We start from the raw sequence: 230,686 nt of genomic DNA, 5'->3' as shown, positions 1-230,686 counted from the left end.
GGGCGTTCTCTTGCGTTCAGGGGCCTGCGATCGGGCGGTCTAGCCCTCGGCGAGCGCCCGCATGACCTTGGCGGTCTCGATCCCGGCAAGCGCTGCGTCCCAGCCCTTGTTCCCGTGCTTGGTGCCCGCGCGCTCCACCGCCTGCTCGATCGTATCCGCGGTGATCACGCCGAAGGTCACCGGGACGCCGGTGTCGAGCGAGACCTTCGCGATGCCCTTCGATACCTCGGAAGCCACGTACTCGAAATGCGGCGTACCGCCGCGGATGACCACGCCGAGTGCGAGCACGACATCGTACTTGCCCGACGACGCCATCTTCCCCGCCACGAGCGGGATCTCGAAGGCACCGGGGACCCATGCGACGTCCACATCGTCCTCGGCCACGCCGTGACGGACGAGCGCGTCTTTTGCCCCGCCCAGCAGACGGGACGAGAGCAACTCGTTGAAGCGGCTCACGCAGATGCCCACCGTAAGCCCGCTACCCAGCAGATCGCCTTCGTACGTTGCCATATCCGTTCCTCCTAATCGTCCGCCGGCAAGTCGAGCCGGTGCTCCATTTTGTCCTTCTTCGTTTTGAGATAGCGCAGGTTCTCGGGCTTGCACGCCACCTGCAGCGGCACGACCGCGCTCACATGCAGTCCGTAGCCCTCGAGCCCGACGAGCTTCTTCGGGTTGTTCGTCAACAGCCTCACCGAGGAGAGCCCGATATCGGCGAGGATCTGCGCGCCGATACCGTAATCGCGCAGGTCCGCAGGGAATCCGAGTGCCTCGTTGGCCTCAACCGTGTCGGCTCCCTCTTCCTGGAGCTTGTACGCCATGAGCTTGTTCGCGAGTCCGATGCCGCGGCCCTCGTGACCGACGAGATAGAGCACCACGCCGCGCCCCTCGGCCTGGACCCGTCGGAGCGCCTCGGCGAGCTGGTCGCCGCAGTCGCAGCGCAGCGAGTGAAAGACGTCTCCGGTCAGGCACTCGGAGTGCACCCGCACGAGCACATCCTCCGCGCCGGCGACCTCGCCGACCACGAGCGCGAGGTGCGTCGAACCGTCCAGCAGCGACCGGTAGCCGTGCGCGATGAACTCGCCGAATTCCGTCGGCAGGTTCACGGTCGTGACGCGCTCGACCAGGCGTTCGGTCCTGCGCCGGTAGCGGATGAGCTCCTCCACGGTCACCATCTTGAGACCGTGCTCGCGGGCGACCTCCTCCAGCTGCGGCCGGCGGGCCATGGTCCCGTCGGGGTTCATGATCTCGCAGATGACGCCTGCGGGGTACAGCCCTGCGAGGCGCGCGAGATCGACGGCCGCCTCGGTGTGGCCCGCACGCTCGAGCACGCCGCCCGGACGAGCACGCAACGGGAAGACGTGACCCGGGCGCGAGATGTCCTCGGGCTGCGTTTCGGGATCGATGGCGGCATGTACGGTGGCCGCGCGGTCAGCGGCGCTGATCCCGGTTGTGATACGGCCCTTCGCGCCGATCGATACGTGGAAGGCGGTCCCCTGCTCTGAGGTGTTCCGGTCGGTCATGGGAGGAATCTGCAACGCATCGAGACGCTCGCTGGTAAGCGGCAGGCAGATGAGTCCGCGACCGTGGGTAGCCATGAAGTTGACCGCCTCGGGCGTGGCCTTCTCGGCCGCCATCACGAAGTCGCCCTCGTTCTCGCGCCCCTCATCGTCCACGACGATGAGCAGCCGGCCTGCGGCGATCTCGTCGATGCCTTCTTCGATGGTTGCGAACGGGCCGCTCACGGCGCTCACCTGCCGCCCTCGGTGAACTCGCGCAGCATGTCGCCGAGCCCCTTCCGCTCGCGGGGCGCATCTTCGGCGCCAGTGTATCCGGCCACGAATCGCTCGACGTATTTGGCGAGCATGTCTGCCTCCAGGTTCACCGGAGCGCCTACGGGCTTGTCCTTGAGCGTGGTCACCGACTCCGTCTGCGGGATGATGGCGGTCGTGAACCCCTGCGGCCCGACCTTGGCGACCGTGAGCGAGATGCCGTCGACCGCGATCGAGCCCTTCTCCACCACGTACCGCATCACCGCAGGCGGCGCCTGGAACTGGTAGACGGTGAACTTGCCCGCCGGCTGCTTGAGCTCAAGGCGTCCGACGCCGTCGATGTGACCCGAGACGAGGTGGCCGCCCAGGCGGTCGGAGAGCCTGAGTGCGCGCTCGAGGTTCACCTTCGAGCCCTGCTGCAGCGTGCCCAGAGTCGTCCGGTCGAGCGTCTCGGCGCTCACGTCGGTCAGGAACGCGCCCCTGATGAACTTCACCACGGTCAGGCATACGCCGTCGACCGCGATGGAGTCGCCGATCGCCATGTCGCGTCCGAACTCAGGCGAGTAGACCTCGAGGCGCATACCGCCGGACACTCGCTCGGCACGGGTGATGACGCCCTCACACTCGATCAGTCCCGTGAACATCCGCGTGCACTTCCTCTCCCAATGACCAGCACCGAACCCAAAGCAGCCACGTTCACCCGCGTGGCCGCCAGACCGTCACCGCATCACCATCGGCCAAACCCGCTTCTACCGCGAAGAACACCGGCGCGAGGTCCGCCCCAACGCTGTCTGCCTGCCCGAGGAAGAGCGGAGGCGCAGCGTTGCCGCTCATGCCTCCGGCAGTCACGAACACGAGTTCGTCGATCAGCCGTTCGCGCCACAGTGCCGAGAACAGCGAGGGACCCGACTCGATGAGCATGTCGTTCACGCCGTCGTTCGCGATGGCTCGCAGCGCGCCCGCAAGACCGTCAGCGTACGCGTACCGCAAGACTCGCGCTCCCGCGCTCTCCCATGCGGCGACCTCGTCTGCAGCAGCCGCTTCTGACGTCACCAGCGTGCAGCCTCCACCGTCGACCATGACCTGCGAGCGGACGTTGGGCACGCAGGTGCGCGAGAGCACGATGCGGCGCGGCGAGCGTTTCGTGGGCCGCTCCTCGGCATCGCGCGCCGTAAGCGCTGGATCGTCGATCGCCACGGTCGATGCGCCCACCATGACCGCGGACGCCTGTGCGCGTAGGCGCATCGTTACGCGACTCCCACCTGCACCCGTGATCCGTGAACGACGCCGAGCCGCCAGCGCAGGACGCCCGTCAAGAGTGAGCGCGACTTTCACGCGCACGAAGGGCCGTCCCAGTCGCACCCGGGTCAGCCACCCCTCGTTCTGCGCCTCGAAGGGGCGCGGGTCATCCGCCCACCGGATGGTGACGCCCTTTGCGGCCAGCGCTTCGGCTCCCCCACCCGACACCTCGGGATTGGGATCGCGCATGCCGATCGTCACAGCCGAGACACCCTCGGCAAGCAGGCGGTCGACACACGGCGGGGTCTTGCCGAAGTGGTTGCACGGCTCAAGCGTCACGTAGACATGCGCGCCTCGGGCGCGTTCGCCCGCCTGACCGAGGGCCACGATCTCTGCATGCGGCCCGCCTGCGCGTTCGTGGAAGCCCTCTCCCACGATCGTGCCGTCCTGCACGACGACGCAACCCACAAGGGGATTCGGGGAGGTTGTCGCCCGACCGCGCTCGGCCAGTTCGAAGGCACGGCGCAGGTACGGGTCTGCGATCCCGACAACGGGGTCGGAGAACAGCGTCATGAAACGAGCTCCTTCTTCTTCCATCCGGACTATGACCGTCGGCTCCGGAATCTCACCGGATCGGCCCCTCACGGGGCTCGCGGGCTTTCACCGCCGGTGGGGACTTGCACCCCGCCCTGAAGAAAGTTCGGACGTCAGTCTACACCATCTGCGCGGAAGCGTGAGCGCGGATCTCCTTGAGCGCGGCCGCAGGATCGGGGGCGCAGAAGATCGCGTTGCCCGCCACGAGGGTGTCGGCTCCGGCCGCAACGACGCGCGGCGCGGTGGTGACGTCGATCCCGCCGTCCACCTCGATGCGTGGCGACACGCCGATCTCGCGGCACATCGCCCTGATCTCGGCCACCTTGTCCACCGATGACTCGATGAACGACTGACCGCCGAAGCCGGGGTTCACGCTCATCACGAGCACGAGGCCCACGTACGGCAGGATCTCCTCGATCGCCGAGGCGGACGTGCCCGGATTGAGCGTGACGCCAGGAATAGCGCCACCTGCGCGAATGGCACCCACCGTGCGATGCAGGTGCGTGGACGCCTCCACGTGCACGGTCACGATGTCCGCGCCGGCCTCGACGTACCACATCGCCGTGCGGTCGGGGTCCGAGACCATCAGATGGCAGTCGAGCGGGCGGTGCGCCACGCGCTTGAGCGCTTTGACGACCGGTGGGCCGATGGTGAGGTTCGGCACGAAGTGCCCGTCCATCACGTCCACGTGGATCAGATCGGCTCCCGCATCCTCCACGAGCGCGACCGCATCGGCCAGGTGCATGAAGTCCGCCGAGAGAATGGAAGGTGCGATGAAGAGCTCGTTGCTCACGCGCATCTCACCCCTCGTCCTCGACGAGACCCATCCCGTGCAACTCATCCCGAGCCGAGCGTCCCATGAGCACCGCCCCGGCCTCCGACGCCTGGTGTCCCTCGTACAGGATAGCCCGCACCTGGTGCGTGATGGGCATCTCCATGCCGAGCTTGTGCGCCAGGTCATCGAGGGAAACCGCGCTCTTGGCTCCCTCGGCGACCATCTTCGTCTCCGCGGAGTAGCTCTCCACGGTGCCGCCCTTGGCGACCCACTCGCCGAGCGCCCGGTTGCGGCTGTGGCGGGACGTGCACGTGACGATCAGGTCGCCCATCCCGGCGAGCCCCATGTAGGTGAGCGGGTTCGCGCCCAGGTGCGCCCCCAGCCGGGACATCTCGGCAAGCCCCCGCGTCATGAGCGTCGCCTTCGTGTTGTCGCCGTAGCCGAGACCGTCGCTCATGCCGGCGGCCACCGCGACCACGTTCTTCGATGCGCCGCAGAGTTCCACGCCCACCACATCCGGGTTGGTGTACACGCGGAAGAAGGGCGTCATGAACATGTCCTGCAACTTCCGGCCGACATCCTCGCTGTACGCCGCCACCACGGTGGCCGAGGGGACGCCTTTGGAGACTTCCTCGGCATGGTTGGGGCCTGAGAGCGCGGCCAGACGTTCGCGATGGCCCAGCACGTCATCAAGGACCTCCGTCATGCGCATGAGCGTGCCCTGTTCCACGCCCTTGGCGAGGTTCACCACCGGAACATCCTTGCGCAGCACGCCGGCCATCTGCTCGGCAACGCCCCGAACGCCGTGGCTCGGCGTGACCACAACGACCGCATCGGCTCCGTGGAGTGCACGCTCGATGTCCGAGGTGGCCTTCACCCACGGGTCGAAGATGACGTCCTTCAAAAAGAGCGGGTTCCGTCGTTCCTGATTGATGCCCTCGGCGATCTCGGGCTCACGCGCCCACAGGGTGACGTACGTTCCCTTGCCGCCGAGCAGCCATGCAATGGCCGTGCCCCACGAGCCCGCTCCGATCACCGCGGTGTTCATCTCTCGGTGCTCCCGTCGTCGCGGCGGTGCTTCAGTTCATCCCAGGTCCGGCGGCGGAACGAGATCTTCGACTCCTCGCCCCTCCTGATGCGCCCGATGTTGCTGCGGTGACGCCAAATCACCAGTGCGGCAGTGATCACCGAGAACAGCACGAGCGCGATCCGATCCGGATACAGCAACCAGGATACACCCGGGAAGAGGGCCGCTATGATGATCGACCCGAGGGATACCTGCTTCCAGATCGCCACGATGATGACGAAGATCACGAGCATGATCGGTACTACTCTGGGGGCGAGCATCATGATCGCTCCGGCCGCGGTCGCGACCCCCTTGCCGCCGCGGAACCCGATGAACGGCGAGAACGAGTGGCCCGCGATGGCTGCAGTGGCCCCCAGGACGCCGAACCAGTCGTACCCCGCCGCGGCCCACTGCACGGGAACGAACAGCGTCGCGAACCAAACGCCGAGCGCGCCCTTCGTGGCATCCAGGAACAGAACGGCGAGCCCCGGAGCAGTCCCGAAGACGCGGAGCACGTTCGTGGCGCCCGTGTTGCCCGAGCCGAGGTCGCGGATGTCCTGCTTCCAGAAGATCTTCACGACGATGACCGCCCACGGGATCGAGCCCACGAGGTACGCCGAAAGCGCGGCGCCGATGATCCGGAGGGCGGGCTCCATCTCAGCCCTTCTGCCTGAACTTCAGCCTGATCGGCGTACCGGTGAGGTCGAACGCCTCGCGCAGGCGGTTCTCGAGGTACCGCTCGTAGTTGGTGTCGACCATGCGCGGATGGTTCGCAAAGAAGGTGAAGACGGGGGGCTTCGATCCTGTCTGGGTCACGTACTGCAGGCGCAGCATCTTTCCACCCTTGGAGATGGTGTGGCCGGAGGCGCGAAGCTCGGTGAGCAGCGCGTTGAGCTTGCTCGTGGGTATCGACTGCGCGTACGAATCGTAGACGGTTTTCACCAGCGGCAGGAGCTTGTGCACGCCCGTGCCCTTGAGGGCGCTCACGCGCACGACCGGCGCGAAGCCGATGAACCCGAGCTTGTCGGGCAGCCGTGCCACCAGCTCGGTCTTCTCCTCCGGCGTCTCGAGCAGGTCCCATTTGTTGAGCGCTATCACGATGCCGCAACCGCGCTCCGCAGCGAAACGCGCGACGCGCTGGTCCTGATCGGTCACGCCCGTGGCGGAGTCGATCACGAGCACCGCGACCTCGGCCCGGTCGATGGCGCGCATGGCCCGCACGAAGCCGTAGTACTCCACCGACTCTTCGATCTGCGACTTGCGCCGCAGACCGGCGGTGTCCACCAGACGGAACGTGGACTCCCCGTCCGTCAGCATCGTGTCGATTGCGTCGCGCGTGGTTCCTGCGACCTCCGACACGATCGCCCGCTCGCGACCGAGAAGCTTGTTGTAGAGCGACGACTTGCCCGCGTTCGGCTTGCCGATGATCGCAACGCCGATGGACGAGTCATCGGACGACTCGTCTTCCACGGGCGGCAGCGCCTCGACGAGCGCGTCGAGCAGGTCGCCCGACCCGTGCCCGTGCAGCGCCGACACCGGCCACGGCTGGTCGAGACCGAGACTCCAGAACTCGTGGATCGCGTCCTCGCGGCCCGGCGTGTCGAGCTTGTTCACCACAAGGAAGACCGGCGTCTTCTGCCGGCGCAGCAGGCCCGCGACCTCTTCGTCGCCCGCGGCGATCCCGACCGAGCCGTCCACGAGAAAGACCACCACGTCTGCCTCGTTGGCAGCAACGACGGCCTGGGCTCTGATCGAATCGCCGAACGCGTCGTCGGTAGAGAACTCGATGCCGCCGGTGTCCACGAGCATGAACTCGCGGCCGTTCCAGTCGGCACGGTGGTAGCTGCGATCGCGCGTGACGCCGCTTTGCGCGTGCACGATAGCGTCCTGCGCTTGGATCATGCGGTTCACGAACGTCGACTTGCCGACGTTCGGTCTTCCGACGACCGCGACGATGGGGAGCGTCATGGGGCTTCAGGCCTTCCTACAGGGCGGCGAGCGCCGCGGTGAGACTCGCGGCATCGGTGCCGATGATGCGGACGTCGGCTCCGGACTCTGATGCGAGGCGGGCCGACGGCATGTCGTCGAGTAACAGACCGTCGGAGTTTACTACAACGTCAGGCACGAGGTACGTACCCGCCCGGCCGTCCTCGGCAATGGCACGCACGATGTCGGCGCCGCAGAGCAGCCCGGTCACACTGACGTTGCCGCCGAACAAACCGTTTTCGACCGCGAGCACGCGCACGTCCGCGCAGCCGGCGCGATCGAGCGCCCCTCGCAAGACGGGAGCGAACAGCTCGCCGGTGACCAGGGTCGCGGCCCGGCACTCGACGCCCGGAGACCGGAACTCGTCCAGGAAGGCGCTCGCCATGCCGATGCCGTTCTCGAACTGGGGAAAGCCGTCGTACTCCTCGGCGGGTGGAAACGGGACTCCCGACAGGAGATACACCTCATCGGCCGCGTACACCCACCCGCAGCCTCGCTCGTCGCGCATCCGTCGCTGCCAGCCCGTCACGACCCCGAGCACGGCGGCTGCCGTGTGGTGGCCGTACGAGGCCGCCCAGCGCGTCTGGTGCCCCGTGTAGCCCATCGGCACCGTCCCCACCGACAGCACGCCGCTCCGCGCGGCAAGATAGCCGAGTGTCTGTTCGAGCACCGCGCCGTCGTTGACGCCGGGGACGAGAACGACCTGCACGTGCGCCTTGATTCCGGCGTCGAGCACGGTATCGAGCACCTCCAGGGCGTGGTCCTCGACAGTCGGACAGATGAGGCGGGCGCGCACCTCGGGGTCCACGGCATGGACCGACACGTGGAGCGGCGACAGGTGCTGCGTGATGATGCGGGCAACGTCTTTGGCCGTCGCGTTCGTGAGCGTGACGAAGTTGCCCGAGAGAAAGGACAGACGGAAGTCGTCGTCACGCACGTAGAGCGACGGCCGCAGGCCTCCGGGGAGCTGCGAGACGAAGCAGAACGCGCAGGCGTTATCGCACTCGCGAATCGGCGTGAAGAGGGTCTCGGTGAACGTCACGCCAAGCGCCTCGCCTGGCCGACGGATGATCTCGACCTCGCGTTGAGCGCCGTCACGCTCGATCGTGAGGCTGAACGACGGCTCATCGGTGAGCCACCACCAGTCGATCACATCGGCAAGCGGCGCACCGTCGACCGCGAGGACGCGGTCTCGGGGCAGCAGGCCCGCGTCGCGGGCAGCGCCGGCATCGACCGTCGCGACGGTGCCGCCGGTGGACGCCGGATCAGGCATCGCCGGCGAGTGCCTCGATCGCGTCGATCACGCCGCGGATCTGCTCGTCAGGCGTTGAGGCGCCTGCGGTCACGCCGACGACTTCCGCACCGCCGAACCACGCCGGGTCGAGCTCTTCGGAGGTTTCCACATGGTGCGTGCGCGGATTCCGCGCGAGGCAGATCTCGGCCAGCCGCGTCGTGTTGCCTGAGTTGTGTCCGCCGACGACGACGATCACGTCGACCTCCTCGGCCAGACTGGCCGCGGACGCCTGCCGCTTGGCGGTGGCGCTGCAGATCGTGTTGCAGACCCTGAGCTCGGAGACGCGCGGCAGCAGAGCCGCGACGACCTCCTGCAGCAGGGCCGGCGGCTGCGTGGTCTGCACGACGATGCCGATGCGCCGTCCGGGCAGCTTTGCGGGAATGTCGCTCGCATGCTGCACGATCAGCGCCTCCCCGCCGGCGTGCGCGAGGATACCCTCGACTTCGGGGTGGTCCGATTCGCCCACGATGACGACCGCGTAACCCGAAGTCGCGAGGTCCGCTGCACAGGTGTGCGCGGCGGTGACGAACGGGCAGGTGGCATCGATGACGTTGAACCCCCGGCTTTCGGCTTCCGTGATGACAGCCGGATCCACGCCGTGCGACCGGATCACGAGCGTCCCGGTCGGCGCGTCATCGAGGGTGGACGCCACGCCCACGCCCTTCGCCTGCAGCGCCGCGACGGCCTGCGGATTGTGGATGAGCGGCCCGAGGGTCGCAACCGGACCACCGGCAGCGGCAGCCTCGCCGGCGAGCTTGAGTGCCCGTTCGACGCCGTAGCAGACGCCCGCGTGCCGTGCGACGATCACCTTCACGCCATCACCTTCCTGGCCATCTCGAGTTCGGATGAGATGCGCTCCATCACGACTGCGGTCACCGCCGTCACACGGTCCTTGCGCCCGCCTTCTGGAAGGATGCTCCCCACGTCGATCGGGCTGCCTACCCGGATGTTCGTCCGCACCAGCCGGGGCCGCTTCGCACCCTTCGGCCAGGCCCTGTCCGTACCCGTGAAGGCCACGGGCACGATCGGCACGCCGGCACGCAAGGCGATGAACGCCGCACCGCCCTGTGCTTCCCGCAGGGCCTCGGTGCCATCTTCGGCGCGACCGCCTTCCGGGAAGACACCCAGAAGCTCGCCGGCTTTGGCAAGCTCGGTCGCCGTGGTGATCGCGGTGCGGTCAGGCTCCCCCCGGTTCACCGGGAACGCCCAGAAGCGTGGAAGCAAACAGGCCATGATGCGACTGTCCCACAGCTCGCGCTTGGCCATGAAGTGCACCGGACGCGGCGAGGCGCACCACAACAGGATCGGGTCCAGGTACGAGACGTGATTCCCGGCCAGAATGGCTCCCGTGGGAGGAATGTTCTCGGCGCCGTCGAGCCGCGTGCGGAACAGCACCCGAAGCATGCGGCCAACAGTGGCCTTCGCGAACCGCGGAAACAGCGCGTACTTCATCGCGCGCCCTCGACGCGCTCCACGATCGCGTCCACCACCTGCTCGATAGAAAGCCCGGTCGTGTCGAGCAGCTCGGCATCCACGGCAGCCTCGAGCGGGCTCACCTCACGCGATGAGTCATACGCGTCCCGCCGCTCCAGCCGTGCCTGCACCTCGTCCTGATCGACCTCGTGCCCCTGATTGGCAAGGTCTATACGGCGTCGGCGCGCTCGCTCCTCGGCACTGGCGGTGAGGTAGATCTTCACCTCGGCATGCGGGAAGACCACCGTGCCGATGTCACGTCCCTCGGCCACCGTGTCGCCCGCCGAGGCAAGCAGCCGCTGCTGCTCAACGAGCGCCGTACGAACACCGGGGACGGCCGAAACGGCGCTTACATTCGCATCAACAACGGGGAAACGAACCTCCGCCGTGACATCACGACCGGCGATGTGCACCGAGTTCGCGATGGGCGCGCCTTCGGCGTAGTCGAAGGTGACCGGGTTCTCCTCGGCAAGCGCCGTGAGAAGGGGGCCGTCTTCGACCGGGACTCTCCGGTCGAGCGCAAGCCAGGTCACGGCGCGGTACATGGCGCCCGTGTCGAGGTGGCGGACGTCGAGACGTCGGGCAACGGCCTTGGCAACGGTCGACTTGCCGCTCGCGGCCGGGCCATCGATGGCGATGATCACGCGCAGTCTCCCACGTCAGAGGTGGTGGCAACGGCATTCTAGCACGCGCTACACGACCCGAACGCTCGCGCCGAGGCGCTTAAGGTCGTCGGCGAACCCGGGATACGACACCTCGACCGCCCCGAAGTCCTCCACGACCGTCTCGCCCTCGGCGAGCAGCCCCGCCACCGCCCACGTCATCGCGAGCCGGTGGTCGCCGAGGGAAGACACATGCGCGGCGCGCAGTGCCGACGGGCCGGTGACCTCGAGCCAGTCCTCCCCCGCGCTCGCGTTGGCGCCGAACGCGTCGAGTCCCTCGTGGACCGCCCGGAGCCGGTCGGCTTCCTTTACCCGAAGCTCGCGTACGCCATTGAAGCGCGTGATCCCAGCACAGCCGGCCGCCACGAGCGCGAGTATCGGCACCTCGTCCACGAGGCGCGGGATCTCCTGCCACGGCACATCCACGCCCCGGAGCTGCGGCGTGTACCGAACGGTGAACTCCTCCACCGGCTCGGGGCCGGGCGGGATGCGAGGAACGCGGTCGATGTCCGCCCCCATCCGCTGCAAGACGAGCGCAAAGCCCACCCGCGTCGGGTTCATGCCGACCCCCGTGAGCTCGATCTCGCTCCCGGGGACCAACAAGCCCGCTGCCGCCAGAAAGGCCGCCGAGGAAGGATCGCCGGGAACCTCGATGTCGCACGCGAGGAGCGAGGCCGGACCCTTCACCGACGCCGTCATGCGGCGGACGTCCGAGGCGACGGGCACGCCGAAGGCCGGGAGCATGCGCTCGGTATGGTCGCGGCTGACTGCAGGCTCGGTCACGCTCGTGACGCCCTCGGCACGCAGACCCGCGAGCATCACGGCGGTCTTCACCTGAGCGCTCGCGACAGGGGTCGCGTACGCGATGCCGGTGAGCGCTCCGCCACGTACCGTGAGCGGGAGCGTTCCGTCCTCGGTCGCTTCGAACGTTGCGCCCATCGAGCGGAGCGGGTCCGTCACCCGCCTCATCGGCCGACGCGACAGGGACTCGTCTCCGGTGAGCGTGACCTCGATCGGCCACCCCGCAAGCACGCCCATGAGCAGTCGCGCCGTGGTGCCCGAGTTACCACAGTCGATCGGCCCCTCCGGCTGCTGCGGGCCTTCCGCGCCCCAGCCACGGACGGTGAGCGTCAGGCCACCCGGGCCGATTCCCTCCACGCGGACCTCGGCTCCCAGTGCCTCGACCGCCCTCATCGTCGAACGCACGTCGGCGCTGTCCAGCACACCGCTGAGATGCGATTCGCCCTCGGCCATCGCCGCAAAGAGGACCGAGCGGTGCGACATGGACTTGTCGCTCGGGACGCGCACAGAACCCGTCAGCGGCCGCTCCGAGCGTGTGACATGCAACCTGCTCACGAAGCGTCCTCCTCGAGCGCTTTCATCTGCGGTGCGAACCCACGGGACACCAGGTCCGCCATGAGCGCTTCGGCGTCGCCCTCGTCGGTCAATACGAGGCGCAGCACCGCGCTATCCTCGGACTGGTGGTCGATCTCGATGTCCTCGATGTTGCAGCCCGCGCGGCTCAGCGCGGTCGTGACGATGCCCACCACGCCGGGTTGGTCGGTGACGGGAACCGTCAGCTCGCGCAGGCGCGCGGTGGCGGGCACCCACTGGGCCGGAAGCGCGCGACGGACGTCGGCGGCGCCTGCGAGCCACGAGCGCACCGCATCGGCATCGCCCGCCTCCACCGACCGGCGAAAGTCGGCCAGCACGCCTTCGAGGCCGCTGATCCCGGCGATCACCGCGGGTGCATTGTCGAGGCAGATGCCCGTCCACAGATCGGGGCTGCCCGCAGCGATGCGCGTCATGTCCTTGAAGCCGCCCGCGGCCAGACGGAGCAGGTCCGCACCCGCCTGCTCGGCACGGCTGCTCGCGAGCTCCACGAGAGCCGCGGCAGCGACGTGCGGGACGTGGCTCACGATCGCGACCGCCTCGTCGTGTGCGGAGGCGTCGACAGACACCACCCGCGCGCCAAGCGAGGTCACGAACGCATGCACCATCCGGTAGGCGTCCATGTCCGTGTCGTGCGTGGGCGTGAGGATGTAGTAGACGCCCTGGAAGAGCGTTGCCGAGGCGGCAGTCACGCCACTGCGCTCAGACCCGGCCATCGGATGACCGCCCACGAACCGGTAGCCGCCCCCGGCATTCAGAGCCGCCTCGACGACGGCCCGCTTGGTGGACGCGACATCGCTCACGATCCCGGTGTAGCCGAGCTCCGCGAGCCGCGCGAGCCACAGCACGGTCTCCGCGACCGGGGTGCCGAGAACGATCAGATCGGCACCATCGCCGGAGAGCCACCCCGCATCGGCGGCCTGTTCGGGCGTGAGGGCCTCGTCGACGAGGTTCTCGGCCACCGCGAACCCGAGCGTCTCCGGGTCCGGGTCCACCGCGCGCACCCTCCGCACCCCGGCCCGCCTGGCAGCCGCAGCCACCGAGCCGCCGATGAGCCCCAGACCCACGACCGTCAGGCGCTGGACGGTCACCGAGTCTCCCCCGCCCGCTTGCCCTCGAGTGCGATTCGCGGACCGAGGTCGTCCATCAGCACACCGAAGTCGGCCGGCGTGAGCGACTGGGGTCCGTCGCAGCGCGCGTGCTCGGGGTCGGGGTGGACCTCGACCATGAGGCCGTCTGCCCCCGCTGCGATGCCGGCGCGGCACATCGGGGTGATGAGGTCGCGGCGGCCGGTAGCGTGCGAGGGATCCACCACGACCGGCAGGTGTGTGAGCGACTTGAGCGCGGCCACAGCAGCAAGATCGAGCGTGTTGCGGGTGTACGTCTCGAACGTGCGGATACCGCGCTCGCACAAGATCACGTCGCGGTTCCCTCCCTTGAGGATGTACTCGGCGGCCGATAGCAGCTCCTCGATCGTCGCCGAGAGACCGCGCTTGAGCAGGATCGGCCTGGCCATCGTGCCGAGCTCGTCGAGCATCATGAAGTTCTGCATGTTCCGTGCTCCGACCTGCAGGATGTCCGCGTACTCGGCCACTACCGCGGCGTCGCGGACGTCGAGCACCTCGGTCACGACCGGCAGACCGACCGCATCGCCCGCAGCGCGCAGCAGCTTCAGGCCCTCCACGCCCATGCCCTGGAAGGCGTACGGGCTCGAGCGGGGCTTGAACGCGCCACCGCGGAGCATCGTGGCGCCAGCGGCTGCCACGCCACGCGCGGTCGCGAACATCTGCTCTTCGCTCTCGATGGAGCACGGACCCGCGATGATGCCGAACGCTCCCCCGCCGATGGCGGTCGCCCCCACCCGCACCACCGTGTCCTCCGGCTGGAAGTCGCGGCTGACGAGCTTGAACGGCTTGAGCACCCGAACGACCTGCTCGACACCCGGCAGGCCTTCGAACTCGAGCGAGTAGATGACCTCACGGTCCCCGATGACGCCGATGATGGTCTTGACCTCACCGCGGGACAGATGCGCCTCGGCACCGGCCTCGGTGAGCAGATCGACGACGTGCTGAACGTCTTCGGCAGACGCATGGTCTCGCATGATGACGAGCATGGCCTCTTCACCCCTCTCGCACGCCCGGTGCGTGCGCGTGTGACGGTCCCGGATAACCGGCCGCCACGGGCCCTGCAGCCTCTAGATGCTGCCGAACCGGGCGACGGCCGCTTCCAACGCCTCGATCGTCCTGCGTGAGTCCTCTTCTGTGCCGATACCCACCCTGAGCGCGGGTACGGCGCCGAACCCTCGGACGATCACGCCCTGCTCGAGCAGGGCCTCGAACACTTCGACCGGCCGCTCCGTCTTGATCCAGACGAAGTTCGTCTCCGACGGCACCCAGGAGATGCCGAGCCGGTCGAAGCCCGAATACAGGTACGTCTTCTGTTCTTGGTTCTCCGCCTTGCGGCGCGAGACCTCGGCCTCGTCGTCGAGCGAGGCGACAGCGGCGGCCTGCGCCACCGAGTTCACGTTGAACGGCTCACGGATGCAGTCCACCGCGTGTACGAGCGGCTGTGGAGCGAAGCCGTAGCCCACACGCAGGCCGGCGAGCGAATAGATCTTCGAGAAGGTGCGGAGCACCACGATCCGGCCGTCAGGGGTGAAGTAGTCCATGCCATCGGGGTAGTCCTCGGCCGACACGAACTCGAAGTACGCCTCGTCAAGCACGAGCAGCACATGCTCGGGCACGCGCGCGAGGAAGCGATCGAACTCGTCGCGGCTGTAGTAGGTGCCTGTAGGGTTGTTGGGATTGCACAGGAACACGATGCGCGTGCGATCGGTGACCGCCGCCAGCATCGCGTCGAGATCGTGCGCGGCCGACGCATCGAGCGGCACCTTCACATGCGCGCCGCCGAACATGGTGGTGACCATCGGATACACGATGAACGACGGCCAGGCGTACACGCCCTCGTCGCCCGGTCTCAGGACCGCCTGCGCGATGAGACGCAGCAGCTCGTTGCTGCCGTTGCCGACGAGGATCTGCTCGGCGGGAATGCCGTGCCGGGCGCTCAGCTTCTCCTTGAGCGCTGCACACGAGCCCTCGGGGTAGCGGTTCAGTTCGGCGAGCTCCCGCTCCATTGCGGTGACTGCCGAAGGAAACGGCGGGTAGGGGCTCTCGTTGCTGGAAAGCTTGCAGATGTCATCACGGCCCGAGCGCTCGCGCACCTGCTCCTCGCGCAGACCGGGGGCGTACGGCACGAGCGTGCCGAGCTCCTCACGGATCATCCGGTCCCAGTCCATGCGCGCTGCCTCCCCGAACAACGATGTCCGAGGATTGTCCCGCACGACGCGAACACACGCAAGCATGCGCCGACGGCGCGCTACGCGCGGTCTTCGCTCAGCTCGGGCGGCGGAGTGAGGCTCTCGAGCACGCCCACGCCTTCGGCGATGCGGATCACGGCGACCGTGGCGTTCGGCACGGCGAAGTGCCAGCCGCACTCGACAGGCAGGTCGAGGGTGTGCATGAGCAAGCGCCGCATGACGCCACCGTGCGTGACCACCACCGCGCGCTCCGGCCCCGCTTCGATGTGCACCCCCGCCCGCCGAACGCGCGCGTCGAAGGCGGCCCCGGTCTCGCCGTCGGGCGCGATCGGGCCGCTGCCGGTGTACTGGAGGCGGATCCCGCGCTGAACGATCTCGTCGTAGGTGAGGCACTCCGCCTGTCCGAAGTCGATCTCCTGCAGGTCCTCCAGAACCGACACCGCGCACCCTTCCGGCGCGATCGCACGTGCCGTCTCGAGTGCGCGGCCGAGTGGCGACGTGTAGACCGCGTCCGCGCCCCACGGCGCTACCAGGTTCGCAAGCCAGGCGCGCTGACGCAGGCCGCGCTCGCTCAGCGGCGAGTCCGTGCGGCCTATGTAGCGCGACTCCACGTTGGCAACCGTCTCCGGGTGCCGGATGAGCATCAGGTGACGGTGCGCCGCGCTCACAGCAGCCCGCCTGCCAGCGCGCCGCCCACAAGGACCGCGGTCTCGCCCAGAAGCACCGTGGCGCCCAGCACGTCGCCCGTGATGCCGCCAAAGCGCTTGGCGAACGGCCCCGGCACGACGAACGCAACCAGCAGGGCGCCTGCAAGCGCGAGCACGCGCGCGCCGCGCGCATCAGGCGCCGAGGCGAGCAGCGGCAGCACGGGAAGCGTGAGCATGGCAACGCCGACACCGGCTTCGCGCTCGGCGTAGCGAGCGGCAAGCCCATCGGCGCGCGCCGGATCGCGCAGCGAGAGCGCCATCCCGGCACCCCAGCGCCCGACGATCGGCGCGGCACCGAGCGCCCACCACGCGCGACTCTCGATGATCACGGCGATAGCCGCGATCTGCAGCGCCGCCACGAGCACGACCGCGAGAACGCCGAACGCGCCTGTGGTGCTCCCCCGCATGGCCTCAAGGCGCCGGGCGGCGTCGCCACGCACGCCGAGACCGTCTGCCGAATCCGCAAGGCCGTCCCAGTGAAGGAATCCGGAGAGCAGCGCCCATGAAGCGACGACAACAGCGGCTGCGAGCAGCGCGGAGAGCCCATCGGCACGGCCGAGCCACACCGCTCCCGACGCGATACCAACGGCGATCGTCGCGAACAGCCACCCGACGAGCGCGAAGTACCGCGCGGGATGGACGCCGTCGACACCCCCGAGGGGAACGATCGTGAGCAGCCGCACCGCCGTGGCGATGTCGCGCAACACGCTACCGGTCCTCTTTGGCGCTCACGCCCGCCTCGGCGAACGTGGCCATGCCGTTCATCATCTGACACGCCGCACCCATGATGCCGATGCCGAGCGCCGCGCCGGTCCCCTCACCAAGGGACATCCCGAGGTCGATGTAGGGCTCGAGTCCGAGCGCTACGAGCGCCACACGATGACCGGGTTCTGCCGACAGATGCGATGCGAAGGCGTACTGCATGCACGCAGGACAGATCATCGCGGCGGCGAGCGCCGCCGAGCTCGCGATGAACCCGTCCGTGACAACGCACGCCGCTGCCGAGGCGCCGCCGATGAGCACGCCGGCCATCGCGGCGATCTCGTACCCGCCAAAGGCGGCGAGCGTGCCGAGTGGGTCGTCCCGGTCCGGCTTGTGCAACGCGAGCGCCCGGTTCACGAGCGCCGTCTTGCGCGAGAGGACCGCATCATCAACGCCCGTCCCCCGCCCGACCACACGGTTGACGGGGACGTTCGTGTACGCGGCCACCAGAGCCGATGCCGCCGTGGAGTTGCCGATACCCATCTCACCGATGCCGATGACCCGCACGTCGTCGAACGCGAGATGGCGCGCCAGATGCGCACCCACGAGGAACGCCTCGGCGGCTTCCTCGCGCGTCATCGCCGGCTCCTTCATGAAGTTGCGGGTGCCGGGCCGCACCTTCTGCTGCAGCACGCCCGCAAGCCCGCTCGTGTCGCCCGCCACGCCCACGTCCACCAAGATCAGGCGGGAGTTGAACTGCCCCGCAAGCTGGTTGATCGCCGCTCCGCCGCTCACAAAGTTCGCGACCATCTGCTGCGTGACCTCGGCCGGCCAGGCGGACACTCCCTCCTCCACAACGCCGTGATCGCCTGCGCAGAGCACGATCGCCGAGGGGTCGGTCCTCGGTCTGTCGGTGCCCTGAGCCCGCGCCATACGCGCGGCGAGCTCCTCGAGACGCCCGAGGCTGCGCGGCGGCTTGGTGAGGCTGTCCAGGCGCTCCCAGGCCCGCTCGTACCAGATCGGGTGGGGCTCGGACACTGCTGCCACGAATTCGAACAGCTCGGCTTCCATCGGACCCGGCGTGCCTACGGTTCGCGTGGCCACGAGACCTCCTGGGTGAGTTCGTGCAATGGGATGGACCTGCCTTCTATCACGAGCCACGCCGCATCAGCAGCATCCACCAGCGTTCGGTTCGCCCGGCCGAGGACATCTCGGAAGAGCCTGCCGAGCGGTGTGGCGGGAACCACGCCCCACCCGACCTCGTTGGTGACCACCACCGTAGGCGCCTCCCGCGCGATCAGCCACGACACGACCGCATCGGCAAGCGCATCGGCCCGCTCCTCGGTCAGCGCATCTGTCACCTCGACGTCATCGGTCACGAGTGCTGCGAGCTGCACGCCAAGCACGGTGCCCATGCAGTCCACCAGAAGACACGCCTCGTCGGGTACCCGATCGTACCAGCACGGGTCTCCGGCCGTCTCGATCACCGTGACATCGGCGCTGCGTCCGGCCTGATGACGCTCGATCCGACGACGCATCTCCTCGTCGTCGGGCTGCCCTCCCGCTGCGAGGACCACCGCGCGACCGGACGCTATCGCGAGTGCCAGCCCCTGCCGGGACTTCCCGCTGCGCACCGGACCTGTGAGCACGACGAGCATCAGCGCACACCCGTCGCACAGCCGCGCAACGACGCGACCTCGGCATCGGTGAGCGCACGCACCGACCCCTCGGCAAGGCGGCTGAGCGTGAGCGTACCGTAGGCGACACGCGTGAGGACGCGCACCGGGTGGCCGACCGCCGAGAGCATGCGGCGCACCTGACGCTTGCGCCCCTCGCGCAGCGTGAGCTCCACGACCGCCGAGTCGCCCCGACGCTCGACGATCCGCGCATCCGCCGGGGCGGTGCGACCGTCGTCGAGGTCGATGCCCTCACGGAGGGAGCGCATGTCGCAGACGTCGGGCACGCCGTCCACTTCGGCGCGATAGACCTTCGGCACGTGATGGCGAGGGTGCATCAGCAGGTGTGCGAACTCACCGTCGTTGGTGAGTAGCAGCAACCCGGTGGTGGCGTAGTCCAGGCGGCCGATCGGGAAGAGGCGTGGCGCACCATCGGGGATGAAGCGGGCCACGGTCGTGCGGCCCTGGGGATCGTCGAGCGTCGTCACCACCCCGGCTGGCTTGTTCAGCATGAGATACCACAGGAGCGAGGGCGGTTCGATCACGCTCCCGTCCACCCGTACCTCATCGGTGCCGGCCACGATCTTCTCGCCGAGGGAGGCTACCGGACGCCCGTTCACGCTCACGCGACCGGCTAGGATCAGCTCCTCGGCGGCACGGCGCGATGCCACCCCGGCTCGCGAGAGATACTTCTGTACCCGCTCCGGCCCGACGGGTCCGGCGGCGGACGGCTCGGCGTCAGTCGATTTCGACGTCCTCGTCACCCTCGTCCTCGTCTTCGGCATCGTCTTCATCGATGTCGAGCACGCTGCCCTCCAGCGCATTCAACCGTTCGCGGATCGCGCGTTCGCTGTCCGGGTCGGGCGCAAAGTCCTCGAGCGGCGGCAGTTCCGAGAGGTCCTTCAGGCCGAAGCGCTCAAGGAAGGTGCGGGTCGTACCGTAGAGGATCGCGTTGCCCGTGTTCTTGTCGCGGCCCGCCTCGCGCACGAGGCCCTTCTCGATGAGCGAGGAGATGACCGCCTCGCTGTTCACTCCGCGCACGGCGTTCACACCCTGGCGTGTCACCGGTTGGTGGTAGGCGATGACCGCAAGCGCTTCGAGCGCCGCCTGCGAGAGCCGCCGCGTGTCCCACGAGAGGACGTACTCCTCCACATAGCCGTGGTACGCCGGGTGCGTGTACAGCCGCCACCCGCCTGCCACCTCACGAAGCTGGAACCCGCGATTCTCCTCGGCGTACTCGGCCGCGAGGAGCGTAAGCGTGCTCTCGACCTCGCCCTGACCCACGTCGAGCACCTTCGCGAGCCTGCCCGCGGGCACCGGCTCATCGGACACGAACAGTAGCGCCTCTATCGCGCCGACGATCTCAGCGTTGTCGCGGCCCATGCGCTAGTCTCCCATTCCCACGATCTCGATATCTCCGAACTCCTCGGCCTGTTCCAGGCGGACCAGTCCGCGCTTGTACAGCTCGAGGATCGCGAGGAACGTCACCACGAGCTCCTCCAGCGACGCGTTCTCGCTCACCATCTCGCGGAAGCTCGTTCGCCTGCCCTTGCGCATCATGCGCGCGACGCCCTCAACATGGAGCTCGAGCGAGATAGGCGCCGAGGCGACGTGGTCCGCCTCCAGCAGGAAGATCTCGCGCTTGTGCACGAGATCCGCGCACACCACCGCCAGGCCGTGCAGGGTGATGCCCTCCAGGTAGTCCGGCATCAGCTTCAGGAACGGCTCCTCAAGGCCCGCAGCCCGTGCGTGCATCAGCGATTCGGACTCGTAGCGCGCCGCCAGCTCGGCGGCGGCGTTCTTGAACTGCTTGTAGGCGAGCAGCCGTGCGATCAGCAGCTCGCGCGCCTCCTCGGGCGACATGTCGTCGAACTCGGCCATCTCGAGGGGCTCGTCGCGCGGCAGCAGCGCCGCGGCCTTGATCTCGAGCAGCGTGGCGGCAACGAGCAGGAAGTCGCTCGCGACATCCAGGTCGAGGTCCGGCATCCGGTCCAGGTACTCGAGGTACTGGTCCGCGATGTCGGTGATCGAGAGGTCGGCGATATCGACCTTCTGCTTCGCCACCAGCTGAAGCAGCAGGTCGAAGGGGCCCTCGAACGCCTCTGTGCGGACGCGGTAGGTCATGCGTTATCGCTCGGCGTCTACGTGCATCGCCCGGCGGACGTCGCCCATGAGGTCCTCGACCTCGGGACGGACCTTGGCGGCACCCGCAGCAAGGACTTCCCAGGCATACCCCGGCGACGCCGCAAGCTCCGCGCGGCGCGTCCGGAACTCCCGTAGGTATCCGTTCAGGTCCTCCACGAGCTTGCGCTTGTGTGCCACACACCCGCACTCGGCCACCCTGCAGCACCGGTCCCACTCGGCGATCTCACCCGCGTCGGATGCCACCAGTTTGTGAATCTGCTGCAGCGGGCAGATGTCGGGATTGCCCGGATCGGTCTTCAGCTTGCGCGCGGGATCCGTGATCATGCTCATCACCTTGGCAGCAGTCTCCTCTTCGCTCTCCGAGAGGTAGATCGCGTTGCCGTAGCTCTTGGACATCTTGCGGCCGTCGGTGCCGGGCACGCGCGCACCCTCCTTGGCGATGAGTGCGTCGGGCTCGGGCAGCAGGTCGCCGTACTGGTTGTTGAAGCGCCGCACCACCTCGCGGGTGAGCTCGAGATGCGGCAGCTGGTCTTCGCCCACCGGCACCATGTCGCCCCGCACGATGCTGATGTCCGCCGCCTGCATGAGCGGGTACAGGAAGAAGCCGACGTTGCCGAGGTCCTTCTCGGCGATCTGCTCACGCTGCTCCTTGTACGACGGCACGCGCTCGAGCCACGTCATCGGCGCGACCATCGAGAGGTACATCGTGAGTTCGGCGACCTCGGGTACGTCGCTCTGACGGTAGATCGTGGACTTGTCGGGATCGATGCCGGCCGCGATCCAGTCGAGCACCATCTCCTCGGTGTACTGACGGATGGCGTGCGTGTCCTGCCAGTCGCTCGTGAGCGCATGCCAGTCGGCCACGAAGTAGAACGCCTCATACCTGTCCTGCAGCTCGCGCATCGCGAGCAGGTTGCCGAACCAGTGGCCGAGCGTGAGACGCCCCGTGGGGCGGTAACCGGTGAGCACGCGCTTCTTGGGCATCGGGGTGTGAGGCTCCTCGCTCGGCGACGGATGGGGGTATTCTACCGCACCGCAGCACCTACGGACGCGCGGCTCAGACGCCGGTGAACAGGTGCATCAGCGGCGCCACCGTGCGATCGAAGTACCAGCCGATGGGGTCGATGCCGAGGTAGTTCGGCAGGAGCAGCACCACGACGAAGAACACGAGGATCCCGTACCGCTCGAACTGGTGGTACTTCGCCAGCGCGCTGTCCGAAAGGAACAGCGGGAGCACGCGCGATCCGTCGAGCGGCGGAATCGGGATGAGATTGAAGAACATCAGCACCAGATTGAGCTGCGCGAAGAAGTACAGTGCGTACCACACCCAGCCGAGGAGGGTGACCTGCGGGTCAGCCTGCGTGCCGACTGCGAGCGTACCGAGCGATAGCGCGCGCGTGATGAGACCCGCGACCAGGGCCAGCACGAGGTTGGTCGTGGGACCTGCCAGGCCGGTGAGCATCATGCCTTTCCGGTAGTCCTTGTAGTAGTTCGGGTTGATCGGCACCGGCTTCGCGTAGCCGAAGATAGGCCCCCCACCCGCCCACAGCAGGAGCGGCAGCAGAATCGTGCCGAAGGGGTCTACGTGCTTGATCGGGTTGAGGCTCAGCCTCCCCCGCATCTTCGCCGTGGGGTCACCGAGCCGGTACGAGACGTAGCCGTGCGACACCTCGTGCAACACGATCGCGGGCACGAACATGGCGAGTTCGAGCACACGAATCCAGAAATCGGACACAGGGGCCTCCGAAAGGCTACCGCGACTCGCGCCGGGCGAGTCGCTTGAGGTTGGCGAGTTCGGCGTCGCGTCCCACCGCTTTGGCGTCCAGGCGGTCGGCGCGAGCCTGAGCAAGGATAGCAGCAAACGAGGGGCCGGGCGTGAGGCCGAGCGCAATGAGGTCGGCGCCAGTCACCGCCGGGCGCATGGGGGCGAGCACACGCACGTACTCCTCCACGCGCTCGCGCACCTCCGGTGTGCCGACCGCCCACAAATAGACAAGCGTCTCGGCGGGCAGCGCCTCCAGGAGGTAGTACAGGCGGCTTGCACGCATCCTCCGCCGGTCCTGAAGTCGCGTTCCCAGACCGCGCGCCCGCTCGGCGGTGGCCACGGCCGGCTCGGTGTACTCGCGGCCGAAGCGCAGCCACCGGCACCACCGCTCCGCCTCGGCACGACCTGCAGTTCCGGCGAGCGCCGCCACGAGCGTCGTGCGCCTGCGCGGCGGACGCACAAACGCCGGACCGAATTCGCCGACGGCACGCGTGACCGCATCGAGGCCGGCGATCGCATCGGCAGCGTGCACGCCGTCGGGCAGCAGCCCGGTGAGCGCACCGAAGTCGTCGAGGCGCCCGAGGATCCCGGCAGGTTCATCCTCGTCGATGACATCGAGCAGCTCCTCGCGGATCCGCGCGCCGCTCACCTCATCGAGCATGCTCATCTCCGCCGCCTGGCGCGCCAGCGCCTCGCTCGACGGATCGAGGGCGAACCCGAACTTCTTCTCGAATCGCGCAGCCCGCAGGATGCGCGTCGGATCCTCAACGAACGAGAGCGAGTGCAGCGCACGCACGGCACCGCGCTCGAGATCGAACAGTCCGCCGAAGGGGTCGGCGATCTGCCCGAAGCACTCGGGGTTCACGCACACCGCCATCGCGTTCACGGAGAAGTCGCGGCGGAACAGGTCCTGCCGAAGCGACGAACGCTCCACCGTGGGGAGCGCACCCGGCCGCTGGTAGTACTCGGTGCGCGCACTCGTGATGTCGATGTGGAGCGTACGCGACCACACGAGCACCGCCGTGCCGAACCTGCGGTGCACCTTCACGCGTTTGCCGAGCCGTTCGGCGGTCTCGAGCGCAAACGTGAGCCCGTCGCCTTCGATCACGATGTCGAGATCGAGGTTCTCGCGCCCGAGCAGCATGTCGCGCACGAACCCGCCCACGGCATGCGCGCGCAGCCCCGCCTCGTCGGCAAGGCGCCCGATCGTGCGGACCGCTTCCTGCGCGTCTTCGGGAAGCAGCGCGAGCGAGCCGAGGAAGCGACGCGACGCTTCGTCGTGCTGACGCGTGAGCTTGCGGTCCAGGTACGACTCGCCGTGTTCGGCGCGCAGGAGGTCCTTGCGCGTGACGATGCCGGTGAGCACGCCGCCATCGACCACCGGCACGCGGCCGATGCCCGTGCGTACGAGCAACCGCTCGAGGTCGGCGAGGTCGGCGTCCGGCCCCACGGCTATCGGGTCGCGCGCCATGAAGCCGGTCGCCGGCGCGTGTCCGAGTCCGTGCCGCGCGGCCTTGTCCACGTCCTTGCGCGTCACGAGGCCCACAAGCCGCCCGTCCTCAATAACCGGCAGTCCTCCGTGGCCCCAGGTCGCCATGATGCGCCCCGCCTCGGCCATAGGGGTCTGCGGGTCGATAGAGCGCACCGGGGCCGAGGCGATGTCGGCCGCGCGCATCGGCGGCGTGACTTCCTCGAGGAGGGCAGCGCGCAGGCGCGGGAGGATATCGGCGACCGTGGCATCGCGCAGCGCCGCGGCCGCCGCCTGGGGGTGCCCGCCGCCACCGATGTGCTTGAGGACCGCTCCGATGTTCACGTCGGCGAGCCGGCTCCGACCCACCACCTGCAGCCGCTCGGGCATCGCCACCAGCGCGATCGCCACGCGATAGCCGAGGTCCTCGCAGATGTAGTGCGTGAGAACCGACGCCGAGTCGATGTACTCCTCGGCACTCGCCCACCCCACGGCGACCTCCTGGCCGTGGATGTCCCACACCTCGAGCGTGTCCAGGAGCAAGTCGAGGACGACGCGCTGCGCGGGCGTGAGCGCACGCGATAGGAACTGGTTGAGGACCTCCATCTCGGCGCCGGAGGCCATGAGGAACGCCGCGGCTTCGGCGTCGTACGCGGTCGTCCCGGGGTACGTCAGCGATCCGGTGTCCTCGTGGATGCCGAGGAGCATCACGGTCGCCTCGAGCGGGGTGATCGGAATACCGCGGTCGCGAATCTCGTGCACGAGTATCGAGGTCGTGGCGCCCACGCTCATCGAGTAGTCCTCTGCGGGCGTGAGATCGCCCGGCTGGCGCGGATGATGGTCGTAGACGATCACCTCCACGTCGGGCCGCTCCACGACCGAGCGCAACTCCCCCACACGCCCCGGCTCGCGCGTATCAACCATGATCACGCGCTCGATGGCGTCGAGATCGAGCGTCTTGAGATCCGTGAACGCCACGAAGTCCTCATGCAGGTTGTGGAACTCCCGCACGTTGGCATTCTGGCTGCCGAGGTAGACCGCCCGCGTGTCCTCGTAGAGCTTCGTGGCCGCCACCATGGCTGCGTACGCGTCGAAGTCGGGATTCGCATGCCCCACCACGATCCCCGTGATGCGCGTGCTGTGCCGGGACTGGCGGCGCGTCATGTCATGCCTCGAGGAACAGTGGAGGCGACGGCGCTTCCTCCTTGCCGATGTGCACCGCAGCGAGCAGCCGCTCCTCGGCCTCATCGAGACGCGACACGTCGTTCGTGTAGAGCGTGCCGAGTACGTCTCCCGCCTCCACGCGGTCGCCCGTCTTCACGTCCAGCTCGAGGCCAGCGCCGGGGTCGATCGCGTCTTCCTTGCGCGCGCGGCCCGCGCCGAGCTCCATCGCCGCGCGTCCCACACCTTCGGCATCGAAGCCGCCGACCCACCCGGCCTCGCGCGCGGGCACATCCCGCGTGTGCGCGCCGATCGGCAGCAGCCCCAGGTCGTCAGCCACGCCCGGGTCGCCGCCCTGCGCCCTCACCCACGCCCGGAACGTCTCGAGTGCCCTTCCGCTCGCGATCGAATCGAGCAGCAGATCGCGTCCCTCGCGTTCGTCTTCGGCCACTTCGCCTAAGACGAGCATCTTCGCGCCGAGAACGAGACACAGCTCTGTGAGATCGCCCGGACCCTCGCCCTTGAGCGTGAGCACCGCTTCGCGGACCTCGAGCGCGTTACCCACCGCCCGTCCGAGGGGCTGATCCATGTCGGTGAGCACGCACACGACCTTTCGGCCCAGCAGCTCGCCCACACGTGCAAGCTCGGCTGCGAGCGCCCTCGCGTCCTCCTCGGTCTTCATGAACGCACCCGAGCCGACCTTCACGTCGAGCACGATCGCGTCGGCGCCGCCTGCGACCTTCTTCGAGATGATCGAGCCCACGATGAGCGGCATCGACGGCACGGTGGCCGTCACGTCGCGGAGTGCGTACATCTTCTTGTCGGCGGGGTCCACGTCGGGACTCTGCCCGATCACGGCCACACCTACGTCGCGCACCTGCGCGAGAAACGCATCCGGCTCGAGCGTGACGCTGAACCCGGGGATCGACTCCAGCTTGTCGAGGGTGCCGCCCGTGAAGCCGAGACCGCGCCCGCTCATCTTGGCCACCGGCACGCCGCAGCTGGCTACGAGCGGCGCGAGCACGAGCGTGGTGGTGTCGCCAACGCCGCCGGTGGAGTGCTTGTCCACCTTGACGCCGGGGATGCTCGAGAGATCCACCATCTCACCCGATCGCGCCATCGCTTCGGTGAGCGCGGCCGTCTCGGCGCTGTCCAGGCCGCGAATGAACGCGGCCATCAGCCACGCTGCCATCTGGTAGTCGGGCATCTCGCCGGAGACGAACGCCTCCACGAGGCGCTGCAGCTCCTCAGGCGTGTGCGTCCCGCCGTCGCGTTTGACCTCGATGAGCTCCTCGAGCGATCTCATGCTTCCCGCACCTCCCGAAGGAACGAGTCCCCACGCCCGCAGCGGTCCCGCAGTCCGTAGAAGTCGAGCACCGTCTCACCGATGTCGCCGAAGGTCGCGCGCGCGCCAAGGGCCACGCCCGAATCCACGCCTTTGACCTTGGCGATGAGAGGCGTGTACTCCCGGCTGTGATCCGTGGAATCCGTCGTCGGGTCGCACCCGTGGTCGGCTGTGATGATGAGCAGATCACCGTCGACCATCGCATCGAGCAGTTCCGGCATTCGGCGATCGACCGCCTCGAGACCCGCTGCGTACGCCTCGGCGTCGTTACGGTGCCCCCACAGCATGTCGAAGTCCACGAGGTTGCAGAACACGAAGCCCTGCTCTGGCCTGCGAACTTCGCACAGCAGGTGGTCGAAACCGTCCATGTTGTCGGTCACGTGCGGCGAAGACGTGACCGCCTGCCACGCGAAGATGTCGCCGATCTTGCCCACGCCGAAGACGGGCACGCCGGCATCTTGCAGCAGATCGAGCACGGTGGGTTCGAGCGGCTTCACCGCGTAGTCGCGCCGGCGATGCGTACGCTGGTAGACGCCGTGCTCGTCCGGCCCCACGAACGGTCGCGCGATCACGCGACCTACGAGGTGTTCTCCGACAAGCATCTTCCGCGCGATCTCGCAGGCGTCGTAGAGGTTGTCGAGCCCGAAGCGCTCCTCGTGTGCGGCGATCTGGAACACCGAGTCCGCCGAGGTGTAGACGATCGGCAGACCGGTGGCCATGTGCTCGTCGCCGAGCTCGTTGATGATGACCGTCCCGCTCGCCACCGAGTTGCCGAGCACGCCCGAATACCCGGTCAGCTGGCAGAACTCGTCGATCACCTCTGGCGGGAACCCGTCCGGGTACGTCGGGAACGCCTGCTCGAGCACGAGACCCATCATCTCCCAGTGCCCCGTGGTCGTGTCCTTGCCCGCCGAACGCTCAGCGTTGCGGCCCCACGAGGCGACGGGTGCATCCGTGGGCGGTACGCCAACGATGTCGGTGATGTTACCCAGCCCCATCGCGCCGAGCACCGGCATGGTAAGGCCGCCGACCGCCCGCGAGGTATTCCCGAGGGTGTTCGAACCCTCGTCGCCGTACTCCCCGGCGTCGGGAAGCGCTCCGGCGCCCACGCTGTCGAGCACGAGTACGATCGCGCGCGGGGCGCGCTCACTCTCACTCACGTGTGTCCTCCTGTGACGACGAGGCTACAGCACCACGCGGGCGATCTCGTCCAGGCTGGTGATGCCGGAAGCCACCTTTTCGAGCGCATCTGTCCGCAGGGTCTTCATTCCCGCGACGAGTGCTGCGCTACGCAACGCCTCCGAAGGCGCCTCGGCAAGGAACAATCGCTCAAGCTCGCTATCCATCGGCATGATCTCGAACACGCCGATGCGGCCGTGGAACCCGGTGCCGTGGCACTCATCGCAGCCGCCTTCGTGCTTCTGATGGACGGTGCGTACTCTGAGCTCGTCGAACGCGAACCCGCGATCCGTGAGCATCGCCTTGCTGAGCCGCACCGACTCCTTACACGACGGGCAGAGTCGGCGCACGAGCCGCTGCGCCACAACGCCGATGAGCGCGCTCGAGGCCACGAACGGTGCGACCTCCATGTCGGTGAGCCGCGTGAGCGCCGAAGGCGCATCGTTGGTGTGGATCGAGGACAGCACGAGATGTCCGGTGAGCGCGGCGCGCGTGGCGATCTGCGCGGTCTCCGCGTCACGGATCTCGCCGACCATCACCACATCCGGGTCGGAGCGCAGCACCGTGCGGAGCAGGTGCGCGAACGAGAGTCCGATGCCTGCGTTCACCGCCATCTGCGTGATGCCGGTGATCTGGTATTCGATGGGGTCCTCGATCGTGATGATCTTCCGACCCGGATCGTTGATGCGCATGAGGGCCGCGTACAGCGTGGTGGACTTGCCCGAGCCCGTCGGCCCGGAGATCAGGATCTCCCCGTAGCTGCGGGACAAGAACCGCTCCATCAGCGCGAGATGCTCGTCGCACATACCCAGATCCGCGAGCGTCTGCTGATTCGCCTCATGGTTCAGAAGCCGGATCACGATGTGCTCGCCGAACGGCGTGGGCAGCGACGCCACGCGCATGTCAACCGCGCGGTCGTTCACCACGAGGCCGATCCGGCCGTCCTGCGGACGTCTGCGCTCGGCGATGTCCATCTCGGCCATGACCTTCACGCGGCTGAGAATGCCCGCGCGGGCCGAGGATGGCGCCGTCATTACTTCGTGGAGCACGCCGTCAACCCGGAAGCGGACACGCACGCCGTGCGCACCGGGCTCGATGTGGATGTCGCTTGCCTGATCGAGGACCGCTTCGCGAACCAGCTGGTTGACGAGCCGCACGATCGGGACGTCTTCGTCCCCGACGGCGATGATCTCCTCGGCTTCCTCGGTATCGGCGGTGATCGCAAGGCTCTCGAATGCGTCCGCCGAAGTGATGTACTTCTCGATGGCATACGTGATCTGCGCCTCGGTGGTGACGACCGGGATGACGTTGCGCCTGGTACGCAGATGCACGTCATCGATGGCCTCGACATCAAGCGGGTCCGCCATCGCGAGCACGAGCGCGTCGTCGCGGAAACCGATGGGGATGATGATGGAGCGCTGCGCCACCCTGGCAGGGATAAGCGAGGCGGCATCGCGATCGATCGGGAACATCGGGAGGCTGACGTACTCGAGCCCCTTCTGCTCGGCGAGGGTGCGCGCGATATCTTCGTCGCTTGTGGCGCCCATCGCGACGAGCGTGCGGCCGAGCTTCCCTCCCGAGTCGTGCTGCACCGTGAGTGCGGCATCCAACTGCTCGTCGGTGACGACTCCCTCTCGAAGCAGCAGCTGGCCCAGCCTGTCCCTTGTGTACTCCACCCCAGACCCCTCTCGAGCGGCTGCGCGCACGCGCGAACGCGAGGTCGGCGCGGCGACCACCAGCCCAATCGTAGCAGAAGCGCGGACCCCCCTCTCGGGGAAGCCCGCGCCCGAACCCCGCATCGACGCCTGTTAGCGGATCGAGTCCGACACCACTCGTCCGATAAGCTTGCTTGCCAGTTCCTCGGAGGACGGCAACGCCTGGTCAACGAGCACCCTGGCGTGCGCGATCCGATCCTCACGCACATCCGGGATCTCGCGGAGCGCCTCGACGACCCTGTCGACGAGTGCGAGCGCAGCGGGATCCGCGTCTGCGCGGACCGGAACCGGGTATTCATCTGAGTTCCGCAGGTAGTCGACGGCTCGCCGTACCTGCTCGTCTGAAATCATCATCTCGTGGGTGAGTATCGGCATCGTGGACGGCTGGCTTTACCAAACGCGGGGGGCAGGATGACGGACGGCGCTCTCCGTGACTTCCCGCACAAAAAGGAAGGAGAGCCTCAAGGCCGGCACCTTGAGGCTCAGGGGTAAGGGGTTGCCGAAGCAACTCACTCAAATGACTATACAAGCCAAGAATACTTCATGCAAGGGTGAACTCGTTCACAATCAAGCACCGGCACTACGCACTTTGGGCGATCGGCTCTTTAGAGACCCAGTGCCGCGAACAAGGGGTCCAGACCGCGCGCAAGCGGAAGCATGCCAAGAACGATGAGCACGACCGCAAGGAGGCCTGCCACCCACGCGGGCAGTCCGCCGGATCGTCTCTCCGCCGGCGTCTCCGGTGCTTCGTCGAAGTACAGGGACCGGACGACAGATCCGTACCCGCCGAAGGACACGACCGCGGCGACGCCCGCCAGAAGAGCGAGCCACACCATGTCCGCCTCCACGGCAGCGGTAAGCACCGCGAACTTGCCCCAGAAGCCGGCCAGCAGCGGCACGCCCGTGAGCGAGAGCATCACCACGCCGAGCGACGCGGCAAGCAGTGGTGCCTCACGCGAGAGCCCCCTCAAGCCCTCGAGCGAGCCGTCCCACTCGGGACGAACCCTCAGGACCGCCTCGAGCCCCACGAACGCGGCGGACGCGGCAAGCGCGTACATGACGATGTGTACGACCGCAGCATCAATCCCTCCGGCTCCTGCCGCGAGAGCTGTCAGCGCGTAGCCCACCTGAGCGATCGCCGAGTATCCCAACATCCGTCCCACTGCACGTTGACGTACCATCCCGAACGCGCCGAACAGCAGCGAGCCCACCGCAAGCACCGTCAGTACGGCCGTGGTTGCCGCGGGGTCCACCGCTTCGAAGAGCGTCACCCGCGTGACCACCGTGAGCGCGACCACACCGGCGATCTTCGGTACTGCGCCGAGGTATGCCGCTACGGGGGGATCTGCGGTCTCGTACGCATCGGGCACCCATGAGTGGAACGGGAAAGCGCCCACCTTGAACGCGAGCACTGCCGTCACGAGCCCCAGGGCCATGAGCACCGCGCGCCCCTCTCCCACCCCCACACCTGAGAGCACCGCATCGTATCCCGTCAGGCCCGAACCCGCTCCAAGCAGGTAGGCGACGCCTATGACGGTCAGAGCGCTTGCGACCATGCCCTGGATGAAGTAGCGCACCGCGGACTCCTCGGCACGACGCGTACCGGCGCCTGCTACGAGCGCGTAGGCGACTACCGCCATCCCGGAGAGCGACACGACGAACACGAGCAGGTCGACCGTGGCGGCGAGCGCGGCCGCGAACAGCGCACCGAGCGCCATGAGCGCCGCCATCGGCACTCCCCGGGCACGCCCGGCAAAGCGCCGATGCCCTGCGGCGATCGCGACCGCAGTCAGCAGGTAGCCGAGCCCGCCGATGACCACAGCTCCGCCCGAGGCCGTGAAGACCGGTGACGCGACCATAGACGCGTCGAGATTCATCACGACGGCAGTGAGGGCGGCTCCAAGCAACGACGCCACGAGCAGCCACAGCGCGATCGAGCGCTGCTCGAACGCGTCGGCAAGCAGCGCCGCCACCAGCCCTGCGAGCACGATCGCCGCGGGCACGAGGAGTGTGAGGGGTACCTGCACTGCCATCACCTCGCCCCTGCAAGCGTCGCGAGAAGGTCGGCTATGGATGATCCCGCGAGATCCGTCACGATGCGGGGCCAGACCCCGAGCAAGACGATGAGGATCGCCAGCGGCGCGATGGCGAGCAGCTCCCTCGGCACGAGATCCGACAGGTGCTTCGCGCCACCCATCTCCGATGACGGCGATCCACCTGCGCCCGGCTCGGCGCGTTCGCCATGCACGACGGTGCGGATCGCACGCAGGTTGTATGCGCCGGCAAGCACCACGCCCAGGCCCACGAGCGCCACGGGCCAGCCGAAGCGCACGAACGAGCCGGTCACCGCCGCAAACTCGCCCGGGAACCCGGAGAGCCCCGGAAGACCAAGGCTCGCCAGACAGGCGAAGACGAAGACCGTCGCCCACTTCGGCATTGATGTGCCGAGTCCGCCGAACGCGCTCATCTCGCGCGTGTGCGAACGGTCGTACAAGCTTCCGACCAGCAGGAACAGCAGTGCTGCGACCACGCCGTGACTCACCATGGCCAGCATCGCTCCCTGCATACCAAGTTCGGTGCCGCTCGCCAGGCCGAGGACCACGAAGCCCATGTGAGCCACAGACGAGTAGGCGACCAAGCGCTTAAGGTCGCTCTGACCCAACGCAACTGCCGCGCCGTACACGATGCCGATCCCGCCGAGGACCGCGAGCAGCGGAGCAGCCTCGGAGAAGGCGTTCGGGGCGTACGGGATGCAGAGTCTCAGGATCCCGTAGCCACCCATCTTCAGCAGCACGCCGGCCAGCATGAGCGAGCCGGAGGTCGGGGCTTCAACATGCGCATCGGGCAGCCACGTGTGCAGCGGCCACACGGGGATCTTCACCAGGAAGCCGAGGGCGAGAAGCCAGAAGACGAGTTGCTCCTGCGGACCGAGCGCTACGGTGCCCGCCGGGACCATCTCGTGACCGCCCTGAGCAAGCACGAGGATCACCAGCGCGATCAGCATCAGGGCGCTACCCGCGAAGGTGTAGACGAAGAACTTCATCGCGGCCAGCCGGCGACCCTCGTGTCCCCATCCCCCGATCAAGAAGAACATCGGGATGAGCACGGCCTCCCATGCCACGTAGAACAGCACCAGGTCCGCGGCAAGAAATACAGCCAGCACGGCCGCCTCCAGCGCGAGCAGCAGGGCGAGGTGCGCGTTCAGTCGCTCGGCATTCCAGGACACCAGGATCGCGACCACGCTCAGTACCGCGGTCAACGCCACGAGTGGCAGCGCGATGCCGTCTGCCGAAAGGCGCACGAACGAACCCACGGTTCCGCTCAACGCGAACGTGAGGGGGGCACCTGACGCGAGGTACTCGCGCACCGCGAGCGCGGCAAGCGCCGCCGTACCGAGTGTCGACGCCAGGGCCACAGCGCGGTTCATCGGCGGAGAGCGGAATGCGAGCACCGCGAGGCATCCGGCGAGGGGGATCACGATGAGCAGTGCGATCGTCACCCCGTCACCGCCCCGCCCAGAGTGCAATGGCCACGAGCAGCGCCGCACCGACCGCGGTGAGCGACGCATACAGCGGCCCTTCTCCGGTCTGCATACCGTTGACCACCCCGCCGAGTGCGCGGACCGCCTTCGCCACGCCCATCACCGCGCCGTCGACCACGACCCGGTCGAAACCGGCGGCCGCGACAGACGCGCTTCGCTCGGTCCAGGACGCGAATCGCATCACCAGACCGTCCACGCCGTAGCCGGACCGCACGTACAGCCACCACGGTGCGGCACCCGCCGCCGGACCGTCTGCCTGCTGGGGAACGCCCACCTTCCAGCCCACGAGCGCGAAGACGATCGCGATCGCCGTTGAGCTGAGCGCCACGGGGAGCGCGAGCTCCCCGTGACCACCGAAGATGTGGGCGAACCACCCCTGCGCGGCGCCGAGGCCGGCTGCGAGCACCGCCAGAACGGCGAGAGGCACGGTCATCGTCATCGGCGACTCGTGAGGGTGGCCCGCACCGCGGAAGGTCCCGGCGAATGCCAGGCGCGTCGCGCGGAACGCATAGAGTGCGGTGCACGCGCTTGCGAGCAGGAGCGCCACGCCCGCCGCGGGTGCGGCGGACAGCACGGAGTCAACGATCGCGTCTTTCGAGAAGAAGCCGGCAAGCGGCGGAAGCCCCGTGAGCGCCACGATGCCGATCACCCAGGTTGCTGCAGTGACAGGCATCGCCTTGCGCAGGCCGCCCATCTCACGCAGGTCCTGCGTCCCCGCCCCGTGGATCACGCTCCCCGACCCGAGGAACAGGAGCGACTTGAACGCCGCGTGCGTGACGAGATGGAAGAACGCCGCCTGCCAGGCGCCGGCGCCGAGAGCCGCGAACATGAAGCCGAGTTGGCTGATGGTCGAATACGCGAGAACGCGCTTGATATCCGTCTGGGGAATGGCAGCTGCCGCTGCGCCGAGCGCGGTCACGCACCCGATCACGAGCACCACGAGCCGCGCGGTGGGAGACGCTTCGAATACGGGCCACGTCCGGACCACCAGGAACACGCCGGCTGCGACCATCGTGGCTGCATGGATCAGCGCGGAGACCGGGGTGGGTCCCTCCATCGCGTCCGGCAGCCAGATGTGCAGCGGGAACTGCGCCGACTTGCCGGCCGCTCCCACGAAGAGCAAGAGCGCGATGGTAGTGATGGTGCCGGCCTCGAGGGTCGGAAGCGCTTGCATGACCTCGGCCAGACCGAGCGTGCCGGTCTCCCGCCATAGCAGCGCAAGGGCAAACAGCAGACCCACATCGCCGACGCGGGTGACCATGAACGCCTTCATCGCCGCGCGGGCAGCGGACGGCTTGTGGAACCAGAAACCGATGAGCAGGTAGCTGCAGGCGCCTACAAGCTCCCAGGCGATGAACAGATCGAGAAGCGACCGGGCCACCACCAGTCCGCTCATCGCAGCGGTGAATGCCGAGAGCAGCGCGAAGTACCGCGCCTGAGAACGATCCTCGGCCATGTAGCCGACCGAGAAGATGACGACCATCGCCGCGACGACGCCGACGACCAGCAGCATCACTGCCGAGACCGCGTCGAGGGCAGGACCGACCTCCATGGTGCCCGGCGCCAGCCATGCGATCGCCCCGGACTGCCCGAGACCGATGAACGGCTCCGGCGAGGCTGCGTCCGCCGACTGCGCGAGATGCTGGATCCCCGTCCAAACCGCAAGTACCGGCCCGGCAAGCACCAGCCAGCGTGTCACGCGAACCGCACGCGCACCCGCAAGCGCCGTTCCGAGAGCGACGACCAGGGAGACGACGAGTAGGATCTCGACCCGCATCACTAGCCGGACACCTCCCCGAACTCCTCGACCTGCGAGCGTCCTGTGCCGCGGAAGGCGGTCACCACAAGCGCCAGGCCGATCGATGCCTCGGCGGCAGCAATCACCAGAACGAGCAGCGAGGCGCCCCCGATGACCGGAGCGTTGTCCAGTGTCCCGCTCGCGAGGAGCAACACATTCGCCGCGCCGATCATGAGTTCGCCGCCCGCGAGCATGCCGATCACGTCACGTCGCACGAGCACGGCGTAGAAGCCGAGTGAGAATACCGCAGCACAACCCACGGCGACGATCATCGGTCCTCACCTGCCTTGACGATCACGAGAATCGCAAGGAGCGAAGCCAGCAGAAGCACGCCCGCCAGTTCGAAGACGACGAGTCCCGGCCCCAGCAGATACGCCCCTACGTCGGCCGGTTCGACCATCAGACGATCTGACGTCCCGAGAACGGGAGCCACACCAAGCGCCAGCAGCAGGAACACACCGAAGCTGATCAGCGCCGCGCCCGGGTCTTTTCGAGACCGCACGGCAAGCCGCTCGTCTGTGCCCCGGCGTACGACCATCAGCGCGAAGAGGAGCAGGACCAGCACGCCCCCCACGTAGAGGAATACCTGTGCGACCGCGACCAGCGGATGGCCGAGCACAAGGAACGCCGCGGCGACGGCCAGCAGGAAACCCCCGAGCGAGACGAACAGGCGCACCGCCTCGCGCGCGAACACGACCCCGGCTGCGCATGCGATCATCGCGACCATCGTCGATGCGAGCGCGATGTCCGAACCGCTCATCGCTCGACCTCCTTGCGCGTGGGACACGCAGGCGAAACGATGCCGTCACGGCCCGTTGCACGCTCTCCCCCGGCATCTCGCAGCATCTCGCCCTTGTCGAACGTCATCAGTTCCCGGTGGAAGAACGAGAGCTCGTACTGGCCGGTGTGCGTCAGGGCGCCGGTGGGACACTGCTCGGCGCACAGACCGCAGAAGCAGCACATCGTGAGGTCAAGCTCGTAGCGCGTGAGGCAGCGCTCTCCCGGCGTGTCGTCCCGTTCGACCTGGATGGCGAAGTCCGGGCACGTCCGCGCACAGAAGGTGCAGCCTACGCACACCTCGGACTCGCAACGCAGGCACCGGGTCGCCTCGGCCATGGCCTCGTCGTAAGCGAGACCCAGTTCCACGGGCCGGAAGTCCCGCGCCCGTTCCTCGGCATCCGAGAACGGCATGCCTGCGCGTAGACGGTCGTCCTCCACGAGGCTCAGGTCTACCGGAGCGTACTTGGCGTACTTGGGAACGGGCCGCCGAACGCGAGACTCCTCGTCGACAGGCTGCTCCTGCAAGTAACGGTGGATCGTCTCGGCGGCCTCGTGTCCCGTAGCGATCGACCCGATGGCGCTGCCGGGACCCGTGACCACCTCGCCACAGGCGAAAACGCCCGGGGTGGTCGTGCTGAAGGTCGTGCCGTCCACGGCGAGCCGGTTCTGCCCGCTCATCATCACTTCCGTGCCGCCGAGCAGCGCGTCGAGCTTCGCGGCCTGGCCGATGGCGAAGACGACGACGTCGCACGCGAAATCGCTCAGGCCTTCGCCGAACTTGGGCGAGAACTTGCCGACTTCGTCGAAGACCGACAGGCACTCGCGCATCTGCATTCCGACCACGCGATGGCGCTCCACGAGCACGCGCTCGGGGCCGACGGAACACGTTGCGATGACGCCCTCGTCCAGCGCCTCGGCGATCTCCCACGGATGCGCCGGCATCTCTTCGTCCGACTCGAGCGACGCGAGACGCACCTCGCTCGCGCCGACACGAAGGGCGACCCGCGCCACGTCCACGGCTACGTTGCCGCCGCCGATGACGAACACGCGCTTCCCGCGCACACCGGCCTCGCCGGTGTGATTACCCGCCCAGAGGAACTCAAGCGCGCCCACCACACCTTCGGCGTCGGCGCCCGGGATCGGCAGGATGCGACTCTGCTGCAGCCCGACGGCAAGCAAGAGGGCGTCGGCCTCCCGCCTGATGGCGGCGAGGGGCTTGTCCTTGCCTACCTCGACACCACAGTGGAGCTCCAACCCCATCTCGACTATGTCGTCGATCTCGCGCGACAGCACGTCACGCGGAAGACGGTACGCCGGGACGCCGCTACGCAGTGCGCCGCCTGGCTCCTCCTCCGATTCGTACATCACAACACCGTAGCCGAGGCGCATGAGGTCGTACGCCGCCGCCAGTCCCGAAGGACCGGACCCGATGATCGCCACGCGCTTGCCCTGCGTGTTCGGCAGAACCGGCAGCGCGTCCGGTCGGATCTTCTGGAACTCCTCGAATGCGAACCGGTGAAGCGGTCGGATGGCGATGGGTTCATCGTAGAAGTTCCGCCGGCATGCGGTCTCGCAGGGATGATGACAGATTCGGCCGAGTACGCCGGGCATGATGTTCCGCTCGCGAACCAGTGCGTAGGCGTCGGCAACGCGGCCGTCTGCGATGAGGAACGACTGCCCCCGGGCGTCCACGTTCGCGGGGCAGTTGCCGACGCATCCGGGCAGGCGGGAGGAGCGGTGCAGGCCGTCGATGACGGAGTTGTGCTCTCCCGGCATGGAGCTCAGCAGCGGCACCTCATCGCGACCGAGCACGCCACGCAACCGGAGCGCGCCCCGCCACCGGTCGCTCACCGTGAGCTTCTCGGCGGGATAGCGCACGGTGACCGGGCGCGTGCGCACCTTGCTCACGGTGACAGCAAAGCCCGTGAGGATGGAGCGTGCACCCGCGAGCATGCCCTTGATGCCGGCAGGATACTCGTCGCTGACCGTCGCGGGCGTGCGGACGGGCTCAGGCTTCACAGCCATAGCGAGACCACCCCCGCCACCACGAGTTGGAGCAGCGCGAGCGGCGTCAGCACCGTCCAGCAGAACGTCATCAGATGGTCCTGCCGGAAGCGCGGGAACGTCCACTTGATCCACATCACTGCGGTAATCAGGAGCGAAGCGAGCAGGATGAAGACCGCGAGTCCGCCAACGCCCGGCAGCCAGCGGAAGCCGCCCAGGAAGACCGCCGCTCCAAACAGTGACGCGACGATCATCGCTCCGTACTCGCCCATCATGAAGATCGCCCAGCGAAAGCCCGAGTAGTCGGCGAAGTAGCCGGCAACGATCTCAGACTCCGCTTCCGGCAAGTCGAACGGACCGCGGTTCATCTCGGCGATCGACGCGATGAAGTAGATGAGGAACCCCACGAAGGTGAGCGGCACCCACCACCAGCGCCACGCGTCCATGACCTCGATCGGCCGCATCGAACCCGCCAGGATCACCACGGAGAGCACCGAGAGCGAGCGTGGCACCTCGTAGGAGATCATCTGCGCGGCGGCGCGCAGACCACCGATGGTCGACAGCGTGTTGTGCGACCCCCAGGCCGAAAGCAGTATGCCGATGACGCCGATGGCAGGGACAGCGAGGAAGAACAGCATGCCCACCGACGAATCGAACGGCGCCCACCCAGCCCAGAACGGTATGACCGCGGCGCCCATCGCAATCGGCGCAAAAACGGCAAGCGGCGCATAGCGGAAGACCGGCTTGTCCGCCCCATCGGGGACGATGTCCTCCTTGAAGAGCAGCTTGGGCACGTCGGCGATCATTTGCAGTGAGCCCGCGGGGCCGATCTGCTGCGGGCCGTAGCGCAGCTGGATACGTCCGGCGACCTTGCGCTCCCACCACACGCCGATGACCGCGCCACCGGCGATCAGCATCACCGCGCCAAGGCCCCAGAGGAGTCCCCACACAAAGGTCACCGGTCCACCTCCCCGAACACAGGGTCGAGGGATCCAAGGATGACCACGAGGTCCGAGAGCGTGTGGCCCTCGGCAACGAGGGGAAGCAGGGCGAGATTGCAGAAAGCGGGCGAACGCACCTTCATGCGGTACGGCCGAACGCTGCCGTCGCTCACGAGGTACACGCCGAGGGACCCTCGGGCGCTTTCGATGTGGTCGTAGGCGTCGCCCGGCGGCGGCGCCAGAAGGCGCGGCATCGCCTCGGCCTTGATGTCACCAGGCTTGAACTCGGCGAGCCCGTCCAGGGCCTGACCGATGATCCGGCAGGACTCCACCGCCTCGTAAACGCGCACACGAGCCCTGTCGTAGGAATCGCCGCGCGAACCCACCGGGACGTCGAAGTCGAAGCGCGGGTAGACGGAGTACGGGTCATCGCGGCGAAGATCCCACGAGACCCCCGAGCCGCGGGCGACCGGACCGGTCGCGCCCCAGGCCACGGCATCGGCGGCAGCAAGCACGCCGATGCCCTTGGTACGAGCGCGGAAGATGACGTTGCCGAACAGGAACCGGTCGATCTCGAGCATCGCCGCTGGGTGCTGCGCGATGAACGCGCGACACCGCTCGACCCAGCCTTCGGGCAGATCGGAGGCGACGCCACCGGGGCGCACATAGTTGTAGGTAAGCCGTGCGCCGCACAGCGCCTCGAACAGGTCGACCACCATCTCGCGCTGCCAGAACGTGTACATGAAGGCGCTGGTGGCGCCCGTGTCTGCGCCGGCCGGGCCGATCGCCATCATGTGGCTGGCGATGCGCTGCAGCTCGCAGACGATCACGCGGATGTACTCGGCACGCTCAGGCACGCGGATGCCGGCCAGGCGCTCTACCGCCCGGCAGTACGCCCAGTTCGCGTACATCGAGCCGACGTAGTCCAGCCGGTCCGTGAGCGGCACGACCTGCAGGTACGTGCGGTTCTCGGCCATCTTCTCGATGCCGCGGTGCAGGTGCCCGATGATGGGCTCCGCCTTCACCACGATCTCGCCGTCGAGCTCCACGAGCACGCGGCAGACCCCGTGAGTGGAAGGGTGCGAGGGACCGATGTTCACGACGAGGTGTCCGCTCTCGTCTGTGACGGCAACCGGCGTCTCGAGCTCCATGTCGATGTCTCGGGGCTCGGTCACAGGTAGTCAGGCCTCCTGATGATCCCCGGATCCTCGTAGTCCTTGCGGAGCGGGTGGCCGACCCAGTCATCGGGCAGCAGTATGCGCCGAAGGTCCGGATGGCCCTCGAAGGTGATACCGAACAGGTCGTAGACTTCGCGCTCGTGCCAGTTCGCAGCGGGCCACAGGTCCGTGACGCTGGCAACCGCGGGATTATCGCGCGGCGCGCGGGTACGCACGATCATGCCCACGCGCATTTCCCGCGACCGGAGACGATAGATGAGCTCGAACTCCTCGCCGAAATCGACTGCAGTGACCATGCCGAGCATGTCGAATCCGAGCGCCTTAAGGTCAGCTGCAGCCTCATGGAGACCGGACGACGCAACCTGCATCACGCCGTCGCCGAACTCCACCGAGAACAGCGGGCACAGGTCCGGGTAGGACTCGCAGAGATGCTCCCGAAGCTCGTTGATGTTCACTCGTCGTCACCGGCCGAGCCGCGCGGGGCATCTGAGGGCAGTGGGAGGATCGACTCGATCTCGCGAGCACGTCCGGGCGAGACGGACTCCGCACGGACCTTCTCGCGTAGGCGCAGGATCGCGTCCTGCAAGGCCTCCGGCCGCGGCGGACATCCGGCGATGTAGACGTCCACCGGCAGGAACTCGTCCACGCCGCGCACGACAGAGTAGGTATCGTAGTAGAAGATGCCGCCGGAGATCGCGCAGTTCCCCATCGCGATACACCACTTCGGCTCTGGCATCTGCGCCCACAGGAGCTTAACCGACGGCGCCATCTTGTGGGTGATCGTGCCGGCCACAACCATCACGTCGGTGTGCCGGGGGTCCGGACGCGGGATGGAGCCATGGCGGTCGAAGTCGAACTTCGAGAACGACGCTGCGATGAGCTCCATCGCGCAGCACGCGGTTCCCATCGGCATCATCCACAGCGAGTACCCGCGAGCCCAATCGGCGATAGCGTCGATGCTCGTGAGGATGATCCCGCCGCCGGGGACACGCTCGAGTGCCTTGGCCACGTCGTCTATGCCGGCCACTTCAGCGCCCCCTTCTTCCAGGCGTAGAAGAGGCCGAGTGCGAGGAATGCCGCAAATGCTCCGACCTCGACCGCACCCGTGAGAGAGCCGCGCACTCTGGACGCCACGGCGAACAGAAGCACCGTCTCGGCGTCGAAGATCACGAACAGGAGCGCGATGGTGGAGAAGCGGATGTTGACCCCCCGCCACGGGGATCCGGCCTGCGGGATGCCGCATTCGTACGCACTGCCCTTGAGCTCGCTTGGGCGCTTGGGCGCTAGCAGCGAGTTTGCCCCCAGCATGACCAGCAGGAACAGCACCGGGCCGGCGGCGAGCCCGACTACGAACAAAAGGGTCTCACTCGAAGTCACCGCTCACCCCCAGTACCATTCCGTAGTGTACGAACAGCGCGACGCGACTCCCAACCAGTCCACACGGCGCAGAAGCACCGCCTCACGCTTCTGCCTCCGTAGCCTTATATCAGACCGGCCCATAGTTTGTAAACATTGTTACAATCATTCCGGACCTCCGGCTTGTAGAGCCTCGATGCGTTCGGAGAGATCGAGCCACTCCGCCTCGAGCGCCGCGAGGCGACCCTTGACTGAAGCATACTCCTCCATCGCCGCCGTGAAGCGTTCCTTGTCCTCGTAAAGCGCGGTGTCGGCCAGAACTGCAAGCAACTCCTCGTGACGGACGTTCACCGTGGAGAGCTCCCGGTCGACCGAGGCCAACCGACGCTTCGCATCCTTCGTCCCACGGTAGAGGCGGTTGCGCGTCTCGGCCTCGGCTCGTTTGGCATCCTTGCTCCTCCGCTCGCGCGGCTCGTCTGAATCCGCCGCACGACTCGCCGTGGCCTCGGTCGCCTTGCCGAGGCTGCCCCGTCCGCCACCGCCAGTCGGCACACGAGTTCCCTCGAGCTCGGCGCGCTTGTACGCGTAGTACTCGTAATCGCCCTCGTAGATCGTGACCCCGCCGCCGCGCACGTCTGCGATGCGATTGCAGACCCCGCGGATGAGGTGCCGATCGTGGGTGATCAGCGCCAGCGTGCCCGTGTACTGCCTGAGCGCAGTCTCAAGAACGTCACGGCCCTGGATGTCGAGATGGTTCGTCGGCTCGTCGAGACAGAGCAGCGAAGCCGGGCGCACCAACATCTTTGCGAGCGCCAGCCGCGCGCGCTCACCGCCCGAAAGCACGCGCACCAGCTTCTTCACGTCGTCACCGTGGAACAGGAACGTGCCGAGGAGCGTGCGCGCCTGTTGTTGCGTCCAATCGGGTGCGGCGGTGAGCAGCTCGTCAAGCACCGTGTTACGCAGTCCGAGCGCCTCGAGCTGGTGCTGCGCGAAGTACGCGACCGTGACCTTCTGGCCGAGGGCGCGCGACCCCGTGTCGGCAGCGAGCTCGCCTGCAAGCATCCGCAGGAGTGTGGACTTCCCCGCCCCGTTCGGCCCCACGAGGGCCACCTTATCGCCCCGGTAGAGCGCCAGCGAGAGGTCGCGGTAGACCACGTTCTCGCCGTAGGCTTTGGCGACGTGGTCGAGCCGGATCACCTCATCGCCGGTCCGCTCGGGCTGCGGGAACGCGAACCTGACCTTCTGACGCGCCTCGGGAAGCTCTATGCGTTCCACGCGGTCGAGGGCCTTGATGCGGCTCTGTACGGCCTTCGCCTTGGTGTTCTTGTAGCGGAAGCGCTCGATGAAGCGCTCCTGTTGCTCGATGTGGCGGTCCTGCTGCTTCTTGGCCGTCTCCAGCCGCTCCTGGTCGCCGACCTTCTGCGCCTCATACTCCGAGTAGGTGCCGTGATAGACGGAGAGTCGCCGCCGCTCCAGCTCGGCCACCCGGTCGACAAGCGCGTCCATGAAGGAGCGATCGTGACTCACGAGGAGGACCGCTCCCTCGTAGCTTTTCAAGAACCCTTCGAGCCAGGTCACGCTCTCAAGATCGAGATGGTTGGTCGGCTCGTCGAGGAGCAGCACGTCAGGCTCCACGAGCAGCAGCTTCGCGAGCGCCACGCGCATGAGCCACCCGCCCGAGAGCTCGGCCACGTCACGCCCCAGATCGCGCTCCTTGAAGCCGAGGCCGGTCAGCACCGAGCGCGCCTCAGCATCCACTGTGTACCCGCCGAGGTGCTCGAAGCGCTCCTGCAGCCGACCGTATTCGGCGAGCAACACCTCGGCCTGCTCAGCCTCGGCCGTCTCGAGCTCCTCGGCGAGCATCGCGATGCGGTGCTCGAGCCCGCGGACGCCGGCCGCCTCGGAGAGCACCTCATCGAGAACGCTGCGTCCGGCCATCTCGATGGCCTCCTGACGCAGATAGCCCACCGTTGCGCCCTTGGCGCGAATGACCGAGCCCTCGTCAGGCTCCTGGTTGCCCGCGATCACCTCGAGCAGCGTCGTCTTGCCGGTGCCGTTGGCGCCAACCAGCGCAACGCGGTCGCGCGCACCCACGCGAAGGAACGCGTCCGCAAACAGGACGCGCTCCCCGATGGATCTGGTTACATGGTCGACAGTAATGATCACGCGAAACAGTCTAGCAGGGTCCGAGACTACAGCCGCAGCCGGTGAAGCGGGATTCGCGGTGTGTGATCAGTTCCTCCGCCGCATGGCGTCTGACTCGGACGACTGCAGCAGCTCCAGTTTGCCAACGTCTTGCATGAGTTCGCAGTGGCAATGGAAGATGGAGTCGGGCTCAGCACCCCAGTCGAGCGCGCGCTCCGAGAGCAGGTTCACGACCTTGGCCAGCACAGGCAGTGTCGGCGCGTCGTACGATCCGCCGACCGACTGGAACGCAAGCGCGACCATACCCTGGGCGGTTGAACGCACCGCCGCCGCGCTACTGTCGAGCCCGAGAGCCGCGCGGGAACGCGCAAAGTAGTCGCCGTGGGTCGACAGCAGACAGTCGATCACCTTGTCGCGAAGGTGCATCACTGTTAGCTCCGCATCGACTTCCCAGCCAGGTCCGTCGCCTTGAGCACCTTTGCCGTCCATTCCTCGCCTCCGGCGTGCTGTCGTTCCCCCAGTCCCTGTATCGGCATCCATCGATGGACACTTAGTGACAGATTGCACAAGACACACGATAGATACCCACTAGGGCATGTACCCATAGACCGCCTGGCGGCCCTGATGCAGCGCCCGCCGTCCTGGCGCAGACGCCGCGACCGCCGTAGAGTGATGCGAGGGGGTGATTGGGTGCGCACGGACCAGCGTCTGACCGAGGCCCGCAAGAATGCACGGGTCGCACAGATCGATGACAGCTCGCGCTACGTCATCATCAGCGACTGCCACCGCGGCGATGGCAGCCACTCGGACGAGTTCATCAAGAACCAGAACGCCTACCTGCACGCCCTCGACTACTACTACGAGGATGGCTTCGTGTACGTCGAGGCCGGTGATGGCGACGAACTCTGGGAGCACCCGAATTTCAGACACATCAGGAACGCCCATCCTGAAGCCTTCGATGCGGTGCAGCGCTTCCACGACGACGAGCGTCTCATCCTGCTGTACGGCAACCACGACATCCAGCTCAGAGACCCGGCATTCGTTGAGCGCAACTTCTTCACCTACTACGACGACTACACCGAGCTGACGTACCCGATGCTACGGGGGATAGAGCCCCGTGAGGCCCTCGTTCTCGAGCACACCGGAACCGGCCAGAGAATCCTCGTGGTACACGGACACCAGGGCGACTTCTACAACGACCAGTTCTGGTTCATCACGATGCTCTCCATGAAGTACACGTGGCGGTTCATGCACGCCTTCGGATTCCAGAATCCGACCAGCCCCTCCAAGAACGTCACGAAGCGGCACAAGATCGAGAGAAACTACAACAAGTGGATCGAGAAGCACCGCATGATGCTCATCTGTGGCCACACGCACCGGTTCAAGTTCCCGCGCCGCACCGAGCTCCCCTACTTCAACACAGGGTGCTGCATCTACCCCACGAGCATGACGGCTATCGAGATCGCCGAGGGTGCGATCCAGCTCGTTCGCTGGCACGTCGTGCCGAATGACGACGGGCTGCTCGCGATCGAACGCCAAACGATCCACGGACCGGAGCCACTCCGGAAGTTCGATATCAGGTAGGAAGAACCACACCCGCGAAGACCGGGGGGAACTCAGATGCGACGTTTCGCGGAGGCCGTCACGACATCCGGCACGTCGATCAGCCGACCTGCTTTCAGAGCGCTCGTCTCGTCCTTGGCCGTGCTCGCCGTGCTCGCGGCGTCGTGTGCACCCCAAGCGGCCAGTCCGACCGCATCCCCGCCTGCCGCCGCCACCCCGTTGCGTGGCCCCTATCTCGGTCAGGAACCGCCCGGAATGGCAGCCGAGGTCTTCGCCCCGGGAATCGTCTCCGGGCCCGATTCCACCGAGTTCTCGGGGACCTTCTCCCCGGATGGCACGGAGTACTACTTCTACCGGGTCGCGGCTGATTCATCGGCAACGATCCTGTTCAGCACACTCGTGGACGGAGAATGGACCGCCCCCGAGCAGCTACCGGAAACGGCAGGATACGACGCGTACACTCCCCACCTCACCTTCGACAACCAGAGGCTGTACTTCGGCTGGCGCCACCCCGCCCCCGAAGGACAGCCCGGTCCTCCCTCCGAAATCGGCATCTACGTGCTCAAGAGGACCCAAGCGGGCTGGTCGGAACCGGAGTTCGCAGGTGGGGGCATGTTTCCAAGCTCAAGCCGGGATGGCCAGATGTACGTCACCGACTTGTCGTCGCGAGACATCAACGGGCAGACTTCTCTGGCGAGGATCACACTGCAGGGAGATCGCTTCGCAGAGTACGAGACACTGCCCATCACCAGCGGCCGGGGAAGCCAGGCGCACCCGTGCATCGCTCCCGACGGGAGCTACCTCCTGTTTGATGTCCAGGGCGGGGCGTACCTCTTCGTCAGCTTCCGAAATGCAGACGGATCGTGGGGCGATGCGATCGATTTGACGCAGCACGGTTTCGACCGTATGGCCGGCGGCGCCTCCATCTCCCCTGATGGAAAGTACCTGTTCTTCGCTCTGCGCGATGACATCTGGTGGGTGGATGCCAGTGTCATTGAAGCGCTGAGGCCGCCGGAATAGGCTCCTCGCTGCACGGCACCTCTCGGAAGGTTCCTCACCACCAAGAGACCGGGTAGCGCCGGTCGGCGAAGAGGTTGTTGTACAGCACAGCGATGACGACCAGGAGCATCGCCCCCAGACCCACCGGCGCGAGCACCCAGGTGAACGCAGTGATCTCCTGCAGCACGGGCAGGAGGGCCGTGACCGCGGCTGGCGGGTGATACGTGCGCGTCATAGCCATGGCCACCATGGCCAGTCCAACGGCCAGCGCCATTGTCCACCATGTGGTCTGACCGCTCACCGAGAACACGACGAGCCCAACAAGGGCGGAAAGTACGTGCCCGCCGATGATGTTGCGCGGCTGCGATACGGGAGCGGTCGGGAGCCCGAAGACCAAGGCGCAGGTTGCCCCGAGCGGAGCCATGAAACAGGTGACGAGCTTGAGATCAACGGTGAGCGCGTAGAGGATGGCTATGGCAAGCGCTCCGCCCAGACCAGCGACGACAGACTCGCGCCATGTGGGATGGGGCGCCTCGGATCGGATTCTCACACCCTTGAGCTTCTGCAGATAGGACAACTGGGGTTTGTCTTCCACCATGCCAATGAGCTCCCCTTGTCATGCAGGCCTCCCAGGCCTGCTGGGCGGTTGTGCTGGCCCGGGAGGCACTCCCGATCGTCAGGCAGTGCCTCCCGGAAGCTGGGGAACCGGGCTTACTTGATGTACAGGACGGACTCCTCGCTCAGGTCAGCGATGATCGACCGGCCCAGAGTGGCTGCCTTCTGCCGGAGCAGGTCTATCTCGCCGAAGCTGATGGCATCGGTGAGGCACGTCTCGACACATACAGGCACCTCACCCTGGTGGATGCGGGGCCAGCATAGGTCGCACTTGTGGGCCTTGCCTTCCTGCGGGTTGAACTGGATAACCCCGTAGGGGCAGGCCTGCAGGCAGCTGCTACCGCACTTGAGGCACCTATCACCCTCCTGGACCACCATCTCTTCCGCCAGGCCCTGCTCGACTTCGGCGAAGTCCTGGGAGCGCTCCGCGGGCTCCACGCGAGGCATGGGCGCTCGATCGGCCGGGTTGTACTTCTCTTTCTGCACCTCGTCCACGGCCACCCATTCCTTGGCCCGGCCCTGGCGTAGATCCAGCCCCTTCAAATAGCGGTCGATCGATACGGCCGCTCGCTTGCCGTCGGCGATAGCTTCAATGACGGTGCTCGGGCCGCGAATCGCATCACCCGCAGCGAAGATGTCGGGGTCGCCGCTTTGCAGGGTCAGCAGGTCGACCTCCATCGCCCCTGCAGGGGTCAACTGGCAGGCGCACTCGGGCGTCAGGCACGCCCAGTCTGCTTCCTCCCCCAGAGCCACGATCACGGCATCCGCGTCAACCGTGAACTCGGAGCCGGGAACGGGCTCGGGATGCGGCCGGCCCGAGGCATCTGGCTCGCCCAGGCGCATCTTGATGCAGTCGATGGTCGTCACCTTACCGTCGTTGCCGCGGAAGGCCACGGGCTGGGTAAGCGTGTGGATGGGGATGCCTTCATCCTGCGCATCGGCGATCTCTTCGGGATGAGAAGGCATCTCTTCCAGGCCACGCCGGTAGAGGACGAAAACCTCTTCGGCTCCCAGCCGACGGGCCGTGCGGGCTGCGTCGAGGGCTACGTTGCCGCCACCGATCACGGCCACCTTCTTGCCCAGGGGAGGCGACGCGTTCAGGTTGGTCTGGCGCAGATACTCCAACCCCTCGTAGACACCCTCCAGGTCCTCACCCTCGGCGCCCAGCTGCTTGCATTCCTGCGTTCCGATGGCCATCAGGAAGGCACCGAACCCCTCGCTGCGCAACTGAGCGATGGTGGTGTCCTTGCCCAGCTCTACGCCGGTCTTCATGGTCACACCCATGTCGCGGATGACCTCGATCTCGGCGTTGACCACATCGCGCGGCATGCGGTAGGCGGGTATGCCCAGGGTGAGCATGCCGCCGAGCACCGGCGCTTTCTCCAAGATGGTCACCTGATAGCCGTCACGGGCCAGGTAGTATGCACAGCTCAGGCCCGCGGGACCGGAGCCGATGATGGCCACCTTCTCCTCGAGGCGGTCCTCCAGTTTTGGCACGTAGCGCGACTCCGCCTTGAGGTCCTGGTCGGCCACAAAGCGCTTGATCGCGTTGATGGCCACGGCCTGATCGACATCAGCGCGCTTGCAGACCGCCTCACAGGGGTGGTGGCACACACGCCCGCAGATGGCTGGCAGAGGGTTATCGTCCTTGATGACCTTCAGGGCTTCGGCGTACTTCCCCTTCGCCGCGAGCCCCACATAGCTCTCTACGTTGATGTGAGCGGGACACTCGACCATACACGGCGCGTGCTTACGCTTATCGGCTCCCAGGGTGCCTGGTACTGCGTTGCACCCGTTGCACTTCTCCCAGTCGATCTGCACGATACCGGTCTGTTCATCTCGGCTGATGGCGTCTTCCGGGCAGGAGGTCACGCACCACGGATCCGCGCAGTGCTGGCACGGGACGACCCAGGAATCGACGGCCACATTGGGGAAGACGCCGGTCCAGCGATCTTCCACGCGCAGGTAGTAGGGAATCTCATTAGGCATCGCTTCGACATGGTCGACAAGCTCATGGAAGTTCCTGCAGGCCACGACGCACGTCTTGCAGCCGATGCAGCGGTTGAGATCTATCATCAGTCCCAACTGTTTCATGACGTCCTCCTCTCATTCCCGATCCGGACACGCGTCGAGACGTGCGATTCGGCGCCGATGACGTCTTGCCACTCCAACGTCGTGCCGGAATCCGGCACCAAGAGGTTGTCGCTGACACCCCCGCCGGTAGTGGCTACCCGGCCAGTCGTCTGGCCGAAACCGTGAGCCATAGCGACGCAATCGGGCCGGAGGCCCTCCGTCAATCGGGCCGGCAGGCTGACCTCTCCTCCGTTGGGAGCCGCTACCTGCACCATCTGCCCGTCGGTGATGCCCATATCCTTCGCGACGGCGCGGTTGATCAGCAGGAAGTTCTCGTACATCCCCGATACCGAGTCCCGCAGTTGAGGGTTGTTGTGCGTCCACTGCCCCGTGCCGGCCTGGTAGATGGTCCGGTAGGAGAGCAGGATGAACGGGTAGTCTGCCACGTTGACGTCGTATTCCGCCGGCAGACCCGGCCTCGGCAGGGCCTGATTGCCGGGAGCATCCTCCAGGTCTTCCCAGTACAGGTGAGCCTTCTTGCTCGGCGTGCCGAAACCGCCTGCCTGCTCGTACTTGCGAAAGCCGAGCGTGCCCGGTGACCACATGCCGCCCATCTGCTGCAGCTTCTCGATCGAGAGGCCCAGACCCGCCAGCTGGATGTCGTAGTACTCCACATCGTCTTTGAACTGGAAGTACTCGGGCACCAGCCTCTTGCCAAGCTCGATGAACACCGAGTTGGAGTGCCGGCACTCGCCGGGCGCTTCGACCACCGGCTGGCGCAGTACGATGCCCTGCCCGAAGTTGTACCACCATGGCATGTACAGGAGATCCCATCGCTCGAAGTACGTGCGGTCGGGTAGGACGAGGTCGGCGAATTTCGAGGTCTCCGAGAGGTTGATCTCGATGGAGACAAGGAGCTCCAGCTTGTAGTCGCCGTTCTCGTCGGTCTCGCGGACGGCATCCTGCCAGGCCTGCTGACCCATTTCCGTCAATGCCGGGTTTGCTTCGGCCACTATCAGGGCTTTGAGCCCGCCATCCGTTATCGCCTTGGCCTCGTACCAGGTCGGCTCCATGATGAAGGAGTAGTGGTCGAAAGCTTCGCGATCGGGTCCCGTCTTGTGCCAGCCCAGTTCGCCGAGATTTGGCCCATCGGGGGCGGGCAGCACCGGCGACAGAGGCGTGAGATCCGGCATCGGCTGCCCACCGGGGGCATCGATATTGCCGGTGATGGCCGAGAAGATCGTCCAGGCGTGGCCGAAGTCCAGGGCCTGCCCCAGCATGATGCCCTTGAAGCTATCCACGCCCACCGCCGGTGCCTTGGCGCACTCCTCGGCCAGCTGCTTGATCGTCTCGGGTGGCACATCGCAGATCTCGCTCATTGCCTCGGGCGTCTTATCAGCGATGTACGCCTTGAGCTTGTCGAAGTCGCCCTCGCGGACCCAGTTGTCCACGAACTCGTGGTCGTAGAGGTCCTCGGCGATGATGTGCTGGATCATCCCCAGGAACAAGGCGGTGTCGCCGCCGGGCTTGATCGGGATCCACCAGTCGGCCTTAGCGGCATCGGGCGTGAACAGGGGGTCGATCACGACCAGCTTTGCGCCCCGCTCCTTGGCATCGAGGATATCGCGCGGGACGGCGGCGTTATCCAGGGCACCAAAGGCGTGCCGCCCCACCAGGAGTACGATCCCGCCCTTGGGCATCGTGAACCAGGCCGGTGGGATGTGGTGGTTGGGTACCCCTCCCGCAGTCTTGAGCCAGGCCACGATCTTTGCCGAATCGCAGTGCGGTAGGGCGGTGTTGATGAAGCCTCCGTAGGCGTTGAGGAAGCGCCACTTCGGGTCGGTGATGCTGTGGGGGAAGAAGCTGGCCGTGAGCTTGTGAGCTTCGCCCCGGTCTTTCAGATCACGGAGCTTGTCGGTGATGATATCGAGCGCCTCGTCCCAGGAGATGCGCTCGAACGTGCCCTCGCCCCGCTTTCCCACCCGCTTCATGGGGTACAGCAGCCGGTCCGGTGAGTACTCCAGGGAAGTGCCCGACATGCCCTTGACGCACGCTTTGCCGTGCGCCCGCGGGTTCCCCCGGATCTCCTTCACCTCACCATCTTCAACCCGCGCCACGATTGCGCATCCGGCCTTGCATTGGTAGCAAGCAGTCGGAATCCACGCTGATGCGCCCACAGCCCCTCCTCCCATTTCGGGCTCGAGGGAGTCCGGCCCTGCCCGACCCCCCGGAGCAGCCCCGTGAACGGCGCTTCGCAGCTGCGCGGCCGGCGCAACTGCAAACGATCACCAATGAGGGTTTCCCCATCGGTTGTCGCTGCTAATCCAGAAGGGGTGGACCGGTAGACTCCTACTGGCTGCGCTCGAGGAGTTCCAGCCGTGAAGTGCTTGCTTCGATCTGCCAGTCGATGATCCAGAAGACCGGCAGGAGTACCCCGAGAGTCACCGGAACCGCCCAGAGCGATCGAGTCAACAGCAGGCTCGCAACCATAATGGGAATCTCGCCCAAGAACAGCCCGATGATCCAGGCCCAGTATGTCCATCGGTGCCGAAGCACGACCCGCGCCCCGCACGACGGACAGCTGAAACGACCAAAGGGCGCCTTCACGTACATGCGCGCGGTCAGATCGAATTCGGTCTCACATGCGGGACATCTCACGGTTCATCCTGTCTGACAAGGGCTCTGTCGTCTGCATTTCGGGATATGACAAGAGACCCCAGCGTGCGCGCCGAGGTCTCTTCAGTAGTTGGTGGGCGATACAGGATTTGAACCTGTGACTTCTTCCGTGTGAAGGAAGCGCTCTCCCACTGAGCTAATCGCCCGAATGCCGCCTGAGCGGCGACGACCATTGTAGCAGTCTCGCACGTACGCGCTACCCCTTCGCGGAACCGTCGTCGAACCCGTCGGGGTGCAACTGGTGCCAGCGCCAGGCATCCTCGACCATCATTCTCAGGTCGCGCTCCGGGCGCCAGCCCAGCACCTCACGCGCGCGCGCGTTGGAGGCAATCAGAGTCGGGACATCGCCAGGGCGTCGAGGACCCTCAACGACCCGGATCTCGCGGTCGGTTACCTCGCTGCAGAGTTCCACGATCTCGCGGTTCGAGTAGCCTTGTCCGCTGCCGAGGTTGCACACCACGCCGTCGCCGCCGTCTTCGAGATAGGTCACCGCTCGAACGTGGGCGTCTGCCAGGTCGACCACATGGACGTAGTCCCTAACGCATGTGCCGTCAGAGGTCGAGTAGTCCGTGCCATTGAGGCGGAATGCGCTCTCTTCACTGCGTGCGGCTGCGGCCAGCACCCGGGGGATGATGTGGTTCTCCGGCTCGTGGGCCTCTCCCAGACTGCCGTCCGGCCAAGCTCCCGCGGCGTTGAAATAGCGGAAGCGCACCGCACTGATGAGTCCAGTTGCTTCCGTGATCTTGATCATCCGCTCCAGCGCGAGTTTCGATGCACCGTACGCATTCGAAGGGCATACCTGCGCATCCTCCGTGATCGGGAGAAGATCAATCTCGCCATACACCGCGGCGGTCGATGAGAACACGAGGCTGTGCACACCGTTTGAGGTCATCCGGTCGAGCATCATCGAAGGTTCGGCAAGGTTCTTCCGGTAGTAGAGATCGGGATCCGCGTGCGCCTCGGCGACGTCAATGTAGCCGGCGAAGTGCAGCACAGCGTCGATTCCAGGGAGGATCGAGTCGAGCACATCTCCATCGCCCACGGATGCCACCACAAGCGTGGCGCGCTGGTCCACGGCGCCACGATGCCCGCGCTCGAGCGTGTCGAGAACCACCACCTCGTGGCCCGCGTCACACAACACGCGCGTAGTGATGCTGCCGATGTAGCCGGCGCCGCCGGTCACCAGGATGCGCATCAGCGCCCGCCCCCACTCTCCGACGCCGCTGGATGCGGTCGCCGCCCCCCCATATAGTCAGAATCCTACCAGATTTCGCCAGCGCCACCCGGGCTCTCGCCGCTACTCGGGCAAACGGTACCCGTAGTCGGCGAGCACGCTCTTCGGGAACTCGAAGCGCACGGTCAGCAGCGGATCGACCACCTGGCAGAACTTCAGGTTGCCGACGAGGCTCATGAGCATCGCCGCATCGTTGATCGAAAGCCCCGCAACGTTCGTGAGGAAGCCGTGCATCATGTCGAGTGCCAGCTTGTAGGCGGCATCCGTGGTCTCGCCCGAGGCGATCACGGCCACGATCTCATCGTTCTCCAGAAACGGCGTCGGCAGGCTCGGGATGTCGACCACCTGCGGGGTGAGCGTGACCTCTCCCGGCGTCTCGGCGCCGCACACCACGACCTCGCCGTCGCCCATGACCGCGTGCATGTCGCCGCAGCCGAAGAGCGCGCCTTCAACCGCGACCTTGAGGTAGAGCTTCGCGCCGCTCGTGATGAGCGTGCAGTCCATGTTGCCACCGTGCGTACCGGGTGTTGAGTTCGGCACGGTGCCCGCCTCGGGCGCCACACCGATCACGCCGAGCATCGGCTTCTGCTTCACGACCACGGTGTCCTTGTACACGACGGTGTCGCCGCGGTGTTCCACGATCACCGTTTCCTGCTGCTTGATGAGGTGGCCGAGCGCGCCGACGTCGGGTACGGCGACCATGACCGAGGGGCCGTGCGCTTTCACCTCGTGCAGGTCTATACGCAGGATGTCACCGGGCTTGGTGTCCTCGATGTAAATGGGACCGGTCGCCGGGTTGGTGATCGACCAGTCCAGCGTGTCGAGCGTGTCGGCGGTCGTCTTGAGCTGGCCGCTGAAGCAGTCGTGCGTGGTGAGATGGAGCGTCTCCCCCTGCGCCACGCGGGCCACCGGCTCGGTGTCGGGTGAGAAGCCGAAGAACGCCTTGTCGCGAGTGAGCTCACACGTCATGGTCGGACCTCCTTGCACCGGAACGGATACTGAAGTGCGTCAGGCCGCCAGCGTTTCCGCCTCGGCCGCTGCGTCTTTACCCTTGCGCCCGAACCCTGGCCAGCGGATCTCCTGGCCGCCCACGATGCCGCCCGGTCGCCAGATGAGCACCAGCACCATCAGGATCGCCATCACGATCTCGGTCAGGCCGAACACCTCGAACGAGAGCACGTGCGCGTTGTTGATGTTGGCCTCGATCTGACGGAGTGCCTCACGGGCGAGTGTCACGACCACCGTGCCGGTGAACGCGCCGGAGATGCTGCCCGCGCCGCCGATCACCAGCATCGAGAGCAGCATGAACATCTCGGCCATGTAGAAAGCCTTCGGCGAGAAGGAGGTGATGTAGTGGGCCCAGAAGCCGCCCGCCACGCCAGCCACGCCCGCCGAGAGCACGAACGTCAGATAGCGGACGAACACCATGTTGATGCCGATCGCGGCCGCCGCGTAGCGGTCGTCGCGCGTCGCGCGCAGGCGCAGGCCGAGCGCGGACTCCCGGAACCAGTACGCGAGCAAGATCACCACGACCGCGCCGATGAGCGCCGCGGTCAGCGTGGTCCAATCGGGCACGCCGAAGAACGTGCGGGGGCCGTTGGTCACGTTGTCCCACTGCGTCATCACGACATGGATGACGATCAGCGTGGCGAACAGCGTGATGACGCCCGCGAAGTCCGAAAGGCGCATCAGCGGATAGCCGATCACCGCCGCAACAGCCGCCGCGATCAGTCCTCCGGCGAGAATGGCCGGCAGCACCGGTATCTGCAGCTCCACGAGGAACGGATACATGTTCGGCACGCCCATGCCCTTGACCATCGGCGCGGTCGAGAGGATGCCCGCCGTGTACGCACCGATCCCCACGAACCCCACGTGCGTCCACGACAGGATGCCCGAGTTGCCCATGAACATCTGCACCGAGAACACCATCATCAGCGCCACGCAGAAGTACGTGAAGATGTCCTGAATGAGTTGCGAGCCGAACACGCTCACGAGGATGCCTGCCGCGATGAGCGGCACGATGAGTATCGGCAGCGTCGAGTGACGCAGCGCGAGGCCGGTGAACCTGTTCGTCGCACTCATCCGACACGCTCCTCGGTGTAACCGCCCTTGATGATGCCGGCCGGCCTGAAGAGCAGGAACAGCACCACGATCACGAACATGAACGCGTCGCGGTAGCTGATCATGCTCGCCGGCAGCAGGATGCTCAGCAGGTTGAAGATGAGCCCGTACACGAACCCGCCCACCACCGCGCCCGTGGTGCTGTGCATGCCGCCCATGACGACCGCGATGAACGCGATGAGCAGCGGCGCGGCGCCGGTAAGCGGATCCACTGAAGCCGAGCGGCTCACCCAGAAGATCGAGGCGATGCCGGCGAGCAGGCCGCTGATGATGAACGCCGCCGAGATGACGAGGTTCGCTGGCACGCCCATGAGTCGCGTTGTGGTGAACTTGTCGGCTGCGGCGCGCATCGCCATACCGAGGACCGTCTTCTTCATCACCAGCGACAGCGAGACTAAGATCACGGCCGTCACGCCGATCACGAGCAGGTTCCGCAGCGGGACCGTGGCGTCGGCGAATGTCACCGTCCTCGAGAAGAAGCTCGGCAGCGGAACGGCACGCGCGCGCGACGACACCAGCACGAGCACGATGTTCTGCAGGAAGATGCTCACCGCGAACGAGGTGATGATCATCGCCGCGGGCGACTTGGTGCGCACCGGCCGGAACGCCACCATCTCGGTCAGATAGCTCGTCACCACCGCCGCGACCACCGCGAGCAAGATCGTCACGTACCAAGGTGCGCCGAGCGTGGTGGCCGAGAGGTACATCGCGTACCCGCCCACCATGATGTACTCGCCGTAGGCGAAGTTGACGAGCTTCAGGATGCCGTACACGAGCACGAGGCCGAGCGCGAGGAGCGCGTACAGGCTGCCGAGGCTCAGCGTGTTGATGGCGAATTCGAGATCGATCACAATTGCACCTCGCAGCTGTCGGCGCCTTCGCCACCGAAGTAGACCGACGCGATGTCCACCTTGCGACGCAGTTCCTCGGCGGTGCCGGCGAACTCCACCTCACCGTTGGCGAGCAGATACGCGCGGTCCACGATCTCGAGCGCGCGCTCGGCGTTCTGCTCCACGAGAAGGATCGTCGAGCCGCGCTCGCGCAGCGCCGCAATCAGCCTGAAGATCGTGTCGGTCATCGCGGGCGACAGGCCGAGCGACGGCTCGTCGAGCATCAGGAGCTTCGGCCGGGACATGAGCGCCCGCGCGATCGCGAGCATCTGCTGCTCGCCGCCCGAGAGCAGGCCGCCGTGCTGGCCGTAGCGCTCCTTGAGGATCGGGAACAACCCGAAGACCTCGTCGAGGTCCGCCCGATACGTGTCGCGTTTGTACGAGGAGAACGCACCGAGGCGCAGGTTCTCCTCCACCGAGAGGTTGCCGAAGATGTCCCGGCCCTCGGGCACGAGCGACAGGCCCCGGCGAACGATCTTCTCGGGCGTCTTGTTGGTGATCACTTCGCCATTGAAGGTGACCGTCCCCTTCACCGGGCGCAGCACGCCCGTGATGGACTTGAGCGTGGTCGACTTGCCCGCACCATTCACGCCGAGGAGCGCCACCAGCTCGCCTTCGGCGACCTCGAGCGAGATGCCGTGGAGCGCCTTCACGGCGCCGTAGCTGGCTTGCAGGTTCTCTACCGTGAGCATGGCCATGGTCTATGCACTGCTCCCCAGGTAGGCGGTCACGACTTCTTCGTTGGTGCGGACCTCCGCAGGGGTGCCCTCGGTGATCGTGCGGCCGTAGTTCAGCACGTGCAGACGCGGGCACAGGCTCATCATCAGGCGCATGTCGTGCTCGATCACGATGAGCCCGATGTCGAAGCGCGCCGGCATGCCCTTGAGCAGATCGTGCAGCTCGTCGGACTCTTCCTCGTTGAGGCCGGCGGCGGGCTCGTCGAGGAAGACGAACCTGGGCTCCATCGCAAGCGCGCGTGCCATCTCGAGCTTGCGCTGGTGGCCGAAGGGGATCTCGCTCCCCAGCGTGTCGGCGTACGCCTCAAGGCCGAGGCCGGTGATCAGCGCGTCGGCCACCTTCACGGCTTTGCGCCGCGAGCGGCCCATCGCCACCGAAGCGACCTCAACGTTCTCCCGCACGGTGAGTTCGTGGAAGAGGCGGATCGTCTGGAACGTGCGCGCGATCCCGGCCCGGGCCACGCGGTGCGCTTTGCGCCCGCTCACTCGCTGACCGTCCACGTAGACGGTCCCGCTCGTAGCGGGTAGCAGCCCGGTGATCACGTTGACGAGTGTGGTCTTGCCTGATCCGTTCGGGCCGATCAGGCCGAGGATCTCGCCGGTCCTCACCGTGAAACTCACGTCGTCAACGGCCTTCAGGCCCGCGAACGACTTGCACAGGTGCGCTACCTCGAGCACGCTTCCGGCACCCGTATCCTGTGGTTCCATGCACGTCTCCAGAGCTCGAACGGGCAGTGCTCGGACGGTTCACATTGTGGGGGGAGAGCCCGGATACCGAGCCCTCCCCCCTGTATAGCACTGTCATGCGAAGCGGGAAGACCCTACGGCTCGGGGAGCTTCTCCGGGATCTTCCAGCCAAGGAACTCAGGCTTGCCTTCGGTGAGCTGGACCAGAGCGGCGGCCTTGTTGGGCTCGTGTCCGCTGGCAGCGTCCGACCAGTCGAGCTTGCCGGTCATGAGATCGAAGGTCATCTCCTCCATGGCCTTTGCCACTTCGGCGCCATCGGTCGTGCCGGCCTCTTCCATCGCCTGCGCGAGCACCATCACGGCGTCGTAGCCGGGGATGATCCACACTGCGTCCGGCGCCTCGTCGAACTTCTCTTCGTAGGCAGCGGCCCAGTCCGAGTAGCCGGCGTTGCCCTCGTCGGACATGTAGCCGTGCGTGTCGAAGTAGACCTCGCTGCCGTACTCGGTGCCGAGGCTCTCGAACAGCGCCGGGTCGTCGTAGCTGTCGCCACCCATGACCGGCACGGTCACGCCACTCTCACGCAGGGTGCGGATGATGAGCGCGAGGTCGGGCATGTACGACGAGACGTAGACGAAGTCAGGGGCCTTGTCGAGGGCCTTGATGCGCGCGAGCTGTGCGGAAACGTCCGCCTGGCCCTGCGTGTAGGTGTCCTCGAAGATGACCTCGCCGCCGAGGTCCTCAAACGCTACGATGAAGTAGCGGGAGAGGCTCTTGGTGTAGTCGATGAAGTCGTCGGTGATGACGTAGACCGAGCGGTAGCCGAGCTCGTTGTACGCGTACTCGGCGGTCACGGCGCCCATCGTGGTGTTCCACATGGACATCGTGAACTGCTTGTCGCCAAGTGCGGCCGAGCCGTAGAGCGGGGAGCTGGCGCACGGCGAGATGCCGACGATGCCGGCGTCCTGCGCAGCCTGCGCCGCCGGGCCACCGAAGTCGAAGTCGCTCGGGGCGATGATCGCCGCGGCGCCCTCATCGATGAGCTGCTTGGCGACGTTGCCCACGGTCACGGGATCGCTCTTGCCGTCCATGGCAACGAGCTCGACTTGCTTGCCGAGGATGCCGCCATTGGCGTTGAGCTCGTCCACGGCGAGCTGTGCACCCCGGAGCGCTGGCTCATCGAGCGGGGCCTGGATACCGGTCTGGCACAGTGCCGAGCCGATGATGATCGTGTCGCCGTCGGTGGTCTCTTCGCCGTCGGTGCCATTGTCAGCGCAACCGGGCAGGACGAGAGCCACGAGCAGAACGATCACCAGTAGTGCGGCCATACGCTTCATAGCCTGCCACCCTTCTTTGATGTGCCGGACGCCTGATGAGCCGGGTCCACCTGCAGCGACGGACCCGATTCCAACGGCGCGTTCCCGTCTGATGCTGGCAGCCACATGCTGCAAACAGGTTGCGCACAGCTTAACGGAGTGTGAAGGCGCACGCCAGACGGGCGGCCCCTCCTACCTGCTGAACGGCGGGGATGAGCTGCTAGTTGGCGGCTGCTGCGTCCGTTTCGACTTGTTCCATGAACGCGGCCACCACAACCGGGTCGAAGTGCTCCCCCGCCTGGGCCACGATATGCGACAGCGCCTCGTCAATGCTCCATGCCTTGCGGTACGGCCGGTCCGAGGTCAGCGCATCGTAGACGTCGATCACCGCAAAGATGCGTGCCGAGAGCGGGATCTTGGTGCCGCGCAGTCCCCGCGGATAGCCGGTGCCGTCCCAGCGCTCGTGATGGTAGTACGGGATGTCGATGGCCGGCTCGAGATAACCGATGCGCGAGAGGAACTCGTGCGCCACCACGGGGTGCGCGCGCATGACTGCCCATTCGCGGTCGTCCAGCGGGCCCGGCTTCTTCAGGATCGAGTCCGGCACGGCCATCTTGCCGATGTCGTGGAGCAGTGCTCCCCGGCGGACGTGTGCGATGTCTGCCTCGGGCACGCCGAGCGCACGCGCCACGGTGCATGCCATCTCGGCGGCGCGCAACGTGTGGCCGAGCGTCTCCTCATCGCGCATCTCAAGCGCGAGCGACCAGCCCTCGAGCGTGGCGTCGTACGCGCTCTGCAGCTCGAGTGCGGCGGTCCGCACGGCCTCGAACAGCCGCGCGTTCTGGAGCGCCATCGCGATCTGCGCGGCGAGCATGCGGCACACATCAAGATCGTGCTCCTGAAACTCCGCCTCGCATTCGGCGGCGGAAAGCACCATGACGCCGACCGGCTCTCCGTCCACACGCAGCGGCACGTACAGGACGGCGCAGATGTCGTGGTCGGCGAGCAGCACGCGCTCGGCATGCGAGAGGAAGGCCGCCTTTGCGTCGGGAATCACGATGAGGTCCTGCGCATGGATCGCGGTGTTCATCTGCGGGTGACCGGAGAGCAGCATCCTGCGGAGACCTTCGGGCATGTCCGCGGCCGGCCCGCGCGTGGAAGCGCCGAGCACGGCAGCGTCGCCCTCAAGCAGGAAGATGGCCCCGGAGTCGGCGCCGAGCAGTCCCACAGCAGCGTCCACGGCGGTCTGCAGCACCACATCACGGTCGAGCGACTCGGTGAGTGCGAGGCTGACCTCGAGCAGTGCCGAGAGGTCGTCGTGCGGTATGCGGATCTTAGGTGTTTCCTCGGACATGCGTTCCCCAGGCCAGTTTGCCGTCAGGTCCCCGTGCATGTTTCGGCAAACGGGCGCAGGGACATTAGCAGCCAGTGCAAATTGCCGGCCAAGTGAGACGCGGGCTACGTGCGGCGGAGTGAGACGACAGGGCCGTCGGGTGGCGGAACCCCGCTAGAGGACCTCCCTGCCCACGGGAGCGCCCCACAGGTCTTCCTCGGGCTCGTAGTCCTTGGGGATGCCCTTGATCAGTTCGTTGAGGTTCACGCGGTCGCGCATGTGTACGGCAACGTCGACCTCGCAGCCGAGGGCCGCCAGCAGCTCGAGCATCCCATCGACCGATTTGCTGTAGTTCGCCGGGTCTAAGAGGCGGTAGAGCTGTGCAGGTGAGGTGTCGAGTCGCCTGGTGATCTCGCGCTTCGAAAGGTGACTGCGGTCGAGTGCCGTGTGCGCCTCCAGAGTGAGCTTGTGCAGCAACTGCGCGCGCATGTACCCAGGCTCCCGATGGTAGTCGCGAGCCATCTCGATATGAACGAATCCCTCGGCGCCGGAGGCCAGGCGATACGTGACCGCCTCTCCCGCCAACTCCTCATCGATGAAGGCCTCGACGATGCGGTCATCCTGAGTGGGCATCGGCTCGGCCTTCGCGTACGGGAACGAGAGCGTGCCGAGTTCGCAGGCCAACTCGAACTCGCGCCTTCGGTTGTTCAGCTTCACACCCGTGATCCTCATAGCAGGCCCTCGTCTCGAAGCTCAAGCAGAAGACGGACAAGCGTCCGGTTCACCCGGCCTTGCATCGGCGTCCACGCCTCAAGGTTCCATTTCGCGATGAGCCGCCCGCCGCGATACACGTGCACGTGCCTGGGCGTATGGTCACCGGACCACGTCAAGAACACGTAGCCGCCACGTCTGATGCGACTCACTAGATAGTACCTCCTGTGATAACACTTCACAAGGCGGCACATCATCAGTGTGGGTATTGCGCCCCCAGCCTTCGAGGACCCGAGATGTGCAGCGCGCACATCGTAGGGATCGACTGTCAGCCGGAAGTAAGCGCAAGCTCAACCTGCTGTATGAGGCCCGCGAGCCGCCCGACGCGGGTCGGCGGCTGCGGCGTTCAGCACCCCGCGAGTGGCAGGATGCCGCCCTGGAGCGCCGCCACCACGCGCTCGGCCACGCTCAGGTCCCAGCGCTCGGGCACCTTCCAGCCGTTGGGGCTCTCGAGCGCATCGTCGAGTCCTGCGGCGATCGCGGCAGCGTCGGCCGCCACCAGGCGGTTCGCGCCCACGCGCACGGTGATCTCGCGTTCGGTGTTGCGGCGCACGGTCACACACGGTGTGCCGAGCATGCACGCCTCTTCCTGCACGCCGCCCGAGTCGGTGGCGATGGCGGCGGCGGAGCGCTGCAGCGACAGCATGTCGAGGTAGCCCACGGGATCCACGAGCCGCACGCGCGAACCGCTCTCGCCGAGGCCGGCAGCTGTCAGCAGCGGACGAGTACGCGGGTGCACCGGGAAGAGCACCGGCAGCGGCGACGCCGAGAGCGCTGCCACGATGGCGGCGAGCCTCTCAGGATGGTCGGTGTTCTCCGGCCGGTGGATCGTGGCGAGTACGTAGCCCTTCTCGGGCAGGTCGCCGCGGACGGCTACGCCACGACCGTCGATACGCGGCAGATTGCGCAGCACGCTCTCGGCCATGATGTTGCCCACGAAGTGGATGTGCGCGGGGTCGACGCCCTCGTTTGTGAGGTTCTCCCCCGCCTCGGCAACCGGTGTGAGCAGCATCGAGGAGAGCTGGTCGGTCACGAGGCGGTTGACCTCCTCGGGCATGGACATGTCGCGCGAACGCAGGCCGGCCTCCAGGTGCACGACCGGCACGCCGATTTTCACGGCGGCGAGCGCGCCGGCGAGCGTGGAGTTCACGTCGCCGACCACGAGGACGGCATCCGGACGCTCGGCCTCGAAGAGCTCTTCGAGCTTCATCATGGCGGTGCCGGTCTGCACGGCGTGCGTGCCGCTGCCCACGCCGAGGAACCACGCGGGCGCGGGGATCTCGAGATCGGCGAAGAAGACGTCGCTCATGAGCGCGTCGTAGTGCTGGCCGGTGTGCGCGAGGCGCGCGTCGATGCCCGCCTGGCTGAGCGCTGGCATGAGGGGCCCGACTTTGATGAAGTTGGGACGGGCTCCCACCACGATGATGATGCGCATTCTGCGAATCCCCCCGTTCGGGGGTGGCGAACGACCCCGCGGTAATGTCGGTCCTATGGTACGCCAACCGACGTGCGGGGTTCACTTCCGTTTTCGGTACGGCCCACGCGTCTCGCGCGCGACCACGCCGGCTTCCTCGAGCAGCTCCGGGTGTGCCCACAGCACGCGCATGAAGTTGTCGGCCATGTGGCTCTGCAGCACCTCCCCGCGCTCCCATCGCCCGACGGTGCCGGCACTCACGCCAAGCTGCCGCTCCAGGTCGGACTGCCTGAGGCCGAGCGAGTGGCGGAGTTCGTGGACCTCGTCGGAGGTGAGGCGGCCGAGCGATGCGCGCGCCATCGCAACAGCAGCAATCTGGATCGGGTCGATGTGCTCGGCACGTATGTAGTCTTCACCGCACGCGTCGCAGTGCCGGTGCTCGAACCCAGCGACGAGGTACGTACCCTCGCGCATCTCAACGGGGATGGCGTCCGTGCATGTGCGCACAGCGCGAGCGCCACATTCGGCACAGAAGGCCTCGGCCTGTGGAATCCTCATGTCCGCATCTCCCTAATGCTGCTCGCCATCACCACAGAACGAGAGAACGATGAAGCTCTCGCCATCACCGAACGGCATGTACTTCACGTAGAGACGCTCTCCGTTCACAAACGGCTTGTAGATGTCCAGCCAGACCCCCGGTTCCGTTCGGTGGGCCTGGGACTTGTGGAAGTCACCCGGGCACAGGTCGCAGATGCGTCTCTGTACCGTCTCAAACCCCCACCCCCGGCGCTCAAGATGCCGCCGTACACGCCCGGTCACCTCGAAGCGCCCCGCCCCGAACGCCGCCCGCACTTCGTTGAGCGGATAGGCAGGACAGCGACGTTCACGCGAACCACCGGGCACAGGAATCCCCTCTCGTGTTTCCAGCGAGAGGGACTCGCCGCGTGCAAATCTAGCACGGTGCGCTATTTGGTGCAAGAACCCGCGTCAATCCAAGTCGTACGCATGCGCCGCACGAGGGACATTGCGAAGGCTAGCTCAGCCCTCGATGCGGTCCTCCCACCGCCGCGGATCCCGACGGACGTGCAGGCACGCCACGACATCTATAGAGTCGTCTCGCTCGACGTAGAACACCGCGTACGGGAACCGTCGCAGCATCCGCGCGCCGAATGTCGCGGTGAACGCAGGGGAACCGCCTGGGAGAGCGGGCGATCTCCGCCAGTGCAGCATCCACCGAACGAAGGAAGTCAGCACCGAGGCCCGCCGACCGCGGCTCGTACCAGCGCGAACCCTCCAAGATGTCGGTCTCAGCTGCCGGCCGAACGAAGACCCGGTCTGTCATCGCCCGCGCCTGATCTGTCCCTCCAGACGCGCGCGGACCGTATCCCAGGGCACGCTCGCATCAGGATGGGCGCTGGCATCGTCAAGACGACGATCGAGCTCCTGCATCTGCGCTGGCGTGAGGGGGATGTCCGCATCAGCAGCAACGACACTGTCCCAGAGGTCCTGCGCAAGCTGGATGCGCTCTGAGGCCGAGAGAGAGCTGATATCGATTGGAGAATCACCCATGACTGGAGTGTGCCCAAATCCATGAAACCCCGCAACACCGCCCACGATCGCCCTTCCGCCGGAGCATCGACGAATCGAGGCTACCGCGAGGGAGTAAACCAAACCTGAACCGTGGTGCGGCCGCCCCGCCCGCTCAGCTCGCCCCTGCCCAAACCGCAGCCCTGAGCCGAAGGGCCGTTCGCCGCATGGGCCGCACGCAACCATGTCAGCGCGAGGTCGGTGATCCTCACCAGCACCGAAGCGCGGAGAAGATCCGTCGCTATACCGCCACTGCGTGACGGTGAACCTCGCGATCCAGTCGCTCGCCCAGCGCGTCTGCGGCAACATCCAGGTCGTAGTCGGCCTGCAGTCCCAGCCAGAACTGGGGTGTCGTATCGAAGTAGCGCGCGAGACGCAGCGCAGTCTCGGCTGTTATGCGGCGCTTGCCGAGAACGATCTCGTTGATTCGGCGCGGGGGCACGCCGATTCTGAGCGCCAACCTGTTCTGGCTGAGCTCGAGCGGCTTCAGGAACTCCTCGAGCAGAACCTCGCCGGGATGCACCGGTGCGAGCATGGGGGCTGTCATGGGTGGCCTCGTCTCAGTGGTAGTCCACGATCTCTATGTCGAATGCGTCACCGTCTTGCCAGACGAAGCAGACGCGCCATGTGTCGTTGATGCGGATGCTGTGCTGACCTGCGCGATCCGCACTCAGCTTCTCAAGCCGGTTGGCCGGCGGGCTTCGCAGGTCGTTGATCGAGTGAGCGTTGGCGAGCATCCGGAGCTTCCGCAGTGCAATCGGCTGGATGTCTCCCGGAAGCTTCCGGGAGAACTGCCGTCGATACACCTTCTCGGTCTCCGCATCTGCAAACGACTTGATCATGGCTAAGGTATAACGCGACGCGTCATGCGTCAAGCGTTATGGCTCCTCTCAGCGGTTGGGCTCGATTTCAACGTTCGCGCGTGCTCACCAAGATTCGCGCGTGAACGGTCATCGCGAAGTCCACGCGCCCGCAGGATACCGGCAGGCTACTAGGCGATTCTTGCCGGGAGGTCACCCGAACCTCACCGCCCACGCTCCGAGTCTCGCCCGAGAAAGCAGAAACCGCCCGAAGGCGGCTTCGCGCCCTGCGCCGAAGCACGGGGGTAATCTGCTACCAGATTCTGCCCACCGGGCCACGGCCGCGTCAACTGGCCGACACGTCAGCCACGCGGCGCATTCAGCCGCAGCGCTTCGCTTCTGAGTTCGTCGAATGTCACAGCGAAACGCCTCCCCCCTGACCGGTCACCTTCCCGGTCACCTCGACGGTGGCACGTGCCCGGCTCTCCGCCTTGGGGCCCACGACGATTCGCACATCGCGGTCCATGGCATTCAGGTACCGGATGAGCCTGTCCAGCGAGAACCCTGCGAGTCTGCCGGAGAAGAGGTCTGAGACTTGGGGCTGGGTCGTTCCGAGGATCCGCGCCGTCTCCACCTGCGTCAGGCGCTGGCTACGCGCGATCTCGAGAATCTGCGACGCCAGCGCGGCCTTAGCCAGAAGCTCGTCTGATTGGGGCAAGCCGAGATCGGAGAAGACATTGCCGCTGCTCGCGGTGTATTCACTCGCTACTGTCATCACGTGTCCCTCCCGCGCTCCCGATGTAGTCGATCTGCGGCCGCCACCTGCGCCCTTGAATCCCTTGAGCGGCTTCGCCGAGAGATGCTTGCCACCACATTGCGCCTGATAGAGCGCGAAACCCATGACCACCCTCACGTCTTCCGGAAACGCCCGGAGGTCTTCGAGGGTGGAGGCCACGAAGACAACCTCCTTGCGAGCTGCGCCGTTCGTGAGAAGTATACCCTTTCTAGGATAATCCGGGGAACCAGCGCGGGTAGAGGCTGCGCGCCTCGCAGCGTAGCAATGGGAGTCAACCGCGTTCTAAGCCGGATCCAATCGAGGGGTGGTGCAGCCCTGCCCCCGCCCTACTCCCACTCGAGCTCGGACTCGGAGCACTCCCCGGCGTCAGCCAGCTGGCCGAAGCACGCACCCGAGAGCTCCGCCAGCAGCTGCTTGATGCCCGGGTTGTCGCCGAGGCGGGCCTGCATCAGCAGGTCGGCGATCTGGTCGCCAAAGTCAGGGGCAATCCGTGGGAGCGCGTTCAGACGCGTCACCGCGGGGCATTCGGTGGGGATGAGGTCCTCCCCCTCGTGCACGAGGATCTCGTGGAGCTTCTCGCCGGGTCGCAGCCCGGTGAACTCGATGTGCGTGGGCACGCCCGAGAGGACGATCATGCGCTGCGCGAGGTCCACGATGCGCACCGGCTGCCCCATGTCGAGCACGAAGATGTCGCCGCCTTCGCTCATCGCCTGCGCCTGCAGCACCAGCCGCGCGGCCTCGGGGATGGTCATGAAGTAGCGCGTCACCTCGGGATGCGTGACTCTGATGGGGCCGCCGCGCCGGAGCTGATCCTCAAAGATCGGGATGACGCTCCCCCGGCTGCCGAGCACGTTGCCAAAGCGCACCGCGATCGCCCCGATGCCGTAGCGCGCGGCCGAGAGCATCACGAGCTCGGCGAGCGCCTTGGTGGCGCCCATCACGTTGCGCGGCTCCACGGCCTTATCGGTGGAGATGAACACGAAGCGCTCGGCGTTCACGGCCTCGCACGCGCGGAGCACGTTCATCGTGCCGAGGACGTTTGCGCGGATGGCCTCCTCGGGCTCGTCCTCCATGAGCGGCACGTGTTTGTAGGCGGCGGCGTGAAAGACCACCTGCGGGCGCTCGGCACCGAACACGCGCATGAGCTTACGGTCGTCGCGGATGTCGCAGATGCGCATCACCGCGATGCCGGGCTGCATGTCCTCCAACTCGAGGTAGAGCTCGTAGAGGCGCGACTCGTCGATCTCCGCAAGCACGAGCTTGGCGGGGCGCATGAGCATGATCTGCCGGCAGAGCTCCGAGCCGATGGAGCCGGCGGCGCCCGTGACGGCCACGACCTTGCCGGTCAGCGTCTCGCTGATGCGCTCCACGTCGATCTCGTTGGGCTCGCGGCCGAGCAGGTCCTCGATCTCGACCGGCCTGAGGTCCGCCAGGCCCGTCGAGACGGCATCGGCCGCGATGCCGGAGATCATGCGCGTGGGCACGCCAGCGGCGGTGCAGAACTCGAGTATCTGCCGACGGCGGTCGGAGCCCATCGAGGGGATGGCCACGAGGATCTCGTCCACGCCCTCGCACTCAACGATCTCCTGCAGGTCCGCAATGGGGCCGAGGACTTCGGCGCTGCGCACCTTGAGGCCGATCTTGGCGCGATGGTCATCCAGGAAGCCGATCACGTTGTAGCCGAGCTGGGGCTGCGTCTCGATGTCGCGCAGGAGGAGCGAGCCTGCGTCGCCCGCGCCGATGATGAGGACGCGGTGGTCGCCGCGCCGTCCGGCGCCGGTCATGACGACCCACAGACGGCCGACGCTCCGGAGCGCCGCGAGGCCCACGAACGCGAACGCGCCCGTGGCGAGGATGACGCCAAGGGGTACGGGGCGGCCGTCGGTGAACTGCGAGAGCGCCACGTCCGCTATCGTGAGCGCCACGAGCGCGACAGTCACCGCCGCGGTGAGGCGCCCCATCACCTGGATGCCCACGTAGCGCAAGACGATGTGGTACAGACGCGCGAACCACATCGCAAGAATGAACACCACGATCGTCACGAACATCGCGGGCACGCTGTACTGCAGGAACTCCGGCGGCACCTCGCCCTCGAACCGCGCGAAGTACGCCAGGAAGAGCGCCATGATCACGATCACGGCGTCCGCGAGCATCATGCTCACGATCTGCACGGGGTGGGACTCGTAGAACAGGCGCTTCAGGCGTATCCAGAACCCGCCCTCATCGCCATTTGGCTCGGCTACGAGATCAGGCTCCACCGGTCGCCTCCGTCATCACTGCCCGAAGCACATCTGCTGCCTTTGTCATATCCGCCTCATCGAGTGTGGGATCGACCAGGAGCATTATCGCTGAATCGCCGAGTTCCGCCGCCACCGGCAGTCGGCCTGCGGGTGCCCACCCGGCCTCGGTGAAGGCTCGCTCGCGGTAGATCTCGCTGCAGACGCCCTGCGCGCACGCCACCCCACGCTCGTTCACTTCCTCGAGCACGCGCGCCCGCGTCCATCCGGGAGCGAGCGCGGCAAGGTCCAGGTACGCGTAGTACTTGTAGTACGCATGCAGGGCCTCCACCGCCGGCAGCACGAGGCGCAGACCGGGAACACCCGCAAGGCCTCGATCGAGCGCTGCTGCATTGCGTCGACGCGTCTCCACCCACCCGTCAAGCTTGCCGATCTGGACGCGACCGACGGCGGCCTGCACCTCCGTCATGCGCCAGTTCGTGCCGAAGCTCTCCGCAACCCACTTGAACTCGTATCCCCCGTCGGCAGCGGCGCGCTCCATCGCCGCCATGCTGCGACCGTGGTCCTTGTACTCCCAGGCACGGCGCCAGAGGTCATCATCGCTTGTGATGACCATCCCGCCCTCGCCCGCGGTGGTCATGATCTTGTCCTGGCAGAACGAGAAGGCGCCCACATGGCCGAACGTCCCCACGTGTCGGCCGTTCCAGCGCGCGCCGTGCGCCTGGGCGCAGTCCTCGATCACGAAGAGCCCACGGGCTTCCGCGAAGGCCATGATCTCGTCCATATCGCACGGCCAGCCGCCGATGTGCACGGGGATCACGCATCGCGTGCGATCGGTGAGCGCTGCCTCGATCGCTGCAACCGTGAGGTTGCCCGAGTCGCGATCCACGTCGGCGACCACGGGCCGCGCGCCGCGCGCAACAACCGCCGTGGCCGTTCCCACGAACGTGCGCGCCGGGACGATCACGTCGTCGCCCGGCCCCACGCCGAGTGCATGAAGCGCGAGCTCGAGCGCCACGGTGCCGTTTGCGAGCGCCACCGCGTGGCGGGCACCCGTGTAGGCGGCGAACTCCTCCTCAAAGGCGCGACCTTCGTTGCCGGTCCAGTAGTTCACACGGCCGGAGGCCAGCACCTGCTCCGCGGCTGCACGTTCATCGTCGGCAAAGACGGGCCAGCGGGTCATCTGCTCTCCCCGATCATTCCTGATCTCCGAGGAACTCCGGCATGGTGGCATGGCCCGGACTGGACACACCCTCCCGCCGAACCGCCTTCCACACTGTCATAGCCAGAATCTTCAAATCAAGCCATAGCGAGTGGTTGTCCACATACCACACGTCCAGCTTGAACCGCTCCTCCCAGGAGAGCTCGTTACGCCCGCTCACCTGGGCGAGACCCGTGATACCTGGGCGAACCTCGTGCCGACGCGCCTGCTCTGGCGTGTAGCGATCGAGATACTCCACCAGCAGCGGCCGTGGCCCGACGAGGCTCATATCGCCTTTGAGCACGTTCCAGAACTCCGGCAGCTCGTCGAGCGACGTCGAGCGAAGGAGGCTGCCGAAGGCGGTGAGCCGCTCCGCGTCAGGGAGCAGCGCTCCACTCAAGTCACGGGCATCCGTCATCGTCCGGAACTTATACAGGCGGAAGACTCGGCCGTCCTTGCCAGGACGGTCTTGACCGAAGATCGCAGGCGAGCCGAGCTGGAGGCGCACCAGGCCGAGGAGCAACAGCAGGAACGGGCTCAGCACGGAGAGCGCTAGCAGCGAGACCAGAATGTCGAATGCGCGCTTCACCACACCACTCTCCGTCGCCTCCATGCGTCTACGCGAGCGCCGAACCAGGGCTGTCGGCAACGAGGTCTGGACGCAGCCGCGGTTGCACGGAACGTGTTCCTGGCCGGACGATGCGATACGGACGCCTAGTGGGCGTCCACGCCCTGAGTTGCCTCACCCACGAAGAAGCCACCCTCCTCAGCCGCCTCGATCATCTCTGCCACAGCACTCACCGAACCATCACGCCCGGAGTCCTCCAGCCTGAAGACAGGCCTCGACTTAAGCAGCTCCCGTCGCTTGTTGTCCAGGTCCGCTGTCGTGCCGATTCGACGTGCGGGCACTCCGGCAACGACGGTCCCCGCGGCGACATCTCTGCTGACCACCGCACCCGCCGCGACCACCGCATCGTCGCCCACAGAAACACCGGGGAGGATCAGTGAATCCGCACCAATATAGGCTCTGGCACCGATGGTGACGGGCGCACACCAGGTCACACCCAACCGCCGATTGCTCGACGCGTCATGACAGAGAATGCGTGCACCGGCGACCAGGGTTGCCTGGTCGCCTATCGAAATCAGGTGGCCATAGCTCCAGTCTAGGTTCACGTGCGGACCGATATAGACATCACGGCCCACTCGAAGGTTAGCGGGTAGGGCGGGATCGCCCACCCACATGCTCCGAAGAGCCAGCAGCACAGAGCGAAACGCCACGGCCCCGTCACCTCCCGCTACAATGTCGTTCAGTGAATCCTACCAGAGCCCCGTGCAGCAGAGCGGGACCAGCCGCGGAGGTTCTGCTGTGGTCGACAGCCGAAACACGGGAAGAATCGCATACCTCACGCTGCAGGCCACGCAGGAAGGCCAGGCCGCTCACGCGCACGTGAACGAAATCGTTTCCGGGCTCCGCGACCTCGGCTGGGGTGTCGATCTGTACGAGCCGACGTACACAGACGCGAACCCGGGGGTGCTCTCGCGTCTTGCTGAGTTTCGGACGGTGCAGCGTCTGCTAGCGACCGCAGTCGACCGCTACGACGCCTTGTACGTTCGCGCCCACCCGTTCGCCTTCCCGGCCGCTCGTGCGGCCGCTGCCGCGGGTGTCCCGGTGATCCACGAGTGCAACGGTCCCTACCAGGACGTGTTCGCTGCATGGCCGGCGGTGCGGCCGCTCCGCCCGCTCATCGTGTACTGGCAGCGAACGCAATACCGCCGGGCGGCGGCGCTCATCGCCGTGTCGGACGCGCTCGCCGAGTGGCTTCGCGCCGAGGCGCCGGACGTGGAGGTGTCGGTCATCCCCAACGGTGCGAACACCCTGCTGTTCTCACCCGACGCTCCGCCCCGTCAGGGCCTTCCCCCTCGTTACGTGACCTTCTTCGGCGCGCTTGCGCCGTGGCAAGGCGTCGACACGATGCTCGAGGCGGCGCACTCCGCCGAGTGGCCGAAGGACGTCGCGCTGGTGATCGCGGGCGACGGTGCCCTACGGACGTCGGTTGAACGCGCGACTCGCCTGTCGGACCGGGTCGTGTACCTCGGCACCATTCCCTATCGGGAGGTCCCCGGGCTGGTGACAGGCAGCGTCGCGGGGCTGAGCGTCCAGGACGCCGTGCCCGGAAGACCGCTCCCTTCGGCAGTGAAGGTGTTCGAGATACTCGCCTGCGGACGTCCGGCTATTGTGTCCGAGGCGAGTGGCACAGCTGCCATCGTCCGTGCCCACAGCTGTGGGGTCGTAGTCCCGGAGGGTGACGCCCACGCAATCGCGAGGACGGTCGCCGAGGTGGCCGGGCAGCCGGAAGCGGCCACCGAAAGCGGCGCGAGGGGTCGCCGCGCGGTTCTTGCCGAGGCCACATGGACTGCTCGTTCCGCTGCGACAAGTCGTGTCATCGAACGCGTCCTCGAGCGAACACGGACGGTATAGTGGCGGCACGACCTACACGGCTTGAAGGAGTACCAGGTTGACGGTGACCACTCGCGATATCGTCTTCACCGGCCAGGGGAGATGGGCTGCGCTCCTCGCAGAGGGACTCCGCGACCACGCAGGGCTTCAGGTCACTGTCGCGCCCCTCGACCGCGTGACAGACGCGCTCCGATCGTCCGTGTGGCTGGCGCTGGCTCGCGCTAACGTCGTCGTTCGCATCGGCTTCCGACCAGGCGCGCGAACATGGCGCGGGCGCCTCGCAGATGCCGCCCTGCGCGCAGCGCGGCAGCTGCACCCGGGTCAGAAGACCGCGTACTACTGGATAGGGACCGACGTGCAGGGACTCACGCGAGACGCCGAAGCCGACGTCTGGCCGCGCTGGCTGCAACGCGAGCTTGCAGCGGCCAGACACGGAGCCGTCGCCCAGCGCCTCGTGGACGAGCTGGCCCAGGTGGGCGTGGATGCGGATCTCCTACCACACCCGCCCATGAATCGCGCGACGGGCACCGGCGTGGCACCGCTCCCCGCACAGTTCTCCGTTCTCACCTACATCCCGGATGCGCGACCGGAGTTCTACGGCGCCCCTGCGGTATTCGAAGCCGCGCGTCAGCTGCCGGACGTCCACTTCAGGGTGCTTGGGGGAACCGGTAGCGGCGTGACGCCATCCAACATCGAGTTCCTCGGCTGGCAGGAGGACCCCGCCCGTTGGTTCGTCGAGTCTTCGTGTCTCGTGCGAATGGTGGAGCATGACGGCTGCGGCGGAACCGTGCTCGAGGCTCTCTCCTATGGTCGGCCGGTCATCTACTCGTACGACCAGGAGGGCGTCATCTTCGTCCCGTTCGGTGACACGGACGCACTCGTGAAGGAGCTCCGTGCACTCTGCGAGCGTCATGTCACAGGCGAACTCCTTGCCAACGAGGTGATCGCTGCCTCAACGCGCGAACGCTATTCGCCTGAACGCTGCTACCCCCGTCTGGCCGAGTGGCTCCGGAGTGCCGCCGCAGAAGGTGCCGCGTGAAGGTCATCATCGTCTGCCTCGAGTTCGCGCGGATGCAGCGGGCCCGCAGTCTGGCCGAGGGCCTGAGCCTGGCCGGACACGAGGTCGTCTACGTGACCGCGGAGGCCAGGGCGGCCGATCCTTGCTACGCGACGATCGTCGTGCCGTTCCAGAGTGCTGGCGGAAGGGTGAAACGAGCGGTGGGCTTGGGTGCCGAGGACAACATCGCCCAGGTCGCGCGTACAAGAGGTCGCTTCGCCGAGCGTATCGTACGCACCGGGGCATCGTTTTACGAGACGTTCTTCCAGCACCCCGATAGGTTTCACGGATGGATTGGTGCTTGTCGGCGCCAACTGCGTGCGCTTCCGGCGGAGCTGGGAAATGCCGACATTGTGATCGCTTCGTTCTCACCCGCAACCGCGCTCGTGGTGGGTCGAGCACTCGCTCAGCGGTTGAGGGTGCCCCTTGTACTCGACTTCCGCGACCTCTGGACTGACAACGGAACGTACCGCTTCCGCGGCATTCGGCGAACGATCGACCGATGGTTGGAGCGGCGACTCATCCGCGCGGCATCTGCATTGACGTCGGCCGCGCCCGACTTCACCGCGACCCTCGAGCGGCGCTATCCAGGTGTGCTCGCCACCACTGTCTACACGGGCGTCGATACCGCGCCATGGCAGACCCCGGAAGAACGGATGCCGGACGGCACGCTGCGCTTCGGCCATTTCGGCGTGTGGTACGCAGGACGGCGTACGATCCGGCCCCTGCTCGAGTCGGTACGCAGGCTGGCGAACAGCGGACGCATCGATCCCGCGCGGGCCGAAGTGCACATGTACGGCTACGTCGACGATACAGTGTCGCGCGATGCCACCGAAACGGGCCTCGCGGACGCACTCCACCTCCACGGCTGGATTCCGCCGTCCGATGTGCCCGCCGCAGTCGGCACCGTCGACATCGCACTGCTCCTCGCGTGGCCCGAGGACGTCTCGAGCGTGCCACTCAAGACCTATCACTACCTCGCCGCCGGCAAGACGATCCTGTTGCTCGGCGCGCGCCCTGAGAGCGAGATGCGCCGAATACTCGAGCCGCTGCCGGGCGTGGACTGCCCGGACACGCCCGAGGAACTCGATGCGTGTGTGCTGCGGTACTGGGAGATGGCACGGGCCCGGGCGAGCTTCTCGTGGACGCTCGAGACGCGTCCGTTGCCGTTCACGCGTGACACCATGACCTCCGAGTTCCTTCGGGTCATCGGACAGGCATGTACACTGTAGGCGCATCATGCGAACCGGGCCGGAGCTCCGCAGGGGAGGCATCGCTCATGCAGGAAGCGTCGCCTGGCGACCACGCTCCAACACCCATCGGAATCGCGGCGCTCAACGAAGCCGAAGGTGGTCGGATACCCCTCACCCCTGCCCTTCCAGCCTGGCAGCAGGACGGTGAACGCCGGCGCACGCAGACGATCGTGGCCGCGCTCGCACTGAAGCCAGGCGAAGTCTTCCTCGACGTAGGATGCGGCTTCGGAGGACTCCTGATCGCGCTCGGAGCCACCGGGGCCGAGTTGCACGGCGTGGATCTTGCCGAGTCCCGACTGCAGCGCGCGTCGCAGAACATCGCCGCGCACGGCTCGCGCGCTACCCTGCACGCCGGCAGTGCCACGGCACTCCCGTTCGCGCGGGAGATGTTCAGTGCCGTCTGCCTGTCCGAGGTACTCGAACACATCCCCGAACCCGATGCGGCGATCGCCGAGGCCCGCCGCATCCTGGTGCCAGGCGGCCGCCTTGTGGTGACCGTGCCGAACCAGGAGAACATCCGTATGGTCACCTGCATGCACTGCGGAGAGGCATCGCCGCTGAACGGCCATCTTCATTCTTTCGACTGCGCCGCGCTGGCGGCGCGCATGGAAGCGCATGGGCTGCGTGTGACCGAGTGTCGCCCTACCTACCTTCGGGTCAACGCCCGGCCCTTTGGCGGGCTCGCCCTGCGTCCGCTTCCCGCGAAGGCTTGGGTCGCGCTGGATCGCCGGGTCACGGGACGCTTCGGGACGAAGGGTGCGTGGCTGATCGCGGTCGCGCACACCCCCGGCGGTTAGGATGCAATCCGCCGACTCGGGCATCGCGAAGAGCGGCCTGCGGGACAAGTCGGCGAAGGCCGCGGCATGGAGTGCCCTCGGGCTCGTGCTGAGCCAACCCGTCGCGTTTCTGACCACGGTGGTGCTAGCCCGCCTCCTCCGGCCGAGCGACTTCGGGGTGATGGCGATGATCGGCACCGTGTTCGGACTCGCTACCATCCTGAACGACTTCGGACTCTCCTCTGCCCTCATCAGACGGCAGCATCTCTCGGACGAGGAGATCCACTCGGCGTTCTGGCTGAACATCTTCGTCGGTGTAGTCGTGTCCGGGCTGGGTCTGGCCGCAGCCGGGCTCGTGGCCGCCTTCTACCGCGCCCCCGAGGCGCGCCCGGTGATGATGGCGATGTCCGCCATGTTCCTTGTCGCCTCAATCGAGCTCGTGCCGCGCGTGCTGCTAACGCGGCAGTACAGGTTCCGAGCCATCGCCACGGCCGGTGTGGTGGCCGCCATCGTGGATGCACTCGTCTCGATTCCTGCGGCGCTTATCGGCTGGGGTGTATGGGCAATCGTCGCTGGCACCCTCGCAGCCGCGCTTGCCTCAGCGATAACCATGTTCGTAAGCGCAGGTTGGCGCCCTCGCCTCCACTTCGCCTGGCGCGAAGCAGTCTCGTTTGCCACCTATGGCGGCGTGCTGACACTCGCGGGAGTCGCCAACTTCTTCTCGGCAAACGTCGACAATGTCCTTGTCGGCCGCTTGCTTGGTGCTACATCACTCGGCCATTACGCGGTCGCGTTCAACCTGATGTCCATCCCCGCCCGGAGACTGCCCGCTGTGGTCTCGAAAGCAGCACTGCCAGGCTTCGCGGCGCTACAGGATGATGTCCAGCGGCTGCGTCGCGCATACCTCGATGTCGTTTCGTATTCTGCTCTGATCGCGGGCCCGATCCTCGCGGTGGCCGCAGTGCTGGCACGTCCACTGATCGAGGTCATCTACGGCCCGCAATGGAGCGCCGCAGTCCAACCCTTCACAGTCCTGTGCGCTGCGGGATACGCAATCGCCGTGACCACACTCGCTGGACTCGTCTTCAAGGCGTTCGCCCGGGCTGACCTGGAGCTGTGGTGGAGTCTCGCGATGCTCGTCGCGATCGGTGCCGGGGCAGCGCTCGGCGCACGGTGGGGCGTGCTGGGCATAGCCGTTGGAGTGACCGTGTCGACCGTGATCGTTCGCGGCGCGATGCAGGCTCACACCACCAGGTTGCTCGGACTCACCGGCCCCGCGTTCGCGTCGTCGATCGTACCGTCGCTGATGACAGCCGCGATTGCTGCCGCCGTGGCCGTGGGATTGCGACTCGCGCTGGAGGCCGTCGGTGCACCCAGTCTGATTCTTCTACCGTGCGCGAGCGCCGGCGGACTGGGACTCGCATGGCTCGTGATGCGCAACTCGCCCATGCGAGCGCCGCTACGCGAGCTCGAGACACTCGGGATGCGGGTCCTTCGCTCACTACCCTCTCGCACCAGTCACGCCTCCCCACCCGAGGAGGCAGGCGAGCGATGATGGGGACCCACTCCGCAGGTCCGCTCCACGGACTCCGTGTGACGATGCTGCTTGCGAGTCCCGTCACGTTCGACGCTCGCGTTCTGCGCGAGGCAACCGCACTTGCGGACGCCGGCGCCGATGTGGTGATCGCCTGTCTCGTGACGGAGCTGCAACCCGAGACCGTCGGCGGCATCCGGATCCGCGCCGTCGCGCCTCCCTCGATCCTCGGGGCCAACGGCCGACGCGTAGGTGCGCTTCGCAGGCGCGCGCAGTTGGCTCGTGCCTGGATCAGTCTCGCCACCGCTGACGATCCGGACATCATCCACTGTCACGAGATCTTCACGGTCTGGGTGGGGATGCTCCTTAGCACGCTCCGCCGCATAGCATTCGTCTACGACGCACACGAACTGTACCCGGAGACGTCAGGACACACCCGCAGAACCATCCGCAACTGGCGCATGCTCGAGTGGGCCGCCGTTCGCATGGCGTGGCTGGTCATCGCTGCGAACGACCTCCGCAGCCAGCGGATGGCGCACACGTACCGGACAGATCCCCCGCTCGCGATACGCAACGTGCCTCCGCTCCTGCCCCAGCGACCCGCACCTGATCCGCTCGCCGCCGAGATGAGAGCTGACGTCGCCGCGGACACACTCCTCATCTACCAGGGCGCCTTGAGTGACACGCGCGGTCTTGACGCCGTGGTTGATGCGATCGCCCTGCTTCCCGAGCGGTATCACCTCGCGCTCATCGGCAACCCGCCCCCCGCACCGCAGCTGGCCGCACGTCTCGCCGTGGCGGCCGAGCACGGGCGAGTCCATGTCTTCCCGCCCGTCAAGCCCGCCGAGATGCTCTCGTGGCTCGTTGTGGCTGACGCGGGGGTCGTCACATACGTGCCCGACTGCCTGAACAACAGCCTGTGTGCGCCGAACAAGATGCACGACTACGCGGCTGCAGGCCTGCCCGTGCTCGCCGCGAGCCTGCCCGGGGTCGAGCGCGACCTCGAGGAGTACGGTCCGGGCCTGTCGTTCACTCCCTGCGATCCGGAGTCGTTCGCCCGCGCGGCCGAGCAGCTCTTCACCGAGCCGGGGCTCCTCGAGCGTTCGCGCGAGGGCGCCCGGCGGATGCACGAAAGCCTCAACTGGCCGAACGAGGCCGAACGCCTGGTGGCTGCGTACACAGTGCTGCAGCACAGGCTTTGCGCCCGACGGAGGCGACCCTGATGCCTTCAGCCCTCTTCGTCACCACCGTCGACATCACTCTCGAGGCGTTCCTGCTGCCTTTCGCCGCACACCTCCGAGAGGCGGGCTGGCGCGTGGACGCGCTCGCCCGCGGCGCCGAGACCAACGACCGCATCGCGAGCGCTTTCGATGCACGCTTCGACGCGGGCTGGACGCGCAGTCCGTTCTCACCCGCAAGCATCGGCGCCATCCGCCGCGTGCGCCAGGTGGTCTCCGAAGGCAGCTACGACCTGGTGTGGGTTCACACGCCGGTGGCCGCGATGATCACTCGCTTCGCCCTCAGGAAGCGTGCTGGGCGCCCGGTCGTGATCTACACCGCCCACGGCTTCCACTTCTACGAGGGTGGCCGAAGTTTCGTGAATGCCGTCTACCGCACGGTTGAGCGCGCGGCTGCAGCGTGGACCGACTACCTCGTCACGATCAACGCCGAGGACTACTCGGCCGCGCGCGGCTTCAGGACGATTCCCCCCGAGCGCGTCTTGCGATTCCCGGGAATCGGGGTCGACCCCACTGGCTACGCCCCGTCATCGACAGCCGAGCGGGCACGCATGAGGACCGATCTCGGCGTGCCGCCAGACTCCATTCTGGTCACGATGATCGCGGAGTTCACCCCGAACAAGCGGCACGCACTCGCTCTGGCTGCGCTCGCCGAGGTGGAGACCCCGAATGTGTACGTGGCGTTCGCCGGGAACGGACCGCTACTCGATGAGGTGAGGCGAGATGCGGCTCGGCGCGGGCTGGAAGACCGAGTACGGCTCTGTGGCTACCGCCGAGACGTGCCGGCACTGCTGGGAGCGAGCGATGCGGTCATGCTTGTCTCTGCACGTGAGGGTCTCTCACGTTCACTACTCGAATCCATGGCCTCGGGTGTCCCCCTCATAGGAACCCCCACCCGTGGCATCGCCGACCTCATAGGCCGTGATGAGACAGGCTGGGTCGCCAAGTCGCACAGCCGCGAGGACCTATCCGCTGCCATCGATGCTGCTGCCGCTGATCCCGATGAGAGAATCCGCCGGGGTCGTGTCGGTCTCGAGCGAGCGAGAGCGGACTACTCAATCGCCAAAGTGCTTGACGCGTACGATGACCTGTTCGCGCAAGCACTAGAGGCGCAGACCTGAGCAGCCTGCTACCGGCGATACGGTGGCCAGTCGTACGGTCGATCGTAGTACTCCATCTGGCAGGTCAGATCCTCCACACGCTTCACAACGCGCGCCGGATTCCCAACGACAACGGCCCCGGCGGGTACGTCGTGAACGACCACCGAGCCAGCCCCGACGAGCGCGTTCTCACCGATCTCCACGCCTGGAAGGATCGTGCAGTTCGCCCCTATCCGCGCAAACCTGCGGACGATGGGTCCCCCAACACACTCCTTGTACCGTGGGCATCCCATCGGATGTGGATCGTCCGTGAACACCGTGTTGGGCCCGATGAACACATCGTCCTCTATAGTGACCATCTCGAGAAAGCATCCCGAGTGGATGCGGACGTTATTGCCGATGCGGTTGCCGAACTCCAGTACAGCGGTGGTCCCGATCGACACATCGTCCCCCACCACATTGTCTTCGCGCACTGAGGCGCCCTGGCCCGTCTGAAGGCGGTGCCCAAATGTCGATCCGGCGTACAGAGTCGTGAACGGCCTGACGACACAATCATCGCCCATCGACAGGGATGCTTCCCCTGGCTCGGTGCCTCGCGGGGGCTTGCCGACGATACACGGACCCTGGATATCGCACCCCGAACCGAAGGCAACTCCGGGGTAGACGATTGGGTCAATCCCGGCCCATTCCAACTCGCTCATACCGACTCCCTGCAACCACCGCGCATCGCGCGTTCAGCCGCTTCGAGTGTTCGGACTACCGCGCGGCCTGCACGTGCATCGGTCATGGGGCGCGCCCCGGTACGAATGCACTCAACGAAGTGCGACGCTTCGATGAACAGCGGCTCTGTCGACGCCAACTTCGGAGAGGTTATGTCGCCGGTCCTGTACGAGAGTTGGTACTCGCCGAAGGACTCCGGCTCGCGGAAGTCGACGCCGTGGTCGAAGACCTTCACCTTCTCCACATTCTCCGTGTCGTCGTAGACGAGCATCTTCTTGCTGCCGACGATCACGGTCCGGCGAAGCTTCACGGGTGACAGCCACGAGACTTCGACCTGTGCGACCATTCCCGATTCGTATCCCAGGCTCATGAACGCGACATCCGGGATGCTGCTGACGACACACCCGCGCCCGACCGTACCCACGCTCGAAGGAGTCTCTCCGAGCCAGTACTCGAGAATCGAGAGATCGTGGGGCGCAAGGTCCCAGATGACGCTGACGTCCCGCTGATGCAGACCCAGGTTCACGCGTGAGGAGGTGATGAAGTACACGTCACCCAACTCCCCCGACGCGATGATCTCCTTCACCTTCTGAACCGGCGGACTGAAGACGAACGTATGTCCAACCATCAGCACCTTGCCGCTCGACTCGCCAAGTGCCACGAGGTCGTCGGCCTCGGCTGCCGATGCGGTCATGGGCTTCTCAACGAATACGTGCTTGCCCGCAAGCAGCGCGGCACGGGCAATTGCATGGTGAGTCGTTATCGGCGTCGCGATAACGACCGCATCCACTTCTGGGTCGCCCAACACGTCGTCGAGCGACGTCGTGGTCTCCAGTGCGGGATACCGGGTCTTGGCCTCAGCGAGACGTCCCTCGTTCAGGTCGCACAACCAGGAGACGTAGACGTCAGGCAAGGCCCAGTAGTTCCGCAGAAGATTCGGTCCCCAGTACCCGAAGCCCACGAGTGCGACGTTGACAGTCATGCGTCCCCTTCCCATCCGCCAGATGCGGTTACGCTGCTCCACGCCCCACCAAGACGGCGGGAATCGTCTTCAGGCACAGCATGACATCCACCATCAATGACTGGTTCTTCGCGTACATCAGATCCTGGAAGATCATCTCATCGAAAGATACCGTGCTGCGACCGGCCACCTGCCACATCCCCGTGAGACCGGGGGTGACCATCATTCTCTGACAGTGCCAGGTCTCGTACACATCAACCTCGTAGGGTAGTGCAGGGCGCGGCCCCACAAGACTCATGTCTCCGAGGAGGACATTGAAGAACTGCGGCAGCTCATCTAAGGAGAACTTCCTGATGAAGCGGCCGACCGGTGTGATTCGATCGTCGACCTCAAGCTTCAGAAGCTCGCTTTCCTCAGACTCTTGGGCATCGGTTCTCGCACCCTTGATATGAGACGTCACAAACTCGCGATGGACTGCATCGTCGTTGTCAACGCGCATGGACCGCAGCTTCAGAAACCAGAACGTTTGGCCATCCCTGCCGACACGCTCCTGCCTGAACAGGACCGGCCCTGGGGAGCTCAGGCGAACTGCCAACGCCGCAGCCAAGATCACTGGAGAGAGCAGGATGATTCCCGCCAGGCTGCCCACGATGTCGAACGCACGCTTGAACATGTGCGCTCTGACACTCTCGAGACTGCGCCGTACACGAGCAACGGGCTGCTGAAAGAGCTCCGCGAGGATAGGCGTGACTTCGAGACCGCGGAGCAGCGGCGATACGACGAAGCAGTCCGCGCCCATGCGATTAGCCCATTCGATGACACCGAACACGTGCTGGGGTGGGACACTGGGAGCGTCTAGGAAGACGCAGCAGAAGTCGCCAAAGCCAGGAGCAGCCGCAGCGCTGGCCACACCCATTTCGCCGAAGAGATTCCTTTGCACGTCCAAGCCGGTGAGACGCTCAACGCGCGCGAAGCCGCGCAACTCGGCGAGCTTGCTCACTAGTTCGTCCGCGTATATCGAGTTGCCTACGACCCCAACGCGATCGGCAGCACGATTGCGCAGAGACGCGCGAAACCCGTGGTCTAGAATCGTCAACCGCAGAACGCTATCGAGAACGAGAAAGAGAACGAACGTGATCCCGGCGATGATGCGAGACTGCTCCACGCCGGAGGTCTTGAGAAGATAGACACCGAGCGCCGAAAGCACAAACGACAAGCCGGTGCTGCGCATGATCGTCCAGAGGTGGAGCGGTCGGGAGACGAACACTTCGCGCTCGTACAGCCCAAGCAACCTGCCGGACACGACCACCGCCACAGCGAACACGGCAAGCGACCAGTCGGCTGAGATCGGACCGCTGAGGTCGAACCATTTGACGCCAGGATTGTTGCGCAGGGCGAATGCCGCGAACCCCGCCAGCACTGCAGTCGCTGCATCCAATGCAGCAAGGCCCAAAGCGGTGGATGCCCGTTTCGAGATCATGAAGCCGCTGCGCCCTCCTGCTCTCGCGTATCAGCCCCGCACAGCGGCCATCAGATGCTGCACAACGTACTCGACCTGTTCGTCACTCATCCCAGGATACATCGGCAGAGAGAGAATCCGTCCAGCAAGGCGTTCTGCATTTGGAAAATCGCCAGCCGAGTAGCCGCGATGGTTGTACGCCGGGGTGAGGTGCAACGGCACGGGATAGTGGATGCCTGATTCGATACCGGCCGCGGACAGAGCGTCGCGCACGCGGTCGCGATCATCGATCTCGACGACGAAGAGATGGAACACGGGCAGACACCCTGCGGCGGTGGTGATCATGCGGATGCCATCGGCGCCTGAGAGTAGATCGTGGTAGCGCGCGGCAGAGGCCCGCCGCGATTCGTTCCAGTCATCAAGCAGGGGCAGTTTGCAGTTGAGGAAGGCGGCCTGCAGGTTGTGCAGTCGGTCGCAGTAGCCGACAACGGCATGTGTGTACTTGTCTGATTGGCCATGGTTGCGCAGAAGGCGAACTCGATCGGCGATATCGGGATCGTGGGTGACGACCGCTCCCCCGTCGCCCAGGGCGCCGAGGTTCTTGCCGGGATAGAAGCTGAAGGCCGACACGGCCCCGAGCGAGCCCGCGCGCCGGCCGTTGTACTCCGCGCCGTGCGCCTGGCATGCGTCTTCGACCACCGGGACGTTGTGCCGCTGACCGACCTCCAGAATCTCCCGCATCGCCGCAACCTGCCCGTACAGATGAACCGGGACAATGGCGCGCGTGCGCGTCGTGATCGCCGCTTCGATCTTGGCTGGATCCATGTTCGCCGTGTCCTGCAGGCAGTCCACAAAGACCGGCACTGCCCCGATGTGACTGACAGCTTCGGCAGTGGCGATGAACGTGTTCGCTGGAACGATGACTTCGTCGCCAGGACCCACGCCAACAGCCAGGTACGCCAGTTTGAGCGCATCGGTGCCCGACGAGACGCCGATACAATGGTCAGCGTTGCAGAACTCGGCGAACGCCCTTTCGAACTCAGCCACTTCCGGCCCGAGCGTATAGGCGGCACGATCGACGATTCCATGGAGCACGGCGCCATACTCGTCTCCGAGAGTCTTGGCCTGCATCTTCAAGTCAACAAACGGGACCCGCACGCGTCACTTCCTTCACTTCCGCGCCTGGATTGGCCGACGCAACGACAGAGGTAAGCGCTGCCTAGTGTACAGAAGTCGGCGGTGGCAAGACAGGACATCTCCGTTGTCTCTGGCCTTCAAAGCCGCCGGTACAGACGGTCGAGTTGCCTCAGCACGACGTCCCAGTTGTACACGGCCTTAATCCTGGCCCTCGCCATGCGTCCGAGGAGCTCGACTTCGTCCGGAGCCTGCAGCAGGCGCGACAGCTCGGCGGCAAGACTCGCTGCATCTTCGGACGCGAAGGTTCTCCCTGCCTCGCCTACAGTCTCAGCATTCTCGGGTATGTCACTCGAGATCACACAGCGTCCGTAGGACATAGCGGTCATGAGAGCGGGTGAGTTGCCCTCCACCAACGACGGCTGCACGTACAGCAACGCGTTCGCAAACAGCTGCTGCGCATCCTGGCCGTACACGTACCCCAGGAAGCGCACCCTACCGTCTTCCGTCGCCTTCAAACGAGTGACGTACGGTCCTCCGTCGGGACTGTCACCGACAATGACGAGAGGCAGGTCTGTCTCCAGCCGCTCATAGGCTTCGAGCAGTAGATGCACTCCCTTATCAGGTTTGAGCAAACCAACGAAGAGAACGTACTGCTCCGGTTCGAGTCCCCACTTGCCGAGCGCCTCGGCGCCGGGATCCTCGCGAATCTGCGCTGCGAGCGTGATCAGCTCGGGCACTCTGCCGAAGACCTTGCCGATGGTCTCCTGGGCCGTCGCGTTGTCCACGTAGACCGCATCGGCCCATCTGCACGCGGCACGGGCGGCGCTCCGCAGCGTGAGCCGCGCAAACCCGCCCCACTTCGGGCGGAGCCAGTCTGCCCCGTCCATGTACACAACGCTCTTCTTCCGGAGGAGCCTGGCCAGAGGCACGAACAAGCCGTTGCCCATGCCGTGATAGCTGATGACACTCGCACGAGTGGCGCCGGCATGAAGCGTTGCCAGAAGGGAATGGGTAAGCGTATCGAGGCTCTTGGTCGGAACGGACGGCAGCGAGATGAGCCGGACTCCCCTGTACGGACTGTGCGGTCGACGGTTGTAGTGCCATCTGCAATAGGCGGTGACGTCGTATCCCATAGCCGCAAGCCTGGTGGCCTTCTCTTCCGTCTCCCGCTCGCCACCTCCGGCCTTCGGCAGATCTGCCGGGAGACCGCGCATGCCGATGAACGCGACGCGTATAGGCGCACCCTCCGCCTGCTCTGCTATTCTGTCCACTTGAACCTGGAAACCCTTCATCGGCCGGTCCACGCCGGTGGCGTGATAGGAGAATACATGAAGAGAGTCTACATCGCAGGTGCGGGCGGGATGCTCGGCAGCGCCTTCTACGAAGAGTTCGAGCCGGCCTTCAAGCTGAAGTGCACCGACAAAGACGTCAACGAAGACTGGCTCACGTACCTCGACTTCCGGGATTTCGATCGCTATCGCGAGGATGTTCGCGAATTCGCTCCTGACTACCTGTTCCATCTCGGCGCACTCACCGATCTTGAGTACTGCGAAACGCATCCGGACGACGCCTATGCAACGAATGCGATCGCAGTCGAGAACGCCGTCCTCATCGCAAACGAACTCGATATCCCTGTCTTGTACATCGGTACCGCCGGCATCTTCGACGGGAAGCAGGACCAGTACGACGACTGGGACATCCCCAACCCCCTCGGGGCGTACGCTCGCGCCAAGTGGGCCGGAGAGCAGTACGTGCTACAGAACGCCCGCAGGTACCTCATCTGCCGCGCGGGCTGGATGATGGGCGGGGGGCCCCGCAAAGACAAGAAGTTCATCCAGAAGATGATGAGCCAGATCCGTCAGGGAAAGTCCGAGCTCTTTGTGGTCGATGACAAGCTCGGCACGCCCACTTACACACGGGACTTCGCACACAACACCCGGATGCTGCTGGAGAAGGAGTTCTGGGGGCTCTACAACATGGTGTGTCCCGGCATGACAAGCCGCTTCGACGTGGCGCAGACGCTCGTGGGCGAGCTTGGTCTTGCTGATCAGATCACAGTGACACCGGTGGATTCGAACTACTTCTCAGAGACATACTTCGCCCCCCGGCCCGACTGCGAGCGGCTTATGAACCGGAAGCTGCAACTCCGGCAGCTCGAGACCATGCGGCCCTGGCAGGATGCCCTTCGCCACTATCTCGACACCGACTACAGCGGCTATCTGGAGTCTTCTGACTGACACCTGTCGGGTACGGAGTACCTGCTCACCCTCGACGGCGAGCCTCGCTTCTGCGGATTGCCATCTCGTAGACATCCATGATGCGCGAATAGAAGAGCCCGAGGTCGTACTCGGCTGCTTTGCGAACCGCTCCGGCGTGCAGCCGCTCGGCCAACTCGCGGTCGGCCCACAGCCGCTGCATATGCTCCGCCCACTGCTGAACGTCTTCGGCGTCGGCAAGCAGGCCCGAGACGCCGTCTTCGACCAGCTCGGGTAGGCCTCCCAGACGGGAGGCGATGACAGGCAGACCGCTCGCCTGCGCTTCCATCACCGAATACGGGCAGTTCTCATACCAGCGAGACGGAACGACAACGTACGCAGCACGGCTCAGAGCCTCTTCGACCTCACGCGTCCCGAGTCGCCCCAGCCAACTCACACGGGCATCTAGCCCGAGCGTCTTCGACAACTCCTTCAGCGCGCCCTCTTCGGGTCCACCACCTGCTACCTCCAGCCGTCCTTCGGGCAGTGCCGCGAGAGCCCGGAGCACCGTGTGCACACCCTTCTCGACGCTCAACCGACCGACGAACAGCGCCGGTCCGCCGATGCTTGCAGGATGCGGAACCCACTGTGAACCGAGCCCGTTGCGAACGAACACGATCCGATCAGGCGTGACTCCGTACTGCACCATCTTGCCCTGCAAGAACATGCTCGGCGCAACGAATACATCCACCCACCGTTGAATGCGCAGCAGCCGATGAACCGCGCTCTCCAGTGCAGCCACCGTGCTAGCGGCGATCGAGCCCTTCTTGCAGCGACGAGTGATGCAGTGCAGGACATTGCCGCCCGCGCACCGCTCACACACGCCGTCCCCCGAGAGGAACGTACTGTTGGGACACAGCAGCCTGAAGTCGTGCAGCGTCCAGACGACGGGCACTTGTCTGTGCCGTAGCGTACGGAGTACAGAGGGGCTCAGATGACCGTGGATGGAATGCACGTGCGCTACATCTGGCATCCAATCGTCAAGCATCCGAGAAAGCTGTTGCGCCGTCTCAGGGGAGTAGATGGCACGTCCTGCGACACGGAGGCTGCTCCGCAGGGTCTTGCGCTCGTTCAGCGCCGCGAAGTCGATCTCTTCGACCCAGTACCGCGAATCTTCGCACTCAAGGTTCTCTGGATGGTGCATCGCGAAATGGCGGACCTCGTGACCCTCCTGCTCAAGCAACGACGTGAGCGAGAAGACGTGGGACATGTCGCCGCCGCGTAGGTAGTGATATGAGTGGACCATCAGGACTTTCACTGGGCCTCCATGAACGGAAGGTTCATCGCTGGGGCCGACGCAAAGACTCCAGTGTGCAATGAGTCACGACCTCCGGCGAAGCGTCCGCGCGGGAACGCCGCCGACCACCGTGAGACTCTCCACATCCTCGGTCACGACGGCACCGGCAGCGACGATCGAATGGTCGCCGACGCAGACGCCGTCCAGGATCACCACGTTCGCACCGAGCCAACAATCCGCTCCGATCACGATGCCCTTCCGTGTCTCTCCCTGCTCCCGAATAGGGATGTCCGTCCGCTCAAACGAGTGATTCTCCGCAATGAGCTTCGTAGATGGACCGAGCATGCTGTCGTTGCCGATAACGATGCGACCCTTGGCACCTAGGAAGCAGTCCTCGCTCACTCCCACCCGATCGCCGATTTCGATACCTTCACCAAGTTCGCGCAGCACGCTGGTGACCTCGATACGGACGCCGGGTCTAAGGGTCACGCCCCTCCCGAGGACGATTCCGATAGAGCCGAGACAATCAAGGTGGCAACCGTCCCCGATAGTGACACCAGGGCTCAGCCGAAGCCAGCGGGCATTGGTCACCGTCACTCTGCGACCGACGAACACGGGAAACGCGCAACCTGCACACCTAACGGAGAGGACGAGACCTCGAAGGGCCATCATCGACCGGCGTACAGCGAAGACGATCAGCGACCAGGTCTTGATGGACGGATCAATGTCGAATGCGGGGTCGCCCTTGATGGCTCTGGCGAGTCTCACCAAGAACCGTGAGCTAGCGCCGTGCCTGGATACGAGACCCTCATTCACAGTCCTTGCCCGAACCATGCTAATCCCCCAAGCCTGCGCGACTTTCCGACCAACACAATCGCGGCGAACGACTAGCCTGGTCAATCCAAGGATTGACCACCGTGGAGTTGAAATCCACTCCCTCACCAATCATGGCCTATCTCAGGCCGACTCATGTCGCCGTGTTTGCGCTCTCAGCGGTAGAGCGTCTGCTCGGAGATGCCGTGGGTGTTGTAGACATCGCAGGCCGCAATATCACCGCGGCCAGCCAAACCTGGGAATTCCACGATCTGCCCTTCGAAGAATCTATCTTGCCTCAGTACGCTCTGCTTCGTCTCAAGGAGACCCCAACATTTCAGACGGTACGCATTTCACGGTCAGCCAAGCATCGACCCACACAATCTGCCCTCAGTACTAGCGGCCCATCACACCAGCGAGGGTGAGACTGCCGCATGCTAGCTCCTCCCCAGCGCTCTACGGAGTGTTCGTCGGATTCGGGGCGGAATTCGCGCCTTCACGTACCCAACCACAATGTCGCGCCGGTGCGCGCGACGATACTGCTGAGCGATGCCCGATGCGCCTTCCCTCTGGAACGTGGAGAGCAACTGGGCACGCGACTCATCACTGATGGCCGGTCGAAGGAGCTGATCGTTGGTGGCTGCGGCGCGCTCAAGAGAACTCGGAGTGAGGTGTAGAAGCTGATCCAATTCGGGCTCCATAGCCAATGCTCTAGGACTGTTTAGCAGGAGAAGGGACACACCACGCTCTGAGGGGATTTCTTTATGGAACCGCTCAACTCCCCAGAAGTCACCAAGGGTGATGTCTCCTTGCCTTGTCAGATTCGCGTGCTGACACTGATAACAGGACTCCCTGTAGTCGGTGCCTCTCAGATAGTGGTGATAGTAGTAACTCGACAGAGGATGTATGGGGCGACTGAACGCCCGTCTCCCACGCCTAAAGGAAGCCCGACCCACTAGACCCCATCCCCGCGACTTGTCCCTGAACTCAAACGCGATAACCCGGCCCCTGTACTTCTCTGAAAGCCAGGAGAGGTACCCCTGAAACATCTCGCGACTTGCAACGCCATGACACACAAGGTCAACACAGAGCAGGCGCACCCGGGACACCCGGGATTGTTTGAGGAAAGCCTTAAGGCCTGCAATTTGACAGGGGCAGCCTGAATACAGGACGCGACGACCGGCCTCAAGATCCGCCTTCACCTCAATGAATGTCCGGCCAGTGTCGCTCTGCACGTACTTAGATCCGCGAAGACCATCCAGTTCTGGCATCGCTTCAACACGCACGTGTCGAGCGCTCAACTGCTCGTCGAAGGCGCAACCGTACACTACGCCCCCGTCACGCAAGACGATCTCGGCCAACGCAGTGAACGCTCCCCCCGAGGAGCTTCGCAGCAGGACGTCACTGTCCCGATTGACGGCGGCGTACACAGCCAAGGGAGCTCGACCCTCTATCACGACGTGTGCGGGACACACGCTCAAGCATCGCCGACATGCGGTGCAGGCCTCCTCGTTCACACTGGGATAGAGAAAGCCGTCGGCGCGATTCGTCAGGGTTATCGCAGATTCAGGGCACGTTTGAACGCAAGCTCCGCAGCCCGTGCAGCGCGCCTGGTCTACCACCGCCGCCACATGCTCAGTCAACAAGACCAACCTCTCTCCCGCAGGCTGCTAACGACTCACGCAGGAACGACAGCGACTCTTCTCGGCGTTGATCCAGCACCTGGTTCACGGGACGATAGTCCAGCCCACTTAGTGCAACTGTTGGGTCGCTCGCGACCGTCACGACCCGATCCGTCAGACCCAAACTGTTGAGCAGGTCCAGGTTTCGTTGTGGGTACTTGCTTGGAAGGATCTCCAGGAACGGCCGGTTGAACACAATCGAGAACGCCGTACCATGAAACGAGTCAGTCAGCACTAGGTCGGCGTTCCTTACATACCAGAGAAACTCCCCCACGGTTGGAAGCACCAGCACCTTGCCCTGAGCGCGAACTCGGTCATGAAAGCTCGTGGTAATCCGTATGAGTTCAAGTCCTAGGGTATCGGAGACTCGCCTAGCCCAATCGTCGCTCTCCTTCGTCCAGTGCATCTGGTATGCCAGAACGTACCTGCTCTCCGGCGTGTCGCTTGGCATCAAGGAGGCCCAGTCATCACTGCACAGCAGCATCGTGGGATCGAGTACATGTGTGGCCGAGTAGCCCATCGCCTCGATAGTATCGACGCCAAACCCCTCCCGAACCGATACTGCCGCATAGCGCTTGAGCCCAACCCTTAGCTTCCGCTCGTCGGGCTCCTCGAGCGCTGCCTTGCCGAGACTGGCGGCGTATGAGAACCGGGGTACATTCGGCGGGAGGAAGCAGAACAGATAGGCTGGATCAATCACGCCGCGTCCGGTAACATTCCACACTTGATCGCTGCCGGTGCAGTAGACGTCTGCGTCCGGGCGGCGCCGTGAAAGCGGCCGGTGACTCCGATACTTGCGATTCGTAACCTTCAGCAGTCTCTTCCGCCACGAACCGAACAACCAGTCTCTGTAGGCGGTCTCCGGCACTCGCACTGCAAGGTACGCAAGACGTGTCAGAGGATTCCTATTCCACTTGCTGGACGCCTTCATTATCGTCCGGCAAGTGCACCACGCGTTGTCGGAATGCGGCCGGTAGTCCACGTAGAGTGGATCGTGACCCAGCCGCTGCAGTACCGTCTGCAGCGCATACGCCTGCAGTAGGGAGCCGTAGTTCCCTATTGCGTGCCTGGACATTATCGCCACTCTTCTTGACACGGCCATCCCTCTGGGCTCACCTCTCTAGCACATCGGACAACTCTATCGTTCCTGCAACTCCGCGCTCTCCAAGACGTCGACAGACTCCGCTGGCGACCCAACGCCCAAGAACCGCCAGCGCAGCTCCTGACGAAGGTGCAAGAGCGTTAGGGCAGCAGCAGCCGCGTAGGAGGTGGTGGATGCTATCGCCGCTCCATAGCCGCCCATGGTCGGAGCCAGCAGTGCAAGCATCAGCATATCCATCACGAATGCCAGACCAGCGATGCGACCGGGCCATAGCGGCTTCTTGCGAACCACGGTGAAGTAATTCAACGCCACTTGAAAGACGCTGAAGCAGATAGCTCCCGGAATCAGGAGGAGGAACATCCGCTCGGTCCCGGCGTAGCTGGGACCGAGCGCCAGTCTCACGAACGGGAATATGCCCAGACCGGCTACGATTCCCGTCCCCAGTGACACTGCCAGTCCTGCGGACACACCCCGCAGCAGCAAGCGCGGGGCAGCGTCAAGGTCGTTTCCGTAGCGCGAGGCGAGCGACTGACCGATCGCTGAAGGCCCGATTCCCAAGACAAGCACGCCTAGACCCGCGATCGCGTAGCGGCCCACCTCGGCGGTTGGCGCCACAAGTCCCAGGGCAAGGACATCTACTCGTGTCGTGGCTACACCAAGCACGGAGGCCGGCAGCGCACTGAGTGATAGGCGCATGAGCTCGTGCATCTGGTGTCTTCGGGGACGGCCAAACTGGACTCCTCTTAACAGCACAGCCCATCCCACGGCGTCTCCACACAACTGCGCACAGCTCCAGATCAGCATTGCAGTGCCCACGCTGGGGGGTGCGTATAGCCATGCAACCAGGTAGCCGACAGCCATCAGCAAGCCCGTGACCGCGGCATTCGCCAGGGAGCTTTCGAATCGGTTCGCCCCGACAGCCGTACCACCCTGCAAGTTCGCCAGAAGGTACGCAACCACGGTGATTGGAAGCCAGACCATCACCATGTTTCGGGGATCCTCGCTCGGCCAACCCAGCAGCCACCTGAGGCTCCACGCGACAATCCCTGCAGCAGCAGCGACCCAGACTGTCACCACCGCGGCGGATCCCACTCTCAGTTCTCCCCGAGCCACGAGTACAGTCAGTCCTGTACTAAAGCCAAGGCCGAGAAGAACGGCCCCGATCTGTCCCGCGGTCGTTGCCATGGAAACCACGCCTCGCGCAGACGGGCCGAGCCAGGCGGCACTGATGATCGTAGCAATTGCCGCTAGGCCCAGGGTGAGTCCCTGCGACGTTGCGGCGAGCGCCGCACTGCGCCTGGTGCTCACTGCCACTGCTCCGAAGCCAAGACGTACGAAACAGGGAACGCGAGGAGGATTGCCATCGGCTGTTGCGTGAAGACAGGCGCGCCGACGGACTCCGCAAGTGCTTCAAGCAGCACCAGGACCCCGACCGTTGCGACGACTCGCACCTCTGCCTTCAATTGCACGTTCCTCGCCGCGGTCAACACGATGGTGAAGGCAACTCCGAGAAGCCACATGAAGCCAACTACCGCAATCCATCCACCCTCGCCCAGGATCGACGGCCAGGTAGTGTCCATAGCGAACGCCGAGTAGGACCGCGAAAGACCCCACACCGTCGACAGACCATACGCCTCATACACGGGACTGTAATCGACGACTGAAAGGTAGCTCCCGAAGCGACCGAATCCAACGCCCACGGGGAAGTTGTCGCGGGCTATCTCAAGCGAACCACGGTACAGCGCATTTCGAGCATTGCCTCCGGCGTCAGCCCCGGTATAGGTCTGAATCTGTACTCCAACTACACTAGATGCCACACTCCCTAGCGCCAGCATCAACACAGCGACGCCGAGAGACAGCTGGAGCGCTCGACGGCGCGGAGGCGCGAGCAACAGAAGCCCAAGCAGGGCGGCAAACAATAGACCCAGCAAAGGCTTGAGTCGCAGCGAGAGCACCGCCCCTGCTGCACAGGCGAGGCTGCCGACCAGATATCGAGACCTCCCGCCCCGCATCCAGAGCGCAAGCGCGGCCAGTGACGAGAAGGCCATGAACCATCCATAAACTCCTGGGTGCGGGAAAAGCGACTGAACCGCCGGCAGTCCCAGCCTGTACATCCCACTCGAAAAGCCAGGCAACAGTGAACGGACGATGGTAGGCCCGGCGAACTCAAGCGCCCCGACGGCCAGCGCCACGATTGACGTGATTCCAATCGCCCAGCCAGCAAGACTCGCAGTCTCCTGCCTGACAGAATTCACGCCTATCACTATCAGCACCCAGAACTTCAGTGCCAGATACGCCCCTGGGACAAGGAGGGCTAGCGGAACACCCGCCAGCAGGCCCGACGCCAATCCAGCAGCTGCCACCAGAGCAGCAGGCCTCCAAAGCGGCAGCTTCAGCTCACGGCGCTCGAGCGCGACGTGAAGAACGCATCCGAAAGCGAGCCAAACGAGCAGGTAGTCGTCCGCTCGCATCACTTGGACGCCAAGCACGGATGCCTGACCGACGAGGCGCGCAACTGTCGACTGCAGGATGGTCATCGCAGCAAGAGCCACGAACGCTCGATCGGGCCAGACGACGGCAGCCACGGCAAACACAAGAATGAGCGTCGAAACGACAGTCTGCTCGGGGCCAACCACAACAGCAATCCCCAGCAAGACGGCTAGCACGACAGAAAGGACGGGCAGACCCCGTCGGGCTGTCCAGTGCCGGATGCCGAGCGCGCTCACTTAAGGAACTCCCGTCCCGCCCGGAAGTCCATGTTCGCTCCTCGGCGCCGCACCCTTTCAGGACTGCGCTCTCCGAAAAGGCAATGCGAGCACTTGCAAGGCCGTCCCCGTGAAGGTTGGTCCTCGCTCACATGCTCACCAGCCCCGACAGCACTCCCCACCCGAGCGCCTGGTCGAGGAAGTACACCACGAGCGCGGCGATCGCCACCACGGCCAGCACTGCCAGCACCGCACTCGTCACCCTGCCCAGACTCTCGGCGAACTTGCGGCCGGGGCTCTTGGCGGGGACGTACACGCTCTGAACAGCGGAGCCGGATGCGGCTGCTCGCTCGTGCCCACGCCGATGATTCTCGTCGGGCTCCGGCGTGTTGTAGTAGTCGGCGTACGAGTAGTAGCCGCCGTAGGTGCCCTTGCCGTACCCGTAGCCATAGCCCGCGCGAGCGCCAGCGGCTTCCAGGCCCCACACCACAGAGCCGACCGGCCGGCCGCCAGCGCTGGCGATCATCTCCCCGGCCTTCCGCACGGCCTCGCGGGTGGAGCTGTTGGCCTTGGTCACAAGCAGCACACCGTCGGTGTACCGCACCACAGCCGCCCCATCGGCCACCGCCAGGAGCGGCGGCGTGTCGATGACCACCCAGTCGGCCCACTCCTTGAGCTCGTCCAGAGCGCCCTTCATCTTCTCGGAACCGAGCAGTTCGCTCGGATTGGGAGGCAGTTTGCCGCTGGTGAGCACGAGGAGGTCGAGACCATCCATCGGCTTCTGCAGCGCGCTCTTGAGCGAATGTGCACCGGTGAGCACGTCGGAGAGCCCGATGAGGTTCTTGACCCCGAAGAACTGCTGGGTGGTCGGCTTGCGGAAGTCGCATGCCACGAGCACCACCTTCTTGCCGGCCTGCGCGAGACCGGCGGCGAGGTTCGCTGCCACCGTGCTCTTGCCCTCCGCAGGTGCGGCGCTCGAAATGAGCAGCGTCTTGATGTCGTGCTGGAAGTTGATGTAATCCAGGTTGTTGCGCAACACGCGGTAGCCTTCTGCCGCAGCACCCGATGGGTGCGTGAGGATGCTCGCGCGCCGCCGTTCGTCCTTCTCGTACTTCTCGGCCGGGATGATGCCCAGCACCGGCACGCCCAGGAGCTTCTCGGCCTCCTCGGAGCTCTTGATGGTGTTGTCGAGGTACTCGTACAGGAACGCCAGCCCGAGACCGACGATGAGGCCCAGCATCAACCCGAGAGCGGTGTTGCGGAGCGGGGTGGGCGCCACCGGATCGTCGGCCACCACAGCCGGGCTCACCACGCGACCCGAGCCTGTCTCCAGCTGAGCGCTGATGCGCAGTTCCTCGAGCTTGGCGGCAAGCGTGGTGTAGTTGCCGGTGGCGATGGCAAGCTCGGCCGTGAGTTCGTCGCTCTTACCCTCGTCGGCGATCGTGCGGCCAAGGTCGAGGATCTCCTCCCTGGCCACGCCCAGGCGGGTCTCCACCTCTGTGGCGGCATCGGTGATGCTCTCACGCTTGTAGTTCCGGCTCCACACCACGAATTCCTCCGCGAGTGTGTTCGCGATCGCCGCAGCCTGCTCGGGGTCGCCATCGCGCGCCATCACCGTCACGATGTTGGTCTGCCCGACCGCAGTAACCTCAACGCGCTCGGCAAGCTCCTCGGGCGAGACACCCAGCTCGAGCGTGCGGATGGTGTTCTCCAGAAGCGGTCGTACCTGCATCAGCTGCACCTGGGTCTGAAGCCCTCGCTCAGGCTGGCTGGAGTACTCGAGCCCCAGGCTGCTGAAGATGTCGGCTCCGGAGCCGGTCTCGGAGATGAGCAGCTTCGCCTGGCCCTCGTAGACCGGCGGCTGCAGAACGCTCCACACGAGCGCCACGATCGTCACGAGAAGCGCCGTACGGATGATGACCCACTTGCGGGCCATGATCACGTTGAGATAGTCGCGGAGGTCCAGTTCGTCCACGGGGCTCCTTGAGCTCGGCTGCGCGGTCTGCATCATCTTACAGCGTTCGGCCGCACACCGAGGAGTGGCGTGCGGCCGATACGCTCAAGACCCGTGCGGGTCGCTACTTTGTGAACCCGGTGATGAACCACTGGGTGCCGGTGCCGCCGTCCTTGCTGATGCAGGCGACCTTTGCCGCGTCGCCGGTCTTGGTGGGACCCGAGAGCGTGATGTTGATCGTCTTGGCGCCGGAACCCACCACGATCGTGTCGACCGTGAACTTGTTGTACGTGCCGTCGAGGATCGCGGTGTACACGTCCTGGTTGGCTGCCTGCTGCTCCACGATCGCCTTGAGCACGTCGGCGTCCGGAGTCCCGAGGTCCGGCGTGGTGACCGTATGGCCATCGGCCGTGATCGACTGGAAGTACCACGCGCCCTCGTACGACTTGAGCACGAGCCATCCGTTCATGACGTCGCCGTCATGGTACGTGGCCTTCACGCGGATGTTGGCGAGTTCGGTGGACTTCACGACCTCGGTGAGCTCGAAGGTCACGAACTGGTTGTTAACGAGGTCATCGATGGTGGTGGCACTCGCCACCTGCTCCCAGTACATCACTTCCTGGGCCTCGGCGGGCGGGAGCGGCACGGTGGCCGGGCTCGCCACAGGCGTGACTTCGTCGTCGGCCTCTTCTTCGGCCTCTTCGGTCTCGACGGGCTTGGTCTCCACGACCTCAGCCTCGTCGGGCGCGAACGGCCCAAAGCCGGTGGCGTACATCAAGCCGGTACCGCCGACGACGAGCGCGAGCGCCACGAGCGCGCCCACGAGCCCCTTGCGGCTCTTCTTGACCTCATCTGTGGCCTGGTACTCGTCCGCCATCAGTTCGCTCCTTCAGATCATCCAACGGTGCACACCCGCAGGCGCGCCCCAGCATTCGTGCACTACATAATCAGCTTAACGACCGGAAGTCGCTACGAGTCACGTTACATCGTGGACTTCGTTCGCGCAATGCCGATGCAGTCTCTCGCCTAGAGAGTCGCCGCTACGCGCTCCAGTGCATCAGGCGCCAGATCGGTGCGCGTTGCCCCTTCGAGCGTGCCGGGATTCGCAGCAAGCACCGCGGCAAGCCCCTCGGCAAGCGACGCGTCCAGCGCCTGCTGTTCCGCCTCGGCAAGGTAGGGCGCACCCTTGAGCACCGCCTGCAGGCGTGCCACGCTCAGCGTCTGCGCGCCCCGCTTGAACGTGTAGAGGTCGGTGCCGTCGAACACGCTCATGTCGGCCGGTAGCGTGACACGCATGCCGCCTGCGGCCTCCACGGCCGCCGCGAGCTCGTCGGCGCTGATCGCCACGTACGGCAGCGGCGCCTCGTTGCGCGCGTCCGCGAGTGCTTCGGCAGTGCCGGCGCCTCCCCCGAACGCGTACGCGTCGGCAAGCGCGGAGTATGTGGTGCCGGGGATCGAGACCTCGAGGGCCGGGCTCAGCGGCTCGAGTGCGGCCGGGCTCTCGGTCACGTCTACGATCGTGATGATCTGGCCCACCACGTCCCCGTTCTCGTCCGGACTCGCCGCCACGATGAGCACCCGGGTGAGGTCTTCTGCCGCAACGCCCTCCGGCCCGAGCACGCCCGCCTCGCCCAGGATCACGGCCGCCGCAACGATCACGACGATCGCCACAAGCGCGACCCTGACCGGATGGCCTTTGCGCTTTGGAGCTGCACCGCGGCGATTCCTGGCCACTACTCGGTCACCCCCAGGTACGAGAGCACGCCGCGTGCGATGCCGTCGGCCAGGTTGTCCTGGTAGGCCTCATCGGCGAGCTGCTTGTCGTCGTTCGGGTTGGAGAGAAAGCCCACCTCCACGAGCACGGTCGGCACGGTGGACCAGTTGAAGCCCGACAGGTCCGAGCGCGCCGAGAGGCCGCGGTTGGCGGCGCCGGTTGAGGCGAGCATCTGGTTGTGGACGATGCCCGCCGCGCGCAGGCTCTCCTCGCGGATGGGCTCGACCCAGTCGTTGCCCGCTGGATAGAGCGTGGAGATGCCGCGGATGTCGGCGTTGGTGTTGGAATCGGCGTGCACGCGCAAGAACAGGTCGGCGCCCGCCTCGGTGGCCACCTGCGCCCGCTGCGCGTTGGAGATATCCACCATCGCGGTCGTGCGGGTCATCACCACCGTCACGCCGTAGCGCTCGAGGCGCTCCTTGATCTTGAACGACAGCGTGAGCACGAGGGCGTGCTCGGCCTGGCGCGTCACCGCACCGCTGGCGCCCCCGGTGACCTTCGCCTTGGTCTCCGTGGCGCCCGGTCCCACCGGCTCCTGGCCGCTGTTGGCAACGCCCTGGTGGCCCGGATCGATGCAGACCACGTAGCCGCTCGCACCCGCCGGAGCCGACGAAGGCGCCGCCGTGGCCACCGCCACCGCCGCCGGATCGGCGTACACAAGCTCGACCGGCGTGTCTACCGTGATGCGCTGACCCGCCGCAGGCGTCTGCGCGAGCACGATGCCGGCTACCGCGTCGCCGGGCGGCGTGGGGATCTTCACGAGCGTGAGGCCGGCTGCCTTCACGAGCATCTCGGCCTCGGCGATCTGCATGCCCACGAGCACCGGGACCTCGACGGGCACGGTGGAGGTGCCCACCTTCGACGCAATAGACGCCGACGTCTCTTCCGAGGCGGGGATCGCGGCCTCTACCGTGCGGCGCTCGCTCGAAGCCGAACGCACGAGCGCGAACGCAACGCCAGCGATCACAAGCACCACCACGGCGGCAGCCACGGCCACAAGCGCGTACACCCGCTTGCGCTTACCGCGCACGCGGTCCATTCGCGCCGATCTGCTGCGCTCGGCCATGGGGCCTCTCCGGTGGTGGGTGATGGGGGCCTGGCAGGATTCGAACTACCGCCAAACGATCGCGAAGCCGCCACTTCGCGCGTGAGCTACGGGCCCGCCCAACACACGCCGCACATTCTAGCAGACGGGGCGCATGCGCCTGGGGTTCTGGCCTTTGGCCGTCACGCCTCGCCCCCGAGTTGTTCGATCGCCCGCCGCACATGCCACTCATCGGCATGGCTACAGCGCGCGAACCGACGCTCTATGTCATCGAGATCACGAAGGAACGAGAACCGCTCGCGAACAACCCTTACCCAACCGGGGACATCGACGGGCGTCGTCAGATGGCCGATCGCCTCAGGCCTGAACTCGGCCTCCTCGCGTGGCCGGAGGATCGCCTCTGGATCGAACGGCTTCTGCCCTAGTCCGTCGTCAACGACATCGCACCATATCTTGAGCGCTGTGAGCCTCCGAACCAACGCCTCATCGAACGGACGCGATGCTAGCCATGCGAGGTCGTACAGGTCCCGCGCCAAGCTGCCCCGCCGCTAGCGGGCAAGCTTCTCGGCGATGACCTCCTCGATTCGGGAGGCAGGGACGGGCGGGATTGCGAAGTCGTAGCGCTCATGGATTGGCAGTGGCAATGCCGAGAGGACCTCGGGCTGAAGCCACAGTCGTCTTCGACCAAGATCGAGCCGGGCGGGAACCTCGATCTCCCCGAAGGGGCTGCGAATCAGAAGCTGCAACCGTCGTGTGCCGTCGATTGGAGCGGTCCCGAACTCGAACTGACCGACTCGCGCTCCGTCTATGGCGTCGACCATCAAGTCCGCCAGCGCATCACTCACGCCGGCGAAGTCCAGGTCGGTAGAGAAGCGGCCCGCGTTCCCTGCACGGAACTTCCGTATGGCCGTGCCGCCCTTGAGCGAAAGCCCGAGGTCAAACAAGCCCTGTTCGGAAAGGTAGTAGAGCAGGTGATCTTGGGCGATGTCGATGATGGCCGGCCCGCGACCTCCGGGGCGGCCCTGGCAGTGACGTAACAGGTAGCCCTCGGTGATCATTCGATGCCGACCTCCATGCCCGTGGAGTCGACGAGGTCGTATTCCTTGAAGTACCGCCCGGGAGCCTTCCGGCTTCCCATGTAGTACGGTCCTCTTCCGTCAGGAGCGCCGTCCAGAAGCTGGGACGCGAAATCGGGACGACCGCCACGGTCCAGCAGGTATGCTGCGCGGGCCCAAGCGGCCCGTGGTCGGCCCGACAGTTCCTCGGTAAGGTCATCAATCGGGACTTCATTCGCTGCAGCAGCAATCCACTCCCCCACGTTCGGCCAATCATGGTAGCCCGCAGGTTGAGAGGCCATGAAGGCAAGCAGAGTCGCGACTCTCCACACCGGCAAGTCGTCCCGTCGCACTACGTGTTGGGTCGTCCATCTGGCGATTCTGAACTGCCGAAGTGCCCTCGGCAGGCGAATCTCCTTCGGGGCGCCGATCACTTCGCGATCGGGGCGTCGGCTGGAGAGCCCGAGACGGTAGGCAGCCGACTCGGCCCCTACCGCGAGCGGCGCGTCTGGATTCTTCTTCAGCGCTGCCCGCAGTTCGATCATGGGATCGCCGGTCCCAAGGGCGCCTGCCCGAGCGGCCGGAGCGAATTCCCAAACACCGCGTGTCTGCAAGTCGAGCAGCCAACCTCGCTGCCGGAGCCGCCGGACAACCAGGTCGACTGGCCAGCTGATACCGGCTTCTGTGGCCAGGGTCCGCAGGTCGGCCGTCGTGACAACCCGCGGCTGCTCCAGTTCGAGCAGCTCCAACAACGGGGCCAAAGTCGATGGAATGTCTCGCGCTGTCATTTCAGTCACACATCCTGTCACTCCGGGACAGATGGAGTGTCGCATATGACAGTTGCGCTGTCAATTGTGACACACAAACTGTCACAAGGAGACATCTTCCGTGTCCCGCGTGACAGCCGTCCGGAAACACAATCATGTTTGGTGCACACAATCTATCCTCACAAGATCGATTGCATACACAGAACATGACATCGCCGAGCCGCAAACGCCCCCACAGCCGTCTCGGGAGAGATGCTGAGGGGGCATTCAGTGATTATCTGGTTGAGAAGATGGGCTCGGACCTGTGGCCCGGGAGGCGCGGGACCTTCCCCCGGCGATGGTCAGCCGCAGGAGGGCGATCCGGCGACTACCCGTACGCCACGTGCCCAGATTCGCCCTCGCCCGAGTCCCTGCCGCACGGATGGACGACGAGTTGGACGTCACACCCGAGCACCTGCAACAGGGAGAGGACCTTGTCGATCGACTTCGTGGAGTTCGTCTGGTCGATCAGACGATAGAACTGCGCGGGCGACGTGCCGAGGCGGCGGATGATCTCCCGCTTAGATAGACTCGTCGCCCGTAGCTGCCGTTGAGCCTCAAGTGTGAGCCTGTAGAGCAGCATGTTCCTCATATAGGCAGGATCCTGGTTATAGTCGAGGACCTGGTCCACCACCACAGACCCCTCATGTCCGGAAGCGAGCCGGTAGGTGAAACCTTCCAGCGCAAGCTCCTCGTCGACGTAGAGATCGCTGACGGGGTTGCCCATGTCAGGTGCCGGGTCCGCTTTGCCATACGGGAAAGAGTACGAACCGCGCCACGTTCGCACGACGAAGACCTGCTGCTCCGCGTCCGCTCTGACTGACTCGATCCTCACAGCCGACCTTCCCTTTCGAGCTCATCGATCAGAGAACGGATGCGCCCCGTCATGTGACCTTCGATCGGGGACTTGTTGTCCAGATCCCACTTCACGATGAGCCTGCCATCTCGAAACACGTGAACATGGTGCCCGTGATCGCCGATCCAACTCACGAATATGTGGTTACCCCGGCGCACCTTACCCACGATGCCACGTTACCACACACGGTAACACCCTACAAGCTGACACAGCGGTGATCATGGGCCCACCCCGGTGGTCGTTGGTACTGACCACAGCACCATACGCGCGGGACCTCAGCCAAACCTTGCCGGACTCTTGATCACCTCCAACTACCTCGTTCGCATCGGTGCGCACTCGGACAGGAACCCTCATTCGTGTGGGTTCGCACACTTGCTGACGGCGCTGTTCGCATTCTTGCGAACTCCGTCAGTAGGGCCTCCGTCCCCCCGGTAGCAGATGTGCGAACTCCTCGGCACCTCCTTGGATCCCCTCGGGACCCGCCATGACGAAGAGGCCCACACACGCGGGGGGCCTCTCTAGAATGCGATTTGGTGGGCCCGGCAGGATTCGAACCTGCAACCAAGGGATTATGAGTCCCCTGCTCCACCATTGAGCTACGGGCCCGTGTGACGTTCTGACCTGCTGGTTCTTGGTTTCTCGCCTCATGTTGGTGCCTGTTTGGTGCCGAGGTTTGGTGCCGAAGTGCCGGGATTCTGCACGAGAGGGCTTCTACCCTGCCTCATCCTCGGCACCAACATCGGGCACCACGCCCGCCACGAGCGCACCCATGATACCAGCATCGCGCTCCTGTGCCTTGCGCATGGGCTTCGCGTACCGCTCCAAGAAGAACGCCGCCGAGTGATGCCCGAGTCGCTGTCTCACTGTCTCAGGATCGATGCCGGCCTCTAGCGCGAGTGAGCCCGAGGTAGCCCGGAGATCGTGGAACCTGCACTTGATGCTGTTGTCGTCACACCACGACTTCCACGCGCTCGAAAACGAGTCCGGCCACCACGGGAAGCCGTGGTCGTCGGTGATGATGAGGTCGCCCCACTCCAGGACCGTACCATCGGCCCGCTTGGCGGACGTGAACCACAACTCCCCTGCCGCCTCCCTGAGCTCGTCCTGTCGCTTCATCGCATCACGCAGGATCGTCACGACCTCGGGCGCCACGTCGACCGCACGTTCGGCGCCGGACTTCGGCCACTCCTTCACGCGGTATCGCTCGACTGGCGACCTGCCGCCCTCGACCGCCTCCTTGTCCCATGCGCGACGGACGGTGATGAGCCCCAGTGCCCCAGTGTCGGACTCGGACGGCAGCGTCACATCGTCGCGCCTCAGCGCCAGGATCTCGCCACGGCGCATCCCCGTCACGAGCGCGAGCAGTGCCGGGAGATACAGCCGCGATCCTATACCGCTGTCAGCGGCAAGTGCGGCCATCAGCCCGACAGCGACTTCGCGTTCGAGCGCGTTCACTGGGCGCTTGCGCTCACCCTTGGGCAGCGTCGGGCGGTCGACTCCCTGCCCATCGTCCAAGACGTTGTAGCGGACCCGCCCCAACTCGACGGCCTTCTTGAGCGCGGACTTCAGTGTGACGTGCGTGAGCTCACGAGTGCGCAGCGAGACACCGTAGCCGCCCTCGGGCTTGGGCTTCTGCATCTTCGCGTACATCGTGGTGACGTGTTCCGGCTTCAGACCCTTCAGCGGCGTGTCGCCCAACTCGGACTTCAGGTAGCGGCGAACGATGCTTCGGTAGCTCGTGACGGTGGATGCAGCGAGCCGTCCGTCGCGCATCTTCGGCTCGATGTAGACCCTCAACCATTCATCGAGCCATTCCCCGACAGTGCCGTGAACGGGCGCGACAGTCCCGGACCCGCTCATCATCTTCTCGACGCGGGCTTGTGCATCGGCCTCGGCCTCGCGCTTGCCGCCCTCGAAGTAGTAGATCTCCCGCGTGCGCTTCATCTTGCCCGTCGCATGGTCCGGCTGCATCCCGAGGTCGATAACGACCTTCTGGCGATTGCGGACGGCCTTCCACTCACCATCGACGCGGCGCCTGTAGGGCTCGACGTGGTATCTCATCACGCCTCCCAGTCATCGAAGTAGTCCGCCAGATGCGGCACCTGCTCGCGCAACTCATCGAGGGCAGCCGACTCAGTGAGCATCACGCGCTCAATGGACCATCCGAGCGCCTCGCTCGCCTCGGTGATCGTCCGCCTACCTGAGCCGTCGAAGCCGAACAGCAGCGACACCACGGCGCGCTCATCGTCCCGCAGGCGATCCAGTGCGCAAGCGAGATCGTCGTGCAGGACTCGACTGAACGCATAGTCATCGGGATCCACCGCCGAGCGCCTGACATCCATTTGTGGATACTCGGTGCTCTTGACTCGCCGGACCTCAGCGATGCGATCGAGAATCGCGCCCTTGATCTTCTTGTACGCATACGTTGAGAACTTCGCCCCGCGCGCATCGTCGTACTTCTTCGCCGCGCGACACAGTGCCGCGTTGCCGGCCGACACGAGATCATCGAACTCGGCGTCGGTGGTGGCGCGCTTTGTTGACGCGATGCTGCGTACAAGGCCCTGGCAACTCTCCACGAGTCGCTTCTGGTCGTCGGTGAGCCGCTCGTCGGTGGGCATCACTACGACCACTTCCCATCATGCTTCTGACGGCGCACCCAGGCGTTCATCTTCGCGGCATCCGCGAACCTGTCCGCCGGATGCACGTCCGGGCTCGCGTTCCAAGCCTCGGCGTATTCGCTGTACGTCCGCTTGCCCATCGAGGAGATCAACTCCCTGACTCGCGCGACTCGCTCCGCCCTCGTCATACGCATGGGCACTTGCCCTCGCATCCCGTCCCGCGCTTCGCGGTACGCATCTGCCACGTCCCGAGGATCTATGTCCGGGAACGGCACGATGATCTCGAACGTCACCCGCGATGTGTCATTCACTTTGTATGTACGAGCGCCGACTGAGATCCACGGGAGGACGTATTGCTCGTCAGACAAGAGGTAGCCGACCATCTGCCATACCTCGAAGCCGTGCTGCATCGACAGCCCCTCGGCTTCCCACAGCAGCCTCCACAGCGGCGACCATCGCTCCCTATCCCAGAGGTCGGGCCCAGTCACGAGTCCCGTGCTGATGCTCATCGTCCTCGGCTGTCCGTCAGGGGACGGATACGGCAACTCGACCTCGGGACTCTTATCCCGCCGGAGGTCGCCCTGCACGCGAAGGAACTCCCCGAGCTCGCTGAGACTTACGGGAGTGTCGCGATTGAAGAGATCCAACATCCGCTGCTGCTGGGCCCTGCACGATTCGAGGACCTCGGCTGAGTGCCTCACCCAGCGGTCAGGCACCGTCACTGGACGAGCAGCCAGGCCGCTCCTGACCCAGAAGCGGTAGCGAACCGCTAGATCCTCGGGGGAGTCGCCCAAGACGCGCAGCCGTCGCCAGTCGTCATCGGGGATGCTGTCGCACTTCAGCCGACGAGCGACTTCAGCGCGAAGCGTTGCGTCACGGCCTACCTCGTATTCGCTCGTCACCGTTCCGTCCTCTCACTCAGGAACGTTACCGATACGGATGATAGTACCGTCACATCCTTGCGTCAAGTCCCGAGAGGAGGAACCATGCTTAAACTACGCCGCAAGAGGGAGGGACTCGGACTCTCCCGCGCCGAGGTCGCCCGTCGCTCACGCATCAGCCCCACCGAGTACGGGCGCATCGAGTCAGGGATGGTCAGGCCCTATCCAGTCTGGGCTGTCCGCATCGCTGAGGCCATCGGCCATAACGCCGAGTGTGCGCAAGAGTTGTTTGTAGAGGAGGACACCGATGGTGACTGAGGCCATCCCGCTCCTCGACTCCCTCCCCGACCTCATGACGGTCCACGAGGCCGCACTCGTCCTCAGACGGTGCGACAGCAGCGTGTACGCCGCCACGAGGTCAGGGGAGATCCCTGCCGTCCGTCTTGGGCGACGCACCGTCATACCCAAGGCCGCGATCGTGCGGCTGATCGGAGAAGCATCATGACCGACAACCCATCCCCTACACGCGCCCAGCGCGCCGCTACGGCCGCCGATGCGCTGATCGAGGCGCACGGCATCTTGATGAGGGCCAACGATGACGGCGCGCTCAACGACGTATGCGACCACGTTGCACGCCTCGCCCGGCAGGCTCGCGAAACGGCGCGAATGGCGCTCGACGCGAGCAGGCGGTGATCGCGTGAGCTGGATCCGCATTGACTCATCGTTCCCCGGCAATGCCAAGGTTCTCGAACTCGACCAGAAGCGCCACAACGCCGCCGTCGGCTTGTACGTTCTGGGCCTCTGCTATGCCGATGCGCATCTAACCGACGGCCGTATTCCGCAAAAGGCGATGCGGATTCTGACCGCAAGTACCACATGGAAAAGGGATGCGGAAGAGCTCGTGCGCGTGGGCCTTTGGACCCCAACCGAGGACGGCTACGCAATCCACGATTACCTCGCTTGGCAGCGTTCAGCAGCCGAGATAGGCGCATTCAGTGAGATGCAGCGACAGAAGGCCCTGAAGAAGTGGGGCAAGGCCAACAGCGATGCCGACGGCACTCCCGACGGCACTCCCGACGGCGATGCAGATAAGAAGAGAGTAGATAAGAAGAGAGTAGATAAGCCAAGCCAACCCCTAGAACACGACGGTGGACGGCTTGATGAGATCGTTCACGCCACTGGTGGCAACCTCTCTGCATCGGACGCATCGATGCTCAGTGAGCGCCACGGCATCGGCAGGCTTGCAGCCGAAGTGGACCGCCTCATCGCCCAGGTGCGTGACGGCTTCGAGGTGCGCTCATGGCCTAGGCTGCTCGACGCGCGCCTCAGTAGTTCGCACCCCCTGCCAGCGCCGGCACCGCGAGTGGAGCGCCCTCAGTGCCCCCGGTGCGAAGGCATGGCGCACATCTTCTTCGATGACGACTCGGTGATCCGATGCCCCGACTGCAACGGCTCCGGGTTCGCTTCGGACGACGACTCGAAAGGAGCACCCGAGTGAGCGGTAAGAGATACAGCGACCAAGATCGTGTCACCGGCCTTGCGGCCGTGGAGCTCTTCGGCAGCCTTGCCGCCGCCGAGAGGGCATCAGGCTACAGCAGAAAGACGCTCGCACGCTGGCGCGAGGAAGCAGACGGCGAAGAGCGCGATGATGCTCGTGAGTTCGTGGCCAAAGCCGCGGAAGGTGTCGAGCCACGCTTGGCGCGCATCGTTGACGCCTATCTCGAGCGCTTGGAAGCGAACGTCAGGAACATCGCACCACGCGATCTGCCGGTCGGATTGGGAATTCTCGTGGACAAGCTCGAGCGATTCCGGGGGCGCGCAGAAGCGGTTCCCGATATGTCGCGGAGCAGCGCCGACATCGCCCGCGACATCGAGGCAATCCTGCGCGACGCCCATGCCGCCCAAGCCGCGGACACCCCGACCCCGGATGAGCAGGAGGACGAGTGATGCCGAAGCCTCGGCCCAACCAGATTCAGCGCCTCGGCTTCACCAAGATGACGCCCGAGGAGCAGGCGGAACTACAGCGAGAACTCGCGCTATTCGATGCGACCATCGCCGGGGTGCCGTTCGAAGATGACACCGACGAGCTCGCAGATTTGAGCGACGTGATCGCCGAGTGCATCAACGGCGTGGTCGCTGATTGCATCGATGCAAACGACGACGAAACGGAGCACCAGAATGGCTGACTTCACACCGAATTTCAACAAGGCGCGTACCGATGCACGCTCCGCGTATTGGAGCATCGATCAAGCCGAGCGCCGCGGTGCCACCAGCGGCGGCCTCCAGGCGATGAAGGCCGAGCGGGCACAGAAGCTCCGTGCGGCCATTTTCGCGGAGGCGGGCGCGGCGGCCGGCGCAGCTCGCCGCGCCCGTGAAGCCGTCGAGAGCCGCTACCAGGACAAGGCGCCGAGCACGCAGATGGAGGCCGTCGGTCGCCTGAACAGGTTTATGAACATGGAGAACAGAGTGATGGCGACTCGCACGGCGGACCTCGTGAAGAAGGCCGACGGCATGATGAACGACCCGCTGCACGCGGACCCCGAAGTGCTGGCGGCCATCGGTGCCGAGCTTCGGCGGCGCGGGGATCACTCGGAAGCGGACGCCATCGGCGGCCACCTCGATATCCCGGTCTGGACGTTCGATGATGAGTGGCAGGAGGCGCACGACGCGGAGACGATGCTCACCAAGTGGCACGAGGACGCGGCGCGCCAGGAAAACCCGCTGCTTCCGGACGGCTCTCCGTTCAGCCTGAATGACGTTCTCGAGATGTCCGCGAGGGACGCACTATCGGACGCGGGGCCGCTCCCCGAGCGGACGTCCAGCAGCAGCCGTGCAGCGTTCAACGCCGGTCGAGGCGAATAACCGTGGCCGGACTCACCAACGCCGAGAAGCGAGAGATCGCCGAGGCCTGGCAGCGCGAAGCTAGGCGCATGCCCCACCTCGGCACGTACCCTGCCAGCAGCAGCTCAACGCACCCTGCACCTACGCAATCGTCCGGGCCGAGCGCATCGGACATCGCACGGCTCGCTGCGGCGCTACGCGATCTGTGCGGCTATCCGGTGGACGTGCTCGAATTCCTGTCGAACCCCGGCGGGTTCATCCGCGCTGCGGTTGCGGCGAGAGTGCGCGCGATGTTCCCGAACCTCTTCTAGACGACCACTCGCGCAAACGTGACCGCGCTGACAGCCCGCGTCACGAGCGCACCAGGCGGGACTCTCGGATAACACCGGGGGTCCCGCTTCTTTGCGTTGTGGCGACGTTGTACGATGCGAGGGGCGATGAGAGAGGGCTAGGGAGAGACACCGCCCGAGCACGCGGATTCCAAGAAAGAAGCCCGCACATCAGCCCTCAGAGCCTCATGCACGTAATGCATAAAACGGGCAGAATATCACAGTGGAGATAATGAAGGTTCTGTAAACCTAGCCGAGTATGCGCAGGTCAGAGCCTCACTGAGCAGACTGCATACCCTGCATAATCGCACCAACCACAACAGGTGGTACCCGGCCGCTGATCGTGGGCGTCACGGTGTGCATAGCTTGTGCATACACTCCGCCCATGCGCGCTACACCCCCCCCCTGCCACCCCCCCTGGGGGAATGCCGTCTGTGGCTAGCGAGTACAGCTGTGTATTCTGAAAACCAACAACGTGTGCGTCCCCCGATTTCCTCTCCCTGCCCATAAAGCATCGTGCGCTCGTCACCGTCGCAGCCTATCGAACGTATGTTCGCCCTGTGAGGCTCTGTAGCGCGTTCTAAGGCGAGTTGCCGTTCGGGTTAGGCATCGCTCCCATTCGCACGTTGCGAGGGCTTGCAGCGGTGAGCGTGCGCGGCGTATGCTCGTGGTGATCTCGTGCCAGGGATTAGACGCCCCGAGGGTCGCAAGCCTTCGGGGCGTCATCACGTCCACATCGCCCGTACCCTCAACCAGGACCGCCGCCAGCTTCCCCGCGAACAGCGGCGTGAGGTTGTCGCTGCGTTGTGGCAGGAGGGGCACTCCAGGGTGGCTATCGGCAAGGCTCTCGGAGTCACTGAGGGCACGGTGCGGCTCGACATTAAGGAGGTTCGTAACGCTACGAACCTGGAATCACCCAAGCGCGTCACCGGCACCGACGGCAAGTTCTACCCCGCACGCAGGATGCGCCCCAACCCTCGAGGCGCATCCCCTTACGTCCCGGCACGGGAAGGCTGATCTAGTAGCGCACGGTCACGGCGTACAGCGAGATGTAGACGAACAGCAGCGCGGCCACGGCGCCGGCGACAGCGATGCCCAATGTCTCGGTAGGGATGGTGCGCACGAGCGGGAGCGGTGTCACGACGGATGCGATCCACACGACGCTGTTTCGGACGGTGCGCAGGGCGCGGCGGTCCTGCCAAAGAGTCCCCATTGTCGCCCCCCTACAGCTTCACAATAGGCGGGCGTTTCAGGTTCTCGCCACGCTGGAATCCCCGGATAGTGTCACCCGTCCGAGGATCCGTGCGGTCGAGCCGATACACTTTGGCGCTGCGCCGCACGAACCCGTCCCAATCCTTCGCGGCGATGAGATCGCCATACTCGGCCTCGGCCTTCTGCACCTTACCCACGGTCCAATAGAGGTTGCCGTGCGCGTCCACCATGCACTGAAAGTCATCCAGCGGGTGGTAGCCGAGGATGCGCAGCGCGGCGGGTTCGTCCATATCCCAGCGCTCCATTACCTCACGCGCGGAGAGGATGAGCGTCTTAAACTCCGCGGTGTTCGACCATCCGAACTCGGCGGTCGCGTCCAGGTATCGCTCACAGTCCTCGAGCGTGGCGGTGTTCTGCGTCGGCCCCTGCACGTAGTCTGTACGGCCGAACACGCTACGCCCGTCCCGCACGCTCACGAGGGCGCACTTGTCGAAGTCGAGCGCGCGCGGATCGCGGCGACGTGACTTCACTAACTTAAGCCCCTGCCGCTCTGCCGCCCGTCGGACTTTGTTCTCGCGCACCTTCTCGTCTGTCATGCAGCACACCCCCTCAAGTGATGCTGGAACCTATGCCACAACCTATACGCCGAGTGATGCCAGAACGCAAGAGGGGTGCTACAATCGCGTTGCTGACGAGGCACGGCGTAGAGGCCCTAGAGGGCGAACACCCTCCGGGGCCTCCGCTCGTGACAACGCCCGCCAGAGGGGACTGACGGGCGCATGATCGTCACTCTAGCCGGTCAGTATCAACCAGATGTAAACGGGAACTGAACGCCCCGATTTGGTGCCGAGTTGGTGCCGAACTGCCTGACAGCGCGTGCTTTCAGTGTCACTAGATGCGCTGATTCGTGCTCAGAATGGGCCTCAATGCAGGGCTTCACACGGTGGGCTTAGATTATGAGTCCCCTGCTCCACCATTGAGCTACGGGCCCGTCTGGTGCGCGAGTGCCTCTGAGACCAACTCGCCCATGATACCAGCATCCGCTGCGCGGGCCGTATGCAACGCTTTGGCATAGTGCTCGAGGAAGAACGCCGCCGAGTGGTGGCCGAGCCGCTCGCTCACCGCCTCCGCGTCAATGCCCGCCGCAAGCGCAATGGACCCCGACGTTGCGCGCAAGTCGTGGAAGCGGCATGAGAAGCCCGCGGCCTTGCACCATTGATACCATGCGCTCGAAAACGAGTCGGGCCACCATGGACGCCCGTACGCGTCACACACCACGAGCTCGCCCCACTCGATCGACGTGCCGTCGCAGCGCAGCCCGCCGGTCTGCCAATCCGGACCAGCTGCCTGCTTCACCCTCGCCCGTTCCGCAAGCGCCTCCCTCAGCACTCGTACCACCTCGGGCGGCAGATCGATGTAGCGCTCTCGCCCCGACTTGGGCCACTCGCGCACGCGATACCGCTCGATCGGCGCGTACGGCAGCGTGGGGTCGACGCTCTTGTCCCACGTGCGCGCCACCGTGAGTCTACCGAGCGCTCGCGAACGGCTGCGTGCAGGCAGGTCGATGTCGCTCACCCGCAGTGCGAGGATCTCGCCCCGCCGCATCCCGGTAGTGAGCGCAAGCAGTGCCGGCACGAACAACCGACGTCCGGCGCCGGGATCCGCTGCGAGCGTCGAGAGCAGCATCACCGCTTCGTCCCGCTCGAGCGCGGTGACGCGCCGCCGTCGCACCCGGGGTCGGTCGACCCCCTGCCCTTCCACGAGCACGTTTCGCTTCACGTGCCCCAGCGCGACCGCGCGATCGAGCGCCATGCGCAGCGTCGCATGCGTCAGCTCCCGCGTGCGTACGGATAGTCCGTAGCCGCCCTCGGCCTTCGGTGCACCCATCCGGCGGTAGAGAGCGGTGACGTGCTCCGGTCCAAGCCGTCGGAGCTCGATGGTCCCCAGCTCGGGGATGAGGTAGCGGTGCACGTGCCCGCGGTAGCTGGCGACCGTACCGCCGGCCAGCTCGCCGTCGCGCATGCGCGGGTAGACGTACACGGCGAGCCACTCCTCGAGCCACGCGCCGACCGTCCTCCGCCTCGCCGTGCGTCCCACCCTACCCGCCCCCTCCTCCAGCGGAGACGGATCGTACACGAGTGGCCGCAACGGACGGTAAGCCGGCTCAAAACGCCTGCCGAAGCAAAGGTCGCACCCCGGAGACCGTCACAGCCGCCTCTAGGAGCGCGAGCGCACACGCAGATCATCTCGAGACGCAAGCGACGCCGCCCATGTGGGACGGCGTCGCTGTGACGCGATCGTGTGGTTAGCTACAGCCTGGCGAAGTAGTAGTAGCCGTAGGGAATCGCGAAGAATGCGACTCCCTCGTAGCGATACGTGTCACGGTACTGGATCTGGACGATCGCCTTCTCCACCGCAGATGCAGTGTAGAAGTGCGAGCCGTTGTTCATGTTGTAGAAGCGGTACACCGGCACCAGCGACACGTACTCGTTGGATTCGGTGTACGCCTCGAAACCGACACCGTCATACGTGTAGACCGCCGGGTACTTGCTGATCACCATGTTGGCTTCGTCCAGCGAGATGGTGTAGAAGTGAGCCTTGGTCACCTTGTTGAAGAAGCGATAGACCGGCGCGCGCGGCGGCTCGTACTCCGGCGGGAACCAGCCTTCCTCGAAGATCACAAACGCGGGTCCATCGTAGGTGAACACCGTCGGCCACGTGGCGATCACCATGTCGCGCTCCTCCACCGATGCGGTGTAGAAGTGCGTCGCCGTGCCCTGGTTGTAGAAGCGGTAGACGGTGACCTCGTTGTTGGTCTGCCCGAATGCCGGGGTCGCCACCGCCATCACGGTTGCCAGCACGGCCGCCAGCACGATCAGTGTGATGATTCTTGTTCCTGTCCTCTGCATCGCTCCTCCTCGCCTCATCGCAATCGATAGGTGCCTCGCCTAAGACGGCCGGTTCATCGCTGAACGGCCCTGCACATCTAGTCGCCTCCCAGGTACCCGCTCATCGCATAGAACGCCACGCCTTCGAACCGGTACTTGCCCCCGTAGTACAGCAGCACGAGCGCCTTCTCATCCGGCGAGATCGTGTAGAAGTGGGACCCATTCTCCGTGTTGTAGAAGCGATACACCGGCATCAGCGGCATGTACTCCACCGGCGCGGAATACGCGCTGAATCCGACACCGTCGTAGCTGAACGTCCCCGGGAACTTCGCTATCACCATGTCGGCCTCTTCGGCCGACAGGGTGTAGAAGTGCGACCCGTTCAGCTTGTTGAAGAAGCGATAGACCGGCGAGGTGGGCAGCAGGCTGACCCCCGAGGCACTGGCCTCCTCCAAGAACATGCTCTCGTCGTACACGTAGAACGCCACACCCTCGTACGTGAAGAGCATGGGCCACGTGGCGATCACATGGTCACGCTCGGCCACCGAGTTGGTGTAGAAGTGCGCCCCCGTGCCCTGATTGTAGAAGCGGTAGATGGCCTGGTTAGGTGCCGGGATCGCAGAAGCCGAAATCGGTGCAACAACGGCCGCAGCCAGGAGCACACCGACGATCAGAGCGGCTACTGCACGGAATCTCAGTATTCGTCGCATCACTTCCCCCTCAACGCTGGTCGATGGACTTGTGACAACAATCGCAGAACGCAACCGAACGGTCGCGTACTCGTTGGTGGACATATACCCCCGAACGGCACATCTCATCGCGTGTTGCGGAGCTTCGACCCGACCCGTATAATCGCAAGCCGCGCCTCACGAGGCGCAGCCGATACTCCTCGGTAGCTCAATTGGCAGAGCATCCGGCTGTTAACCGGAGGGTTGTAGGTTCGAGTCCTACCCGAGGAGCCAGTGAACACCGAAGGCCCCGCAGCTGCGGGGCCTTCTGCATTCGGGGCACACAGCCACGTCAGATCGAAACGATCTCCACATGGTCACGCGTGGCGTGGATGACGGCGATCAGTTCCTCCGGAGACATCACCGGCATCGCCGCATACCGATAACCGGCTGGATCGCGCGTGACGATCGCGTCCACGTCGGCAGCCGCGGCAGCTGCAGCGATCACGGAGTCCTCGAAGTCGGGCCCGCGACCGCCGAGCGCCTGATGCAGGACAGCGCCGTTCACAGGGGCGATCTCGAAGATACCGAGTGCGACATCGAGCAGATCGTGGGCTACCCGGGCGCTGGCCGCCTTCGAGGCCAGGTAGTCCAGCGTCGTGACACTTGTGGCGCACAACACTCCCTCAAGCACACCATCCACGACGGCCGCGAACAGTCGTGCAGCCGGAAGTGCGTGCGGCTCCCGGGCAAGGAGGACGTCGAGCACGACGTTCGTGTCGAAGAGCACCCTCACCGGTGCTTCTCCTCGAGGTGCGCGTACCAGTCCTGTTCGGACACGCCGGAACCGGCAAGCGCTCCGTAGAGCGACTTCACCACCGCAGGCAGCGTGTCCTCCGAGGACCCGGCCTCGCGCGACAACACGGCAAGGTAGTCTTCGACCAGCTGCGAGACCGACTTCCCCGCTTTGGCCGAGTAGCGCTTCGCTCCGCGGATCACCGAATCGTCCATGCGCAGGGTCAGCTTCGTGTTCATCGTGCCTCCTGACGTACAGCTTGCGCCTCAAGTATACGTCACAGGTGCGATCGAGGGCAACGCAGAAGGCCCCGCAGCTGCGGGGCCTTCGTTCGTCTCCGTGGGTGGACTCCCCTACTCCAGGTAGTCCTTGAGCCTGCTCGAGCGGCTGGGGTGCCGCAGCTTGCAGAGCGTCTTGCTCTCGATCTGTCGGATGCGCTCGCGCGTCACGCCAAACTCGCGGCCGACCTCTTCGAGGGTGCGCGGGTGCCCGTCTTCCAGGCCGAAGCGGAGCTCGATCACCTTGCGCTCGCGCTCGGAAAGCGAGTCGAGCACCTTGGCGAGCTGCTCCTGCAGCATGCTGAAGCTCGCCGCGTCCGGCGGCACGACCGCCTCGCCGTCCTCGATGAAGTCGCCCAGCTGCGAATCCTCTTCCTCGCCGATCGGCGTCTCGAGCGAGACGGGCTCCTGGCTGATCTTGAGGATCTCGCGCACGCGCTCGGCGCTCATCTCCATCTTCTCGCCGATCTCCTCCGGGGTGGGCTCGCGCCCGAGCTCCTGGAGCAGCTGCCGCTGGATGCGGATGAGCTTGTTGATGGTTTCCACCATGTGCACCGGGATGCGGATGGTGCGCGCCTGGTCGGCGATCGCGCGCGTGATGGCCTGACGGATCCACCACGTGGCGTAGGTGGAGAACTTGAAGCCCTTCTCGTAGTCGAACTTCTCGACGGCGCGGATGAGACCGAGGTTGCCTTCCTGGATGAGATCCAAGAAGAGCATCCCGCGTCCCACGTAGCGCTTGGCGATACTGACCACGAGGCGCAGGTTGGCTTCCACCAGCTGCTTCTTGGCGTCCACACCGATGCGCTCGAGGCGCTCGAGACGACGCTGCTCTGGCCGCTCGAGATTGACGCCCTTCCCGGCGGCCTCATCGAGCTGATCGACGGCGAGCAGGCCCGCCTCGATCTTCATGGCCAGATCGACTTCCTGACGCGCCGTGAGCAGCGGCACCTTGCCGATCTCCTTGAGGTACATGCGCACGGGGTCGCTCGTGAGTGGCGCCGAGGCCACAGTGTCCGTCTTGCGGCGCGGCTTACGCTTCGCGGCGGTCTTGGCGGCGGGCTTCGCGACCGCGACAACCTCCGCGACCGCGTCCTCCGGCACGTCCTCCACCACCGCGTCCGGATCGACCGGCTCGTCGCGCGGCACGTCGTCGATGTCGACCTCGGATACATGCTCTTCGGCGATCTCGATGCCGCTCTTCTGGAAGAACATGTAGATGTTCTCGAACTGCTCTTCGTTCAGATCGATGTCCGACAGCGCGCCCTGGATCTCCTCATCGGTGAGGTTGCCCTTGGACTTGCCCATCTTGACCAGCGTCTTGACCGCGGAGAGCTCAAGCTCCGGCACGGTCTTGGTGGGGGTCTTCGGTTGGGCCTTAACAGAGGCCTTGGCGGGGGCCTTAGCGGCAGTCTTGGCGGGGGTCTTCTCGGCCGGCGCTTCCGCGGACTTCTTGGGTGTGGCCGTCACTTAGGTGTGCTCCATCTCGACATCATCGGTACCAGGCTGACGCAACCGCAAAGCCTGCTGGCTGCGCTGTAATTCGGCGATCTCACCGAAGAGGCGATCGTATGCTTCCGGGTTCTCTTTGGCGTCGGTCGCCTGCAAAGCAGCTTTCTTACTGAAGATTAGACGTCCGAGGGCAAAATCCTTGACCCGAGCTTCAACTTCACGAAACGCGTATTGTACTTGTTCCACTTCGCGGGCGTCCACCAACCATCCGGAGAGAGTCTCTGCAGCCTCTCTATCGGTGCGCGCAACCGCCGCGTAGAGCTCGTCGCCACGCGCGGTCCCGGCCTCGATGATGAGCCCCAGCAGCCGGGCCGCCGTCTCGTCGGCGACAGCACCTTGTGCAAGCAAGTCCCGTGCCCTCGGCCGTACCGATGGCGCGATAGCCGCGATCCGCACGAGTTCCGCCTCGGCCTTCTGCTCCGTGGTGCGCGGAACCACCGGCGCATCCGGCTTCGTGACCGACCCGTCGGCTGACGGAACCGCCCTTGCCGCTCGCGTCTTCGGCACCGCGCGCTGCACGGTGGTGAAGTCGGTCTGCAGCCGTCCGGCGATGTAGCCCATGTAGTCCTTGCCCAGCAGCGACTCGCGGACCGGCGTGAGGAGCGCCGCCGCATCCGCAAGCGCCGCGCTCCTACCCTCGGGCCGGGTGAGGTCGTGAGCGGCGAGGCGCGATTCGATCGCGAACTCCAGAAGCGGCCGCGCGCCTTCGATCATCGCGCTCATCTTCTCGGCGCCTTCGGCGGCCACGTAGTCGGCGGGGTCCATATCACCCGGGATGAGCGCTACATCGAGCGCCACCTGGCCGCTGCCCGCCTCGGGGGTGATGGACCAGTCGAGGAACTCGACCGCGCGCAGCGCGGCCCGGCGGCCCGCCTCATCGCCGTCGAAGAGGTACACCACCCGCTTGCCAAAGCGCCCGAGCAGCTTCACGTGCCGCTCGCCGAGCGCCGTGCCGAGGGTAGCGACCGCGTATGCGATGCCCGCCTCGTGAAGCGCGATCACGTCGGTGTAGCCCTCCACGACGACCGCGGTGCCGCTCGCCACGATGTTGTTGCGTGAGCGATCGAGCGCATAGAGGTTCGCGGATTTGTGGAAGATCGGCGTCTCCTGCGAGTTGAGGTACTTCGGCTCGCCTTTGCCCACCACACGGCCGCCGAACGCGATCGTGCGCCCGTGGAGATCGGCGATCGGGAACATGATCCGGCCGAAGAAGCGGTCCTTGAGACGCGGTCCGTCACCAAGCGCGAGGTTCGCCTCCACGATCTCCTCGCGAGTGAAACTCGCGCCGGTGAGGTGGTGCACGAGTTCGTCACGGCCAGCCGGCGCATACCCGAGCCGCCAGCGCTTGGCCACATCCGAGCCGAAGCCGCGCTTTGCGAGATACTCGCGCGCCTCGGCAGCGCCCGCGCTCCGCGAGCTCACGAGCTGCTGGTGGAAGTACTCGGCTGCGGACTCGCACGCGGCCACCAGCCGCTCCTTGCGGCCCGCAGACAGCCCGGAGCCACCCTCCTCCACGATGTCGATGCGCGCGCGCTCAGCGAGGCGCCTGATGGCGTCGGGGAAGTCGAGGTTCTCGGCCTGCATCACAAACCCGAATGCGTCGCCGCCGCGGCTGCAGCCGAAGCAGTGCCACAGCTGGGTGGTGGGGTCGATCTTGAAGCTCGGGGTCTTCTCGCCATGGAACGGACAGTTGCCCCAGAACAGGCGCCCTTTCTTCTTCAGGACGACCGTCTCGGACACGAGAGAGACCAGATCGGTGGCGTCACGGACGCGCGCGATGTCCTCATCGGAAATGCGGCCCATGACACCTCCTTCGGGAACAAACGTCTCGGGCGCGGATTCAGGCGCGGAACTTGCAAGACTGCAATTCTACCAGGGTCTACCTGCAATCGCGGGTGTCCGGACCCCGCCACCGGATGCCGATACACACGAAGTGCATTCCCGTTCTTGCGCGAACGGAGTGTTACCCTGAACACTGCCCGCGACACAGTGACGACCGGAGGCCGTACTCGATGAGCAAGATCCTCTTCGTGACACCACCCTACAGGTGCTGGGGCCAGCAGATGATCGGCAACTGGCCGCCCGTGCACCTCGTCTACCTTGCAGGCGCTGCGCTGGGTGCGGGACACGAAGCCAAGATCTACGACGCGATGTACAAGGACACCTCCTACGACGAGATCCGGCATCAGATCGAGACCTTCAGGCCCGATGTCGTCATGTCGCTCGACTACCTGCCCGTGACCGGCGCCATCAGCACCTGCACGGTGCCGGCGGCCGTCGAGGCGCTGCGGGTGGCCAAGCAGGTGGACCCTGCGATCGCCACGCTCATCGGCGGACCGCACCCCACGTTCATGTACGAGGAGATGTTCTCCGAGGAGGACACGCCTGTTGACGTCATCCTCCGCGGCGAGATGGAGGAGACGCTCGTGGAACTCCTCTCGGCACTCGCCGAAGGCACACCGCTCGACGATGTGCGCGGCATCGCCTTCAAGCGCGACGGCGAGGTGGTGACCACCACCCAGCGTCCGCACATCGTCGACCTCGACACGCTCACACCTGCGTGGCACCTCCTCGACTGGGAGGACTACCACTACAACATCGATCCATGGGGACGCATGGCCTCGATCCTCACGTCACGGGGTTGCATGATGGGCTGCTCGTTCTGCAGCCAGCGCGTGTTTTGGCGCGGCGAGTGGCGCGCGCGTGACCCCTACAAGGTACTGGAGGAGATCCGCCACCTCGTGGAGGAGTACAAAGTCGAGTTCATCACGATGATCGACGCCTACCCCACGCGGGACCGCGAGCGCTGGGAGAAGATCCTTGACCTGCTCATCGAGGCGGACCTCGGCGTCTACCTGCTGATCGAGACCCGCGTGGAGGACATCATCCGCGACGAGGACATCTTGTGGAAGTACCACGACGCCGGCATCATGCACATCTACCTCGGCCTCGAGACGTCCACCGACGAGCTGCTCGCCAGCCTCAACAAGGGCACGACGATCGACCAGAACCAGCAGGCAGTCGAGATGCTCAAGAAGCACGACATCATGATCGAAGCGTCGTTCATGATCGGCTTCCCCGAAGAGACGTGGGACTCGATCAAGCAGACCGCCGCGATGGCCGCACGCCTCAACCCTGACATCGCCGTCTTCCCCGTCCTCACGCCCATGCCGTACACGGCACTCTGGGACGAGGTGCACGATCGCATCCGCGTGTGGGACTACGCGCAGTACAACATCTCCACGCCGATCATCGAGCCGTACGCGATGTCCCTGAACGACGTGATGATCGCCCTCGGCAGGTGCTACATGACCTTCTACGCCAACAAGATGAGCGAGATCCTGGCGCTGCCCGAAGGCTTCAAGCGCAGCTACATGCTGAGCGCGATGAAAGTCATGATGCGCGACTACGGCGAGCACTTCGACTTCCTCGGCATCGGCATGGCGAAAGCCGGCGAGATGCCGAAGAAGATGGCCGACGCGATGAAGTCGATGGGCAGCGGGAAGTCCGCCGAGTAGCGTCCGCTACAGGTCCTTGCCGAGACCGCCGATGCCCGCATGCGTGGTGTCGAAGGCGAGCGGTATCCCCACGAGCGTGAAGAGCGACAGCGGCATCGCGACGATGGCAAACCACGCGAGCCGCTCGCCGCGCCACCCCAGGGTGAACCGCACGTGCAGGTACACCGCGTAGATGATCCAGACGATGAGGCTCCAGGTCTCGATCGGGTCCCAGCCCCAGTAGCGGCCCCACGCTTCGTTGGCCCAAATGGCGCCGGTGACGATCATGATGCCCCAGAAGAAGAAGCCGACGAGGACGTAGCGCACGGTCAGGTTCTCGAGCGCATCCTGTGCCGGCAGCTTCTCGAAGCGCCGCACCCAGGTGCCCGTCTTCGAGCGTTCGCGCACTACGTACGCGATCGCGCACCCGAACGAGATGACGAACGCACCGAACGCCAGATTCGCGAACGCGACGTGCACGGCGAGCCAGAAGCTCGTGAGCTTGGCGGTCATCGGCACGTCGATGTTCTGCGCCAGCATGGCGCCCCCGAGGAGCAGCAGGGCAACGGGCATGATGCCGATGCCGGCCGCGGCCATTCGAGGCTGCCGCCAGGTCACGAACACGAACGCCGCCACCACGAAGAACACGAGCGCCGCGGAGACCTCGTAGAAGCCGAGATACGGGCCGTGCCCCACGCGCACCCAGCGCGCGGCCAGCGACACCGTCTGCGCCAGCAGGCCGACGGCAGCCACTACAGCCGCCCTCCCGGTCAGCTTCTCTTTGGTGAAGACCACGCCGATCGCCGAGGCCGCCGTGGCAACCGCGTACAGCAGCAGTGCCACCCAGGTCATCACGATCTCGAGCGTCACGACGCACTCCCCTCTTCGGCGGGACCGAGCGCCCGCCTGAGCTCGCTTTCGATCTCACTTCGGCTTGTGGTGAGCGCGCGCCACAGACGCATCCGCACACGAAGCTTTGTCTCGCCCGTGTCCTCGGCCACCCACGCCGAGATCACCAGCTGACGGACGAGCGTGGCGGCGCCGAGGCCTATCATCGCCACGATCGCCGCGGCATACAGCAAGGGTATCGACGGGTCGTCCACGAGCTGCAGACGCGCGTAGTAATCCACGCCGAGCAGCCGGAGTGTGCCGCCGCTCGGAAGCGCGACCGTCTCGTCGGGGCGCAGGGTCTCGTCCATCACCGCTTCGCCTGCGGCGTTCAGGAGAACCACGCGCGCGCGTGGGTCCTCGGGCATCCTGCCAACGAGGCCGCCACCTTCGGACTGGTCGAGCGGGACCGAGATGAGCATCCGGTACTGTGCGGCACCCGCCTCATCCTTGAGCACGAGCGCCCCGAGGGGAGCCGTGCCGCCCTCCGCGGAGCCCGCGAAGTCGATGAGTTGCGTGGTGCGCTGCAGCTCGGCACCGCTGTCGTCGAGCATGGCCACGGTTGCCGAGAACCCGTAGTCGTAGGGATAGATGGTCAGCGAGCCGGTCTTGAGCGTGTTGTTGGGGTAGACGAGCTGCGTCTTCACGACCTCGCCCGCGGCATTGAGCACCGTGACCGTGGGCGTGGCGCCACGCTTGACGCCGCCCGTTTCGTAGTTCACGTCGAACGCGTCCACCCGGATCGAGCGCCCCGCGCCGAAGCTGTGAAGCGAGCCTTCGTCGAGCACGCCGTAGGACTCAGCTACATCGGGCTTCGCCTCTCCCACCGCGATCCCCATCTGGCCGGAGGACCGCGCGAGACTGCCGAGCGCGATCACCACCATGAGCGTCACCAGCGCCCAGTGAAAGACCGCGCTTCCCCACACCGACCACAGCGGCGAGACCGCCGTGACGTGCTTCTCGGCGCGGGTGGGGCGGATGCCGAGCCGTTCGAGTGTCTCGGCAGTCGTCACCAGAGCCTCGGCCGAACTCAGTCCGGGACGGCAGACGATCTCGAAGTCGGCACGCGCGTCGGGGCTTCCCGCCTCGGCAACCGCGGTCCGGAGGAACCGCGAGCGGACAGCCGCCACCCGGGTTCGCTGCCAGGCGCACGCGGCCGTGAGGACGGCCAGCAGCGCTACGAATACGAGGAAGACAGGGGCGGTGAAGGCTCGATGCAGGCCGAGCGGGCCTGCGAGCGCTTCGAATCCGGGGTAGGCAGCCGCCCATTCGGCCACCGGCGCTGCGGTCGCATCGCCCTGCGGCACGAACGACGCGAGCACTGCCCAGCCGCCGACGAGCGCGATCACCACCGTGGCCAGACGCGGCGACGTGAGGAGTCGCCATGCCCTTCGGGAGAGCGTGACGGTCACTGGACCTCGCCCAGCGCGGTCGCATCCACAGAGTCGACCACCCAATCGCCGCTTTCCGTCTTCAGGAGCGAGTAGACGGCATCGTACTCGATCTCGTACGGCCCGCCGATGACCTCGCCGGCCTCCTCGATCGAGACGTAGCTGTACTTCCACGCCTCCTTCACCGGAACGGTGGCAGTGTCGCCCTCCACCGTGATCTCGCCGAACTCGAGTTCAACGATCGTCTGATCGAGCAGGCGGCTCTTCTGGATGTTGTACTGGATGTACGAGTCCACGTGAACTTCCTGATAGGTGCTCATCGTGGGAAGTGCCGCCTGCGACTGTGCGGTTCGGTATGCGTATGACGTCCAGTCGATGTACGAGCGTACCGCTGCCTCCGGCGTCGAGAGATCCGGCGCCTCAGGCTCGCTTGCGAGCGCCTCCTCGGAAACGTTCACGTCCACCACCGGGCCGGCCATGCTCATGCCGACGGGTTCGGTCGTCTCTCCACCGCCTGCGGCAGGAGTCTCCGGATCCTGGCTCCCGTAGAACACGGCCACCGCGAGTACGAGCGCCGCTACGAAGAACGCTGCGGCCAGCCCGAGACCCAGACGCGACTTGCGTGCCTCATCCGGTGCCTCGTCCCGAGCGATGTCCTCGACTCCGTCGACCTCCGTGGCGTCTGCGTCCTCCACGATCTCGACGTCCTCGGCGCTCCCGGTGTCCTCGGTGCTCTCCGGGTTCTCCGTCATGCTCACCATCCCTGTCATCAGTGACGATCTACTCAGCCGGAGTCACAGGCGCGTCGACAGTCTCCAGCGCGATTATCTGCCAGTGGTCGTCAACCCGCACCATCGTGGCGATGATCTCGAGCGCTCCACCCTCATCTGCGGGCACCTCAATGGTCACGCGCGCCTCGGTGTCGCTCACATACTCGACATCACTCGCCTTACCAGCAAGTAGCACGCCTTCAACGCCGGTCGCGCCGGACTCGATGCCAGCTTCGACGCTTCGCTGGATCGTCTGGCGGTAGTTTTCGATGTAGGTGGCGGTCATGCGGCCCATGAGCTGTGTTTCCGTCTCGGCTCCGCCCCGCGGGTCATCGTGCGTGGAGGTACCCGAGTCCAGCTCGGCCTCAGGCGCTGCTGCGATCTTGGACTCGGCGAGACGGGTCGCCACAGCCTCAGCATCGAAGTACGCCTCGACTGCCGCCCAGTCCTTATCCCGGGTGGCCTGCGCGAGCGCCTCAAGCGATCGGACCGGCGACTCGGCGTAGTTGCCCCGCAGATACGTCGCAGCCACCGCGCCCGATGCGATGATCGCAACCACCACAAGTGCCAAGATCCAGCCTCGCTTCATACGCTTCCAACCCCTTCGAACGTTCTGCGTTCGGTCAGCGCGGGGGGCGGGCATCGCTGCCCGCCCCCCTGTGCGCGCTTACGGACCTGCCGTCTTACTTGTGGCAGGTATCCGTGCACCTCATCTTACCGGCAACCTCAGGCGCGCAGTTCTCGGGATCCAGCGGATCCACAGAACCATGGCACCCGAAGCACGCGGCCACGCTCGGATCGAGCGCGCCGGTGGGCATGGTGCCGGCCTTCCAGTTGTTGATGAGTTCGCAGAGCTTGTAGACACAGTCATACACGAGCTTGGAACAACGGTCTGCGCCTGCAGCGCCGACCTTGGCAGCAGCGTCAGCGCCGGGGAACGACGCTACCCAGCCGCCCTCCTCGCCGCCCGCTGCATCGAGCCAGCGACCGTGTGAGGCGTGGCACAGCAGCGACTGCGGCTCCGCCTGCGGAGCACCCGTCCTCGGGGCAGTAGTGACGGTCCAGCCGCCAGCATTCCAGTCAACGAACGCGGCGTTGCTCGGGAAGAGCGTCCGCTCGTACCAGGCGTTGAACTCATCCTTGACCGAGGTCGGGGCACCCAGCTGGGCCAGCAGCGCCGACCCACCGTTCGGGCCACCGCAGATGTTGCGCCACGCGTTAACGCCGCCTGCGCCGTAGTTGAACAGTCCTCTCGGGACCTGGTTGAAGAGCGAGCTCGGATAGTTCGCTGCGATCTGGCCAATCACGGGCCAGTAGGTACCCTCGCATCAACCACTCTGTCCGAGGGAGGCATTGTGCATGCCCCTGTAGATCTCAAGTCCATGCCGTGCGGCAGCCTGAGCGTTCAGCGGCACCCAGGGCGTGAGTGCTGCTGCTGCATCACTCAGCTTGCCCGCGGGAGTTGCCAGCGCTGCCGTGGTGTTCGCGACCATCGGGAGCATCGCGGTGCCGACGACGGCCGCAGTTCCTCCCAGGAACTGCCTCCGCGAAACCTTGCTAGCTTCCATATGTATCCATCCTCTCAGCATCCGTAGCATCCAACTGCTCGAAGTGCGAGCCCTTCCGGAGAGCGGCCATGAGACCGCCCTCCGGATGCGCTAGGTTCTACGGGCCGTACGTCGTCGCCTCGGTGTCGATGATCCGGATGCCATCCTCGCCGGCGTGATCGTTACACGCCTGGCAGCTTGGCTCGGACCAGTACGCCGCTCCTGTGTAGTACTGCTTTGCGGGATCAGTGGCGCTGACGCTACCTGCCCACAGGTTGTGGTTGTCCACAGCACTGAGGGTCAGCATGCCCATGCCGTTGTAGCCGGTCAGCGGATTGAGCAGCGCACCACCCTGGCTGCGGCTGGTACCGAGCATGTCCGGGTCCCTGTAGGGAGCCGGGTCAGCCGGGATAACACCCGCACCGATGGAGTTGGCCGTTCCGTTCCAGCCACCGTTCACCAGCAAGCGCGGACGCTTCCAACCGTGCGGGATACCGATGTGGCAGCCGACGCACTGCGCCGAGCCGTCGTTGGTGTCCTGGTGATGGCTGGAGTGAGCCGTGTTGCTGGAACCGATGGTGGCCGAAGTGAACGTTCCGGCATTGCCCTGAATCCAGGGCTGCGCCTCGGGATCCGTGGACGACCAGCTGGAAGCGGTGATCGTGAGAGTAGCAGGATCCACCTGGGTGCCGTCGTTCCGCGTCCAGACGTAGTAGCCGGTCGTACGCGAGCTGCCGGTATTGATGTACACCGGATCCCACGTATCGGCCGCATAGTCGAACGCCACGTCGCCGGTGGAGTACATCGGCAACGGGTTGTTCACAGTCGTGCCAGACTGGTAGTTCTCCAGGTCGTGGCACTTGGAGCAGATGAGCGTCATACCGTCACCGTAGGTCTGCGTCGCCGTCGTCAGCGTGGAGCGAAGCTTCATGCCGGACGGGAACTGCTCGACCTGCTTGGTGAGCTCGCCGTAGGAGTAGTCGGCCGGATAGTCCGGGTCGAGACCCCAGTTGTCGTCCGCACCGTGCGGACCGGCGGCCAGAAGACCGGTGTGGCAATCCTCGCAAGACACGACAGATGTCGCGTCGAGGAAGAGTGCGTCCCCGGGAGCGGCAGTGTCTGCCGGATCCCAGAACACGTTCACCTCGGGGAACTCCCAGTCGGTCGAGACGACACCCGTGTCGCCGACCTCAAGGGACGTACCCGCCCAGCCCGCAGGCGCTTCTGCCCACTGGAAGCCGGCTTCGACTTCCCACGAGGGCTGCAGCGTGGAGCTGGCAATATGCGACTCCCAGTACAGCGTGATGCCCTCGGAGCCATCGAATTTCTCGAAGGCACCGATCGTGCCGAAGGCCTCCGTGTTGTGACCGGATGCCGGCTCCCAGCCTTCGCCGGTGTGGCCGAAACCACTGACGAAGCCGTGAGGCGCGTACGAGCCTTCGTGGCAGTCGACGCATTCATCGTTGCCGGGAACAGCCTCGCCGTACGCGTGGCACAGGCAGCCCACGTGCTCGCCTGCAAGATGCAGGCTACCGGCGTCGACGTCCAGCAGATTGGTGCCGTGGCACGAGACACACGCGGAGCTCAAGGTACCGGCGATGCCGGCCTCAAGTGCGGCGTGGTCGCCGACGTGATACGGATAAGTAGCGGCCGCGTCCATCGGCATCGTGTGGCACTCTTCGCAAGACCTCTGGGTCTCGGCCTCGCCGTACTGGTGGCACGAGCAGTAGTTGTGCTCGCTGACACCCGTCACCGGGTTACCGTCAGGAAGCACCGCCATCAGGTCGCTGCCGTGGCAAGACACGCAGCCAGGGCTGTTGACCTCAAACGCAGGCTCTATCGCGTCGTGCGCGCCAACGTGGTACGGATGCGCCGCAGCCGGATCCATGGGATCGGTGTGGCAGTCGAGGCACTCGGCCTCTCCAGCCGCAAGCAGCGGAGCCATCAGACCATTGAGGTTCGTGTTGGTGTGGCACGTGCAGCCCACCGCAACGTGAGCGGTCGGCAGGTCGGTGCCGTGGCACGCGGTGCAGCCGCCGCTGTTAACGCCCGATGCATCCACATGCTCGTAAGCGTGGGTGGTCTCGAGCGTCATGCTGCCTGCGCCGTGGCAGTCCGAATCGAAGCATGTCAGGGTCGGCGTAACGCCTTCGCCGTGGCATGCGGGACAGCCGGGGTTCTTGGCCCAGGTGTTGTGAAGCAGCGCAGCGTCGCTCTTCTGCGCGCCGCCGTAGGTCACGTGGCATCCCGCTGTGTAGCAGAAGCCGGTGACGGCGTGCGGAGCCATGCCGGGTGCCGGGTGGTACGTGGTGTAGCCACCGTGGCAGTCCGCGCAAACGGTCGACGGAGTGACACCGTCGGCGTGGCACGCTGCACAGCTCGGCGGCGTAACGCCATTGGAGAGCATCGTGTCGTGGATCACGCTAACGTCGTTGGCGTGACATGCGGCGTCGGTGCAGGTCTCGGCCGAGCCGTCATGCACCATGCCCAGATCCGGGTGGGTCGTAGGATCGGTCACAGGGCCGTGGCAGTCGGAGCACACGAAACTCGGCGTGATGCCGGTGCCGTGGCATGCGACGCAACCGGGGCCCGGAGTGCCGATCGAATCGTGAGTGCTCATGAGATCGCCAGAATGGCAGTCGGTGCACTCAGCGATGTTCGGATCCGCATGGACCGAGACGACGGTGAACGTGGCGAAGTGGTGCGTCTCCTCGTTCCCGGCGTCGTCAGTCGACCAGTACTCGATTGTGTGGAGTCCCAGGGAGTTCTCGTACGCGATCGTTCCCTGAACGGCTCCCATACCATCAAGATTGTAGAACGTACGGTCGACACCCGAGCCACCGGCGTTGTCGATTGCGAAGAACCGGATGGTGGCAAGGCCGCGGTAGACGGTCTCAAGATCGGTCGTCGTCGTCGGCGCGATGGTGTCGCCGCCCGGAGGCGGAGGAGCGGTCGAGTACGCCAGGTAGAACGCGGGACCTTCGAATGTGTAGGTCGCGGCGTACTTGGCGATGACCTCGTTCGCTTCGGCCTCGCTGATGGTGTAGAAGTGCGAGCCGTTGGACTTGTTGAAGAAGCGATAGACCGGCGTGTTGCCGGCCGCATTCGCACTCACATTGTACGCAACGCCTTCGTACGTGAAGACGTTGGACAGGTTGGCGATAACGCTGTTCTTCTCCGCCTCACCTGCAGTGTAGAAGTGCGAACCGTTCGCCTTGTTGAAGAATCGATACAGCGGGGCGTTCATCTGGGGGTGGTCGACTTCTAGTGTGTATGCGACACCCTCATATCTGTAGACGGAGCTCATCGTAGCGATGATGTTATTGGCCTCCGCCTCGCCTGCTGTGTAGAAGTGCGTACCGTTCGAGACTTTGTAGAACCGGTACACCGGCGCGAGTACTGCCGCAGAAGCAACTGCTGGCACACTCACCGCCAGGGCCAGACACGCAACACCGATCAACATTCGCCAGCGCAGCGGCCTGTTTCCCCTTCTCATACACTACCTCCTCTCGCTTGTCGGAATTGCTTGTCAGTTTCCCCGCGAACGAACACCTCCTTCTCTTACGCACGGACTCCTCGTGTTATCGGCGTAGATTGGTCGTTCCCTGAACCATTCTTGCGCAAGATGCCGTGAAATGACAGCCATTCGATTTCCTTATGTGCTGCAGTGGAAGTGTTGCTAGGACCCGCCCGCACAGGTCCTCCCGTTTTTCGTACCCCCGCGGAGACCCCCAAACGAATGCTCCCGGGTGCCGATCGGCACCCGGGAGCATCGCTGTGGAGGCGGAATGCCGCGTTGCGGCAGAGGGTCTTACCCGCCGTGAACCTTGAGGAACAGCGGCACGAACACCAGAGAGACCACCGTCATCAGCTTGATGAGGATGTTCATGGCCGGGCCGGAGGTGTCCTTGAACGGATCGCCGACGGTGTCGCCCACGACCGCAGCCTTGTGCGCCTCGGAGCCCTTGCCGCCGTGCGCGCCACCCTCGATGTACTTCTTGGCGTTGTCCCACGCCCCACCGGCGTTCGCCATGAAGATGGCGAGCAGGAAGCCGGTCACCAGCGCACCGGCGAGCAGGCCGGCCAGGAGCGACAGGTCCACGAGACCCACGAGGATCGGCACGGCCACGGCGATCGCGCCGGGGACGACCATCTCCTTGAGGGCACCCTTGGTGGAGATGTCCACGCACGCGGCGTAGTCCGGCTTGCCGGTACCCTCCATGATGCCCGGGATCTCTTTGAACTGGCGGCGTACCTCACCGATCATCGCGAACGCCGCACGACCCACGGCGCCCATGGTGAGCGCACCGAACAGGAACGGCAGCATGCCGCCGATGAACAGACCCGAGATGACGTACGGGTTCTCGAGCGACATGTCGATGGTCAGTCCGCCGACGGCCAGGCTCTGGCGGAACGCCACGAACAGCGCGAGGGCGGTGAGACCCGCCGAGCCGATCGCAAAGCCCTTCGCGATCGCAGCGGTGGTGTTGCCCACGCTGTCGAGGGAGTCGGTGATCTTGCGGATGTCCTTGCCCATGCCGGCCATCTCGGCGATACCGCCGGCGTTGTCGGCAACAGGACCGTACGCGTCAACGCCAACGGTGATGGCGGTGATGGAGAGCATACCGAGTGCAGCAAGACCGATACCGTAGATGCCGGAGAGGTCATTATCCGGAACGGCCCAGTTGCCCATCGTGAACGCACCGATGATGGCGGCGGCAACAACGAGGATCGGCAGCGCGGTGGACATCATGCCGGTGCCGAGGCCCTGGATGATGTTCGTGGCGGCACCGGTCTCGGAGGCCGACGCGATATCCTTCACCGGCTTGTACGCGTCCGAGCAGTAGTACTCGGTGATCTTGCCGATGGCGATGCCGGCAGCAAGACCGGCCACGACCGCGCCAAAGAACCACAGGCGCGAGGGATCGGCGCCGGCGCGCGTGCTCCAGTGCCAGAAGAGGAAGCCCATGCCCGCAACCTCGATGATCGCGGCCACGTAGGTGCCCATGTTGAGAGCGGTGTGCAGGTGCGCACCCTCCTTGGCACGAACGGCGAACAAGCCGATGATCGACGCCACGATGCCGAACGCGGCGATAAGGAGCGGAGCGGTGACGCCATACATGAAGTCGATCGACTTGGGCTCTCCCGCCACATACCACAGCGAGACAGCGAGTACGATCGGCGCGAGGATCGAGCCGACGTAGCTCTCGAACAGGTCGGCGCCCATGCCTGCCACGTCGCCCACGTTGTCACCAACGTTGTCGGCGATGGTGGCGGGGTTGCGGGGATCGTCCTCGGGGATGCCGGCTTCGACCTTGCCCACGAGGTCGGCGCCAACATCGGCCGCCTTGGTATAGATACCGCCGCCGACACGCGCGAAGAGCGCGATCGAAGAGGCACCCATCGCGAAGCCGTTGACGATCTCGGCGCTTGCGAGCGGGTTCTCACCGGTGACGATCAGGATGATCGCCCACAGCGACAGACCGCCGAGGCCGAAAGAAGCGACCGTGAGGCCCATCGTGAGACCCGAGCGAAACGCCACATTGAGCGCTTTGGCGACGCCGGTGGTGGCAGCCTGCGCCGTCCGCGCGTTGGCGCGGGTGGCCACGTGCATGCCGATGAACCCGGCCGCAGCGGAGAGCACGCCGCCGGTCAGGAACGCCACAGCGGTGAGCCAGTTCACGGCGAACCCGAGGACGACGAACACCACCGCCGCAAAGATGATCAGCACCCGATACTCGCGGAGCAGGAATGCGAGGGCGCCCTCCTGGACCGCCTTCGAGATCTCCTGCATCTTCTCGGTGCCGGGATCCTGCTTCAGGACCCAGATGCCGAGATATGCCGCCATCGCGGTACCCAGCAATGCGGCTGCCGGCGCAAGCCAAGCAATCCATTCAGCCATGAACGTGCGTCTCCCTTCCCAGTGAATAACTCAAGCAGCCCAGGTCGGGCGCAAAGCCCCCTCGGCGCTTTGGCGATGATAGCCGACCTTGTATCGTGCGGCAACAAGCCGGCAACGCGACTCGGGCGGTGTCACACGATACGGCGCAGCACCGGGATTCGGCGCGTCCACTCCACCACCGGCGTGCCGATGGCGGCCGTGGCGAGTGCGGCTGCAAACGCCACCACCACCCCACCGCGACCGTGGGCGAACAGTGTCACCGGAGCCACGAACAGCGGGTGCAGCACGTACAGGCCGAGCGACGAGCGCCCCACCCGTGCGAGCGCCTGAAACGCGGGTCCGTGCCCGGTTGCCGTGTCGCGCATGGCGAGCAGCAGTGCGGCACACCCGCCCACGCATCCGATCGCGTACGGAAGCCACATCAGCCACCGGAGTGAGGTGTCGGCCGCACGCACGTAGGTAACCACCCCGCTCGTGAGCATCGAGAGCACCAGCGCGGTCCACAGCGCCCACTCGGCCCATCCCGGATCTCCGTCGCGCGAGATGCGCAGGCCGAACCAGTAGGCACCCACGTAAAGCGGCACCACCGCCCAGAACGTACCGTTGCCGAGGTCCAGAGGGCTCACGTTGCCGAGCGAGGAGCCGACCGCCAGCACCGTGTACGTCCCCCACGCGAGCCACATCGGCCACCACCCGGTGGTGCGCGTGTCCAGGAAGGCGCAGATGGCGGTCACTGCGAAGAGTCCGGTGAGAAACCAGAGCGGACCGCCACCGAGCAGGATCTCGCGGATCCACGGCCACGTGCGCATCTCTATAGGGAGCTCCCCACGTCCCGCCCACGCCCACACGAGCGGCACCAGCGCGTAGACCGGCGCCCACGCGAGCCACGGCACCATGAGTTGCCCGGCGCGCTTGCGCAGCACGGCGTACTCCTCGCGTGCGGGATGGCGGCCCTGCAAGTATCCCGCGACCGCCGAGAAGGCCGCTACCGTGCCGAAGGCGACGCCGTACGCGAATCCGCTCGCAGGGTCGCCGGCGCGCATGGGCCACAGCACGGCGTGGTTGAAGACCACGAGCAGGATCGCCAGACCCTTGAGCACGTCGAGACCCGGGCGACGCTGCGCGCCCGCCGCGGGCGCGGGACGCTCGGCCTCGGGCATCGGTCACACCCGCCAGCGGCTCGGGATCATCAGCTGCTCGTAGGTCCGGATCGCGAACCGGTCGGTCATGCCCGAAACGTAGTCGGTGACGGCCTGGGCGAGTTGGTCATCCGATGCGGGACGCTCGTCCGGCGGAAGATCGGCGGGGTTCGCCATGTAGTGATCGAAGAGCGTCCGCACGACGTTGTAGGCCTTCGGCTCCTCGGCCTTCGCGTTCGGCGAGAGGTACACGTTGTCGAACAGGAACGATCGCAGGTCCATCATGGCCTTGTAGACGTCATCGGCCATCGTCACGCTCGGCGAGACCGCGGTCGTCTCGACGAGGCTCGTGACCATCGTGGTGATGCGCTCGTTGATGGTGCTTCCGAGCACATCGCACGCGACCTTTGGGAGGTCAGCCTCGGTGAGCACGCCCGCGCGGAGTGCGTCGTCGATGTCGTGGTTCACGTACGCCACCCGGTCGGCGATGGCCACGATCTGACCCTCGAGCGTGCTCGCCCGCTTGCGACCGGTGTGACAGCGGATCCCGTCCCTCACCTCCAGGGTGAGGTTGAGCCCTTTGCCCTCGTACTCGAGGGATTCCACGATCCGCAGGCTCTGGAGGTTGTGGTGGTAGGCGGCCGGCACGTTGGGATCGCGGCGGTGCGCGATCTTGAGCGCGTCGTTGAGCGCCGACTCGCCGATGTGCCCGAACGGCGTGTGGCCGAGGTCGTGGCCCAGCGCGATCGCCTCGGTGAGATCCTCGTTGAGATTCAGCGCACGCGCTACGCTCCGCGCGATCTGCGAGACCTCGAGTGTGTGCGTGAGCCGGGTGCGGTAGTGGTCGCCTTCCGGCGCGAGAAAGACCTGCGTCTTGTGCGAGAGGCGCCGGAACGCCTTGGAGTGCAGGATGCGGTCGCGGTCGCGCTGGTACTCGGTGCGGTAGGGGTCGGGCATCCCCGGGCGCTCGCGCCCCTGCGTGGCCGAAGAGAGCGCGGCGCGCGGCGAGAGCCGCCCCGCTTCGGCGGCCTCGTACTCCTCACGCGTCACGATCCCGCTGCCCACTTGGCACCCCGTCCCCACACGCGGGACGGCGCCGGGCTCTTGGGCCCGGCGCCTCTTCCCGGTGGTCTACCGGTTGTCCGAAGCCGTCGTCTGCGCGGCCAGCGTGGCCTGCGCTGCGGCCAGGCGCGCGAGCGGCACGCGGTACGGCGAGCAGCTCACGTAGTCCAGGCCGATGGTGTAAAACGTCTTCACCGAGTCCGGATCGCCGCCATGCTCGCCACAGACGCCGAGCTTGAGCTTGGGGTTCGTTGTCCGGCCGCGCTCGCAGCCCATCTCCACGAGCTTCGCCACGCCGGCGTCGATCGTCTCGAAGGGGTTGCGCGCGAGCACCTTGCGCTCGAGATACCGCGGCAGGAACTTGCTCTCGATGTCGTCACGCGAGAAGCCGAACGCGGTCTGCGTGAGGTCGTTCGTGCCGAAGGAGAAGAAGTCGGCCACTTCGGCGATCTCATCGGCGCAGACTGCAGCGCGCGGCAGCTCGATCATCGTGCCGATGGGGATCGCGATCTCGATGCCGCATTCCGCCTGCACGCGTGCGATGACCTTCTCGGTCTCGTCGCGCAAGATGGCGAGCTCGGTGCGTACGCTCACGAGCGGGATCATGATCTCCGGCCGCGGGTCCTTGCCCTGCTGCTTCAGCTGGCAGGCGGCCTTGGTGATGGCCTCGACCTGCAGCGCGTAGAGCTCCGGATGCATGATGCCGAGGCGGCAGCCGCGCAGGCCGAGCATCGGGTTCATCTCGGCCATGGCGTCGATCTGCGCGAGCAGCTTCCGTTTGGCCGAGAGCGTCTCGGCCGAAACGCCGGCGCACTCCTCGCGGGTGATCTCGACCTCAAGCTCGCGCGGCGAGTCGAGGAACTCGTGGAGCGGGGGATCGAGCAGGCGTACCGTCACGGGCAGCCCGTCCATCGCGGCGAGGATGCCGAGGTAGTCCTCGGTCTGCACCGCGAGCAGCTTCGCGAGCGCGTCTTTCTGCACACTCTCGTCTGCGGCCAGGATGAAGTCCTGGATGATGTCTTTTCGCTCGCCGAGGAACATGTGCTCGGTGCGGCACAGACCGATGCCCGCGGCGCCGAACGAGCGACCGAGCGCGGCATCTTCGGGGGTGTCGGCATTCGCGCGCACGCCCATCGTGCGGACCTCGTCGGCCCACTCGAGGATGGTGTCGAAGTCGCCCGAGACCTCGGGCTGCACGAGCTCCACCTGGCCGAGCACCACGATACCGGTGGTCCCGTCGATGGAGATGAGATCGCCCTCGTGGAGCACGACTTTGGTGCCGCTCACCTCGGCCAGCTTGGACTTGGCGTCGATCTTGAGCGCTTCTGCACCGCAGACGCACGGCTTGCCCATGCCGCGCGCCACCACGGCCGCGTGCGACGTCTTGCCGCCGTGACTCGTGAGGATGCCCTGTGCGGCCACCATGCCGTGGAGGTCGTCGGGAGTGGTCTCCCAGCGCACGAGGATGACCTTGCGGCCCTCGGCTGCTGCAGCTTCGGCATCGTCGGCCGAGAAGACGACCTCGCCGACAGCCGCGCCCGGGCTTGCGTTCAGGCCCTTGGCGAGCACGTTGTAGGTTGCGGTGGTGTCGAACTGCGGGTGCAGGAGCTGGTCGAGCTGGTTGGGATCGATGCGCATGAGCGCCTCGTCTTTGCTGATGACGCCCTCGGCGACCATGTCCACCGCAATCTTGAGCGCGGCTCGTGCGGTGCGCTTGCCGATGCGGGTCTGCAGCATCCAGAGCTTGCCCTCCTGGATGGTGAACTCAATGTCGCACATGTCGCGGTAGGCGCTCTCGAGGATGTCGAACACCTTGTAGAGCTCGGCGCCGGCCTCGGGCAGTACGTCCACGAGCTCGGCGATCGGCCGCGTCTTGCGGATGCCGGCCACCACGTCCTCGCCCTGCGCGTTAGTGAGGAAGTCGCCGTAGAACTCCTTGGTGCCGTCGGCGGCGTTGCGGGTGAAGCCCACGCCGGTGGCCGAAGTCTCCCCCATGTTGCCGAAGACCATCGCCTGCACGTTCACCGCGGTGCCCAGGTCGTCGGCGATCCGCTCCATCTTGCGGTAGTAGACCGCGCGGGGGTTCATCCAGCTCCTGAAGACCGCCTCGATAGCGAGGTGAAGCTGCTGGGAGACGTCTTGCGGGAAGACGACCTTGCCGTTAACCGCGAGCTGCGGGTAGTCCGCGGCCGGCACATGCTCGGCCACGATGCCCTTGAAGACGTTCACGAGCTCCTTGAGATCCGCGGCGGAAAGTTCGGTGTCCGACGCCGCGCCGCGCGCCATCTTCATCGTGTTGATCGCGTTCTCGAACAGGTCACCCTCGGCGTCGAGAACCACTTTGCTGAACATCTGGATGAACCGGCGGTAGCTGTCCCATGCGAAGCGCTCGTTTCCGGCCTTGGCGATCAGCCCGGCTACGGTGCGCTCGTTGAGCCCGAGGTTGAGGACCGTGTCCATCATGCCCGGCATGGAAAACGCCGACCCGGAGCGCACGGAGACGAGCAGCGGGTCGGCTTCGTCGCCGAGGCGCTTGCCCATCTTGGCCTCGAGGGCGGCAACGTTGGCCGCGATCTCCTCGGCAAGGCCCTCGGGCATCGCAGGCGGCGTGGCGTGGTAGTACTCCATGCACGCCTGACAGGTGATGGTGAAGCCTGGCGGGACCGGAAGTCCCATGGTGGCCATCTCGGCCAGGTTGGCGCCCTTGCCACCGAGGATGAACTTCATGCTCTTGTCGCCCTCGGTCTGTTCGCCGCCGAATGCGTATACGCGCTTGGTATCCGACAACTTAGGTCCTCCCTCGTAAACCCGCCCGTACCCCTAGACTTCGAATCATACCGTACCGACGGCAGCCGCCGCCCCCTCGTGACAGCTAGTCGGACGTCTCGAGCGAGGACACGCCCACGTGGCGCAGGATCTCCTGCGCCGACTCCTCCACGGCCCGGTTGTCCGTGTGAACCACGAGGCACCCGATCTTGCGCATCACCTTTCGCGCTTCGGCCAACTCGGCCTCGATGGCCTCGCGCTCTGCGTATCCCGGCACGTAGCCGCCGAGTTCCTTCATCCGCTCCTGGCGGATGGTGAGCAGAACGTCCACGCTCGTGACCAGTCCGAAGACTTTCCGGGGATCGAGCTGGAAGATCTCGGGCGGGGGCGCGGTGCCAGGCGCGAGGGGAACGTTGGCCACCCGCCAGCCCTTGAACGCCAGGTACATGGAGATCGGCGTCTTGGAGGTTCGCGAAACGCCTATCACCACGATGTCGGCGTCGATGAGGCCCTCGGCGTTCCGACCGTCGTCGTGCTTGACGGCGTACTCCATCGCCTCGATGCGGTCGAAGTAGCCCTCGTCGGTGCGGCGGATGCGTCCCGCCTCGCCCGTGGGCTGGTGGCCGGTCACCTCGGCCAGACGTGCCACGGCCGGACCGAGCAGGTCCACACCGATGGCGCCGCCGGCGGTGAGCCGCTCCATCTCGTCTCTGAGCGGCTTGTCCACGAGCGTGTAGAAGAAGATGCAGTCACGCCCGCAGTGTTCCTTCACGATCGTTCGCAAGTCGGCAGGCGTGCGCACCTTTGGCAGGCGCTCGATCCGAAACGCGTTGGGTTTGAACTGGGACACGGCGGCAAGCGCCACCGTCTCCCCCGTCTCGCCGAGCGAGTCCGAGATGACGTGGATCGAGATGGGGTCGCCGCGCACGCGCTACCCCGCAAGCTTTCCGAAGTCGGCGAAGTCCGCGAACAGACCCTGAAGCCGGTTGAGGAGCGCAAGGCGGTTCGCGCGCTGCGCCGGGTCGGGATCCATCACGAGCACGCTGTCGAAGAAGGCGTCCACCGGAGCGCGCAGGTCGGCAAGTGCCGAGAGTGCAGCTTCGTAGTCGCGGTCCACGGTCATGAGCGCGCCCACGCGCTCGTACGCGATCTCGACCGCATCGGCCAGCGCGCGCTCCTCATCACCCATCATGCCGTGATCGGGACTGTCCCCTGCCTCCGGGTCGGCGAGGTTCGCCACCCGCTTGAAGGCGACCGACAGGTCACGGCCGGCGTCCGACTGGCGGAACGCGGTGAACGCGCGAACGCGATGGACGGTGTCCGCCGGATCGGCCGAGGCCACGGCCATGACGGCCTCGACCACGTCGTACTCGAAACCGCGGTCGCGCAGCATGACCTCGAGCCTGCCGTCGAAGAACGCCTTCACGGTGGCACCCACGGCGTTCGGGTCCAGACCGGGCACGGCCTCGGCATATCCCGCAAGCGCCGAGGCGATGGCCTCGTCGAGCTGGAGGCGCACGCCTCCATCGATGATCATCGTGAGGATGCCGATGGCCGAGCGCCTGAGCGCGTAGGGGTCGGCCGAGCCGGTGGGGCCCTGGCCGATCGCGAAGATGCCCACGATCGTGTCGAGCTTGTCTGAGATCGACACGAGCTTGCCCGCAAGGCTTCTCGGCAGTTCGTCGCCGGCGAACTTGGGCCGGTAGTGGTCGACGATCGCCTCGGCTACCACGGGCGCCTCGCCTGCCGCGTTGGCGTAGCGGAAGCCCATGACACCCTGGAGGGAGGTGAACTCGATGACCGCATGCGTTACGAGGTCGGCTTTGGCGAGGTGCGCCGCGCGGGCCGCGTAGGCGGCCTCGTCGGCCGGCGCGTCGACCGCAGCGGCAAGCGCAGCAGCGAGCGCCTCGATCCGCGCCACCTTGGCGCCGAGTGACCCGAGCTTCTCGTGGAAGACGATGCGATCGAGCTGGTGGACGTAACTCTCGAGCGGACGCGAGAGGTCCTCGTTCACGAAGAACGCCGCATCGGCCAGACGCGCGCGGATCACGCGCTCGTGGCCTGCGATGATCGCATCGGTGCGTGCAGGATCACCGTTGTGGACCACGAGGAACCGCGGGAGCAGGCTGCCGTCGGCATCCTCCATCGGGAAGTACCGCTGGTGGCTCTCCATCGCCTCTTCCACGATCTCGCGCGGCACGGCGAGGAACGCGTCGTCGAACCGGCCAACGCCCACCGTGGGGAACTCCACGAGGTTCACGACCTCGGCGAACGTCTTCTCGGGCACCACGGCGCGCGCGTCGAGCGCGGCTGCTGCGCTGTCCAGGGCAGCACGGATGAGCTCCGCCCGCTCCTCGCCGTCGGCGACCACATGCACCTGGCAGAGCGCCTCCTGGTACGCGCCGGCGTACGGAACATCCACCTTGCTGCCGAGGAAGCGGTGGCCCACCGTGGTGCGGCCGGCCTCGACGCCGGCAAAGCGCACCGGGACGACGATCGAGCCGAAGAGCGCCACGAGCCAGCGCACAGGGCGGATGAAGCGCGTCGAGCCCGAGCCCCAGCGCATCGACTTCGCCCAGTCCAGGTCGGCGATGAGCTGTGCGAGCAGGTCCGGGAGGATCTCCTCGGCGGGCCGACCGGTCTCCTCCACCTGCGCGAAGACGTACTCGCCAGCGTCGGTGGTCTCGCGCACCAGGTCGCTCACGGCGATGCCCCGGCTCCGGGCAAAGCCCTCCGCGGCCTTCGTGGGATTGCCGTCCGCGTCGAAGGCGGCCGCCACGGCCGGGCCCTTCACGCGCATGGAGACATCGTCCTGGCGCTCCGAGAGCCCCGTGACGACGAGGGCCAGGCGACGCGGAGCGCCGAACGAGGTGATCTCGCTGTAGCTCAGGCGCGCTGCGTCAAACGCGACGGCGGCGCGGGTCTTGAGTTGCGTGACGGCGTCGTACAGAGGTGCCGAGGGTACTTCCTCCACGCCGATCTCGAGCAGCAGGTCGCGGCTCATCGGGCATCACCGCCTTCGGTGCTCGAGGCGGCGGATGCGGCTTCAGCGTCTTCGGCGAGTTCCGTCGGACCGGGATCGCTCGCGACGTACGCCTCGGCGCATCCCTTTGCGAGCGTGCGGATGCGACCGATGAAGCTCACGCGCTCGGTCACCGCGATGGCGCCTCGCGCATCGAGCAGGTTGAAGTAGTGCGAGCACTTGAGCGCCTGCTCGTAGGCGGGCAGCACCGCGCCCGCAGCAAGCGCGCGGGTGCTTTCGGCCTCATGCAGGTCGAAGAGCTGCCGGAGCATCGCGGTATCGGCGAGCTCGAAGTTGTACTTCGACTGCTCGCGCTCGTTGCGCAGGAACACGTCGCCGTACGAGAAGCCCGGGCACCACTCGAGGTCGAAGACCGAGTTCACACCCTGGATGTACATCGCGAGACGCTCGAGACCGTAGGTGATCTCGGCGGGCACGGGATCGCACTCGATGCCGCCCACCTGCTGGAAGTAGGTGAACTGCGTGACCTCCATGCCGTTGAGCCACACTTCCCAGCCAAGGCCCCACGCGCCGAGGGTGGGCGACTCCCAGTCGTCTTCCACGAGGCGCATATCGTGCTCGGCGGGCTCGATGCCGATGGCGCGGAGCGAGTCGAAGTAGAGATCGAGCACGTTGTCCGGGCTCGGCTTCAGGATGACCTGGTACTGGTAGTAGTGCTGCAGGCGGTTCGGATTCTCGCCGTAGCGTCCGTCGGTAGGACGACGGGACGGCTGCACGTACGCCGTGCGCCACGGTTCCGGGCCGAGCGAACGGAGCGTCGTGGCGGGATGGAACGTGCCCGCGCCGACCTCCATGTCGTGCGGCTGCAGGACCACGCAGCCCTGATCGGCCCAGTAGCGCTGCAGCGCCATGATCATGTCCTGGAAGTTGAGTGCCATGAACTCCCCGAATCGTCCGTGCTGGCGGAGCCCGGCGGGTGCGCCGAGCGTGGCGATTAGTTTACACCAGGGAGCGCGGTCTAGGACCCCGCCGGGCGCTGCACCTCGACCGCGTAGAGCGCAAGCGCTTTGAGCCGCGCCGGTACGTGGTAGACGACCAACGCGCGCATCACGCCGAAAGCGTCGACGAGCACGGCGCGTGACAGGCCGAGCCCGGCCACCTCGGCCATCGTGGCGGCCATCAGCCGTACGAGCGCGCTTCGCGCCTGAGGCGAGAGATGCACGACGTCTGGGCCCTGGGACCCGCAGCCCTCGCAGTAGAGTCCCCCGAGCTCGAGCGAAAAGCGCGTGTCGCGTGCGGTGGCGCCGCACTCGACGCACCCCTCGAACTGCGGCCGGTAGCCGTGCATCGCCATGCCCTTGAGCAGGAAGGCGACCACGAGCGCGAGCAGCGTGTCGCCCTCGGCGACCTCCAACGCGTCGAGCGTGGCGCACGCCAGTCCGAACAGACGGTCCTCCGTCTGGCATTCCTGGGACACCTTGTCGAGGAAGTCGGCGACCACCGAGGCGGCCTGTGCGCGATCGTAGTCGCTCCGGATGCCGGCGTGCGGGGCCACGATCTCGGCCTCGGTGATCGTCTCGAGCGTGCGCCCGGTGTGCAGCAGCAGGTCCACCACCGTGAATGGCTCGACGCGCCCGCCGTAGCGCGATCCGGGCTTGCGCGCGCCCTTGGCGACCGCCCGAACCTGGCAGCCGTCGGCGGCAAGGAACGTCACGATAAGGTCGGTCTCGCCGAGCTTGGTCTTCTTCAGCGAGAGCGCCCGGACGCTGTGCGAGGGCATGAGGGCGCTAGCCGCGCGCCTCGAGCGCCTCGAGGATCTCGATGCCCGAGGAGGTGCCGATGCGTGACGCACCCGCGTCGATCATCGCAAGCGCGGTGTCGAGGTCGCGGATGCCGCCGGCCGCCTTCACGCCGATGTCCGGTCCCACTGCAGCACGCATGATGCGCACGTCCTCGATAGACGCACCGCGCGGGCCGAACCCGGTGGAGGTCTTCACGAAGTGCGCGCCCGCCTTGACCGCAAGGATGCAGCCGCGCTCGATCGTCGCGGGGTCCAGGTGCCCGGTCTCAAGAATGACCTTCACGATCGCCGAGTTGTTCGACGCCTCGGCCACGGTGTGCACCACCGCGGCGATGTCGTCGTGCACGAAGCGATCGTCGCCCTCGAGCAGCGCCGCGAAGTTGAGGACCATGTCCACCTCATCGCAGCCGAGCTGCACGAGATGCGCGGCCTCCTCGGCCTTCGACTCGGTGTTCGCATAGCCGAGCGGGAAGCTGCAGACCGAGCAGACCTTGGTGTCCGTGCCTGCGAGCCGCTGGGACGTGAGCGCGACGAAGAACGGCGACACGCACAGTGCCGCGAAACCCTGGCGCGCGGACGACTCCATCCACTCGGAGGCCTTCTGATAGCCCACCGTGGGCTTGAGCAGCGTCTGATCGATCGTCTTCCCAAGCGTAGCGCGGTCCATTGTCGAGCCCCTCTCGCTTCGGCGTCGGCCGGTCGCCTCAGAGTCCATCCCCGTAGCCGAACCGCCTGATCTGCGCGCCGTCGCGGCGCCAGTCCTTCTTCACCTTCACGCGGAGGTCGAGGTGGACCCCCGTGCCCAGCAGCCGCTCCATGTCCGCGCGCGCCTCGGTACCGATCGCGCGGATCATCTCGCCGCCCTTCCCGATGATGATGCCCTTCTGCGAGTCCCGCTCCACATAGATAGTGGCGGCGACCGTATGGAAGTCACGCTTCTCGTCGTAGACGAGGTCGTCGAGCTGCACGCCCACCGCATGCGGCACCTCGTCGCGCGTGTTGCGCAACACCTTCTCGCGAACGAGCTCGGCGAGCATCACTTCGAGTGACTGGTCGGTCGTCATGTCGCGCGGGAAGAAGCGCGGTCCGGGCGGAAGGTACGGCAGCACCGCTTCGATGAAGCCGTCCAGGTTGAAGCCGGTCTTCGCCGAGAGCACGACCTCGGCCACCGGAGTCACCAGTTCACGGGCGCGCTCGAGCTGCCGGGCGATCGTCGCCTCGTCGGCCGCATCCGCCTTGGTGAGGACGAGGACGACGGGGCGCTTGCCCTTGGCCACCCGCTCGGCAACCCACCGGTCGCCGGACCCCACCGATGCGCTCGCGTCGATGCACAGCGCGAGCACGTCCACGTCTGCCGCGGCGAGCACGCTGGAGCGGTTGACCTCCTCGCCGAGCGCGTCGTGCGGCTTGTGCAGACCCGGCGTGTCGACGAGAACGATCTGCGCATCCTCGCGGTCGATGATCGCCCGGAGCCGATGTCGGGTCGTCTGGGGTGTGTCCGAGGTGATGGCGACCTTCACGCCCACGAGCGCGTTCACGAGCGTGCTCTTGCCGGCGTTCGGCCTGCCGACAAGGGCGACGAACCCGCTGGCTACCGTCGGCGTCTCCTGCGCACTCACCTAGTCGTTCTCTCCGTCGTCGTCCTGGTCGAGGTACCCGCGGACGAACGCGTCGGGGAGCAACTCGTCGAGCCGCTTCACGTCGATCGCATCAGTGCGACCGCTCATGATCACGCGCATGGATGGGTTGAACTCCGCCAGGAACTGACGGCACGCGCCACACGGGACGCACGGCGCCTCAGAGTCGCCGATCACGGCCACCGCGTCGAAGTCGGTGTGGCCCGCGGTGACCGCTGCCATGGCGGCGGCACGTTCGGCGCAGATGGTCGAACCGTACGCGGCGTTCTCTACGTTCACGCCCTGGAAGATCTCTCCTCCGGCGAACACGGCGGCCCCGACGCGGAAGCTCGAGTAGGGCACGTACGCTTTCGGCTGAATCTCTCGCGCGAACGCGAGCAGGGCCAGGTCGGCCTCAGTTATGTGCTTCGGCATCCTCGTCCTCCTTGTCGGTTTCGGGGCGCGGCCTCACATGCAGGCTCCTGACCCGCGTTCCTTCCACATCGCGTGCGGTGATCCGCACGCCCTCGACCTCGATCTCCTCGCCCGGCTGAGGGATGTGCCCGGCGAGCTCCACGAACAGTCCGCCGATGGAGTCAGCCTCAAGTTCGATCGCGGTCCCCAGCAAGTCGTTGAAGTCGTCGATCGGCAGCCGCGCATCGAGCAGCATCCCGCCGTCCTCGAGCGCGATCACCATCGGCTCGTCGCGATCGTATTCGTCGAAGATCTCGCCCACGATCTCCTCGAGCAGGTCCTCGATCGTCACGAGGCCTGCCGTGCCACCGTACTCGTCGGCTACCAGCGCCATGTGCGTCTTGCGCTGCCGCATCTCCACGAGCAGTTCGTCGACCGGCTTGGTCTCCGGCACGAAGAAGACCTCGCGCGCGAGCGGGCCGACCGTCGACGGACACGATGCCGTGCCCACGCAGATGAGCAGGTCCTTGGCGAACAACACTCCCACGATATCGTCGAGGGTGTCGTGATAGACCGGCACGCGCGAGAGGCCCGACTGCGCGATGACCGTGACGGCCTCGGGAACGCTCGCCGTATCCTCGAGACAGATCATGTCGGTGCGCGGCACCATGACCTCGCGCACGATCTTGCTTGCGAAGTCCACGACCGCCTCGAAGAACGCCTCCTCGGCGTCCTCGCGCTCCTGCTCCTCGGCCACCGTCTCGGTACCGTACTCGTCGCCCGTGAGCCACGCGTCCGTCACCGGCTCGTCCGTCACCAGCGAGGTGATCGCCATCCACCCGGCGGCAAAGAAGCGTGCCGCCGGCGCGAAGACCGCCGTGAGCCGGGCAGCCGACGGAGCCGAGACAAGGCCGACACGCTCGGGATTCTGCACCGCGAGCGTGCGGGGCAGGGCCTCGCCGAGCGCGAACAGCACCACCACGCCGACGCCGGATGCTGCGAGCGCCACCCACAGCTGCGTCCCGATATCGAGCACCACAAGGGTAGCCCAGCTGAGCACGGCCGCCGTGAGTGCGTACGCCAGCGCACGCAGCAGCGCGGCGGCAGCGGCAAGACGGCTGGGGCGATCGGCGAGCAGGTCGAGGGCGGCAGCGCCCTTCACCTCGGCTTCAAGCAGACGCCGCGTGCGGCTTCGGGACAACAGACGCACCGACGCCTCGGCTGCGGAGAGCACCGCCAGTACGGCGGCGCACAGCACGAGCGTGGCGACTGCTATGAGCAGCGCGATTGCGACCATCTGGTTCTCAAGCCCCTTCGTGCGACATCAGAACCATGATAGCTGGAAGATGAGCGTGGTGATGAGAATCCCGAGGGCGGCCCCGGCGATCACCTGCGGCACGGTGTGCGCTTCGCCCTCTACCCGGCTCTGCATGACCAGCACCGTGATGAAGCCCGCGAGGACCGATGCGCCTGCGCTTTCGGTGATGAACGCGATCGCCGTGGCGCACGAGGAGGCCACCGCGCTGTGGCCCGACGGCCACCCACCCCGCATGTACGTCCCCTTCTTGGTGATGGCCTTGACGATGAGCACCACGAGTCCCGTGAGCAGGAGCGCGATGATGGTGACATGCGCCGGTGTCTGTCGTACGCGGGTCAGGAGCGAGTCCGTCATCGAGCTGATGCGTGCAAAGAACACGATGTAGCCGATGATGAGCGCGTTCACAGCCGCGATGAAGACAGCTCCCGCGGCGACGTCCTTGGCGACTTTGGCGAGCGGGTCGAAGCTCTGCGTGGCCACGTCGACGGCCGCCTCGATCGCCGTGTTCGCGAGTTCTGCGACGAAGACGAACGTGACCGCGAAGACGATCGCGATGAACTCGAAGCGACCGATCCCGAAGAAGAGCGACGCCGCCAGCACGAGCACGGCCGCGGCCACGTGCAACCGCATGTTGCGCTGCGTACGGAGCGCATAGACGATGCCCTCGATCGCATAGTTGAAGCTCCAGAGGAGTGAGCGACTGCGCATCGGGCTCCCTACCGGGACTCGTATGCTTCGAGCAGCGCCGCCTCGCGGGCCGCCATCGCACCTGCATCGTCGACCGCTTCGTGATCATAGCCGAGCAGGTGCAACACACCGTGCACGAGCAGAACGTCGAGTTCGTGCTCCACGCTGTGACCGAGCTCAGTCGCCTGACGCTCGGCGACCGCGGGCGCGATGACCACGTCACCGAGTGTGATCGGTTCATCGCCCGGCGCGGGACACGGATCGTCACAGCCGAACGACAGCACATCGGTGGGGCCGCCTATCCCGCGATACTGGCTGTTGAGGTGCGCCATCTCGTCCTCGTCAACGAGCGCGATCGAGAGTTCGATCATCTCGGGAACGCCCTCCATGGAAAGCACGAATCGCGCGAGCTTTTCGAAGGCCTCGAAGTTCAGCTGCTCAGGCTCCCTGTGGCTGACGATGCTCACCTGCATGGCGCTCCCCCTCCTCGGCCGGCTCCGGGTACTCGATGCGCGGATGGTACACGCTTGCCAGCATGCGCGTGTAGACCATGACGATAGTCTCGACATCTGCGAGCGTGAGTGAGGTCTCATCGAGCTGGTGATCGTCGATCTTCGTCCGCACCATCTTGCGGATCATGGCTTCGATCCGCTGCGGCGTGGCCTTGTCGAGCGACCGCACGCCTGCCTCGGCCATGTCGGCGATCATCACGAGCGCGGCCTCCGGCGTGTCCGGACGGCGACCGTCATAACGGAAGTCGGCCTCGAGAAGCGGGCCGCCCTTCTTGCTCGCCTTGTCATAGAAGTAGCCCACCACCGAGGTGCCGTGATGCTGGCGGATGATGTCCACGACCTCCGACGGCAGCCCATACTGTTCGGCAAGCTCAACGCCCTCGCGCACGTGCGCGGTGATGATGCGCGCCGAAAGCGACGGCGACGTGGAGTCGTGCGGATTCTCGCCGCCGGCCTGGTTCTCCACGAAAAACGCGGGCCGCACGACCTTGCCCGCATCGTGGAAGTAGCCGCCCACGCGTGCGAGCAGCTGGTTCGCGCCGATCGCCTCGGCGGCGGTCTCGGCGAGGTTCGCGGCCATGACCGAGTGCGAGTACGTGCCCGGTGCCTCGGTCATCAGCCGCTTCAGCAACGGGTGGCTCGGATTGCCGAGCTCGAGCAGCGTAATGTCCGTGGTCACGCCGAAAACGAACTCGAAGAACGGCAGCAGACCGACCATGAGCACGGCGGTCACCAGACCACCTGCGAGCCCGTACAGGCCCGAGACGAGCGCGTCGCCGGGCGCGTTGCCCGAGGCAAGCGAGGCGCCGAAGGACACGATGCCGAGAAACGCGATGAGGAAGCCGCCGAGGTAGAACAGGTGCGAGCGCTGCGTGACGAACGCGAGCGCACCGATCGCCGCGAGGCTGCCGAGCAAGGTCACAACGACCTGCGCCCCACCCGAGAAGCCGAGAAGAAGACTCGCGACGGTCGTGAGGATGGTCAGCACTACAGCCGGCCGGGGACCGAGCAGCAGCGTCGCAAGGATCGCAGCGAGCGCCACCGGCATGAGATACGTCGAGACCTCGGGCGCCAGGATCGACATGCCGCGCGTGAGGTACATCATGCCGAGAAGCAGCGTGGCCAATAGCATGAGATTGCGCATCAGGCCCCACGTCGCCTGATCGTAGACCGCCCAGTACACACCCGCCGACAGTATGAGCACTGTCATCACGAGGACCGCGGCGATCACCGAGACGGCGTCCGTGCCCTGCTCAAGACCGCCGAGGGTACGTACGAGTTCGATGTCGCGCTCGGTGACGATGTCGCCACGCTCGATGATGTTCTCGCCCTCCTGGACGACCATCACGACCGGAGACACCCGTTCGTCCGCTTCGGCACGCGCGCGCGCGGTGGCTGCCTCGTCCTCCGTGTACGTGGGCTCAAGGAATGCAGTCCCGACGGCGATCACCGCGTAGCGCTCCGTGATAGTCAGCTGGATGAGCTGGGCACTGCGCGCGAGCTGGTCTTTCGCATCGGCGAGGTCCTCCTCCTCGATGCGCCCTGAGAGGATGCCCGCCACGAGACCCTCGACGTTGCGGGCCACGATGTCGAGCGAGGCATCCGGAAGCGCGAGGACCGCGGCGATCGCCTCGTCGTCCAGACGTTCGCGGTAGCGGTCGCTCAGAAAGGCGGCCTGCGCGGTCGCGTCGGTGCTGTAGGACGCCCGCGCCGAGGTGACCGAGGCAAAGAACTGGACGATCTCCTGGCGCGCCTGGGTCCGGGCGGCTTCGTCGAAGACGTACACCGGCGACACGGCGTCCGAGGCGGCCTGCCTGAGCGCCTCGGTGGCCTCCACGTCGGTGAACTGGATCGATCGCGGCGCCCGGAAGGTGCGCGGCGCCGGCTCGCCTTCGTCGAAGCCGAGGGGCACGACGCGTATGGCGAGCGGCAGCGCAGCCAGCACGACCACGGCAACGCCAAGAAGCACCCGCTTGCCCAGCGTGGTCGAGAGCCATCCGCTCTTCGGCCACAGACGGCCGAGGCGGTCGATGATGCGGCGTCTAGGCATCGCTTGAGGCGGCGATCCGCTGGGCCTCGTCGAACTCGTGGTAGGCGGTCACGATGCGCTGCACGAGCCGGTGGCGTACGACGTCCCGCGGCTGGAGCTCGACGAACGCGACGTCGGTGATGTCGGTCAGGATGTTGCGCACCTGGCGCAGTCCGGACAGACCGCCGATGAGGTCGATCTGCGTGACGTCGCCGGTGATGACGATCTTGCTCCCGAAGCCGAGGCGCGTGAGGAACATCTTCATCTGCTCGGGCGTGGTGTTCTGCGCCTCGTCCAGGATGACGAAGGAGTCGTTGAGCGTGCGACCGCGCATGAACGCGAGCGGGGCGACCTCGATCACGCCACGCTCGGTCAGGTTGGCCGACTTCTCGACGTCCATCATGTCGAAGAGCGCGTCGTAGAGCGGCCGCAGGTACGGATCGACCTTCTCGTAGAGGTTGCCGGGCAAGAAGCCGAGCTTCTCCCCCGCCTCGACGGCCGGACGGGTGAGGATGATGCGTCCGACCTCCTTTTTGCGCAGCGCATCGACGGCCATCGCCATCGCGAGGTAGGTCTTGCCGGTGCCTGCCGGACCGATGCCGAAGGTCACGGTGTTCGTGCGGATCGCGTCCACGTAGTGCTTCTGGCCGGCCGTCTTCGGACGGATGGCTTTGCCGCGATGCGTAAGGATGACGTCTGAGAAGACGCTCGACGGGCTGCACTCGCCGCGCCTGAGCATGTCGATGGCGCGCTCCACGGCGTCCGCCGTGAGCGGCTCGGTCCCGCCCACCAGCGTGAACAGCTCGGTGAATAGTGCGGAGACGGCCTGCGCCTCGGAGACCTCGCCCGAGATCGTGATCTCGTTGCCTCTTACCGCGATGTCGGACTCGAACTGCTCCTCGATGAGCCGCAGGAGGTGATCGCCTTCGCCGAGCAGCTCGACCATGTTCACCTCGGATGGAGCGACCAGGTGCACCTGGGTTGAGTTCGTCACGTTGGCGGTACCTTCTCTCGCTGGTCTTAAGGACGCCCGAACGCCCCGCTGCAGGGCGCGTACCAGCAGGATTCTACCACGGCAGCGTGCGGGAACGAGCCGTGCTGGAGCGTCTAGCCGAGGCTCCGCCCGACAAGCACCGGGCCTGCCTCGATGCGCTCGGGACTCACGGACACGAGCGAGCCCGCCGGCAGAGCCCCACGAGGGATGCGGGCGCGCACGTACTCGCGGGTCACGCCCTCGGCGGTGCCGTCGGCGCCCGTGCGCTCCACGAGCACTTCGACCGTGCGGCCGAGGTGCGTCCCGGCGTACGCCGCGGCCATCTCCTCGCCGAGCTCGCGCAACCGCGCGGAGCGCTCGGCACGCACCTCGGGAGGGACCTGCGCGTGCATCGTGGCCGCCGGCGTGCCGGGTCGCGCCGAGTAGCGGAAGACGTGCAGTCGCGAGAACGCCATCTCCTCGGCGAAGGCGAGCGTCTCGCCGAACTCGGCATCGGTCTCACCGGGGAAGCCGACGATGATGTCGGTCGTGAGCGCCATGCCCGGAAGCATCTCGCGCGCACGGGCGACCAGCGCCGCATATGTGGCGGTATCGTACGGCCGACCCATCCGCGCGAGCACGCCGTCCGCGCCCGCCTGCAGCGGTACGTGCAGATGCGCGCAGAACGCAGGCGTCCCGGCCGCCGCTTCAAGGAGCGCCTCATCGACGGCGTCCGGCTCGATGCTCGAGAGGCGGATGCGCGGGACACCGGTCGCGGCGATGCGTTCCACGAGCTCCGGGAGACGCGATCCGCCATCGTCGTAGCGGCCGATGTTGATACCGGTGAGCACGATCTCCGACGCGCCGGCTCCTACCAGCCGCTCCGCCTCAGCGAGCACGCGCTCCGCGGGCACAGCCCGCGGAGCGCCGCGCGCGTACGGCACGATGCAGTACGCGCAGAACGCATCACAACCGTCCTGGACTTTCAGCTGCGCCCTCGCGCGGGCGGAGCGCACGATGACCGGCCGGTCGGTCGTCGCCGCAACGCCGGTGTGCTCGCGCACGCGCGCGGCCACGACATCCTTGTCCGCTTCGACCACGACCCGGTCGCCCAGATCGCGGAGCGCATCCGCATCGAGTGCCGCCAGGCAGCCGGTGACAACGACAACCGGCCCCTGCGGAAGCGCGAGCGCATGGCGCACCGCCTTGCGCGCCTTGTGGTCCGCCTCGCCGGTGACCGTGCAGGTGTTCACCACGACCACATCGGCCTCGTCCGGCAGGCACCCGACACCGGCGATGCCGAGTTCGGCCGCGATCGATTCGGACTCGGTCTGATTCACCTTGCAGCCGAGCGTGACGAACGCGACACGCAAGTCGCGATCAGCCACGGCGTGCGCCCAGGCCACCGCGCGCATGAACCGCAAGCGCGCTCGCCACCACACCGGCGGTCTCCGTGCGCAAGACCGTCGCGCCGAGCGTGACGGTCAGGGCACCCGCGGACTCGAGCAGCCCGACCTCCCGTTGCGTCAGGCCACCTTCCGGCCCGACCACGACGGCCACGTCGGTGCCGGCCGAGGGTGCAAGCCGCGCGATCGCCTCAGCGATGCCCTCGGCACCGGTCGCTTCCTCCCAACATACGAGCACGACCGAGCCGGCAAGCACGTCGGGCAGCGCATCGGCGGCCACTATGTCGTGCACCTGCGGGATGTCGGCACGCTGCGACTGCTGCGCGGCCTCGGCAGCGACCCGTCGCCAGCGGTCGGTGCGAGCGACGGCCTTTGCCGCGTCGAGCCTGACCACGCTGCGGTCGGCGGCGAACGGCACCACGCGCGAGATGCCGACCTCGGTGGCCTGCCGGACGACGTCGTCCATCTTGTCGCCCTTGGCGAGCCCCTGTGCGAGCGTCACCCGCGGGAGGCCGCGAACCGGCAGGTCCTCGAGCCGCTCGCCCGCGATACGCTCGCCCACCTCGGTGAGCCGCACGCGCGTGGCCACACCTCCGCTCACGACGATGATCTCCTCGCCAGCCGCGAGCCGTAGCACGTCGCGGAGATGGTGCACCGCGCCTTCGGCGAGCGGGATCTCGCCCGATGGGGGCATCGGTCCTTCGGCGAAGAATCGGTGGAGTGACATCTAGACGCCCAGCCAGTCCTTGAGCTTCGACAGCGGCGTTCGCTCATCGCCCTTGCGCCCCGTGCCGAGGCTCTCGCCAAGCTCCTGGAGGAGCTCCTTTTGCCGCTTGTTCAGCTTCTTGGGCGCGAGAACGTCGAGGTGCACGATGAAGTCGCCCTTGCCGCCGTCCATGCGAGGCATGCCCTCTGCGCGCACGCGCACCGTGTCGCCGGTGTGCACGCCGGCGCTGAACGGGATCACCACGTCGTCGAACAGGCCGGCCACGGTCATCTCGCCGCCGAGCGCCGCCTGCGCGATGTTGATGCCCGCCATCACGTGCAGGTCGTTGCCCTCGCGATGCAGGAACTCGTGGGGCAGCACGCGCACCGTCACGAGCAGGTCCCCCGAGGCCGCCCCTCGGACCCCCGCCTCGCCCTTGCCGGGAACGCGCAACGTGTAGCCATCGGGGATGCCGACGGGGAGCTGCACCCGTACGGTCTCGGTCCCGTTCACGCGACCCTGGCCACCGCAGGCCGGACACGGCTTGTCGATGATCACGCCGGTGGCGCCGCACCGCTCGCATGGCGACTGCGACTCCATCACGCCGAGGATCGTCCTGCGTTGCGTGCGCTTCTGACCGGTGCCCGAGCAGACCGTGCACGTCTGTGCCGAGCCGCCTACGGCGGCACCACTGCCCGAGCACGTCGCACACGTCATCGGGTGGGTGATCGTCACATCCTTCGGTGCGCCTGACGCGGCGTCCTCGAGCGTGACCGCCACCTGGGTGCGCAGGTCGCGTCCCGACGGATCCGCACGGCCGCCCGCACCGCGCACCCCGCCGAAGAACACGCTGAACAAGTCGTTCATGTCGAAGAAGTCGCCGCCGTTGAAGTCGGCCCCGTAGCCGCCACCCGCACGCGGGTCGACAGTGCCGAACCGGTCGTAGCGCGCGCGCTTCTCCGGATCCGAGAGCACCTCGTAGGCCTCGTTGATCTGCTTGAACGTCTCCTCGGCATGCTGGCCGTCATTGACGTCCGGGTGCGTCTCGCGCGCCCGCTTGCGGAAGGCTTTCTTGATGTCGTCGGCTGACGCCTCTTTCGGGACGCCAAGCAGCTCGTAGTAGTCCACAGCACTCAAGGTGGTGTCGTCCTCCTATGATTCCAGCACGTTGGTCAGTGCGTCCGAGACGGTCCTGACGGCGGACATCGCCCGTCGGTAGTCCATGCGCGTGGGCCCGATGACACCGATGATGCCGCCCGAGTCACCCTCGCCGTAGCGCGTCGCCACGAAGCTCGTGTGCTCGAGCGCGGCGGCCGGGTTCTCCCTGCCGATGCGGACCTCCACGCCGGTTGTGCGCATGACCTCGGTGAGCACCGAGAGAAGCGAGTAGCCGTCTTCCAGCAAGCCGACGAGCGGCCGGACGGCCGCCGGGTCGTTGAACTCAGGGTGTGCAAGCAGCGCGGAGACGCCACCAGTGAGCACGCGGTCCTCATCGGCCTCGGCAAGGCACTCGAGAACCACGTCGAGCACGCGAAGCGCGATGTGCGCCTCGTGACCCGGCACGCCGTCGATCGTGCGCCGGACCGACTCGGCCTCGCCGCCCATCGCGCCATCGAGCGTGCGCGAGAGGTACGCCTCCACGCTCGAAAGCGCCACGGCAGGCACGTCATCCATGAACTCGATAGTGCGGTTGGCCACCTGACCTGAATCGGTCACGACCACCACGAGCGCACGGCGCGCAGCAAGGGGCACGAGGGTCACGCGCCGGATCCGCGCACGCCGCAACGTGGGCGCCGCCACGACCGCCACGTACGAGGTGAGCTTCGAGAGCATCGCCGAAGTCTCCCGCAGAACGTCGGTGAGTTCGTGCTCGAGTTCGGCGTAGTAGCGGCGGACGTCTTCGGTCTCCGACGAACCCAGCTGCTGGGCGCCGGAGCCCACCATGTCGTTCACGTACGCGCGGTAGCCGCTGTCGGTGGGGATGCGCCCCGCAGACACGTGCGGCTGGAAGACAAGCCCTGTCTCCTCGAGCGCCGCCAGCTCGGAGCGCACGGTGGCAGGGCTGCAGCCCAGGTGATAGCGCTCCACGAGCACCTTGGAGCCCACCGGCTGCACGCTTGAGATGTATTCGTCCACGAGTGCGGACAGTACCGTCCGCCGCCGTTCGTTGAGCATCGATGACCTCCTGGCACTCACCTGTGCCGAGTGCCAGACGATTCTAGGGCGCGAGCGTGCCGAGGGTCAAACCGCACCCGGCCTATTCCACCGCACCCCAGATGCGCCCGAAGACCTCGTTGCCGAACAGCCAGCCGCGTTCGGTCGGACGCCAGCGCCCGCCCTCGCGTACGACGAGCCCATCGACCACGAGCGATTCCAGCGCGCGGTTCACACCCGCGAGCTCGGCGAGCTCGGCGGCGATACCCTGCGTCATGCGCATGCCGAGCATGGCGTCCTCGCGAAGGGCCTCGGGAACGGTCAGGGTCTCAAAGGTCGTCAGCGGCGTCGACGCCCGCATCGGGAAGGGCTCGGCGGCGTAGCTGTACCGCACGCGCGCGACACCTAGCTCCGCTTCCGGGACGAGACCGAGCGCGCGCGCCTGGTCACCACTCAGCATGCCGTGCGCTCCGCCGCCGATACCGAGGTACGGCCAGCCGGTCCAATACGCTGCGTTGTGGCGCGACTCGTGGCCCGGCAGCGCGTAGTTGGCGACCTCGTAGCGCGTGAAGCCGTTCCCGGACAGCAGCGTTGCCGCCGCATCCATCGCGTCGACCACCGAGTCCTCGTCCGGCGCCGCCGTCTGGCCGGCGGCGATCGCCTCGGCCATCGGAGTGCCGGCCTCGATCGTGAGCGGGTACACGGATACGTGCGCCGCGCCCGCTGCGATGACCGCCTCGAGCGATTCGGCCCACGACTCCGCCGGGACCCCGGGGATCCCGGCGATGAGGTCGGCCGATACGTCCAGCCCGGCCGATACGGCGTCGCGTATCGCTGCAAGCGCGGCACCGCTGTCGTGGCACCTGCCGAGCAGCGCAAGTGCCGCGTCGTCGAGCGACTGCACGCCAATGCTCACCCGCGTCACGCCAAACTCGGCGAGTCCCGCGAGGAGTTCGGTGGAGAGCGACTCAGGATTCGCTTCCACCGTTACCTCGGCGCCCTCGGCGAGCGGCAGTATGGCGGTGAGCTCCCGCACGAGCGTGACGAGGTCCTCTCCGAGCACGGTGGGCGTACCGCCACCGATGTAGAGGGTGTCGAGCGGGACGCGGCGCACCTCGGGGGTGAGCCAGCCGCGCAGGGACTCGAGCGTACCCTCGACGAGCTCAGCGTGCGATACCGAGCCGTCGTCGGCGCGCGAGAAGAAGTCGCAGTAGGTGCACTTCGAGCGGCACAGCGGCACATGCACGTAGAGGTGTTTCGGCAGCGGTACGCGCGACGGCTCGTTCCACGGCACCGTGAATCCACTCATGTCCGGAAACGCCGCGGTTGCGCCACCCGTGGGTCCGGGCCCCCGGCTCGCAGGCGCCGCGCTACTCATCGACCTTGAGGATCGCCATGAACGCCTCCTGTGGGATGTCCACCGAGCCGACCGACTTCATGCGCTTCTTGCCGGCCTTCTGCTTCTCCAAGAGCTTGCGCTTGCGACTGATGTCGCCGCCGTAGCACTTCGCGATGACGTCCTTGCGCATGGCGCGGACCGTCTCGCGGCTGATGATCTTCGCGCCGATCGCCGCCTGGATGGGGACCTCGAACATCTGCCGGGGGATGATCTCCCGAAGCTTCTCGGTGAGCACCTTGCCGCGTGCGTACGCCTTGTCCTTGTGCACGACGAACGACAGCGCGTCCACCGGCTTGCCGGCGAGCAGGATGTCGAGCTTCACGAGCTGGCTCTCGCGGTAGCCGATGTACTCGTAGTCGAGGCTCGCGTAGCCCTTCGTGCGGCTCTTGAGCTGGTCGAAGAAGTCCATGATGAGCTCGGAAAGCGGCATCTCATAGTGCAGCTCCACCGTGGTGGCCGAGAGGTACTGCATGTCCTTGAACGTCCCTCTCCGCTGTTCAGAGAGCTCCATGACCGCGCCGACGTAGTCCGGTGGCACCAGGACGGTCACCTTGAGATACGGCTCCTCGACACGATCGAGGTGTCCCGGGTCGGGCATGTCCTGCGGCGAGTGCACAACGACCATGTCGCCCTTCATGCGGTAGGCGTGATACTCCACGCTCGGCGCGGTGGCGAGCAGCTCGAGGCCGAACTCGCGCTCCAGACGCTCCTTCACGACCTCCATGTGCAGTAGACCGAGGAATCCGACGCGAAAGCCGAAACCGAGTGCGTGGCTGCTTTCCGGCTCCCAGAGGAGCGCAGGGTCGTTGAGCTGGAGGCGCTCGAGTGCGTCCCGGAGATCGGGGTACTGGTCGCCATCGATCGGGAACAGGCCGGTGAACACCATCGGCTTGGCCTCGCGATAGCCGGGTAGCTGCTCGGTAGCGCCATGCCTGGCGAGCGTGACGGTGTCGCCGACCTTCACGAGCGACGGGTCCTTGAGGCCGGTGATGAGGTACCCGACCTCTCCCACACTCAGCGAATCGACGGGCACGTTCGCGGGCCGACGGACGCCTACCTCTTCGACGTCGGCCAGGACCGAGGTGGCCATCATCTTGACCTTCATGCCTTTGGTCACGCTGCCGTCAACGACGCGGATGAGTGCAACCACGCCGCGGTAGGCATCGAAGTAGGAGTCGAAGATGAGCGCCTTCAGCGGCGCCTCCGGATCGCCCACGGGGTGCGGCACGAGGCGCACCACGGCCTCGAGCGCGTCGCGCACGCCCTCGCCGGTCTTCCCGCTTGCGAGGACCGCCTCGTCGGCCGGGATGGCGAGACCTTCTTCGATCTCGTGACGCACGCGTTCGGGATCGGCTGCCGGCAGGTCGATCTTGTTGATGAGCGGGATGATCTCGAGGTGCGCGTTCATCGCCATGAGCGCGTTGGCAACCGTCTGCGCCTCGACGCCCTGCGCTGCATCCACCACGAGGATGACGCCCTCGCAGGCGGCCAGCGAGCGGGAGACCTCGTAGGTGAAGTCCACATGGCCGGGGGTGTCGATCAGGTTGAGCTGGTACGTCTTGCCGTCGTCAGCGTCGTACATGACGCGCACCGCCTGCGCCTTGATGGTGATGCCGCGCTCGCGCTCGATATCCATCGAATCGAGCATCTGCTCCTGCATGTCGCGGTCGGCGACAGTATGGGTGAGCTGCAGCACGCGGTCGGCCAGGGTGGATTTCCCGTGGTCGATGTGCGCGATGATCGAGAAGTTGCGTATGAGTGTGGGGTCAGTCATCAGAAGCGTAAGGATAGCAGGGACGCCCGCCCTGAGATAGGCAGGCGTCCCCGACCTGGCGGGTGCTAGAACGTCTTGTACGGTCCCGGGACGCCACAGTGGCAACCCCAGTCGTTGTAGTTCGTGCCGTAGTTGCACTGATGGTCCCAGGTGCCACCATGCGTGTGGCACGAGAGGCAGTCGGTTCCAACGAATGTCCACTGGCCGTGGTCGGCCCTGTGACAATCCACGCACCCCTTGTGATACTCGTCGACGAGGGAGTAGGTGGTCCCGCCTGCGGTCACGTGACAGGCGCCGCACACCGCCGCAGCACCCGCCCCGGACGCACTCGGCACGCTGATTCCCGAGGTCCCATTGATCCACGTCGGGAAGTGGTACACGTTCGCGCTGCCGTGGGATTCATGGCAAGCACCGCAGTTGATCGCCGCCTGACCCCGCGCGTACGGCGCAGCGATAGCCGAGCCGAGTCCCGTGCCCGAGCCTGCACCGTGGAAGTCACCGGATACGCTGCCCCACGTGGCACCCACGTTCCTGCTCCCGGCTGGGAACACGACGCCACTTGGCGGCGCGCCGTCGTGGCACCTGAGGCAGAAGCTCTCGCTCAGCGCGCGTCGCTCGATGGAGACTGTGCGGTCGGTCCCGGACACGAACCTTCCCAGTTCCTCCCACGCGCTGGTGGTCGGATTCCAAATGAAGACCGCGGTCGGATAACCCGCAGTGGGCTCACCGTGCCCGTTCCAGACAACGGAGAGGGCCTTCAGCGTGCTCAGCGCATCCGCGCCGAGGTCGAACCGCATCACCTGCCAGTTCCACACCGAGTCCGTCGAGGTGAGGTCCGTCTGCCAGTAGGCGCCATCGTCGCTGTCGGCCGCATCGAGCGTCGCGGACAAGACGGCAGCGCCCGGCGCGGACGGCGTGGGCTTGCTGCCCTCGGCCGACTGGCTCTGCCAGCCCGCGGCAGCCTGGACGTAGGTCGCCGTGGTTCCCACGAGTGTGCGCACTGCCGCATAGTCGGTATCCACTGAGAACATGCCCTGATACATGAGCGGCGTGATCACGTGATAGTCGAGCCACTCGGTTGACGATGCACTCGAGACGGCCGAAACCGGGCCGGCACCGTCCACGCGCGTGTTCCACTCGGCGAGATACGCGTCATGCTCGGCATCGTCGGGATAGTGCTCGTCCGCCGGGTACGGGAAGTTGCTCATCGCCGCGAACGGCAGCGGCTCGACCACGAATGGCGTGTCTGACTTCTGGGACTTGTAGTAGGTCTCGCTGAACAGGACGTACTCGCGGCTCAGGCCTTCGGCGGGCGCGGCAAGCGGGTCGAATCGCAGCACGAGCTCGTCGCCCGGGCCCCAGATCACGAACTTGTCGTCCACGCCGTCCAGCAATGGTGTGACATCGCCGTACTTGGTGAAGTTGCCCGGCGGGAACGGGAATGCGTTCACGGGGTCGCCGTATACGAAGTCGTAGACCTCACCGGTGCCGGTGCGCCCATCGATGCCATGGTAGCCAAGCTCCGCCGACGCAAGCGGGACCTCGGTGACCTCGAGTGGCAGGTCCGCCGAGGTATCGAACCCGATCATGTCGACGTACGTCTTGAAGAGGAACGTGAAGCGGACCTTCCCGGTGGTGTTGTGCATGGCCGGCCCGATCTCGAACACGTAGCTGCGGGGGAACTCCATGGCGTTCGGGAGCGTCGCCTCGGTGGTCGGCACCGTCCTCCACTGCCCGGAGATGTCCTGCACCTCGAGGATCGTGGTAGCTGCGAAGGTCCGCTGGAGTGCGATGCCGGCAGTGGTGAGCGGCCGGGCAGTCTGAGCGTTCATGACGATCTTCACCTGCGAAGCGTCCCGGACGTCACCGAGGTCCATCTCGAGCGTCTTGTACTCGAAGTTCTCTCGGTCCTCGTTGAGCACGAGTGTCACGCCGTCAGCTTCGGTCACGAGGTCCGTCACCGACTCGCCGGTGTCCGTCCGCACCGTCGGCGGCGTGCGCAGGTCAGTCACCGTGTGCAGGCCCTCCGGTGGAACCGGCCCGGGCGCCCCGCGGACGCCCTTCTCTGCGTACACGTCAACGCCTTCAGGAAGATCGACCGCGTAGAGCGCGATCTCGTCGCTGTAATCGATCTCCAGCCGCTCCTCGACAAGCCTGATCTCCAGAGCGCCGTCTTTGACCTGCGGCTCCGTCATCAACTTGTAGCGGTCCCGCGGATCGGGCCTCGAGTACCCCGTGGATGTCTTCTCCGCGAGCTTGCCGGTGGTGCTGATGTCGGCCTCGAAGCTGAAGCTGTCCCCGTCCCAGACGAACACGAAGGGACACGACGAAGGCGGATAGGCGGCGAGCGTGATGTTGAACGCGTCGCTCGCCGACCACGCGGAGACCGCCTGCGTATCGACGGCATCGCGCGCTCGGATCTTCACTGTGTAGTTGCCGTTGTAGAAGAGCAGCCCCGAGGTCGAGGTGTCCCACGAGGGCGTGTTGAGCCATCCCGACGTCCACGCCCCAAGGTTGCTGATCTGAAACTGGTACTGGACCGCGTGGCCATCCGGTGCGGTCACGGTTCCCCCGGTCATCGTGATGGGGATCGGGCCATAGCCACCGCCGGAGAACGTCGTGTGATCCGTTATCGTGGGCGTTGGCGGCGGCGCCACAGGCGTGTAGGTGTAGTCGCCGGAGACGGACGTGTTGAGCAGGGCATCGGTGCTGCGAACCCGGTAGTGGTAGGTGGTACCGGCCACGAGTCCCGTCATCTGGACCGAGTGGCTTACCGCCAGGGTGCCGTTGCCGAAGGGCGTCTCGCTGTAGTCGGTCGTGAGGCCCCACTCTATGTATGACGTAGCCGGCTCGTCGGTCGTCCACGTGATGAACGGGCTGGCATACTGCGCGCCTGCCCCATTCAGAACGACGCTCGAGATCACGGGCGCGTTGCCGTCGTGCTTCGCACCCGCAAGCAGATACACCTCGCCGGACGACGCGATCGTCGATCCAAGCGACGTCCCGAGAGCGACGGACATATCGTCCGGGTCCGATATCTTGTTCGTTCCGTTGTTCAGGTGTGGATTGTGGCAGTCCGCACAGGCTGTCTTGCCGCCGCTTGCCGCCTGGTCTGCGAGCAGCACATCGTGGTGAGCCGTGGGGCTCGCGCTCGCGGTGAACTGGGCCCGGATGTCGATGCCCGACGCCGAGTTCGCGGCGTTGTCGTGGCAGCCGCCGGAGCCGTTGGCGGTGCAGGTGCGGCCGTCGGAGGCGATGCGGCCTCCGGTGAGCGGCTGGCCCTGCTCGGTTGAGCCGTGCATCGCGTGGCACACGCCACACTCCCCGCCGGCGCCGCTTGTCGACGTCACTGCCACCTCGAGCGTCACCAGATCGGTGTTGAGCGACCGGTGCGCGACGAGGTCCGACTCACCGGTGGACGCCGCTGCGAGCGGCAGAGCGTCCCGGAGCGCCGCGACGGCACCCTCCAGCATAGTGCCGAGCGCGCTCGTGGCGCCGATCGCCTCAGACCTGCCGTCGACCCGCGTGTTGTACGCTGCCTGATACGCCTGGTGTTCGGCGTCGTCGGGGTAGTGTTCCTCGGCGGGGTACGGGTAGTTGCTCATCGCCGCGAAGGGCAGCGGCTCAACGGTGCGCGGCACGTCGGTCTTGAGGTCCTTGTAGTAGCCGAGCACGCTCACGACGTACGAGCGCTCGGCACCCTCGGCAGGTTCGTCCGGCACGGCGAAGTTCAGAGCGATCTTGTCACCCTGCCCCATGATCACGAACTTGTCGTCGCTCTCGGCCAGCAGCTCGGATACGTCACCGAAGCGCGTGTACATCCCCGGGAAGTACGCCCCGTCCGTGAGGTCTTCACCGTAGACGAAGTGCGCATCGCCAGCCGTGCCGAGCTCCTCGTCCACGCCGTGGTATCGCAGGTCGGCGCCGGTGAGCTCAACCGGCGTGATCGTCACCGGCTCGTCGGCGGTCAGGTCCACGCCGATCGAATCGATGAGCGTGCGGAACAGGAATGTGAAGCGTACGCGCCCGGTGGTGCCAGCCATGGCATCAGTGAGATCGAACACGTACGGACGCGTGAACTCGGGAGCCACCGGCACGGCGCCGACCGAGGACGGGACCGACCTCCAGGTGCCGTCGGGATTCTGCACCTCAAGCTTGGACGGTAGGCCGAACGTGAACCGACGGGCGATGCCTGCGGGTGTCACGGGGAACTCGGTGACCGCGTCCATCACGATCTTCACCTGTGGGGCACTTGCCGCTCCGGGGCCAAGATCGAGTTCGATCGTCTTGTAGGTGAATGTCGTTTCCCGATCCTCGCTGAGTTCCAGGCAGATCCCGTCGTCGGCAGCGACCTGGAAGCTCACATCGGCACCGGTGTCAGTCCGCACCACGGACACCGGCGCGGTGAGCTCGCGCACCGTATGGATCGCCGATGCGAGCGGCGGAAACGCCCGCGTACCCGCGACCGCCTTCTGCGCGTAGACGGTCGTGCCGACGGGCGCGTCAACCGCGTAGAGCGCGAGGTAGTCGAGGTAGTTCACCTCGTAGCGCTCCTCAACGAGACTGAACTCCAGGGAGCCGTCCTTCGCTTCGGGCACGTGCGCCAGCACATAGGCGTCGTTCGGGTTCGGCTGTAGGAATCCGTTGGCGCTTCGCCCGCCTATACGGGCGGCCGTGAAGAGGTCCGCCTCGAAGGCCATCTTCTCGCCGTCCCATGTGAACAGGAACGGACACGAACCGGTGTAGTTGCCGTCCGCCACGCCAAACGCGGCGGCGGCGGACCAGCCGTACGAGGTCTGTGAGGCATCACGCGCCTCCACGCGCCAGCTGTAGCCGCCCGGCGTGCTCGTGGAGAACACGTGCGAGAGACTCGTCGTCCAATCCGTCATCAGCACCTGCGAGCCGCCGAACAGCACCTGCACGCGGTATTGGAACGGGCCGCCAGGGGCTGACATCGCGTTCCACGTCAGGGTGGTCGAGACGGGCACGTCGTACCAGATCAGGCTGGACGGGTTCGTGGACGCGATCGTCGGCTTCGGATAGGTGATGATGGTGTCGGCCGATGCGGCGCTCTCGCCGAAAGACGACGCCGACCTCACGCGCATGTGCGTGAGGCCAGCGGGCATCGTGAGCCACACCACGTGATTGGTGACCCGCTCGTCGGCACTGCCGACCGTGGTGCCATACGCCGTGGTCGCCCCGTAGTCGACGAGGCTGCTGGCGAGTCCGGCCGTCGTCCACTGCACCATGTAGAGCGACGGATTCCACGCGTACGGAGCGCTGACGGTCGGCCCCGAGACGATCGCCGCGTCGTAGACGTACTTCGCCTGCGCGAGCACGTACACGTACCCGTCAGTGCCGATATGGTTCGCGGGCGTCAGATTCAGCACAAGTTGCTGCGGTGAGCCGAGCACACGGCTGTCGATCTGGTCCCATCCGTCGGCGCCCTCGTTCCACGCCGATACCGTGACCGGATATCCCGGCGCCGCCTCGCCGTAGCCTTTCCAGGTGAGGGAGACGGTGGCGACGGCGGTCTTGTCAGCCGGCATCTTGAATCGGTACATCTGGTAGTCCGAAGAGCCGGTCACCGTCTGCAGGGCGGTGCTGAGCAGCACACCGTCCGCGGATTCGATCGCCGACAGACCGCTCGCATCGATCGGCGTTCCAGGGGACGACGGCGTGGGGAGCGTCGCCGACTGCCATGCCGCAGAATCGTCTGATGTCGCATCGATGCTCAAGTACCCGAGCGCGCCGGTCAGACCATCGTGCCCCGATGCTGCGAACGCCGACGGGCCCTGGTAAGAGTAGTCGGCGCCATAGGTGAGACCGGCCGCGTCGTGGCAGGTGAGGCACAGATCGCGCCCACCCACCCACGTGTAGGACGTGCCGGCGCCCTTGCCATGCGGCTCGTGACACCCGGTGCAGCCCTGACCTTCGGCAGTCGATCCGGGATAGCGAGTGAGCGCCTTCGTGGACGATGTGACGGTCACGTGCTTCTGTGCCCCTGCAGTCTCACTTCCCGGGTAGACCGTCGTGTTGGCAGCGTGGCACGCGAGGCAGATGTCGCTCGTGCGCGAGACCGCCACCGTGCCACCGGGCGTCTCGAACTCATCGAGTACCAGCGCAGCCTCATCCGAGCCGTGCTCCGCGTGGCATGCGGTGCAGGTGACGTCGCTGTCCGTCTCGATCGTCGCGTGCGGTGTGCCCACGTACCCGGTCTTGCGGTCGCCGCCGCTGTTTGCCCAGTAGTTCGGCACGTAGTAGTTCGTGCGCTTGTTCACGACGGTGCCGTGGCACGCCCAGCAGTACCGGTCGCCCGGCCCCGAGCCCGACCCTCCCTGAACGTAGGTGCCTGTCAGCGGGTCCCACGCGCGCAGCAGCCCGGGCGATGCGGCCGGGTCGGCGTGCGGGTCATGGCAGATCGTACAGTACAGGTCACCGGTGGCGACCGGGTGAATGGTCGAGCCCACGGGCCGCGTCTGGCCGTCGCACTGATAGAACTGCCCCTCGACGTTCGGGCCGTTCGCCCCGGCTGCGGGAAGCGCTGCCGAGGTGTTGCCGTGGCAGTTGAAGCAGACTTGCGAGTCCCGCGTGTCGTAGCGCACGGTTGAGCCGGGATAGGTGCTCAGGTCGTGGCAGATGCCGCCGTCCGAACAGTACGTCGTCTCGGCGGTGCCGTGAGGCTCCACGACCGCACCGGTCCAGTAGCTGAAGTGATCCAGCGTACCGCTGAGGTAGGTACCGTCGGCCGTGACACCACTCGCCCCGGCGATCCACCCGCCCGCCGGTGCATCGTAGGTCATGATCTCGGCGGCGTTCACGAGTGTCTGAACGACCTGGTAGTGGGTCACCGCAAGCGTGTAGCGCACCGAGAGAACGGCTGGCGCCGACAGCGCACCGGACGGCGTGATCTCGTAGACGCCCGACAGGCTGATGAGCCCGCCCGTGGGAGAAGCGGACACCTCGGTCACGCCGACGTCGGTGGTGGCGCCGAACGCCCCCGCGGGGAGGCTCAGGACGACCTCGCCGTTCGATGAGGCGAGCACCCGTCCTTCCGGCGACACCGACTCTGCTATCGCGACCAGCGAGTTCTCGGCTGCTTCACTCGGTCCGCTCTCGCCGCCGGGGCCGCTCGCGCTCACGACGTAGAACGCGGCGCCCGTCTCGCTCACGGGATACGAGAAGACGCGAGCCTCTGCGGACGCCGTTGCCACCACGGAGTACTCGCCATCGGCGCTGGCTGAGCGAAGCAGCGCGAAGTACGACACGGGACCGCCAGCCGAGAGCTCGAACGTGATGACGTCCTTCATGTCCCCGGACGTACAGGCGACAAGGACCGGCGCCGAGGGGGCCTCGGCTACCGGTGGGTCCTCAGGTTCGACCGGCGGGTCCTCGGGGTCGACCGGCGGGTCCTCGGGGTCGGTTGGGGGATCTTCGGGGTCGACCGGCGGGTCTTCGGGGTTGCCGCCTTTTGGCGGTTTGACCTTGTCCTTGGGCTTGTCGGACTTCTGCGTGGTCACACGAGGCTCGGATGACGAACCGTCCGGGGGTGTGGGCGCGAGCCCTGCCCGGGAATTCGATGACTGCCCTTCCGCGGACTCCGTGGCCATATCCGGGGAACCAGGCACGTCCTTCACGTGGCCCGTTCCCAGGCCTGACAGCGAGCCTCTGCCTGTCAGGGTCGGAACGTCTCCGAACGTGATCCACCCAAACGCAACGGTCGCGCACGCGACAATCAGCGCCACGCCAAGCGTTGTAAGCCAGATCCACCGCCTGCCGGGGCTGCGACGCGTACGCATCTGCAAGTCAACTCCTCGTGAGAACGGGACTACAGAAGCGCGGACTCCGCTACGGGAGCCCAGAGACAGGGTGGCAGTTGAGGCACAGGTCGTCGTACTGCTCGACCAGCATCGTCGCGTTGGTCGTCTGGTGCGGGAAGGTGACGAACTCGGGGTTGATCGGCGTGTTCCACGGATCGGTCCCGCGATACGTGTAGTCGGCGCTGAAGATCTCGGTCACGTTCCGCGCGTCCTCGTGACACTGCTGACACATCGGATCACGCCGCGTTACAACGCGCCCGTCGCCGTCCTCGGCCGCCGGAGCCATGATGTAGCCGCCGTTCGTGCGCCCCATGCCGATGGCATTGCCCAAACCGTCATACGGACCGGCACGCCAGGAGTCCAGCGTTACCGTAGACACGACATCCCCGTAGCCCCAGTCGGTGGCGTCGTCCACCGGGTGGTTGATCGTCGTCGCCGAACCGGAGTGTCGTTCGTCGTGACAGGCGGCGCACCACAGCGCGCCGTACTCGGCCACCGATGCACCGTTCACATCCGCTCGAAGCAGACAGTCTGACGTCACGTACGCGTCCGCGCCGCCAATGTAGGTGGTGCCGGAGAAGCCGGAGTCGCGCAGGAACGGCGCGACCGTGTTGGCACCGTGAACGCTATGGCAGTCGGAGCAGCCCAACGAACCCGTCAGGTTCACTGACCCTCCGGGGATCACATTCGTCACGTCGGTCTCGTGCTCGGCGGCGACAACGCCGCCGTGCGCCTCGATCGTGTCATACGGCCCGATGCCGCTCTGCGTGCCGTCGTGACACGTGAGACAGGCGGCGCTCACCGTCGCCCCGCGCAGGAGTAGGATTCCGCCCGCTGGCGCGTTGTGCACGTCATGGCACACCGAGCACTTCGAGGTGGTCGTCGCATAACTGCCGTGCGGGCCACTCCCGTCTGCAGGCGGCGCCTGGCTGTCGGCGGCGTGACACTGGTCGCAGTCGAAGAGATTGAAGGGCTCGGTCGTCCCGGTTCCGAGGCCGCCGATCGGCGGAGCGAACGCGTAGGCGGACAGCGCACTACCCGCCCACAACAGCGCTGCGAGCGAGACTATGCAAGCGACTAGCGGCCCCCGCCTGCTAGGGCTGATGCGCCGGTTCACGTTGTGAGTAGTCCCTTCGATGCGTCCACGAACCTGGCGGATTTTCAGCTACGTTCACATTAGCATTATCGGCAGAACACGAACAACTGGTTGTGCCGCAAATCACATAGCATCTTTTGTGCCGAAACCCTGCGCCGCGTCGATGATCTCGGTATGAACCTGACAATCCGCAGTGACAGCCCGGTGTTGGCGCGGCCCTACCCCTGTGCTATCCTTTCGAGGTTCGTCTGCACCCCACTGCGACGGGCACCATCCGATTCATGACGGAGGAACAAGAGCACCGTGGCAAACATCAAGAGCCAGAAGAAGCGCATCCTCACCAACGAGAAGGCGCGCGTTCGCAACAAGTCCGTGAAGTCAGCGCTGAAGACCACCACTAAGAAGGTGGATGCAGCCGTGGCCGCAGGTGACAAGGTCGCAGCGGCCGAGGCAGCACGTCAGGCGACGCGCGCGCTCGACAAGGCCGCCAGCGCAGGCGTCATCCACAAGAATCAGGCCGCGAACCGCAAGTCGGGCGTCATGGCGAAGATCAACGCACTCGACAGCTGATTCGCGAGCTGGACGCCAGAACCACTCGAAGGGCCGGGTCTCCCGGCCCTTTCGCTTCCCTACGACGCCGAAGCGCACGCTCGCGTCAGCCACAGCTCGAACAGCAGGCGCGGCTCACCCTGGCCCGACTTGATCCGACCCTCGAGCGTCGCAGCGTCCCTGAGCGCGCGTGACAGCTCCTCGGTGGTGAACCTCCTGGCCTGCGCCATGGCGGCCTTCGCCTGCCACTCGGCCATCCCGACTTCTCGCATGATCTCCCCGGGGGAAGCACCACGATCCACAAGCGCGCGCGCGCTTACGAGCGTCCGCAGCTGGCGAACGGTCATCGCGTGGACGCCCATGAGGTCTTGACCGTCAGCGAGCAGGTCCCCGAGCAGCGTGAGCGCCGCCGGACAATCACGCGCCCCGACGGCGTTCAGGAAGTCGAAGACGGAGACAGGTGCGGTTTCGGCGACAACGCTCACCACGTCGTCACGCGTGAGCTCGACACGCTCTCCCGCGTACGCCAGCACCTTCTCGGTCTCGGTCTCCAGCCGACGCAGATCGCGTCCGACTGCTAGAACGAGCGCCGTCGCACCGTCGTAGCTGATCCGACGACCTCTGGCTGCGAACAGGTCGACCACCCAGGACGGATACTCGCTTCGCTTGGGCGCCGGGTACTCCGACACGCCGCCGAGCGCCTGCACCGCTTTGAAGAGCTTGGAGTCCTTGCGCATGCGCTTCGCCACGAGCACCACGCATGCCGAAGGTGCCGGATCCCGCGCGTACTCAGCCAGCACAGCCTGACCCGCGGCGTTCATGCGGTCCACGTCGCGAACGATCACTAGGCGTCGCTCGGATGCGAACGGCAGCGTGTTGGCGGCGGCAACCACCGCTGATGCGTCAGCGGACTCCCCGTCGAACGCTTCGTAGTTGAAGTCGAGGTCGGCGACCTCGGCGATGCGGTCTCGCAACCGGTGGAGGGCGCGCTCGAGCAACAATTCCTCGTCGCCGAAGATGAGGTAGACGCTCCTGAGATCCTCTATGGACTTGGCCGCAACCCGAACCATCGCTCACGCCTTCGCTCGGCGAACGTCCCGGCACGAGCATCGCCGTCCGGGCCTTCCGCATTCTCGCACGAACGACGACCGCCGTTCCACGCCGTGAGACGCGAGTCCGGTATCCCGAGCGCCGCACCGTGACTGTGACGTCGCCGCTCGTGTCGGTCCTCAGGATTCGGACCCCGGCGGACTCGAGAAGCGTGATCGTCTCGGGGCACGGGTGACCGAAGTCGTTTCCCCTACCCACGCTGATGATAGCGTCACGGGGCGACCAGGCCTCAAGCCCCTCGGAGGTCAGTCCGTTCGTGCTGCCGTGGTGCGGGACCTTGAGGACCTCGACCTCCCTCGCCGCGCCCGACGCGATCAGCTCCTCCTGCACCAGCTGCTCGGCATCGCCGGTGAGCACCATGTCGAACGACCCGTTGGTGAGCTGCAGCACCACGCTCGTGTCGTTCGCATCCAGGTCTGAGGGCGCATCGGCAGTCGGCCACTGGACGGACACCGATGTGCCGCCGAGCCTCCAGTCGTCGCCGGCCACGAGCGAGCGCACCGGGCTCGCAGGTCCCTTCCATGATGTCGAGCCAGGCATCGGGTCGCGGACCGAGCCCGCCGACGCGGCTTCCTCACCGGTCGCCGGGCCCGGCACGCCTATCCAGCCCACATCGGCGACGCCGACGAGCCCGGGAGCCCCGCCTGTGTGGTCCCCATGCGCGTGCGTGAGCACGAGTACATCGATCCGGCGAATCCCGCACCGCGCAAGCGCCCGCCGCAGCGACAGGGCGTCGGGTCCCGTATCCACCAGCATCGTGCGCCCGCTGTCCTCCACGAGAATCGCGTCCCCCTGCCCGACGTCCAGCACGGTGATCGTGCACCGCTGCGCCGGCGCCGGACCGAGGGCGACACAGACCGAAGCGCAAACGGCTGCGGCGATGAAGCGCGTACCCGAGTGCCGCCCCCGCGGCAGCGGCCACCAAGCCCACAGGCCGACCGCTCCCGCGCACGTCCCCACCCCGACGAGCACACCTCCACCCAGCGCCACCGCCGCGCCGGGGACCTGGGCCATCCCACCGGCGATCCATGCGGTCGCACCGAGGATCGACGCGGCTCCGGAGGCTCCGAGGGTTCCGGCTGCCGGAGACACCGTTCCAAGAACGGCGCCGACGAGCCCGACCAGCATCGCCACCGACACCAGCGGACCCACTACCACGTTCGCGACCGGAGCCATAAGCGAGACCATGCCGAACGCCGACGCGACAACCGGTATGGTCGTGAACTGCGCCACGAGCGTCAGCGACAGCGCATCCCCGACAACACGTCGCCAACCGGTGAAGCCGCTCGTCGCCCACGCCTGCGCCAGACTGCCGAACACCAGCAGACCGCACACTGCGAGCGCCGAAAGCTGGAAGCCCAGGTCGAATACCGCCCAGGGCTCCAGCGCGAGCACGACGATCACCGCCACTGCGAGAGATGCGATCCCATCGCCGCGCCGCCCGATCATCTGCCCTGCTCCACCGACCGCGAGCATCAGCAGAGACCGCAACGCCGAGTAGGGAAGCCCCGTGACCACGGCGTACGCGGCACCCGCAAGCATGGTAGCGGCCACGAGCGGCCGTCTCGGCACGCGAAGCATCGTTCCCAGGAACGCGACCGCCGCGCATGCCGCGGCAAGGTGCGAGCCCGAGACCGCGACCAGGTGCGTGAGGCCGAGTACCCTGAAGTCCTCCTCAGTGTCGGTTCCGATCAGCCGCCGACGGTCGCCGAGCACGATTCCTTCGGCCAGATCCGCCCCGGCGCCAGGCACCTGGTGCATTCGTTCGAGCATCGTGGCCCGCCACGCGAACAACTCCCCGAGCGGGCCCGTCCGCCATGCTCCGCACTCCGCGCGCCAGGCGTTGCCGGTAGCGCAGACGCCAGCACGGGCCGTGCGCCGCGCCCAGGACTCCTCGAGAGGAAGCGCCTTCAGGATCGCCGAGAAGCGGACGGTGCGTCCGAGCTCGGGCACCTCCTCCCCTTCCGGCCAGCCGATCCGCACGACCGCACCGTCAAGCGGCCCGCCTCTGATGCGGACCCGCGCGGTCGCACCGTACTCGCCGGCCGTCGGATCGGCTTCCACGACGCCCGTCCACTCGCGCGCACCGCAGTCCGGCACGATATGCGATTCACGAAGCCAGGCCGCCGACTGCAACACGCACACACACGAGCCGGCGGCGAAGCCGGCGCACAGCAGCAGCGCCCCCGCGCGCACTCCTCGCGGCACCCTCTCGCGACCGAGCCATATGATGGCTGTGATCGCGACCGCAACCGCGACCACCGCACGACCGGCGCGAACGTCGGACGGCCAGACAACGGCCTCGGTGGCGATGCATCCTGCGCACATCGCAAGCGCGAACCACGCCACAGGCGGCAGCTGGGGCCTCTCAGGCGCGTCGCTCATCCGCACGTCACGAGATCCTTCAGCGCGTCGAACTTCTTCGCTCCGATTCCCGTAACACGCATCAGGTCCTCGGGCGTCGCGAACGGCCCGTTGGTCTCCCGGTCATCGACGATCTTCTGTGCGGTAGAGGGCCCCACGCCGGGAAGCCCGTCAAGCTCGGCCGCAGTGGCAGTGTTGAGGTCCACCAGTCCCCCCGCCGCGCCGCCTCCTCCCGCAGCCCCACCTGCCGGAGTGGCTCCGGATGCTGCAGGTGGCGCAGCGCCTCCCGCCACCTCCTCGGCGGTGAACACGTACACCTGCTCGCCGTCGGTCAGGATACGCGCAAGATTCAAGCTGTCGAGTGCCGCGCTGCCGAGGCCTCCGCCTGCAGCCTGCACGGCATCCACGACGCGACTGCCGGGCGCAAGCGAGTACACGCCGGGGTGCAGCACGGCGCCTACGACATGCACGACCACGTTCGGATCGACGGTCTCCGAGGTGGCGCCGCTCTCGGGTAACGCAGCGACAGTCTCTCCGGCCTCGTCGAATTCGACTTCCGGCACAGGCGCTGCGGGCCAGAACCGCCACACGCCGAGCGCCACGACACACGCAGCCAGCGCGATCACCGCCCACTGCGTACGTGGCTGCAGTCCGCCGAGCCCGGCTCGCTCGAGCAGCCCGCGAACGCGATCGGATTCAAGCACAGACACAGAAACGCCCCCTTCATCCATCTGGACGGAGGGGGCATCCGGTCTAGAGAATGCACCGGTGGCCTTGCACCAAACCTAGCGGGATGTCACCCGCTTCTCAACGGAAGCTTCAGGACGCGGCGACGATGCTCACGAGCTTACCCGGGACGACGACCACCTTGCGGACTTCCATCCCCGCCAGGTGCTCCTGGACCTTCGGCAGGCCGAGGGCCGCTTCGCGAACCATGTCCTCGGCCGCATCGGCCGCGATCGTGAGCTTGGCGCGTACCTTGCCATTCACCTGCACTGCGATCTCGACCTCATCGGCAGCCGCAAGCGCCGCATCGAACGCCGGCCATGCCTCGCGATGGACCGACCCTTCATGTCCGAGCACCTCGCGCCACAACTCCTCGGCCATGTGCGGGGCGTATGGTGCGATCAGCAGAACGAGCGTCTGGGCGACCTCGCGCTCGAGCGCGGCGTCGCGTACGTCAGACGCTACCGTCCGACGGTAGTCGCCGGCGGCGTTCAGGAGCTCCATCATCGCCGAGAGGGCCGTGTTGAAGCCGAACCGCTCGATGTCGTCCGTCACTTTACCCACAACCCGATGCCGCTCGCGGCGCAGCGTCTTTGCGAGGGCATCGTCGCCTGCGCCACCGCCTGCATTGGAGCCTTCGGCAACTTCGGAGACATATCGCCATAGCCGGCCGAGGAACCGGGACATGCCCTCAAGGCCGTCCTGGTTCCAGTCGAGGTCCTTGTCGGGCGGCGCCATGAACAGGATGAATGCGCGCAAGGCGTCGGCGCCGTAGCGTGCCACCATGTCCTCGGGCGCCACCACGTTGCCTCTGGACTTGCTCATCGTCTCGCCGTCCTTCTTCACCATGCCCTGCGTGAGCAGGTTGGTGAACGGCTCGCGCGCCGAGGTGAGTTCCAGATCGGCGAACACCTTCGTGAAGAACCTCGAGTACAGCAGGTGGAGGATCGCGTGCTCGATGCCGCCGATGTACTGATCGACCGGCATCCAGTAGTCGGCATTCGTGCGCGCGAATGCCGCCGAGTCGTCGCGGGCATCGCAGTAGCGGAAGTAGTACCACGAGGAGCAGGTGAACGTGTCCATCGTGTCGGTCTCGCGCTTGGCCGCGCCGCCGCACTTCGGACATGTCGTCTCGTAGAACTCGGGATGATCCGCAAGCGTCTCGCCCTTGGTGATGTCCACGTTCATAGGAAGCACCACCGGCAGCTGCTCCTCGGGCACCGGGACCAGCCCGCACGCGGGGCAGTGCACGGCCGGGATCGGGTTGCCCCAGTACCGCTGACGGCTGATGAGCCAGTCACGCAGACGGAAGTTGATGGAGAAGCGACCCTGTCCGCGCTCGGCCAACCACTCCGTCACGGCCTTCATGCCCTCGCTCGCCTTGCCGCCGCGCATGCCCGTGAACTCGCCTGACTGCACCATCACGCCGTAGCCGTCGAACGCCCCGGCCCAGGGCACGTCACTCGAAACGCGGTCGCGCGCATCACGCAGATCTTCGAGCAGCGGGTCGTCCTCGGCCACCACCACCGGCGGGATCGGGAGCGCGTACTTGCGCGCGAAGTCGAAGTCGCGCTGGTCGCCGGAGGGCACGGCCATGACCGCACCGGTGCCGTACTCCATCAGCACGTAGTTGCTCACCCACACCGGCACCTTCTCGCCGTTGACCGGGTTCACCACGTACCTCCCGGTAAACGCACCCACCTTCTCGGCCTCGCCGCTCGCCCGCTCGACCGCGGTCTCGCGAGCGGTCGCGGTGATGACGGCCTGCACAGCCGCGGCGTACTCGGTGCCCTCGGTGAGCTCGCGCACGAGCGCGTGCTCGGGCGCCAGCAGGAAGAACGAGCAGCCGAAGAGCGTATCCGGCCTCGTGGTGAACACGGTGATCGTGGTCTCGGTGGGCTCGCCGCTCGCATCGCAGAGCGTGAAATCCACCTCGGCGCCCTCGCTGCGGCCGATCCAGTTGGCCTGCATGGTCTTCACGCGCTCGGGCCAGCCCGGAAGCGTGTCCAGATCATCCAGCAGCTCCTGGGCGTACTCGGTGATCTTGAAGTACCACTGCTCGAGGTCGCGCTTCTCAACCACGCTCTTGCAGCGCCAGCACACGCCGTCGCCGATCACCTGCTCGTTGGCGAGCACGGTCTTGCAGCTCGGGCACCAGTTGACCGGGGACTTCTTGCGCTCCACCAGGCCGCGCTCCCAGAACTTCAGGAAGATCCACTGACCCCAGCGGTAGTAGTCCACGTCGCATGACTTGACGGTGCGGTCCCAGTCGTAGCTGAAGCCCATGCGCCTGAACGACGCCGCCTGGGTGTCGATGTTCGCGTACGTCCACTTTGCCGGGTGGGTGGCGTTCTTGATCGCCGCGTTCTCGGCCGGCAGCCCGAATGCGTCCCAGCCGATGGGATGCAGCACGTTGAAACCACGCATGGTCGAGAAGCGGGCGACCACGTCGCCGATCGAGTAGTTGCGCACGTGACCCATGTGGATGTCGCCCGAAGGGTACGGGAACATCTCGAGGACGTACTTCTTCGGCCGCGACAGGTCCTCCGTCACCGAGTAGAGTCCCTCGGCGTCCCAGACTGCCTGCCACTTCTCCTCGAACGCGTGCGGTTCGTACGGGCGCGTCACGCAAGTGCCTCCGCTTCTACAATGGGTGCGACAGGTGCGCCTCATTGTAGCGGAAGCCGAGCGCCGAGCAGCCTACTCCACGGTCACGTCGATCTCATAGACCTGGACCGCCTCGACCTCGCCCTCCCACGACTTCTTGTACTCCAGCCGAAGTGTGCCCTCGCCGGGTTCCGCCCCCACGAACCGCCACGTGTCCTCGCCGCCCGCACCCACCATGCCGGGAAGCGCGTCGGAGTCGTACTCCGGCTCGCCGTCCTGATCGAGACACGCCGGGACCTCGACCGCACTCCATGAGTAGCCGGTCGTCGGATTCGAGGTGAGCACGAGCTCAAGCGCTTCGCCATTCGCGAGCGTCACGCTCGTGCCGTTGTCGTCGTCTTTCAGCCGGACATCGCCGTCACAGCCTGCCACGGCCGCTGCCGAGATCGCGAGCGTCATGACGACCCACACAATGGTCGCGCGTCTCATCGGGACTCCCCCCTCGATGCCTGCACGTCGTTCATACCCGTGAGACGCTAGCACGCCCTCCGCGGTTCGCGCATAACTGAACGCGAGCAAGGCCCGGAGGATCTCCGGGCCTTGCGTCATCTGTCTTTGGTGGAGCCAAGGGGGATCGAACCCCTGACCTCATGGCTGCCAGCCATGCGCTCTCCCAGCTGAGCTATGGCCCCACGTCTGGGTGCTGCTCGCGCAGCAAACGGAAGTATACCAGGCGCTTCGGCCCGGTCAACCCGACCGCTTCCCTACTCGGGCACCGTCTCCGGGCCTTCGTCCAGCAGCGGAACCGGCGGACCCTCCACACTCGGCTCGTACTCGACCGCATCGGCACCGACTTCGGTCCCGACGCCCAGCATCTCGGCCACGACCATTCCCGAGAGGATGAGTGCGCTGCCCGCAAGACCGCTCACGCCGAGCCGCTCGCCCGCGATCCACCCGAAGACACCGCCGAACGCCGGCTCGGTGATAAGGATGAGCGCGGTCTTGCTCGGCGACAGGAACCGCTGAGCGTAGGTCTGCACGGCAAAGGCCACCGCCGAGGCGAACACGCCGGTGATCACGAGGGCCACCCACACCGTCGTTTCGGAGGGCAGCGCTATCGGTTCGGTCGCCACGGACACCACGCCGCAGACGACCGCGACGGTGGCAAGCTGTACCAGCGTCAGGGGACGTACGTCGTGGCGGTCGCCGAGGCCCCCGAGAACGATCATGTGCGCCGAGTACGCAACCGCGCAGAGCAGCACACGGGTATCCCCCACCGTCCATCCGCCCTCCCCGCCACCGGAGAGGAGCCACAGCCCCGCAACAGCGAGCACCACGCCGAGCACCGTCGTGCGCCTTGGCACCCGCCGTAGCACGAGCGCCTGGAGCGCTGGCGTGATGACCACGAACATGCCTGTGATGAACGCGGCTTTGGAGGCGCTGGTACCCTGCAGGCCCCAGGTCTGGAACACGTAGCCTGCGGTCAGGAACACCCCGGCAAGAAGCCCCACACCGAGCGTGTCTCTGCGCAGGCGGGTGAGTGATGAGGGGAGCACGACCGCGAACGCCACGACGGCGATCGCGAAGCGAAGCGCCAGGAACGCGTAGAGCGGGTACTGTGACACCGCGTCCTTGACGACGACGAACGTCCCGCCCCACACGGCCGCCACGGCTATGAGCGCGAGCTGAACCCCGTAGACCCTGAGGCCCCGCTTCACGAGTTGGCGGCCTCCGGCTGGGGCGCCGTCTGCTCGGCCACCGACGCGGGAAGCTCCACGCGCGGCGCGTCGGACCACAGCTTTTCGAGCCGGTAGAAGTCACGCTCCTCCGGCTGGAACACATGCACGACCAAGTCGCCGAAGTCCAGCAGCACCCACTTGCCTTCGCGCTCGCCTTCCCGGCCGATGGGCTTCACGCCGGCCTTCTCGCGCAGCTGGTCCTCGACCTCATCGGCGATGCTCTTCACCTGACGATCGCTCGAGCCCGTCGCTACCACGAAGAACGCGGTGATGACGAGCGTCTCGGCCACGTCCAACACCACGATGTCCGCTGCCTTCTTCTCGGCTGCCGCCTCGGCGGCGAGCAGTGCGATTTCACGGGGTTCCAGGGTGATTGCTCCTTCCGTTCACTGATTCGCCACCGGCGGCACGTAGTCGCGGCCGATGATGACCACCACGTCGGCGACATCCTGATCCGAGGGTTGTTCGACGATCTCGCCAACACCCAATGCCTGACGCACCTGCTCCCCTTGATCGGGACTCCCGCTCTGGACGACGATCATCGTCGTGTCGTAGTCGAACCTGTCGGCGTTCCGGGTGTCCACGACCCGCAGTCCCGCGGTGATGAGCTGCTGTGCCGCTGCTCCCGCGATGCCCGGCGTGCCGACGCCGTTGTAGATTATCACCCGCACCGAGGAGTCCTCGGCACCAATCCTGACGCCCCACCACTGGAGCAACAGGTCCGCGATATCGTCGCGCTGGGGCTCGTAGTACGTCTGCCCGCCGAGGTCGATCGGCTTGACCGGCAGTGACACGAGCGCCGTTCGGTCGCTGCCCACCGAGTCGATGAACTCGGCGATGCGCTTCTGGTCCTCGGCGCTGAGATCGGACTCCTGCACGTTGGCCATCACGTCGCGAAGGCTCTGATTCGTCAGCGCATCCTGGTAGACCGTGTCGTCCACGACCACGTAGTGCGCAAAAGACACCGATAGGTAGTTCGACACCGCCGCGAGCGAGACCCCCACGCCCGAGCCGTAGCTCTCGCCGACGCGCTCGAAGCCCTGGCCCGGCACTTCCATGAACGCGCCGCTCGGTATGGCGATGCCCAGTATCTGTCCGTCGGTCTCATCCAGGCGCACCGCAAGGAACTCGGCGGTCGTGTCGGTGACGCCCACGATCAGCAGGTTCTCGCGCGCTTGCTCGGCGAGGGCCTCCGGGGTCGCGTCCTGCTCGGCCTGACGCTTTGCCATCCACCGGGCACCAGCGTTCACGCCGAGCACCAGCAACGCCAGCACGAGCACGAGCGCCACTGCACCAACGAGTACCCTGGCGGCGATCTGCATGACCCCTATCGCGCTGCTCTTGGTGGCACGGACGCCCTCGCTGAGCTGCTGCTTGCGCCGCTCCGTCCGCGCGTCACGGCGGACCTGCTTGCCGAGCTTGGACGAGCGTTTCGTGGCGCGCCACCCTGGCTCCGGCTTCGAGGTCGGGGGCCGCTCGGGCTCGTGGTGCGTGCGGCGCCGGGGATAGTCGGCTTCCGGGGACGGCCGAAGCTCCCGATCGTCGTCACGCGAGCGCCCTGCGTGTCGGCGCGCGCTCATCGGTGACTCCTCGCCGCGATGTCGTTCCAGGTCGAGACCGTCTGTGGGTGGATGCGTCTCCGGCGCTCGATGAGGTGATGCAGTGAGGCGGCATACGCCTCGGCGAACAGGTCTTCGAGCGGGCGCACGCCGGCCGAGGAGCGCAGTGAGTCAACGCCGTGTTGGTGGCGCGCCGGTTCGATGACATCGGCGATGTACACGATCATCGACAATTGCGCCATGTCCGGCATGCCGTACGTATGGGCGCCGACGGCGGTCAGCACGTCTTCGGGGAGGTCGCGGAACTCGAGCTCGAGATCCGCCTGCGCGACCGGTCCGTGCAGGAGGTACGGCACAGCCTCGTCCACCTCGGTCACGTCGAGGCCGAGGCGACGCGCCCGCCCGACGAGGTCTTCGGCGGGCGTTTCCCGGTGCCAGTCGTGAAGAAGTCCCGCGAGACGAGCGGCTTCCGGATCGTAGCCGTAAAGCGAGGCGACGTGCGCCGCGGTGGCTGCAACGCGCTCGGAGTGGCCGAGCGCCTCTGCGGACAGACGTGCCCTCACCTGCGCGTGCGCCTGCTCGTAGGAGACCGGCACGTCAGACCGTCCCCTCGTAGAGGCCGTTCTTGCGCACGTATGTGGCCACGGCCTCGGGCAGCAGGTAGCGGACGGGCCGACGGGCCGCGATCCGCGTGCGGATATCGGTCGAGGAGATTGCGAGCGCCGGAACCTCCATGAGTTCGATCGAGAATGCCTCGGCGCCCGGTTGCGTCATGATGCGCGAGAGGTCGTAGCCCGGACGGGTGGCCGCGATGAGCGTGCATGCCCCCGCGAGGCGGGCCGAATCCTTCCAGGTGAGGATGTCGAGAATGGCGTCTGCGCCGGTGATGAAGAAGAGCTCCGTCTCGGATCCGTGGGCCGCGCGCAACTCCAGCATGGTGTCGACGGTGTAGGTGACGCCCGGGCGGTCGACCTCGAGACGGCTGACCGTGAAGTCGGGATTGCTCGCCGTGGCGATGACAGTCATCAGGTAGCGGTGTTCGGCTGACGTCACCCGACGGTGCGACTTGCGCGCAGGCTCGCCGGTAGGCATGAACACCACGCGGTCCAGACTGAACTGGACGAGCGCTTCTTCGGCGGCAACGAGATGACCGTAGTGGATCGGGTCGAACGTGCCGCCCATGATGCCAAGCCGGAGTTGCTTTCTCACTCCCGTATCTGACCGCTTCCCATCGCGACGTACTTGGTGGTCGTGAGCGCGGCGAGCCCCATGGGTCCGCGCGCGTGAAGCTTCTGGGTCGAGATGCCGATCTCCGCGCCGAGGCCGAATTCACCGCCATCAGTGAAGCGCGTTGACGCGTTCACGTACACTGCGGCTGCGTCCACCTCGTTCAGGAATCGCACCGCCGCCGTGTAGTCCTCGGTCACGATCGCCTCGCTGTGCTTGGTCCCGTAGGTGTTGATGTGGCGGATCGCCTCATCGAGACCCGAGACCACCTTGCACGCAATCTTGAGGTCGAGGTACTCAGTCGCCCAATCCTCCTCGGTGGCGGGGTTCACGCGCATGACCGCCCCGAGAGCACGGGTCTTATCGTCGGCGTAGATGGTGACGCCCGCCTCCTCAAGCTCCTTGAGGATCGGCGGGAGGACCGTTTCGTAGATCGCATCATCGATGAGAAGGGTCTCGGCGGCGTTGCAGACGCCCGGTCGCGAACACTTCGCATTGACCACGATGCGCCTCGCCATCTGAGGATCGGCCTTCTCGTGGACGTACACGTGGCAGTTGCCCACACCGGTCTCGATCACCGGGACCTTGGCGTTCTCGACCACGCTCTTGATCAGCCCCGCACCGCCGCGCGGGATGAGCACGTCGATCATTCCGTGAAGCCCCATCAGTTCCTCGGCAGCCTCGCGTTCGGTGGACGCCACCGACTGGATGCAGCCCTCGGGCAATCCGGCACTCACCGCTGCGTTCGAGAGCACCCTGGTGATGGCGAGATTGGAGTTCACCGCAAGCGAACCCCCACGCAGGATGACCGCATTGCCGGTCTTCACGCACAGGCCCGCGGCATCGGCTGTCACGTTCGGCCGGGCCTCGTAGATGATGGCGACGACGCCCATGGGAACCCGCACCTGCTGAAGCCAGATGCCGTTTGCGAGCCGCGAGCCTGTCAGAACCTCCCCGATCGGATCGGGCAGCACCGACAGGCTCTTCAACGCCTCGGAGATCGCCTTGATGCGCATCGGGCTGAGCTCGAGCCGGTCGAGCAGCGAGACAGAGGTGCCCTTGGCCCGCGCCTCGGCCATGTCGGCCTCGTTGGCCGCCATGATCTCGTCCTGCTGCGCTACCAGGGCGTGCGACATCACGAGGAGTGCGCGATTGCGCTGGTCGGTCGACGTACTCGCGAGCGCGATGGCCGCCTGACGTGCGCGGGTGGCGAGATCACGGACCTCCGACATCTGCTTTCGTCCCTTCCCTCGTCCGAACCCGGTCTAGAGGATCACGAGATGGTCGCGATGGATGACTTCCGAGCCGTTCCATGCCACCAGCACCCGGGCGATCTCGCTCGTCTTCAGCCCGCGGACCTTCTGCAGATCCTCGGCCGACATGCCCGCCACTCCACGCGCAACGACGTTCCCGTTCCGGTCCTCCACCGAGATGGGGTCGCCGACGACAAAACTCCCGGTCACGTCGAGGACACCGGCCGGGAGTAGGCTCTTGCCGCCCAAGCATAGGGCGACCCTCGCGCCATCGTCAATCGTGACGGAACCCTTCGGATGGCCCGCGTAGGCGAGCCAGAGCTTCTTGCCCTTGACCGCCGCGTCGCCGCCCGCGAAGAGCGTGCCCACGGGTCGTCCCTGCGCGGCATCCACGATCACGTTGGGCCGGTGCCCCTCGCACACGACCATGGGGATGCCGGCTTTGATGAGCGCGCGGGCCGCCTCGAGCTTGGTCGACATCCCGCCGCTACCCACCGCCGAACCGGCGCCACCTGCAGCTGCGAGGTGTTCGTCCGTCACGGCATCCACGACCTCGACAAGCTGTGCGCCCGCATCCGACCGCGGGTCGGCAGTGTACAGGCCCTCGATGTCGGTGAGGAGCACCACCACATCCGCGTGCACCATCATCCCGACCAGTGCGGCCAGGTAGTCGTTGTCTCCGAATCGTATCTCCTCGACGGCGGTCGTATCGTTCTCGTTCACGATCGGCACGACGCCGAGGTCGAGCAGGCGCTCGAGCGTGTGGCAGGCGTTCACGTACTGTTGCCGATGCCCGACGTCGTGACGCGTGACCAGCACCTGGCCGACCTTGGCGCCCTGAGTGTTGAACGCGTCACGATAGGCGTCGAGGAGGCGCACCTGGCCGATAGCAGCAGCGGCCTGAAGCGTGGGCATGTCGGTCGGACGCGTGGCGATCTCAAGCGCTTCGAGACCCGCGGCGATCGCGCCGCTCGTCACGACGACCACGCGGTCCCCTGCCGAACGCAGACGGGACACCTGCTCGGCCAGTAACGCCAGATAGCCGCGATCGATCCGGCCGTCCGCACCGGTGACGGTCGAGCTGCCCACCTTGATGACGACCGTGCGCTTAGCCAAGCCCCTCCCCGTCCCCCGTCGGTGACTCGAACTCGAATGATACCGGGCCGATGTGCACGGTGTCGCCATCAACGGCGCCAGCCGCGATCAGGCGCCCTTCGATCCCCATCTTGCCGAGACGGCGCTGCAGATAGGCGACCGCCTCTTCGTTGTTCATGTCGGTCTTGATCACGGCGCGTTCGATACTTACGCCAGTGACGTCCCATCCACCGTCCATGGCGCGGGCAACGACGATGTCGCGGTCTCCCGATGGCACGTGCACGTATTCGGCCTGGAACTCGGCGTCCTCCGATGGGAGCGCCAGACGTATCTCGTGCACAGCTTCAGCCACTGCCCGAATGAGCGGACCGATGCCATCACCGGTAGCAGCGGACACCGCGAAGTACTGCCGCTCGTTGGCCTCGCACCACGCGGCCACTCGAGCCGAGTTCTCTTCGGCGCCCTCGGCGTCGAGCTTGTTGCCGACGATGATCTGGGGCCGGTCCGCGAGCTCGGCTGCATGCGCCGCAAGTTCGGCGTCGATCACCGCACGGTCCTCGAGAGGATCGCGGCCTTCGTAGCTGCCGGAGAGATCGAGTACATGGAGTATGAGTGCGGTCCGCTCGATGTGGCGCAGGAAGGCGTGGCCGAGGCCCGCCCCTTCACTGGCGCCCTCGATGAGCCCCGGAACGTCTGCCACCACGAACGATCGCTCGCCGCTGGACACCACGCCGAGGTTCGGCACGAGGGTCGTGAAGGGATAGTCGGCGATCTTGGGACGCGCGGCGCTCATGCGGGCGATGAGCGACGACTTGCCAACGCTCGGCAAACCCACGAGCGCGGCATCCGCAAGCAGCTTCAACTCCAGATCGACCCACCGCTCCTCCCCGGGTTCGCCGAGTTCTGCGAACGAAGGAGCGCGTCGCGTGGCGGTCACGAAATGCCGGTTGCCGAGTCCGCCGCCACCACCGCGCGACACGATCAGTCGCTGACCGTCTCGCGTGAGATCACCAAGCGTCTCGCCGGTATCGGCGTCGCGGACGACGGTGCCCTTCGGCACGTGCAGGATCAAGTCCGGGCCGTGGGCGCCGTCCTTGCCCGCTCCCTTACCGTGAGTGCCGCGCACCGCCTTGAAGTGACGTTTGTAGTGGTAGTCGATCAGTGTGGTGAGCGTGCCGTCGGCCTCGAGCACCACGTCACCGCCGGGACCGCCATCGCCCCCGTCGGGTCCGCCCTTTGGCACGTGCGCCTCACGCCGGAACGACGCGCAGCCTGCGCCGCCGTCGCCGGCCTTCACATGTATTCTCACTTCATCGATGAACATGGTGCTCCCAGGTCGTACCGGGGTTCCATTCTAGTCGAGCCGGTCCCCGGAATGCAGAAGGCCCCCCGCACGCAAGCGGGAGGCCTTCGGGCGTTTGTGTGGCAGGTATGGTGCTTAGGCCTGCGGCAACACGTGCACGCGACGGTCTTTGCCGTGCGTGAACTCAACGACGCCATCGATCTTCGCAAACAGCGTGTCGTCGCGGCCGAGGCCGACGTTCTGACCCGGCTTCAGGCGCGTGCCCCGCTGGCGCACGAGGATCGAGCCGGCGGTCACGACCTGACCGGAGAAGCGCTTCACGCCGAGGCGCTGAGACTGGGAGTCGCGACCGTTCCTGGTCGACCCCATACCTTTCTTGTGAGCCATTTCAGTTCACCTTCGCATCCGTCGGGCAACGCCCGAGTAGTGTATCAGCCTTCGAGCTACTTCGCATGGACGCCGCAGTACTTGGAGCCCTCTTTCGCCTTGTTCGCGCACCGGGTGCCGTCGGACTTGATGGCCGCGCACTGCGCGGCCTCTCCAGCCTTGGGTGCAGCAGGCTTCGCGGCCTTGGGTGCAGTGGGCTTCGCGGCCTTGGGCGCAGCGGCCTTCGGCGCAGCAGGCTTTGCGGCCTTGGGCGCAGCAGGCTTTGCGGCCTTGGGCGCAGCAGGCTTTGCGGCCTTGGGCGCTGCGGGCTTCGCGGCCTTGGGCGCTGCGGGCTTCGCGGCAGCGGCCTTGGCGGCCTTCGGCTTCGCGGCGCCCTCCGCGGCGATATCGAGGATCACGATGCTCGTGAGCTGCTGGCGGTGACCCCTCGTGCGCTTGTAGCCCTTGCGCTTCTTGAACTTGAACACCATCTGCTTGTCGCCAAGGAAGTGCTCGAGCACCTGGGCTGTTACGCCAGCTCCGGTGAGCTCCGCCGGCTTGGCCAGGATGGTCTCCCCGTCGGCGATCATGAGAACGGGCAGTGAGACGGTGTCGCCGACCTTCGCCTTGAGCTTATCAACGGCGATCACGGTGCCGACCTCGACTTTGGCCTGCTTGCCGCCGGTGTTCACGACTGCATACATGGGTATCGCTCCAGTCATAAAGGGAATACACGCGAGCGCAAATCCTAGCAGAACGGGCGTGCGAGCGTCAACGCGCGACAGTGCTCAACGGACGGCTCACCTGCGCCGACTCTCAGTCCATCTCGAGCCCGATGCTCCCGGCTTTGCCTTCGATCAGAATTCGAACCTCCGTTGGCGCCACGTCCGGGTCGGCGATGACGCTTAGCTGCTTGCCCGTCTCCGCGCGCAGAAGCGCGATCGCGTTGTGCCCGGGTGCGCTCACGAGCGCATAGGTCTGCGGGTTGAGACCCACCAGGTATGCCGAGGAGCGTCCCGAGAGCAGGATCTCGCGAAGTCGACGCTCCACACTGATGCGCCTCGTCGCGTCAGAGAGAACCCGCCCCTCACCGTGGCAGGTAGGACACGGCTCGGTGAGCACACCGTAGAGACCGTCCGTCACGTTCTTGCGCGTCAATTCCACGAGGCCGAGCCGCGACATCTCGGAGACCCGGGTCTTGGTCCGGTCGCGCTCGAGACCCTCCGTGAGCCGGTCGATCACGAGCTGACGATTCGCGGGGTCCTCCATGTCGATGAAGTCGATCACGATGATGCCGCCAATGTCGCGAAGCCGCAGCTGCCGAACGGCCTCGACCGCGGCCTCGAGATTCGTGCGGACCACGGTGTCCTCGAGGTTCTTCCGGCCCACGTAGCTGCCGGTGTTGACGTCTATGGCCGTCAGCGCCTCGGTGATGTCTATCGTGATGTGCCCGCCCGAAGGCAGCGGCACCTCGCGCAGCACGGCTCCTATGATGTCGTCTCGCATGCCGTACGTCTCGAAAAGCGGAAGTCGATCCTTGTACAGCTGCACTCGCTTCACGAGCTTGGGCGTCGTCTTGCGCAGGAACGACGTGACCTTCTCGAAGACCCGCTTGTCGTCTATCACGAGCCGGCGGAATTCGTCGCCGAACGCATCGCGCACCAGCCGAAGCGCCACATCCATCTCGGTGTAGACGACCTCCGGCGCCAGACCGTCGCGCGCCTGATTCCGCACGCGACCCCACAGACGCAGCAGGAACTCCAGATCACCCGTCAGGTCCGTCTCTGTGGCGCCGACTGCGGCGGTACGCACTATGACGCCGACCCCCTCCGGCACGAGCGGAGAGATGATCTGCTCGAGCCGGTCTCGCTCTGCGTCTGCGAGCTTGCGGGACAGGCCCACGAACGGCGAGAACGGCATGAGCACCAGGAAGCGCCCCGGCAGGGTGATCTCGGTCGTGACCCGGGCTCCCTTGGTGCCCATCGGGTCCTTCAGCACCTGCACCATGAGCTGCTGTCCGGGGCGCAGCAGCGACTGGATATCCCGGCTCGCCGAGGTCGACGCGCCCTCCGGTGTCACGACCTCGTCGACGTAGAGGAAGGCGTTCTTCTCGAGTCCGATGTCCACGAATGCCGCCTGCATCCCCGGCAGGACGTCCTTCACCTTGCCGAGGTAGACGTTTCCGACGACGCTCCGCTTGGGCCGCTCGACGTACAGTTCGACGAGCCGCCGGTCTTCAACGATCGCGACGCGCGTCTCGTGGGTATCATGCGAGATCAGCATCTCGCGGGTGATGTCAGACACCTCGTCCCCGCTACAGGGGGCGGCGCCAGACTCCCTCATCGTCGATGAGCAGATCGGTACGGGTCACGACAGCCCGGATGTCTCTTCCGAGTGCCGAGCGTATCAGCACTTCAGGCCTCAGAGACCCATGCTCACCCATCTTGACAGCCAGGCGGACGAGGGTGCGGTCTCCTGCCGACGTCACCTCAGGCTCCTTCGGGAGCGCTTCGGCGAGGTCATAAACCTTCTGCTTGCCCTTGTGCTCGACGCTGATCGTACCGTCCCCCATCAGTCCGTGCAGAGAGCCTTGCAGCTCCTCGGGCGGGATCCCTCCTTCCAGGCTCAACTCATACATCGCTATGGTTAGAGCGGCAGCCAGGGACGGCTCCCGCGCGGTCACGTAGCCGCACTGCAGCGGAGCAAGGTCCTCGGCGGTCACCGCTGTCAATGAGGCACACACTTCGGCGGCCGGCAGGTAGCGGGTGAGCGTCAGGTCGTAGTACTCCCGCTCCCCCGCGGTGCCGACCGGCAACGCCGGGCCGAACGACATGCGCATACGAGGCGTGAACCCTCGACTGACAGCATACGGCAACGCCGCTCGCCGCGCAGCGCGTTCGCATGCGCGGACCACCTCGAGATGCGAAAGGAAGCGCAGCCGACCGGACTTGCGGTGGCAGACGCGCAGGCGGAATCCCTCAGCCACGGCGACCGCCCCCTGCGACAACGACGTCTGCCGAGAGCGCCGGGCACACGCCACACCCGGTGCAGTCGCCGAACGTGCAGTCCTCGGTGATGATGCCCTCGTACGCGCGATGGCGCTCTGCGAGCAGGAACGAGCGTGCGAGCCCGCTGTCGATATGCGACCAGGGCAGAGTCTCGTCCTCGGCGAACGGGTCATGTGCACGAGCGCCGGCGTCGATGCCTGTCGACTCGAACGCGGCCGTCCAGCGCGAAAGCTCGAAACGCTCGCTCCAGGCGTCGAAGACGGCGCCGGCGCGCCATGCCGCCTCGATCGCATCGGCGAGGGACCGGTCGCCACGGGCGAGCACCGCCTCGAGGAACGACGTCTCGGCATCGTGCCAGGAGAGCTCGACGCCACGACGCGGCATGGCGTCCCTCAGGAGCGACTGCCTGCGGCGGACCTCACCCGCGGGCAGCTGCCCTTCCCACTGGAATGGGGTATGGGCCTTCGGGACGAATGTCGAGGCAGATACGGCCACGCGCAGGCCGCCACGCTCGGCAGGCGGTGTTGCCTCACGCGCCACGGCGAGCACCCGGGAGACGAGCCCCCCTATCGCAACGACGTCCTCGTCGGTCTCTGTCGGCAGCCCGACCATGAAGTAGAGCTTGAGTCGGCGCCACCCCGCCCCGAACGCTGCCGCCACGGTCTCGAGCAGCTCGTCCTCCGTCACGTTCTTGTTGATGGCGTCCCGCAGCCGCTGTGAACCCGCCTCGGGAGCGAACGTGAGACCGCTGCGCTTCCCTCCGCCCAGCAGACGCGCGAGCGACAGCGTGAACGAGTCCACCCTGAGCGAGGGCACCGAGATCGCCACATCGGCGTCTTCGAACCTGCGGAATAGACGTCGGAGCACCTCTTCGAGTTGCGAGTGGTCGGCGGTCGACAGCGACGTGAGCGAGATCTCCTCGTACCCGGTGCAGAACAGCGTCGCGATCGCATCTCGCACGATCGCGTCGGCCTGACGCTCGCGGACCGGGCGGTACACCATACCCGCCTGGCAGAATCTGCACCCCCGCGAACAGCCGCGGAGCACCTCGATGGTGGCGCGATCATGGACGACGTCGGCGTAGGGCACGACGGGGCACACGGGACTCGAAACTGCGTCAAGATCTCGGAGCACGCGTCGCGTGATACGCTCAGGCGTTCCCGCCGAGGCCACCAAGGCGCCGTCCGGTCCAGCGACGTAGAGTGAGGGCACGTAGACGCCCTCGATGCCCGCGAGGTCGCGCAGCGTCTCTGCTCGAGTTGCCGAGCGCTCGCGGGCGGCCCGATGCGCGGCCACCATCTCGAGGACGGCCTCCTCGCCATCGCCGATCAAAATGGCATCGAAGAACGGCGCTAGCGGCTCGGGGTTGTGCGCCGAAGGACCACCACCGATCACGAGCGGATCGCCCTCGCTGCGCTCCTCGGCGCGCAGCGGGATACCCGCGAGATCGAGCGCCTCGAGGATGTTGGTGTACGTGAGTTCATGCGGGATGGTGATGCCGAGCATCTGGCACCCGGCGACCGGCAGGCACGACTCGAGTGTGTACAGGGGCACACCGGCCGCGCGCATGGCCGCCGACATGTCGGTCCAGGGCACGAAGACGCGCTCGCATGCCACATCGTCGAGCCCAGCGAGACGGTCGGCGAGCACCTGGAGTGCCTGGTTCGCCATTCCGACCTCGTAGGTATCGGGATACATGAGCGCCACGCGGTAGGCTGCGTCGGGCCGGTGCACGGCCCCCCACTCGCGATCGATGTAGCGCGAAGGACGCTCCACTCGCGCCAGCAGCGGCTGCACTCGCTCCCAGAGATCACTCACCAGCAGGCTCGACCTCGGCAAAGGGCAGGACAGGCTGGGCAGGCTGGGCAGGCTCCGCAGGCGCCGAGTCGGAGACGATGGTCACAGGACGCCCGCCTGCGGGCTCGAGCGCCTCCTGCTCCATCGCGGGCAGTGCGCGTCGGCGCGCGCGACCCAGGAGCCGCGGGCCGTACGCCCGGCTCTTGGCGAGGGCACTGTCCCGTAGGGTCCGGAAGTGCGCGGTCAGCTGGCTCAGGTCCGCGCCGCTCTCGAAGTAGCTGACCGCCGCGCGCCCCATCGCTATCGTGCCCGTGTACCCGATCCCGCCCTTGATTGCCCACCCGAGCACCGGGACGACCACGAGCGCCTGACGCGCGATCGTGCGCAGAAGGTAGCCGCCTGCCAGGACTGCGGCAAGCTCCCTGATGCGCTCCACGCCGAGCGGCTGGCCGTACGCCGCGGCGATCTGGAGCAACATCTTGACCTGGTTCGCGGTCATGATGGGCATGTCGGCGCCGGGAATCGGCGTGACCGCTCCGATGAGTCCGTTCTGCAGCGCTGTTGTCTTCATGGCGTCTTCGGCCACTGCGCGGCGCATGAAGGCGAAGTTGTGCGCGAGCGCGAGGCGCTTACTGCCGACGTTGTCGGCTATCCACAGGCCAAGGCGAGCCACCACCTCTTCGGGTTCGGCACGCACGATGAGATTCCCGGTGGGCTGCAGCAGCGAACCGGCGAGCAACCCCGCGCGGTCCTCCTCGCCGAGCGAGACGACGACCAGCGGAAGTCGCATCTGTCGCGGCCCTGCGAGCGCCTCGCGAAGCCCTACATTGCCGGTGCCGGCGATTGCGATGACCAGATCGGTGCCCTGCGGAACCATCGGCGCCGCACCGAGTTCGGCCACCTCGATCTGCAGCGACACCGCGGCCGTGGCCGGGCGAAGCTGCTGACGCACAGCCTCGATGAGCGCGTCGGAAGCGTCGACCTCCACGAGCACCGCGATCGAAACGTTCTGGGAGCGCTCCTCCGTATAGCGGGCGCCGGACTTCATCACATCGCGCACATCGAGCGGGAGTGCCATGTCGTGCCCTCCTCTGACTCAGGTGCCATAGCGCCTGGACCACACCGACAGGAGCAGTCCGATCGCACCAAGATTCGTCACCATTGCGGAACTGCCGAAGCTCATGAACGGCAGAGGAATCCCTGTGATAGGCATCATACCCACCGTCATGCCGATGTTCTCCAAGATCTGGAACAGCCACATGCCGAGAACGCCTGCGGCGATAAGCGCCCCGTATAGATCACGCGACGATGTAGCGATCGCCAGCGCCGTGATCAGGAGAGCGAGGTACAAGCCGAGCAGGGTGACCGCCCCGAGGAAGCCGAGCTCCTCACCGAGGACCGAGAAGATGAAGTCCGTGTGCCGCTCGGGGATGAAGTGCAGGTTCGACTGAGTGCCCGAACCCAGGCCCTTGCCCGCCAGTCCACCAGACCCGATCGCGATCTTCGACTGCGCGAGATTGTAGCCGGCGTCGTCAGGATCGCGTGCCGGATCGATGAAGACGAGCAGCCGGTTCAGCTGGTACTCCTTGAGCGCCACATCTCTATCGAACAGCTTGTCCAGCGATGAGTCGACAGCCACGATGCCAACGAGCCCTACCGCCGCCACAAGGAGCATCACGAGGAAGTAGCGGCCTTTCATGCCACCGGCGATGAGCATGATGAACGTGATCGCCACGAACACGAGTCCGGTGCCCAGGTCGGGCTGAAGCAAGATGAGACCGACCGCTCCACTCAGGTATGCCATCACCTTGAGCGCGTCTCGCGGCTCATCGATCCGGCCTTTGAACGACGAGATGACCGAGGCCACGACCACGATGAAGATGAGCTTCGCCGGCTCGGACGGCTGGAACAAGCGCACGCCGAAGACAGAAAGCCAGGAGGTGGCGCCGCCCGCCTCGTACCCCAGGCCGGGTATCCGCGGACTGATGAGCAGGAACGCCGCCAGCGCGATGAGCGGCCCCTGCCAGCCACGGAGGCGCGTGTAGTCGAACGCCCAGGCAAGCGCCAGTGGCACGAGCCCCACGCCGATGCCGACCGCATGACGGAGCAGCATACCGCTGCCCCCGCTCATCCCCGATGTGGCCGAGGCGACCATGATCGTGCCGTATCCGATCAGGGCAAGGGACCACAGGACGAGCGGCACGTTGACCGCGTCCAGGAACCTTCTCGATCGTGACTTGCGGATCATCGCCCTACCTCGACTGGTCGGTCGTTCGAATGGTCTTGAGCGGCTCGCCCAGAAGCTGGGCCAGGATGTTGCGCGCTGCCGGACCGGTCACCGAGCCGCCGTGACCGCCCTGCTCGACGATGACCGCGACGGCATACCGCGGCTCATTGGCCGGAGCGTACGCGCAGAACCACGCGTAGTCGTCCTTGCCCTTGACCTCGGCGGTGCCGGTCTTGCCGGCCACATTCACACGGAAACCCGCAAACGCGCCCGCACCGGTGCCCTCCTCGGTCACGTCTATGAGCGCACGCGTTATCACGGCGAGCGAAGCATCGGAAACCGTCGTATCGTGGAGCACCGAAGGCTGCGTGGTCCGCGTTGGCTGGCCTTCACTGTCGAGCACTGACTTGAGCACGTAGGGCTTCATCACGGTGCCATCGTTGGCGATGCCCGCGTACAGGCACGCCATCTGTAGCGGCGTGGCGAGCATATCGCCCTGACCGATGGCCATGTTCACGGTGTCGCCCGGCAACCACATCTGGTACTCGGGGTAGTTCTCGTTGAACGCCTTCTTCCACGCGGCATCGGGAACCCGCCCGTCTACTTCACCCGGCAAGTCGATGCCCGTCTCGGAGCCGAGCCCGAAGGCCCGGGACTGCGCCTGCAGCTCCTCGAGTTTGCGCTTGTAGAACTCGTAGCCGATCTCGTAGAAGACGGTATCGCACGAGTTCTTCATGCCGCTGCGCAGCGAGAGTGTTCCGTGTCCCCCCGCGCGCTTCCAGCACCACTTGGGCCACTGCGTGCCCATGTCGGTCCAGCGGCCCGTGCAGGTATAGGTCGTGTTCTCGGTGGTGATGCCCGCTTCCAGGCCGGCGATCGCGGTCACGACCTTGAAGGTCGACGCCGGCGGGTACGCGGCCATGATAGCCCGGTTGTTGAGCGGATACTCGCTCTCCTTCGCGGTGAGGGACGCCCACTCTGCGGTGCTGATCCCGCCGAGGAACGCGGACGGGTCGTACGAGGGGGCGCTCGCCATCGCGATGACCTCGCCTGTGGTGATGTCGACCACCACAGCGGCTCCCGCCTTCGCGCTCGCGTAGCCCTGACGCCGCGCCTCGGCGATTGCGTCGGCAAGCTGCTCCTCGGCGACGCGCTGCGCCTCGATGTCGAGCGTGAGCTGGATGTCGTTGCCGGCGCGCGGCTCCTGCTCGCTCACCACGCCCTGCGACTTTCCGGATGCGTTGACCTCGATCCGGCGCCATCCCTTGTCGCCCTGCAGCACGCCTTCGAACTGTCGCTCTGCGCCGGTCTTCCCCACGATATCGCCGAGCTCGTACCCGGCGTACTCGTCTGACTGCTCGTACTCGGCCTCGGAGATCGCCCCTGTGTAGCCGATGACGTGCGCGCCCAGCGAACCGTACGGATACTCGCGTACCGAGGTCTCCTCGACCACGACCCACGGGAAGTCCGTCTGCCGCTCGAGCAGTTGGGCGACCACATCTCCCGGGACGTCGATTGCGACCACGCGCGGCCGAAGCGCCTCCTGGCTCACGTCGGAGATCGCGGTCAGCACGTCGGAGGGAGTCACCCCCACCATGCTCGCGAACTCGCCGAACAGCTCCTCGGTCTCGTGCCGCGTCGGGTCGTTTGCCGAGTCGGAATCCTGCGCACGGATGATCATGTCCCGCACGTCGTCATCGCTAGGATCGACGCACACCGCGAGCGCCGAGCGATTGGTCACGAGCGCGACGCCGTTGCGGTCGTAGATCTCGCCACGCGGTGCGTCGATGGAGATCTCGCGCACGCGGTTGTTCTCGGCCTGAGCTGCGAACGACTCCCCGTTCAGGACCTGCATCGTCCAGAGGCGTACGAGCAGCGCGGTCAGGACCACGACGACGATGATGCCGAGCGTCGCGAAGCGGCTCTTGAGCTCCTGCCGGTACGTTGCCATAGGTAGCCGTTACTCCAGACGGACTGACGGTGCAGCCGTCGCTTACGCGAGGCGCCGGAAGGACTTCATCGAGCGGTCAGCGCGCAAGAACCGCGCCAACCACGGATACGCGAGCATGACCAGGACCGCATTGTACACCGCTCTCGGGAGCACGGCCTGGACCAGCGAGGCCCAGAAGGCCGGGCCGACACCGAGGATGGTGACGACCAGCAGGTAGGCGAAGTCGGCGAGCAGGCCGGCGATGATCGCCACAGTGACCGGCGCGAGCCAGCCTTCGGCAAAGAGGTTCTCCTGCAGCATGCCAGCCGTGTAGCCGGTGATCGAAAGCACGAGCGCCCACGCACCAACAGGTCCAGTGGACAGGAAGTCGAGAAGCAATCCTGCCACGAAGCCAGCGACCGCCCCGGCCGACGGGCCCTCTACAAACGACAGGGTGATCACGACAAGAAGCAGGATGTTCGGGATCACGTTCCCGATCGCGATATGCGGAGCGAGCATGACCTGCAGCACGAGTGCCGCGGCGAGCGCGCCGATCGTCGCCCACCAGCGCTTCACTCGACCTCACCCGACCCGGCATCGGCGGCAAAGCCCACGAGGATGAGCACCTCTTCGATACGGTCGACCGGCACACGGGACTCGACGGTGACATCCGGATAGAGCTCGCCGCGCTTGTCGCTCACCGCGACGATGTCCCCGACCACGATACCCGCCGGATAGACGCCGCCCAGACCGCTCGTGAGTACGACATCGCCCTCGACCGGGACCAGGGCCCGGTCGATGAAGTCCAGCGACAACGCCCCGCTCACCGAGCCGCGGATCACGCCGGTGGCACGCGTCGACTGCACGAGCGCGGCAACGCCGCTCTGCTGGTCGGTTAGGAGGCGGACGGTACACGCATTGGGAGACACCTCGGCGACCTGGCCGACGAGACCCTGCGCAGCGATGACCGGCATGCCGGGCTGCACGCCGTCGTTCGAGCCGCGGTCGAGCTGGATCACGCCCTCCCAGATGCTCACCGGGCGTCGGATGACGTTCGCGCCGAGCCGGGCAAGGTCCTGACCCTCGGCGAAGGCGACGAGTTCGCGGAGCCGCTCGTTTTCCTGACGCGCCTCCTCGAGCTCGGCGAGCCGGGCACGCAGCTCCTCGTTTTGCTCCTCGAGCGCCGTGAGGCGCTCGCGCGACGCGCCGAATCCCTCGAGCCAATCGCCGAAGTTCCGGAACGGACTGGTGATCGCGGTCCCGAGACGCGCGATCGGGGCGGTCACCTCGATCGTGACGCCACGCGCAGTGTGAAGCGGTCCGGAGTCGCCTTCTCTGAAGTACACCGTCACCATCACGAGGGACAGCACGATGAGCACTATGAGCAATCGAGGGTTACCGCGCTTCGGCTCAGGCTGCCCTATCCGCATACGACCGGCCTCCGCCGCTACCGTGAGACGGTCAGGACCTTCTTGAGGACGTCGATCTCCTCGAGGGCCTGAGCCGAGCCGAGCACGACGTTGATGAGCGCGTTCTCGGAGACATGCACAGGCATGCCGGTCTCGAAGCGGAGGCGCTCGTCAAGCGCGCGGAGCAGCGCTCCTCCACCCGTGAGCACGATCCCGTACTCCATGATGTCGCTCGAAAGCTCCGGCGGCGTCTTCTCGAGCGTACCTTTGATGGCCTGGATGATCGCCATCGTGGGCTCCTCGATCGCGACCCGGATCTCCTCGGAAGAAACCTGGAACGTCCTCGGCAGGCCGGTCAGGAGGTCGCGGCCGCGGACTTCGACATCGAGCTCCTCGGCGAGCGGATACGCCGACCCGATCTCGAACTTGATCTCCTCGGCCGTACGCTCGCCGATGAGGACGTTGTACTCCTTCTTGATGTGGGCGATGATCGCCTCGTCGAATTCGTCTCCGCCGATGCGGATGGACTGCGCCACCACGATCCCGCCGAGCGAGATGATCGCGACCTCGGTCGTGCCGCCTCCGATGTCGACCACCATGTTGCCGGTCGGCTCCTGGATGGGCAGCCCCGCCCCGATCGCAGCGGCCATCGGCTCCTCGATGAGGTACGCGCTCCGCGCGCCGGCCTGCATCGTGGCTTCGAACACCGCGCGCTTCTCGACCTCGGTCACGCCCGACGGCACGCAGACAACCACGCGCGGCTTGGGCTGCCAGGGGAAACGCTTCACGCGAGTCTTGTTGATGAAGTAGCGGAGCATCGCCTCGGTGACCTCGAAGTCGGCGATGACGCCGTCTTTGAGGGGCCGGATGGCGACGATGCTGCCGGGGGTGCGGCCGAGCATGCGCTTGGCGTCGACGCCTACGGCGAGCACACGCTTAGTATCCCGCTCGACCGCAACGACCGACGGCTCGATGAGCACGATGCCGCGACCGCGCACGGACACGAGGGTGTTGGCGGTGCCAAGATCGACCGCCATGTCCCCGCCCCACGAGTCGAAGAACATATCGATGAGCGACAAGTCGCTTGCTCCCTTCAACGGCGGTCGGGGCACATTGGCCCGTCGCCCGCCGGCAAGAACGAGGTCCGTGCGGGCGCGCCACTAAGACGCGGTTCTCCCGCACACCGCGTGAAGTGTACCAGACTGAGCAGGCCGCGGCACCCTCTGCAGAGGTTTCGGTTCCGCAACCCCGCAGGTGGCGGGCGGTATCGGTCACATCAGACCGAGGTCGCGAAAGCTCGCATGCTCGCCCGAATCGCCGATGACCACATGGTCGAGCACCTCGATCCCAAGCACGTCTCCGGCCTTCACCAATCGGCGCGTGAGCTGGATGTCGGCGCCCGAGGGGGTTGGGTCCCCACTCGGGTGGTTGTGAACCACAACGACGGAGGCCGCCGAGAGCCTTACGGCCTCCTTGAAGAGTTCCCGAGGGTGCACGATCGAGGCGTTCAGACTGCCCACCGACACCTCGATGACGCGGATGAGCTGGTTCCTCGTGTTGAGCGCAAGTGCCCAGAAGTGCTCCCGGTCCGAACCGCGGAACTGCGACGCGCACAGGCGGACCACATCCTCGGCGCGCGTGACGTACGGTCGGGGCGCGGACCCACGGGCGGATGCGCGCCGACTCAGCTCGAGACAGCCCAGGAGCCGCGCGGCCCCGGCGGGACCCACACCCTCGTAGCCGACGAGGTCCTCCGCACTCAGGCGCCACAGCCCGTCGGGGATCGGATGCCGCTCCAGCACGCCTCTGCCGATACCGTCCTCGCGGGTGCCCAGGACGAGCGCGACGAGCGCGGCATCGGACACTGCACCAGCCTGGCCGCACAACACAAGATCGCGCGCGTGAGAACGCTCCGCAACAAGTCGCGGTGCCACCGGTCACTCCTCCCGATCGAGCCTACCCCATGCGGAGACGGGAGACCGCGACCAGGGCGAGGTGGCCCACGAGTGCGCCGAGGATGAGCGCGAGGAGCACAGACAGCGGTGCGAGCGAGAGAACGACTCCCGAGCCAAGCAGACCTGCGGCGATGGTGAACTGGGCGATCACATGCGCGGCGGAGCCGGCGGCGGACCACCCCACGGGGGACGTGCCTGTCGCGTACCGGGACAGCGCACCCATGACTGCGAGAGACGCAAGTGCTCCCGCGCCCGCCATGAGCGATGCGGGGCCGAGCAGCGTGCCGGTCGCGAGTCCGACGATGCCGACGCGGCCGAGGCTGACGATAGTCGCCGCACGCATACCGAGCGCCGCAAGGGCCACGACCACCGCGATGTTCGCGAGGCCGAGCCGAAGCCATGGCACCACCGGCAGACCGGGCAGGGCTGCTTCAACCAGGCCGAGCACGCATGCCGAGGCGAGCAGCGCTGAAGTGACCGCTACACGACGCGAAGGCGAGATGACGATCCCGCCCGGCGCGTCAGCGTATGCGAGCGTCGAGGCCATCGCGGTCGGCACCCCCCACTCGAACGATGACGCGGTTTGGAACGCATGCGATGACCGAGCCGGCCGCCGTGACCGCGCCCGTTCGCACGCACGTCTGATCGGGACAACCGGACTCGGTCACGCTCACCGCGCCGCTTTCGATGCGAACGGTCACGCTGCCCGTCGCACCGGCTATCTCATACTCCGCATCCTCGGCGAGCGAGACGACCGTCTCGCCGGCCGGGCAGGTGATCGTCACACGGTCTGCATCGTCGGTCGCCGCTGCCGAAGCGAGCGGCCAGAGCGCCACCGTGACGAGCGCCAGAATGCCGATGACGATCCGGTCCGCGCGGGTCATGCGTCAGGCACCCACCTCGACCGGCTCGGCCGGTTCGGCCAACTCGGCCGTCGTGCCGGGACCTGCACCATCGGCGGCCTTGACGTCGATCGCGCTATCACGCCCGTACAGGTCGATGCACTTCTGTGGGCACACCTCCACGCACGTCCCGCAGCCCGTGCACTTCTCGTAGTCGACAACGGCGAGCATGTCGATCACGTGTATCGCATCGCTCGGGCACTCGCGCTCGCACTTCTTGCAGGCGATGCAGCACATCGAGCAGTTGGCCTTGCGGCCCTTCACCTTGTCGTGCGCGTTGCAGCGCACCACGACCGGCGCGGCCTCCGGAACGAGCTCGAGCAGCGAGATCTGCCCGCGCGGACACTCCTTGACGCAAATTCCGCATCCGGTGCACCGATGCACGTCGATGACGGGGAGCCCACGCTCGTCCATCGAAATCGCCCCGAACGGACACGCACGCTGGCAGTCGCCGAACCCGATACACCCGGCAGCACAGGCGAGCGGTCCGCCAGCCAGACGGTTCGCCGCGGCACATGACATGACACCGACATACGTGTACGCCCGGACCGCGTTCGTCCCGCCGCCGCAGTGCCGGGCCGAGATCACAGCGACTGCGACACAACTCTCGGCCCCTATGATCAGCGCGATGGCGTCCGCCACCTTCTGACCGCCGGCAACGCACGAATTGACGGGCTTCTCGCCCATGGCGATACCCTCGGCGGCCGCGAAACACGATGCGTTGCCGCAGGCGCCGCAGTTCGAGCCCGGCAGCGCGGCGGCGACCGCCTCTACGCGAGGATCGACTTCCACGTGGAAGCGTTTCGCCGCGGTCGCGAGCACCGCGGACGTACCCAGGCCGATAACCGCAAGTGCACCCATCGCCTTTGCTATGAGCATGAAGTCCACGTTGCTACCTCACAGACCGAACCAGCCGGACATGCCAACATACGCAAGCGACAGCATCCCTGCAGCGATGAACGCGATCGGGCTTCCCTTGAACAGCCTCGGTACGGGAGCCAGGTCGAGACGCTCGCGCAGTGCCGCGAAGGTCACGAGCGCGAACCCGAACCCGACAGAAACGCCCAGCGTATAGATGAGCGCCTCGCCGAGACTGAGCGACGCGCCGAGGGCGATGTTCATCTTGAAGAAGCCCGGCTTCGCGGCCTCAGTGGCGGTCGCCAGAACGGCACAGTTCGTGGTGATGAGCGGCAGATAGATGCCCATCGCCCGGTAGAGCACGGGACTCGCCTTGCGCAGGTACATCTCCACGAACTGCACGAGCGACGCGATGATGAGAATGAACGCGGGGATGTACAGGAACTCGCCCACCCCTAGTGGCTGGAGGACGAACTCCCACACTGCCCAGGTTGCGCTCGATGCCATCATCATGACGAACACCACCGCGAGGCTCATCCCGATCGACGTGTCCATGTTGCCCGACACGCCGAAGAAGGGGCACAAGCCGATGAACCGTGTGAGCAGGATGTTGTTGACGAGGGCCGCACCTATGAAGAGCAACGCCAGCTGGCTGACCGTGCTCATGCCGACCCCTCCTTCCTGGCCTCGAAACGGTCGTTGATCCATCGCGCTCCGGCGATCATGAACGCGAAGACGAAGAACGCGCCCGGGAACAGCAGGAGGAGGCTCGGCGGAGCGTAGCCGGAAGGCAGACTCACGAGCGTCGCGTCAAACCAGACGATTCGACCGGTGCCGAACAGCTCGCGTATGACAGCGAGCAGCGAGATCACGATCCAGTAGCCTGTGCCCATCCCGAGCCCGTCGGCGATCGAAAGCCCGACTCCGTTTCGGTAGGCGAATGCCTCGGCACGACCGAGGATGATGCAGTTCACGACGATCAGCGGGATCCAGATGCCGAGCACCTGATACACGCTCGGCACGTACGCCTTCATGACGAGGTCCACGATCGTGACGAACGACGCGATCACCACGATGAAGATCGGAATGCGCACCTGATCGGGAATCGCGCGCCGGAACATCGATACGAGCACGTTGCTCATCGTAAGCACGAAGATCACGGCCAGGCCCATGAAGAGCGCATTCTGGAACTGCGTCGAGACGGCGAGCGTCGCGCACAGTCCGATCATGAGCACCGTGAGGGGATTCTCGATGCTGAGACCCCGGCGGAACACGCTCAGCCACTCGCTCATTCGGACCCTCCCTCCACGTCGCTCAAGACCTCCGCATACACACGCCCCGCTGCCGCAACACCGTTGCGAACGCCGTTGGACGAGCGAGTCGATCCGCTGATCGCGTCGAGCGCGCGAACATCAGCGTCGGTGAATCCGCCCGACAGACCGGCGAACTGCTCCAGGAACCACTTCTCGCTTTGCACCTTGGTCCCCAGTCCCGGCGTCTCATTCATAGACAGGATGGTGACGCCCGTAGTTGAACCCGATGTATCCAGACCTATAACCAGGACCATTCCGCCGCCGTAACCGCGCGAATTCACCTTCACTGCCCAGCCGATGGGAGTGTCGCCCTCGATGGCCTGGAACATGTCGACGACCTCGACCTCGCCCGCCGCGTCTCCTGCGGCGGTGATGAGCCCCGGGTCCTCGACCCGCTCGAATCCATCTGCATCGGGTTGCACGACTTGGAGGGCACGCTCCTCGGCCAGCCGGTCCTGCTCGGCGATGCGAGGCGCCGTGAGTCCGTAGGTGAGGGACAGCCCCGTAGCGGCCACGATGCAGGTCACGAGCACTGGCATGATCAGCTTCAGCGGACTAGTCATTGCTCTTCACCCACCCGAAGGTACGCGGCCGCGTGACGCGATCGATCAGCGGTGCCAACCCATTCATGAACAGGATGGCGAACGTGGTCGACTCGGGCATGGGGCCGATGAAGCGACCGAGCGCGTTGAACAGCCCGCACCCGACTCCGTATACCAGGCGCCCGGTCTTCGACATCGGAGACGAGACGTAGTCTGTCGCCATGAAGAAGGCGCCGAGCATCACCCCGCCGGCCAGGATGTGGAACACCGGATCCGAGCCGAATGCCCACGACGCCAACGCCATCGTCCCGATGTAGCCTGCGGGAATGCGCCAGTCGATGATGCCCCTCACGATCAGTACAAGACCTCCGAGGATCAGCAGCACCGCGGAGACCTCGCCAAGCGAGCCCTCGAGGTTCTTCAGCAGCAGCGGCTGGTACTGGGCGGCCAGGTCGAACCCGTACGCCCCGGAGGCCGCGCGGTCCGCGGCCGCCACCGCAAGCCTCGTGGCGCCTGAGATCGCGTCATATCCCTCGGCCGTCACGTCCGGCAGCGCGCGGAACCACCCGCGCTCGGGTGCTGTCGCCAGCACGCCGGCCCACGACAGCGTCACGAATGCGCGGCCTACCAGTGCGGGATTGAACAGGTTGTGACCAAGCCCGCCGAAGATCATCTTCCCGAGGCCGATGGCAACGAGCGCGGCGGCTGCGGCCATCCACCAGGGCGTCCGCGGCGGTAGGCTCATCGCGAGCAGGAGGCCGGTCACCAGTGCGCTGCCGTCGAGTAGCGTCTGCGGCTTGCGCGCGATCCGATTCCAGAGCGCCTCGGTCACGAGGGAGACCCCGATGGTGACCGCGAAAAGCTGGAGGGCCACAAGACCCATCGTCACGATCGCCCAGAGTGCCGAAGGCACCAGCGCCGCGACGACCCAGAGCATGATGCCCGGGCACGTCTCCTTGGAGGTGATGTGCGGCGAAGGGCCGACGATGCGCGCGGAAAGGGGTTCGCTCATGACTTCACCCCCTTCGCCATCGCTGCGGCCTTGGCAAGGCGGATGAGCTGCAGCAGCGGGCGTTTCGTCGGACAGACGTACGAGCACACGCCACACTCGATGCAATCGAGGACGTTGCGCTTTGCGGCCGCGTCCCACATGCGCCGGTCGGCGAACGTGGCGAGCGCGTAGGGCTCGAGCCCCATCGGACAGGTTTGGGGGCAGCGGCCGCAGCGCATGCACGGCTGATCGTCGGCGATCGCGGGTGCCGCCATACCCTTCGGCACCGCCACAATGCCTGACATGCCCTTCGTGACCGGTACGTCGAGAGAGCCGAGCGCCATGCCCGTCATCGGGCCGCCGGAGATCACGCGCTCCACGTCGCCGACAAGCCCGCCGGCCGTCTCGATAAGCTCGCTCACGAGCGTGCCGAGAAGCACGCGGTAGTTGCCGGGACGCGCCACCGAGCCGGTCACTGTCACGATGCGTTCAGTGAGCGGCTTGCCGGTCTCCAGCGCATCGGCGATCGCCACGGCTGTGGCGACGTTGTGCACGAGCACACCGGCCGCGGACGGAAGCTTGCCGTGAGGAACCTCCGTCTTCAGCAGCGCGTAGATGAGTTGCTTCTCAGCACCCTGCGGATACCTTGTGGGGAGAGCCACGACCTCGATGGTGTCGTCGGCGGCCGCGCGCAGCGCCTCGAGGGCGTCCGGCTTGTTCGACTCCAGGGCGATGATCACGCGCTTGGCCCCGATGATCTCGCGCACGTGCTTCGCGCCCGCGATCACCCGCTCCGGCTGCTCGAGCATCAGACGATGGTCGCAGGTGAGGAACGGCTCGCACTCGCAGCCGTTCAGGATCACCGTGTGCACGTCTGCGTCCTTGGGCGGCGTGAGTTTGACCACGCTCGGGAACGTCGCCCCTCCCATGCCCACGATGCCCGCTCCGCGGACCCGCGCACGCGCGTCGCCCGTGTCCGGCACCGGGACGAAGGACTCAAGTTCTTGCGCCTCGTCTGCGTCGATCACGACGGCCTTAACCGTCATGCCTGCGGCGGTCAGCGTGGTGCCGACCTCGGCGACAGTCCCGTTGACCGGGCTATGGACGGGTGCCGAGACCATGGCCTCGATGTCCCCGATCACCTGACCGCGCGAAACGCGGTCGCCCACAGCGACAGTCGGGACGCACGGCGCCCCCAGGTGCTGACTCATCGGAACGACGAGACGCGCCGGTACCGGCGCCCACTCTACCGCCGATCCCGCAGTCGCCTCCTTGTGCCCAGGTGGATGTACACCACCCCTGAACACGGCTCTTCCCACGTGCACCCCTCTCGGACTTCGACAAATCACCGGCGTGTGCGTATGAGTGACAAGAGTTCTGCGCCCAAGCGCGATTCCCTGCATACGCGTACCGGCCGCTTCCCGCGGCCGGTGCTCAACATCACACGATCATGACCGCACCGAGCGGCCGGAATACTCCTTATCCGAAGAAGATCGCGATCTCGCGCTCGGCGCTCTCGGGAGAGTCCGACCCGTGCACGATGTTCGCGTCCAGCGTGAGGCCGAAGTCCCCGCGGATGGTGCCCGGCGCGGCGTCCTTCGGATTGGTGACTCCCATGAGCTTGCGGACCACCGAAACGGCTTCGGGACCGGACAGGACCATCTTCACGACAGGGCCTGAGGTGATGTAGGCGACCAGCCCGTCGTAGAACGGCTTGCCCTCGTGCTCTCCGTAGTTGGCCGCCGCCTGTTGGGGGGTCACCATGCCGAGCTCAAGACGCTCAACGACCAGACCCACGTCCTCGAAGCGGCCGACGATGCGGCCGACAAGGCCGCGTGCAACGGCATCCGGCTTGATCATGCAGTACGTTCTCTGGCTCACGCGCACTCCTTCATACGGACTGTCTGCGGTTCGGAACACTCTGCCCCAACGCTTCGCGCCACGCAACACCCGGGCGCGCATCGTTCGAACGGCCGAATCAGACGCCACCGTCCATCGAGTTGAACGAGGTCGAGACCCCGTTGACCTTCCATCCAACGCCCTCTCGGGCAAGCGAGATCTGGTACGTCACGACGCCCCCGCGCTCGAGCGTCACCGTCACCTCGACCTGAGAGGTACGCGCCGACCGCTCCACACCGCTGATCGCGTACGATACCCACTCGGTGGGCAGGCTCGACATCGCCTTCTCCACGTCGGTGGACGGCACGGCCACCCAGTACGAGGTCACGTCGTCACCGTCGGCATACGCCTCGAGGACTCCGTTGACCGTCATCTGCTGGGTCGGGTAGCCGAGTCCGTACAGGTACGCGCCGATGAGCGCGCCTGCCACCACGACCGCGAGCGCGAGCCAGAGCACGACGCTCAGCCATACTGGCCGCTTCGGCGGCCGCTCGCGACGCTCACGACGCCGTGCATCACGGTCCGCTACCTTCATCTCGGCGTCGGTGATCGTGAAGAAGCGTGACTCCTCCTCGTCGCCGTCCTCGGGGAACTTGAGGGCACGCGACGTTACGACCGGCGGCATCTCCCCGGTCGTCCAGCCCTCCACGCGGTCTGGCGTCTCCGGCTGCGTGCCGAGCGTCGCCGCACTCGCCCGGTAGGCAGCATCCAGCTTGGACGACAGCTCAAAGCCGAACTCGTCCCGGGCGCGCTCGAATGACGCCACCGCCCGGTCGTGCATGCCGAGGGCCGCATATGCCATGCCGAGGTTGGCGGCCGCGCGTCCACGGCCCTTGTAACCCGGGAGATCGACCGCTGCCCGGTACGCCTCTACCGCGTCCTCCGGCCGGTCGAGCGCCACGAAACACAGGCCGAGGTTGTTGAGCGCCTTGCCCGGATCGGGGTTGCCGCTGTCGAGCGCCGCCTGACGATAGGCCTCGGCGGCGTCCTCGATCCGGCCCATCTGGTAGTAGGCTCCCGCGACGCCCTGCAGCGCCTTGTATCGCGCCGCGTATGCGGGAGCCTCAAGCGAGCGTTGGAAGGCCCGCGCCGCCTCGTCGTACGTGCCGAGCGACGCTTTCGCCGTGCCGAGATTGCACGACACGGTCGCCGCATCGGGGTAGTCGTCGTCCTGCAGGGCCCGGTCGTAGACGGCACAGGCGTCATCCAGCCGCTTGAGCTTCATGAGCGCATTGCCCGCGCGGTGGAACGCGTATCCGCTTCCCTGGATCTCGCCGGCGGCTGCACCAAGGTACTCCCGCGCCGCCGTCGTCCAGTCCCCGGCCGCATACGCGGCTTCAGCGACTTCGAGACGAGTCTGGTCCAAGACCGTTCCCCCTTCTAGCGCTGGATGGTCACGGACTCGATCACGTCGCCCACTTCGATGGACATGACCACGTCCATCCCCTCGGTGACCCTGCCGAACACCGTGTACTGCCCGTCGAGCGAAGGCTGCGGGGCGAGGCAGATGTAGAACTGCGAACCCGCCGAGTCGACGTCGCGCGCACGCGCCATCGCCAGCGTTCCGGTCTCGTGCTTGCGCGCGTTGAACTCGGCCTTCTGAGTCCAGCCCGGCCCGCCGGTGCCGGCACCGCCGACACCCGACTTGACCTGCTCGACGGTGAGATCGGCCGTGAGCGGATCGCCACCCTGAGCGACGAAGCCCGGCACCACCCGGTGGAACTTGAGGCCGTTGTAGAAGCCCGCGTCAGTCAGCTCGATGAAGCTCGCGACGGTGTTCGGCGCATCCTGGGGATAGAACTCGAGCGTGATAGTACCTTTGGATGTCTGGATGACGGCCGTTTCCGTGCCGGTCACCTGGACGGGAGAGACGTGCATGGGCTCCTCCTCGTAGACGGCCGCCGCTTCCTCGGAGGTCTCCGAGGGCGACAGCGCGCTGTCATGTACCTGATCCGATCCAGCGTCTGTTGTGGCTTCGGGAGCGCACTGCGTCGCCAGGAACGCGATCACGACGGCTGCGACGACGAGCGCCGCGATCACGATGACGAGGGACGTTCTCTGCTTCACGCGACCTCCACGAGACGACGGGACGATTCTGCCGCGAGACGCGCCGCGGCCGTCCCATTCTAACAGTGAGCGGGACGCACGTCAGTGCCGCCGGAACCCCCTGTCACACCCGGTCCTTGTGCTATCGTGTGCATCACGCCGACGGCCTCCCGGCCCCTCGGCGCACCGCGTGAACCGGGCCCCTCGTCGGACCGCTGTCGCGCTCAGCCGCGACATACGCGCGCCCGTCCGAGACCGGCCCGTCCGGTATCCGACGCGCGTCGCACGAGGAGGCGGTGCTCATGGGAGCGTCCAGCACGGAGAACGTCCGCAACGTCGTCCTGCTTGGCCATGGAGATTCCGGCAAGACATCACTCGCCGAGGCGATGCTCTTCATGGCGGGACAGACCAAACGCCTCGGTAGCGTTGTCGACGGCCATTCGAACCTCGACTACGAGGCCGAAGAGGTCCGTCGCAAGATCACCCTCAATCTCTCGATGGCGCCGGTTGAGCACGAGGGCGTCAAGATCAACGTGATCGACACCCCCGGCTACGCGGACTTCCTCGGAGACGCGATCGCCGGCATGGAGGCCGCCGAGATGGCGCTGTTCGTGGTGGACGCGGTCGCCGGTCCCCAGGTACAGACGCGCAAGCTTTGGAAGCTCGCCACTCAGATGGGCATCGCCAAAGCGGTGTTCATCAACCGCTTGGACAAGGAGCACGCCGACTTCCAGGCGGCGATGGACGGCCTGGTGAAGGCGTTCGGACACCGCGTGGGCGCCGTGCAGCTACCGCTTGGCGCCGAGGCCGACTTCCGCGGCGTCGTGGACATCATCCGCATGAAGGCGTACCACCACGAGGACGACAAGGAAGAAGTCCTCGATATCCCGGCAGATATGACCGACGCAGCCGAGGCCGCCCGCGACAAGTTGTGCGAGCTCGTCGCCGAGGCCGATGACGAGCTGATGGAGAAGTACCTCGAGGGCGAGCGACTGACGCAGGAAGAGCTCGAGACCCTGCTCGACAAGGCTATCGCCCAGTCGCTGTTCATCCCGGTGTTCGTGGGCTCAGCCATCACGATGCAGGGCGTCGAGGACCTCATGGACGACATCGTGACCTTCTTCCCGCAACCCACCGCCCACGGCCCGTTGATGACCACCGCCGGCAACGAGGTGCACATCTCGACCACCGGCGACGTAGCCGTACATGTGTTCAAGACCCTCTCGGACCCGTACGTCGGCCGGATGAACTTCGTGAAAGTCGTGTCCGGGACCCTCAAGCCGGGTCAGGAACTCGTGAACTCGCGCACCGGCAAGAAGGAGCGCGTGGCGCACGTGTTCAAGATGATGGGCAAGGAGACCGCCGACATCGATGCCGCGCCCGCCGGCGACATCGCGGTGCTCACCAAGCTCGCCGACACGCTCACCAACGACACGCTCTCGGCCAAGGGAGACGTCGCGTTCGCTCCCCTGCCCCTGCCGGAGCCGCTCTACCCCGTCGCGATCGTCGCCAAGACGAAGGCCGACGAGGACAAGCTCGGCTCGGCCTTGAAGGCGATGGTCGATGAGGACCCGTCGCTCACGATGCGCCGCGACGAGGAGACCCATCAGACGGTCATCACCTCCTACGGCGACGCCGCGATCGACGTGCTGCTCAACCGCCTACGCGACCGCTTCCACGTGGAAGCCGAGACGATCGATATGCGCATCCCCTACCGGGAGACCATTCGGAAGACCGCTCAGGCACAGGGCCGCCACAAAAAGCAGACCGGCGGGTCCGGCCAGTTCGCCGACTGCTGGCTCAGACTCGAACCCAACCCCGGTGGCGGCTACCAGTTCGTCGACGAGATCGTCGGCGGACGCATCTCGAAGCCCTATATCGTCGCGATCGACAAGGGCGTCCAGGACACGATGACCTCAGGTGCCATCGCCGGCTACCCCGTGCAGGACGTGAAGGTCGCCGTGTACGACGGTTCGATGCACGCCGTCGACAGCAACGAGATGGCGTTCAAGACCGCGGCCCGCATCGGCTTCCGTGCCGCCGCCGAGAAGGCCGAACCGGTCATCCTCGAGCCGATCGCAACGCTCACGATCGACGTGCCCGACGAGCACGCCGGTGCGGTCATGGGCGACATCAGCTCGATCCGTGGACGCATCCTCGGCATGGACTCTTCCGAGGCGGGCGTGCAGACGATCCGCGCGCAGGCGCCGTACGCCGAGGTCGTGCACTACTCGCCGCACCTGCGGTCGATCACCAGTGGCACCGGCACGTACGCACTCTCGATCGACAGCTACGAGCAGGTGCCCGGGGACATCCAGAAGAAGCTTGTGGACGATCACCAGAAGGAACGGGCCGAGGGGCACTAGCCCGATCCTGCGAGAAGCGATCGAGAGGCCGGCCCGCGAACGCGGACCGGTCTCTCGTGTGTGTGCTGGCGCCCTCTGTAGGATTCGAACCTACGACCTTCTGCTCCGGAGGCAGACGCTCTATCCCCTGAGCTAAGAGGGCGGGGACGTCCGAGAACAGTAGCACACGCTCCGACGGTTTCCAACCGCTCCCGCGCCCGCTATCCTAGCCCCCAAGGCCCGCGACGACAGGCGATGACGATGACCTCCGGCAAGATGCTTCTCATCGTGAACCCGGCCGCAAAGCACGGCGAGACCGAGACGCTCGTTCCCGCGATCAGGCAGCTTCTGCAGAGCGCCCCGCACGACCTTGTCCTGACGACGCATATGGGTCACGCGGCCGAGCTTGCCGAGTCCGCCAGGGGCTATGACGTGCTCGTCGCCGTCGGCGGTGACGGCACCGTCCACGAGGTGCTGAACGGCATCATGCGGCGCCCCGAGGGCGATCGCCCCGCGCTCGGCCTCATCCCCACCGGAAGCGGCAACGACACGCGCCGGACGCTCGGCATCCCCGCCGATGTGGCCGACGCGACCCTCGCGCTCACCCGCGGCGAGCTTCACCGGTTCGACGTCGGCCTGTGCAACGGCGTCTACTTCAACAACTCGTTCGCGGCCGGTCTCGACGCACGAGTCACCGCGAAGGCAGTCGAGTACAAGTTCACCACCAAGCGGTCGGGACTCTGGCTGTACCTCACCGCTCTGCTGCACGTGCTCTTCCACGAGCTCTACCCGCATCACGTCCGCGTGACCTGGGACGGCGCCGAGCCGGTGGAAGACGACCTCCTCATCGTCGCGGCGACCATCGGCCCCACGTACGGCGGCGGATTCTTCATCACTCCGGATGCGGTGGCCGACGACGGACTCCTCGAAGTCTGCACCATCGACCCACTATCCCTTCCGGGCGCGCTCGTCCGGCTCCCCTTCGTGATCTTCGGCAAACACACGAAGTTCAAGGTCGTACAGATGTCGCGACGACGCACGATCGTGATCGAGAGCGACGAGCCGATGCCGGCGCAGCTCGATGGAGAGGTCATGGTGGACCGGCGGTTCGCGATCTCGATCCTGCCGGGCGCCATCGAGTGCGTCGTGCCGAGGAGATGAGCCCTTCGTGAGCGCGACACTCCTCGAGGGCCTCACCATCCAGACCGTGCTCATCGCGCTCGGTGCGCTCCTGGGAGCCTACCTCTTCGGCTCGATCCCCTGGGCATACATCATCGTTCACCTCGTGACTGGAGAGGACGTCACCGAGCACGGCACGGGCAACGTGGGCGCGATGAACGTTCGGCGGACGACCGGGTCGTGGGGCTGGTTCGCCGTCGCGATGCTCGCGGACATCAGCAAAGGCGTTCTCCCGGTGGCTGTGGCGAAGTGGTTCGCGCTCAACACGCTGCTGGTTCCCGTCGGTGTTGCAGCACCGGAACTGCCGGATCCCTCACTCGCGCTCATACCGATGGGCGCGGTGGCCGGCGCCGTTATCGGCCACAACTACTCGTGCTGGATGGCGATCATCAAGCGCCGCTTCGGGCGGACCGGCAAGGGGCTCGCTACCGGCGCGGGCGCCTTGCTTGCGTACGACTGGCGGTACTTCGTCGCAGTCGTCGTCGTCGGACTGCTCACGATCGCCATCACGCGCTACATGATGGCAGGCCAGGTGATCGCGGCCGTCACGCTACCGGTGACCGCGCTGGTGCTTCGCTCGCCCGACTGGTGGTTCGCACTCGTGATGGGCGCGCTGGTGTACCTTGCTCACCACAAACGCTTCATGGGGCTGCTGCGTGGCCAGGAGCCGAAGTTCTACATCAACGACCGCAGCGGGCCGAGGGGCTGACCGCTGACCGATAAGCGAAAGGGCCGGATCCCGTCGGATCCGGCCCTTCGTTTGCGCCGCTTCGGAGCTACTTGAGCGTGATGGCCTCGTTCGGGCACACATCAGCGCAGGTCCCGCACTCGCTGCAGTCATCCGGGCGGGCGAGAATGGCCGTATCCTCAAGGTCGAGGGCGCTCGTGGGGCACTCATCGACGCAGATGCCGCAGGCGGTACACAGATCGGGATCGACAACCGGCTTACCCATTATGTGAATCCTTTCAACGTGACGGTCGTACCGCACCCGTCACGGGGCGGTGCCGTACATGATAACACCCTCTGGCGCGAGGGCTACCGCACCTTATCCATGACCTCGCGGGGGTCCCAGAGGCAGTACGGATACGTGCGATCGGTGAGCACCGAGGAGGCCTTACGCTCGGCGCGGACCCGTTCGAGTGATTCGCGGAGCACCTGCCCCACCGGCTCGAGAAGCGCGGACAGCTGCGCGTTGAGGTCGCGGATGGTCTTGCCGAGCTCTTTGCGGTCAGCGCCCGGTGCCGCGATCGCCGCCACTGCCTCGGCCTTACGCGCCGCAAGCGCCTCTGCCTCGACTCGCTCCGGCGCCGAGTCGAACTCCACCTCGGGCAGCAGCGAGTCCGGATTGTGCTCGAAGCGGTTGACCCGCCGCCCGGCCTCGGCCACGTCCTCGTCGGAGACGACGTGCGCGCCGAGGGGGAGCAGCAGCGTCATCGAGGCGATCGCGAACTGCGGCGGTTCGATGGTGTAGTAGCGTGCGATGACCGCATCGGTGACGCGGTCGTAGCGCCCGCCGCCGGTGCCGTGGACGAACAGATCGGCCACGAACAGGCGCTGGAACAGCGTGAGCGTGAGCGCCTTGGGAGCCAGCAGCAGGTCGTGTCTCTCGAGCGCGCGAGCGGCCGAATCGGTCGTAGCGCCGAGTGCCGCCACGGCCTCGTCGTCGGCGAACAACGTGCCGTCCGAACCCACGCTCACCGCGCGGCGCCGTCCGTCGTCGAGCAGCCAGAACGGCGCCTCGACCCGACCGTCGCGCTCCGCAAGATCCGGGAAGGGCTGCGCCGCCGAGCGCGAACCCGTGCGCGTCCGATACTCCGAGAGCGCATCGTTCATGACCACACGGAAGCGGGAAGCATCGCAGAGCAACGAGGCTGCGAAGGCGCGATACGACGGCAGACGCGACTGCGCCGACGCGAGCACCTCGAGGTACGCGGTCTGCGCGGGTGCTTCGTAGCGGCGACGCGCCGCTGTCATGAGCGTGCCCAGGTCGGTCGCGTCCGGGGCAGCGGCATCGAGCGCGTCACAGAACGTCGAGAAGTGCCGACGAAGCGCCGGCGCCGGCAGCCCCTCAAGCACGGAGATCCCGCTCTCCCGAAAGGCCGCGCGCGTTTCGCCCGTCGGCACGGGTGTCTGCATGTATGCGACGCCCGGGCCGCCTTCGGCGAGCGTCACCTCGCAGACGCGCACCTCGTCGCGCAGGCACGGCACGCGGAGCGCCACCAGCTCGGCGGCGTCGGTGTCGACGACCAGATCGAGCCCGAGCGCGCCGATCTCCTCGGCGAGCCGGTCCACGAGGAAGACCTTGACCCACACGCCCGGGTGGTACAGCTCGGGCTGATGACCGGTCATCACGATCGGGGTCTCCGCCGAGGCCGATTCGCCCGACACGCCGATAGAGCCGCTGAACCGGACCGCTTCGGCAACCGTCTCCGAGCGTGCCTGCTCGCGCAGGGCTCGCAGCGGAGCGGGCCACCCGGCGACCGCGGCTGAGTTGCGCTCCACGAGCTCGTGCCACGTCGAAAACGGAGGCGAGCACAGCACCTCGCCGTGACCCGCTGGCGGCTTCTGGCGTTCGTGGACAGTCATCCCCGGCCCCTAGATGAGGTCGAGGACGGAGCGCACGACCGGCGGCTCGAGCGCGAAGAAGGGTTCGGCGGCGCCGACCCGGCCGATGCCGCCCCACATGCGGGCGCCCTGCTCCATCAGCTCGACGATCCCGGTGTTCGCCGGGTTGTCGCCGAACTGTGAGCCATACGCACCGAGCGCAGCGAGCTTGGCAGGGAGCGTGGCGGTGATGTCGGCGAGGAACGACGGCTCACGCACGAGCCGCAGATGGACCGCCATATAGCGGTACACGCGCGCGGCGTAGTGCGGCTCGCCGGTCATGTCGGTCTTCGTGAACTTCGCGTAGAACCGGGCGGCCTCGGCGATCCGCGACGCGGCGAGGTGATCCGGGTGGGCGTCTTCCGGATACGGGACGAACAACACCGTCGGCCGTTCGGCGCGCAGCACCTCGGCAAGCGCGGTGCGAGCCTCCACGCTGTCGAACAGGTATCGGTTGGGGAGTTCGAGCGTCACTCTCCTGCATCCGAGCAGGCGCGCGGCCTCGGCCGCCTCGGCCATCCGCCGCTCGTGGGTCCCGTGCGGCGTAGGCTCGCCGTCGGTGAGGTCCACGATCAGCACATCCGCACCCCGCGCGGCGAGCGCGGCCACGGTACCGCCCATCCCGATCTCAACATCGTCAGGATGCGCACCGACGCACACGACGTCTGCCATCAGGCCTCCCTTGCGAGGGCATGCTCCCACACCCGCAGATAGTACCCGAGACGGCGGTCGGGATCATCGAGGTCCTGGCCGAAGGACCGGTCGCCGTCGAAGTAGATGCGCGCGACAGGCAGCTCGATCACGCACAGCTCGGCCCGATGCGCCTCGGCCCATAGCTCGAGCGGCATGGCGTAGCCCGGCTCGGTGAGTCGCATCGAGCGCAACGCGCTCGCGCGATACGCCTTGAAGCCGCAGAAGGCGTCGGTGAGCGACCAGCCAGTCGCCGCATTGATCGCCGTAGTGACGCGGCGGTTGACGTCCTGACGCGACGGAGGGGCCATCCCCACCACGGGACTTGCCCCCAGATAGCGGCTCCCCGACGCAATGTCGCAGTCACCGAGCGCCGTCAGGAACTCAGGGATATGGGCCGGCTCGTGCTGTCCGTCGCAGTCCATCGTCACGACTGCATCCGCGCCAGCGGCGAGCGCCGCAGCGAAGCCGTCGATGAGCGAGCGGCCGTACCCTGCGTTGGCGGCGTGGGCGATCACCACGATGTCATCGCGCTCGGCAAGTACGAGCGGCGTCTCGTCATCGGAGCCGTCGTCGACCACGATCACCATGCCGTCGTAGACACGCCGCACCGCGTCCAGGACGCTGGAGACCGTGCCGCCCTCGTTGTAGACGGGCAGCACGACTGCGTCAGGGCAGCTCGAGGTCACGCTAGAGTTCCGCCTCGACGACCCGGTAGCTCGTCACGACCTCGACCTGAGGACCGAACATGCCGCGCACCGAGCAGTACTTCTCCTCGGAAAGCTCGATCGCTCGCGCGACCGCCTCCGGCTTGACGTCGACGCCGGTCACGATGTACTCGACCTCGATCCGCTTGTAGATGTGCGGGTAGCCGTCCTCGCGCTGGGTGCCGTGGACGACCAGGCTGAAGTCGGTGACCGTCTGCCGCTTCTTCTCGAGGATGGAGATGACATCCATGCCCGTACACCCGGCGAGCGCATACAGGACGAGTTCGACGGGACGCGCGCCGCTGCCATCTGCCGTGGGACCCGCCGGCGCGTCCATGACCACACCGTGTCCGGCTTCGTCCCAGCCAACGAACCGGCGCTTGCCGTTCCACTTCACGTTGACGACATCCATCACGCGGCTCCTCTCCAACGCACGCGGGCGGGTCTCGGCTGAGTCCCGCCCGTGACGATCACGCCTTAGGGACGATCAGATCTTGCGTCCCACCATCTGCGCGAGCTCTCGCGGTTCTTTCGCCTTCTGGATCGCTTCCTCGTAGGTGACCTTACCCGACTGGAGCAGCACCTTCAGGTGCTGATCCAAAGTTTGCATTCCCATCGAGGCGCCGCCCTGGATGATCGTGGCCATCTGGTGCGTCTTCCCCTCGCGGATGAGGTTGCCGATGGCGGGAATGCCCAGCATGATCTCCATCGCCATCACGCGGCTTCGGCCGTCGGTCGAGCGCAACAGGGTCTGCGACAGCACGCCCTCGAGCGTGGTCGAGAGCTGCATGCGGACCTGCTGCTGCTGGTGCGGCGGAAACACGTCGATGATACGGTCGACCGTCTCAGGGCCACCGGTGGTGTGCAGGGTCGCGAGGACGAGGTGGCCGGTCTCGGCGGCGGTGAGGGCCGCGGAGATCGTCTCGAGGTCACGCATCTCGCCGACGAGGATGACGTCGGGGTCCTGACGCAAGACGCGCTTGAGTGCCGAGGTGAACGAGTGGGTGTCCTCGCCCACCTCGCGCTGGTTCACAAACGCCTTCTTGTTCTTGTGCATGAACTCGATCGGGTCTTCCATCGTCATGATGTGGACCGGTCGCGTCTCGTTGATGTGGTCGATCATCGCGGCGAGCGTCGTGGACTTACCGGAACCCGTCGGCCCTGTCACAAGCACCATGCCGCGTGGACGGTCGGCGAGGAACTTGCACACGCGCGGCAGCTGCAGGTCGTCGAGTGTCGGGATCTTCAGCGGGATCACGCGGAAGACGGCGCCCATCGAGTTGCGCTGCTGGAAGATGTTCGTACGGAAGCGGGACAGACCCGGGATGCTGTAAGCGAAGTCGAGCTCGAGCTCCGTCTCAAAGCGGCGCCTCTGCTCCTCGGACAGCAGACTCAGAAGCATCTCCTGCGTGTCCTTCGGCGTGAGTACCTTGTAGTTCTCGACAGACGCAAGTTCTCCGCGAACCCTGATGCCGGGAGCGCTGCCGACCGTGATATGGAGGTCCGAACCCCCCAAGTCGATCATCAGGCGCAGAAGGTCGTCTACGTGCGGCGCGTTGCCCGCTGCCGACGCGCGAACGTCGGGTGAGGCAGCCGGCTGAGGGGCACCGTAGCCGGTAGGCAGCTCCTGCGGAGCGCCGTATGCGGCAGGCCCGGGGGTCGGGGCGGGGGCGGCGACGGGCGCCGGTGCGGGTGCGGGTGCTGCGGACGGTACCGGCGCGGCTCCGCCCACACCGAGTGGTTCTGCGGGGGCGGCGGGGGGCGCAGTCTCAGCGTACGGCGCGGGCGCGGGCGCAGGTGCCGGAGCGGCCGCAGCGGCGGCGCTTGCACCTGCGAGCGCCGCCACCTTCTGTACGAGCGACTGACTGTCTATCCCAACGGGCAGGTGTCCGGCGGCGCCGACCTGACGGGCCTTCAGCGCACTGGCCTCGGAGGGATCGTTGGCGACGATGAGCACCGGAATCGATGAGAGTTCAGCATCACCCTTCAGTTCGGCAGTGAACGCGTAGCCATCCATGCCCTCGAGATCGCCGTCAGCGATGACCACATCGGGCTTGTGCTGCCGCACCATGCCGAGCGCCCTCGGCGCCGAGATGGCCCCGATGACGTCGCATCCCGGTAGCGCTGCGAGGAGCGCGGCCTTCGTGGCCTCGAAGAACGCGGCATCGTCATGGACTATGAGAACCGTCGTTTCCACCTGAGCGTGCCTCCTTGTCGGCGCGCGCGACGCCGAATTCGAATCCCCATCCCTCGCGGGTCACATGCCGTTTGATATCGGCACACTCGCCCCCACTCTGAACACGCAGCCCCGCCTCAGGCCGCTATGATGGGCGGTGACGGCGAAAGGACAGCATGGATCAGGCGCGGATCACCATACAGAGCCTAGCACACGGCGGTGACGGGGTGAGCAGGCTTCCCGACGGGCGGACGGTGTTCGTGCCGTACTCCTGCCCCGGAGACGAGCTCACCATAACTGTGACCGAGGATCACGGGCGCTGGGCGCGCGCCACGATCGACGCGATCGAGGTCGCCTCGCCTGATCGGACGACTCCCGCGTGCCCGTACTTCGGCGCCTGCGGCGGCTGCCAGTGGCAGCACATCTCCTACAGTGCGCAAGCTGCGGCCAAGCGGCAGACCCTCATCGACGCCCTCACGCGCATCGGCAAGCTCGACTCACCCGATGTCGCAGAAACCGTTGCGTCGCCGTCAGCCTACGGCTATCGCAACAAAGTCGAGCTCACGGCCGCCGAAGACGGCTCGCGCGCGCTCGGGTTCCTTAAGGCGCACACAAATGAGCTGCTCGCGATCGACGCATGCCCCCTCCTGCCGAAGCGTGCATCACGGCTGCCGCGATCACTCACCGGCGCGCTTCGCTTCCTCGGATCGCGTGGTGCCGAGGGAATCCTCCGCGCATCGGTGCGGGTCTCGGCCTCGGGTGAGATCGCCGTGGATGTGTGGACGCGGCCGGGCCCTTTCCCGCGGGCGGCTGCGGCTCGCGTGATCACCGAGTCCACCGGCGCCCGAACGTTCACGCGCACGATCATGCGCGATGCAGAGCGCCGGGACGTCTCGCAAGTGGAAGTCCTCGCAGGCACAGGGGTCTGGCACGAGAAACTCGGCGATGACCGGTTCGCCGTCTCGTCGCCCTCCTTCTTCCAGGTGAACACCGCTGCTGCGATCGCGCTTCGGGACACTGCCGTCGGCCTGCTGGAAGTGGACGGCACGATGCGCGTAGCCGACCTCTACGCCGGCGTCGGGACCTTCACGCTGCCGCTCGCCCGATCGGCCGGAGAGGTCGTGGCCGTCGAGGCCTCGCGATATGCGCTCGGCGACCTGCGGGAGAACCTCGCGCAGGCGGACCTCGACGCAGATATCGTCCCCGGTGATGCCGCGTACGCCCTGCCGGACATCGGGCATCTGGACGCGGCGCTGATCGACCCTCCCCGTTCGGGCATCTCCGACAAAGCGATGCGGGCGCTCATCGGCGCCCGCATACCTCGGATCGTCTATGTCTCGTGCGATCCGGCGACGCTCGCCAGGGACGTGGCCGCACTCGTCGGGACAGGCTATCACGCGACCCGGTTCGTGCCTGTCGACCTCTTCCCCCAGACGTACCACCTGGAAACGGTCGCGTTGCTCGAGCGCGTCTAAACGAGCGTGCCCACCTGCGGGAAGTCGACGATGTGCACGTCGTGCGGTGCATCGTCGTGCGCGGCGGTGAGGTCTGCGCCCGCTTCGTGCGAGCCCATGTGGTCACCGTCGTCCCACATCGCGCTATCGGACACGTCGTAGACGTTGCCTTCGTACGCTACGTACGCCGGATTGCCATCGCGACCGTTGTACTGCTTGAGATCCTCGAGCGTGAACTCCCTCATGGGTCCTCCTCGTCGTAGGGACGTCACGAGAAGGTTCATACCCCGCGCGCCGCGCGGCGGTTCAGCCCTGCAAGAGGTGCCTGATGGCTAGTCCTGCTCCACCAGGTCGCGGAGAGCGAACAGGTCGATGACGATCTTCCTGCCCTTGGTCGCCACCACGCCATCGCGCTGGAGGTTCGAGATGACGCGACTCGCGGTCTCACGCGAGGTGCCCGCGAGCGTGGCGATCTCGTAGTGCGTGAGGCCCTCGATCACAGGGACGCCGCGCGACTCGTATGAGGCGGTGGCCACGTTCAGCAAGACGCGCATCACGCGGTGCGTCGCATCGTGGAACGCCATCCCCTCAAGCCGGACGATCAACTCGCCCAGCCGGCGAGACAGCGTGCTGACGAGCGCGATCGCAAGTTCGGGGCGAATACGGAACACGTAGGCCAGGTCTTTGGCCTCGATGCTCAGGACTTCGACGTCTGTGGTCGCGATGACATCGGCAGTGCGCGGCGAGGCATCGACCGCACCCATCTCGCCGAAGTACGACGGGGCATCGAGGTAGCTCAACGCGAGCTCCTTGCCCTCCGGAGACGCGATGGAGACCTTCACGCGACCGGAGAGCAGCAGATACATGGTCGTGCTCTTATCGTTCTTGGTGATGATGAAAGCGCCCTTCGGGTACTCACGATGACCCATGACGCCGACAAGCGCATCCAGGTCCTGGTCCTCCAGATCGGAGAAGACCGGGTCTCTGCGAAGATGCGCGATGATCAGTTCTCTGGCGGCTGTCGTTCCCATGTTCCCACTCATCGGCACGGTTCAAGGACTCCTACAGTGAAACATGATGGATGGCGACAGTCCATGTCGGCGCCGCACCTCGGGCGCATGAGATGTGCCGTGCTATCATTCCCCGCGTCACTGCTCCGACAGAAACGGTCACACGTGCGCGCAATCCTCTTCGACTTGGACGGGACTCTGCTCGACCTCGACCTCGGCGGGTTCCTCAAGCGCTACTTTGCCGCACTCGACGAAGCGTCAGCGCCGCTTGCCTTCGGCCAGCCGGCCGGGGAGTTCATGGCGAGCCTTCACCACGCGGTCGGCCAGATGATGGAGCCCCACCCCGGCCGCGTGAACCGTGACGTCTTCTACGAATCGCTGCTCGACCAGACCGGCGTGGACCTCAACGAGCACTGGCACGTCTACGAGCGCTTCTACCGCGATGTCTTCCCAACGCTCGCCGGCACCTCGGGGCCGGCCAAAGGAGCCAGGCGCGCCGTGACGACCGCGCTCGAACTCGGGTTGCGCGTCGCAATCGCCACGAACCCGATCTTCCCGCGCGAAGCTGTGCGGCACCGCCTCGCATGGGCGGGCCTCGACGACCTCGAATTCGGAGCGATCACGACATACGAGGAGATGTGCGCCTGCAAGCCGCACGCGGACTACTACCGCCAGACGGCCGGACTGCTCGGCGTGCCGACCTCCGAGTGCATGATGGTGGGCGACGACAAGACGCTCGACCTGCCGGCCGCGGATGTGGGGATGCGGACCTTCTACGTGGGAGCTGACCCGCTTGCCGCAGCCGACATCCGCGGTGACCTCGACGAGCTCGCGGACCTGCTGCCGCGCATCGTCTAAGCGATCCGCCTGCGGATGAGGGCGACCCACGCGCCATCGAGGCGCTGGTCGCAGTCGAACTCGAACATCCCGCGAGACTCGCGGCGAAGGTCCAGCTGATAGCCGAGACCGGACGGATCGTGGTCGCAGATGACCACAATGCTGTCGTGGCAGTCGATGTCGATCATCCGATCCACGACGGCGAAGACCAGCGGTCGGCGCATGGCCGGAGTGACACCCCGGATGTCGATCACCATTCCGTTGGCGGCCTGTGCCATGGATCAGGCGCTCCCGTGCTCGGCGTACATGCTCCTGACTGTAAGATTATGCGCGACGGCCCCGATTCCTGCACATCCGTCACGCCCTTGTGACGCGCATCACTTCTCCTGGATTCTGCAGGGTAGACTCGTGGACGCACCCCAGTACTTCCGATATGCTATCCGGAGGGTTAGTGATGCATCAGAGGGGACGATGGCCAGCAGCTCGGCACCGCCTAACGCAGTGCACGGCGAGCGTGCTCAGCGTACATCCCGCGAGCGCTTCGATGCGCCCGTGCTCCATCACCATCTCTCCCTACCGATCACCCCGGCGAGCGCGTCCAGCGCTCCTTGATGCCCGCACGGGGCAGGTCTGCCCCACGCCGGTCCGCGACCCCGCTTCGGTCGCTCCCGCGCCTCCTATCGTGAAAGCCTCGCGTCCCCGGCTCGACGGTCGCCGTCGAGACTCGGAGCGCGTTTCTGGGCTTCGTCTTCCTGTGCGCAGATGACGGAAGGAGGAGGGAGAAGCGCACGCCGGGCTTCCCGCCCGGACTAGAGGTTTCGCCTGCCAAGGCAGGCTTCGTTCCAACACCAAGGAGGTGTATGGCATGGCGCAAGAGGCGCACGGTGCGTTCTACGATCTGCTTGCGGTCCGCGGCGTAAGCCGTCGTGACTTCCTCAAGTACTGCAGCTACGTTGCTGCGACGCTGGGGCTGTCAGAGGCTGCTGCTCCGCAGATCGCCGCCGCGCTGGAGAAGGGCTCCGCACTGAAGCCCGCACTCTGGCTGAACGGCGGTTCGTGCACCGGTTGTACTGAGTCGATGGCTCAGGTGGACTCTCCCGACGTCGCCACGATCGTCCTCGAACTGCTCTCACTCAACTACTTCGAGACGATCATGGCCGCCGCTGGCGAGCAGGCCGAGAAGAACATCGAAGACACGATCGCAGATGGCAACTTCCTGCTGATCTACGAAGGCTCCGTCATGACCGGTGAGGACGGCAACACCCTCCTCGTCAACGGCCACAAGGGCACCGAGATCCTCGCCGAGGCCGCAGCTGCGGCGCAGGCGGTCATCTCGGTCGGCGCATGCGCGGTCGACGGTGGCTGGGTTGCAGCCTACCCGAACCCCGCAGGCGCCGTCGGCGTTCAGGCGTTCCTCGACAAGGAGAAGATCGCGACCCCTGTCGTGAACATCCCCTGCTGCCCGATGAACCCCGAGTGGGTCGTCGCCATGGTCGTCCAGTGGCTGCTCGTGGCCGATGACGATCCGGCGCTGTTCCTTGAGAAGACCGCTCTGCTGACCAAGTCCTACACGGACGGCGTCTACGACGCCAAGGTCACGCTCAACTATCCCGAGTACGTTGTCGAATCCACGATCCACGACAACTGCCCGCGTCGTGGCCACTTCGAGAATGGCGAGTTCGTCTCCGAGTTCGGCACCGAAGAAGAGGCCATGGGCTACTGCCTGTACAAGGTCGGCTGCAAGGGTCCGCAGACCTACACACAGTGCCCGGTCACCCGCTGGAACCGCTCGGTCAGCTGGTGCGTCCACTCCGGTGCCCCGTGCATCGGCTGTGGTGGCCTGAACTGGGTGGATAACAACGCCCCGTTCTTCAAGCGCCTCTCCAGCATGCAGTTCGGCAGCATCGGTAGCGCCCAGCCTGGCAGCATCGCTGCTGTGGTCGGTGGCGTCGCCGCAGCCGCCCTCGTCGCGCACGGCCTCGGCATGAAGGCCGCCGGCCGCGTCGGCGATGGTCCTCCTATGGAGGAGACGACGGCGTACGACCGCAAGCACGGAGCAAAGAAGGGAGGCGATAAGTAGTGGCGAACATCGTCATCGACCCGGTCACCCGTATCGAGGGTCACATGCGCGTCGAGTGTGAGGTCAGCGGCGGGGTAGTCAAGGACGCATGGGTTTCCGGTACGCTGTACCGCGGCATGGAGACGGTCCTGCTCGGCCGTGCCCCGGAAGACGCGTTCTACGTCTCCCAGCGCATCTGCGGCGTCTGCCCGATCTCTCACAGCCACGCGTCCTCGCAGGCCACTGAAGCCGCTCTCGGCATCAAGATTCCCGAGGGCGCCCGCCTCGTCCGCAACATCCTCGAGTGCGCGCAGTATCTGCACAGCCACATCCTGTGGTTCTACAACCTTGCAGCGCTCGACTACGTGAGCCCGATCAACGCCCTCAAGGCCGACATCGCGGACACGTACGCTCTGGCACAGGCGGCAGGCACCAAGCCTTCCGATTACGGCGCCGTTGCCAAGCGGCTCACCGCGTTTGCGGAGAACGGCCAGCTGTCGATCCTCTCGGGTCACTACTGGGACCACCCCGGCTACGCGCTTCCGCCGGAGCTCGACCTCATAGCGACCTGCCACTATCTTGAGGCGCTTGAGATGCAGGCCGTGGCCAACGAGGTCGTCGCCGTCATCGCGGGCAAGTTCTCGCACCCGATGACGTCCGTCCCCGGCGGCACCGCATTCGTACCGACCGTCGACAAGCTCGACGACATCCTGTTCCGCCTTGTGCGCGTGAAGGACTTCATCGACACGGCGCTCATCCCCGACACCCTGGCGATCGCTCCGTTCATCCTGGATGCGGCGACCTACGGCGGCGGCACCGGCAACTTCCTGAGCTGGGGCGTCTTCGAGAAGAGCGATCTCGTTCCCGAGAATCGCTACCTTCCCCGGGGCATGTCTCAGGGCCTCAAGCCGGAGGGTGTCTCCCCGGACGACGTCACCGAGTACACGAACCACTCCTGGTACGACTCGCCGACGGGGCTCAACCCGAAGGAAGGCGAGACCAAGGTCAAGTTCACCGAGTACAACATCGACGACAAGTACTCCTACGGCAAGGCCGTACGCTGCAAGGACCTCTCGACCGAGTCCGGGCCACTCGCCCGCATGGTCGTGGCGTACCTCGCTGAGAAGGGCGGCGCCGACATCGCCGGCGGTGCGGATGTCCGCACACCTGCGAAGCTCATCGACTCGACCCTTGAGGCGCTGGGTGTCGGCGGCAAGCCGGAGATCCTCGTGTCGCTGCTCGGCCGCGTGGCCGCCCGTAACCTCGAGGCCGCGTATGTTGCCGATTTGTCGCTCGTGTTCGTCAGCGAACTCATCGAGGCCCTCAAGGGCGGCGACGTTCAGTACTGGAAGGCCGCCGAGAAGGACACAGGCGCCGGCGTGGGCGCGTGGGAAGCTCCTCGCGGCTCAGTCGCGCACTGGATCGGCCTCGATGGCGGCAAGATCGATCACTATCAGATCGTCGCCCCCACCACGTGGGACATCGCGCCTCGCGACGACAACGGCGTTCGCGGCCCGATGGAGGAGGCGCTTGTCGGCACCCCCGTCGAGGACGCGGAGAAGCCGCTCGAGCTGCTGCGTATCGCCCACAGCTTCGATCCTTGAATCGGGTGTGCGGTTCACGTGTTTGAACCGTCAACCGGCAAGGAAGTCACCGTCATGTCGTCCCCCATGGGGGTGATGTAGTTGTCCTCGCATGCACACTATCGCGAGGCCCATCCGCTGGTGTTCGTGATCACGCACTGGATTAATCTGATCTGCATGATCATGCTCGCCTTCAGCGGTTTCTACATCCACTACCCGTTCTTCGACGGGTTCATGGGCGTCGCACGCGGCATGCACATCGCTGCGATGTTCGTGATCATCATCAACCTCACGTTCCGGATCATCGCCGCCTTCTTCGTGAAGACCGCTGTGGATCTTGGCTCGCGTGAGGTGGACACGGACATCAAGAACTGGCTGCCGCAGGAGAAGAACAAGCACCAGCTCTTCGAGACGGTGAAGTACTACCTGTTCTTCCGCAAGGAAGGCGTCATCTCGGCCAAGTACGGATCGCTCCAGAAGATCGCGTACCTGGCGACCATCCCGCTCACCTACTTCATGGCCTACACCGGCTTTGCCCTCTACGGTCCCACTGCGGACTGGGGCTTCTTCTCCGGCGGGACCGCCATGGTCGGTGGCCCGATGAACATGCGGATCATCCACTACTTCATGATGTGGGTGTTCATCGTGTTCACGATGATCCACGCCTACCTGGCAAACATCTACAACTTCGGACCAAGCAAGATCATCTTTGCTTGGAAGGAGACCGACCACTAGTCTCCACGCCCGCGTGACGGTCATACTGTCACGCGAGAGCAGACCGGGCCCCGGAGCCACACGCTCCGGGGCCCGTGTTCTTCATGAACCCGAGAAAGGTGCCATCGTGCTCGATGAGAACCCACGCGTGCTCGTGCTGGGAATCGGCAACATCCTCATGCTGGACGAAGGCATCGGCAACCGCATCGCCACCGACCTCGAGGCCAACTACCGGTTCCCCGACGACGTGCGCGTGATGGACGCCGGCACGATGGGGCTCGGTATGATGCACCTCTTCCGCGGCGTGGAGTTCCTGCTCGTGGCTGATGCGGTCAACGGCACCGGTCACCCCGCGGGCACGGTGGTGCGCGTCCCGCCCGAGGACTTCGCGCCTAACCAGGTGCTCCACTCGCTCCACGATGTGCGCTTCGTCGACGTTCTCAGCGCGGCGAGACTGATCGGCATCATGCCCGATGCCGACTGCATCGGCGTCCAGGTCGAGAATATGAGCCCCGCCGAGATCACGATCGGGCTGACGGAGCCGGTCGAGGCGGCCGTCCCGCGTGCCATCGCAGCCGTCCTCTACGTGCTCGAGGAGCGCGGCGTCATCGCCGAGCCGCTTGCCGAGGGCGACACGGAACTGCAGGCTGCGGTGGCCGAGGCGAAGGCCGATGTGGCGCGCAGGCAGGCCGAACGCGACGAGTAGCCGCTTGCGGTCGAGCCGGCGCATGCGTCAGCCGAGCAGCTCCCGCACCTTGCCGATGATGCCCTGGGCGTCGAGCCCTGCACGGGCCAACAGGTCGCTTGAGGCGCCCGAGCTCTGGTAGCCGGTCACGCCGTGCGCCACGACCCGCACGCCGATGCCGCGCTCGGCGACCCACTCGGCGACAGAGGCCCCAAGCCCCGTCCGCGAACCGTGGTCCTCGGCAACGAGCACCCACGGCGCGTCGGCGACGCGCGCCATCGCCTCATCGTCGAGTTGAAGCGGCGACGACACGATGCATACGCCGAGCGAGAGCCCGTGCTCGGCACCGAGGTCTGAGGCCTCGACGGCTGCCCCCGCGACCGTGCCCATCGTCATGATGACGCCGTCCGCTCCCTCGCGCGCCCAGGTGGCGCGGCCGTATTCGAACTTGTAGTCGCCACCGAAGAGCGGCTCTCCGTCCAGGCCGAGGATCACCGGCAGCTTCGAGCGCCCCATCGCGATCGCGACGCATCCCGTCGTCACCGGAATCTCGCGCACGGCACGATCGGTCTGGTTCGGATCGGCCGGCACGATCACCTTCCAGCCGAACATGTTCCGGAACGCGCCCACGTAGTCGAGGCACTGGTGCGTCTTGCCGTCCTCCCCCACGTCCAGGCCGCAGTGGGTGACCGCGAGCTTGATCTGGGTCTCGTTGATGTCGTTCAGACGCTGCTGGTTGTACACCTCATCGATGCCGAAGACGCCGAAACCGGAGAAGAACGTGAGCACTCCGGAGACAGAGAGCGCGCCTGCGGTGGTGGCGGCGTTATGCTCGCCGACGCCGCACTGGATGAAGCCGTCGGGACGCACGCGTGCGAACCCGTCGGTCTTCACCGACACGGCAAGATCGCAATCGAGCACCGCCATCGGCACGCCGGGATTCGCCTCGGCGATGTCGGCGAGCGCAGTGCCCCATGCCGAGCGGTTGTCGGCGTGCTTCTCGCGCGTATACGTGCGCGGCGTACCCGGGTCGTACGCCCACGGGCGCGGGGCGCGGTGGAGCGCCGGCGTGAGCGTGACGCCCCCCCGCCGTTCGCGTGCGGCGTCGAGCGTGGGCTCGCAGCCCAACTCGGCCATCGCGCGTTCGTACTCCTCCGGTGTGAGCCCCCGGCCGTGAAACTCGGCCCGACCCTCCATGAACGAAACGCCCTTGCCGATGACCGTACGCGCGATCACGGCGACGGGTCGTGAGGTGTCCGCCACGGCCTGAGCCACGGCGGCGTAGAGCGCCCGGACGTCGTGGCCGTCGACCTCGATCACTCCCCAGCCATCGGCAGCGAAGCCGGTGGCTACATCTACCGGCATCACGTCGGCGGTATGGCCCGAGATCTGGATGCCGTTGAAGTCGACCAGCACGGTGAGGTCGGCGAGCTTCTCCTTGACGGCGAGTCTGCGCGCCTCGGCGACCTGGCCTTTGTGCTGCTCGCCATCGCTCATGGCCACGAAGGTCCGGGATCCGCGGCCCGTGAGCCGGGACGCAAGCGCAAAGCCGACCCCCGCCGAGAGGCCCTGCCCGAGGTTGCCGGTACCCCATTCGACGCCCGGGACCGAGCGCTCGACGTGACCCTCGAAGACGCTCCCCGCCTGTCGGAAGTGGGCGACAGCGTCGTCGAGCCGGAAGAAGCCGGCATCGGCGAGCGCGCAGTACACGCCAGGTGAGGTGTGCCCGTGGCTCACCACGATGCGGTCGCGGTCCTCAACACGCGGGCGGAGCGGGTCCACCTTCGCAAAGTGCCAGAGCACGAGGTACATCTCGAGCGAGGACATCGAGCCGCCCGGGTGACCTGACGCTGCGAGCGTGGTCATCGTGAGGATTGCGCCCCGAAGGTCACGGGCGCGGACCTCGAGCTCCTGCGCGCTCTCGTCGTCCAGAACCGGCACCTCGAACCCTCGCTCCAGCATCGTTCCTCCTCCTGCGCCGGGCGTGACACCCGATGCGTCCGAACCATTACACTGAAAGATACCCGTCCCCGCAATCCGAGGAGCATATCCGTGACCGACCTGCGACAGACCGCCGAGGCAGCTGCCCACGCAGGCGGCGATGCCCTACGACAGCACGCCGGCCGCATCACCGGACTGCGCACGAAGAGCGGGACCGCCGACATGGTGAGCGCGGCCGACATCGCCGCCGGTGTCGCGGTCGTTTCGACGATCGCACAAGCCCTGCCGGAGGCTCGGTTCGTGATCGAGGAGCCGGAGGTCTACGAACTCGCGGGCGTCACACCCGGAACGCTCGGTGACGACGAGGTGTGGGTGATCGACCCACTTGATGGTACCACCTCGTTCGTGCACTCCTACCCCTGCTGGTCTGTGAGTGTCGCCTGCCTGCGGCAGGGTCGGCCCGTGGCCGCCGCCGTCTACAACGTGCCCGCCAACGAGATGTTCTCGGCGGCCGCCGGCGAGGGCGCGACGCTGGACGGAGCGCGCCTCACGTGCGCAGGTTCCCCCACGCTCGACCGCGCGCTCCTGTGTACCGGCTTCCCGTACGACCGCGGCGAGCCGTTCACCCGCCAGCTGCGCTTGCTCGAAGCGTTGGTGCGACCCGCGCACGACGTGCGGCGCGATGGTTCCGCAGCGGTGGATCTGTGCAGCGTGGCCGCCGGGCGCGTGGACGGCTTCTGGGAAACCGCGCTTCAGCCCTGGGACATGGCAGCCGGCGCGCTGATCGTCGAGGAGTCGGGCGGACTCATCACCGACTTCGCCGGGAACCCCTGGACGGTCGCCACACGCGACATCGTCGCCGCGAACCTGGCGCTTCACGCGGTGCTGCTTGAGGCGATCCGCAAAGCCGACAGGCGCTAGTGCGTGCGCGCAGACGGTGCGGTGTCCTCGTCGTAGGTGATGCCGAGGTCGGCGAGTACTTTCGTGACCGCACGTTCCCCGCTCTCGATGCAGTTGGGGATGCCCACCCCACGGAACGCGCCGCCAGCTAGATCGATTCCGGCGATCGCGCGCGTCCTGCGTTCGATCTCGTCCACACGGTCCAGGTGACCGAGCGTGTACTGCGGCATGCCGCCCACCCACCGATAGACGCTGGCGTATACGGGCTGCGTGTCCGGCTTCATGCCGAGGAGGTCGACGAGCTCGGCCCGGATCGTCTCGATGAGCGCTTCATCGGTCGCCTCGAGCAGGTGCTGGTTGGCCGGCCCGCCGACGAAGCCGCGCAACAGCACGCGATTCTCCGGCGCCCGATCGGGCCACTTCGAGGACGAGAGCGTGACCGCAAGCAGCGGCCGATGCTCCACGAGCGGCGACAGGATGCCGAACCACTTGGTGTCGAAGGGGCAGTCCTCGGCACGGAAGGCCATCGGCACCGTGGCCGAAGACGAGCACGGGATCGACGCCAGCAGGTCCGCGATCTCTTCGTCCACGTCGCGCATGAGCCGCGTCGCCGCCCATGCCTCGGTGGCGACGATGACCGCGTCGCCACCGAGGACCTCACCACCCTTGAGCGTCACGCGCCAGCCGTACGCCCCGCGCTCGATCGCCTCGACCTCTGCGCCGGTGCGGATTCGCTCGCGGCCTACCGCGTCGGCCATGCCGTCGGTGAGCTGCTGCATGCCCCTATAGAAGGTGTTGAAGAACGCCCAGGGCTTGGCGCCCGGCTTGGGCGGGTACTTTGTGCGCATCTCCTCGCGCTTCTTGCGCTCCGCGAGAAAACCGCGGATGAGCGAGCCGAACTGCTGCTCCATCTCGAGGAAGTTCGGGAAAGTCGCCGCAAGCGACATCTCCTTGGGGTCCGAAGCGTGAACGCCACCCACGAGCGGCTCGGCGAGACGGTCGAGCGACTCGCGGCCCATCCGTCGCACCACGAAGCTCTCGAGCGTTTCGTCGTGGTCCTGCGCGGTCTCACCTTCGGCCCAGCGCACCTTCCGCGGCAAGAACCAATCGAGCGCCATCCGGAACTTCGCGGGCCACGAGTAGAGCGGGGTGGTAGCGAGCGGGACGAGCTTGGTGGGTGCGAACATCATGATGCCGTCCGGCATCTCGATCAGGCGCTTGCCCTTCACGATGAGCGTCTTCTTGTTCTCCTCGCGAGCGGGAACCATGGCCTCATCGATGCCGAGCATGCGCGCGATGCGGCCGATCGCCGGCTTGCCCGACACGAACGCGTCACTGCCGCCGTCGATGACGTACTCGCCGCCTTCGGGATCGGTCACGATGTCGGTGGCGAGCTTGCCGCCGAGGCGGTCGTCTTTCTCCACAAGCACGCAGTCCACGTCGTGCCCGGCTCCTGCCGCCCGGCGCACCTTGTACGCCGCGCCGAGACCCGCCGCACCGCCGCCGATGATGATGACCTTCTTCACACGCGCACCCTTCCGTCTATCGGCCGCACGCGGCCGCTCTTCTGTCACTAGTAGACCCGCTTCTCCTCCACCGCGTCCTCGGCGAGCTCGATGCCGGCGTCGCCGAGCACCTTGCTCACGGCCCGCTCGCCACTTTCGAGCGCATTCGGGACACCCACGCCGCGGTACGCGTTGCCTGCAAGCGCAAGCCCGGGGACGGTCGCCTCGACGCGCTCGATCTCGTCCACGCGGTCGAGATGCCCGAGCGTGTACTGCGGCATCCCCTTCTCCCAACGGAAGAGCTTCGCGTAGCGCGGCTTCGCGTCCGCACGGATGCCGATGAGCTCCACCAGCTGCGTGCGTGCGAGTTCGAGCAGCTCGTCGTTCGAAGCGTTCAGCACCCCGGCATCGCGGGGTCCGCCGAGGAAGCCCCGGATGAGGATCCGGCCCCCGGGCGCGCGGTCCGGCCACTTCGAGCTCATGAGCGAAACGCCGGTCATCGGGCGATGCTCCACGGCGGGCGTGAGGATACCGTGCCAGCGCGTGTCATGGGGATAGTCGGCCGCATCGAACGCGAGGAGCGCGGTGGCGCACGACGAGCACGGGATCGTCTCCAGCAGCTCCCCGAGCGCCGGCTCCACCGGTGCCACGAGTTCGGCCGCCGCCCACACCTCGCTCGCCACCACGACCGCGTCGCCCACAAGCGAATCGCCGGTCGAAAGCGTCACGCGCCAGCCGTCGTCCTCTCGCGCGATCGCGGTCGCCGCCACGCCCGTGCGGATGTGCTCGCGCCCTGCGGCGTCCGCCATCGCGTCGCACACGACCTGCAGACCCTCGTCGAACGACGAGAACATCGTGCGGCGCTTGGCGCCCGGCTTTGGCGGATGCTTCTTGCGCATCTCCTCGACTCGCTTGCGCTGGGCGAGGAAGCCACGTACCAGCGAGCCGTGCTTCTGCTCCATGTCGAGCAGCATCGGGTAGCGCGCGGCCACCGACATCTCGGAGGCCACGTCGCCGTTCACGCCCGCCGCGAGCGGCTCGGCGAGGCGGTCGAGCGCTTCCCGGCCGAGCCGGCGTACCACGAGACTCTCGAGCGTCTCGTCGTGCAGCTGCGCGGTCTCACCTTCGGCCCAGCGCACCTTGCGCGGGATCACCACGTCGAGCGCCATGCGGAGCTTCGCCGGCCACGAGTAGAGCTTCGAGGTGGCAAGCGGAAGCAGCTTGGTGGGCGCGAACATCATCATGCCGTCGGGCATCTCCACGAGACGCCCCTTCTTCACGATGAACGTCTTCTTGGTCTCGTCGAGCGTGCCGCACTCGCGTTCGAAGATGCCGAGGAGACGCGCCACGCGGTGGACTGCGGTCTTGTCGGTGAGGAAGGAGTCGCTACCGCCATCGGCGATGTAACGACCGCCGTCAGAGTCCTCGGCGATGTCCGTCCAGATCTTCCCGCCGAGGCGGTCGTCTCGCTCCACGAGCGTGAAGGTGACATCGTGCCCGGCATCTGCGGCGCGTCTGACCTTGTAGGCTGCGCCGAGTCCGGCGATGCCGCCTCCGATGATGATGATGCGCATGCTACCGCTCCTTGTTCGCGAGCGAGCGGTGCCGGCCGCCGCAATCGGTCGTGCGTCGTGCGTCAACTACAGCAGTGGCTCGACCACCCCGACGAGGGCTTCCACGAAGCTGTCGTCGTCGTTCGGCACGGCCGTGCGCACGAAACTCAAGCCGAGGTCCGATGCCCGTCCCGCCGCGTCGATGTCGAGATCCCAGAGCGTCTCCATGTGATCGATCGCAAAGCCGATCGGCACGACGACCACGCCATCGTAGCCGACCTCCGCGGCGACCTCCATGACCCGCACGAGATCGGGTCCGAGCCACGTCCCCGGGCGGACACCCCGGGACTGGTACGCAAGGAGCCAGGGCACGGGCGCAGCGAGCGAACCGAACGACGAGACGCCGGGCAACCGCTCGTCTCCGGCAAACTCGGCGCCCTCCGCGAGTCCGGCGATCGCCGCCACCGCGTCGGCCACCTCGCGCAGTCCGCCCGGATACGGGTCATCCTCAACGAGATCGGACTCCGGAAGGCTATGAGCGGTCATCACCACAAGCGCACGCTCGGCCACGATCGCATCGAGCGCATGCGCGCACGCATGTCCAAAGAAGTCGCGGTACTGCGGCGCCCGGGACAGTGACGGCGCCTCGCACAGATCGGCGAGCTTGAGATCGCAGGCGGCGCCGTGCGCCTCGGTGCGGTACGCCTCACACGTGACCTGCGACTCGAACGCCGACAGCGACACCATCACGATGCGGCCTGCGCCCTCTGCACGAAGCTCCTCGAGCGATGAGGCGATCGAGGGATCCCAGTAGCGCATGCCGGCCCTCACGACCGCATCGTGTCCGGCCGACCGAAGATGGTGTTCAAGCGATGCGGCGATAGCTGCGGCGGTCGCTGGCAACGGCGAGGGGCCGCCGATCGCGCGGTACTTCTCCTGCGCCGCAGCAACAACGGCGGGCGCAGGCTCACGCCCCATGAACCGCGCCATGAACGGCCCGACCGACTCGAGCGAGTCCGGGCCGCCGAACGCCGTCAGCAGTACTCCTACGCGACCCGCCACGCCCGCGCCTACTTCCCACCGCGGATGCGCGCCGAGTGCTCATGCACGAGCCTGATCATCGTGCGCGCCTTCTGCGGATCGCTTGTCTTGTGGATGCCGTGGCCGAGATTGAAGATGTGGCCCGGCCGCGTACCCACCGCCTCGAGGATCTCGATAATCATGCGCTCAAGCTCGTCGTCGGGCGCGAAGAGCGCCACCGGGTCGATATTGCCCTGGATCGCGAAACGCTCGTCCACCTGCTCGACGACGTGCTTCATGTCCAGGCGCCAGTCCACACCCAACACGTCGCCGCCCGCGAGCTGCGCGAGATCGAGCATCGAGGTGGCGCCGTTCGGGAAGTGGATGATCGGCACTCCCTCGGGCACGACTTTCTTGCCGTGCTCGGTGAGCGCATCGATCACGCGCTTGGTGTACGGCAGCACGGAGCGCTCGTAGTCGCGGGGCGCCACGTACCCGACCCAGCTGTCGAAGACCTGGATTACCTGCGCGCCAGCGTCGATCTGCGCCGAGAGGTACGCGATGACGGTGTCGCTGATCTTGGTCATCAGCTCGTCCCAGGCAGCCGGCTCGCTCCACATGAGCGCCTTGGTGTACTCGTAATCGCGCGTGCCGTGGCCTTCGATCATGTAGCTCGCAAGCGTGAAGGGCGCCCCGCCGAAGCCGATGAGCGGCACCTTGTTCTCAAGCTCCTTGCGGAGGATGCCAATCGTCTCAATCACGTAGCCGGTGTCGGCCAGCGGGTCGGAGATGCGAAGCTTACGGATGTCGTCCACCGTGCGCACGGGGTTGTGGATGACCGGACCCTCGCCCTTGGCGAACTCCAGGTCCAGCCCCATGCCGGGAAAGACCACGAGAATGTCGCTGAACAAGATCGCCGCATCGACGCCGACCAGGTCGACCGGCTGCATCGTCACCTCGACCGCGAGCTCGGGCGTGCGGCACATCTCGAGGAAGCCGTGCTTCGCGCGGATCTCGCGATACTCGGGCATGTAGCGGCCTGCCTGGCGCATCATCCAAACGGGGGTGCTCTCGGTCACCTCTCTGCGCGCGGCGCGCAGGAACAGATCGTTGTACGCCATGGTCGAAAGTCCTTCGTTCGGGGGCGGTCGAGGAGTCGAAGTGCATACTACCATTCCCCGAACGCGAACGGGCCCCGCACTGCGTGTGCGGGGCCCGTTGTGATGCGAGTTCTCTGTCAGCCCACCTGAGGCGCCGTGTCGATGATCGTCTGCACGATGGACGGATCCGCCAGCGTGGAAATATCGCCGAACGCCTCGATATTGCGGTCCCCGCCGGCGATCTTGCGCAGGATGCGGCGCATGATCTTGCCCGACCGGGTCTTCGGCAGCTCCGGCACGATGTGAATGAAGTCCGGGCTCGCGATCGGCCCGATCTCCTCACGCACGTGGCCGCGTAGGATCTTCTCGATGCCCTGGGGCACGTCGACCCCGGTCTTGAGGATCACGTACGCGTAGATGCCCTCGCCCTTGATGTCGTGCGGGAAGCCGACGACCGCGGCTTCGGCCACCAGCGTGTGGCTCACGAGCGCACTCTCGATCTCGGCGGTGCCCATGCGGTGGCCGGAGACGTTGATGACGTCGTCCACGCGGCCGAGCAGCCAGTAGTAGCCGTCCTCGTCTTTGCGCGCGCCGTCGCCGGTGAAGTACTTACCGGGGAAAGCGGTGAAGTAGACGGTCTTCATGAGCTCGTTCTCCGGGTCGCCCCAGGTGCCGCGCATCATTCCCGGCCACGGCTTGGTGATGCACAGACGCCCGCCGCTGCCGAGCGGGGTCTCGGAGCCGTCTTCGTTCACGACCTCCGGCTCGATGCCAAAGAACGGCTTCGTCGCCGAACCCGGCTTCATCGGCGTGATGCCCGGGAAGTTGGTGATGATGTGTCCGCCGGTCTCCGTCTGCCTGTACGTGTCCACGATCGGGCAGTTGTCCCGGCCGATGTTCTTGTAGTACCACATCCACGCCTCGGGGTTGATCGGCTCGCCCACGGTGCCGAGGACACGAAGCGTGGACAGGTCGTGCTTGGCGGGCCACTCCTCACCGGACTTCATGAGCGCGCGAATCGCGGTGGGGGCCGTGTAGAACTGGTTCACCCCGTGCTTCTCGATGATCTCCCAGAAGCGCCCGGCGTCCGGGTACGTCGGCACGCCCTCGAACATGAGGGTGGTGGCGCCGACTGCGAGCGGACCGTAGACGATGTAGCTGTGGCCCGTGACCCAACCGATGTCGGCCGTGCACCAGAACACGTCTTCGTCGTGGTAGTCGAAGACATAGCGGAACGTGGTAGCCGCGAAGAGCAGATAGCCGCCGGTGGTGTGCAGCACGCCCTTCGGCTTGCCGGTCGAACCCGACGTGTAGAGGATGAAGAGCGGGTCCTCCGCGTCCATCCACTCGACATCGCAGTGCTGGCTGATGTCGTCGGCGCGGACCTCCTCGTGGTACCAGTAGTCGCGGCCCGGCTCCATGTCGACACGTGTACGCGCACGCGAGACCACGATGACCGACTCGATCGAGGGGCACTCGAGCAACGCTGCGTCAGCCTCGGCCTTGAGCGGGACCACGCGTCCGCCACGGATGCCTTCGTCTGCGGTGATCAGCATCTTGCAGCCGGAGTCCTGGATACGATCGCGCAGAGCCATCGAGCTGAAGCCGGCGAAAATGACCGAGTGGATGGCTCCGATGCGCGCGCATGCGAGCATTGCGACCGCAAGCTCGGGGATCATCGGCAGGTAGAGCGCGACGCGATCGCCCTTCCTGATGCCACGCTTCTTGAGAACGTTCGCGAGCTTGCACACTTTGTAGTAGAGGGCCTGATACGTGTACATCTTCGTGCGGCCCTCGTCGGACTCCCAGATGATGGCCGCCTTGTTGCGGCGCCAGCCCTGCAGATGGCGGTCCACACAGTTGTACGTGACGTTGAGCGTGCCGCCCTGGAACCACTTCACGAAGGGCTTGTCGAAGTCGTACTCAAGAACCTTGTCCCACTTCGTGTTCCAGTGGAGCATCTCCTCAGCCATGTCGGCCCAGAAGCCCTCCGGGTCGTCCACCGAGCGCTGGTAGAGTTCGTCGTACTCTTCCATCGTCTGCAGGTGCGCTTTGTCGGTCACCCAGGCGGGCGGCTGAACAACCCGATACTCCTGGGACAAAGACTCGATGGCGTTTGACTCGGTCATCGGCACATCCCCTCTCCTCCGAAGGTGCTAATCCCTGCCGCCGGCACTTCTACCGGCGGGGCATGCTATGCATGCGCGATACATATGACGCATTGGCCCATGGTATCGGTCGCCGGTGCCGTTGTGACCCGTGCGACCGGACAAACGGCGCTTGTGGGTCGGTGGACGGCGCGCGGCGCACGTTCCCCGGTGTCCTGCCCCCCACCGCGGACCGGCGACACGTAACAACTGTTGCAATCCTCAGCTCCAGAGGGTAGCTTTGTCACGTCGACAGGTTTCCCTTCCCTAACATGCGGTGTCGCGGGGAATCCGCCCCACCGCGGTTGCGGCTCCATCGGCGACCGGCATCCCGATGACCAGCGAACTGCTGGGATATGCCGCCTGAGGACTCAGGGGTATCAGGGAAGGATTTGAACGGCTCCGACTCGAAGGTCGGAGCCGTTCCGTGTGAGTAGACCCCTAGTCGAGCTCCACGACTGTGACGCCCCAACCCGTACCCGTGTGCGAGGCGATCACCGGACCCGTCTCGATCACCGCGAGTTCTACGACGTTGAACCGCGCACGGATCGCCTCTTCGAGCCACGCCGCCTTGTCGGGCGACTCAGCATGCAAGACGCCGAAAGCCGCCCGCTTCGTCGCGTCCACGTGCTCGCCGAGCCAGTCGACGCTCGCCTGCAACGCCGCCTTCGCCCCGCGCGCCCGGGCGACCGGCACGAACGCGCCGTCGTCGCCTACGGTCAGCATGACTTTCAGGTTGAGCATCCCGCCCAGGAACGCCGAGACGCGGCCGATGCGGCCGCCTTTCGCGAGGTTGTCGAGGCTGTCGAGACCCACCAGCATGTGCATTCGGCCTCGTGTCTCTTCGAACGCACGCTTCACCTCGGCGAGCGATTCGCCGGCCCTTACTGCCTTCGCCGCCGCCACGACCTGAAAGCCCTCGCCCCACGAGAGGTTCAGGCTGTCGAGGATGTGCACCCGCTCCCCGACCGTGCGGGCCGCCTCGGTCGCTGACTCGATCGTTCCCGATAGCCGGTTCGAGATCGTGATGCACACGACCTCCTTGCAGCGCGACAGACCCTCCTCGAACGCCTCGACGAATGCGCCCACCGATGGTTGCGACGTGGTCGGCAGCGCGGGCGCCGCATTCATGCGCCGGAAGAACTCCGCCATGCTGATGCTGCCATCGACGAAGGTCTCGCCCGCGATGGTCAAGCTCAGCGGGACGACGGTGATGCCGAGCTCCTCCACGAGTTCCTTCGGGATGTCGGCGGTCGAGTCGGTCACAACGCAGATTCCTTCACCGGATGCCATGCTTCCCCTCCCCTCGCTCTGTTGTCAGACCATACCCTCGGCCATCGCCCGCCCGCCGAGGACGTGTACGTGGAAGTGATGCACGCTCTGCGCCGCGTCGGGGCCGGTGTTGATGATGACCCGGTAGCCCGACTCCGCCACGCCCTTGATCTCGGCGACGCGCGGCACCGCAGCCATCACGCTCCAGATGACCTCGGGCGATACGCCGTCGGCGATGCTCGCGTAGTGCGCGCGCGGGATGATCAGCGTGTGCACGGGAGCCTGCGGTGCGACGTCGTCGAACGCCACCACATGCTCATCCTCGTAGACGATAGCCGCGGGGATCTCACCGCGACCGATCATGCAGAAGATGCAGTCACTCAAAGCGACGCCTCCTCGGCTGAAGGCTCGCCCGATGGGGCGTCGCCGCACTCAAGCTCGCCGATGAGCATCGTGACGCGCTGCTTGGCCGCCGCAAGCTTCTCCTGGCACGCGCGCAACAGCGTGACGCCGCGCTCATAGCGTGCCAGCCCGTCCTCAAGCTCGAGCTGACCGCTCTCGAGCGCGCCCACGATCTGCTCGAGCTCGGCGAGTGCCTCACCGAACGCGAGCTCCTCGGGCAGGGTGACCTCTTCTGCCATCTACTCCTCCGTTTCCGTGGTCTCGACGATGCAGCCGAGACGCCCCTGACCGAGACGGACCCGGACGCGTTCTCCGGGGGAAACCTGGGCCGAGGACCGGACGATCGCGCCCTCTGCTCCGTAACATACCGCGTAGCCACGTCCGAGTATCGCGAGCGGAGACAAGTCATCCAGGCGCGCTGCCGCCATCGCCGCGTCCCGTTCGGCCGACAAGACCAGCTGCCGGCCGGCCGCCACAGAGCGCTCCGTGAACCGTCCGAGGCGCGCCTCATGCGACCCGAGCAGTTGCACGCCGAGTCGGCCGAGTGCGCGGCGGACGTGCTCCACCGCTTCCGTCTGCCGGGCGAGCGAGGCCGGGAGCGCACGCCCGAGCGCATCCGCCAGAGAGTCGAGCGCCTGCATCCTCCCGGCAAGGAACGTCATCGGATCGCGAAACACCGGCCGCTGCTCGATCAGCCTCAGGCGGTGCGACTCGGCGCTCACAAGGTGCGTCAGCGCGCGGCCGAGCAGCCGCTGCTGGGAGTGGAGCCGGCGGCGCATGTCGGCCGCTTCAGGTGCCACGGCCTCGGCTGCGGCCGTCGGCGTGGATGCACGCAGATCCGCGACCATGTCGGCGATCGACGTGTCCGGTTCGTGACCGATGCCGGTCACCACAGGCACGGGGCTTGCCACGACGGCACGGGCGACCGCCTCGCTGTTGAAGGGCATCAGGTCCTCGTAGCTCCCGCCGCCCCGGCCGAGGATGAGCACATCCACGCCTGGAGCGTTCGAGACCGCCTCGATGCCGCGAACGATCTCGGCGACCGCGCCCTCGCCCTCCACCTGCACGCCTGCGATCACCACCTCGGCAGCGGGATACCGACGTTCGAGCGTTCGCAGGATGTCGTGCACCGCCTTGCCGCGCGGTGAGGTGACCACGCCGATCCGCGCGGGGAACGCCGGCAGCGGCCGTTTGCGCTCGTCGCGCATCAGCCCCTCGGCCTCCAGCCTACGGGCGAGGTCTGCCACCTGTAGGCGCAGCACGCCCTCACCGGCAAGCACGAGCCGGCGCACCTGGAACTGGAGTCGACCCTTGGCCGGGTAGGCGGTGAAGAATCCCGCGATCTCGATGAGCCCGCCGTCGGCGATGGTCACTCCGGCGGCAGCGTACGCGTCCCGCCACATGAGGCACGGCATCACCGCGCCGCCGTCCTTGAGCGAGAAGTAGACGGCCTTGTAGCCCGGCTTGTCGGTGAGCTCGCTCACCTCGCCCACCACGCGGACGCGCACACCCTCGAGCGCTCCCTTGGCGAGCGCCATCGCGTCAGAGACGCTGAGGGCCCGCTCAGCGCTCGCCATGGCCGACCGACTCCACGGGCACGACGACGATGTGCCCGCCGACTATGCGCAGGTCCACCGCGCCGGCGAGGATGGCTTCGAGCTCGGCGCCGACGAGCGTGTGTCGCCAGCCCTCGGAGAGCGGATGCCCCTCGCGCTCACCGGCGGCGAAACGCTCGAGCTCGGCGCGCGACGCGAGGAGTGTGGTGGCGACACCGTGCTCGGCTGCCCGAACGCGCACGACCGCAGACAGAAGGTCCGCGAGCGGCTGCGCATCACGCGGCATCCGGGAACGCTTGGGGATCCGCGGCAGCTCCGCTTCGGGAATCTGCTCGCCCCGTCGGATCGCCTCGATAAGCCCCACACCTTGCCGCGAAGCGACCCGCTCGTTCACACCGCGGATAGCCGACAGCTGCTCGATCGACTTCGGCCGACGACGTGCGATCTCAACCAGGCTCTCGTCCGAAACGAGCCAGCGCTTGGGCAGATCACGGCGCTGCGCCTCAGTTTCGCGCCACGCGGCGGCCTCGCGCAGGACGCCGAGGCTCCGCCGGTCGAGCGTGGAGGCGCGCTTCACCCTCAGGTACTGCAGGTGGGGATCCACCTCGTAGGTGGCCGGATCGGCAAGACGATCGAAGTCCTCGGCGAGCCAGCCGAGGCGGCCCTCACGCTCGAGACGCTCGCGCAACAGCGCGTAGATGCGGATCAGATGGCGCACGTCCTCGGCGGCGTACGTTAGCTGCGTATCGGACAGCGGCCGCACCGACCAGTCGGTGAACGTGTCGGCCTTGTCGATCGTCACGTCCACGAGGTCCTTCGCGAGTTGCGCGTAGCCTACCTGCGTGGGAAAGCCGGCGAGCGTGGCGGCGACCTGCGTGTCGAATACGGGACCCGGGGTGACCCCGGTCGCCCGGTAGAGGACCTCGATGTCCTGCGACCCCGCGTGAAAGACCTTGACGGTACCGGGGGCGGCGAGCACCTTCGCGAGACGGCCCAACTCGCCCTCCAGGGCGATCGTGTCGATCAGGAACACGTCCTCGGCGGTCGCGATCTGCAGCAGGCACAGGCGCGCGTAGTAGGTGCGCTCGCGCATGAACTCGGTGTCGATGGCGAGGACGTCTGCGGCTTCCAGCGCGGGAAGCACAGCATCCAGAGCCTGCGTGTCACAGATGTACAATGGACCTCCGGAATGACGTGTCGGGGTCGCGCGGGGTGCCGTTTGAGTGTAGCCGAACGGCTGCGACCGCACGAGGAGGCTGGATGAACATCCTCATCGTCACCAACCTCCGATCGGGGTTCGGTGACTCGGGGCTTACCGAGTACGTTCGCGAACTCGGCGCTCACCGCGTCGAGGTCACCATGCGCTTCCTCAGCGAGGATGCCGACGTGGAGCACCTGCTTCGCGATGCCCGCGACTACGCGCGCATCGTCGCGGCGGGCGGCGACGGGACGGTCTCGGCCGTCGCCTACGCGCTGCGCGACACCGGCATCCCCGTGCTCCCGTACCCCGCAGGGACCGCCAACCTGATCGCCCGGAACCTGCGCATCCCGATCGACCCCGTCGAGCTCGCGCTGGCGACCATCGCCGGGCGAACCGTGACG

The 230,686-nt window shown here is 66.2% G+C and carries 216 protein-coding genes, 5 tRNA genes and 1 riboswitch (1 of these 222 only partly in view); of the genes, 32 read left to right on the top strand and 189 right to left on the bottom strand.

Annotated elements, in window-relative coordinates; translation table 11 throughout:
• Positions 1 to 39: 39 nt before the first annotated feature.
• The 43 genes from ribE to Q7W51_06075 all read right to left on the bottom strand — a co-directional run bounded on the left by ribE (position 40) and on the right by Q7W51_06075 (position 43,598).
• Positions 40 to 510: a 6,7-dimethyl-8-ribityllumazine synthase gene (gene ribE, locus Q7W51_06285; protein MDO8847976.1), complete on the bottom strand. Its 471-nt coding sequence runs from the start codon at positions 508 to 510 to the stop codon at positions 40 to 42.
• Between the two features lie 11 nt (positions 511 to 521).
• Positions 522 to 1,742, bottom strand: coding sequence for a bifunctional 3,4-dihydroxy-2-butanone-4-phosphate synthase/GTP cyclohydrolase II (locus Q7W51_06280; GenBank protein MDO8847975.1), 1,221 nt, complete (start codon positions 1,740 to 1,742; stop codon positions 522 to 524).
• A gap of 5 nt (positions 1,743 to 1,747) precedes the next feature.
• Positions 1,748 to 2,413, bottom strand: coding sequence for a riboflavin synthase (locus tag Q7W51_06275; protein ID MDO8847974.1), 666 nt, complete (start codon positions 2,411 to 2,413; stop codon positions 1,748 to 1,750).
• Positions 2,414 to 2,465: 52 nt separating this feature from the next.
• The gene (gene ribD, locus Q7W51_06270; GenBank protein ID MDO8847973.1) at positions 2,466 to 3,581 is read right to left on the bottom strand and encodes a bifunctional diaminohydroxyphosphoribosylaminopyrimidine deaminase/5-amino-6-(5-phosphoribosylamino)uracil reductase RibD; all 1,116 of its coding nucleotides are present in this window, start codon (positions 3,579 to 3,581) and stop codon (positions 2,466 to 2,468) included.
• 8 nt (positions 3,582 to 3,589) lie between these two features.
• Positions 3,590 to 3,709, bottom strand: a riboswitch (FMN riboswitch).
• An 11-nt stretch (positions 3,710 to 3,720) separates the two neighbouring features.
• On the bottom strand, positions 3,721 to 4,395 hold the full coding sequence (gene rpe, locus Q7W51_06265) for a ribulose-phosphate 3-epimerase (protein ID MDO8847972.1): 675 nt from the start codon (positions 4,393 to 4,395) through the stop codon (positions 3,721 to 3,723).
• 7 nt (positions 4,396 to 4,402) lie between these two features.
• Positions 4,403 to 5,425: an NAD(P)H-dependent glycerol-3-phosphate dehydrogenase gene (locus Q7W51_06260; GenBank protein ID MDO8847971.1), complete on the bottom strand. Its 1,023-nt coding sequence runs from the start codon at positions 5,423 to 5,425 to the stop codon at positions 4,403 to 4,405.
• Positions 5,422 to 6,099, bottom strand: coding sequence for a glycerol-3-phosphate 1-O-acyltransferase PlsY (gene plsY / locus Q7W51_06255; GenBank protein ID MDO8847970.1), 678 nt, complete (start codon positions 6,097 to 6,099; stop codon positions 5,422 to 5,424). The genes Q7W51_06260 and plsY overlap by 4 nt, the downstream gene beginning before the upstream one ends.
• A gap of 1 nt (position 6,100) precedes the next feature.
• Positions 6,101 to 7,411 carry a ribosome biogenesis GTPase Der gene (der, locus tag Q7W51_06250; protein MDO8847969.1) on the bottom strand — a complete coding sequence of 437 codons (1,311 nt, stop codon included), beginning with the start codon at positions 7,409 to 7,411 and terminating at the stop codon, positions 6,101 to 6,103.
• A 16-nt stretch (positions 7,412 to 7,427) separates the two neighbouring features.
• Positions 7,428 to 8,702 carry a DUF512 domain-containing protein gene (locus tag Q7W51_06245; protein ID MDO8847968.1) on the bottom strand — a complete coding sequence of 425 codons (1,275 nt, stop codon included), beginning with the start codon at positions 8,700 to 8,702 and terminating at the stop codon, positions 7,428 to 7,430.
• Positions 8,695 to 9,537, bottom strand: coding sequence for a 4-hydroxy-3-methylbut-2-enyl diphosphate reductase (gene ispH / locus Q7W51_06240; GenBank protein MDO8847967.1), 843 nt, complete (start codon positions 9,535 to 9,537; stop codon positions 8,695 to 8,697). Before ispH ends, Q7W51_06245 begins: the two co-directional genes overlap by 8 nt.
• Positions 9,534 to 10,175 (bottom strand): lysophospholipid acyltransferase family protein, encoded by a 642-nt coding sequence (locus Q7W51_06235; GenBank protein MDO8847966.1) that lies wholly within the window; start codon positions 10,173 to 10,175, stop codon positions 9,534 to 9,536. The genes ispH and Q7W51_06235 overlap by 4 nt, the downstream gene beginning before the upstream one ends.
• Positions 10,172 to 10,840, bottom strand: coding sequence for a (d)CMP kinase (cmk, locus tag Q7W51_06230; GenBank protein MDO8847965.1), 669 nt, complete (start codon positions 10,838 to 10,840; stop codon positions 10,172 to 10,174). The genes Q7W51_06235 and cmk overlap by 4 nt, the downstream gene beginning before the upstream one ends.
• A gap of 48 nt (positions 10,841 to 10,888) precedes the next feature.
• Positions 10,889 to 12,214 carry a 3-phosphoshikimate 1-carboxyvinyltransferase gene (gene aroA / locus Q7W51_06225; GenBank protein MDO8847964.1) on the bottom strand — a complete coding sequence of 442 codons (1,326 nt, stop codon included), beginning with the start codon at positions 12,212 to 12,214 and terminating at the stop codon, positions 10,889 to 10,891.
• Complete coding sequence (locus tag Q7W51_06220; protein ID MDO8847963.1) at positions 12,211 to 13,341, bottom strand: prephenate dehydrogenase/arogenate dehydrogenase family protein; 1,131 nt, start codon at positions 13,339 to 13,341, stop codon at positions 12,211 to 12,213. The genes aroA and Q7W51_06220 overlap by 4 nt, the downstream gene beginning before the upstream one ends.
• Positions 13,338 to 14,363, bottom strand: coding sequence for a 3-deoxy-7-phosphoheptulonate synthase (gene aroF, locus Q7W51_06215; GenBank protein MDO8847962.1), 1,026 nt, complete (start codon positions 14,361 to 14,363; stop codon positions 13,338 to 13,340). Before aroF ends, Q7W51_06220 begins: the two co-directional genes overlap by 4 nt.
• A gap of 81 nt (positions 14,364 to 14,444) precedes the next feature.
• Positions 14,445 to 15,545, bottom strand: coding sequence for a histidinol-phosphate transaminase (gene hisC, locus Q7W51_06210; protein ID MDO8847961.1), 1,101 nt, complete (start codon positions 15,543 to 15,545; stop codon positions 14,445 to 14,447).
• Between the two features lie 80 nt (positions 15,546 to 15,625).
• Positions 15,626 to 16,234, bottom strand: coding sequence for a histidine phosphatase family protein (locus tag Q7W51_06205; GenBank protein ID MDO8847960.1), 609 nt, complete (start codon positions 16,232 to 16,234; stop codon positions 15,626 to 15,628).
• Positions 16,231 to 16,980 (bottom strand): adenosylcobinamide-GDP ribazoletransferase, encoded by a 750-nt coding sequence (cobS, locus tag Q7W51_06200; GenBank protein MDO8847959.1) that lies wholly within the window; start codon positions 16,978 to 16,980, stop codon positions 16,231 to 16,233. The genes Q7W51_06205 and cobS overlap by 4 nt, the downstream gene beginning before the upstream one ends.
• Position 16,981: 1 nt before the next feature.
• Positions 16,982 to 18,079, bottom strand: a complete 1,098-nt coding sequence (cobT, locus tag Q7W51_06195) for a nicotinate-nucleotide--dimethylbenzimidazole phosphoribosyltransferase (protein MDO8847958.1) — start codon at positions 18,077 to 18,079, stop codon at positions 16,982 to 16,984.
• The gene (locus tag Q7W51_06190; GenBank protein ID MDO8847957.1) at positions 18,061 to 18,633 is read right to left on the bottom strand and encodes a bifunctional adenosylcobinamide kinase/adenosylcobinamide-phosphate guanylyltransferase; all 573 of its coding nucleotides are present in this window, start codon (positions 18,631 to 18,633) and stop codon (positions 18,061 to 18,063) included. The genes cobT and Q7W51_06190 overlap by 19 nt, the downstream gene beginning before the upstream one ends.
• On the bottom strand, positions 18,633 to 19,415 hold the full coding sequence (locus Q7W51_06185) for a pseudouridine synthase (protein ID MDO8847956.1): 783 nt from the start codon (positions 19,413 to 19,415) through the stop codon (positions 18,633 to 18,635). Before Q7W51_06185 ends, Q7W51_06190 begins: the two co-directional genes overlap by 1 nt.
• The gene (scpB, locus tag Q7W51_06180; GenBank protein ID MDO8847955.1) at positions 19,390 to 20,034 is read right to left on the bottom strand and encodes an SMC-Scp complex subunit ScpB; all 645 of its coding nucleotides are present in this window, start codon (positions 20,032 to 20,034) and stop codon (positions 19,390 to 19,392) included. Before scpB ends, Q7W51_06185 begins: the two co-directional genes overlap by 26 nt.
• Before the next feature lie 3 nt (positions 20,035 to 20,037).
• A complete protein-coding gene (locus Q7W51_06175) occupies positions 20,038 to 20,775 on the bottom strand; it encodes a segregation/condensation protein A (protein MDO8847954.1) in 738 nt (245 codons plus the stop codon).
• Between the two features lie 3 nt (positions 20,776 to 20,778).
• Positions 20,779 to 21,780 (bottom strand): tryptophan--tRNA ligase, encoded by a 1,002-nt coding sequence (trpS, locus tag Q7W51_06170; protein MDO8847953.1) that lies wholly within the window; start codon positions 21,778 to 21,780, stop codon positions 20,779 to 20,781.
• A 73-nt stretch (positions 21,781 to 21,853) separates the two neighbouring features.
• Positions 21,854 to 22,531, bottom strand: coding sequence for a site-2 protease family protein (locus tag Q7W51_06165; protein MDO8847952.1), 678 nt, complete (start codon positions 22,529 to 22,531; stop codon positions 21,854 to 21,856).
• 16 nt (positions 22,532 to 22,547) lie between these two features.
• Positions 22,548 to 25,193, bottom strand: coding sequence for a CBS domain-containing protein (locus Q7W51_06160; protein ID MDO8847951.1), 2,646 nt, complete (start codon positions 25,191 to 25,193; stop codon positions 22,548 to 22,550).
• A gap of 1 nt (position 25,194) precedes the next feature.
• Positions 25,195 to 26,496, bottom strand: a complete 1,302-nt coding sequence (locus tag Q7W51_06155; protein MDO8847950.1) for a thymidine phosphorylase — start codon at positions 26,494 to 26,496, stop codon at positions 25,195 to 25,197.
• Positions 26,493 to 27,695, bottom strand: coding sequence for a phosphopentomutase (locus tag Q7W51_06150; GenBank protein ID MDO8847949.1), 1,203 nt, complete (start codon positions 27,693 to 27,695; stop codon positions 26,493 to 26,495). The genes Q7W51_06155 and Q7W51_06150 overlap by 4 nt, the downstream gene beginning before the upstream one ends.
• Positions 27,696 to 27,719: 24 nt before the next feature.
• Positions 27,720 to 29,390, bottom strand: a complete 1,671-nt coding sequence (locus Q7W51_06145) for an ATPase, T2SS/T4P/T4SS family (GenBank protein ID MDO8847948.1) — start codon at positions 29,388 to 29,390, stop codon at positions 27,720 to 27,722.
• A 132-nt stretch (positions 29,391 to 29,522) separates the two neighbouring features.
• A complete protein-coding gene (locus Q7W51_06140; GenBank protein ID MDO8847947.1) occupies positions 29,523 to 29,804 on the bottom strand; it encodes a hypothetical protein in 282 nt (93 codons plus the stop codon).
• A 230-nt stretch (positions 29,805 to 30,034) separates the two neighbouring features.
• Positions 30,035 to 31,462, bottom strand: a complete 1,428-nt coding sequence (locus Q7W51_06135; protein MDO8847946.1) for a proton-conducting transporter membrane subunit — start codon at positions 31,460 to 31,462, stop codon at positions 30,035 to 30,037.
• The gene (locus tag Q7W51_06130; protein ID MDO8847945.1) at positions 31,462 to 32,928 is read right to left on the bottom strand and encodes an NADH-quinone oxidoreductase subunit M; all 1,467 of its coding nucleotides are present in this window, start codon (positions 32,926 to 32,928) and stop codon (positions 31,462 to 31,464) included. Before Q7W51_06130 ends, Q7W51_06135 begins: the two co-directional genes overlap by 1 nt.
• 4 nt (positions 32,929 to 32,932) lie before the next feature.
• On the bottom strand, positions 32,933 to 34,747 hold the full coding sequence (nuoL, locus tag Q7W51_06125; GenBank protein ID MDO8847944.1) for an NADH-quinone oxidoreductase subunit L: 1,815 nt from the start codon (positions 34,745 to 34,747) through the stop codon (positions 32,933 to 32,935).
• A 2-nt stretch (positions 34,748 to 34,749) separates the two neighbouring features.
• Positions 34,750 to 35,040 carry an NADH-quinone oxidoreductase subunit K gene (locus Q7W51_06120; GenBank protein MDO8847943.1) on the bottom strand — a complete coding sequence of 97 codons (291 nt, stop codon included), beginning with the start codon at positions 35,038 to 35,040 and terminating at the stop codon, positions 34,750 to 34,752.
• Positions 35,037 to 35,528 (bottom strand): NADH-quinone oxidoreductase subunit J, encoded by a 492-nt coding sequence (locus Q7W51_06115; protein MDO8847942.1) that lies wholly within the window; start codon positions 35,526 to 35,528, stop codon positions 35,037 to 35,039. Before Q7W51_06115 ends, Q7W51_06120 begins: the two co-directional genes overlap by 4 nt.
• Complete coding sequence (locus Q7W51_06110) at positions 35,525 to 37,573, bottom strand: FAD-dependent oxidoreductase (GenBank protein MDO8847941.1); 2,049 nt, start codon at positions 37,571 to 37,573, stop codon at positions 35,525 to 35,527. The genes Q7W51_06115 and Q7W51_06110 overlap by 4 nt, the downstream gene beginning before the upstream one ends.
• Positions 37,564 to 38,511: an NADH-quinone oxidoreductase subunit NuoH gene (nuoH, locus tag Q7W51_06105; protein ID MDO8847940.1), complete on the bottom strand. Its 948-nt coding sequence runs from the start codon at positions 38,509 to 38,511 to the stop codon at positions 37,564 to 37,566. Before nuoH ends, Q7W51_06110 begins: the two co-directional genes overlap by 10 nt.
• Positions 38,508 to 39,644, bottom strand: a complete 1,137-nt coding sequence (locus tag Q7W51_06100; GenBank protein ID MDO8847939.1) for an NADH-quinone oxidoreductase subunit D — start codon at positions 39,642 to 39,644, stop codon at positions 38,508 to 38,510. Before Q7W51_06100 ends, nuoH begins: the two co-directional genes overlap by 4 nt.
• Positions 39,645 to 39,664: 20 nt before the next feature.
• Positions 39,665 to 40,126 (bottom strand): NADH-quinone oxidoreductase subunit C, encoded by a 462-nt coding sequence (locus Q7W51_06095; GenBank protein MDO8847938.1) that lies wholly within the window; start codon positions 40,124 to 40,126, stop codon positions 39,665 to 39,667.
• Entirely contained in the window at positions 40,123 to 40,698 is a 576-nt protein-coding gene (locus Q7W51_06090; protein MDO8847937.1) for an NADH-quinone oxidoreductase subunit B family protein, read from the bottom strand. The genes Q7W51_06095 and Q7W51_06090 overlap by 4 nt, the downstream gene beginning before the upstream one ends.
• A complete protein-coding gene (locus Q7W51_06085; GenBank protein MDO8847936.1) occupies positions 40,686 to 41,048 on the bottom strand; it encodes an NADH-quinone oxidoreductase subunit A in 363 nt (120 codons plus the stop codon). Before Q7W51_06085 ends, Q7W51_06090 begins: the two co-directional genes overlap by 13 nt.
• 144 nt (positions 41,049 to 41,192) lie before the next feature.
• The gene (locus tag Q7W51_06080; protein MDO8847935.1) at positions 41,193 to 43,193 is read right to left on the bottom strand and encodes an ABC-F family ATP-binding cassette domain-containing protein; all 2,001 of its coding nucleotides are present in this window, start codon (positions 43,191 to 43,193) and stop codon (positions 41,193 to 41,195) included.
• 66 nt (positions 43,194 to 43,259) lie between these two features.
• Positions 43,260 to 43,598: a hypothetical protein gene (locus tag Q7W51_06075; GenBank protein ID MDO8847934.1), complete on the bottom strand. Its 339-nt coding sequence runs from the start codon at positions 43,596 to 43,598 to the stop codon at positions 43,260 to 43,262.
• 264 nt (positions 43,599 to 43,862) lie between these two features.
• Here Q7W51_06075 and Q7W51_06070 point away from each other — a divergent pair, with 264 nt between their 5' ends.
• Entirely contained in the window at positions 43,863 to 44,756 is an 894-nt protein-coding gene (locus tag Q7W51_06070; GenBank protein MDO8847933.1) for a metallophosphoesterase family protein, read from the top strand.
• A gap of 36 nt (positions 44,757 to 44,792) precedes the next feature.
• Entirely contained in the window at positions 44,793 to 45,755 is a 963-nt protein-coding gene (locus Q7W51_06065; protein ID MDO8847932.1) for a hypothetical protein, read from the top strand.
• 34 nt (positions 45,756 to 45,789) lie between these two features.
• Here the strand turns inward: Q7W51_06065 and Q7W51_06060 are convergent, their stop codons facing one another.
• From Q7W51_06060 to Q7W51_05935, 26 genes are all read right to left on the bottom strand, one after another.
• Positions 45,790 to 46,332, bottom strand: coding sequence for an HPP family protein (locus Q7W51_06060; protein ID MDO8847931.1), 543 nt, complete (start codon positions 46,330 to 46,332; stop codon positions 45,790 to 45,792).
• Between the two features lie 113 nt (positions 46,333 to 46,445).
• Complete coding sequence (locus tag Q7W51_06055; protein MDO8847930.1) at positions 46,446 to 48,443, bottom strand: FAD-dependent oxidoreductase; 1,998 nt, start codon at positions 48,441 to 48,443, stop codon at positions 46,446 to 46,448.
• Complete coding sequence (locus Q7W51_06050) at positions 48,440 to 50,614, bottom strand: molybdopterin-dependent oxidoreductase (protein ID MDO8847929.1); 2,175 nt, start codon at positions 50,612 to 50,614, stop codon at positions 48,440 to 48,442. Before Q7W51_06050 ends, Q7W51_06055 begins: the two co-directional genes overlap by 4 nt.
• Positions 50,615 to 50,771: 157 nt before the next feature.
• Entirely contained in the window at positions 50,772 to 51,080 is a 309-nt protein-coding gene (locus Q7W51_06045) for a hypothetical protein (protein MDO8847928.1), read from the bottom strand.
• 89 nt (positions 51,081 to 51,169) lie between these two features.
• A tRNA-Val gene (locus Q7W51_06040) sits at positions 51,170 to 51,244 on the bottom strand.
• 50 nt (positions 51,245 to 51,294) lie between these two features.
• Positions 51,295 to 52,293: a UDP-glucose 4-epimerase GalE gene (gene galE / locus Q7W51_06035; protein MDO8847927.1), complete on the bottom strand. Its 999-nt coding sequence runs from the start codon at positions 52,291 to 52,293 to the stop codon at positions 51,295 to 51,297.
• A 102-nt stretch (positions 52,294 to 52,395) separates the two neighbouring features.
• The gene (locus tag Q7W51_06030; protein ID MDO8847926.1) at positions 52,396 to 53,301 is read right to left on the bottom strand and encodes an acetamidase/formamidase family protein; all 906 of its coding nucleotides are present in this window, start codon (positions 53,299 to 53,301) and stop codon (positions 52,396 to 52,398) included.
• Positions 53,302 to 53,340: 39 nt separating this feature from the next.
• Positions 53,341 to 54,414, bottom strand: coding sequence for a branched-chain amino acid ABC transporter permease (locus Q7W51_06025; protein MDO8847925.1), 1,074 nt, complete (start codon positions 54,412 to 54,414; stop codon positions 53,341 to 53,343).
• Positions 54,411 to 55,304 carry a branched-chain amino acid ABC transporter permease gene (locus Q7W51_06020; protein ID MDO8847924.1) on the bottom strand — a complete coding sequence of 298 codons (894 nt, stop codon included), beginning with the start codon at positions 55,302 to 55,304 and terminating at the stop codon, positions 54,411 to 54,413. Before Q7W51_06020 ends, Q7W51_06025 begins: the two co-directional genes overlap by 4 nt.
• Positions 55,301 to 56,035: an ABC transporter ATP-binding protein gene (locus Q7W51_06015; GenBank protein MDO8847923.1), complete on the bottom strand. Its 735-nt coding sequence runs from the start codon at positions 56,033 to 56,035 to the stop codon at positions 55,301 to 55,303. The genes Q7W51_06020 and Q7W51_06015 overlap by 4 nt, the downstream gene beginning before the upstream one ends.
• Before the next feature lie 9 nt (positions 56,036 to 56,044).
• Positions 56,045 to 56,788: an ABC transporter ATP-binding protein gene (locus tag Q7W51_06010; protein ID MDO8847922.1), complete on the bottom strand. Its 744-nt coding sequence runs from the start codon at positions 56,786 to 56,788 to the stop codon at positions 56,045 to 56,047.
• Between the two features lie 113 nt (positions 56,789 to 56,901).
• The gene (locus Q7W51_06005) at positions 56,902 to 58,101 is read right to left on the bottom strand and encodes an ABC transporter substrate-binding protein (GenBank protein MDO8847921.1); all 1,200 of its coding nucleotides are present in this window, start codon (positions 58,099 to 58,101) and stop codon (positions 56,902 to 56,904) included.
• 199 nt (positions 58,102 to 58,300) lie between these two features.
• Positions 58,301 to 59,434: an HD domain-containing protein gene (locus Q7W51_06000; protein ID MDO8847920.1), complete on the bottom strand. Its 1,134-nt coding sequence runs from the start codon at positions 59,432 to 59,434 to the stop codon at positions 58,301 to 58,303.
• Positions 59,435 to 59,587: 153 nt separating this feature from the next.
• Complete coding sequence (locus tag Q7W51_05995; GenBank protein ID MDO8847919.1) at positions 59,588 to 60,145, bottom strand: hypothetical protein; 558 nt, start codon at positions 60,143 to 60,145, stop codon at positions 59,588 to 59,590.
• On the bottom strand, positions 60,142 to 60,336 hold the full coding sequence (locus Q7W51_05990; GenBank protein ID MDO8847918.1) for a hypothetical protein: 195 nt from the start codon (positions 60,334 to 60,336) through the stop codon (positions 60,142 to 60,144). Before Q7W51_05990 ends, Q7W51_05995 begins: the two co-directional genes overlap by 4 nt.
• 194 nt (positions 60,337 to 60,530) lie before the next feature.
• Complete coding sequence (wecB, locus tag Q7W51_05985; protein MDO8847917.1) at positions 60,531 to 61,619, bottom strand: UDP-N-acetylglucosamine 2-epimerase (non-hydrolyzing); 1,089 nt, start codon at positions 61,617 to 61,619, stop codon at positions 60,531 to 60,533.
• An 81-nt stretch (positions 61,620 to 61,700) separates the two neighbouring features.
• Positions 61,701 to 62,156 carry a type II toxin-antitoxin system MqsA family antitoxin gene (locus Q7W51_05980; GenBank protein MDO8847916.1) on the bottom strand — a complete coding sequence of 152 codons (456 nt, stop codon included), beginning with the start codon at positions 62,154 to 62,156 and terminating at the stop codon, positions 61,701 to 61,703.
• A gap of 12 nt (positions 62,157 to 62,168) precedes the next feature.
• Positions 62,169 to 62,501 (bottom strand): type II toxin-antitoxin system MqsR family toxin, encoded by a 333-nt coding sequence (locus Q7W51_05975; GenBank protein ID MDO8847915.1) that lies wholly within the window; start codon positions 62,499 to 62,501, stop codon positions 62,169 to 62,171.
• A 435-nt stretch (positions 62,502 to 62,936) separates the two neighbouring features.
• Entirely contained in the window at positions 62,937 to 63,167 is a 231-nt protein-coding gene (locus Q7W51_05970; GenBank protein ID MDO8847914.1) for an addiction module protein, read from the bottom strand.
• 259 nt (positions 63,168 to 63,426) lie between these two features.
• Entirely contained in the window at positions 63,427 to 63,732 is a 306-nt protein-coding gene (locus Q7W51_05965) for a HigA family addiction module antitoxin (protein MDO8847913.1), read from the bottom strand.
• Between the two features lie 13 nt (positions 63,733 to 63,745).
• Complete coding sequence (locus Q7W51_05960; GenBank protein MDO8847912.1) at positions 63,746 to 64,027, bottom strand: type II toxin-antitoxin system RelE/ParE family toxin; 282 nt, start codon at positions 64,025 to 64,027, stop codon at positions 63,746 to 63,748.
• Between the two features lie 373 nt (positions 64,028 to 64,400).
• The gene (locus Q7W51_05955; GenBank protein MDO8847911.1) at positions 64,401 to 64,760 is read right to left on the bottom strand and encodes a helix-turn-helix transcriptional regulator; all 360 of its coding nucleotides are present in this window, start codon (positions 64,758 to 64,760) and stop codon (positions 64,401 to 64,403) included.
• A 347-nt stretch (positions 64,761 to 65,107) separates the two neighbouring features.
• The gene (locus Q7W51_05950) at positions 65,108 to 67,039 is read right to left on the bottom strand and encodes a nucleoside-diphosphate sugar epimerase/dehydratase (GenBank protein ID MDO8847910.1); all 1,932 of its coding nucleotides are present in this window, start codon (positions 67,037 to 67,039) and stop codon (positions 65,108 to 65,110) included.
• A complete protein-coding gene (locus Q7W51_05945; GenBank protein ID MDO8847909.1) occupies positions 67,029 to 68,201 on the bottom strand; it encodes a DegT/DnrJ/EryC1/StrS aminotransferase family protein in 1,173 nt (390 codons plus the stop codon). The genes Q7W51_05950 and Q7W51_05945 overlap by 11 nt, the downstream gene beginning before the upstream one ends.
• Positions 68,202 to 68,214: 13 nt before the next feature.
• On the bottom strand, positions 68,215 to 68,808 hold the full coding sequence (locus tag Q7W51_05940) for a sugar transferase (GenBank protein MDO8847908.1): 594 nt from the start codon (positions 68,806 to 68,808) through the stop codon (positions 68,215 to 68,217).
• 125 nt (positions 68,809 to 68,933) lie between these two features.
• Positions 68,934 to 69,497, bottom strand: a complete 564-nt coding sequence (locus Q7W51_05935) for a DapH/DapD/GlmU-related protein (protein ID MDO8847907.1) — start codon at positions 69,495 to 69,497, stop codon at positions 68,934 to 68,936.
• 88 nt (positions 69,498 to 69,585) lie between these two features.
• On the opposite strand from Q7W51_05935, the gene Q7W51_05930 reads away from it, so the two are divergent.
• Genes Q7W51_05930 through Q7W51_05900 form a run of 7 tightly spaced genes read left to right on the top strand, consistent with a single transcriptional unit; the run spans position 69,586 to position 77,656 of the window.
• Complete coding sequence (locus Q7W51_05930; GenBank protein ID MDO8847906.1) at positions 69,586 to 70,698, top strand: glycosyltransferase; 1,113 nt, start codon at positions 69,586 to 69,588, stop codon at positions 70,696 to 70,698.
• Positions 70,699 to 70,741: 43 nt separating this feature from the next.
• Positions 70,742 to 71,716 (top strand): glycosyltransferase, encoded by a 975-nt coding sequence (locus Q7W51_05925; protein MDO8847905.1) that lies wholly within the window; start codon positions 70,742 to 70,744, stop codon positions 71,714 to 71,716.
• The gene (locus tag Q7W51_05920) at positions 71,713 to 72,966 is read left to right on the top strand and encodes a glycosyltransferase (GenBank protein MDO8847904.1); all 1,254 of its coding nucleotides are present in this window, start codon (positions 71,713 to 71,715) and stop codon (positions 72,964 to 72,966) included. The genes Q7W51_05925 and Q7W51_05920 overlap by 4 nt, the downstream gene beginning before the upstream one ends.
• Positions 72,967 to 73,013: 47 nt before the next feature.
• A complete protein-coding gene (locus tag Q7W51_05915) occupies positions 73,014 to 73,784 on the top strand; it encodes a methyltransferase domain-containing protein (GenBank protein ID MDO8847903.1) in 771 nt (256 codons plus the stop codon).
• 1 nt (position 73,785) lies between these two features.
• On the top strand, positions 73,786 to 75,318 hold the full coding sequence (locus Q7W51_05910) for a lipopolysaccharide biosynthesis protein (GenBank protein ID MDO8847902.1): 1,533 nt from the start codon (positions 73,786 to 73,788) through the stop codon (positions 75,316 to 75,318).
• Positions 75,315 to 76,520, top strand: a complete 1,206-nt coding sequence (locus Q7W51_05905; protein ID MDO8847901.1) for a glycosyltransferase family 4 protein — start codon at positions 75,315 to 75,317, stop codon at positions 76,518 to 76,520. The genes Q7W51_05910 and Q7W51_05905 overlap by 4 nt, the downstream gene beginning before the upstream one ends.
• The gene (locus tag Q7W51_05900) at positions 76,520 to 77,656 is read left to right on the top strand and encodes a glycosyltransferase (GenBank protein ID MDO8847900.1); all 1,137 of its coding nucleotides are present in this window, start codon (positions 76,520 to 76,522) and stop codon (positions 77,654 to 77,656) included. Before Q7W51_05905 ends, Q7W51_05900 begins: the two co-directional genes overlap by 1 nt.
• Before the next feature lie 8 nt (positions 77,657 to 77,664).
• On the opposite strand, the gene Q7W51_05895 is transcribed toward Q7W51_05900, so the two are convergent.
• The 5 genes from Q7W51_05895 to Q7W51_05875 all read right to left on the bottom strand — a co-directional run bounded on the left by Q7W51_05895 (position 77,665) and on the right by Q7W51_05875 (position 83,183).
• Positions 77,665 to 78,108: an acyltransferase gene (locus tag Q7W51_05895; protein MDO8847899.1), complete on the bottom strand. Its 444-nt coding sequence runs from the start codon at positions 78,106 to 78,108 to the stop codon at positions 77,665 to 77,667.
• Between the two features lie 224 nt (positions 78,109 to 78,332).
• Entirely contained in the window at positions 78,333 to 79,337 is a 1,005-nt protein-coding gene (locus tag Q7W51_05890) for a Gfo/Idh/MocA family oxidoreductase (protein ID MDO8847898.1), read from the bottom strand.
• Between the two features lie 28 nt (positions 79,338 to 79,365).
• On the bottom strand, positions 79,366 to 80,796 hold the full coding sequence (locus Q7W51_05885; GenBank protein MDO8847897.1) for an exopolysaccharide biosynthesis polyprenyl glycosylphosphotransferase: 1,431 nt from the start codon (positions 80,794 to 80,796) through the stop codon (positions 79,366 to 79,368).
• A gap of 30 nt (positions 80,797 to 80,826) precedes the next feature.
• A complete protein-coding gene (locus Q7W51_05880; protein MDO8847896.1) occupies positions 80,827 to 81,933 on the bottom strand; it encodes a DegT/DnrJ/EryC1/StrS family aminotransferase in 1,107 nt (368 codons plus the stop codon).
• Positions 81,934 to 82,049: 116 nt separating this feature from the next.
• A complete protein-coding gene (locus Q7W51_05875) occupies positions 82,050 to 83,183 on the bottom strand; it encodes a glycosyltransferase family 4 protein (GenBank protein ID MDO8847895.1) in 1,134 nt (377 codons plus the stop codon).
• Positions 83,184 to 83,240: 57 nt separating this feature from the next.
• Here Q7W51_05875 and Q7W51_05870 point away from each other — a divergent pair, with 57 nt between their 5' ends.
• A complete protein-coding gene (locus tag Q7W51_05870; protein MDO8847894.1) occupies positions 83,241 to 84,149 on the top strand; it encodes an NAD(P)-dependent oxidoreductase in 909 nt (302 codons plus the stop codon).
• A 25-nt stretch (positions 84,150 to 84,174) separates the two neighbouring features.
• Here Q7W51_05870 and Q7W51_05865 read toward each other — a convergent pair whose 3' ends face one another.
• The 17 genes from Q7W51_05865 to Q7W51_05785 all read right to left on the bottom strand — a co-directional run bounded on the left by Q7W51_05865 (position 84,175) and on the right by Q7W51_05785 (position 102,401).
• Positions 84,175 to 85,377, bottom strand: a complete 1,203-nt coding sequence (locus Q7W51_05865) for a glycosyltransferase (GenBank protein MDO8847893.1) — start codon at positions 85,375 to 85,377, stop codon at positions 84,175 to 84,177.
• A gap of 111 nt (positions 85,378 to 85,488) precedes the next feature.
• The gene (locus Q7W51_05860; protein ID MDO8847892.1) at positions 85,489 to 85,893 is read right to left on the bottom strand and encodes an acyltransferase; all 405 of its coding nucleotides are present in this window, start codon (positions 85,891 to 85,893) and stop codon (positions 85,489 to 85,491) included.
• Between the two features lie 1,959 nt (positions 85,894 to 87,852).
• A complete protein-coding gene (locus Q7W51_05855; GenBank protein ID MDO8847891.1) occupies positions 87,853 to 88,995 on the bottom strand; it encodes a polysaccharide pyruvyl transferase family protein in 1,143 nt (380 codons plus the stop codon).
• Positions 88,996 to 89,037: 42 nt separating this feature from the next.
• Complete coding sequence (locus tag Q7W51_05850; protein MDO8847890.1) at positions 89,038 to 90,093, bottom strand: polysaccharide biosynthesis C-terminal domain-containing protein; 1,056 nt, start codon at positions 90,091 to 90,093, stop codon at positions 89,038 to 89,040.
• A 212-nt stretch (positions 90,094 to 90,305) separates the two neighbouring features.
• Positions 90,306 to 91,727 (bottom strand): hypothetical protein, encoded by a 1,422-nt coding sequence (locus Q7W51_05845; GenBank protein ID MDO8847889.1) that lies wholly within the window; start codon positions 91,725 to 91,727, stop codon positions 90,306 to 90,308.
• 127 nt (positions 91,728 to 91,854) lie between these two features.
• Complete coding sequence (locus Q7W51_05840) at positions 91,855 to 93,681, bottom strand: polysaccharide biosynthesis tyrosine autokinase (protein ID MDO8847888.1); 1,827 nt, start codon at positions 93,679 to 93,681, stop codon at positions 91,855 to 91,857.
• Positions 93,682 to 93,784: 103 nt separating this feature from the next.
• Complete coding sequence (locus Q7W51_05835) at positions 93,785 to 94,537, bottom strand: hypothetical protein (protein MDO8847887.1); 753 nt, start codon at positions 94,535 to 94,537, stop codon at positions 93,785 to 93,787.
• A gap of 149 nt (positions 94,538 to 94,686) precedes the next feature.
• Complete coding sequence (locus Q7W51_05830) at positions 94,687 to 95,394, bottom strand: hypothetical protein (GenBank protein MDO8847886.1); 708 nt, start codon at positions 95,392 to 95,394, stop codon at positions 94,687 to 94,689.
• Positions 95,394 to 96,500 carry an N-acetylmuramoyl-L-alanine amidase gene (locus Q7W51_05825; protein ID MDO8847885.1) on the bottom strand — a complete coding sequence of 369 codons (1,107 nt, stop codon included), beginning with the start codon at positions 96,498 to 96,500 and terminating at the stop codon, positions 95,394 to 95,396. The genes Q7W51_05830 and Q7W51_05825 overlap by 1 nt, the downstream gene beginning before the upstream one ends.
• A 161-nt stretch (positions 96,501 to 96,661) precedes the next feature.
• Complete coding sequence (locus Q7W51_05820; GenBank protein ID MDO8847884.1) at positions 96,662 to 97,015, bottom strand: hypothetical protein; 354 nt, start codon at positions 97,013 to 97,015, stop codon at positions 96,662 to 96,664.
• A gap of 12 nt (positions 97,016 to 97,027) precedes the next feature.
• Positions 97,028 to 97,537, bottom strand: coding sequence for a nucleotidyl transferase AbiEii/AbiGii toxin family protein (locus tag Q7W51_05815; GenBank protein ID MDO8847883.1), 510 nt, complete (start codon positions 97,535 to 97,537; stop codon positions 97,028 to 97,030).
• Positions 97,534 to 98,079 carry a type IV toxin-antitoxin system AbiEi family antitoxin gene (locus Q7W51_05810; protein ID MDO8847882.1) on the bottom strand — a complete coding sequence of 182 codons (546 nt, stop codon included), beginning with the start codon at positions 98,077 to 98,079 and terminating at the stop codon, positions 97,534 to 97,536. Before Q7W51_05810 ends, Q7W51_05815 begins: the two co-directional genes overlap by 4 nt.
• A 589-nt stretch (positions 98,080 to 98,668) precedes the next feature.
• Positions 98,669 to 99,175, bottom strand: coding sequence for a hypothetical protein (locus tag Q7W51_05805; protein ID MDO8847881.1), 507 nt, complete (start codon positions 99,173 to 99,175; stop codon positions 98,669 to 98,671).
• Positions 99,176 to 99,727: 552 nt separating this feature from the next.
• Positions 99,728 to 99,802: transfer RNA gene (locus tag Q7W51_05800), tRNA-Ile, on the bottom strand.
• 105 nt (positions 99,803 to 99,907) lie between these two features.
• Positions 99,908 to 101,257, bottom strand: coding sequence for a site-specific integrase (locus tag Q7W51_05795; GenBank protein ID MDO8847880.1), 1,350 nt, complete (start codon positions 101,255 to 101,257; stop codon positions 99,908 to 99,910).
• A complete protein-coding gene (locus Q7W51_05790) occupies positions 101,257 to 101,814 on the bottom strand; it encodes a sigma-70 family RNA polymerase sigma factor (protein MDO8847879.1) in 558 nt (185 codons plus the stop codon). Before Q7W51_05790 ends, Q7W51_05795 begins: the two co-directional genes overlap by 1 nt.
• 2 nt (positions 101,815 to 101,816) lie before the next feature.
• Entirely contained in the window at positions 101,817 to 102,401 is a 585-nt protein-coding gene (locus Q7W51_05785) for a hypothetical protein (GenBank protein MDO8847878.1), read from the bottom strand.
• A 399-nt stretch (positions 102,402 to 102,800) separates the two neighbouring features.
• Between Q7W51_05785 and Q7W51_05780 the strand changes: the two genes are divergently transcribed.
• Genes Q7W51_05780 through Q7W51_05745 form a run of 8 tightly spaced genes read left to right on the top strand, consistent with a single transcriptional unit; the run spans position 102,801 to position 105,847 of the window.
• Complete coding sequence (locus Q7W51_05780; protein MDO8847877.1) at positions 102,801 to 103,013, top strand: helix-turn-helix transcriptional regulator; 213 nt, start codon at positions 102,801 to 102,803, stop codon at positions 103,011 to 103,013.
• Positions 103,003 to 103,200, top strand: a complete 198-nt coding sequence (locus Q7W51_05775) for a helix-turn-helix domain-containing protein (GenBank protein MDO8847876.1) — start codon at positions 103,003 to 103,005, stop codon at positions 103,198 to 103,200. The genes Q7W51_05780 and Q7W51_05775 overlap by 11 nt, the downstream gene beginning before the upstream one ends.
• Complete coding sequence (locus Q7W51_05770; protein ID MDO8847875.1) at positions 103,197 to 103,388, top strand: hypothetical protein; 192 nt, start codon at positions 103,197 to 103,199, stop codon at positions 103,386 to 103,388. The genes Q7W51_05775 and Q7W51_05770 overlap by 4 nt, the downstream gene beginning before the upstream one ends.
• 4 nt (positions 103,389 to 103,392) lie before the next feature.
• A complete protein-coding gene (locus Q7W51_05765; GenBank protein MDO8847874.1) occupies positions 103,393 to 104,193 on the top strand; it encodes a hypothetical protein in 801 nt (266 codons plus the stop codon).
• Positions 104,190 to 104,642, top strand: a complete 453-nt coding sequence (locus Q7W51_05760) for a hypothetical protein (protein ID MDO8847873.1) — start codon at positions 104,190 to 104,192, stop codon at positions 104,640 to 104,642. The genes Q7W51_05765 and Q7W51_05760 overlap by 4 nt, the downstream gene beginning before the upstream one ends.
• A complete protein-coding gene (locus Q7W51_05755; GenBank protein MDO8847872.1) occupies positions 104,642 to 104,881 on the top strand; it encodes a hypothetical protein in 240 nt (79 codons plus the stop codon). The genes Q7W51_05760 and Q7W51_05755 overlap by 1 nt, the downstream gene beginning before the upstream one ends.
• Positions 104,874 to 105,557: a hypothetical protein gene (locus Q7W51_05750; GenBank protein ID MDO8847871.1), complete on the top strand. Its 684-nt coding sequence runs from the start codon at positions 104,874 to 104,876 to the stop codon at positions 105,555 to 105,557. Before Q7W51_05755 ends, Q7W51_05750 begins: the two co-directional genes overlap by 8 nt.
• Positions 105,558 to 105,559: 2 nt before the next feature.
• Positions 105,560 to 105,847, top strand: a complete 288-nt coding sequence (locus Q7W51_05745; protein ID MDO8847870.1) for a hypothetical protein — start codon at positions 105,560 to 105,562, stop codon at positions 105,845 to 105,847.
• Between the two features lie 1,036 nt (positions 105,848 to 106,883).
• Here the strand turns inward: Q7W51_05745 and Q7W51_05740 are convergent.
• From Q7W51_05740 to Q7W51_05720, 5 genes are all read right to left on the bottom strand, one after another.
• Positions 106,884 to 107,078, bottom strand: coding sequence for a hypothetical protein (locus Q7W51_05740; protein ID MDO8847869.1), 195 nt, complete (start codon positions 107,076 to 107,078; stop codon positions 106,884 to 106,886).
• A 10-nt stretch (positions 107,079 to 107,088) separates the two neighbouring features.
• Complete coding sequence (locus tag Q7W51_05735; GenBank protein MDO8847868.1) at positions 107,089 to 107,673, bottom strand: hypothetical protein; 585 nt, start codon at positions 107,671 to 107,673, stop codon at positions 107,089 to 107,091.
• A 385-nt stretch (positions 107,674 to 108,058) separates the two neighbouring features.
• Positions 108,059 to 109,174, bottom strand: a complete 1,116-nt coding sequence (locus Q7W51_05730; GenBank protein MDO8847867.1) for a site-specific integrase — start codon at positions 109,172 to 109,174, stop codon at positions 108,059 to 108,061.
• A gap of 212 nt (positions 109,175 to 109,386) precedes the next feature.
• Positions 109,387 to 109,986, bottom strand: coding sequence for a hypothetical protein (locus tag Q7W51_05725; protein MDO8847866.1), 600 nt, complete (start codon positions 109,984 to 109,986; stop codon positions 109,387 to 109,389).
• A 77-nt stretch (positions 109,987 to 110,063) separates the two neighbouring features.
• Positions 110,064 to 110,675: a hypothetical protein gene (locus Q7W51_05720; protein MDO8847865.1), complete on the bottom strand. Its 612-nt coding sequence runs from the start codon at positions 110,673 to 110,675 to the stop codon at positions 110,064 to 110,066.
• Positions 110,676 to 110,851: 176 nt separating this feature from the next.
• Between Q7W51_05720 and Q7W51_05715 the strand changes: the two genes are divergently transcribed.
• Positions 110,852 to 110,927 (top strand) — tRNA-Asn (locus tag Q7W51_05715).
• Between the two features lie 58 nt (positions 110,928 to 110,985).
• Here Q7W51_05715 and Q7W51_05710 read toward each other — a convergent pair.
• The 4 genes from Q7W51_05710 to dnaG all read right to left on the bottom strand — a co-directional run bounded on the left by Q7W51_05710 (position 110,986) and on the right by dnaG (position 115,022).
• Positions 110,986 to 111,429 (bottom strand): PIN domain-containing protein, encoded by a 444-nt coding sequence (locus tag Q7W51_05710; protein MDO8847864.1) that lies wholly within the window; start codon positions 111,427 to 111,429, stop codon positions 110,986 to 110,988.
• Positions 111,426 to 111,668 (bottom strand): DUF6364 family protein, encoded by a 243-nt coding sequence (locus Q7W51_05705; GenBank protein ID MDO8847863.1) that lies wholly within the window; start codon positions 111,666 to 111,668, stop codon positions 111,426 to 111,428. The genes Q7W51_05710 and Q7W51_05705 overlap by 4 nt, the downstream gene beginning before the upstream one ends.
• A 114-nt stretch (positions 111,669 to 111,782) precedes the next feature.
• Positions 111,783 to 113,057: an RNA polymerase sigma factor RpoD gene (rpoD, locus tag Q7W51_05700; GenBank protein ID MDO8847862.1), complete on the bottom strand. Its 1,275-nt coding sequence runs from the start codon at positions 113,055 to 113,057 to the stop codon at positions 111,783 to 111,785.
• A 120-nt stretch (positions 113,058 to 113,177) separates the two neighbouring features.
• Positions 113,178 to 115,022: a DNA primase gene (gene dnaG, locus Q7W51_05695; protein MDO8847861.1), complete on the bottom strand. Its 1,845-nt coding sequence runs from the start codon at positions 115,020 to 115,022 to the stop codon at positions 113,178 to 113,180.
• A 209-nt stretch (positions 115,023 to 115,231) separates the two neighbouring features.
• On the opposite strand from dnaG, the gene Q7W51_05690 reads away from it, so the two are divergent.
• Positions 115,232 to 116,737 (top strand): radical SAM protein, encoded by a 1,506-nt coding sequence (locus Q7W51_05690; protein MDO8847860.1) that lies wholly within the window; start codon positions 115,232 to 115,234, stop codon positions 116,735 to 116,737.
• Positions 116,738 to 116,743: 6 nt separating this feature from the next.
• On the opposite strand, the gene ccsA is transcribed toward Q7W51_05690, so the two are convergent.
• The 31 genes from ccsA to Q7W51_05535 all read right to left on the bottom strand — a co-directional run bounded on the left by ccsA (position 116,744) and on the right by Q7W51_05535 (position 160,821).
• Entirely contained in the window at positions 116,744 to 117,586 is an 843-nt protein-coding gene (gene ccsA, locus Q7W51_05685) for a cytochrome c biogenesis protein CcsA (protein MDO8847859.1), read from the bottom strand.
• Positions 117,583 to 119,016: a cytochrome c biogenesis protein ResB gene (locus tag Q7W51_05680; GenBank protein MDO8847858.1), complete on the bottom strand. Its 1,434-nt coding sequence runs from the start codon at positions 119,014 to 119,016 to the stop codon at positions 117,583 to 117,585. Before Q7W51_05680 ends, ccsA begins: the two co-directional genes overlap by 4 nt.
• Positions 119,013 to 119,747: a hypothetical protein gene (locus Q7W51_05675; GenBank protein ID MDO8847857.1), complete on the bottom strand. Its 735-nt coding sequence runs from the start codon at positions 119,745 to 119,747 to the stop codon at positions 119,013 to 119,015. The genes Q7W51_05680 and Q7W51_05675 overlap by 4 nt, the downstream gene beginning before the upstream one ends.
• Positions 119,748 to 119,775: 28 nt before the next feature.
• Complete coding sequence (locus Q7W51_05670) at positions 119,776 to 120,354, bottom strand: hypothetical protein (GenBank protein ID MDO8847856.1); 579 nt, start codon at positions 120,352 to 120,354, stop codon at positions 119,776 to 119,778.
• Positions 120,355 to 120,448: 94 nt separating this feature from the next.
• Positions 120,449 to 121,072: a hypothetical protein gene (locus Q7W51_05665; protein ID MDO8847855.1), complete on the bottom strand. Its 624-nt coding sequence runs from the start codon at positions 121,070 to 121,072 to the stop codon at positions 120,449 to 120,451.
• A 21-nt stretch (positions 121,073 to 121,093) separates the two neighbouring features.
• On the bottom strand, positions 121,094 to 121,333 hold the full coding sequence (locus Q7W51_05660) for a twin-arginine translocation signal domain-containing protein (GenBank protein ID MDO8847854.1): 240 nt from the start codon (positions 121,331 to 121,333) through the stop codon (positions 121,094 to 121,096).
• A gap of 97 nt (positions 121,334 to 121,430) precedes the next feature.
• The gene (locus Q7W51_05655) at positions 121,431 to 124,736 is read right to left on the bottom strand and encodes a hypothetical protein (protein ID MDO8847853.1); all 3,306 of its coding nucleotides are present in this window, start codon (positions 124,734 to 124,736) and stop codon (positions 121,431 to 121,433) included.
• Positions 124,737 to 125,123: 387 nt separating this feature from the next.
• Entirely contained in the window at positions 125,124 to 127,214 is a 2,091-nt protein-coding gene (locus Q7W51_05650) for a sodium-translocating pyrophosphatase (GenBank protein MDO8847852.1), read from the bottom strand.
• Between the two features lie 131 nt (positions 127,215 to 127,345).
• Positions 127,346 to 128,374 (bottom strand): acyltransferase, encoded by a 1,029-nt coding sequence (locus tag Q7W51_05645; protein MDO8847851.1) that lies wholly within the window; start codon positions 128,372 to 128,374, stop codon positions 127,346 to 127,348.
• Between the two features lie 3 nt (positions 128,375 to 128,377).
• Positions 128,378 to 129,418 (bottom strand): deoxyguanosinetriphosphate triphosphohydrolase, encoded by a 1,041-nt coding sequence (locus Q7W51_05640; GenBank protein MDO8847850.1) that lies wholly within the window; start codon positions 129,416 to 129,418, stop codon positions 128,378 to 128,380.
• Positions 129,419 to 129,484: 66 nt separating this feature from the next.
• Positions 129,485 to 132,202, bottom strand: a complete 2,718-nt coding sequence (gene ppdK, locus Q7W51_05635; protein MDO8847849.1) for a pyruvate, phosphate dikinase — start codon at positions 132,200 to 132,202, stop codon at positions 129,485 to 129,487.
• Positions 132,203 to 132,287: 85 nt separating this feature from the next.
• Positions 132,288 to 133,109, bottom strand: coding sequence for a pyruvate, water dikinase regulatory protein (locus Q7W51_05630; protein MDO8847848.1), 822 nt, complete (start codon positions 133,107 to 133,109; stop codon positions 132,288 to 132,290).
• Between the two features lie 3 nt (positions 133,110 to 133,112).
• Positions 133,113 to 135,185 carry a glycine--tRNA ligase subunit beta gene (gene glyS / locus Q7W51_05625; protein ID MDO8847847.1) on the bottom strand — a complete coding sequence of 691 codons (2,073 nt, stop codon included), beginning with the start codon at positions 135,183 to 135,185 and terminating at the stop codon, positions 133,113 to 133,115.
• Positions 135,182 to 136,102: a glycine--tRNA ligase subunit alpha gene (locus tag Q7W51_05620; GenBank protein MDO8847846.1), complete on the bottom strand. Its 921-nt coding sequence runs from the start codon at positions 136,100 to 136,102 to the stop codon at positions 135,182 to 135,184. The genes glyS and Q7W51_05620 overlap by 4 nt, the downstream gene beginning before the upstream one ends.
• A gap of 80 nt (positions 136,103 to 136,182) precedes the next feature.
• On the bottom strand, positions 136,183 to 136,944 hold the full coding sequence (gene recO, locus Q7W51_05615) for a DNA repair protein RecO (protein ID MDO8847845.1): 762 nt from the start codon (positions 136,942 to 136,944) through the stop codon (positions 136,183 to 136,185).
• A 7-nt stretch (positions 136,945 to 136,951) separates the two neighbouring features.
• The gene (gene deoC / locus Q7W51_05610) at positions 136,952 to 137,632 is read right to left on the bottom strand and encodes a deoxyribose-phosphate aldolase (GenBank protein MDO8847844.1); all 681 of its coding nucleotides are present in this window, start codon (positions 137,630 to 137,632) and stop codon (positions 136,952 to 136,954) included.
• Positions 137,633 to 137,669: 37 nt separating this feature from the next.
• Positions 137,670 to 138,584: a GTPase Era gene (era, locus tag Q7W51_05605; protein ID MDO8847843.1), complete on the bottom strand. Its 915-nt coding sequence runs from the start codon at positions 138,582 to 138,584 to the stop codon at positions 137,670 to 137,672.
• Complete coding sequence (cdd, locus tag Q7W51_05600) at positions 138,585 to 139,016, bottom strand: cytidine deaminase (GenBank protein MDO8847842.1); 432 nt, start codon at positions 139,014 to 139,016, stop codon at positions 138,585 to 138,587.
• Entirely contained in the window at positions 138,997 to 140,292 is a 1,296-nt protein-coding gene (locus Q7W51_05595) for a hemolysin family protein (protein ID MDO8847841.1), read from the bottom strand. The genes cdd and Q7W51_05595 overlap by 20 nt, the downstream gene beginning before the upstream one ends.
• Positions 140,293 to 140,319: 27 nt before the next feature.
• Positions 140,320 to 141,021 carry a diacylglycerol kinase gene (locus Q7W51_05590; GenBank protein MDO8847840.1) on the bottom strand — a complete coding sequence of 234 codons (702 nt, stop codon included), beginning with the start codon at positions 141,019 to 141,021 and terminating at the stop codon, positions 140,320 to 140,322.
• Positions 141,022 to 141,029: 8 nt separating this feature from the next.
• A complete protein-coding gene (ybeY, locus tag Q7W51_05585; protein ID MDO8847839.1) occupies positions 141,030 to 141,473 on the bottom strand; it encodes an rRNA maturation RNase YbeY in 444 nt (147 codons plus the stop codon).
• Entirely contained in the window at positions 141,439 to 143,562 is a 2,124-nt protein-coding gene (locus tag Q7W51_05580) for an HDIG domain-containing protein (GenBank protein ID MDO8847838.1), read from the bottom strand. Before Q7W51_05580 ends, ybeY begins: the two co-directional genes overlap by 35 nt.
• Positions 143,555 to 144,535: a PhoH family protein gene (locus tag Q7W51_05575; protein ID MDO8847837.1), complete on the bottom strand. Its 981-nt coding sequence runs from the start codon at positions 144,533 to 144,535 to the stop codon at positions 143,555 to 143,557. The genes Q7W51_05580 and Q7W51_05575 overlap by 8 nt, the downstream gene beginning before the upstream one ends.
• 113 nt (positions 144,536 to 144,648) lie before the next feature.
• Positions 144,649 to 145,902: a tRNA (N(6)-L-threonylcarbamoyladenosine(37)-C(2))-methylthiotransferase MtaB gene (gene mtaB, locus Q7W51_05570; GenBank protein ID MDO8847836.1), complete on the bottom strand. Its 1,254-nt coding sequence runs from the start codon at positions 145,900 to 145,902 to the stop codon at positions 144,649 to 144,651.
• Positions 145,895 to 146,647 carry an RsmE family RNA methyltransferase gene (locus tag Q7W51_05565; protein ID MDO8847835.1) on the bottom strand — a complete coding sequence of 251 codons (753 nt, stop codon included), beginning with the start codon at positions 146,645 to 146,647 and terminating at the stop codon, positions 145,895 to 145,897. The genes mtaB and Q7W51_05565 overlap by 8 nt, the downstream gene beginning before the upstream one ends.
• Positions 146,648 to 147,754, bottom strand: coding sequence for a J domain-containing protein (locus tag Q7W51_05560; protein ID MDO8847834.1), 1,107 nt, complete (start codon positions 147,752 to 147,754; stop codon positions 146,648 to 146,650).
• Positions 147,755 to 147,778: 24 nt separating this feature from the next.
• On the bottom strand, positions 147,779 to 148,801 hold the full coding sequence (gene hrcA / locus Q7W51_05555) for a heat-inducible transcriptional repressor HrcA (protein MDO8847833.1): 1,023 nt from the start codon (positions 148,799 to 148,801) through the stop codon (positions 147,779 to 147,781).
• An 82-nt stretch (positions 148,802 to 148,883) separates the two neighbouring features.
• The gene (gene hemW / locus Q7W51_05550) at positions 148,884 to 150,089 is read right to left on the bottom strand and encodes a radical SAM family heme chaperone HemW (protein MDO8847832.1); all 1,206 of its coding nucleotides are present in this window, start codon (positions 150,087 to 150,089) and stop codon (positions 148,884 to 148,886) included.
• A gap of 61 nt (positions 150,090 to 150,150) precedes the next feature.
• Entirely contained in the window at positions 150,151 to 151,956 is a 1,806-nt protein-coding gene (gene lepA / locus Q7W51_05545) for a translation elongation factor 4 (protein MDO8847831.1), read from the bottom strand.
• A 62-nt stretch (positions 151,957 to 152,018) separates the two neighbouring features.
• Entirely contained in the window at positions 152,019 to 159,473 is a 7,455-nt protein-coding gene (locus tag Q7W51_05540) for a cytochrome c3 family protein (protein MDO8847830.1), read from the bottom strand.
• 328 nt (positions 159,474 to 159,801) lie between these two features.
• Positions 159,802 to 160,821 (bottom strand): cytochrome c3 family protein, encoded by a 1,020-nt coding sequence (locus tag Q7W51_05535; GenBank protein ID MDO8847829.1) that lies wholly within the window; start codon positions 160,819 to 160,821, stop codon positions 159,802 to 159,804.
• Between the two features lie 351 nt (positions 160,822 to 161,172).
• Here Q7W51_05535 and rpsT point away from each other — a divergent pair, with 351 nt between their 5' ends.
• Positions 161,173 to 161,439 (top strand): 30S ribosomal protein S20, encoded by a 267-nt coding sequence (gene rpsT, locus Q7W51_05530; protein ID MDO8847828.1) that lies wholly within the window; start codon positions 161,173 to 161,175, stop codon positions 161,437 to 161,439.
• A 59-nt stretch (positions 161,440 to 161,498) separates the two neighbouring features.
• Here rpsT and holA read toward each other — a convergent pair whose 3' ends face one another.
• The 37 genes from holA to Q7W51_05345 form a co-directional block, all read right to left on the bottom strand.
• Positions 161,499 to 162,416, bottom strand: a complete 918-nt coding sequence (gene holA / locus Q7W51_05525; protein ID MDO8847827.1) for a DNA polymerase III subunit delta — start codon at positions 162,414 to 162,416, stop codon at positions 161,499 to 161,501.
• Positions 162,322 to 164,913, bottom strand: coding sequence for a DNA internalization-related competence protein ComEC/Rec2 (locus Q7W51_05520; protein ID MDO8847826.1), 2,592 nt, complete (start codon positions 164,911 to 164,913; stop codon positions 162,322 to 162,324). The genes holA and Q7W51_05520 overlap by 95 nt, the downstream gene beginning before the upstream one ends.
• A complete protein-coding gene (locus Q7W51_05515) occupies positions 164,910 to 165,602 on the bottom strand; it encodes a ComEA family DNA-binding protein (protein ID MDO8847825.1) in 693 nt (230 codons plus the stop codon). Before Q7W51_05515 ends, Q7W51_05520 begins: the two co-directional genes overlap by 4 nt.
• 109 nt (positions 165,603 to 165,711) lie before the next feature.
• Positions 165,712 to 168,246, bottom strand: a complete 2,535-nt coding sequence (gene leuS / locus Q7W51_05510) for a leucine--tRNA ligase (protein MDO8847824.1) — start codon at positions 168,244 to 168,246, stop codon at positions 165,712 to 165,714.
• Between the two features lie 72 nt (positions 168,247 to 168,318).
• Positions 168,319 to 168,714, bottom strand: a complete 396-nt coding sequence (locus tag Q7W51_05505; GenBank protein ID MDO8847823.1) for a protease inhibitor I42 family protein — start codon at positions 168,712 to 168,714, stop codon at positions 168,319 to 168,321.
• A gap of 127 nt (positions 168,715 to 168,841) precedes the next feature.
• Positions 168,842 to 168,917: transfer RNA gene (locus Q7W51_05500), tRNA-Ala, on the bottom strand.
• A 72-nt stretch (positions 168,918 to 168,989) separates the two neighbouring features.
• The gene (locus Q7W51_05495) at positions 168,990 to 169,943 is read right to left on the bottom strand and encodes a DMT family transporter (protein MDO8847822.1); all 954 of its coding nucleotides are present in this window, start codon (positions 169,941 to 169,943) and stop codon (positions 168,990 to 168,992) included.
• Positions 169,940 to 170,338 (bottom strand): ribosome silencing factor, encoded by a 399-nt coding sequence (gene rsfS / locus Q7W51_05490; GenBank protein ID MDO8847821.1) that lies wholly within the window; start codon positions 170,336 to 170,338, stop codon positions 169,940 to 169,942. The genes Q7W51_05495 and rsfS overlap by 4 nt, the downstream gene beginning before the upstream one ends.
• Before the next feature lie 12 nt (positions 170,339 to 170,350).
• Positions 170,351 to 171,544: a LytR C-terminal domain-containing protein gene (locus Q7W51_05485; protein ID MDO8847820.1), complete on the bottom strand. Its 1,194-nt coding sequence runs from the start codon at positions 171,542 to 171,544 to the stop codon at positions 170,351 to 170,353.
• On the bottom strand, positions 171,541 to 172,119 hold the full coding sequence (gene yqeK, locus Q7W51_05480) for a bis(5'-nucleosyl)-tetraphosphatase (symmetrical) YqeK (GenBank protein ID MDO8847819.1): 579 nt from the start codon (positions 172,117 to 172,119) through the stop codon (positions 171,541 to 171,543). The genes Q7W51_05485 and yqeK overlap by 4 nt, the downstream gene beginning before the upstream one ends.
• A gap of 1 nt (position 172,120) precedes the next feature.
• Positions 172,121 to 172,732 carry a nicotinate-nucleotide adenylyltransferase gene (nadD, locus tag Q7W51_05475; GenBank protein MDO8847818.1) on the bottom strand — a complete coding sequence of 204 codons (612 nt, stop codon included), beginning with the start codon at positions 172,730 to 172,732 and terminating at the stop codon, positions 172,121 to 172,123.
• Positions 172,729 to 173,982 carry a glutamate-5-semialdehyde dehydrogenase gene (locus tag Q7W51_05470; GenBank protein ID MDO8847817.1) on the bottom strand — a complete coding sequence of 418 codons (1,254 nt, stop codon included), beginning with the start codon at positions 173,980 to 173,982 and terminating at the stop codon, positions 172,729 to 172,731. The genes nadD and Q7W51_05470 overlap by 4 nt, the downstream gene beginning before the upstream one ends.
• 33 nt (positions 173,983 to 174,015) lie before the next feature.
• A complete protein-coding gene (proB, locus tag Q7W51_05465; protein MDO8847816.1) occupies positions 174,016 to 175,119 on the bottom strand; it encodes a glutamate 5-kinase in 1,104 nt (367 codons plus the stop codon).
• Entirely contained in the window at positions 175,112 to 176,422 is a 1,311-nt protein-coding gene (gene obgE, locus Q7W51_05460; protein MDO8847815.1) for a GTPase ObgE, read from the bottom strand. Before obgE ends, proB begins: the two co-directional genes overlap by 8 nt.
• Before the next feature lie 114 nt (positions 176,423 to 176,536).
• On the bottom strand, positions 176,537 to 176,788 hold the full coding sequence (gene rpmA / locus Q7W51_05455) for a 50S ribosomal protein L27 (GenBank protein MDO8847814.1): 252 nt from the start codon (positions 176,786 to 176,788) through the stop codon (positions 176,537 to 176,539).
• A 56-nt stretch (positions 176,789 to 176,844) separates the two neighbouring features.
• Positions 176,845 to 177,471 carry a 50S ribosomal protein L21 gene (gene rplU, locus Q7W51_05450; GenBank protein ID MDO8847813.1) on the bottom strand — a complete coding sequence of 209 codons (627 nt, stop codon included), beginning with the start codon at positions 177,469 to 177,471 and terminating at the stop codon, positions 176,845 to 176,847.
• A 112-nt stretch (positions 177,472 to 177,583) separates the two neighbouring features.
• Complete coding sequence (locus Q7W51_05445; GenBank protein MDO8847812.1) at positions 177,584 to 179,071, bottom strand: Rne/Rng family ribonuclease; 1,488 nt, start codon at positions 179,069 to 179,071, stop codon at positions 177,584 to 177,586.
• 10 nt (positions 179,072 to 179,081) lie between these two features.
• On the bottom strand, positions 179,082 to 179,753 hold the full coding sequence (locus Q7W51_05440) for a TIGR03936 family radical SAM-associated protein (protein ID MDO8847811.1): 672 nt from the start codon (positions 179,751 to 179,753) through the stop codon (positions 179,082 to 179,084).
• On the bottom strand, positions 179,746 to 181,593 hold the full coding sequence (locus Q7W51_05435; protein ID MDO8847810.1) for a TIGR03960 family B12-binding radical SAM protein: 1,848 nt from the start codon (positions 181,591 to 181,593) through the stop codon (positions 179,746 to 179,748). Before Q7W51_05435 ends, Q7W51_05440 begins: the two co-directional genes overlap by 8 nt.
• The gene (locus tag Q7W51_05430) at positions 181,586 to 182,650 is read right to left on the bottom strand and encodes a DUF697 domain-containing protein (protein ID MDO8847809.1); all 1,065 of its coding nucleotides are present in this window, start codon (positions 182,648 to 182,650) and stop codon (positions 181,586 to 181,588) included. Before Q7W51_05430 ends, Q7W51_05435 begins: the two co-directional genes overlap by 8 nt.
• An 18-nt stretch (positions 182,651 to 182,668) precedes the next feature.
• On the bottom strand, positions 182,669 to 183,820 hold the full coding sequence (rodA, locus tag Q7W51_05425; GenBank protein ID MDO8847808.1) for a rod shape-determining protein RodA: 1,152 nt from the start codon (positions 183,818 to 183,820) through the stop codon (positions 182,669 to 182,671).
• Between the two features lie 4 nt (positions 183,821 to 183,824).
• A complete protein-coding gene (gene mrdA / locus Q7W51_05420) occupies positions 183,825 to 185,750 on the bottom strand; it encodes a penicillin-binding protein 2 (protein ID MDO8847807.1) in 1,926 nt (641 codons plus the stop codon).
• A gap of 42 nt (positions 185,751 to 185,792) precedes the next feature.
• Positions 185,793 to 186,305, bottom strand: a complete 513-nt coding sequence (gene mreD / locus Q7W51_05415) for a rod shape-determining protein MreD (GenBank protein MDO8847806.1) — start codon at positions 186,303 to 186,305, stop codon at positions 185,793 to 185,795.
• A complete protein-coding gene (gene mreC / locus Q7W51_05410) occupies positions 186,302 to 187,159 on the bottom strand; it encodes a rod shape-determining protein MreC (GenBank protein MDO8847805.1) in 858 nt (285 codons plus the stop codon). Before mreC ends, mreD begins: the two co-directional genes overlap by 4 nt.
• A gap of 17 nt (positions 187,160 to 187,176) precedes the next feature.
• Positions 187,177 to 188,217, bottom strand: coding sequence for a rod shape-determining protein (locus Q7W51_05405; GenBank protein ID MDO8847804.1), 1,041 nt, complete (start codon positions 188,215 to 188,217; stop codon positions 187,177 to 187,179).
• A 192-nt stretch (positions 188,218 to 188,409) separates the two neighbouring features.
• Positions 188,410 to 189,072 (bottom strand): DNA repair protein RadC, encoded by a 663-nt coding sequence (gene radC / locus Q7W51_05400; protein MDO8847803.1) that lies wholly within the window; start codon positions 189,070 to 189,072, stop codon positions 188,410 to 188,412.
• A 22-nt stretch (positions 189,073 to 189,094) separates the two neighbouring features.
• Positions 189,095 to 189,640 carry a Gx transporter family protein gene (locus tag Q7W51_05395; GenBank protein ID MDO8847802.1) on the bottom strand — a complete coding sequence of 182 codons (546 nt, stop codon included), beginning with the start codon at positions 189,638 to 189,640 and terminating at the stop codon, positions 189,095 to 189,097.
• A complete protein-coding gene (locus Q7W51_05390; protein MDO8847801.1) occupies positions 189,615 to 189,977 on the bottom strand; it encodes a NusG domain II-containing protein in 363 nt (120 codons plus the stop codon). Before Q7W51_05390 ends, Q7W51_05395 begins: the two co-directional genes overlap by 26 nt.
• 3 nt (positions 189,978 to 189,980) lie before the next feature.
• On the bottom strand, positions 189,981 to 190,874 hold the full coding sequence (locus Q7W51_05385) for an RnfABCDGE type electron transport complex subunit B (GenBank protein MDO8847800.1): 894 nt from the start codon (positions 190,872 to 190,874) through the stop codon (positions 189,981 to 189,983).
• 18 nt (positions 190,875 to 190,892) lie between these two features.
• On the bottom strand, positions 190,893 to 191,519 hold the full coding sequence (locus tag Q7W51_05380; GenBank protein MDO8847799.1) for an Rnf-Nqr domain containing protein: 627 nt from the start codon (positions 191,517 to 191,519) through the stop codon (positions 190,893 to 190,895).
• Entirely contained in the window at positions 191,516 to 192,145 is a 630-nt protein-coding gene (locus tag Q7W51_05375) for an electron transport complex subunit E (protein MDO8847798.1), read from the bottom strand. Before Q7W51_05375 ends, Q7W51_05380 begins: the two co-directional genes overlap by 4 nt.
• Positions 192,142 to 192,729: an FMN-binding protein gene (locus tag Q7W51_05370; protein ID MDO8847797.1), complete on the bottom strand. Its 588-nt coding sequence runs from the start codon at positions 192,727 to 192,729 to the stop codon at positions 192,142 to 192,144. The genes Q7W51_05375 and Q7W51_05370 overlap by 4 nt, the downstream gene beginning before the upstream one ends.
• Entirely contained in the window at positions 192,722 to 193,720 is a 999-nt protein-coding gene (locus tag Q7W51_05365) for an RnfABCDGE type electron transport complex subunit D (GenBank protein ID MDO8847796.1), read from the bottom strand. Before Q7W51_05365 ends, Q7W51_05370 begins: the two co-directional genes overlap by 8 nt.
• Complete coding sequence (gene rsxC / locus Q7W51_05360; GenBank protein MDO8847795.1) at positions 193,717 to 195,006, bottom strand: electron transport complex subunit RsxC; 1,290 nt, start codon at positions 195,004 to 195,006, stop codon at positions 193,717 to 193,719. The genes Q7W51_05365 and rsxC overlap by 4 nt, the downstream gene beginning before the upstream one ends.
• Before the next feature lie 172 nt (positions 195,007 to 195,178).
• Positions 195,179 to 195,580 carry a nucleoside-diphosphate kinase gene (gene ndk / locus Q7W51_05355; protein MDO8847794.1) on the bottom strand — a complete coding sequence of 134 codons (402 nt, stop codon included), beginning with the start codon at positions 195,578 to 195,580 and terminating at the stop codon, positions 195,179 to 195,181.
• Positions 195,581 to 195,677: 97 nt separating this feature from the next.
• Complete coding sequence (locus Q7W51_05350) at positions 195,678 to 196,964, bottom strand: tetratricopeptide repeat protein (protein ID MDO8847793.1); 1,287 nt, start codon at positions 196,962 to 196,964, stop codon at positions 195,678 to 195,680.
• A gap of 14 nt (positions 196,965 to 196,978) precedes the next feature.
• A complete protein-coding gene (locus Q7W51_05345) occupies positions 196,979 to 197,476 on the bottom strand; it encodes a peptidylprolyl isomerase (GenBank protein ID MDO8847792.1) in 498 nt (165 codons plus the stop codon).
• Positions 197,477 to 197,946: 470 nt separating this feature from the next.
• Here Q7W51_05345 and fusA point away from each other — a divergent pair, with 470 nt between their 5' ends.
• Positions 197,947 to 200,010 carry an elongation factor G gene (gene fusA / locus Q7W51_05340; GenBank protein MDO8847791.1) on the top strand — a complete coding sequence of 688 codons (2,064 nt, stop codon included), beginning with the start codon at positions 197,947 to 197,949 and terminating at the stop codon, positions 200,008 to 200,010.
• A 66-nt stretch (positions 200,011 to 200,076) separates the two neighbouring features.
• On the opposite strand, the gene Q7W51_05335 is transcribed toward fusA, so the two are convergent.
• A tRNA-Arg gene (locus Q7W51_05335) sits at positions 200,077 to 200,152 on the bottom strand.
• Between the two features lie 98 nt (positions 200,153 to 200,250).
• On the opposite strand from Q7W51_05335, the gene Q7W51_05330 reads away from it, so the two are divergent.
• Together Q7W51_05330 and Q7W51_05325 are read left to right on the top strand one after the other, a co-directional pair.
• The gene (locus Q7W51_05330) at positions 200,251 to 201,150 is read left to right on the top strand and encodes a diacylglycerol kinase family lipid kinase (GenBank protein MDO8847790.1); all 900 of its coding nucleotides are present in this window, start codon (positions 200,251 to 200,253) and stop codon (positions 201,148 to 201,150) included.
• A gap of 7 nt (positions 201,151 to 201,157) precedes the next feature.
• Entirely contained in the window at positions 201,158 to 201,877 is a 720-nt protein-coding gene (locus Q7W51_05325) for a glycerol-3-phosphate acyltransferase (protein ID MDO8847789.1), read from the top strand.
• A 67-nt stretch (positions 201,878 to 201,944) separates the two neighbouring features.
• Here Q7W51_05325 and Q7W51_05320 read toward each other — a convergent pair whose 3' ends face one another.
• The 6 genes from Q7W51_05320 to Q7W51_05295 all read right to left on the bottom strand — a co-directional run bounded on the left by Q7W51_05320 (position 201,945) and on the right by Q7W51_05295 (position 207,367).
• The gene (locus Q7W51_05320) at positions 201,945 to 202,121 is read right to left on the bottom strand and encodes a ferredoxin family protein (protein ID MDO8847788.1); all 177 of its coding nucleotides are present in this window, start codon (positions 202,119 to 202,121) and stop codon (positions 201,945 to 201,947) included.
• A gap of 83 nt (positions 202,122 to 202,204) precedes the next feature.
• Positions 202,205 to 203,755 (bottom strand): hypothetical protein, encoded by a 1,551-nt coding sequence (locus Q7W51_05315; GenBank protein MDO8847787.1) that lies wholly within the window; start codon positions 203,753 to 203,755, stop codon positions 202,205 to 202,207.
• Between the two features lie 9 nt (positions 203,756 to 203,764).
• On the bottom strand, positions 203,765 to 204,445 hold the full coding sequence (locus tag Q7W51_05310) for a PIG-L family deacetylase (protein ID MDO8847786.1): 681 nt from the start codon (positions 204,443 to 204,445) through the stop codon (positions 203,765 to 203,767).
• Positions 204,445 to 205,152, bottom strand: a complete 708-nt coding sequence (locus tag Q7W51_05305) for a glycosyltransferase family 2 protein (protein ID MDO8847785.1) — start codon at positions 205,150 to 205,152, stop codon at positions 204,445 to 204,447. The genes Q7W51_05310 and Q7W51_05305 overlap by 1 nt, the downstream gene beginning before the upstream one ends.
• A 1-nt stretch (position 205,153) precedes the next feature.
• A complete protein-coding gene (locus Q7W51_05300; GenBank protein ID MDO8847784.1) occupies positions 205,154 to 205,582 on the bottom strand; it encodes an OsmC family protein in 429 nt (142 codons plus the stop codon).
• 75 nt (positions 205,583 to 205,657) lie between these two features.
• Complete coding sequence (locus tag Q7W51_05295; protein MDO8847783.1) at positions 205,658 to 207,367, bottom strand: PilT/PilU family type 4a pilus ATPase; 1,710 nt, start codon at positions 207,365 to 207,367, stop codon at positions 205,658 to 205,660.
• A gap of 155 nt (positions 207,368 to 207,522) precedes the next feature.
• Between Q7W51_05295 and rlmD the strand changes: the two genes are divergently transcribed.
• Positions 207,523 to 208,821, top strand: coding sequence for a 23S rRNA (uracil(1939)-C(5))-methyltransferase RlmD (gene rlmD / locus Q7W51_05290; protein ID MDO8847782.1), 1,299 nt, complete (start codon positions 207,523 to 207,525; stop codon positions 208,819 to 208,821).
• Here the strand turns inward: rlmD and Q7W51_05285 are convergent.
• Both Q7W51_05285 and Q7W51_05280 read right to left on the bottom strand, forming a co-directional pair.
• Positions 208,818 to 209,045 carry a cytochrome b5 domain-containing protein gene (locus Q7W51_05285; protein ID MDO8847781.1) on the bottom strand — a complete coding sequence of 76 codons (228 nt, stop codon included), beginning with the start codon at positions 209,043 to 209,045 and terminating at the stop codon, positions 208,818 to 208,820. The two genes, rlmD and Q7W51_05285, sit on opposite strands and share 4 nt — an antisense overlap.
• Before the next feature lie 87 nt (positions 209,046 to 209,132).
• The gene (locus Q7W51_05280) at positions 209,133 to 209,843 is read right to left on the bottom strand and encodes a Crp/Fnr family transcriptional regulator (GenBank protein MDO8847780.1); all 711 of its coding nucleotides are present in this window, start codon (positions 209,841 to 209,843) and stop codon (positions 209,133 to 209,135) included.
• A gap of 132 nt (positions 209,844 to 209,975) precedes the next feature.
• Here Q7W51_05280 and Q7W51_05275 point away from each other — a divergent pair, with 132 nt between their 5' ends.
• The gene (locus tag Q7W51_05275; GenBank protein MDO8847779.1) at positions 209,976 to 210,668 is read left to right on the top strand and encodes an HAD family hydrolase; all 693 of its coding nucleotides are present in this window, start codon (positions 209,976 to 209,978) and stop codon (positions 210,666 to 210,668) included.
• Here the strand turns inward: Q7W51_05275 and Q7W51_05270 are convergent.
• Complete coding sequence (locus Q7W51_05270) at positions 210,665 to 210,925, bottom strand: DUF2249 domain-containing protein (GenBank protein ID MDO8847778.1); 261 nt, start codon at positions 210,923 to 210,925, stop codon at positions 210,665 to 210,667. The two genes, Q7W51_05275 and Q7W51_05270, sit on opposite strands and share 4 nt — an antisense overlap.
• A gap of 587 nt (positions 210,926 to 211,512) precedes the next feature.
• Here Q7W51_05270 and Q7W51_05265 point away from each other — a divergent pair.
• The 4 genes from Q7W51_05265 to Q7W51_05250 all read left to right on the top strand — a co-directional run bounded on the left by Q7W51_05265 (position 211,513) and on the right by Q7W51_05250 (position 215,709).
• Positions 211,513 to 212,727: a hydrogenase small subunit gene (locus Q7W51_05265; protein ID MDO8847777.1), complete on the top strand. Its 1,215-nt coding sequence runs from the start codon at positions 211,513 to 211,515 to the stop codon at positions 212,725 to 212,727.
• Entirely contained in the window at positions 212,727 to 214,310 is a 1,584-nt protein-coding gene (locus Q7W51_05260; GenBank protein ID MDO8847776.1) for a nickel-dependent hydrogenase large subunit, read from the top strand. The genes Q7W51_05265 and Q7W51_05260 overlap by 1 nt, the downstream gene beginning before the upstream one ends.
• Positions 214,311 to 214,391: 81 nt before the next feature.
• The gene (locus Q7W51_05255; GenBank protein MDO8847775.1) at positions 214,392 to 215,024 is read left to right on the top strand and encodes a cytochrome b/b6 domain-containing protein; all 633 of its coding nucleotides are present in this window, start codon (positions 214,392 to 214,394) and stop codon (positions 215,022 to 215,024) included.
• Between the two features lie 106 nt (positions 215,025 to 215,130).
• Entirely contained in the window at positions 215,131 to 215,709 is a 579-nt protein-coding gene (locus Q7W51_05250; GenBank protein MDO8847774.1) for a hydrogenase maturation protease, read from the top strand.
• 27 nt (positions 215,710 to 215,736) lie between these two features.
• Here the strand turns inward: Q7W51_05250 and Q7W51_05245 are convergent, their stop codons facing one another.
• Complete coding sequence (locus Q7W51_05245) at positions 215,737 to 217,650, bottom strand: transketolase (GenBank protein MDO8847773.1); 1,914 nt, start codon at positions 217,648 to 217,650, stop codon at positions 215,737 to 215,739.
• 90 nt (positions 217,651 to 217,740) lie between these two features.
• On the opposite strand from Q7W51_05245, the gene Q7W51_05240 reads away from it, so the two are divergent.
• Positions 217,741 to 218,550 (top strand): inositol monophosphatase family protein, encoded by an 810-nt coding sequence (locus Q7W51_05240; GenBank protein MDO8847772.1) that lies wholly within the window; start codon positions 217,741 to 217,743, stop codon positions 218,548 to 218,550.
• Here Q7W51_05240 and hemG (Q7W51_05235) read toward each other — a convergent pair.
• The 10 genes from hemG (Q7W51_05235) to rnd form a co-directional block, all read right to left on the bottom strand.
• Positions 218,547 to 220,055, bottom strand: a complete 1,509-nt coding sequence (hemG, locus tag Q7W51_05235; GenBank protein MDO8847771.1) for a protoporphyrinogen oxidase — start codon at positions 220,053 to 220,055, stop codon at positions 218,547 to 218,549. The genes Q7W51_05240 and hemG (Q7W51_05235) overlap by 4 nt on opposite strands.
• 47 nt (positions 220,056 to 220,102) lie before the next feature.
• The gene (hemG, locus tag Q7W51_05230; GenBank protein ID MDO8847770.1) at positions 220,103 to 221,608 is read right to left on the bottom strand and encodes a protoporphyrinogen oxidase; all 1,506 of its coding nucleotides are present in this window, start codon (positions 221,606 to 221,608) and stop codon (positions 220,103 to 220,105) included.
• 66 nt (positions 221,609 to 221,674) lie between these two features.
• On the bottom strand, positions 221,675 to 222,649 hold the full coding sequence (locus Q7W51_05225; GenBank protein ID MDO8847769.1) for a ferrochelatase: 975 nt from the start codon (positions 222,647 to 222,649) through the stop codon (positions 221,675 to 221,677).
• An 8-nt stretch (positions 222,650 to 222,657) separates the two neighbouring features.
• Positions 222,658 to 223,728 (bottom strand): uroporphyrinogen decarboxylase, encoded by a 1,071-nt coding sequence (gene hemE, locus Q7W51_05220; protein ID MDO8847768.1) that lies wholly within the window; start codon positions 223,726 to 223,728, stop codon positions 222,658 to 222,660.
• Between the two features lie 116 nt (positions 223,729 to 223,844).
• Positions 223,845 to 225,836, bottom strand: a complete 1,992-nt coding sequence (acs, locus tag Q7W51_05215; GenBank protein ID MDO8847767.1) for an acetate--CoA ligase — start codon at positions 225,834 to 225,836, stop codon at positions 223,845 to 223,847.
• A gap of 459 nt (positions 225,837 to 226,295) precedes the next feature.
• Positions 226,296 to 227,147, bottom strand: coding sequence for a DegV family protein (locus Q7W51_05210; protein MDO8847766.1), 852 nt, complete (start codon positions 227,145 to 227,147; stop codon positions 226,296 to 226,298).
• A gap of 24 nt (positions 227,148 to 227,171) precedes the next feature.
• Positions 227,172 to 227,510 (bottom strand): histidine triad nucleotide-binding protein, encoded by a 339-nt coding sequence (locus tag Q7W51_05205; GenBank protein ID MDO8847765.1) that lies wholly within the window; start codon positions 227,508 to 227,510, stop codon positions 227,172 to 227,174.
• The gene (xseB, locus tag Q7W51_05200; GenBank protein ID MDO8847764.1) at positions 227,507 to 227,767 is read right to left on the bottom strand and encodes an exodeoxyribonuclease VII small subunit; all 261 of its coding nucleotides are present in this window, start codon (positions 227,765 to 227,767) and stop codon (positions 227,507 to 227,509) included. The genes Q7W51_05205 and xseB overlap by 4 nt, the downstream gene beginning before the upstream one ends.
• On the bottom strand, positions 227,768 to 229,105 hold the full coding sequence (gene xseA / locus Q7W51_05195; protein ID MDO8847763.1) for an exodeoxyribonuclease VII large subunit: 1,338 nt from the start codon (positions 229,103 to 229,105) through the stop codon (positions 227,768 to 227,770).
• Positions 229,092 to 230,261 carry a ribonuclease D gene (rnd, locus tag Q7W51_05190; GenBank protein MDO8847762.1) on the bottom strand — a complete coding sequence of 390 codons (1,170 nt, stop codon included), beginning with the start codon at positions 230,259 to 230,261 and terminating at the stop codon, positions 229,092 to 229,094. The genes xseA and rnd overlap by 14 nt, the downstream gene beginning before the upstream one ends.
• 83 nt (positions 230,262 to 230,344) lie before the next feature.
• On the opposite strand from rnd, the gene Q7W51_05185 reads away from it, so the two are divergent.
• On the top strand, positions 230,345 to 230,686 hold the 5' end (the start) of the coding sequence (locus Q7W51_05185) for a diacylglycerol kinase family protein (GenBank protein MDO8847761.1). The gene runs 618 nt beyond the window's last position; only the first 342 of its 960 coding nucleotides appear in the window; the start codon lies at positions 230,345 to 230,347; its stop codon lies beyond the right edge, outside the window.

This window comes from Coriobacteriia bacterium, from assembly GCA_030652115.1.
In the GTDB taxonomy this organism is placed as follows: domain Bacteria; phylum Actinomycetota; class Coriobacteriia; order Anaerosomatales; family Anaerosomataceae; genus UBA6100.
Note: the sequence above shows the minus strand (reverse complement) of the source record. Positions and strands in the feature narration are given on the sequence as shown.

Coding starts and splice junctions, on each gene's coding strand:
- Q7W51_06050 (MDO8847929.1), bottom strand. CDS start 50,614: ATGGGAGGAGGGGCTGTGGGCGCATCAGCGTGGATTCCGACTGCTTGC.
- Q7W51_06175 (MDO8847954.1), bottom strand. CDS start 20,775: ATGACCTACCGCGTCCGCACAGAGGCGTTCGAGGGCCCCTTCGACCTG.
- rpmA (MDO8847814.1), bottom strand. CDS start 176,788: ATGGCTCACAAGAAAGGTATGGGGTCGACCAGGAACGGTCGCGACTCC.
- Q7W51_05390 (MDO8847801.1), bottom strand. CDS start 189,977: ATGACCCGCGCGGACCGGATCGTCATCGGCATTCTGGCGCTCGTCACG.
- Q7W51_05825 (MDO8847885.1), bottom strand. CDS start 96,500: ATGGCCGAGCGCAGCAGATCGGCGCGAATGGACCGCGTGCGCGGTAAG.
- Q7W51_06135 (MDO8847946.1), bottom strand. CDS start 31,462: ATGGCAGTGCAGGTACCCCTCACACTCCTCGTGCCCGCGGCGATCGTG.
- Q7W51_06000 (MDO8847920.1), bottom strand. CDS start 59,434: ATGTCCGAGGAAACACCTAAGATCCGCATACCGCACGACGACCTCTCG.
- scpB (MDO8847955.1), bottom strand. CDS start 20,034: ATGGGCCGCGACAACGCTGAGATCGTCGGCGCGATAGAGGCGCTACTG.
- Q7W51_05810 (MDO8847882.1), bottom strand. CDS start 98,079: ATGATCGAACTGCGGGCAGCGCTGAAGAAGAATCCAGACGCGCCGCTC.
- Q7W51_05345 (MDO8847792.1), bottom strand. CDS start 197,476: ATGCACGTCTCTCCCGTCCAGGTGACCGGCACGGAAACGGCCGTCATC.
- Q7W51_05330 (MDO8847790.1), top strand. CDS start 200,251: ATGACCTCCGGCAAGATGCTTCTCATCGTGAACCCGGCCGCAAAGCAC.
- galE (MDO8847927.1), bottom strand. CDS start 52,293: ATGCGCATCCTGGTGACCGGCGGCGCCGGCTACATCGGCAGCATCACT.
- Q7W51_06075 (MDO8847934.1), bottom strand. CDS start 43,598: ATGCACCTTCGCGACAAGGTGATCGACTGTCTGCTGTCGACCCACGGC.
- Q7W51_05725 (MDO8847866.1), bottom strand. CDS start 109,986: ATGCAGAGGACAGGAACAAGAATCATCACACTGATCGTGCTGGCGGCC.
- xseB (MDO8847764.1), bottom strand. CDS start 227,767: ATGGCAGAAGAGGTCACCCTGCCCGAGGAGCTCGCGTTCGGTGAGGCA.
- Q7W51_05245 (MDO8847773.1), bottom strand. CDS start 217,650: ATGCTGGAGCGAGGGTTCGAGGTGCCGGTTCTGGACGACGAGAGCGCG.
- Q7W51_05790 (MDO8847879.1), bottom strand. CDS start 101,814: ATGCCCACCGACGAGCGGCTCACCGACGACCAGAAGCGACTCGTGGAG.
- Q7W51_06275 (MDO8847974.1), bottom strand. CDS start 2,413: ATGTTCACGGGACTGATCGAGTGTGAGGGCGTCATCACCCGTGCCGAG.
- Q7W51_05970 (MDO8847914.1), bottom strand. CDS start 63,167: ATGGGTGATTCTCCAATCGATATCAGCTCTCTCTCGGCCTCAGAGCGC.
- cdd (MDO8847842.1), bottom strand. CDS start 139,016: ATGCCGAAGCACATAACTGAGGCCGACCTGGCCCTGCTCGCGTTCGCG.
- Q7W51_05995 (MDO8847919.1), bottom strand. CDS start 60,145: ATGAGGATCACGGGTGTGAAGCTGAACAACCGAAGGCGCGAGTTCGAG.
- acs (MDO8847767.1), bottom strand. CDS start 225,836: ATGACCGAGTCAAACGCCATCGAGTCTTTGTCCCAGGAGTATCGGGTT.
- Q7W51_05690 (MDO8847860.1), top strand. CDS start 115,232: ATGAGCAAGATCCTCTTCGTGACACCACCCTACAGGTGCTGGGGCCAG.
- deoC (MDO8847844.1), bottom strand. CDS start 137,632: ATGGACCGCGCTACGCTTGGGAAGACGATCGATCAGACGCTGCTCAAG.
- Q7W51_06015 (MDO8847923.1), bottom strand. CDS start 56,035: ATGCTCACGGTAGAGAACCTGCAAGCCAGCTACGGCGCCGTGAAGGCG.
- Q7W51_05365 (MDO8847796.1), bottom strand. CDS start 193,720: ATGAGCGAACCCCTTTCCGCGCGCATCGTCGGCCCTTCGCCGCACATC.
- ybeY (MDO8847839.1), bottom strand. CDS start 141,473: ATGCAGGTGAGCATCGTCAGCCACAGGGAGCCTGAGCAGCTGAACTTC.
- Q7W51_06060 (MDO8847931.1), bottom strand. CDS start 46,332: ATGGTGGAAGACAAACCCCAGTTGTCCTATCTGCAGAAGCTCAAGGGT.
- Q7W51_05955 (MDO8847911.1), bottom strand. CDS start 64,760: ATGACAGTAGCGAGTGAATACACCGCGAGCAGCGGCAATGTCTTCTCC.
- Q7W51_05300 (MDO8847784.1), bottom strand. CDS start 205,582: ATGGATGTCGTCAACGTGAAGTGGAACGGCAAGCGCCGGTTCGTTGGC.
- Q7W51_05310 (MDO8847786.1), bottom strand. CDS start 204,445: ATGGCAGACGTCGTGTGCGTCGGTGCGCATCCTGACGATGTTGAGATC.
- hemG (MDO8847770.1), bottom strand. CDS start 221,608: ATGCGCATCATCATCATCGGAGGCGGCATCGCCGGACTCGGCGCAGCC.
- nuoL (MDO8847944.1), bottom strand. CDS start 34,747: ATGCGGGTCGAGATCCTACTCGTCGTCTCCCTGGTCGTCGCTCTCGGA.
- Q7W51_05590 (MDO8847840.1), bottom strand. CDS start 141,021: ATGCGCAGTCGCTCACTCCTCTGGAGCTTCAACTATGCGATCGAGGGC.
- hisC (MDO8847961.1), bottom strand. CDS start 15,545: ATGGACTGGGACCGGATGATCCGTGAGGAGCTCGGCACGCTCGTGCCG.
- Q7W51_05885 (MDO8847897.1), bottom strand. CDS start 80,796: ATGATCTCGAAACGGGCATCCACCGCTTTGGGCCTTGCTGCATTGGAT.
- Q7W51_05815 (MDO8847883.1), bottom strand. CDS start 97,537: ATGATCACCGAGGGCTACCTGTTACGTCACTGCCAGGGCCGCCCCGGA.
- Q7W51_05645 (MDO8847851.1), bottom strand. CDS start 128,374: ATGCCCGAGGCCGAGCGTCCCGCGCCCGCGGCGGGCGCGCAGCGTCGC.
- Q7W51_05565 (MDO8847835.1), bottom strand. CDS start 146,647: ATGTCACTCCACCGATTCTTCGCCGAAGGACCGATGCCCCCATCGGGC.
- Q7W51_06100 (MDO8847939.1), bottom strand. CDS start 39,644: ATGGAGCTCGAGACGCCGGTTGCCGTCACAGACGAGAGCGGACACCTC.
- fusA (MDO8847791.1), top strand. CDS start 197,947: ATGGGAGCGTCCAGCACGGAGAACGTCCGCAACGTCGTCCTGCTTGGC.
- wecB (MDO8847917.1), bottom strand. CDS start 61,619: ATGCGCATCATCATCGTGGTGGGAGCCCGTCCCAACTTCATCAAAGTC.
- trpS (MDO8847953.1), bottom strand. CDS start 21,780: ATGCCCAAGAAGCGCGTGCTCACCGGTTACCGCCCCACGGGGCGTCTC.
- Q7W51_06140 (MDO8847947.1), bottom strand. CDS start 29,804: ATGCCGATACTCACCCACGAGATGATGATTTCAGACGAGCAGGTACGG.
- ribD (MDO8847973.1), bottom strand. CDS start 3,581: ATGACGCTGTTCTCCGACCCCGTTGTCGGGATCGCAGACCCGTACCTG.
- aroF (MDO8847962.1), bottom strand. CDS start 14,363: ATGCTCGTCATCATGCGAGACCATGCGTCTGCCGAAGACGTTCAGCAC.
- rodA (MDO8847808.1), bottom strand. CDS start 183,820: ATGATCCGCAAGTCACGATCGAGAAGGTTCCTGGACGCGGTCAACGTG.
- Q7W51_05375 (MDO8847798.1), bottom strand. CDS start 192,145: ATGAGCGAGTGGCTGAGCGTGTTCCGCCGGGGTCTCAGCATCGAGAAT.
- Q7W51_06120 (MDO8847943.1), bottom strand. CDS start 35,040: ATGATCGTCGCCGTGGGTTGTGCTGCGGTATTCTCACTCGGCTTCTAC.
- Q7W51_05905 (MDO8847901.1), top strand. CDS start 75,315: ATGATGGGGACCCACTCCGCAGGTCCGCTCCACGGACTCCGTGTGACG.
- der (MDO8847969.1), bottom strand. CDS start 7,411: ATGACGCTCCCCATCGTCGCGGTCGTCGGAAGACCGAACGTCGGCAAG.
- Q7W51_05915 (MDO8847903.1), top strand. CDS start 73,014: ATGCAGGAAGCGTCGCCTGGCGACCACGCTCCAACACCCATCGGAATC.
- xseA (MDO8847763.1), bottom strand. CDS start 229,105: ATGGCGAGCGCTGAGCGGGCCCTCAGCGTCTCTGACGCGATGGCGCTC.
- Q7W51_05210 (MDO8847766.1), bottom strand. CDS start 227,147: ATGGCATCCGGTGAAGGAATCTGCGTTGTGACCGACTCGACCGCCGAC.
- Q7W51_05900 (MDO8847900.1), top strand. CDS start 76,520: ATGCCTTCAGCCCTCTTCGTCACCACCGTCGACATCACTCTCGAGGCG.
- Q7W51_05580 (MDO8847838.1), bottom strand. CDS start 143,562: ATGCCTAGACGCCGCATCATCGACCGCCTCGGCCGTCTGTGGCCGAAG.
- hemW (MDO8847832.1), bottom strand. CDS start 150,089: ATGAGTGGATTCACGGTGCCGTGGAACGAGCCGTCGCGCGTACCGCTG.
- Q7W51_05315 (MDO8847787.1), bottom strand. CDS start 203,755: ATGACTGTCCACGAACGCCAGAAGCCGCCAGCGGGTCACGGCGAGGTG.
- Q7W51_05675 (MDO8847857.1), bottom strand. CDS start 119,747: ATGACGGAGAACCCGGAGAGCACCGAGGACACCGGGAGCGCCGAGGAC.
- Q7W51_06160 (MDO8847951.1), bottom strand. CDS start 25,193: ATGACGCGCCGCCAGTCCCGGCACAGCACGCGCATCACGGGGATCGTG.
- Q7W51_05735 (MDO8847868.1), bottom strand. CDS start 107,673: ATGACAGACGAGAAGGTGCGCGAGAACAAAGTCCGACGGGCGGCAGAG.
- Q7W51_06005 (MDO8847921.1), bottom strand. CDS start 58,101: ATGAAGCGTATGGCCGCACTACTGGTGATCGTTCTGCTCGTGGCTCTC.
- rlmD (MDO8847782.1), top strand. CDS start 207,523: ATGGATCAGGCGCGGATCACCATACAGAGCCTAGCACACGGCGGTGAC.
- Q7W51_05980 (MDO8847916.1), bottom strand. CDS start 62,156: ATGAGGATTCCACAGGCCGAGGCCTTCTGTGCCGAATGTGGCGCTCGC.
- Q7W51_05285 (MDO8847781.1), bottom strand. CDS start 209,045: ATGAGGGAGTTCACGCTCGAGGATCTCAAGCAGTACAACGGTCGCGAT.
- rplU (MDO8847813.1), bottom strand. CDS start 177,471: ATGTATGCAGTCGTGAACACCGGCGGCAAGCAGGCCAAAGTCGAGGTC.
- mreC (MDO8847805.1), bottom strand. CDS start 187,159: ATGCGGATAGGGCAGCCTGAGCCGAAGCGCGGTAACCCTCGATTGCTC.
- Q7W51_05270 (MDO8847778.1), bottom strand. CDS start 210,925: ATGGCACAGGCCGCCAACGGAATGGTGATCGACATCCGGGGTGTCACT.
- Q7W51_06065 (MDO8847932.1), top strand. CDS start 44,793: ATGCGACGTTTCGCGGAGGCCGTCACGACATCCGGCACGTCGATCAGC.
- Q7W51_05265 (MDO8847777.1), top strand. CDS start 211,513: ATGGCGCAAGAGGCGCACGGTGCGTTCTACGATCTGCTTGCGGTCCGC.
- plsY (MDO8847970.1), bottom strand. CDS start 6,099: ATGGAGCCCGCCCTCCGGATCATCGGCGCCGCGCTTTCGGCGTACCTC.
- Q7W51_06030 (MDO8847926.1), bottom strand. CDS start 53,301: ATGACGTGTGAGCTCACTCGCGACAAGGCGTTCTTCGGCTTCTCACCC.
- Q7W51_05705 (MDO8847863.1), bottom strand. CDS start 111,668: ATGAACACGAAGCTGACCCTGCGCATGGACGATTCGGTGATCCGCGGA.
- Q7W51_05395 (MDO8847802.1), bottom strand. CDS start 189,640: ATGGCCTCGACGCTCGCATACGCTGACGCGCCGGGCGGGATCGTCATC.
- Q7W51_05385 (MDO8847800.1), bottom strand. CDS start 190,874: ATGCTCATAGCAAAGGCGATGGGTGCACTTGCGGTTATCGGCCTGGGT.
- Q7W51_05865 (MDO8847893.1), bottom strand. CDS start 85,377: ATGTCCCACGTCTTCTCGCTCACGTCGTTGCTTGAGCAGGAGGGTCAC.
- Q7W51_05595 (MDO8847841.1), bottom strand. CDS start 140,292: ATGGTCGCAATCGCGCTGCTCATAGCAGTCGCCACGCTCGTGCTGTGC.
- Q7W51_06110 (MDO8847941.1), bottom strand. CDS start 37,573: ATGGCTGTGAAGCCTGAGCCCGTCCGCACGCCCGCGACGGTCAGCGAC.
- Q7W51_05370 (MDO8847797.1), bottom strand. CDS start 192,729: ATGACTAGTCCGCTGAAGCTGATCATGCCAGTGCTCGTGACCTGCATC.
- Q7W51_06115 (MDO8847942.1), bottom strand. CDS start 35,528: ATGAGCGGTTCGGACATCGCGCTCGCATCGACGATGGTCGCGATGATC.
- Q7W51_05520 (MDO8847826.1), bottom strand. CDS start 164,913: ATGAGCGACGCGCCTGAGAGGCCCCAGCTGCCGCCTGTGGCGTGGTTC.
- Q7W51_05750 (MDO8847871.1), top strand. CDS start 104,874: ATGGCTGACTTCACACCGAATTTCAACAAGGCGCGTACCGATGCACGC.
- Q7W51_05650 (MDO8847852.1), bottom strand. CDS start 127,214: ATGGCTGAATGGATTGCTTGGCTTGCGCCGGCAGCCGCATTGCTGGGT.
- dnaG (MDO8847861.1), bottom strand. CDS start 115,022: ATGGGCCGCATTTCCGATGAGGACATCGCGCGCGTCCGTGACGCCACC.
- Q7W51_05740 (MDO8847869.1), bottom strand. CDS start 107,078: ATGGGGACTCTTTGGCAGGACCGCCGCGCCCTGCGCACCGTCCGAAAC.
- Q7W51_05835 (MDO8847887.1), bottom strand. CDS start 94,537: ATGGCGGACGAGTACCAGGCCACAGATGAGGTCAAGAAGAGCCGCAAG.
- Q7W51_05890 (MDO8847898.1), bottom strand. CDS start 79,337: ATGACTGTCAACGTCGCACTCGTGGGCTTCGGGTACTGGGGACCGAAT.
- mrdA (MDO8847807.1), bottom strand. CDS start 185,750: ATGGCAACGTACCGGCAGGAGCTCAAGAGCCGCTTCGCGACGCTCGGC.
- Q7W51_05470 (MDO8847817.1), bottom strand. CDS start 173,982: ATGTCGGAGGTCCGTGATCTCGCCACCCGCGCACGTCAGGCGGCCATC.
- hemE (MDO8847768.1), bottom strand. CDS start 223,728: ATGGCGTACAACGATCTGTTCCTGCGCGCCGCGCGCAGAGAGGTGACC.
- Q7W51_06055 (MDO8847930.1), bottom strand. CDS start 48,443: ATGAAACAGTTGGGACTGATGATAGATCTCAACCGCTGCATCGGCTGC.
- Q7W51_05960 (MDO8847912.1), bottom strand. CDS start 64,027: ATGATCAAGTCGTTTGCAGATGCGGAGACCGAGAAGGTGTATCGACGG.
- glyS (MDO8847847.1), bottom strand. CDS start 135,185: ATGAGCCGCGACCTGCTGCTCGAGATCGGCGTGGAGGAAGTACCCTCG.
- Q7W51_05720 (MDO8847865.1), bottom strand. CDS start 110,675: ATGCGACGAATACTGAGATTCCGTGCAGTAGCCGCTCTGATCGTCGGT.
- Q7W51_06245 (MDO8847968.1), bottom strand. CDS start 8,702: ATGCCTGATCCGGCGTCCACCGGCGGCACCGTCGCGACGGTCGATGCC.
- hrcA (MDO8847833.1), bottom strand. CDS start 148,801: ATGCTCAACGAACGGCGGCGGACGGTACTGTCCGCACTCGTGGACGAA.
- Q7W51_05755 (MDO8847872.1), top strand. CDS start 104,642: ATGCCGAAGCCTCGGCCCAACCAGATTCAGCGCCTCGGCTTCACCAAG.
- recO (MDO8847845.1), bottom strand. CDS start 136,944: ATGCCCTCGCACAGCGTCCGGGCGCTCTCGCTGAAGAAGACCAAGCTC.
- Q7W51_05770 (MDO8847875.1), top strand. CDS start 103,197: ATGACCGACAACCCATCCCCTACACGCGCCCAGCGCGCCGCTACGGCC.
- Q7W51_05945 (MDO8847909.1), bottom strand. CDS start 68,201: ATGACCCGCTGGCCCGTCTTTGCCGACGATGAACGTGCAGCCGCGGAG.
- Q7W51_05870 (MDO8847894.1), top strand. CDS start 83,241: ATGAAGAGAGTCTACATCGCAGGTGCGGGCGGGATGCTCGGCAGCGCC.
- Q7W51_05430 (MDO8847809.1), bottom strand. CDS start 182,650: ATGGCACTCCCGCTCGATGTGCGCGATGTGATGAAGTCCGGCGCCCGC.
- Q7W51_05380 (MDO8847799.1), bottom strand. CDS start 191,519: ATGAGCACGGTCAGCCAGCTGGCGTTGCTCTTCATAGGTGCGGCCCTC.
- Q7W51_06010 (MDO8847922.1), bottom strand. CDS start 56,788: ATGGAACCACAGGATACGGGTGCCGGAAGCGTGCTCGAGGTAGCGCAC.
- ribE (MDO8847976.1), bottom strand. CDS start 510: ATGGCAACGTACGAAGGCGATCTGCTGGGTAGCGGGCTTACGGTGGGC.
- Q7W51_05660 (MDO8847854.1), bottom strand. CDS start 121,333: ATGGAAGCTAGCAAGGTTTCGCGGAGGCAGTTCCTGGGAGGAACTGCG.
- Q7W51_05775 (MDO8847876.1), top strand. CDS start 103,003: ATGGTGACTGAGGCCATCCCGCTCCTCGACTCCCTCCCCGACCTCATG.
- Q7W51_05780 (MDO8847877.1), top strand. CDS start 102,801: ATGCTTAAACTACGCCGCAAGAGGGAGGGACTCGGACTCTCCCGCGCC.
- Q7W51_05485 (MDO8847820.1), bottom strand. CDS start 171,544: ATGAGCGCGCGCCGACACGCAGGGCGCTCGCGTGACGACGATCGGGAG.
- Q7W51_05280 (MDO8847780.1), bottom strand. CDS start 209,843: ATGAGTGGGAACATGGGAACGACAGCCGCCAGAGAACTGATCATCGCG.
- Q7W51_06025 (MDO8847925.1), bottom strand. CDS start 54,414: ATGAGTGCGACGAACAGGTTCACCGGCCTCGCGCTGCGTCACTCGACG.
- Q7W51_05910 (MDO8847902.1), top strand. CDS start 73,786: ATGCAATCCGCCGACTCGGGCATCGCGAAGAGCGGCCTGCGGGACAAG.
- Q7W51_05965 (MDO8847913.1), bottom strand. CDS start 63,732: ATGACAGCCCCCATGCTCGCACCGGTGCATCCCGGCGAGGTTCTGCTC.
- Q7W51_06260 (MDO8847971.1), bottom strand. CDS start 5,425: ATGAACACCGCGGTGATCGGAGCGGGCTCGTGGGGCACGGCCATTGCA.
- Q7W51_06155 (MDO8847950.1), bottom strand. CDS start 26,496: ATGAGATCGCTCGAGGAGCTCATCGAGGTCAAACGCGACGGCGGGACG.
- Q7W51_05670 (MDO8847856.1), bottom strand. CDS start 120,354: ATGAAGCGAGGCTGGATCTTGGCACTTGTGGTGGTTGCGATCATCGCA.
- Q7W51_05320 (MDO8847788.1), bottom strand. CDS start 202,121: ATGGGTAAGCCGGTTGTCGATCCCGATCTGTGTACCGCCTGCGGCATC.
- Q7W51_05620 (MDO8847846.1), bottom strand. CDS start 136,102: ATGGCACTCAACTTCCAGGACATGATCATGGCGCTGCAGCGCTACTGG.
- Q7W51_06190 (MDO8847957.1), bottom strand. CDS start 18,633: ATGCTCGTCGTGCTCACAGGTCCGGTGCGCAGCGGGAAGTCCCGGCAG.
- Q7W51_05505 (MDO8847823.1), bottom strand. CDS start 168,714: ATGAGACGCGCGACCATTGTGTGGGTCGTCATGACGCTCGCGATCTCG.
- Q7W51_06235 (MDO8847966.1), bottom strand. CDS start 10,175: ATGAAGTACGCGCTGTTTCCGCGGTTCGCGAAGGCCACTGTTGGCCGC.
- Q7W51_05795 (MDO8847880.1), bottom strand. CDS start 101,257: ATGAGATACCACGTCGAGCCCTACAGGCGCCGCGTCGATGGTGAGTGG.
- obgE (MDO8847815.1), bottom strand. CDS start 176,422: ATGTTCATCGATGAAGTGAGAATACATGTGAAGGCCGGCGACGGCGGC.